The sequence below is a fragment of the Candidatus Acidiferrales bacterium genome, from assembly GCA_035934015.1.
In the GTDB taxonomy this organism is placed as follows: domain Bacteria; phylum Acidobacteriota; class Terriglobia; order Acidiferrales; family UBA7541; genus DAHUXN01.
On record DASYYH010000011.1, the window covers coordinates 1 to 230,686 of the forward strand.

211 protein-coding genes and 3 tRNA genes are annotated in these 230,686 nt (G+C 58.0%); 113 read left to right on the forward strand and 101 right to left on the reverse strand.

Features of this window, described 5'->3' with window-relative positions:
* The first annotated feature begins 202 nt into the window (after positions 1–202).
* The 6 genes from VGR81_05010 (at position 203) to VGR81_05035 (ending at position 6,036) form a co-directional block, all read left to right on the forward strand.
* A complete protein-coding gene (locus VGR81_05010; GenBank protein ID HEV2288295.1) occupies positions 203–775 on the forward strand; it encodes an NUDIX hydrolase in 573 nt (190 codons plus the stop codon).
* Between the two features lie 446 nt (positions 776–1,221).
* Entirely contained in the window at positions 1,222–1,431 is a 210-nt protein-coding gene (locus tag VGR81_05015) for a cold shock domain-containing protein (protein HEV2288296.1), read from the forward strand.
* Positions 1,432–1,495: 64 nt separating this feature from the next.
* Positions 1,496–3,283, forward strand: coding sequence for a DNA polymerase/3'-5' exonuclease PolX (gene polX, locus VGR81_05020; GenBank protein ID HEV2288297.1), 1,788 nt, complete (start codon positions 1,496–1,498; stop codon positions 3,281–3,283).
* A gap of 143 nt (positions 3,284–3,426) precedes the next feature.
* A complete protein-coding gene (locus VGR81_05025) occupies positions 3,427–4,083 on the forward strand; it encodes a DUF2306 domain-containing protein (protein HEV2288298.1) in 657 nt (218 codons plus the stop codon).
* 147 nt (positions 4,084–4,230) lie between these two features.
* Positions 4,231–5,139, forward strand: coding sequence for a DUF4097 family beta strand repeat-containing protein (locus VGR81_05030; protein HEV2288299.1), 909 nt, complete (start codon positions 4,231–4,233; stop codon positions 5,137–5,139).
* A gap of 75 nt (positions 5,140–5,214) precedes the next feature.
* Entirely contained in the window at positions 5,215–6,036 is an 822-nt protein-coding gene (locus VGR81_05035) for a hypothetical protein (protein ID HEV2288300.1), read from the forward strand.
* 24 nt (positions 6,037–6,060) lie between these two features.
* Here VGR81_05035 and VGR81_05040 read toward each other — a convergent pair whose 3' ends face one another.
* The gene (locus VGR81_05040) at positions 6,061–7,536 is read right to left on the reverse strand and encodes a PLP-dependent aminotransferase family protein (protein HEV2288301.1); all 1,476 of its coding nucleotides are present in this window, start codon (positions 7,534–7,536) and stop codon (positions 6,061–6,063) included.
* Positions 7,537–7,692: 156 nt separating this feature from the next.
* Here VGR81_05040 and VGR81_05045 point away from each other — a divergent pair, with 156 nt between their 5' ends.
* From VGR81_05045 to VGR81_05055, 3 genes are all read left to right on the forward strand, one after another.
* The gene (locus VGR81_05045; protein HEV2288302.1) at positions 7,693–7,989 is read left to right on the forward strand and encodes a hypothetical protein; all 297 of its coding nucleotides are present in this window, start codon (positions 7,693–7,695) and stop codon (positions 7,987–7,989) included.
* Positions 7,990–8,284: 295 nt separating this feature from the next.
* Positions 8,285–9,130: a hypothetical protein gene (locus tag VGR81_05050; protein ID HEV2288303.1), complete on the forward strand. Its 846-nt coding sequence runs from the start codon at positions 8,285–8,287 to the stop codon at positions 9,128–9,130.
* Positions 9,131–9,200: 70 nt separating this feature from the next.
* A complete protein-coding gene (locus VGR81_05055) occupies positions 9,201–9,968 on the forward strand; it encodes a hypothetical protein (protein ID HEV2288304.1) in 768 nt (255 codons plus the stop codon).
* Positions 9,969–10,004: 36 nt separating this feature from the next.
* Here the strand turns inward: VGR81_05055 and VGR81_05060 are convergent, their stop codons facing one another.
* Positions 10,005–10,970, reverse strand: coding sequence for an MBL fold metallo-hydrolase (locus VGR81_05060; GenBank protein HEV2288305.1), 966 nt, complete (start codon positions 10,968–10,970; stop codon positions 10,005–10,007).
* A gap of 799 nt (positions 10,971–11,769) precedes the next feature.
* On the opposite strand from VGR81_05060, the gene VGR81_05065 reads away from it, so the two are divergent.
* The 4 genes from VGR81_05065 to VGR81_05080 all read left to right on the forward strand — a co-directional run bounded on the left by VGR81_05065 (position 11,770) and on the right by VGR81_05080 (position 16,523).
* A complete protein-coding gene (locus VGR81_05065; protein HEV2288306.1) occupies positions 11,770–13,326 on the forward strand; it encodes a radical SAM protein in 1,557 nt (518 codons plus the stop codon).
* A gap of 277 nt (positions 13,327–13,603) precedes the next feature.
* The gene (locus VGR81_05070; GenBank protein ID HEV2288307.1) at positions 13,604–14,917 is read left to right on the forward strand and encodes an inositol-3-phosphate synthase; all 1,314 of its coding nucleotides are present in this window, start codon (positions 13,604–13,606) and stop codon (positions 14,915–14,917) included.
* Positions 14,918–14,969: 52 nt separating this feature from the next.
* Positions 14,970–15,428: a DUF1569 domain-containing protein gene (locus VGR81_05075; GenBank protein HEV2288308.1), complete on the forward strand. Its 459-nt coding sequence runs from the start codon at positions 14,970–14,972 to the stop codon at positions 15,426–15,428.
* Positions 15,429–15,626: 198 nt separating this feature from the next.
* Positions 15,627–16,523 carry a hypothetical protein gene (locus tag VGR81_05080; protein HEV2288309.1) on the forward strand — a complete coding sequence of 299 codons (897 nt, stop codon included), beginning with the start codon at positions 15,627–15,629 and terminating at the stop codon, positions 16,521–16,523.
* A 541-nt stretch (positions 16,524–17,064) separates the two neighbouring features.
* Here VGR81_05080 and VGR81_05085 read toward each other — a convergent pair.
* Both VGR81_05085 and VGR81_05090 read right to left on the reverse strand, forming a co-directional pair.
* Positions 17,065–17,586 carry a hypothetical protein gene (locus tag VGR81_05085; GenBank protein ID HEV2288310.1) on the reverse strand — a complete coding sequence of 174 codons (522 nt, stop codon included), beginning with the start codon at positions 17,584–17,586 and terminating at the stop codon, positions 17,065–17,067.
* A 279-nt stretch (positions 17,587–17,865) separates the two neighbouring features.
* Positions 17,866–18,504 (reverse strand): hypothetical protein, encoded by a 639-nt coding sequence (locus tag VGR81_05090; protein ID HEV2288311.1) that lies wholly within the window; start codon positions 18,502–18,504, stop codon positions 17,866–17,868.
* Positions 18,505–18,798: 294 nt separating this feature from the next.
* Here VGR81_05090 and glnA point away from each other — a divergent pair, with 294 nt between their 5' ends.
* The 5 genes from glnA to VGR81_05115 all read left to right on the forward strand — a co-directional run bounded on the left by glnA (position 18,799) and on the right by VGR81_05115 (position 24,965).
* On the forward strand, positions 18,799–20,208 hold the full coding sequence (gene glnA / locus VGR81_05095; protein ID HEV2288312.1) for a type I glutamate--ammonia ligase: 1,410 nt from the start codon (positions 18,799–18,801) through the stop codon (positions 20,206–20,208).
* A 105-nt stretch (positions 20,209–20,313) separates the two neighbouring features.
* On the forward strand, positions 20,314–20,811 hold the full coding sequence (locus VGR81_05100) for a VOC family protein (GenBank protein ID HEV2288313.1): 498 nt from the start codon (positions 20,314–20,316) through the stop codon (positions 20,809–20,811).
* A 197-nt stretch (positions 20,812–21,008) separates the two neighbouring features.
* On the forward strand, positions 21,009–21,563 hold the full coding sequence (locus tag VGR81_05105; protein HEV2288314.1) for a hypothetical protein: 555 nt from the start codon (positions 21,009–21,011) through the stop codon (positions 21,561–21,563).
* A 13-nt stretch (positions 21,564–21,576) separates the two neighbouring features.
* Positions 21,577–21,846 carry a hypothetical protein gene (locus VGR81_05110; protein ID HEV2288315.1) on the forward strand — a complete coding sequence of 90 codons (270 nt, stop codon included), beginning with the start codon at positions 21,577–21,579 and terminating at the stop codon, positions 21,844–21,846.
* 89 nt (positions 21,847–21,935) lie between these two features.
* Complete coding sequence (locus VGR81_05115; GenBank protein HEV2288316.1) at positions 21,936–24,965, forward strand: hypothetical protein; 3,030 nt, start codon at positions 21,936–21,938, stop codon at positions 24,963–24,965.
* A 13-nt stretch (positions 24,966–24,978) separates the two neighbouring features.
* Here VGR81_05115 and VGR81_05120 read toward each other — a convergent pair whose 3' ends face one another.
* Both VGR81_05120 and VGR81_05125 read right to left on the reverse strand, forming a co-directional pair.
* Positions 24,979–25,299, reverse strand: a complete 321-nt coding sequence (locus tag VGR81_05120; protein HEV2288317.1) for a type II toxin-antitoxin system RelE/ParE family toxin — start codon at positions 25,297–25,299, stop codon at positions 24,979–24,981.
* A complete protein-coding gene (locus tag VGR81_05125; protein ID HEV2288318.1) occupies positions 25,289–25,555 on the reverse strand; it encodes a hypothetical protein in 267 nt (88 codons plus the stop codon). The genes VGR81_05120 and VGR81_05125 overlap by 11 nt, the downstream gene beginning before the upstream one ends.
* 28 nt (positions 25,556–25,583) lie before the next feature.
* On the opposite strand from VGR81_05125, the gene VGR81_05130 reads away from it, so the two are divergent.
* Together VGR81_05130 and VGR81_05135 are read left to right on the forward strand one after the other, a co-directional pair.
* Positions 25,584–25,808, forward strand: a complete 225-nt coding sequence (locus VGR81_05130) for a hypothetical protein (protein ID HEV2288319.1) — start codon at positions 25,584–25,586, stop codon at positions 25,806–25,808.
* A gap of 45 nt (positions 25,809–25,853) precedes the next feature.
* A complete protein-coding gene (locus VGR81_05135) occupies positions 25,854–26,075 on the forward strand; it encodes a hypothetical protein (protein ID HEV2288320.1) in 222 nt (73 codons plus the stop codon).
* Positions 26,076–26,101: 26 nt separating this feature from the next.
* Here the strand turns inward: VGR81_05135 and VGR81_05140 are convergent, their stop codons facing one another.
* The gene (locus VGR81_05140) at positions 26,102–27,172 is read right to left on the reverse strand and encodes a TonB family protein (GenBank protein ID HEV2288321.1); all 1,071 of its coding nucleotides are present in this window, start codon (positions 27,170–27,172) and stop codon (positions 26,102–26,104) included.
* 297 nt (positions 27,173–27,469) lie between these two features.
* On the opposite strand from VGR81_05140, the gene VGR81_05145 reads away from it, so the two are divergent.
* Positions 27,470–28,960 carry an NADP-dependent isocitrate dehydrogenase gene (locus VGR81_05145; protein HEV2288322.1) on the forward strand — a complete coding sequence of 497 codons (1,491 nt, stop codon included), beginning with the start codon at positions 27,470–27,472 and terminating at the stop codon, positions 28,958–28,960.
* Positions 28,961–29,038: 78 nt separating this feature from the next.
* Here VGR81_05145 and VGR81_05150 read toward each other — a convergent pair whose 3' ends face one another.
* Complete coding sequence (locus VGR81_05150) at positions 29,039–29,554, reverse strand: hypothetical protein (protein ID HEV2288323.1); 516 nt, start codon at positions 29,552–29,554, stop codon at positions 29,039–29,041.
* Positions 29,555–29,809: 255 nt separating this feature from the next.
* Between VGR81_05150 and mdh the strand changes: the two genes are divergently transcribed.
* A complete protein-coding gene (mdh, locus tag VGR81_05155; GenBank protein HEV2288324.1) occupies positions 29,810–30,748 on the forward strand; it encodes a malate dehydrogenase in 939 nt (312 codons plus the stop codon).
* A gap of 209 nt (positions 30,749–30,957) precedes the next feature.
* Here mdh and VGR81_05160 read toward each other — a convergent pair whose 3' ends face one another.
* From VGR81_05160 to VGR81_05190, 7 genes are all read right to left on the reverse strand, one after another.
* Positions 30,958–31,380 carry a hypothetical protein gene (locus tag VGR81_05160; protein HEV2288325.1) on the reverse strand — a complete coding sequence of 141 codons (423 nt, stop codon included), beginning with the start codon at positions 31,378–31,380 and terminating at the stop codon, positions 30,958–30,960.
* 277 nt (positions 31,381–31,657) lie between these two features.
* Positions 31,658–32,401 (reverse strand): peptidylprolyl isomerase, encoded by a 744-nt coding sequence (locus VGR81_05165; GenBank protein HEV2288326.1) that lies wholly within the window; start codon positions 32,399–32,401, stop codon positions 31,658–31,660.
* 559 nt (positions 32,402–32,960) lie between these two features.
* The gene (locus VGR81_05170; GenBank protein ID HEV2288327.1) at positions 32,961–34,187 is read right to left on the reverse strand and encodes a dipeptidase; all 1,227 of its coding nucleotides are present in this window, start codon (positions 34,185–34,187) and stop codon (positions 32,961–32,963) included.
* Between the two features lie 190 nt (positions 34,188–34,377).
* Positions 34,378–35,181, reverse strand: a complete 804-nt coding sequence (gene sdhB, locus VGR81_05175) for a succinate dehydrogenase iron-sulfur subunit (GenBank protein ID HEV2288328.1) — start codon at positions 35,179–35,181, stop codon at positions 34,378–34,380.
* A gap of 104 nt (positions 35,182–35,285) precedes the next feature.
* Entirely contained in the window at positions 35,286–35,681 is a 396-nt protein-coding gene (locus tag VGR81_05180; protein HEV2288329.1) for a cupin domain-containing protein, read from the reverse strand.
* 14 nt (positions 35,682–35,695) lie between these two features.
* Entirely contained in the window at positions 35,696–37,468 is a 1,773-nt protein-coding gene (sdhA, locus tag VGR81_05185; GenBank protein ID HEV2288330.1) for a succinate dehydrogenase flavoprotein subunit, read from the reverse strand.
* A 10-nt stretch (positions 37,469–37,478) separates the two neighbouring features.
* On the reverse strand, positions 37,479–38,126 hold the full coding sequence (locus VGR81_05190; GenBank protein HEV2288331.1) for a hypothetical protein: 648 nt from the start codon (positions 38,124–38,126) through the stop codon (positions 37,479–37,481).
* A gap of 169 nt (positions 38,127–38,295) precedes the next feature.
* Between VGR81_05190 and VGR81_05195 the strand changes: the two genes are divergently transcribed.
* From VGR81_05195 to VGR81_05265, 15 genes are all read left to right on the forward strand, one after another.
* Positions 38,296–38,823 (forward strand): GAF domain-containing protein, encoded by a 528-nt coding sequence (locus VGR81_05195; protein ID HEV2288332.1) that lies wholly within the window; start codon positions 38,296–38,298, stop codon positions 38,821–38,823.
* A gap of 214 nt (positions 38,824–39,037) precedes the next feature.
* Positions 39,038–39,595 (forward strand): arginine decarboxylase, pyruvoyl-dependent, encoded by a 558-nt coding sequence (locus VGR81_05200; GenBank protein HEV2288333.1) that lies wholly within the window; start codon positions 39,038–39,040, stop codon positions 39,593–39,595.
* 142 nt (positions 39,596–39,737) lie between these two features.
* Positions 39,738–40,538 (forward strand): MBL fold metallo-hydrolase, encoded by an 801-nt coding sequence (locus VGR81_05205; GenBank protein HEV2288334.1) that lies wholly within the window; start codon positions 39,738–39,740, stop codon positions 40,536–40,538.
* 145 nt (positions 40,539–40,683) lie between these two features.
* Complete coding sequence (murB, locus tag VGR81_05210; GenBank protein ID HEV2288335.1) at positions 40,684–41,637, forward strand: UDP-N-acetylmuramate dehydrogenase; 954 nt, start codon at positions 40,684–40,686, stop codon at positions 41,635–41,637.
* A gap of 158 nt (positions 41,638–41,795) precedes the next feature.
* Positions 41,796–42,695 (forward strand): agmatinase, encoded by a 900-nt coding sequence (gene speB, locus VGR81_05215; GenBank protein HEV2288336.1) that lies wholly within the window; start codon positions 41,796–41,798, stop codon positions 42,693–42,695.
* Between the two features lie 68 nt (positions 42,696–42,763).
* Positions 42,764–43,033, forward strand: a complete 270-nt coding sequence (locus tag VGR81_05220) for a GlsB/YeaQ/YmgE family stress response membrane protein (protein ID HEV2288337.1) — start codon at positions 42,764–42,766, stop codon at positions 43,031–43,033.
* 108 nt (positions 43,034–43,141) lie between these two features.
* Positions 43,142–44,392: an ABC transporter permease gene (locus VGR81_05225; protein ID HEV2288338.1), complete on the forward strand. Its 1,251-nt coding sequence runs from the start codon at positions 43,142–43,144 to the stop codon at positions 44,390–44,392.
* Positions 44,393–44,498: 106 nt separating this feature from the next.
* Complete coding sequence (locus tag VGR81_05230; GenBank protein ID HEV2288339.1) at positions 44,499–46,166, forward strand: ribonuclease J; 1,668 nt, start codon at positions 44,499–44,501, stop codon at positions 46,164–46,166.
* 105 nt (positions 46,167–46,271) lie between these two features.
* Entirely contained in the window at positions 46,272–47,387 is a 1,116-nt protein-coding gene (gene gcvT, locus VGR81_05235; GenBank protein ID HEV2288340.1) for a glycine cleavage system aminomethyltransferase GcvT, read from the forward strand.
* A 35-nt stretch (positions 47,388–47,422) separates the two neighbouring features.
* A complete protein-coding gene (gene gcvH / locus VGR81_05240) occupies positions 47,423–47,821 on the forward strand; it encodes a glycine cleavage system protein GcvH (GenBank protein HEV2288341.1) in 399 nt (132 codons plus the stop codon).
* Complete coding sequence (gcvPA, locus tag VGR81_05245; protein HEV2288342.1) at positions 47,821–49,164, forward strand: aminomethyl-transferring glycine dehydrogenase subunit GcvPA; 1,344 nt, start codon at positions 47,821–47,823, stop codon at positions 49,162–49,164. Before gcvH ends, gcvPA begins: the two co-directional genes overlap by 1 nt.
* A 20-nt stretch (positions 49,165–49,184) precedes the next feature.
* Positions 49,185–50,765: an aminomethyl-transferring glycine dehydrogenase subunit GcvPB gene (gcvPB, locus tag VGR81_05250; protein HEV2288343.1), complete on the forward strand. Its 1,581-nt coding sequence runs from the start codon at positions 49,185–49,187 to the stop codon at positions 50,763–50,765.
* 123 nt (positions 50,766–50,888) lie between these two features.
* Positions 50,889–51,389 (forward strand): DinB family protein, encoded by a 501-nt coding sequence (locus tag VGR81_05255; protein ID HEV2288344.1) that lies wholly within the window; start codon positions 50,889–50,891, stop codon positions 51,387–51,389.
* A 132-nt stretch (positions 51,390–51,521) separates the two neighbouring features.
* Positions 51,522–51,986 carry a MarR family transcriptional regulator gene (locus tag VGR81_05260; protein HEV2288345.1) on the forward strand — a complete coding sequence of 155 codons (465 nt, stop codon included), beginning with the start codon at positions 51,522–51,524 and terminating at the stop codon, positions 51,984–51,986.
* A gap of 94 nt (positions 51,987–52,080) precedes the next feature.
* The gene (locus VGR81_05265) at positions 52,081–52,281 is read left to right on the forward strand and encodes a hypothetical protein (protein HEV2288346.1); all 201 of its coding nucleotides are present in this window, start codon (positions 52,081–52,083) and stop codon (positions 52,279–52,281) included.
* Positions 52,282–52,446: 165 nt separating this feature from the next.
* On the opposite strand, the gene VGR81_05270 is transcribed toward VGR81_05265, so the two are convergent.
* Together VGR81_05270 and VGR81_05275 are read right to left on the reverse strand one after the other, a co-directional pair.
* Positions 52,447–53,679 carry an AAA family ATPase gene (locus VGR81_05270; GenBank protein ID HEV2288347.1) on the reverse strand — a complete coding sequence of 411 codons (1,233 nt, stop codon included), beginning with the start codon at positions 53,677–53,679 and terminating at the stop codon, positions 52,447–52,449.
* A 14-nt stretch (positions 53,680–53,693) separates the two neighbouring features.
* Positions 53,694–54,128 carry a hypothetical protein gene (locus VGR81_05275; GenBank protein ID HEV2288348.1) on the reverse strand — a complete coding sequence of 145 codons (435 nt, stop codon included), beginning with the start codon at positions 54,126–54,128 and terminating at the stop codon, positions 53,694–53,696.
* Between the two features lie 304 nt (positions 54,129–54,432).
* On the opposite strand from VGR81_05275, the gene VGR81_05280 reads away from it, so the two are divergent.
* The 4 genes from VGR81_05280 (at position 54,433) to VGR81_05295 (ending at position 57,749) form a co-directional block, all read left to right on the forward strand.
* Complete coding sequence (locus VGR81_05280; GenBank protein HEV2288349.1) at positions 54,433–54,795, forward strand: MGMT family protein; 363 nt, start codon at positions 54,433–54,435, stop codon at positions 54,793–54,795.
* Positions 54,796–54,843: 48 nt separating this feature from the next.
* Positions 54,844–55,764: an ABC transporter ATP-binding protein gene (locus VGR81_05285; protein HEV2288350.1), complete on the forward strand. Its 921-nt coding sequence runs from the start codon at positions 54,844–54,846 to the stop codon at positions 55,762–55,764.
* A gap of 16 nt (positions 55,765–55,780) precedes the next feature.
* Complete coding sequence (locus VGR81_05290) at positions 55,781–56,710, forward strand: ABC transporter permease (protein ID HEV2288351.1); 930 nt, start codon at positions 55,781–55,783, stop codon at positions 56,708–56,710.
* Positions 56,711–56,801: 91 nt separating this feature from the next.
* A complete protein-coding gene (locus tag VGR81_05295) occupies positions 56,802–57,749 on the forward strand; it encodes a branched-chain amino acid transaminase (protein ID HEV2288352.1) in 948 nt (315 codons plus the stop codon).
* A gap of 38 nt (positions 57,750–57,787) precedes the next feature.
* On the opposite strand, the gene VGR81_05300 is transcribed toward VGR81_05295, so the two are convergent.
* Entirely contained in the window at positions 57,788–59,440 is a 1,653-nt protein-coding gene (locus tag VGR81_05300) for a hypothetical protein (protein HEV2288353.1), read from the reverse strand.
* A 266-nt stretch (positions 59,441–59,706) separates the two neighbouring features.
* Between VGR81_05300 and VGR81_05305 the strand changes: the two genes are divergently transcribed.
* The 11 genes from VGR81_05305 (at position 59,707) to VGR81_05355 (ending at position 73,519) form a co-directional block, all read left to right on the forward strand.
* Positions 59,707–60,582: an aquaporin gene (locus VGR81_05305; protein ID HEV2288354.1), complete on the forward strand. Its 876-nt coding sequence runs from the start codon at positions 59,707–59,709 to the stop codon at positions 60,580–60,582.
* Between the two features lie 119 nt (positions 60,583–60,701).
* Complete coding sequence (locus VGR81_05310) at positions 60,702–61,853, forward strand: type IV pilus twitching motility protein PilT (protein ID HEV2288355.1); 1,152 nt, start codon at positions 60,702–60,704, stop codon at positions 61,851–61,853.
* Between the two features lie 415 nt (positions 61,854–62,268).
* Entirely contained in the window at positions 62,269–62,787 is a 519-nt protein-coding gene (locus VGR81_05315; GenBank protein HEV2288356.1) for a VOC family protein, read from the forward strand.
* A 278-nt stretch (positions 62,788–63,065) separates the two neighbouring features.
* Complete coding sequence (locus VGR81_05320; protein ID HEV2288357.1) at positions 63,066–63,593, forward strand: regulatory protein RecX; 528 nt, start codon at positions 63,066–63,068, stop codon at positions 63,591–63,593.
* 595 nt (positions 63,594–64,188) lie between these two features.
* Entirely contained in the window at positions 64,189–67,092 is a 2,904-nt protein-coding gene (gene alaS, locus VGR81_05325) for an alanine--tRNA ligase (GenBank protein HEV2288358.1), read from the forward strand.
* Between the two features lie 96 nt (positions 67,093–67,188).
* Positions 67,189–67,896, forward strand: coding sequence for a lytic transglycosylase domain-containing protein (locus tag VGR81_05330; protein ID HEV2288359.1), 708 nt, complete (start codon positions 67,189–67,191; stop codon positions 67,894–67,896).
* 20 nt (positions 67,897–67,916) lie between these two features.
* Entirely contained in the window at positions 67,917–69,977 is a 2,061-nt protein-coding gene (locus tag VGR81_05335) for an N-acetylmuramoyl-L-alanine amidase (GenBank protein ID HEV2288360.1), read from the forward strand.
* Positions 69,978–70,007: 30 nt separating this feature from the next.
* On the forward strand, positions 70,008–71,111 hold the full coding sequence (locus VGR81_05340) for a DUF6599 family protein (GenBank protein ID HEV2288361.1): 1,104 nt from the start codon (positions 70,008–70,010) through the stop codon (positions 71,109–71,111).
* Positions 71,112–71,587: 476 nt separating this feature from the next.
* Positions 71,588–72,100 (forward strand): thiamine pyrophosphate-binding protein, encoded by a 513-nt coding sequence (locus VGR81_05345; protein ID HEV2288362.1) that lies wholly within the window; start codon positions 71,588–71,590, stop codon positions 72,098–72,100.
* Between the two features lie 3 nt (positions 72,101–72,103).
* The gene (locus VGR81_05350) at positions 72,104–72,682 is read left to right on the forward strand and encodes a thiamine pyrophosphate-dependent enzyme (protein HEV2288363.1); all 579 of its coding nucleotides are present in this window, start codon (positions 72,104–72,106) and stop codon (positions 72,680–72,682) included.
* 60 nt (positions 72,683–72,742) lie between these two features.
* A complete protein-coding gene (locus tag VGR81_05355) occupies positions 72,743–73,519 on the forward strand; it encodes a cyclase family protein (GenBank protein ID HEV2288364.1) in 777 nt (258 codons plus the stop codon).
* Positions 73,520–73,524: 5 nt separating this feature from the next.
* Here VGR81_05355 and VGR81_05360 read toward each other — a convergent pair whose 3' ends face one another.
* The 7 genes from VGR81_05360 to VGR81_05390 all read right to left on the reverse strand — a co-directional run bounded on the left by VGR81_05360 (position 73,525) and on the right by VGR81_05390 (position 83,089).
* Positions 73,525–74,904, reverse strand: a complete 1,380-nt coding sequence (locus tag VGR81_05360; GenBank protein ID HEV2288365.1) for a dipeptidase — start codon at positions 74,902–74,904, stop codon at positions 73,525–73,527.
* A 19-nt stretch (positions 74,905–74,923) separates the two neighbouring features.
* Positions 74,924–75,880, reverse strand: coding sequence for a succinylglutamate desuccinylase/aspartoacylase family protein (locus tag VGR81_05365; protein HEV2288366.1), 957 nt, complete (start codon positions 75,878–75,880; stop codon positions 74,924–74,926).
* A 9-nt stretch (positions 75,881–75,889) separates the two neighbouring features.
* On the reverse strand, positions 75,890–76,657 hold the full coding sequence (locus tag VGR81_05370) for an SDR family NAD(P)-dependent oxidoreductase (GenBank protein ID HEV2288367.1): 768 nt from the start codon (positions 76,655–76,657) through the stop codon (positions 75,890–75,892).
* A 50-nt stretch (positions 76,658–76,707) separates the two neighbouring features.
* Entirely contained in the window at positions 76,708–77,745 is a 1,038-nt protein-coding gene (locus VGR81_05375; GenBank protein HEV2288368.1) for a 2-dehydropantoate 2-reductase, read from the reverse strand.
* Positions 77,736–78,437, reverse strand: coding sequence for a creatininase family protein (locus VGR81_05380; protein HEV2288369.1), 702 nt, complete (start codon positions 78,435–78,437; stop codon positions 77,736–77,738). Before VGR81_05380 ends, VGR81_05375 begins: the two co-directional genes overlap by 10 nt.
* A 99-nt stretch (positions 78,438–78,536) precedes the next feature.
* Entirely contained in the window at positions 78,537–79,805 is a 1,269-nt protein-coding gene (locus VGR81_05385; protein HEV2288370.1) for an MFS transporter, read from the reverse strand.
* A 110-nt stretch (positions 79,806–79,915) separates the two neighbouring features.
* Positions 79,916–83,089 carry a hypothetical protein gene (locus VGR81_05390; GenBank protein HEV2288371.1) on the reverse strand — a complete coding sequence of 1,058 codons (3,174 nt, stop codon included), beginning with the start codon at positions 83,087–83,089 and terminating at the stop codon, positions 79,916–79,918.
* Between the two features lie 203 nt (positions 83,090–83,292).
* On the opposite strand from VGR81_05390, the gene VGR81_05395 reads away from it, so the two are divergent.
* Positions 83,293–86,604, forward strand: coding sequence for a hypothetical protein (locus VGR81_05395; protein ID HEV2288372.1), 3,312 nt, complete (start codon positions 83,293–83,295; stop codon positions 86,602–86,604).
* A 270-nt stretch (positions 86,605–86,874) separates the two neighbouring features.
* Here VGR81_05395 and VGR81_05400 read toward each other — a convergent pair whose 3' ends face one another.
* The 5 genes from VGR81_05400 to VGR81_05420 all read right to left on the reverse strand — a co-directional run bounded on the left by VGR81_05400 (position 86,875) and on the right by VGR81_05420 (position 90,585).
* A complete protein-coding gene (locus tag VGR81_05400) occupies positions 86,875–87,783 on the reverse strand; it encodes a TIR domain-containing protein (protein ID HEV2288373.1) in 909 nt (302 codons plus the stop codon).
* Positions 87,784–87,935: 152 nt separating this feature from the next.
* Positions 87,936–88,011: transfer RNA gene (locus VGR81_05405), tRNA-Thr, on the reverse strand.
* Positions 88,012–88,385: 374 nt separating this feature from the next.
* Positions 88,386–89,564 carry a M24 family metallopeptidase gene (locus VGR81_05410; GenBank protein HEV2288374.1) on the reverse strand — a complete coding sequence of 393 codons (1,179 nt, stop codon included), beginning with the start codon at positions 89,562–89,564 and terminating at the stop codon, positions 88,386–88,388.
* Positions 89,565–89,602: 38 nt separating this feature from the next.
* Positions 89,603–89,884 carry a DUF167 domain-containing protein gene (locus VGR81_05415; protein ID HEV2288375.1) on the reverse strand — a complete coding sequence of 94 codons (282 nt, stop codon included), beginning with the start codon at positions 89,882–89,884 and terminating at the stop codon, positions 89,603–89,605.
* A complete protein-coding gene (locus VGR81_05420; protein HEV2288376.1) occupies positions 89,881–90,585 on the reverse strand; it encodes a YggS family pyridoxal phosphate-dependent enzyme in 705 nt (234 codons plus the stop codon). Before VGR81_05420 ends, VGR81_05415 begins: the two co-directional genes overlap by 4 nt.
* A 93-nt stretch (positions 90,586–90,678) precedes the next feature.
* Here VGR81_05420 and tmk point away from each other — a divergent pair, with 93 nt between their 5' ends.
* The 4 genes from tmk (at position 90,679) to VGR81_05440 (ending at position 93,836) form a co-directional block, all read left to right on the forward strand.
* Entirely contained in the window at positions 90,679–91,383 is a 705-nt protein-coding gene (tmk, locus tag VGR81_05425) for a dTMP kinase (GenBank protein HEV2288377.1), read from the forward strand.
* On the forward strand, positions 91,383–92,483 hold the full coding sequence (locus VGR81_05430; GenBank protein HEV2288378.1) for a hypothetical protein: 1,101 nt from the start codon (positions 91,383–91,385) through the stop codon (positions 92,481–92,483). Before tmk ends, VGR81_05430 begins: the two co-directional genes overlap by 1 nt.
* A gap of 103 nt (positions 92,484–92,586) precedes the next feature.
* Positions 92,587–92,949 (forward strand): RNA chaperone Hfq, encoded by a 363-nt coding sequence (locus VGR81_05435; protein HEV2288379.1) that lies wholly within the window; start codon positions 92,587–92,589, stop codon positions 92,947–92,949.
* Between the two features lie 134 nt (positions 92,950–93,083).
* Positions 93,084–93,836, forward strand: a complete 753-nt coding sequence (locus tag VGR81_05440) for a hypothetical protein (GenBank protein ID HEV2288380.1) — start codon at positions 93,084–93,086, stop codon at positions 93,834–93,836.
* A gap of 53 nt (positions 93,837–93,889) precedes the next feature.
* Here VGR81_05440 and bshA read toward each other — a convergent pair whose 3' ends face one another.
* On the reverse strand, positions 93,890–95,029 hold the full coding sequence (gene bshA, locus VGR81_05445) for an N-acetyl-alpha-D-glucosaminyl L-malate synthase BshA (protein ID HEV2288381.1): 1,140 nt from the start codon (positions 95,027–95,029) through the stop codon (positions 93,890–93,892).
* 96 nt (positions 95,030–95,125) lie between these two features.
* Here bshA and VGR81_05450 point away from each other — a divergent pair, with 96 nt between their 5' ends.
* The 3 genes from VGR81_05450 to ribA all read left to right on the forward strand — a co-directional run bounded on the left by VGR81_05450 (position 95,126) and on the right by ribA (position 98,043).
* Positions 95,126–95,890, forward strand: a complete 765-nt coding sequence (locus VGR81_05450) for an SDR family oxidoreductase (GenBank protein HEV2288382.1) — start codon at positions 95,126–95,128, stop codon at positions 95,888–95,890.
* Between the two features lie 146 nt (positions 95,891–96,036).
* Positions 96,037–97,353 carry a histidine kinase gene (locus VGR81_05455; protein ID HEV2288383.1) on the forward strand — a complete coding sequence of 439 codons (1,317 nt, stop codon included), beginning with the start codon at positions 96,037–96,039 and terminating at the stop codon, positions 97,351–97,353.
* A gap of 75 nt (positions 97,354–97,428) precedes the next feature.
* Complete coding sequence (ribA, locus tag VGR81_05460; protein HEV2288384.1) at positions 97,429–98,043, forward strand: GTP cyclohydrolase II; 615 nt, start codon at positions 97,429–97,431, stop codon at positions 98,041–98,043.
* Positions 98,044–98,074: 31 nt separating this feature from the next.
* Here ribA and thiS read toward each other — a convergent pair whose 3' ends face one another.
* Positions 98,075–98,296, reverse strand: a complete 222-nt coding sequence (gene thiS, locus VGR81_05465; protein HEV2288385.1) for a sulfur carrier protein ThiS — start codon at positions 98,294–98,296, stop codon at positions 98,075–98,077.
* Positions 98,293–98,823 carry a hypothetical protein gene (locus VGR81_05470; protein HEV2288386.1) on the reverse strand — a complete coding sequence of 177 codons (531 nt, stop codon included), beginning with the start codon at positions 98,821–98,823 and terminating at the stop codon, positions 98,293–98,295. The genes thiS and VGR81_05470 overlap by 4 nt, the downstream gene beginning before the upstream one ends.
* Between VGR81_05470 and VGR81_05475 the strand changes: the two genes are divergently transcribed.
* The 11 genes from VGR81_05475 to VGR81_05525 are packed head-to-tail and all read left to right on the forward strand — an operon-like array spanning position 98,800 to position 112,295.
* Complete coding sequence (locus VGR81_05475) at positions 98,800–99,378, forward strand: NADH-quinone oxidoreductase subunit A (protein HEV2288387.1); 579 nt, start codon at positions 98,800–98,802, stop codon at positions 99,376–99,378. The genes VGR81_05470 and VGR81_05475 overlap by 24 nt on opposite strands.
* Positions 99,379–99,426: 48 nt before the next feature.
* Positions 99,427–99,903, forward strand: a complete 477-nt coding sequence (locus tag VGR81_05480; GenBank protein HEV2288388.1) for an NADH-quinone oxidoreductase subunit C — start codon at positions 99,427–99,429, stop codon at positions 99,901–99,903.
* A complete protein-coding gene (gene nuoD, locus VGR81_05485; protein ID HEV2288389.1) occupies positions 99,903–101,102 on the forward strand; it encodes an NADH dehydrogenase (quinone) subunit D in 1,200 nt (399 codons plus the stop codon). The genes VGR81_05480 and nuoD overlap by 1 nt, the downstream gene beginning before the upstream one ends.
* The gene (nuoF, locus tag VGR81_05490; protein HEV2288390.1) at positions 101,102–102,916 is read left to right on the forward strand and encodes an NADH-quinone oxidoreductase subunit NuoF; all 1,815 of its coding nucleotides are present in this window, start codon (positions 101,102–101,104) and stop codon (positions 102,914–102,916) included. Before nuoD ends, nuoF begins: the two co-directional genes overlap by 1 nt.
* A gap of 30 nt (positions 102,917–102,946) precedes the next feature.
* On the forward strand, positions 102,947–105,232 hold the full coding sequence (gene nuoG / locus VGR81_05495; protein HEV2288391.1) for an NADH-quinone oxidoreductase subunit NuoG: 2,286 nt from the start codon (positions 102,947–102,949) through the stop codon (positions 105,230–105,232).
* Entirely contained in the window at positions 105,166–106,431 is a 1,266-nt protein-coding gene (nuoH, locus tag VGR81_05500) for an NADH-quinone oxidoreductase subunit NuoH (GenBank protein HEV2288392.1), read from the forward strand. Before nuoG ends, nuoH begins: the two co-directional genes overlap by 67 nt.
* Complete coding sequence (locus tag VGR81_05505) at positions 106,428–106,943, forward strand: NADH-quinone oxidoreductase subunit J (protein HEV2288393.1); 516 nt, start codon at positions 106,428–106,430, stop codon at positions 106,941–106,943. The genes nuoH and VGR81_05505 overlap by 4 nt, the downstream gene beginning before the upstream one ends.
* Positions 106,944–106,945: 2 nt before the next feature.
* On the forward strand, positions 106,946–107,248 hold the full coding sequence (gene nuoK, locus VGR81_05510; protein HEV2288394.1) for an NADH-quinone oxidoreductase subunit NuoK: 303 nt from the start codon (positions 106,946–106,948) through the stop codon (positions 107,246–107,248).
* A 25-nt stretch (positions 107,249–107,273) separates the two neighbouring features.
* Positions 107,274–109,232 carry an NADH-quinone oxidoreductase subunit L gene (gene nuoL, locus VGR81_05515; protein ID HEV2288395.1) on the forward strand — a complete coding sequence of 653 codons (1,959 nt, stop codon included), beginning with the start codon at positions 107,274–107,276 and terminating at the stop codon, positions 109,230–109,232.
* Positions 109,233–109,236: 4 nt separating this feature from the next.
* A complete protein-coding gene (locus VGR81_05520) occupies positions 109,237–110,853 on the forward strand; it encodes an NADH-quinone oxidoreductase subunit M (protein HEV2288396.1) in 1,617 nt (538 codons plus the stop codon).
* The gene (locus VGR81_05525; protein HEV2288397.1) at positions 110,853–112,295 is read left to right on the forward strand and encodes an NADH-quinone oxidoreductase subunit N; all 1,443 of its coding nucleotides are present in this window, start codon (positions 110,853–110,855) and stop codon (positions 112,293–112,295) included. The genes VGR81_05520 and VGR81_05525 overlap by 1 nt, the downstream gene beginning before the upstream one ends.
* 147 nt (positions 112,296–112,442) lie before the next feature.
* Here the strand turns inward: VGR81_05525 and VGR81_05530 are convergent, their stop codons facing one another.
* From VGR81_05530 to glgA, 11 genes are all read right to left on the reverse strand, one after another.
* A complete protein-coding gene (locus VGR81_05530; GenBank protein HEV2288398.1) occupies positions 112,443–112,766 on the reverse strand; it encodes an ATP synthase F0 subunit C in 324 nt (107 codons plus the stop codon).
* Positions 112,767–112,855: 89 nt separating this feature from the next.
* Positions 112,856–113,671 carry a F0F1 ATP synthase subunit A gene (atpB, locus tag VGR81_05535; GenBank protein HEV2288399.1) on the reverse strand — a complete coding sequence of 272 codons (816 nt, stop codon included), beginning with the start codon at positions 113,669–113,671 and terminating at the stop codon, positions 112,856–112,858.
* Between the two features lie 48 nt (positions 113,672–113,719).
* On the reverse strand, positions 113,720–114,139 hold the full coding sequence (locus VGR81_05540; GenBank protein ID HEV2288400.1) for an ATP synthase subunit I: 420 nt from the start codon (positions 114,137–114,139) through the stop codon (positions 113,720–113,722).
* Entirely contained in the window at positions 114,129–114,371 is a 243-nt protein-coding gene (locus tag VGR81_05545; GenBank protein ID HEV2288401.1) for an AtpZ/AtpI family protein, read from the reverse strand. Before VGR81_05545 ends, VGR81_05540 begins: the two co-directional genes overlap by 11 nt.
* A 22-nt stretch (positions 114,372–114,393) precedes the next feature.
* A complete protein-coding gene (locus VGR81_05550; GenBank protein ID HEV2288402.1) occupies positions 114,394–114,870 on the reverse strand; it encodes a MogA/MoaB family molybdenum cofactor biosynthesis protein in 477 nt (158 codons plus the stop codon).
* Between the two features lie 76 nt (positions 114,871–114,946).
* Positions 114,947–115,681, reverse strand: a complete 735-nt coding sequence (locus tag VGR81_05555) for a response regulator (GenBank protein ID HEV2288403.1) — start codon at positions 115,679–115,681, stop codon at positions 114,947–114,949.
* A complete protein-coding gene (moaC, locus tag VGR81_05560) occupies positions 115,678–116,172 on the reverse strand; it encodes a cyclic pyranopterin monophosphate synthase MoaC (protein ID HEV2288404.1) in 495 nt (164 codons plus the stop codon). The genes VGR81_05555 and moaC overlap by 4 nt, the downstream gene beginning before the upstream one ends.
* Positions 116,173–116,190: 18 nt before the next feature.
* Positions 116,191–117,411, reverse strand: a complete 1,221-nt coding sequence (gene glp, locus VGR81_05565) for a gephyrin-like molybdotransferase Glp (GenBank protein HEV2288405.1) — start codon at positions 117,409–117,411, stop codon at positions 116,191–116,193.
* A gap of 6 nt (positions 117,412–117,417) precedes the next feature.
* Positions 117,418–118,719 (reverse strand): adenylosuccinate synthase, encoded by a 1,302-nt coding sequence (locus VGR81_05570; protein ID HEV2288406.1) that lies wholly within the window; start codon positions 118,717–118,719, stop codon positions 117,418–117,420.
* 195 nt (positions 118,720–118,914) lie between these two features.
* Entirely contained in the window at positions 118,915–119,253 is a 339-nt protein-coding gene (gene trxA / locus VGR81_05575; protein ID HEV2288407.1) for a thioredoxin, read from the reverse strand.
* Positions 119,254–119,299: 46 nt separating this feature from the next.
* Positions 119,300–120,769 carry a glycogen synthase GlgA gene (gene glgA, locus VGR81_05580; protein ID HEV2288408.1) on the reverse strand — a complete coding sequence of 490 codons (1,470 nt, stop codon included), beginning with the start codon at positions 120,767–120,769 and terminating at the stop codon, positions 119,300–119,302.
* 384 nt (positions 120,770–121,153) lie between these two features.
* On the opposite strand from glgA, the gene rsmA reads away from it, so the two are divergent.
* Positions 121,154–121,945 (forward strand): 16S rRNA (adenine(1518)-N(6)/adenine(1519)-N(6))-dimethyltransferase RsmA, encoded by a 792-nt coding sequence (gene rsmA / locus VGR81_05585; GenBank protein ID HEV2288409.1) that lies wholly within the window; start codon positions 121,154–121,156, stop codon positions 121,943–121,945.
* Here the strand turns inward: rsmA and VGR81_05590 are convergent.
* Complete coding sequence (locus tag VGR81_05590) at positions 121,942–122,679, reverse strand: glycerophosphodiester phosphodiesterase family protein (protein HEV2288410.1); 738 nt, start codon at positions 122,677–122,679, stop codon at positions 121,942–121,944. The genes rsmA and VGR81_05590 overlap by 4 nt on opposite strands.
* Before the next feature lie 241 nt (positions 122,680–122,920).
* Between VGR81_05590 and VGR81_05595 the strand changes: the two genes are divergently transcribed.
* Entirely contained in the window at positions 122,921–123,277 is a 357-nt protein-coding gene (locus tag VGR81_05595) for a hypothetical protein (protein HEV2288411.1), read from the forward strand.
* An 80-nt stretch (positions 123,278–123,357) separates the two neighbouring features.
* Here the strand turns inward: VGR81_05595 and VGR81_05600 are convergent, their stop codons facing one another.
* From VGR81_05600 to VGR81_05610, 3 genes are all read right to left on the reverse strand, one after another.
* Positions 123,358–124,776, reverse strand: coding sequence for a TldD/PmbA family protein (locus VGR81_05600; protein HEV2288412.1), 1,419 nt, complete (start codon positions 124,774–124,776; stop codon positions 123,358–123,360).
* The gene (locus tag VGR81_05605) at positions 124,773–126,233 is read right to left on the reverse strand and encodes a TldD/PmbA family protein (GenBank protein ID HEV2288413.1); all 1,461 of its coding nucleotides are present in this window, start codon (positions 126,231–126,233) and stop codon (positions 124,773–124,775) included. Before VGR81_05605 ends, VGR81_05600 begins: the two co-directional genes overlap by 4 nt.
* A gap of 806 nt (positions 126,234–127,039) precedes the next feature.
* A complete protein-coding gene (locus VGR81_05610; GenBank protein ID HEV2288414.1) occupies positions 127,040–130,141 on the reverse strand; it encodes a protein kinase in 3,102 nt (1,033 codons plus the stop codon).
* A gap of 151 nt (positions 130,142–130,292) precedes the next feature.
* On the opposite strand from VGR81_05610, the gene VGR81_05615 reads away from it, so the two are divergent.
* Positions 130,293–130,808: a DinB family protein gene (locus VGR81_05615; GenBank protein HEV2288415.1), complete on the forward strand. Its 516-nt coding sequence runs from the start codon at positions 130,293–130,295 to the stop codon at positions 130,806–130,808.
* Positions 130,809–130,927: 119 nt separating this feature from the next.
* Here the strand turns inward: VGR81_05615 and VGR81_05620 are convergent, their stop codons facing one another.
* From VGR81_05620 to VGR81_05665, 10 genes are all read right to left on the reverse strand, one after another.
* Positions 130,928–131,158, reverse strand: a complete 231-nt coding sequence (locus VGR81_05620; GenBank protein HEV2288416.1) for a hypothetical protein — start codon at positions 131,156–131,158, stop codon at positions 130,928–130,930.
* A 209-nt stretch (positions 131,159–131,367) separates the two neighbouring features.
* Complete coding sequence (locus VGR81_05625) at positions 131,368–131,688, reverse strand: DUF5818 domain-containing protein (protein ID HEV2288417.1); 321 nt, start codon at positions 131,686–131,688, stop codon at positions 131,368–131,370.
* 73 nt (positions 131,689–131,761) lie between these two features.
* A complete protein-coding gene (locus VGR81_05630) occupies positions 131,762–132,211 on the reverse strand; it encodes a carbon monoxide dehydrogenase subunit G (GenBank protein HEV2288418.1) in 450 nt (149 codons plus the stop codon).
* Positions 132,208–133,122, reverse strand: coding sequence for a xanthine dehydrogenase family protein subunit M (locus tag VGR81_05635; GenBank protein HEV2288419.1), 915 nt, complete (start codon positions 133,120–133,122; stop codon positions 132,208–132,210). The genes VGR81_05630 and VGR81_05635 overlap by 4 nt, the downstream gene beginning before the upstream one ends.
* Positions 133,119–135,479: a xanthine dehydrogenase family protein molybdopterin-binding subunit gene (locus VGR81_05640; GenBank protein ID HEV2288420.1), complete on the reverse strand. Its 2,361-nt coding sequence runs from the start codon at positions 135,477–135,479 to the stop codon at positions 133,119–133,121. Before VGR81_05640 ends, VGR81_05635 begins: the two co-directional genes overlap by 4 nt.
* A 32-nt stretch (positions 135,480–135,511) precedes the next feature.
* A complete protein-coding gene (locus VGR81_05645; protein ID HEV2288421.1) occupies positions 135,512–136,018 on the reverse strand; it encodes a (2Fe-2S)-binding protein in 507 nt (168 codons plus the stop codon).
* A gap of 223 nt (positions 136,019–136,241) precedes the next feature.
* The gene (locus VGR81_05650) at positions 136,242–137,534 is read right to left on the reverse strand and encodes a hemolysin family protein (protein ID HEV2288422.1); all 1,293 of its coding nucleotides are present in this window, start codon (positions 137,532–137,534) and stop codon (positions 136,242–136,244) included.
* A 2-nt stretch (positions 137,535–137,536) separates the two neighbouring features.
* Positions 137,537–137,986: an rRNA maturation RNase YbeY gene (gene ybeY, locus VGR81_05655; GenBank protein HEV2288423.1), complete on the reverse strand. Its 450-nt coding sequence runs from the start codon at positions 137,984–137,986 to the stop codon at positions 137,537–137,539.
* 10 nt (positions 137,987–137,996) lie between these two features.
* On the reverse strand, positions 137,997–138,989 hold the full coding sequence (locus tag VGR81_05660; protein ID HEV2288424.1) for a PhoH family protein: 993 nt from the start codon (positions 138,987–138,989) through the stop codon (positions 137,997–137,999).
* A gap of 175 nt (positions 138,990–139,164) precedes the next feature.
* Complete coding sequence (locus VGR81_05665) at positions 139,165–141,702, reverse strand: ABC transporter permease (GenBank protein ID HEV2288425.1); 2,538 nt, start codon at positions 141,700–141,702, stop codon at positions 139,165–139,167.
* A gap of 166 nt (positions 141,703–141,868) precedes the next feature.
* On the opposite strand from VGR81_05665, the gene rpsT reads away from it, so the two are divergent.
* The gene (gene rpsT / locus VGR81_05670; protein ID HEV2288426.1) at positions 141,869–142,174 is read left to right on the forward strand and encodes a 30S ribosomal protein S20; all 306 of its coding nucleotides are present in this window, start codon (positions 141,869–141,871) and stop codon (positions 142,172–142,174) included.
* Here rpsT and holA read toward each other — a convergent pair.
* The 8 genes from holA to tsaB form a co-directional block, all read right to left on the reverse strand.
* The gene (gene holA, locus VGR81_05675) at positions 142,171–143,199 is read right to left on the reverse strand and encodes a DNA polymerase III subunit delta (protein HEV2288427.1); all 1,029 of its coding nucleotides are present in this window, start codon (positions 143,197–143,199) and stop codon (positions 142,171–142,173) included. The two genes, rpsT and holA, sit on opposite strands and share 4 nt — an antisense overlap.
* A complete protein-coding gene (locus tag VGR81_05680) occupies positions 143,199–143,717 on the reverse strand; it encodes an LptE family protein (protein ID HEV2288428.1) in 519 nt (172 codons plus the stop codon). Before VGR81_05680 ends, holA begins: the two co-directional genes overlap by 1 nt.
* Positions 143,718–143,733: 16 nt before the next feature.
* A complete protein-coding gene (locus tag VGR81_05685) occupies positions 143,734–144,765 on the reverse strand; it encodes an Asd/ArgC dimerization domain-containing protein (protein ID HEV2288429.1) in 1,032 nt (343 codons plus the stop codon).
* A 1-nt stretch (position 144,766) separates the two neighbouring features.
* Positions 144,767–145,594 carry a CDP-diacylglycerol--serine O-phosphatidyltransferase gene (pssA, locus tag VGR81_05690; GenBank protein HEV2288430.1) on the reverse strand — a complete coding sequence of 276 codons (828 nt, stop codon included), beginning with the start codon at positions 145,592–145,594 and terminating at the stop codon, positions 144,767–144,769.
* Positions 145,576–146,193, reverse strand: a complete 618-nt coding sequence (locus VGR81_05695; GenBank protein HEV2288431.1) for a phosphatidylserine decarboxylase family protein — start codon at positions 146,191–146,193, stop codon at positions 145,576–145,578. The genes pssA and VGR81_05695 overlap by 19 nt, the downstream gene beginning before the upstream one ends.
* A gap of 70 nt (positions 146,194–146,263) precedes the next feature.
* On the reverse strand, positions 146,264–146,500 hold the full coding sequence (locus tag VGR81_05700; GenBank protein HEV2288432.1) for a YdcH family protein: 237 nt from the start codon (positions 146,498–146,500) through the stop codon (positions 146,264–146,266).
* Between the two features lie 86 nt (positions 146,501–146,586).
* Complete coding sequence (gene rimI / locus VGR81_05705; protein ID HEV2288433.1) at positions 146,587–147,069, reverse strand: ribosomal protein S18-alanine N-acetyltransferase; 483 nt, start codon at positions 147,067–147,069, stop codon at positions 146,587–146,589.
* Positions 147,069–147,806, reverse strand: a complete 738-nt coding sequence (tsaB, locus tag VGR81_05710; GenBank protein HEV2288434.1) for a tRNA (adenosine(37)-N6)-threonylcarbamoyltransferase complex dimerization subunit type 1 TsaB — start codon at positions 147,804–147,806, stop codon at positions 147,069–147,071. Before tsaB ends, rimI begins: the two co-directional genes overlap by 1 nt.
* Positions 147,807–147,962: 156 nt before the next feature.
* Between tsaB and VGR81_05715 the strand changes: the two genes are divergently transcribed.
* Positions 147,963–148,487, forward strand: a complete 525-nt coding sequence (locus VGR81_05715) for a CarD family transcriptional regulator (GenBank protein HEV2288435.1) — start codon at positions 147,963–147,965, stop codon at positions 148,485–148,487.
* 104 nt (positions 148,488–148,591) lie between these two features.
* Here the strand turns inward: VGR81_05715 and VGR81_05720 are convergent, their stop codons facing one another.
* Together VGR81_05720 and VGR81_05725 are read right to left on the reverse strand one after the other, a co-directional pair.
* Entirely contained in the window at positions 148,592–150,187 is a 1,596-nt protein-coding gene (locus VGR81_05720; GenBank protein ID HEV2288436.1) for a hydantoinase B/oxoprolinase family protein, read from the reverse strand.
* The gene (locus tag VGR81_05725; protein ID HEV2288437.1) at positions 150,184–152,196 is read right to left on the reverse strand and encodes a hydantoinase/oxoprolinase family protein; all 2,013 of its coding nucleotides are present in this window, start codon (positions 152,194–152,196) and stop codon (positions 150,184–150,186) included. Before VGR81_05725 ends, VGR81_05720 begins: the two co-directional genes overlap by 4 nt.
* Positions 152,197–152,445: 249 nt before the next feature.
* Here VGR81_05725 and VGR81_05730 point away from each other — a divergent pair, with 249 nt between their 5' ends.
* Positions 152,446–153,228 (forward strand): hypothetical protein, encoded by a 783-nt coding sequence (locus VGR81_05730; protein ID HEV2288438.1) that lies wholly within the window; start codon positions 152,446–152,448, stop codon positions 153,226–153,228.
* Positions 153,228–154,349 (forward strand): WD40 repeat domain-containing protein, encoded by a 1,122-nt coding sequence (locus VGR81_05735; protein HEV2288439.1) that lies wholly within the window; start codon positions 153,228–153,230, stop codon positions 154,347–154,349. Before VGR81_05730 ends, VGR81_05735 begins: the two co-directional genes overlap by 1 nt.
* A gap of 39 nt (positions 154,350–154,388) precedes the next feature.
* Here VGR81_05735 and tsaD read toward each other — a convergent pair whose 3' ends face one another.
* On the reverse strand, positions 154,389–155,540 hold the full coding sequence (tsaD, locus tag VGR81_05740; protein HEV2288440.1) for a tRNA (adenosine(37)-N6)-threonylcarbamoyltransferase complex transferase subunit TsaD: 1,152 nt from the start codon (positions 155,538–155,540) through the stop codon (positions 154,389–154,391).
* 135 nt (positions 155,541–155,675) lie between these two features.
* Here tsaD and galU point away from each other — a divergent pair, with 135 nt between their 5' ends.
* The gene (galU, locus tag VGR81_05745; GenBank protein ID HEV2288441.1) at positions 155,676–156,569 is read left to right on the forward strand and encodes a UTP--glucose-1-phosphate uridylyltransferase GalU; all 894 of its coding nucleotides are present in this window, start codon (positions 155,676–155,678) and stop codon (positions 156,567–156,569) included.
* A gap of 17 nt (positions 156,570–156,586) precedes the next feature.
* On the opposite strand, the gene VGR81_05750 is transcribed toward galU, so the two are convergent.
* Complete coding sequence (locus tag VGR81_05750; GenBank protein HEV2288442.1) at positions 156,587–156,916, reverse strand: zinc ribbon domain-containing protein; 330 nt, start codon at positions 156,914–156,916, stop codon at positions 156,587–156,589.
* A 141-nt stretch (positions 156,917–157,057) separates the two neighbouring features.
* Here VGR81_05750 and rsmI point away from each other — a divergent pair, with 141 nt between their 5' ends.
* Complete coding sequence (rsmI, locus tag VGR81_05755; protein ID HEV2288443.1) at positions 157,058–157,933, forward strand: 16S rRNA (cytidine(1402)-2'-O)-methyltransferase; 876 nt, start codon at positions 157,058–157,060, stop codon at positions 157,931–157,933.
* A 51-nt stretch (positions 157,934–157,984) separates the two neighbouring features.
* Here rsmI and dusB read toward each other — a convergent pair whose 3' ends face one another.
* From dusB to rfaE2, 6 genes are read right to left on the reverse strand one after another with little or no spacing between them, the layout of a single operon-like run.
* On the reverse strand, positions 157,985–158,971 hold the full coding sequence (gene dusB, locus VGR81_05760) for a tRNA dihydrouridine synthase DusB (GenBank protein HEV2288444.1): 987 nt from the start codon (positions 158,969–158,971) through the stop codon (positions 157,985–157,987).
* Between the two features lie 5 nt (positions 158,972–158,976).
* Positions 158,977–159,414 carry a BlaI/MecI/CopY family transcriptional regulator gene (locus VGR81_05765; protein ID HEV2288445.1) on the reverse strand — a complete coding sequence of 146 codons (438 nt, stop codon included), beginning with the start codon at positions 159,412–159,414 and terminating at the stop codon, positions 158,977–158,979.
* Positions 159,411–160,481 (reverse strand): OB-fold nucleic acid binding domain-containing protein, encoded by a 1,071-nt coding sequence (locus VGR81_05770; GenBank protein HEV2288446.1) that lies wholly within the window; start codon positions 160,479–160,481, stop codon positions 159,411–159,413. The genes VGR81_05765 and VGR81_05770 overlap by 4 nt, the downstream gene beginning before the upstream one ends.
* Positions 160,478–161,590 carry a peptidylprolyl isomerase gene (locus VGR81_05775; protein ID HEV2288447.1) on the reverse strand — a complete coding sequence of 371 codons (1,113 nt, stop codon included), beginning with the start codon at positions 161,588–161,590 and terminating at the stop codon, positions 160,478–160,480. The genes VGR81_05770 and VGR81_05775 overlap by 4 nt, the downstream gene beginning before the upstream one ends.
* Positions 161,591–161,608: 18 nt before the next feature.
* Positions 161,609–165,106 carry a transcription-repair coupling factor gene (gene mfd, locus VGR81_05780; GenBank protein ID HEV2288448.1) on the reverse strand — a complete coding sequence of 1,166 codons (3,498 nt, stop codon included), beginning with the start codon at positions 165,104–165,106 and terminating at the stop codon, positions 161,609–161,611.
* Positions 165,103–165,579: a D-glycero-beta-D-manno-heptose 1-phosphate adenylyltransferase gene (gene rfaE2, locus VGR81_05785; GenBank protein ID HEV2288449.1), complete on the reverse strand. Its 477-nt coding sequence runs from the start codon at positions 165,577–165,579 to the stop codon at positions 165,103–165,105. The genes mfd and rfaE2 overlap by 4 nt, the downstream gene beginning before the upstream one ends.
* Positions 165,580–165,745: 166 nt before the next feature.
* Between rfaE2 and VGR81_05790 the strand changes: the two genes are divergently transcribed.
* Positions 165,746–166,924, forward strand: coding sequence for an FAD-dependent oxidoreductase (locus VGR81_05790; protein HEV2288450.1), 1,179 nt, complete (start codon positions 165,746–165,748; stop codon positions 166,922–166,924).
* Positions 166,921–167,406 carry a hotdog domain-containing protein gene (locus VGR81_05795; protein HEV2288451.1) on the forward strand — a complete coding sequence of 162 codons (486 nt, stop codon included), beginning with the start codon at positions 166,921–166,923 and terminating at the stop codon, positions 167,404–167,406. Before VGR81_05790 ends, VGR81_05795 begins: the two co-directional genes overlap by 4 nt.
* A 62-nt stretch (positions 167,407–167,468) precedes the next feature.
* Here the strand turns inward: VGR81_05795 and VGR81_05800 are convergent, their stop codons facing one another.
* From VGR81_05800 to VGR81_05830, 7 genes are all read right to left on the reverse strand, one after another.
* Positions 167,469–167,900, reverse strand: a complete 432-nt coding sequence (locus VGR81_05800) for a helix-turn-helix transcriptional regulator (protein HEV2288452.1) — start codon at positions 167,898–167,900, stop codon at positions 167,469–167,471.
* A 383-nt stretch (positions 167,901–168,283) separates the two neighbouring features.
* Positions 168,284–169,165: a GGDEF domain-containing protein gene (locus VGR81_05805; GenBank protein ID HEV2288453.1), complete on the reverse strand. Its 882-nt coding sequence runs from the start codon at positions 169,163–169,165 to the stop codon at positions 168,284–168,286.
* Positions 169,166–169,277: 112 nt separating this feature from the next.
* Positions 169,278–169,640: a PilZ domain-containing protein gene (locus VGR81_05810; GenBank protein HEV2288454.1), complete on the reverse strand. Its 363-nt coding sequence runs from the start codon at positions 169,638–169,640 to the stop codon at positions 169,278–169,280.
* A 159-nt stretch (positions 169,641–169,799) separates the two neighbouring features.
* Positions 169,800–169,887, reverse strand: a tRNA-Leu gene (locus VGR81_05815).
* Positions 169,888–170,014: 127 nt separating this feature from the next.
* On the reverse strand, positions 170,015–171,088 hold the full coding sequence (locus VGR81_05820) for an MlaD family protein (protein HEV2288455.1): 1,074 nt from the start codon (positions 171,086–171,088) through the stop codon (positions 170,015–170,017).
* Positions 171,089–171,158: 70 nt separating this feature from the next.
* The gene (locus VGR81_05825) at positions 171,159–171,998 is read right to left on the reverse strand and encodes an ATP-binding cassette domain-containing protein (protein ID HEV2288456.1); all 840 of its coding nucleotides are present in this window, start codon (positions 171,996–171,998) and stop codon (positions 171,159–171,161) included.
* Positions 171,999–172,072: 74 nt separating this feature from the next.
* Positions 172,073–172,945 carry an ABC transporter permease gene (locus VGR81_05830; GenBank protein HEV2288457.1) on the reverse strand — a complete coding sequence of 291 codons (873 nt, stop codon included), beginning with the start codon at positions 172,943–172,945 and terminating at the stop codon, positions 172,073–172,075.
* 109 nt (positions 172,946–173,054) lie between these two features.
* Between VGR81_05830 and aroC the strand changes: the two genes are divergently transcribed.
* The 14 genes from aroC to VGR81_05900 all read left to right on the forward strand — a co-directional run bounded on the left by aroC (position 173,055) and on the right by VGR81_05900 (position 191,231).
* Positions 173,055–174,227, forward strand: a complete 1,173-nt coding sequence (gene aroC, locus VGR81_05835; protein HEV2288458.1) for a chorismate synthase — start codon at positions 173,055–173,057, stop codon at positions 174,225–174,227.
* Between the two features lie 32 nt (positions 174,228–174,259).
* Positions 174,260–174,769 carry a peptide deformylase gene (gene def / locus VGR81_05840; protein HEV2288459.1) on the forward strand — a complete coding sequence of 170 codons (510 nt, stop codon included), beginning with the start codon at positions 174,260–174,262 and terminating at the stop codon, positions 174,767–174,769.
* A gap of 6 nt (positions 174,770–174,775) precedes the next feature.
* On the forward strand, positions 174,776–175,723 hold the full coding sequence (fmt, locus tag VGR81_05845) for a methionyl-tRNA formyltransferase (protein ID HEV2288460.1): 948 nt from the start codon (positions 174,776–174,778) through the stop codon (positions 175,721–175,723).
* A gap of 18 nt (positions 175,724–175,741) precedes the next feature.
* Positions 175,742–177,100: a 16S rRNA (cytosine(967)-C(5))-methyltransferase RsmB gene (rsmB, locus tag VGR81_05850; GenBank protein HEV2288461.1), complete on the forward strand. Its 1,359-nt coding sequence runs from the start codon at positions 175,742–175,744 to the stop codon at positions 177,098–177,100.
* An 83-nt stretch (positions 177,101–177,183) separates the two neighbouring features.
* A complete protein-coding gene (locus VGR81_05855) occupies positions 177,184–177,909 on the forward strand; it encodes a PASTA domain-containing protein (protein HEV2288462.1) in 726 nt (241 codons plus the stop codon).
* A gap of 37 nt (positions 177,910–177,946) precedes the next feature.
* Positions 177,947–178,633, forward strand: a complete 687-nt coding sequence (gene rpe, locus VGR81_05860; GenBank protein ID HEV2288463.1) for a ribulose-phosphate 3-epimerase — start codon at positions 177,947–177,949, stop codon at positions 178,631–178,633.
* A complete protein-coding gene (bamD, locus tag VGR81_05865) occupies positions 178,633–180,021 on the forward strand; it encodes an outer membrane protein assembly factor BamD (protein HEV2288464.1) in 1,389 nt (462 codons plus the stop codon). Before rpe ends, bamD begins: the two co-directional genes overlap by 1 nt.
* A gap of 139 nt (positions 180,022–180,160) precedes the next feature.
* Positions 180,161–181,708 (forward strand): response regulator, encoded by a 1,548-nt coding sequence (locus VGR81_05870; protein ID HEV2288465.1) that lies wholly within the window; start codon positions 180,161–180,163, stop codon positions 181,706–181,708.
* A 129-nt stretch (positions 181,709–181,837) separates the two neighbouring features.
* Positions 181,838–184,606, forward strand: a complete 2,769-nt coding sequence (locus VGR81_05875; protein HEV2288466.1) for a valine--tRNA ligase — start codon at positions 181,838–181,840, stop codon at positions 184,604–184,606.
* A 49-nt stretch (positions 184,607–184,655) separates the two neighbouring features.
* Positions 184,656–185,669, forward strand: coding sequence for a biotin--[acetyl-CoA-carboxylase] ligase (locus tag VGR81_05880; protein ID HEV2288467.1), 1,014 nt, complete (start codon positions 184,656–184,658; stop codon positions 185,667–185,669).
* Positions 185,666–186,520, forward strand: coding sequence for a type III pantothenate kinase (locus VGR81_05885; GenBank protein HEV2288468.1), 855 nt, complete (start codon positions 185,666–185,668; stop codon positions 186,518–186,520). Before VGR81_05880 ends, VGR81_05885 begins: the two co-directional genes overlap by 4 nt.
* Before the next feature lie 13 nt (positions 186,521–186,533).
* The gene (locus tag VGR81_05890; protein HEV2288469.1) at positions 186,534–187,262 is read left to right on the forward strand and encodes a hypothetical protein; all 729 of its coding nucleotides are present in this window, start codon (positions 186,534–186,536) and stop codon (positions 187,260–187,262) included.
* Between the two features lie 22 nt (positions 187,263–187,284).
* Complete coding sequence (rlmD, locus tag VGR81_05895) at positions 187,285–188,589, forward strand: 23S rRNA (uracil(1939)-C(5))-methyltransferase RlmD (GenBank protein HEV2288470.1); 1,305 nt, start codon at positions 187,285–187,287, stop codon at positions 188,587–188,589.
* Complete coding sequence (locus VGR81_05900) at positions 188,586–191,231, forward strand: DNA internalization-related competence protein ComEC/Rec2 (protein HEV2288471.1); 2,646 nt, start codon at positions 188,586–188,588, stop codon at positions 191,229–191,231. The genes rlmD and VGR81_05900 overlap by 4 nt, the downstream gene beginning before the upstream one ends.
* A 50-nt stretch (positions 191,232–191,281) precedes the next feature.
* Here the strand turns inward: VGR81_05900 and VGR81_05905 are convergent, their stop codons facing one another.
* The 9 genes from VGR81_05905 to VGR81_05945 form a co-directional block, all read right to left on the reverse strand.
* Complete coding sequence (locus VGR81_05905) at positions 191,282–191,578, reverse strand: hypothetical protein (protein HEV2288472.1); 297 nt, start codon at positions 191,576–191,578, stop codon at positions 191,282–191,284.
* Between the two features lie 123 nt (positions 191,579–191,701).
* On the reverse strand, positions 191,702–192,256 hold the full coding sequence (locus VGR81_05910; GenBank protein HEV2288473.1) for a methyltransferase: 555 nt from the start codon (positions 192,254–192,256) through the stop codon (positions 191,702–191,704).
* A complete protein-coding gene (locus VGR81_05915; protein ID HEV2288474.1) occupies positions 192,253–193,254 on the reverse strand; it encodes a glycosyltransferase family 9 protein in 1,002 nt (333 codons plus the stop codon). The genes VGR81_05910 and VGR81_05915 overlap by 4 nt, the downstream gene beginning before the upstream one ends.
* Positions 193,247–193,735, reverse strand: coding sequence for an adenylyltransferase/cytidyltransferase family protein (locus VGR81_05920; protein HEV2288475.1), 489 nt, complete (start codon positions 193,733–193,735; stop codon positions 193,247–193,249). Before VGR81_05920 ends, VGR81_05915 begins: the two co-directional genes overlap by 8 nt.
* Positions 193,732–194,775 carry a PfkB family carbohydrate kinase gene (locus VGR81_05925; protein HEV2288476.1) on the reverse strand — a complete coding sequence of 348 codons (1,044 nt, stop codon included), beginning with the start codon at positions 194,773–194,775 and terminating at the stop codon, positions 193,732–193,734. Before VGR81_05925 ends, VGR81_05920 begins: the two co-directional genes overlap by 4 nt.
* Positions 194,772–195,341: an HAD family hydrolase gene (locus VGR81_05930; GenBank protein ID HEV2288477.1), complete on the reverse strand. Its 570-nt coding sequence runs from the start codon at positions 195,339–195,341 to the stop codon at positions 194,772–194,774. Before VGR81_05930 ends, VGR81_05925 begins: the two co-directional genes overlap by 4 nt.
* On the reverse strand, positions 195,334–196,368 hold the full coding sequence (gene waaF / locus VGR81_05935; protein ID HEV2288478.1) for a lipopolysaccharide heptosyltransferase II: 1,035 nt from the start codon (positions 196,366–196,368) through the stop codon (positions 195,334–195,336). The genes VGR81_05930 and waaF overlap by 8 nt, the downstream gene beginning before the upstream one ends.
* A complete protein-coding gene (gene lpxK / locus VGR81_05940; protein ID HEV2288479.1) occupies positions 196,365–197,402 on the reverse strand; it encodes a tetraacyldisaccharide 4'-kinase in 1,038 nt (345 codons plus the stop codon). The genes waaF and lpxK overlap by 4 nt, the downstream gene beginning before the upstream one ends.
* Entirely contained in the window at positions 197,399–198,718 is a 1,320-nt protein-coding gene (locus tag VGR81_05945; protein HEV2288480.1) for a 3-deoxy-D-manno-octulosonic acid transferase, read from the reverse strand. Before VGR81_05945 ends, lpxK begins: the two co-directional genes overlap by 4 nt.
* Positions 198,719–198,835: 117 nt before the next feature.
* Here VGR81_05945 and VGR81_05950 point away from each other — a divergent pair, with 117 nt between their 5' ends.
* The 9 genes from VGR81_05950 (at position 198,836) to larE (ending at position 210,138) form a co-directional block, all read left to right on the forward strand.
* Positions 198,836–199,456 (forward strand): hypothetical protein, encoded by a 621-nt coding sequence (locus tag VGR81_05950; protein ID HEV2288481.1) that lies wholly within the window; start codon positions 198,836–198,838, stop codon positions 199,454–199,456.
* Positions 199,457–199,560: 104 nt separating this feature from the next.
* On the forward strand, positions 199,561–201,765 hold the full coding sequence (locus tag VGR81_05955) for a UvrD-helicase domain-containing protein (GenBank protein HEV2288482.1): 2,205 nt from the start codon (positions 199,561–199,563) through the stop codon (positions 201,763–201,765).
* A 99-nt stretch (positions 201,766–201,864) separates the two neighbouring features.
* A complete protein-coding gene (locus VGR81_05960; protein ID HEV2288483.1) occupies positions 201,865–203,592 on the forward strand; it encodes an amino acid permease in 1,728 nt (575 codons plus the stop codon).
* Positions 203,589–204,506: a hypothetical protein gene (locus VGR81_05965; protein HEV2288484.1), complete on the forward strand. Its 918-nt coding sequence runs from the start codon at positions 203,589–203,591 to the stop codon at positions 204,504–204,506. The genes VGR81_05960 and VGR81_05965 overlap by 4 nt, the downstream gene beginning before the upstream one ends.
* A gap of 12 nt (positions 204,507–204,518) precedes the next feature.
* The gene (gene add / locus VGR81_05970; protein ID HEV2288485.1) at positions 204,519–205,574 is read left to right on the forward strand and encodes an adenosine deaminase; all 1,056 of its coding nucleotides are present in this window, start codon (positions 204,519–204,521) and stop codon (positions 205,572–205,574) included.
* A gap of 8 nt (positions 205,575–205,582) precedes the next feature.
* On the forward strand, positions 205,583–205,825 hold the full coding sequence (gene purS, locus VGR81_05975; GenBank protein ID HEV2288486.1) for a phosphoribosylformylglycinamidine synthase subunit PurS: 243 nt from the start codon (positions 205,583–205,585) through the stop codon (positions 205,823–205,825).
* Positions 205,826–205,942: 117 nt separating this feature from the next.
* The gene (gene glmS, locus VGR81_05980; protein HEV2288487.1) at positions 205,943–207,832 is read left to right on the forward strand and encodes a glutamine--fructose-6-phosphate transaminase (isomerizing); all 1,890 of its coding nucleotides are present in this window, start codon (positions 205,943–205,945) and stop codon (positions 207,830–207,832) included.
* 40 nt (positions 207,833–207,872) lie between these two features.
* Positions 207,873–209,222 carry a POTRA domain-containing protein gene (locus VGR81_05985; protein HEV2288488.1) on the forward strand — a complete coding sequence of 450 codons (1,350 nt, stop codon included), beginning with the start codon at positions 207,873–207,875 and terminating at the stop codon, positions 209,220–209,222.
* A 25-nt stretch (positions 209,223–209,247) separates the two neighbouring features.
* The gene (larE, locus tag VGR81_05990) at positions 209,248–210,138 is read left to right on the forward strand and encodes an ATP-dependent sacrificial sulfur transferase LarE (protein HEV2288489.1); all 891 of its coding nucleotides are present in this window, start codon (positions 209,248–209,250) and stop codon (positions 210,136–210,138) included.
* Between the two features lie 53 nt (positions 210,139–210,191).
* Here the strand turns inward: larE and VGR81_05995 are convergent, their stop codons facing one another.
* Entirely contained in the window at positions 210,192–211,115 is a 924-nt protein-coding gene (locus VGR81_05995) for a histone deacetylase (protein HEV2288490.1), read from the reverse strand.
* Between the two features lie 138 nt (positions 211,116–211,253).
* On the opposite strand from VGR81_05995, the gene VGR81_06000 reads away from it, so the two are divergent.
* Positions 211,254–211,649, forward strand: coding sequence for a hypothetical protein (locus VGR81_06000; protein HEV2288491.1), 396 nt, complete (start codon positions 211,254–211,256; stop codon positions 211,647–211,649).
* Between the two features lie 44 nt (positions 211,650–211,693).
* Positions 211,694–213,982 carry a TonB-dependent receptor gene (locus VGR81_06005; protein HEV2288492.1) on the forward strand — a complete coding sequence of 763 codons (2,289 nt, stop codon included), beginning with the start codon at positions 211,694–211,696 and terminating at the stop codon, positions 213,980–213,982.
* 34 nt (positions 213,983–214,016) lie between these two features.
* Here VGR81_06005 and VGR81_06010 read toward each other — a convergent pair whose 3' ends face one another.
* From VGR81_06010 to larC, 4 genes are read right to left on the reverse strand one after another with little or no spacing between them, the layout of a single operon-like run.
* On the reverse strand, positions 214,017–215,015 hold the full coding sequence (locus tag VGR81_06010; protein HEV2288493.1) for a polyprenyl synthetase family protein: 999 nt from the start codon (positions 215,013–215,015) through the stop codon (positions 214,017–214,019).
* A gap of 28 nt (positions 215,016–215,043) precedes the next feature.
* A complete protein-coding gene (locus tag VGR81_06015) occupies positions 215,044–215,853 on the reverse strand; it encodes a TatD family hydrolase (protein HEV2288494.1) in 810 nt (269 codons plus the stop codon).
* A 12-nt stretch (positions 215,854–215,865) separates the two neighbouring features.
* The gene (metG, locus tag VGR81_06020; protein HEV2288495.1) at positions 215,866–217,866 is read right to left on the reverse strand and encodes a methionine--tRNA ligase; all 2,001 of its coding nucleotides are present in this window, start codon (positions 217,864–217,866) and stop codon (positions 215,866–215,868) included.
* Positions 217,866–219,062, reverse strand: a complete 1,197-nt coding sequence (larC, locus tag VGR81_06025) for a nickel pincer cofactor biosynthesis protein LarC (GenBank protein ID HEV2288496.1) — start codon at positions 219,060–219,062, stop codon at positions 217,866–217,868. The genes metG and larC overlap by 1 nt, the downstream gene beginning before the upstream one ends.
* Before the next feature lie 797 nt (positions 219,063–219,859).
* Here larC and VGR81_06030 point away from each other — a divergent pair.
* Positions 219,860–221,875, forward strand: a complete 2,016-nt coding sequence (locus tag VGR81_06030; protein ID HEV2288497.1) for an arginine--tRNA ligase — start codon at positions 219,860–219,862, stop codon at positions 221,873–221,875.
* Between the two features lie 27 nt (positions 221,876–221,902).
* Here VGR81_06030 and VGR81_06035 read toward each other — a convergent pair whose 3' ends face one another.
* Together VGR81_06035 and smpB are read right to left on the reverse strand one after the other, a co-directional pair.
* A complete protein-coding gene (locus tag VGR81_06035) occupies positions 221,903–223,399 on the reverse strand; it encodes a leucyl aminopeptidase (protein ID HEV2288498.1) in 1,497 nt (498 codons plus the stop codon).
* A 9-nt stretch (positions 223,400–223,408) separates the two neighbouring features.
* Positions 223,409–223,912, reverse strand: coding sequence for an SsrA-binding protein SmpB (smpB, locus tag VGR81_06040; protein ID HEV2288499.1), 504 nt, complete (start codon positions 223,910–223,912; stop codon positions 223,409–223,411).
* A 171-nt stretch (positions 223,913–224,083) separates the two neighbouring features.
* On the opposite strand from smpB, the gene VGR81_06045 reads away from it, so the two are divergent.
* From VGR81_06045 to VGR81_06060, 4 genes are all read left to right on the forward strand, one after another.
* Complete coding sequence (locus VGR81_06045) at positions 224,084–226,360, forward strand: cohesin domain-containing protein (GenBank protein ID HEV2288500.1); 2,277 nt, start codon at positions 224,084–224,086, stop codon at positions 226,358–226,360.
* A gap of 61 nt (positions 226,361–226,421) precedes the next feature.
* Positions 226,422–226,859 carry a type II secretion system protein gene (locus VGR81_06050; GenBank protein HEV2288501.1) on the forward strand — a complete coding sequence of 146 codons (438 nt, stop codon included), beginning with the start codon at positions 226,422–226,424 and terminating at the stop codon, positions 226,857–226,859.
* Positions 226,860–226,870: 11 nt separating this feature from the next.
* Positions 226,871–227,299 (forward strand): prepilin-type N-terminal cleavage/methylation domain-containing protein, encoded by a 429-nt coding sequence (locus tag VGR81_06055; protein ID HEV2288502.1) that lies wholly within the window; start codon positions 226,871–226,873, stop codon positions 227,297–227,299.
* A 93-nt stretch (positions 227,300–227,392) separates the two neighbouring features.
* Positions 227,393–227,469, forward strand: a tRNA-Met gene (locus VGR81_06060).
* A 301-nt stretch (positions 227,470–227,770) separates the two neighbouring features.
* Here VGR81_06060 and VGR81_06065 read toward each other — a convergent pair.
* Positions 227,771–228,502, reverse strand: a complete 732-nt coding sequence (locus tag VGR81_06065) for a dihydrofolate reductase family protein (protein ID HEV2288503.1) — start codon at positions 228,500–228,502, stop codon at positions 227,771–227,773.
* A gap of 302 nt (positions 228,503–228,804) precedes the next feature.
* Positions 228,805–229,503: a hypothetical protein gene (locus VGR81_06070; GenBank protein HEV2288504.1), complete on the reverse strand. Its 699-nt coding sequence runs from the start codon at positions 229,501–229,503 to the stop codon at positions 228,805–228,807.
* A 312-nt stretch (positions 229,504–229,815) separates the two neighbouring features.
* Between VGR81_06070 and VGR81_06075 the strand changes: the two genes are divergently transcribed.
* Positions 229,816–230,631, forward strand: coding sequence for a helix-turn-helix transcriptional regulator (locus tag VGR81_06075; GenBank protein ID HEV2288505.1), 816 nt, complete (start codon positions 229,816–229,818; stop codon positions 230,629–230,631).
* Positions 230,632–230,686 lie beyond the last annotated feature (55 nt).

Here is a 230,686-nt window from a genome sequence, read left to right on the forward strand (position 1 = left end):
TTGGCCACTGCCAGCGCGATGCGAGAAAAAGGCAGGAGTCCGACTTCGGCCATCGCACCTCCTGCTTCGATAGCAAACAACAATGGACCAGCGCCGAATATCTCGAATTTTCATCGCCGTAGCGAGGATGTCAACAGAGCCTTTTCTTGTCTAGTCTCTAACCTCCAGCCTCCAGCTTCCAGAATCCTGCTATCATCTGGCCGTGCCTTCTCGCGCAAAAATTCTCTCTAGCCGCACTGTTTTCCGCGGCCCGGTCTTCGACGTCCGCCACGACCGCGTTCTCGAACCTGGTGGCATTCACGCCGAACGCGACCTCGTCGTCCACAACGGCTCCGTCGTCGTTCTTCCCGTCCTCGACAACGGCCGGATCATTCTCGTGCGCCAGTATCGTCACTCCGTCGGCGATTTTCTCTGGGAACTCGTCGCCGGCCGCATCGAGCCGCGCGAATCTCCTCTGCCCGGCGCCAAGCGCGAGCTTCTCGAGGAGACCGGCTACACCGCGCGCCGCTGGCAGAAAATTCTCGACGTCTATCCCACTCCCGGATTCGTCAGCGAAGGCATGGTTGTTTTCGTCGCGCGCGGCCTTCGTGCTGGCGATGCCCAGCCGGAAGACGACGAACGCATCACCGTCCGCGCTTTTTCGCCTCGCGAACTCGATCGCTGGATTCGCTCGGGCAAACTCCGCGACGCCAAATCCATCGCCGGCATCCTTTATTACTTTCGCTTCTGCATCGCCCATGCGAAGCCCCGCGCAAAGAAAATCCGTTCTCGCTGACAGGCTCGCTCGCCTGTCATTCCGCGGCTGACTTCACGTGGCAGTGACTTGATCTGTGTACAGAAGTTGGCGTTTCGCCTTTCGCAGAGGCGCCGCCTGTTTGCGGATTGGCCTTTCGTAGGGGCGACCCTTGGGTCGCGCGCAGCGCGGTTGCCGTTTGTAGCGCAGATTTCACCGCCCCTCAGCCTCGCCGGATGCCGTGTTCAACGCACCTTGCCTTCCGTTGTCATTCTGAGCGCAGCGAAGAATCTCGCCTCGCGTGCTCCGTGTTTCTGCTTTTTCTGGCCACTAGAAGCCATCTCGTAAAAGGTTTTCAGGGGGTCGGAGCTTTAGCTCCGACATAAAGCGCCTGAGAAATAGGGGCTTTAGCCCCTGAAGTAAAGCGTTTGATCGCCTCTCGGTATTTATGAGATGACCTCTCGCCACTCGCCACTGCTTTTTGTAAACTGTTTCCCATGCAAGGCGTCGTGAAGTGGTTCAACAACGCGAAGGGCTTCGGCTTCATCGGCCGCGACGACGGCGGCCCTGACGTTTTCGTGCATCACAGCAGCATCACCGGCGAAAAATTCAAAACCCTCCGCGAAGGCGACCGCGTCGAATTCGACATCGTCCCCGGCCCCAAAGGCGACCAAGCCTCCAACGTCCTCAAACTCTGACTGAAATTGCCTAGGATGGGTCCCTGACTCCCCTTTTCGCCTCTCCCCATCTATAATCTCCCTCATGGAAAATCGCGATATTGCCCGTATCCTCCACGAGACCGCCCTGCTCCTTGAAATCGACGGTGCCATCATCGGCCGCTATCGCAGCTACGAAAAAGCTGCCGAACTTCTTTCGAGCATCCCCGAGCACGTCGAAGAACTCGCCAAGGATCGCGCCAAGCTCACCTCGCTTCCCGGCATCGGTGAAGGCATGGCCGATCACATCGACGAAATCCTCGCCACTGGCGACTACAGCCTCCGCAAAAAACTCCTGAAAAAATATCCCGCTACGATCCTCGATATTCTTTCGCTTCAGGGCATCGGCCCGAAAAAAGTCGCGCTGCTCTGGAAAAAATTCAAGGCCGGTTCCGTGGAAGACGTCGCCAAACTCGCCCGCGAAGGCAAACTCCGCGACATTCCTGGCTTCGGCGAAAAAACCGAAGAGAACATTCTCAAGGCCATCGAATTCTTTCAGCGCTCCAGCGGCCGCGTCCGTCTCGACGTCGCCACCAACACCGCCGCCGAAGTCGCCGAGTACATCCGCAAACTCGGCGGCAAAATCGAATCTGTCACGCCCGCCGGCTCGCTTCGCCGCGGCAAAGAAACCATCGGCGATCTCGATTTCCTCGTCATTCCCGCCGGCCGTCCCTCGCAGAAGGCCATCGACGCCATCTTCGATCACATTTTGAAATTTCCTCCCATTCAGCAGGTTCTCGCGCACGGCGAAAATAAAATCAGCTTCTTGCTCACCAACGGCATGCAAGTCGACGTCCGCGCTATCGCTGAGGAAAGCCACGGTGCCGCGCTCCTCTATTTCACCGGCTCGAAGGAGCATAACGTCGCTCTCCGCGGCCGCGCCAACGCCATGGGCTACACGCTCAACGAATACGCGCTCAGCACGCTCAAAGCCGAGCGCCACGTCGCCAGCAAAACAGAAGCGGAAATCTACGCCAAGCTCAAGCTGCCTTACATCGAGCCCGAGCTGCGCGAAAACACCGGCGAAATCGAAGTCGCAGAAAAAGGCACGCTTCCCAAACTCGTCACTCTCGACGATATTCGCGGCGACCTGCAAATGCACACCACCGCTTCCGACGGCCACAATTCCATCGAGGAAATGGCCGAAGCCGCCCGCGACCTCGGCTACGAATACATCGCTCTCACCGACCATTCCAAAGCCGTCACCGTCGCCAACGGCCTCGACGAAAAGCGCACGCTCGCGCAAATCAAAAAAATCCGCGAAGCCGAAAAACGCGTCGGCGGCATTCGCCTTTTTGCCAGCAGCGAAGTGGACATTCTCAAGGACGGCTCGCTCGATCTCCACGACGAAGTCCTCGCCGAGCTCGACATCGTTCTCGTTTCCATTCACTCCTATATGAATCTCGAACGCGCCGAAATGACCGACCGCATCCTCGCCGCCGTCGAAAATCCCTATACGCAGATCCTCGCGCACCCCACTGGCCGCCTCATCCTTAAGCGCGAACCGTATGACTACGACATCGAAAAAGTCCTCGACGCCTGCCGGAAGCGCGGTGTCGTCGTCGAATGCAACGCCGCTCCTGAGCGTCTCGATTTTCGCGACGCCAATCTGCGCCTCGCCAAGCAGCGCGGCGTCAAGGTTGTCATCTCCACCGACGCGCACTCCACCGCGCATTTCGATCTCATGAAATATGGCGTCCAGACTGCTCGTCGTGGCTGGCTCGAGGCTCACGACGTCGTGAACACCTTCCCGCTCAAAAAATTCCTCGCCGCCTTGCGCCCCAAACCGCACGACGCCCGCGCTCAGGCCGCCGCAAAAAGCAAATCTGCCTGAAATTCGGAGCGAAATAGCTCGCTGACATCCTCACTCTTTTCCTGCAAACGATTTTGTTGATTTCGCAACAAGCCTCTGCTACATATACCCGCACGAATTCTTCCCAAGGCAGCTTACTTGACGTAAAAGAAGGCAGAGGTGCCATGGCCACACCAGCCGCGACCACGGGCCCACGGAGTCGTTTAATTCAAGCCAAGCACGTGATGTTTATCGTGTTCGTCGCGATGATCGTCATTGTTTGGATCACGCGAGATCGTTTCTTGCTCCAGGCGAATTCGTTCTTGCGCCAGCGATACTCGCCGATTGCGCCACTGATGTTTCTGCACGGCGTTCCCGGCGCCATCGCTCTTTTCCTGGGTATCTTTCAGTTTTCCAGCCGACTGCGAACGCGCTTCCTCACGCTGCATCGCGCCATGGGGCGGATTTACGTTGCCTGCGTTGCGCTTGCTGCTCCAGTTGCCATCGTCGTTTCCACCAGGCTGCCGATTCCCACGCTGCTGATGGCCTCAGTGATTCAGGCCAGCGGCTGGATTCTCACCACCGGCACGGCGCTCTACTGTGTGCGCACCGGAAGAATCAGTCAGCATCGCGAATGGATGATTCGCAGCTATCCGTTCGCCGCCGTATTTGTCGTCGTCCGCGTAATTATTGCCATTCCGGCCGTCGCGGCTGCGGGAATGCTCGGCCTGGCCGAGGTGGTTTGGAGCACGATCGCCGTCGCATGCTTCCTGCCGTCTTTTGTGATTGCATGGCAGCATCTCGCAGCCAGCCGCCGGCCGCAAAAAGCACGCGCTGCCTAACTGGTTTTTGAAAGACGACATGAGCCTTCTGGGCTCGCGGCTTTTGATCGCGACCTGGACGCCCGGCTTCACGCTCCCGCACTTCCCGTAGCAAACCGCTGAACTTTTTCGCTACCATCTGCGTACTAGTGTGTGACGGGAGGGACTATGCGGAAATTTCGCTTGTCTATTTGCGGCATTGCCACAGCGCTGAGCTTTGTCGCGCTGGCCATGGCCTCATCGGTCCACGCCACAGAAGGGCTCCCAGGTCCGCGGCAAGCGCAGCCCGGGGGAACAAACTGGTCGAAGACCTACAAATTCTCGGGCCGTCCAAATCTCCGCGTCACGACAAATGACGGCCACGTCGACCTGTACGCTTCCACCGACGGCCAAATCGACGCTCACGTCACCACGCGCGGCTGGACCATCGGCGACCGCGGCGTCAAAATCACCGAAAGCCAGTCCGGCAACGACATCAACATCGACGTCCACGTCCCCACCATGCATTTCTTTTTTGGCTGGAACGACCGCTCCGTGCGCATCGAACTTCGCGTTCCTCATGAAGCCGATTTCGACGTCGAAACCGGCGACGGCAGCGTCACCTCGCAGCCATTTCACGGCCAGCTCCGCATCTCCACCGGCGACGGCAACATTGACGCCAATGGCCTCAAGGGTGAGCTCCGCCTTCATTCCGGCGATGGCCGCATCACCGCCAGCGATCTCGATGGCTCGCTTCGCGCCGATTCTGGAGATGGCCACATCGAAGTTCACGGCCGTTTCGATGTGCTTAATCTCGAATCCGGCGACGGCGCCGTCGTTGTCGAAGCCGCTTCCGGCTCGAAAATTTCATCCGATTGGTCGCTACGCTCCGGCGACGGCAGTATCACCCTGCGTCTCCCCGATGGATTGAACGCCGATCTCGACGCGCACACCGGCGACGGCCACATCAGTCTCGACTTTCCCGTCACCGTTCAGGGTTCGATTTCCGGCTCGACGATTCGCGGCAAAATCGGCGCTGGCGGCCCGCCGCTGATGATTCGCACTGGCGACGGCTCGATTCATATCGAGAAAATTTAATTTTGGTCTGGGCAGAAACCGAGTCGCGGGACTCATCATTTTTGGTTTTTCTGATTTGCTGGCCAGGAGGTTCTCATGCGTAAAGCGGCTCTTCTCTTCGGAATATTTTATTTCGCTGCGCTCGTCTCAGCCGTTCGTCCCGCTGCCGCCGATTCGCAATCCGATCACGAATGGTCCAAGACCTGGACCGTCTCCGCTTCCACGGAATTCCATCTCATCGCCGACCGCGGCAGCGTCCACGTTACGCAGGGCCCTGCCAATTCCGTTCGCGCTGTCGTCACCACGGAAGGCTGGCGCATCGACTCTTCCGAAGTATCTATTTCCGATTCTCAGGATTCTCAACGCCTCGACCTGCGCGTCCGCACGCCGAATGAAGACCATTCTCTCTTCCATTGGCACACCGACAGAGTTCAAATCAATCTGCAAGTTCCCACCGGCTCGCATCTCGACCTCGAAACCGGTTTCGGCGATTTCTTCGCCGACCCGCTCGAGGCCGAGCTTCGCGTCAGCACCGGTTTCGGTGGTATTCACCTTGCTGGTTATCAGGGCAGCCTTCACGCGGATACGGGCTTCGGCGACATGACCGTCGAAGGTCATTTCAATGCCCTCGTACTGAAGACTGGTTTCGGCCATATCCACGCTCGGGCCGACTCCGGCTCGCGCATCTCCGACGACTGGCGGCTTTCCTCTGGCTTCGGTGACGTCAGCCTCGGTCTGCCCGACGGCCTCAATGCCTATCTCGATGCTCACACCGGCATGGGCCGCGTCTCTTCCGACTTCCCCATCGCCATCACCCGATCCGTCGAGCATTCTTCCCTGCGCGGTCGCATCGGCTCCGGTGGCCCCGACATCACCATTGAGACCGGCTTCGGCTCCGTTCGCCTCGACCACACGTAGATTCCAGACAAGCAGTCGCCATCGTCAGCCCACAATTGCTTCCCGCAATTTTCGCACCGCTCCAGGTATCTGCTCCGTAGATGTGCTGCCGAAACCCACAATAAATCCTTGCCGCTTGGCCTTGCCAAAATAAAGCCGTGAGAGCGGCACCAGCGCAATTCCCCGCGTCGCAGCGCGCTCCGCGACTTCTCGATCCGAAATTCCCTTCACCATCATGCAGAAGTGCATCCCCGCCTCCGCTCCTCCGATTTCCACGCGCGATCCCAGCTCCCCCTGTAAGCACTGGATCAAAAGGCCTCGCCGCTCCGCATAGACCGCGCGCATCCGCCGGATGTGCCGCGAAAAATGCCCCTCGCGAAGGAAATCAGCCAGCACCGCTTGAGGAAACGTCGCCGGCCCAATGTCCATCGCAAACCGCACCGCAAGAAATCTCTCCACAAGGTCTTCCGGCGCCACCACGTATCCCAGCCGCAACGACGGAAAGAGAACCTTGCTGAATGTCCCGATGTACACCACGCGCGAATTGCGATCCAATCCCTGCAGCGACGTCACCGGCATGCTTTCATAGCGGTACTCGCTGTCGTAATCATCCTCGATGATCCACGACCCATTGCTCTCCGCCCAATCCAGCAATTGCAGCCGCCGCGACGCGCTCATCGTCACGCCCAGCGGGTATTGATGCGAGGGTGTCACCAGCGCCGCGCGCGCTTTGCGGCATCGTTTCACGCCCATGCCGACGTTCAAGCCTTCACCATCCACGGAAACCGGCACAATCTTGCAGCCGCTGAACTCGAACACTCTGCGCGCATACATATATCCCGGCTCTTCCATCCATACGCGGTTCCCCGCATCGAGCAGCACTCGCGCCGTTATCGCCAGCCCTTGCTGCGAACCGGTGACCATCAGGATCTGTCCGGGTTCGCAGCGCACGCCCCGCGCGGTCCTCAAGTGCGCGGCAATCGCCTCGCGCAGTTCTCGTAATCCCATCGGATCGCCGTAATCGAGCCTTCCCGCGTCGGCCCGTCGCGCGTGCCGCGTCACCAGTCTGTTCCATGTCCGCAATGGAAAATACTCAGCAGCGATCTGGCTGGCGAGAAACGGTCCCACGCTTCGCCGCGTGAAGATAGGATCCATCGCGGGGAGTTTCGCGCATCGTCTCGACGCTGCTCTGCGCGCGGGCGCTATCATGGCCGGTGTCTCTGGCCTCCCGTGCCCCGCGCCGCTTCTTTCCGGCAAAGATCTCGAAACCACTGTGCCCGAGCCCACTCGACTCTCGAAATATCCTTCCGCCAGCAGTTGCGCGTAGGCATTCAGCACCGGAATCCGAGAGACTCCCAGCTCTGCGGCCTGCACGCGGCTCGACGGCACCCGTTGCCCCGCCCGCAAATTCCCTTCCAGGATGGCCTTGCGATACGCGTCATACACTTGCCTGTACAGCGACTTGGGCGCCTTTCGCGTGACCGCAAGGATCGGCGAAATGATCGAAGGGACTCTCTTCATTTTCGCGAAATCATAATGGCTATATCAAAATAGCGTCAAGTGGATATTGCATATCACCGGTTTCTCCGGCAACCTCCTCGCCGTACGCTCCGGCTCGATCGGCTCGCTGCCATTTTCTCCGATCTGCCTTCCCCGGCCGGAGCGAGGAGGAGTCTCATGCGCAACATTCTTCGAGGCAAGCTCAAGGCGGCCATCGTGGCCCTCGCCCTGCTCGCCTCTCTCGCTGTCATTCCCGTGAGCATCGGGGCGCAGGATCAGTCGATGAACGACATGAAGCCGAAAGGCAAAGTCGTTTACGTCTGCGCCTGCCTGAAGAACAAATCTTGCTCCTGTATGACCGAGGCCAAGACCGAAGGTCCGTGCTCCTGCGGAACCGAAGGCGGGCCACCCATGAAGGCAGTGCCGAAGGATAGCGATTGGGCCAAGGCGAATCGCGACGCGCTTGCCCACTGAGCTTTAGTTATTCGGCGTGACTTTCTCGCGGAGTTCGCAAATGGCGGCCATCGTCGCGGCCATTTGGTCGTCGCAGGTTTTCTCTGTCAATGCCTTCCACTTTCCGGTTGTAGGCCAGTTTGAATTTTCTTGATCGTGACACAAAAAAAGGGGCCTCCCAGGTCGGCGGCTAGCCGAGCCTGGGGGATGGGAGTCAAAATTCAAACTCGCCCACTACCCACTTTCCTGGTCATTAGCCTTGACACAACAAAGTAATCCAATCACTTTGGCTCTGCCCGGGGAGAAGGAATAAACAATGCCCGATTCTGTCTCTTCAGCGTCCTCGCCCCTCGATTTCGTTCTCGTCTTCGGCCACCCCATCTACGCGCTGGCCATCGCCGCTCTGGGCATTGAAACGGTCGTCTGCGCGCACACTTCCGTTTTCCTCTATCCCCTGCCTGCCCATCCTCGTTTCCCCGCAATCTCTGTTCTGCCCTGGCTCCCGCCAATTCCCTGGCTCGCCTACTCCTTCGGAATCGTCATGGCTCTGCTCGGTTTCGGCCTGCTCCCACGCCGCACGCTGCGCCCTTCCGCGCTCGCGCTCGGCTCTCTCCTTTTTCTCGCCGCGCTAATTCTCGACGTTCCTCGCAACGCCGCTCTCCCCGGCAGCATCGGCTTGCGCACTCTTGTTTTCGAGCCTCTTTCCCTGGCCTGCATCGCCTGGCTTCTTCCCGGCGCTGACCAAATTCCCGCCGGCCTTGAGCGCCTCGCTCGTTATCTGCTTGCCATTTCGTTCATCATTTTTGGCGTGGATCACTTCCTCGCGCTTCGCCCCATCGCCGCGCTCATTCCCGGCTGGATTCCCTGGCACGTCTTCTGGATCGCCTTCTTCGGCGCAGGATTCATCGCCACCGGCATCAGCCTTGCCTCCAACATTCTCGTGCGCTGGAGCACCGCCTGCATCGGCCTCATGTACATGATTTGGGTGCTCACGCTGCATCTTCCTTCTGTCCTTGGCACCTACGTCATGGCCGGACGCAATAATCATGTTTCCTTGATGTCCAGTTTTCTCATTGCCGTTTCTCTCTGGGGAGGGCCCTGGGCTTTGGCGCGCAGCGTCAGGCAGACTGCTCTCACGAGCTCGCCCTCCGCGCCTTCTTGAGCGAGACATAATTTTTCAGCAAGCTATGGGACACTCTTTTGCACGATGATCTTTGGACTAGGATGACACCATGAAAATCTATCTCGGGCGTCACGTATTCGGATTGGCCGCCATCATCTTCGGCATTTTCACCTTCGCTTGGCGCGGCTTTTTCGTGCTGCAACAGACCCAGTCGATCGCAAACATTTCCCACCACGGATTCCTCATGTACCTTGCCGCGGCCATCGAAATTCTCGCCGGCTTGGCGATTCAATGGGACAAAACGGCGCGCGCCGGAGCGATCGCCCTCGGCATCCTCTTCTCTCTCATCGCTCTGTCTTGGATACCCGACATCGTCGCTAAACCGGGCGTCTATTACACCTGGGGCGCATTTTTCTACCCATTTTCCAAGGCTGCGGGAGCGCTCATCGTCTACGCCACGTTTGGTCGCAGCGCCTCGCAGCAGCTAACAAAGTTGGCTCAGTTCGCGTGCATCTCCTTTGCCCTTTGCCTGATTTCCTTCGCATTGGAGCAAGTGGAATTCTTCGCTCACACGGCAGAGCTTGTTCCAAAATGGATTCCGCTCGGGCAAAATTTCTGGGCCTGGGCCACCACGGCTGCTTTTATCCTCGCCGCCATCGCTTTGCTTTCCGCGCGCTTCGCTCTTCTCGCTGCCCAGCTGACTACCGCAATGCTCATCGGATTCGGCGTACTGATTTGGCTGCCCGTGTGTTTTGGAAATGTACATAACATTTTCAATTGGTCCGAGAATTTGGAGAATCTTGCGATAGCCGGAGCGGCGTGGATTGTCGCCGATTATCTCAGCCAAAAGCGCTCCGCCTCGATGCCCGCTAGGTAAAGTCTCCGGCGAGGAAAACTCATCGCGCTCCGGCCGTCACGGATTTACTCCCGTGCCGTCACTGCGGCTTGCTGCGTGCCACGTCACTTCCTTGCCCACATCAATCACCGTCAAATCCTGGGCGACGGCGAGTGGCCCCGCATATTCTGTCCGCACCGCCTGCGCAATCCCCGCCGCATCTTTGTAGTGATAGACCACCGCCAGCTTCGGCTTCACTTCCGCGAATGCGCGCCCCGCATCTTCCGCGCTGGCAATCGTACGCTGTGCCGGCGGCGTTGGGTTCGTCGCTCCCACGCTCCACGCCGCATGGATCACGCAATCCGCGCCGTGCGCAAAATGGATCAGATTCTCCGAAAATTTCGTGTCGCCCGAAATCACCACCGCATGTCCGCCGTAGTCCACGCGGTACCCGAACGCCGGCTTCACGTTCCCATGATCCACCAGAAATGCTGTCACTCGCACTCCGCCTTTGTCATAAACAATTCCCTGCTCGATATCCTTCGCATCGATTGCCACGCCGCTCGCCGGCAAATTCTCCGGCGCTGCCTCGCGCACCGCGATGTCTCCTGCAAACGCTTCCGCCAAATGTTCCGCCATGCTCTGCGTTCCGCTCGGCCCAAAGAGTTCGAGCGACTTCTGCCGCCCCAGAAACCATCCTGTCAGCCACAAATCCGGCAGCCCTACGACATGGTCCGAGTGCAGGTGCGTCAAAAACACAGCGTCAATCTCGTTCGCTTTCACTCCCGCTTGCGACAATCGAATCACTGCGCCGCGCCCGCAATCGAAGAGCAGTCGTTTCCCTCCCTCCTCGGCCAGAATCGCCGCTCCGAATCGCTTTGCGTTCGGATACGGCGTCCCTGTTCCCAGCATCGTCACGCGTATCGCATCCACGCTCTTCGCTGCTCCCGCTGCGCTCACATTCTCTCCCGCGCTAACCATCACGCCTGCCAGCGCCATCACGCCCGCAACTGCAAAAATGATTCGCTCGAATCGCTTCAGCACCTGTTTCCCCGGCTCAAGGTCACCAATTCTTCGCGATTTCTCGCGCTCAATCGCATCTTACCACGGCCCAATTTCACCGCTCCGCGCCGCCACAAAATCGCTCTTTTCGCCGGCAGCCATTGCTCTCACCCTTGCGCAAACTTTTTCTCCTTTGTGGCTACGCGTGCCCGTGCTGTCGCCATCCGCACACACTTTTTTCGCTGACAAATTTCGTCTTCCTCCATCAAATCAGCGACTTAGAATTCCTTTGCTCAAGGTACCCCATTTGCTCTTATTGCCTCTGTCTCTTTAGGGAGAGGCTGCAATGGGCAATATTTTCATCCTGACCGTCTCAGCCATTCTGGTTTTCCTCTGCATCGCGTCCGGCATCGAGCACATCGGTCCCGGTCGCCCGCGCAAAAACTAGCGGCGTACTCATCATTCTTTGAGCCCTCTCTGTATGCTCGGTATTCTGCCAATCTGAACCCTCTAACTGTCTGATCTTCATCCCTCGGTCCGTTCACACCGATTCGTGCCGGAAATCTCGCGCATCGGCTCGAAGCGATATGCATACGAGGTTGACCAAGCGGCACTTCAACAGGAATATTAATTTCCTCTTTCTCCAAATTCTGGAATATGATTGCTTCGTAACTTGAATGCAGGCCACCGCGCGAACCAATTTCTAAATTCCCGCCCGCGCTGCGTGGCATTTCGTTAAGTCGAGCAATCGCGCAATTCACTGAATTCGCTTGGTTCTCGCGGATGGGCCATGCCGGACCGTGAGTTTGATTTGGCGCACACACGTGCTGCAAAGAATTCCATGAAGATTTTATTGTACAACCCAGACAACGGTGTTACCCGCAACTTCATGCCGCACCTTTGGATGTTTCTCCTCCAGTCGCTCACTCCTCCTGGCCACGAAGTCGTGCTGATTGACGGCAACGCGCAACCCATGGACGAAGAAAGCATCGCCCGCTATGTGCGCGAAAATAATATCGGTCTCGTGGGCATCGGTGCGATGACTCGTATGATCGCCAAGGCTTATCGCATGGCCGACGCCGTCCGTGCCGCAGGCGTAAAAGTCGTAATGGGCGGCCCGCACGTCACCGAAATGGCCCATGAGGCGCTTGGCCGCGACGGCGGCTCGCGTCACGCCGACGCCGTTGCTCTTGGCGAGGCTGATGAGACATGGCCCAAGATCGTCGAAGATGCGGCACGCGGCTCTCTCAAAGATATCTACGCCCCCGTCGACGACTTTGGCCAGGAACGCAAACCTGCGCTGCAACCTTACCCGGTGATTCCCTGGGACAAAATCAAGCTGGAACAATTCAATTTGCTTCCGCGCGTGTTGCAGCCTCTGCTCAAGCGCGTCGGCGCCGGCTGGGGAACGTTTCGCATTATTCCCGTCGAATCCGGCCGCGGTTGCCCCTACGGCTGCGAGTTTTGCACCGTCACGGGATTTTTCGGCGACTCCATTCGCTTTCGCACCAATGAAAGTGTCGTCAACGAGCTATTGCTTCTCAAGGCGCGTGCTCGCGAAGAAGGCGGCCAGATCGCCGTCTTTTTCATCGACGACAATTTTGCCATCAACCTGAAGCGCACGAAGTCCCTCCTGCGCGACATCATCGCCGCCAACGCCCAGGTGCACTGGGTCGCGCAGATCAGCGCCAATCTCCTGCGCGACGAAGAACTCGTGGGCCTCATCGCCGCCGCCGGCGGCAAGTGGATTTTCATCGGAATGGAATCCATCGACCCCGCCAACCTTGCTGACGTCAAAAAGGGCTTCAACAAACCCGCCGAATATGCTGTCGTCCTCGACCGCCTCGCCCGCCACAACATTTTTGCCATCACTTCCTTCATCTTCGGCATGGACAATGACACTCCCGGCGTGGCCGACCGCACCTTAAAGGAAATCCGCACTTGGCCCCCCGGCCTCCCCATTTTTGGGTTGCTGACTCCTCTGCCTGCCACGCCCCTTTACAAGAGGCTCGAAGCCGCGGGACGCCTCACGCGTGTCAAGCACTGGCAGGAGTTCATTCCTTTCGCCATGGCCCATACACCGCTGAAGATAACCATCGATGAAGCTCACGAAGAAGTTCGCAAGGGATGGTCTAGTTCCTACAGCCCCGAGGCCATTGAAAAAGCCGTGGATTCGATCAACCACAAGCCGCTCGGTTATCGCATCAATATTCTTGTCGCACGCCTTTGTTTCCGCGGAATTTATTTCCCGCAAATGGGCCGTTTCGCATGGCTGAAATCCATTCTTGAAAATCGCCGCACGATTTTCAAGCTGCTGAAGCAGGGCTTTGGAGGAGGTCTTCACGCGGCCGCGCCGTCCGGTGCGGCTCAGCCGGCTGCCGAACAACAGCAAACCTGACTCCGGTTCGCAAATCCTTTCTCGTTTGTTCCTCCAAGTGCGAAACTGTCGCCATTCACCGTCGTTCCGCGGTGCGGCAAAATCCCTTTTCTCCTGTCGAATCAATGGATCGAATTTTGCCCGGGTGGGCGGCCCGTTTGCCGCCGTGTCCGTCGCTTGGCGCCGAAACGAATTGCAAATCCATCTCGCTTCGCGCATCATATTTAGTTTCTTGACAGGCGCTTTTCTTTCATAAGCGTTTTGCGCGCCTGCACTTTATTTCACTGAGGAGATAGGAATGCGGAAACCTGGAAAGATCGCGCCCGCCAAGGGCAAGCTCGGCGTTTTGACGCCCGGCGTCGGCGCGGTAAGCACCACGTTCATGGCTGGCGTCGAGCTTGTGCGCAAACGCGCGGCGCTGCCCATCGGCTCGCTCACGCAGATGGGAACGATTCGCCTCGGCAAACGGACCGAAAATCGCGCGCCGAAAATCCGCGACTTTGTTTCTCTTGCCGACCTGAACGATCTCGTCTTCGGCGGCTGGGACATTTTCCCCGACACGGCCCACGAAGCCGCGAAAAAAGCCGGCGTCCTTGACGATTCGCATCTTTCCAAAGTTCAGCCTTTCCTTCACGGCATCAAGCCTATGAAGGCGGCCTTCGATCAGAACTACGTCAAGAAGCTCCACGGCACGCACGTCAAGCACGCCAAGAATAAATTCGATCTCGCCGAACAGCTTCGCGACGACATCCGCGAATTCAAGAAAAAATCTAAAGTCGACCGCACGGTCATGGTCTGGTGCGCTTCGACGGAGATTTTTCTCAAGCCCGAAAAAATCCACGACACGCTCGCTTCCTTCGAGCGCGCCATGAAGGAAAATCACGAATCCATCGCGCCCTCGATGCTCTATGCCTACGCCGCGATTCAGGAGGGCGTGCCCTTCGCCAATGGCGCGCCGAATTTGACTGCCGAACTTCCTGCACTCGTCGAACTCGCCAAAGAAAAAAACGTTCCCATCTGCGGCAAGGATTTCAAAACCGGCCAGACGCTGATGAAGACGATTCTCTCGCCCGGTTTCAAGGCGCGCATGATTGGCGTGAAGGGCTGGTTCTCCACCAACATTCTCGGCAATCGCGACGGCGAAGTGCTTGACGATCCCGGCTCGTTCAAAACCAAAGAAGAATCTAAGCTCGGCGCGCTCGAATATATTTTTCAACCCAAGCTTTATCCCGAACTCTACGGCGATCTCTACCACAAAGTGCGCATCAACTATTACCCGCCGCGCGGCGACAACAAAGAGGGCTGGGACAACATCGACATTTTCGGCTGGCTCGGCTATCCCATGCAGATCAAAGTGGATTTTCTGTGCCGCGATTCGATTCTCGCCGCGCCCATCGTGCTCGATCTCGTGCTCTTTCTCGACCTCGCGCAGCGCGCCGGAATGCGCGGCATTCAGGAGTGGCTCAGCTTCTATTTCAAATCGCCCATGTGCGCGCCGGAGCTGTATCCCGAGCATGATCTCTTCATCCAGCTGATGAAACTGAAAAACACGCTGCGCTGGATGATGGGCGAAGAACTCATCACCCACCTCGGCGCCGAATATTACGATTAGGTGCCCGACGCTCTGGTTTTGCGCGGGCGTCACGAGCTTCAAGGAGAAGGTAATGGTTTCGAAAAACCTGTTCGAACCATTAAGCGTTGAAGAAATCAGAAAGCGAATCCTCCAGTTGAAGCCCGATAGCCAGCGGCAGTGGGGCAAGATGCACCCGGCGCAGATGCTCGCGCATTGTTCGCTGGGTGTGGAGATGGCCATGGGAGACCTGCGCCCGCCACGCATGCTGATTGGGCGCATTCTGGGATCGCTTGCCAAGGCAAAGGCTCTAAAAGACGGCGAGCCTTTGCGGAAAAATTCATCTACGATGAAGAGCCTATTGATTAAGGACAACCCCGATTTCGCAGCGCAGCGCGAGCGCCTCTCCGCATTGGTCGAACGCTTCGCCGCTGCCGGCCCGGCAGGATGCACCACGCACCCGCACAGTTTTTTTGGCCGGTTGACGCCGCAGGAGTGGGCCGTCTTGATGTACAAACATCTCGATCACCATTTGCGGCAATTTGGCGTCTGATGCCTCGTTGGGAAGTTTTTTGCCGCGCTGTATTGGCTTCCGCGCGGGTTTCGCGTTTACTCTAGCGTCACAAAACGCGCTCGCTTTCGTCACAAAACGCCCATTTTCTGGTAATTTCGCAGCATCATGGTTGTCGGGGCCCTGCTGAACGCGGGCCATTTTTGTGAGTAAAATTCGAAACTAAACGGAGACCCAGCCTTGCGAAAATTTTCTGTATATGCCACTGCACTGCTTTTCGGGTGCATCATCTTTCTTCCGGCGAGCTGCTTCGCGCAATCGTCGATTGCCGCCAGCGCAACGATTACATCGCTCAACGCGAATGAATCTTCGTCGCTTGTTCCGGCATCGCCACTCGTTGCCGATGATTACAGCTTCTATTCCCTTGCGGCTCCGTCGCTGGCTCTGACGCCTTCGGCGCCAGCTCCGCCGCCCGGTGTGCCGATTCTTTCGCGCATCGGCATCGGCGTAAAAGTTTCGACGCTCGGCGCGGGCATCGAAGCCGCCTACAAAATTATTCCGCATCTCAATATTCGCGGCGGCTTCAACGATTTCAGCTACAGCCGCACGTTCAACACCAATGGCTTCGCCGCCGACGCCAGCCTGCAGTTGCGTTCCGTGGAAGGCCATGTGGATTACTTCCTCATCGGCCCGCTGCACATCAGCGGTGGCGCGCTTTTCTACAACGACAACAAGGCCACGGGTAACCTCACAGTGCCCGGCGGCAGTAGTTTCAAGCTCAACAGCACGACCTATTACAGCGATCCTACGAATCCGATTACCGGCAATGCAACGCTCGGCTTGAATAAGGCCGCGCCGACAGCAACGCTGGGCCTCGGCAACCTCGTCGGGAAGCATCGCGTCAGCGTCAATTTCGAAGTGGGCGCGGCGTTCCAGGGCTCGCCATCGATCGGCATGAACCTCGCGGGAACGGCTTGCACTTCGTATCCGTGCGTCGCCGGCGTAAATACGATTAATGCCGCGACGGACCCGGGATTGCAGTCCAACCTGGCGGCGCAGCGGAAGAAGTACAGCAACGACCTGACCGCGTTCAAGTTTTACCCGATCATTTCGCTCGGCTTCAGCTTCCGGCTCTAGTTTTTTTGAGCTTTCCCCTGCCCCATCCTTTGCGCATGACGCAGAGGATGGGGTTTTTCTTTTAGCTCCGTTCAATGCCAAAGCCAAGACGCTAACCCCGCGATAAATTAAATATCATGACGGAAGAGGAGTTCCAGCGTCCGCGAACAGGTGAGATCATGAGCGTTGATACCGCTCGACCAGAAAAAGCTCCCAGTTCCATCCGTCGGCCTGCACAAACTGCGCGACTCCACAAATGGCCAAGCCCACGAACGCAGAGAAGGGCTCGGAAGCGCAAACCACTCACTCCGTTCGAATAATTAGGCTGTCATTTTGTTGCCGAATTCTCTTGACGGATAGTTAATCTTATGGTAAGCTGTGGGTGTATAGGTTGATATCTGTCGGCTGGGCCGTTTGCTCCGGATTCCCCGGACGCATAAGCTCTCCCGCAAACTGATTGATGAGTTGTGTCAATCGTCTCGGTAAGGTGCCGAGGCGATTTTTTTTTCGAAATTGCCCAAGGAGGGCTGCCATGCCAAAGTCTTCACGCTTTACCCGGCGCTCAATTCGCCGCCAGCCACGCCTCGGGAGAAGCAACGCGAACACCAAAGTTCTCGAAGAGGCCATCGCCCTGCGCGATAAAGTCTTCAAGCTGCTTCCCGCCGAATCCGCCGCTACCCGTCCCGCACACTCGATCCAGAACGCCGCTCCTCCCATGCGTCGCAAACCTTCTCGCTCCGATCTCCACAACAACTCCAATTTCCGGCGTCATTCCCGCAAATGCGCCATCTGTCACCATCCGCAGCGCGAAGACATTGAAGAGGAATTCCTCCAATGGCATCCGCCGGCGAACATCCAGCAGGATTACGACCTGCCCAGTCGCCCGGCGATTTACCGTCACGCCCAGGCCACTGGCCTCCGCAGACGTCGCCGCCGTAATCTCCGCGGTCTTGCCGAACGCATTTTGGAAAACGCCGACGTCATCAGCCCCTCCGGCGAAACGATCCTTCGCGCCATGCGCATTTATGCGCACATCACCGAAGATGGCGAATGGATCGAACCCGCCAAGCGCACCGTTGTCCATCACATTCATTCCTTCGCGCCTCGTACCGATTCAGTGGAAAACACTTCGCGCGACCTTCCTCTTGCACCGTCAGAGCCGTCGCTCTCTCAGCTCGCCGAGCCGGGGCCTCCAGCGGCTTCTCCGGACCCTTCTTCTGCTGAAATTCTAATCGGGACACTAGCGCCAACTGACGAGCCCGCAAATGATTGAAAACACTCACCGCAGGCCGTTTCTAATCGGGACACATTTCGGCCCGCGAGATGCGCTCGCGAAAATACGAGCACGAGAAAGACGATATGGCTAGTTGCTGTCGTCCTTCTTCGATTTCGCGTCCTCGAAGGTCATTTGCTTATGGTCGCGGAGGAACGCGGTAATGTCGTTCTCCGAGCCGGAGAGAATGCTCGAGACGATATCACCGTCGGCAACGTCGATTCGGACGTTGTGCTGTTTTGCGAGGTCCAGCTGCTTGTCGATATCCTTATCGGTGAAATCGAGCTCCTTGAAATCGTGCTGCTGAATGCGGAAAAAGCTGATGGTCCAGATGTTTTCGGAGTCGCACTTCTGCTGAATGGCGTAAATATCGTCGCGGAGATGCATGAAACGCAGAGTGCCTGAGCCGGTTCCGTTGTCATTTGTATCGCAATCGTTCCATGGTGTTTTTGAATCGCTGTGCGCGGTGAAAGTGTAATCGTTGCTGCCGGCGACGCGCGTGAGATGCATTTTGGTTCCGTCGGGCAGTGTGACGTCACTGTCGGCATAGGGCATGACGTCCGCCGCGCCGCGGGAGATCATTTCTTGCCGCGCTTTGTAGTTTTCGCATCCGGCCAGCAGCGCGGCTGCGCCAAAAACGATCAGCAGCGACAGCAACGTGTTGCGCACAGCGGATTTGCCACCGCATAGAATTTGCCGGGGACCGGCCTGGGCCTGGGTTGCACTCATCTTTATTCCTCCACGAGATTTGGAAAGCAAATGCGTGAATGGAGATTAGGGAGGAATTCGATGTACTGCAATAAACAGAGTCTTTGGCGGTGCTGAAACCGCCAACGCGGCGCAGAAATGCGAAAGAAGAAAAACCTCCGCGAGAAGGAGATGGAAGCGCGGAAAGATGGCCGGGCCAAAATGGAGGGCGAGGCGCGAGCGGAGGTGTGCGGCGCCCGCTTGACGCGGAAGAGGCACTGAGCTATCGTCGCCGATTAAAATTCAAGCGCCGCAGCTTATCTGCGGGGGAGGAATATGGATCCGAAATCAGTGATGGATTACGCCGCGAAGCACAATGCCAAAATTCTGGATTTGCGCTTCATCGACATTCCCGGCGTGTGGCACCACATCAGTTTCCCCATCCACGAACTGAGCGCGCATTCGTTCGAGGATGGATTTGGCATGGACGGCAGCTCGATTCGCGGATGGGCATCGATTCACGAATCGGACATGCTGTTGATACCGGACGCAAGCTCGGTGTTCATGGACCCGTTTCGCGACACGCCGACGCTCGTGATGCTCGCCGATGTGGTGGACCCGATGACGAAGCAGCCGTATCCGCGCGATTCACGGCACATCGCGCGCAAGGCGGAAGCGTATCTGGGATTCACGGGAATTGCGGACCAGGCGTTCTTCGGCGCCGAGGCGGAGTTTTTTATTTTTGACAACGTACGATTCGAGCAGCGCGAACAGCACGGATTTTATTTCATCGACTCCGAGGAAGGCCGCTGGAATTCGGGCCGCGCGGAACACAACCTCGGATATCGCCCGCGTTACAAGGAAGGCTACTTCCCCGTTCCTCCGACCGATCACTACATGGATTTGCGCACGGATATGATCCTGCAACTGGAAACGTGCGGAATCAACGTCGAATGCCATCACCACGAAGTCGCCACGGGCGGACAGACGGAAATCGATTTCAAATTTGACACGATGCTGAAAGCCGCGGACAACATGATGATTTTCAAATACGTCGTCCGCAACACCGCGCATCAATACGGAAAAACCGTGACGTTCATGCCGAAGCCGCTTTTTCAGGACAACGGCAACGGCATGCACACACACCAGTCGCTGTGGCAGAAGGGCAAGCCGCTTTTCGCCGGAGATGGCTACGCCGGACTGAGCCAGACCGCACTGTGGTACATCGGCGGGCTGCTGAAGCACGCGCCGGCGCTCGCCGCGCTGATCGCGCCGACGACGAATTCGTACAAGCGGCTCGTGCCGGGCTTCGAAGCGCCGGTGAATCTGGCGTACTCGCGGCGGAATCGCTCGGCGGCGGTGCGCATTCCGATGTACTCGGCAAGCCCGAAGGCGAAGCGCATCGAGTTCCGGCCGCCGGACCCGTCGTGCAATCCGTATCTGGCGTATTCGGCGATGCTGATGGCCGGGCTCGATGGCGTCGAGAATAAAATCGATCCGGGGCAGCCGCTCGACAAGGATATTTACGATTTGTCGCCGGAAGAATTGAAGAATGTGCCGTCCATGCCGGGATCGCTCGAAGAATCGCTGCGCGCGCTGGAAAAAGATCACAAATTCCTGCTCAAGGGCGACGTCTTCAGCGAAGACCTGATTCATTTGTGGATCGAATACAAAATGAAAAACGAAGTGAATGCCGTGCGGATGAGGCCGCATCCGTACGAATTTCAGCTGTATTACGACATCTAACAGCAGTGACTCGTGGTTAGTGGCGAGTGGTTAGCGAAAAACAGAAGGCAGCGAACGATTTCGGGGAGTCGGAGTTTCGACTCCCCGTTCTTTTTGGAGGAGGAAATGAAAATGACAGCGATCAGTTTCGGCCTCGTATCGGCGGCGATGACGGCGAGTTTTGCAGTGGGCATGATGGTGCAGGCAAAGCGAAACGCAAAAGCAGAAGCAAACAAGGACGTGCGCGTGACGGGCATCGGCGGCGTTTTCTTCAAGGCGAATGACGCTGAGAAACTGGCAGCGTGGTATCACGAGCACCTGGGAATTGATTTTCAAAGCTATGGCGGGAGCGCATTCCATCAGTTCGAGTGGCTCGAAAAAGATAATCCCTCGAAAACCGGCGGCACTGTCTTGGCAGTATTCCCGCAGACGGCGACAAATTTCGGCGCGAGCAAATCGCCGCTGATGATCAATTATCGCGTGGCGAACCTGGATCGGCTGCTCGCTGAATTGAAAGCCGAAGGCGTGCAAGTGGACGATAAAACTGAAGACGCTCCGTATGGCAAGTTCGGTTGGGCGACGGATCCGGAGGGCAATCGGATCGAATTCTGGGAACCCAAGTAAAAGAAAGTGACGAGTGGCTAGAAAAGGCAAAAGCAACGCGCGCGATTCGCGTGCGGACCCATCCCGACGAGATCCAGCTGGACTACGACGCTTAGCCGTAGCGGCATATTTTTCGATACGTTACGGCGGACGAAATAGTTTGGGCATGAATTTGGGCTGACACTAAAATAGGCTTTATCCGGAAAAGGAGCGAGCCTATGCCCAGCATTCCCAAAATCATCATTGGCTTGCTGTTCGGCGCGTTGGTCGCGATGCCCTCTTACGCACAAACAAAGTTAACTGCGCGCGATTACTATAAAGAGCTCTACGCCGCCGGGGGTTTAGACCGCTTGGCCGACGGCTACGCGTGCTTCGAGGACGATCCAAAGGCTGAGGCATTCTTCATTTTTGGGGAGGGCAAATACATTCGGGAATCCATGACTGCGGACGGCACGTTTAGCAAGTTGCCGAAGTCAACTCAACTGCTCATGAAAAAAGGATTCCTCATGGTTCAAGGTTACGATAAGGGGGTTCCGTGGCAGAGTGACGAACTCCTGAGGAAGGACGAGGGTTCATGGGTCAGCGACGAGCGAATGTTGGATAAGCACACGCTGGTTAGGATTAAATTCACGATAAATTGGCAGACTCTGCGGTACAAATGGGCGGCTGAGGCGCTGAATCTGGATTCAACCTATCGTTCGGAGGTCGCAAGTTTCGGGAAATGCGAGAGAGTTCCGCTCGGCGTTCGCCAGCGCGAAGGCGATAAGCCTTGACAGGAAGTGATGAATGAGCTGCGACTTGATTTACGTTGACAAGAACAATGACTCAAATTTCACGAACGATTGGAAGTATTACCGCGTCACGCCCATCGCGGCGTCGAATATCGAGGTATGCGAGGTCGAGTTCCCGTCACTCCGCGACAAGGGTGTTGCGACCCAAACCCCCGGCATCGTGGGGCTCGCCTCTGCGCACGAAATAAACGTGAAACTCCTGCACAAGAGTTATGGCGTCGTTCACGAAGAGGCTGTGCTGATTGGTGTGCGTTGGAGGGACTGACTCTAACCGCCGATCTGAATTTGGCAGGATGAGACCCGGCCTTCTCCGCTTTGCAACGCGCACGGTAATTCGTTACGCTGCTGAGCGAGATGGATGCGGCGTTTGCAGAAATAAAATTCAATGAGCCGCTGGCGGCGGAGGCGAATCTGGCGATTCTGCAGCCGCAACTGCCGGCGGCGGTGTGGGCGGCGCTGCCGACGCTGCTCGAACAAGTTCCCAGCCCCGACGACGCACTGAATTTTCTGGAACGATTCTGGCGCGCGGCTCCGCAGACGGTCATTCGACACATCGAGGTTCACCGCGCGGCGCTGCATTATCTGCTGACGCTTTTCAGCTACAGCCGATTTCTCTCCGAATCGCTCGTGCAGCAGCCGGAACTGATTTTGTGGCTGGACCGGCGCGGCGCGCGCGAAGGCATCGAGCGGATGAAATCGCACGACGATTTGCTCGAAGACTGCTACCGGTCTTCGACGATGGCATTCGACCTGCCGCCGGCGGTTTTTCTGGCACGATTCAAGCGGCGCGAGTACCTGCGCATCACGCTGCGCGACGTGCTGAATCTGGCGTCGCTGGCGGAAACTTCGCTGGAGCTTTCGGATCTCGCTGACGTGCTGATCGAGCGCGCGCTGCGGATTGCGGCGCAGCATCTGGAGAATTTGTATGGCGTGCCGCAATGGAGCGACGCGAGCGCGGCGTCGCAGGACAATTTGCAGCCCGCGCGGATGACGGTGATTTCCCTCGGAAAACTCGGCGGACAGGAACTGAATTACAGCTCGGACATCGATTTGATGTTTTTCTACGACCACGACGGCGCGACGGCGGGCGGCACGGTGGGGAAAATCGCGAACCTCGAATACTTTGTGCGGCTGGCGCAGGCGATTCTGAAATTGCTGACGGAGGCGACGCCGGAGGGCGCGGTTTTTCGCGTGGACATGCGATTGCGGCCGGAAGGACAACTCGGCGATCTGGCGATCAGTCTGCCGGCGGCGCTCGATTATTACCGGACGCGCGCGCGCGAATGGGAATTGCAGATGCTGATCAAAGCGCGCGTGTCGGCGGGAGAAGTTGCGACCGGCGAGAAATTCTTGCGCGAAGTGCGGCCGCTGATTTTCCGGCAGGAGTTCCATCTGGCGGCGGTGGAAGCGGTGCTGAACGCGCGCGAAGAAATTTCGCGGTCGCTGCGGCGCGGCGGCGCGACGGACGAAGGTTACGCGGCGGCGTGGAACGTCAAGCTGACGCCGGGAGGAATTCGCGACATCGAATTTCTGGCGCAATGTTTGCAGCGCGTACACGGCGGGCGCGATCCGTGGCTGACGTCGCGCGGATCGGGATCGACACTCGTGGCGCTGCAGCATTTGCACGACAAAGGATATTTGTCGCAGCGGGATTTTTTTCTGCTGGGCTCAGCGTATCAATTTCTGCGCAAAGTCGAGCACCGGCTGCAACTGCGCGACGGATTGCAGGAGCACACGCTGCCGCAAAAGGCCGGAGCGCTCGAACGCATCGCGCGACGGTGCGGAATCGAGGCGGCGGATGGACGAAGCGCGGGAGAAATCCTGCTGGAGCAGACGCGGCGATATTTCGAAGAAGTGCGCGCGATTTACATGCAGTCGCTGCCGATGACGGAGCGAGATGCGGAGAGCGCGGCGGCGCGAGCGGGCGAACGGATACCGGAAATGCGTTCGCTGGGCGCGGATGCGCTGCTCGTGCGGCTGCGGACGGAATTTCCGGCGCTGGCGGAGCGATTGATGCGGCATCGCGCGCAAAGCGACTCCTTTGCGCGACGCGGCGTGGAGAAATTTCTGGAGTCGGCGCTGCTCGATGTGGCCCTGGCGCACGAACTGGAGCAGAACGCGGAATGGCTCGACCGCGCGGCGGAGCTTTTCGCGCGGAGCGATTTCGCGGCAGAGACGTTGATCCGCGATCCGCACGCTATCGAGCGGATTTTTCGCACGGACGATGCGGGAGCGCGCGAACTGCCTTTCCTGCCGACGATGGAGTCGCTGCGGCGGCGCGAACACGATGAAACGCTGCGTGCGGCGGCGAAATCAATTCTCGGCGAGACGAAACCCTTCGAGACATTCGCGAATCTGACGCGCATCGCGGAAGAATCGTTGCGCAGCGCGCTGGAGTTGGCGGCGCAGGAGGAAGTGCAAGGGGTCGCGTGGGAATCGGAGCCGTTTGCGGTGATCGCGCTGGGACGGCTGGGCGCGGGCGAATTCGACATCGGGTCGGACGCGGATGTGGTGTTTCTCGCAGGGCCGGACGTGAGCGAGGAAGAAATGGTCGCGTGGCGGCGGCTCGCGGAGCGGTTCATTCACGTCGCGGGAAGTTATACGAGCGAAGGGCTGCTGCTGCCGGTGGACACGCGGCTGCGTCCTCGAGGCGGCGAAGGCGAGATCGTGCAGGGAGCGAAATATTTTCTGGAATATTTTTCGCGCGACGCGGAAGGATGGGAAGCGGCGACGTATCTGAAAGCGCGTGCGGTGGCGGGAAATGTGGCGCTGGGCGAGAAGATTTTGGGCGAGATGCGAGATGCGCTGCGCAAACGATTTGCGGCGGCGCATGGCGGCGATCCGGCGGAATTGCGGCGACAATTGGCGCACATGCGCGAGCGGCTGGAGCGGGAGCGTCCGGAGGGCGCGACGGGATTTAAAACATCCGCGGGAGGATTTTTCGACATTGAGTACGTTGTGGCGTTTCTCGCGCTGACGGGAGGGATTGCGACGGCGAATCCGGGAAATGTGTTGCGGCAGATTGAGGCATTGAATGCAGGTCTGCGGCCCTTCGCAAACGGCGCTCAGGATCTTCGGCCCTCCGCAGAAAACGCGCCGGGCCTCCGACGGCAGGATGTGGAAGTGCTGCGGGAGGCGGCGACGTTTTACCGTTCGCTGGATCATGCGATGCGGCTGGCGCTGGGGAGAGCGTCGAATGCGTTGCCGGAACCGGCGCAGATGCCGAGAGTGATGGCCATGATGAAGGAGTGGGGAGTGCCCTTCGACTTCGCCCGCCACGGCGGGCAAGCTCAGGGTAAACCGGTGCATGGGAGTTTGTTTGATGCGGTGGCGGGGATGCGGCGGGCGGTGCGCAAAGTTTATGATAGGACTGTGCTCGCGTAAGTGGCTCAGCCCGCTATTTTCTGGCGCGCAAAGTGGCTGCCATAACGCGTGGACTGCGACGACCGTGAATTACAGCGATGACGACGAGCGGCTTTTCATCCGGCGCGTAGGCGATCAAATATTCGCGAACAGTTTGAAAGCGCAGTGGTTTCGAAGTGAGGCCAGGACGCAAGTGGCCCTGACGAGGGAATTTTACAAGCCCGCGAATGGCTTCGAGGATTTCGTTGCGAAAATTTCCAGCCGCGCCAGGATTGTCATCGGCGATGAATTGCCAAACTTCGGTGATGTCTTGCGCGGCCCCTGGGTGAAGGTAAAAACCGCGATCATCGCTCATTTCGGCGAGATGAACGGCGCTCGGCGAGATTTCTTTCGCGGTCGCGCAGGTCTTCGAAGAAGCGTTCGCCGTCGACGGGCTTGGCGCGGCCGCTCTTTAAATCCTCGTAGCGACTATCGAGCATACTTCGCACGTCAGCTACTTCGCTGAGATAAGCAGCCATGGCGTCTTCGACGAGCTCATCGGCGGGACGGCCGCTTTTGGAGGCCAGTTCCTTGAGGAGCGATTGCGTCTCGGGCTTGAGATGAACTTCCATGGTTACAGTGTAAGGAGTCTCGGCACGTGTGTCAAAGCGATTGGCTGAATTGAGTTCGCTGGATCATGCGATGCGGCTGGCGCTGGGAAGAGCGTCGAACGCGCTGCCGGAGCCGGCGCAGATGCCGAGAGTGATGGCGATGATGAAACAATGGGGCGTGAGCGCTGTGGGCAGCTTGCAGGAGAGACTCGCATCAACGCGAAATGCAGTTCGGCAAATCTATCAGGCGATGGTGGTCGAGGGTTCGAAGTAACTTGGTTTTGACGAACATTTATGGAACAACGAAGACCTTGCACGGATGAGGAAGCGCAAAAGGAAGAAGCGCGACGAGGCGTTCTTTTTGGCACGGCTGCGCTTCATTCTTCAGGACAAGAAGCCGTGCCCTGACGAAACGTCGCCTGCGCCGTCGCCGTTCGCACAAAACGCTCAGGGTGAACCCGTGCATGGAAATTTGTATGGTGCGGTGATGGCCACGCGGCGGTCGATGAGAGGGATTTACGAGACGACGGTGGCTGGGTAAGGAAAGCAGGTTCCCGTCCCGGCGGATTACTGCACGTCGAATCTAACCATCAGAAGGCTTTCATCGGGAACAGGTGTACCACGGCAGGTTTCGGGAGTATATTTCCACTTCGCCATGGCCGCTAGGGCGGCCTCGGCAAGTGACTTATCCGGAGCGCCCAAGGCCGCGAGATTGCTCAACCGTCCGTCTATTCCAAGGACGCCATAAACAGTGACTGTGCCTTGCCTACGAGCCCTTTCCGCTCCTGCTGGGTATGCAGGAAAAACCGCGGACTTAAGCATGGGTACATTATCAGGATCGTCGCAGGCAGGCCAAACCGTGGAGTTTTGCGGCGGCTGAAAATCTCCGTCGTCGGTCAGGACGAGGGGCAGTATGGAATTTACCGTGAGCGTGACTGCGGGCGCATCTTCGGCGTTGGAACGAATAGAACCTGGAAAGTGCTTTCCAGCGAAGGAAATAAAGTTGGAATATTCGCTCGCACCTCGAAATTCGTTTACAAGCACCCCGCTTACGGAATCGAAGCAGTAGTCGGAACCGTACTTCTCTCCTTCCTGTGTCAAGGTCACGCAGTCAAGTTTGGCTCCATGTTCTTTCTTTTGGTGCAACTTGATTTCTTTTAGCGCAGCAATGGCCGCTGGCCTTGCCCAAACGTGAAGCGATTTAAGGAAGCCCAGCCCGCCATATAGCTGTAAAACAGGCTCGATTTCATACTGCGTCGTACGCGACTGCCAGTACTGATTTTCCCCTCCGACGCGAATGTGCGTGTAATTGGCAAAAGCGATTTCCTCGCGCCACTTTTCCGGCGAGGCCCACTTCAGAAGATACGTGCCGCTTATGGCTGGTTTGTGGTTCTCTTGTTCAACCGTAATCGTGCCGCGCATCTCGAATGGCGGCGAGCCCGGCGCGCGGAGATCGCTGACGGCAAGCGCCTTCGCGAAGAGGGCCACGGCCTGCGCGCGCGCGTCCGCATCTTTACTGGAGTCGCCGAGGACCCAAGAAGCAAGCGGCAGAATGAGAAGCGACAGCAAGAGGAGGGAGGATAAAATCCTAAGCTGGGATAGCGGAAGACTTACTTTGTTGATGGATTCATTTCCCATGGATGCGGAATCGTACTCTCGCGCTGATTACGATGCAACGAGTATACTGGGACAGCACACAGGCTGAGAGCCTGCCTGCGGCAGGCCTGTGCCACACTGCAGATTCCTCGTCGGATGCTAGTCGCATCCTCGCTCGGAATGACAACGTAAAGGCGTCTCGCCGGTGAATTTGAGACAAATGTGATTCACAATGCAAGCACTATGCGGAATTGTCACACGATGAGCCTTCTCCGGTTGGTTAGGCGCGCGGTGTCGTGGTATCGTCAAATGTTTTGAGGACATTTTGGAGAAAACAGAATGAAGCAATCATATAGCGGGATGGAAGTGCCGAAGGATGGAAGCGGGATTGAGTATTCGAGTGGGGTGAACGGTGCCCTTCGCGAAGAACGCTCAGGATCTTCGAGTGTTTCTGCGAAACACTCTACGACCGGACAGTTCCAAGTGCCGACCAATCCCATAATTCCGTTCATCGAGGGCGATGGGACGGGGCGGGACATCTGGCGAGCATCACGAAGAGTTTTTGACGCGGCGGTGGAGCACGCGTTCGGCGGGAAACGCAAAGTGGCGTGGCTGGAAGTGTTCGCGGGAGAAAAAGCGTTTCGCAAATTCAACGAGTGGCTGCCGCAGGATACGGTCGAGGCGATCCGCGATTTTCGCGTGGCGATCAAAGGGCCGCTGACGACGCCGGTGGGCGGAGGGATTCGTTCGCTGAACGTGACGCTGCGGCAAATGCTGGAGCTCTACGCGTGCGTGCGGCCAGTGCGTTATTTTCCGGGCGTGCCATCGCCGGTGCGGAATCCGGAGAAGATGAATGTGGTGATCTTCCGCGAGAACACTGAGGACGTGTACGCGGGAATCGAGTGGCGGTCGGGGACGCCGGAAGCGGCGAAGCTGCTGAAATTCCTGAACGAAGATATGCTGCAAGGGAAAAAGCATGTCCGCGAAGATTCGGGCATAGGCATCAAGCCGATTTCGCCGACAGGGACGAAGCGTCTGGTGCGGCGCGCGATTCAGCATGCGATTGAGCACAACCGGCGCGTGGTGACGCTGGTGCACAAGGGCAACATCATGAAATTCACGGAGGGCGCGTTTCGCGACTGGGGATACGAGCTGGCGAAGGCGGAGTTTCGCGACAAGATTGTGACCGAGCGCGAAAGCTGGATTCTGGACAATCTGGACAAAAATCCGGGAATCAGCGCGGAGCAAAACGCGGCGATGATTGAGCCGGGGCTGGAAAATGCGCCGGAGCAATTTCGCAAGGAAGTGGCCGCGGAGGTGAAGTCAACGCTCGATGCGATTTACGCTTCGCACGGGCACGGCGCGTGGAAGAACAAAATTCTGGTGAACGACCGGATCGCGGATTCGGTGTTTCAGCAGATTTTGACGCGCGCGGGCGAGTATCAGGTGTTCGCGACGCCGAATTTGAATGGCGATTATTTGTCGGACGCGTGCGCGGCGCAGGTCGGCGGGCTGGGAATGGCGCCGGGCGCGAATATCGGCGATGGATATGGCGTCTTCGAGGCGACGCACGGAACGGCGCCGAAATATGCGGACCAGGATGTGATTAATCCAGCGTCGGTGATGCTGAGCGGGGCGATGATGTTTGAGTTCATGGGATGGAATGAAGTAGCGTCGCTGATCGAGAACGGAATCGAGCGGACGATTCAGCAGAAGCGCGTGACGTATGATTTGGAGCGGATGATGCCGGGCGCGACGAAGGTGAAGACGTCGGAGTTCGCGTCGGCGATTATTGAGAATATGGGGCAAAAGGCAGTGGCGAGTGACTAGTGGCGAGAAAACGCAGGGCGCGAATCGGGAACACCTTGGTCCTTCGCCAAAGGGTCGAGGGTACGAGATGGACATCCCCTAGGGATGCCAATCGTAGAGACCCGGGTCGAATACCTCGGGCGACAAATGGCGCCTGAGTGCATCGAGGAAGATTCCCTGTTTTTGGTTAACGACACCGTGTTGGATCCTTATCCCGTCCCGACTTGTGACGGTGATACGGGTGCCCATAAACGTCCAGATCGTTTGAAAGAAGTTGACGTTGAGATTTTCTTCCTGCCAATCACAAGCGATTCGCGAGGTCTGAGCCCAAAGGATTGAGCGACGAAGAATGCCGAAGAGACTGCATGAAGAAATGCCTGAGGAATCCACCAACACAGAGCGAGGCCAGAAGACCCAAAACAATAACAAGAGGATGTAGACCCAAAGAGGCCAACTGTTTGGGCGCGCCACGATGCCGTGAACTCGTCCCCAAATTGCTGCAACACACGCAGCGATACCAAACCAGCGGAGTAACCGCCAGCCGAGCTTGGGTGGAAAGGCTTGTACAGCTGGTCTGCGCACCAGTAGATAGTCCGTCAGTTCGCAGACAGCCACATAAAGTGCAAACACTCCTGCAATAGATAACGCTCGCATACGTTATTAGAATGAGTGTGGTTCTAGAAATCTCCGTCATTGTATACCGACGGCCACATGAAGTCTCGATAACTGGCTGCTCTAGAGGCCAAGTTTGCGTCAGTCTTTGCCGTTGATTTGCGCGATGCACTTTTGGCTTCCAACTGAACGCCTTAACATTTACACTTTTGTGTTTCGCGCAGGGCTGCTTAATCGCAATTATTTCCAGGAGAGAAGATGAGAAAGAAAGTGACGGTGGTGGGCGGAGGGAACGTCGGGGCGACGACGGCGCAGCGGCTGGTGGATTCGGGGCTGGCGGACGTGGTGCTGACGGATATTCTGGACGGCGTGCCGACGGGAAAGGCGCTGGACATGCTGGAGTCGGCGCCGATTTCGGGCGCGAGCGTCGCCGCGAAAGGAATTTCGACGGGCACGGGCGATTATAAAGAGACGGAGAACAGCGACATCGTGGTGATTACAGCAGGATTTCCGCGCAAGGCGGGAATGAGCCGCGACGATTTGTTGAAGGCGAATTACGAGGTGATCAAAGGCGTCGTCCAGCCGATCGTCAAACTTTCGCCGAACGCGATTTTGATTGTGGTGACGAATCCGCTGGACGTGATGACGCAGGCGGCGTTCAAAATCAGCGGCTTTCCGAAGCACCGCGTGATGGGCATGGCGGGCGTGCTGGATTCGGCGCGCATGGCGGCGTTCATTTCGATGGAGCTGAACGTGTCGGTGGAGAATATTTCGTGCTTCGTGCTCGGCGGGCACGGCGACGATATGGTGCCGCTGCCGCGCTATTCGACCGTGGCAGGAATTCCGCTGCCAGATTTGCTGCCGAAGGAACGCGTCGAGGCGATTGTGCAGCGGACGCGCAAGGGCGGCGGAGAGATTGTGAATTATTTGAAGACCGGCTCGGCGTACTACGCGCCTTCGGCGGCGGCGTTTGCGATGTGCGAGGCGATCCTGAAGGACAAGAAAAAAATCATGCCGTGCGCGGCGTATCTCGAGGGCGAATACGGCGTGAAGGGATTATTCGTCGGCGTGCCGTGCAAACTGGGCGCGCGCGGGATCGAGCAGATTGTCGAAATCAAGCTGACGACAGAAGAAAAAGCGGCGCTGGAGAAGTCGTCGGCATCCGTGCGGGAGCTGGTGGGGATACTCGGACTGTAACGGAGCGGGTCGCGCTGGTCGTTTGAAAAGAAAAAGCAGATTCCCGCCGCAGCGGGCAAGCCTCACACCGCTCGCCACAAGCTGGCGAACGGGTTCGGAATCACAAACTCTTTTTGTGCGGCGCTGGAGAAGTCGGCGGCATCGGTGAGGGAGCTGGCAGGGACTTTGGCGTTGTAGCGTGAAGTAGAGAAGCGATTGTCGAAACGCGATTATTGTTTGTCGTAAAAAGTGGTTCTGGTCATCGCCGAGCCGTCCGCGCCGGTGTGGTAGGGAGTGACGGTAAGCGTCTTTCCATCTCGGGAAACGACGAGGCGCCCGCGGTCGGCCAATTTGCCCGCGACGATTTCCGTGCCGGAAAGAATGTGGGAGCTGATGAGCCGGTAGGAACGCATGTCGGTGAGCCCGGGCGAGCTGTTGGTGACGGCGTAGGATTTGCCGTCGAATTTGCCGGTCCACGAACTCTGGAACGGATGGCCGCTCCCGTCAGTTCCAGCCAAAATGCAGGTTATGTTGCCGCCGGACATCGTGTAGGTGATCGTGGAAACTCTCAATGCACCGGCGGGGAGTTTGGATTTCGCTTCGTTCAACTTCCAAGTGCCGATGAAGGCGTCGCCTGGCGCCGCATAGGCCATTCAGATAGCCGCAAACAAGATGGCGACGGTTAGAGGGAGGATGTTTCTGAACGTTCTTCCGCTCATCGTGATTCTCCCATCGCAGGATTGCGTTCCGGGCGCAGCCTTGCGCGGATTGTACACCAGAGAAAGACGCGACGCACAATGGAACTGAACGCGCCGGCCTGAAGGTCGGCGCTACGGGCACAGCAGCGTCGAGCCGCCGATCCAACGGCGAAAAACAGGTTCCTCGCCGCCGTTCGCAAAAGGCGCGACCGGGCTCGGAATGACAATCCTTCTAGGAATGCGGCGCGGGGTGTGGCGGCGTATGCGGTGCGGGGTGCGTCGCAGGATGAGCCGCGGGCACGAAGATGTGCGCGGTGATGATCGTGTCGAGCTTCGGAAAATCCTTCTCGACGTAGGGCTTCCCTTCCCGCGTGAGGCGATCCTGATCGGGACCATGGTCACCATAGCCGCCAAAGAATTTGTCTACGACGTCCATGCCTTCGGTGACTTTGCCGAATGGCGCGAAGCCCATGCCATCGAGGCGGCCATTATTGACGAGATTGATGAAGACCTGCGTGGTGCGCGTATTCGGGCCGGCAGTGGCGAAGGTGATGTAGCCGCGATTGTTCGTCTGGCTTACGGGATCATCTTTGATATTGGCATTGGCCCAGGCCTTGGAAATATTGGGAGAAGCGGAGAGACCGAATTGCACGACGAAGCCGGGCACGACGCGGAAAAGACTGGCGCCGTCATAAAAATGATGCTCGCACAAATTATAAAAGCGGTCGGCGCCGATGGGCGCCCATGCGCGCCTGACTTCCACGGTGAAGTAACCCTTCGTCGTGTGGAAACGGACATGATAGACATGAGGCGCAGTGGCATGGAGAGTTGCCGGATGCAAAAGCGAAGCTGTGGACATGGGTCTCCTTTGTGTGGTCGTGTGCGTCGCGCGGGTCTGAGCCGAAGCAACAAGCGCCGCAGAGGCGCAGAGCGCGATTGCGAATGCCGATGCGTTGAGCAGTTTCACGAGTTTCATTCTTCGCCGTTCCTCCCAGAAATGTGCAACGCGAATTATATCCTGAGGCTGGAGCGGAATCAGAAATAATCGGCGCCAGGTTTCAAATCATAACGTAAAGCGGGAGAGCGCCGTCCTGCGGACGGCAACGGCCCGATAAAACCAATCGGGCCCTACAAAAACTCGCCAATCCAGGCGGACGAGCCCGGAACGACAAATCCAGGCGCTATTTCTAGGCTTCGCTGGCGGCTAAGAAAATCGCTTGTCGCGCTTCACCGAAATACGTTCGAGTGGCTCGTTCCGATGCACAACTTTATCGACAGCTCGTATACAATCTTCCAACGAATTCCGTTCTGCTTCCGTAAGTTCGCCGCGCGCGAAAGCACGGACATTTTGGAGAGCGATGAGGAGCTCACCCCAACCGTCTGTGAGCGGAGACGCGAGCGGATAGCCTGGAAGAACGGCACGCAGCGCGCGAAAGCACCGGCGGTCACACCAGGCCTCGACCAGACTTTGCAGCGCGCGAAATAATTCTGCACTATTCTCCACTCACGCATCCTCCGGCGCGAGCCGAATGCGCTTAATTCCCTTCCCCTTGCATTTCGCGGCTGACGCGTTCGCATTCGGCCATGACGCGCAGCGTATTCTCGCCGAGGATTTTCTTGATGTCGGCGTCGGAGTAGCCGCGGTCGAGAAGCGCCTGGGTGATCTCCGGCAGATGCGTGACGTCTTCCATGCCGATAGGCATATCAGAGCCGTCGTAATCCGAGCCGAGGCCGACGTGGTCGACGCCGCCGATTTTCACGGCGTGGTCGATGTGATCAACGATTTTCGTCCAATCCACGCGCGGCAGCGTGCCGTCGAGCATCATTTTGTGGATAAGCTCGTTCTCGGCCATGATCGAACACGCTTCGCCGGCGTTGGCGCACTTCGCGGCGACTTCGTCGTTCATTTTCTTCATGACGTCCGGATGGGCTTTCACGAAGTCCGCATATTCCTGGCTGAGAAAACCGACGTGATAATTGATCTGAATGACGCCGCCGTGCGCGGCGAGCGTGCGAATCATGTCGTCGGTCATGTCGCGCGGGACATTGCAAAGCGCGCGACATGAGGAGTGCGAGGCGATGATGGGAGCCTTGCTCGTGGCGATGGCATCGTAAAACGTCTTATCGGCAGTATGCGAGATGTCAATCATGATGCCGTCACGATTCATGCGCAGGACGACCTGCTTGCCGAAATCGGTGAGGCCGTTGTGCGCGGGTTTGTCGGTGGAGGAATCGGCCCAATCGGTATTGACCATGTGCGTGAGCGTCATGTAGCGGACGCCGAGCGCCGCGAATGTGTCGAGGACGGCGAGGTCGTCGTTGATCATGTGGCCGCCTTCGACGCCCATGAGCGCGGCGATTTTGTGTTCGGCGAAGGCGCGGCGGACATCGGCGGCGGTGCGCGCAAGGACGATGTCGTTCGGATGCATCATCACCGCGCGGCGAACAGCGTCGATTTGATCGAGCGCTTTTTCGACGGCGACAGGCCCAGTGATGGTGCCGGGCATGTAAATGGAGAAGAAGATGCCATCGAGGCCGCCGGCCTTCATGCGCGGGATGTCGATATTGCCGTCCTCGTGGAGTGCGGCGAGATCGAAGCTCGGATCGAGGAGGCGCTGCGTCGTGTCGTCATGTGTATCCATGACGATGGAACTGAAATGCAGATCGCGCGCGCGCTGGGAGATCTTCACGGTTTGTGCGGATGCGATCACTGGCAACCCCAAGAGCAAGATGCTGCATATACTGCAAGCGAGTTTGTTCATCGATGAGGCTTCCTTCGGCGAAAGAGAGTAACGCAAGACAGTGACAAGTGACAAGGGATGAGTGATAAAGCGGGCTAGCAAAAAGATTGTGGAGTCGCTATTCAAAAGAGAACTGCAGATTCCTCGTCGGATGCTACACGCATCCTCGCTCGGAATGACAAATCTTGGTGTTTTGACGCGTAGCGATGAACTATTTCTGGATGCCGAGCTTTTTCCACTCATCGTCGCGGACAGTGGGGCCTTCGGAGAAGTTGAGCCAGTCCCATACGGCGTGCTTCAAGACCTGGCGATTGATTTCGTTGTTGGATTCAGTGAGCGGAATGCTCTTGGGACAGACCTTGACGCAATTCTGCGCATTGTCGCAATCCTGAATGCCGCCCGGGCCCATCATGGCTTCGAGGCGCGCGCGTGCGTGCATTTTGCCGGTGGGATGCATGTTGAACAGGCGAACCTGATTGATGATGGCGGCGCCGACGAATTGCGTGTGCTCGTTGACCTTCGGGCAAATCTCGAGGCAATTGCCGCAGGTGATGCAGCGCGCCATGGGATAGCCGATCTGCTGATCTTCCGGCGACATGCGCGGGCCGGCGCCGATGGCGTATGTGCCGTCGATGGGGACCCAGCAATGCATGCGCTTGAGATTTTCGAACATGATGGAGCGATCCACCTGCAGATCGCGGATCAGCGGGAATTTCGTGAGCGGCTCGAGGCGAATGGGCTTTTCGAGATTGTCAACCAGCGCGGAGCAGGCCTGCCGCGGATAACCATTGATGAGCATGGCGCAGGCGCCGCAGACTTCTTCGAGGCAATTCGCGTCGTAGGTGACGGGAGTCGTGCCGTCGCCGGAGCGCGTGACGGGCCGTTCGGCGATGTCGCGCAGGCAGGTGATGACGTTGAGATGCGGGCGATAGCGAATCTCGAATTCCTGCCAGCGGACGGCTTCGTCGGGACCGGCCTGGCGTTTGATGCGAACGATGAATGTGTTTTCCGGCATAGGGCCTCAGTTCAGATTACTGAGTCGCACAATAAAAGAAAACTGCAGATTCCCTGCCTGCGGCAGGCAGGCTCGCTGCTGCGGGCGCAACAGAACGCGCGCGGCTAACAGCGATATTGATCATCGGTGACATGCTCCATCCAGTCGACCACCTTGCCGTCGCGCTTTTCCTGAATGGCAATGTGCGTCATCGCCGTGGTTGGCGTGGCGCCATGCCAATGCTTTTCCGCGGGCGCGATCCAGACGACATCGCCGGGCCGGATTTCCTCGACCGGCCCGCCCTCGCGCTGCGTCCATCCGCAGCCGGCCGTGACGATGAGAGTCTGGCCGAGCGGGTGCGTATGCCATGCTGTGCGCGCGCCGGGCTCGAAGGTTACGCTCGCTCCTTGAACAAGCGCGGGATCCGGCGCCTGAAAGAGCGGATCGATGCGGACATTGCCGGTAAACCACTCTGACGGCCCTTTGGCAGAAGGCTGCGAGCCAACTCTTCGAATCTCCATGGCCGTCACCCTCCTCAATACTTGCGCGCGCGCGGTGGCAGAAGCGAAATATCCACGGGCTCGTAATCGAGCTTGATTTTGCCGCCGTTCCAACTGGCCTTCGTTGTCTTCAGCCAATTCTTGTCGTCGCGCTCGGGAAATTCGGGCTTGTAGTGCGCGCCGCGCGTCTCATTGCGAGCCAGAGCGCCCAGGGCGATGACCTTCGAGAGAATCAGCATGTTGCCAAGCTCGCGCGTGAACTGCAAAGTTTGATTCGACCATTGCGTGCGATCGGCGAGATTGACGCGGCGGAAGCGATCGTACAGTTCATCGAGTTTCGTCAGCGCCTTCTGGAGATTGGCGTTGTAGCGCACGACGGTGACGTACTCGGTCATCAGATCGCCAAGCTCTTTCCAGATGGTCATGGGATTTTCGGTGCCCTGACTGTGGAGAAGGCTGTCGTTGGCCTCGCGCTGGCGGCTGGCTTCGGCGTAGAAAACACTTTCGGGTGTGGCGTCGCAGCCTTTTTCGAGATTGCGCGCATATTTCACGGCGGCGGGGCCGGCGACCATGCCGCCGTAAATGCACGAGACGAGCGAATTCGCGCCGAGACGATTCGCGCCGTGATACTGATATTCGCATTCGCCGGCGGCGTAAATTCCGGCGATGTTCGTGGCCTGATGTTCGTTGTCAACCCACAGGCCGCCCATGGTGTAGTGCATCGCGGGGAAAACCTTCATGGGCTCTTCGCGCGGATCGGGGCCGACGAATTTTTGGTAGATTTCGAGGACACCTTCGAGCTTGCGGTCGAGCATCTCGCGCGGGAGGTGCGTGAGATCGAGATAGACTGCGTTCATGCCCGGCAAACTGAGTTTTTCTTCAAAGACGATTTTGTAAATCGCGCGCGTGGCGACGTCGCGTGGGACGAGGTTGCCGTACTTCGGATACCACTCCTCGAGGAAATAGAGGCGCTCTTTTTCCGGAATCGAGCGCGCAGGGCGATTGTCGCCTGCTTTGCGCGGCACCCAGACGCGGCCGCCTTCGCCGCGCAGCGATTCGCTCATCAGCCGGCATTTGTCTTCGCCGGGGATCGCCGTGGGATGAACTTGAATGAATTCGCCATTGGCGTAATAAACGCCCTGCTGGAAAAGCGCGGATTGCGCCATGCCGGTGCAGACGACGGAATTCGTGGTCTGGCGGAAAATCGCGCCAATGCCACCGGTGCAGAAAATCACGGCGTCCGCGGGGAACGTGCGAACTTCCATGGTCTTCAAATCCATGGCGCAGATGCCGCGGCTGACGTTGTTTTCGTCGATGACCGCGGAGAGGAACGACCAGCCTTCGAATTTGCGGACTTTGCCTTCGGATTCGAAGCGGCGGACCTGCTCATCGAGCGCATAGAGCAGTTGCTGGCCGGTGGTTGCGCCGGCAAAGGCCGTGCGGTGATAGAGCGTGCCGCCGAAACGGCGAAAATCGAGCAGCCCCTCGGGCGTGCGGTTGAACATGACGCCCATGCGGTCGAGCAAATCAATGATGGCCGGCGCGGCTTCGCACATGCCTTTGACGATGGGCTGATTAGCGAGGAAGTCGCCGCCGTAAATCGTGTCGTCGAAGTGAATCCAGGTGGAGTCACCTTCGCCTTTCAGATTCTTCGCGGCGTTGATGCCGCCTTGCGCGCAAACGGAATGCGAGCGCTTCACGGGAACGATGGAAAACAATTCGACGGGCACGCCGGACTCGGCCACGCGAATCGTGGCCATCAGCCCTGCGAGGCCGCCACCGACGACGATAATTTTCGGTTCTCTCATGGATGCTCGACTACAAATAGCCGTTGAACGGATGCCAGCCGAAGACAAAGCCGGCGATGATGAATAATCCCGCGACGGAAAATGCGACGCCGACGAACGCGCCAAACCATCCGGCGGCGCGCTGCGCGCGAGGCGTTACGGCAATTCCCCACTTGCAGCAGAAATTCCAGATGCCATTGCCAAGATGGAATGACGCGGCCAGAATGCCGATGACATAGAACGCCACGTAATAAGGATTCGTGAAATCATGCGCCACGCCTGCGTAAGTCGTGCGCCCATGCGTGGCGAAGCGCTCGAGCCAGACGTGCCAAATGATATAGGCGAAAGCGATGATGCCTGTCCAGCGCTGCAGCGTGTAGAGCCAGTTAGCCATCCAGGGATGGCCCCATACGTTGGTCTTCCCGCGCCACCAGATGTAAAGGCCATAGCAGCCGTGAAAGGCGATAGGCAGCCAGAGAACGAGAAACTCGACGGCGACGCGCCAGGGAATCGTTTCGAGCTTGGATGCAACGTAATTGTATTTGTCGGGACTGACGAGCGCGTAACTGTTTTCGAAGAAATGCTCGAGAAGGAATGCGCCAATGGGAATGATGCCGCTGAGAGAATGCAGTTTGTCCCAGAAGTAACTGGAGTCAGGTTTCGAGGCCGTGCTCGACATCCACTCTCCGAAGAAAATTTCCGCAGGAACGTGAACTGACTCGAACCACGAGCCGATCTCAGGCGCGAACCAATCCCCGCAACCAAGCCAGTATAGACAGCGGGAAAAATGTTTGCAAGACGGGAACAAGGGAAATTATTCGGCGCGGAGATAGGCTAGACTTTTTGCCATGCCTGTCTCGGCGGTTTCCGAACTCGAAGGGCTCGTGCAAGGAATGGTGAAGCGCGGAGAAAAGCTGGACACCGGACACCTGAAAAAAGTGGCCGAGACGGTAAGCCGCATTTTCAGCGTGAAAACCGACGAGGTAGCCATTCTCTCGCTTACGCCGGATCGCAGGTTTCTTTTTTTTCATGTTCCCGAGGAGCTGAAAAGCGTCGGGCAGATTCCGCTTACGAGCGCGACGGCACTGGCGGCGCGCACGCTGCGCGAGAAGCGGCCCGAGGTTATCAACCGCTTCAATATTGTTCCGCATGCCTCTGTCTTCGAATCCGTGCCGCTCAAGGAAGAGCGCGGTGAACCGATACAGAAAATCATGAGCGTGCCGATTCTGAAGGGGCACGATGCAATCGGAGTGCTGCAAATTTCTCGCAAAGCGAGGAATCCGGCGGATGTGACGGAATTTTCGCCTCTAGATCTGAAGCAATTGGTTTCCGTCGCTGCGTTCGTTGCGCCCGCGCTCGCTCTCTGCACAGAGTAGTTCCCCGCCGCGCTAACCAATCCTGAAACAGGCGCTTTCGCTGGAGCAGCGGAGAACGCGCTGGCGGCGAAGTTGCTAGGATGCGTCGTATCGGTGAACAGGGAAACGCGCTGCGATGCGAATAAGGATTGACACTCCTATCGCTTCTTGTTACTTTTTGCGCTCGCTCTTCTTGCGAATCTCCTGATGGAGGCACCGCAACCCGGCAAGGTTCATGGCGTTCGTCGCTAAGAAAATTTTCCTCACCAAAGGAGTCGGAAAACACCGGGAGCGGCTATCGAGCTTCGAGCTCGCCCTGCGCAATGCGGGCATTGCCGCATGCAATATCGTCCGCGTCTCTTCGATTTTCCCCCCGCATTGCAAATTGATTTCGCGCAGCGAAGGATTGAAACACCTGAAGCCGGGTCAGGTCGCATTCGTGGTCATCAGCGAAAATCAGACCCGCGAACCGCACCGTTTGATCGCCGCGTCGGTGGGCCTGGCGCTGCCGGGCGATAAATCGATGTACGGATATCTTTCCGAGCACCATTCCTTCGGCGAGCCGGAAGAAATCGCCGGCGAATATGCGGAAGAGCTTGCCGCGGAAATGCTGGCGACGACGCTCAACGTGGAATTCGATCCGGACCTTTCCTGGGACGAGAAAAAAGAGGTCTACCGCATCTCCAATAAGATCGTGCGGACGATGAACATCTCGCAATCTGCCGTCGGCGACAAGCGCGGGCTGTGGACCACCGTGCTCGCGGCGGCGATTCTGCTCGGCGACGACGATTAGATTTTCTTCTTCGGCTCCGAAAATCATCACAATTATCTTTTTGCTGTGCTGCGCCCTGGTCGCCGCGAATTGCGCCGATGCGCAAACTGCCGGCCGCGCAAGCGGCGGACGCGGCGTCTTCATCGTCTTCCTGGGTACGGGAATGCCACGCCCGGACCCGCAGCGGCAGGGGCCGTCGCTGGCGATCGTAGCGAACGGCAAAGCGTATATCGTCGATGCCGGGACGGGCGTCGTGCGGCAAGCGGCAGCAGCTTTTCAACGCGGAATTTTGCCACTTCGGCCGAACAAATTGGATATCGCGTTTCTGACCCATCTGCATTCGGACCACACGCTCGGTCTGCCGGATTTGATTTTGACGCCGTGGGTGATGCAGCGCACTGTTCCGCTGCAGCTTTATGGACCGGAAGGAACAAGGGCGATGGCGGACAACATCGAAAAAGCCTGGGCGGAAGACATTCAGGTTCGCATCGAGGGCCTGGAGCAGCTTACGGCAGCGGGACATCAGGTTGTCGCACACGAAATTCAGGCCGGCATGGTTTATCAGGACGCGAACGTGAAGGTCACGGCGTTTGCAGTAAAGCACGGAAGCTGGAAGGAAGCGCTCGGGTATCGCTTCGATGCCGATGGAAAATCCATCGTGATTTCGGGTGATACGCGGCCGACCGATAGCGTCGTCGAAGCGTGCAGCGGATGCGACGTGCTGGTGCATGAGGTATATTCGGGGACGGCGGCGGACGCTGGTGGTACGGCGTACTTTTCTTCATTTCATACTTCCGCGGAAGAGCTGGGCGAAATTGCCGGGAGAGCGCACCCAAAGCTGCTCGTCGTGTGGCATTACGTTCCGTTACGCAATACGGATCAGACGAAGATGCTGGAGGAAATCCACCGCGCCTTTCACGGAACGGTAGTCGTGGCGAACGACCTGGACGTGATTTCGCCTTGACGCTGCGCGGCGCGCCTCAAAGTGCACAGATCACGCTCAGTAAGAACAAGCCTTCCACGCGCAACGTTTTCATTCAGGCAACCGATTTGCTGTGCGGGCTTCCCTGCGGCCGGTTTGCGGCTATGCTGGATATCGCTGAACCGTGATGGAGAAGGACACACAAATCGCGACCGTGAAAATTCTCGAAAGCGTGCCGCTCGACCGATACAGCAATTACCACATCGGCGGCCCGGCGCGCTATTTCTGCGACGCGACGAATAAGGAAGAAATCCGCGCCGGGGTTCTTTTCGCGCGCGAGCAGAAGCTGCCACTCTTCATTCTCGGCGGCGGAACGAATCTATTGATCAGCGACAAAGGTTTTGCGGGCGTAATTTTGAAGCCGAGCATGATGCAACTGGAAGCTGCGGGGGAAACCGTCACTGCGGGCGCCGGCGTGATGGTCGCAGACCTGCTGAAATTCACCATAGAGCATTCGCTGAGCGGTCTGGAATGGGCCGGCGGACTGCCGGGAACTGTCGGGGGCGCGGTGCGCGGCAATGCCGGTGCGTTCCGCGGCGAAATGAAAGATCGAATTCTTTTGGTCGATAGCTTCGATATCCAAACTCTCGAAACGATTTCGCGCGACAACGCGGCGTGCAAATTCGGATACCGTTCGAGCCTTTTCAAGGAGAAAAATGGGCGCGAAATTATTTTGTCAGCCAAAATCCGGCTGGGAAAAGGCGACGCGACGAAAATCGCTGCGGGGATTCAGGAGAAAATCGATTACCGCCGCGAACGGCATCCGATGGAGTATCCGAATATCGGCAGCACGTTCAAAAATGTGGATCTGAATCTCGTGCCGAAAATCTGGCGCGAGGGCGTGGCTAAGGTTGTGAAAGTCGATCCATTCCCCGTTGTGCCAACAGCCTATTTGATTTCCGAAGCCGGCCTGCGCGGCACGCAGCACGGCAGCGCGATGGTTTCTCAGAAACACCCGAATTTCATTGTGAATCTGGGAGACGCCACGGCGGCGGACGTCGAGTATTTGATCGGTGTGGTCAAGGAAGGCGTTTACGAAAAATACGGAATCCGCCTGGAGGAAGAAATTCAGCGCATCTGAAACTTCTCCTTTCCCCGAAATTTCCGGTTCCCTTCCCTTTCGCTTTGCAATCGCGTTTCGCTCAGGTAATGTATTTCGGGCGAAGCCTCTCCGCCGCGGCAGCCTCGGCCGAATGAAAACGAAGAGGCGAACAAGAATCCAAGATCGAGGAATGCGACGTGCCATTGAAGAGTTACACGCCTGTGCCGCCGGAGAATTTCGGCGGGCTTCCGGAAGAAAACGCGCGATACGAGACTTCGCGCGCTGTGATCTTTCCCGTTCCGCTTGAGCGCACGACTACGTACGAGCACGGAACGCGCAACGGCCCGGCGGCGATTATCGCCGCGAGCCGCAACATGGAAACGTGGGACGAAGAACTGGGCTTCGAGACGTACACAAAAATCGGTATCGCTACGCTCCCAGCCATTGATACGGCGGAGGGAACGCTCGAAAAAGTCCTCGCGGACTTGCATACGGCAGAACTCGGCTTGCTCGCGGACGGAAAATTTCCTGTCGCGCTGGGCGGAGAGCATTCGCTGACTCCGCCGCTCGTCGCAGCAGCAGCGAAGAAGTTTCCGAATCTGAGCGTACTGCAAATCGACGCGCACGCCGATTTGCGCGAAGCGTATCAGGGCAATCCCGCGAGCCACGCTTCGGCAATGCGCCGCGTCGTGGAGATTTGCCCGGCGGTGCAGGTGGCGATTCGCTCGCTTTCGATCGAAGAAGCCGAAGCCATTCCTCAATTGCGGACGAAAATTTATTGGGCGCGTGACATAGCCCGTGCACCGCTCGAAAGCTGGATCCCCAGAGTGGTCGCGGACCTCTCCGAGCACGTTTATCTCACCGTGGACCTCGACGGCTTCGATCCTGCCTACATGCCCGCGACGGGCACGCCGGAGCCGGGCGGGCTCGATTGGTATCAAGTGACGTCGCTGATTCGCGAAGTGGCCAAGGCGCGAAAAATTGTCGCCGCAGATGTGGTCGAACTGTTGCCGCAGCATGGCGATCACGCTTCGGATTTTCTGGCGGCGAAACTGGTTTACAAGATTCTCGGTTACGTGCTTTGCAAGCGAACCTAGCGCGCGAAAAATCATTCGAACGGGTTCGCAGATAGCTGCGCGAGGGAAGATTTGCTACGGAGGCGCGAATGACCATCTTCTATTTCAGCCACGGGCTTATCGGCTGGATTCTCATCGGGCTTGTCGCGGGCTGGCTGACAGGCAAAGTCACGCATGGCCGCGGCTTCGGCTGCCTCGCCAACGTCTTGCTGGGGCTCGTCGGCGCAGTTGTCGGCGGATGGGTCTTTGTGCGTCTGGGGATCCAGGCTGGCGGCGTGATCGGAAGCCTGGCTGCGGCATTCGTCGGCGCGGTGATTCTCGTTTCCATCGCGCGCTTGTTTGCGGGCGGGGATAATTAAGGCGCGGGCGCGGCTAAGCAAAGTTCGTGCCGATATGGCTCGCCATAGAGAAAACCGTGAAACGCTCGCACTATATCCAAACGTCTTATTGATTGGAGCGGATCTGAATTGGCCCTGAAATCAAGCACAAACTACACGACAGCGTTTGGCGACCTGACGCGCATGACGTGGCGCGTCCTTTCGCGCAATAAAATGCGAACGGCGCTGACGATGCTTGGCATCACCATCGGCATTGCGGCGGTGATTTGCACCGTGGCCATCGGCGAAGGCGGCTCGGAGCAAATTCAGCAGCAGATCGCAGCGCTCGGCGACAATCTCGTGTGGGTGGAAGCGGGCGGCCGGAACGTCAACGGTGTGCGCACCGGCAACGACAATACAAAATCGCTGACGAATGACGACGCGGCGGCGCTGCCCAAGGAAATCCCGCTGCTCAAGGCTTGCTCGCCCAATACAGACGGCCACGTCCAGGTGATTTACGGAAACAAGAACTGGAACACGCACTTTCGCGGCACGGGCGAGAACTTTCTGCAAATCAAAAACTGGCCGCTGGCCGAAGGCAGCAACTTCGATGCGCGCGACGTGCAATCGAGCGCGCAGGTTACCATCCTTGGAAAGACAGTGGTTGACCAGCTTTTCCGACCCGACGAAGATCCGATCGGAAAAACAATCCAAATCGGCGGGCTGCCTTTCAAGGTGATCGGCGTTTTGTCGTCGAAAGGACTAACGCCCTTTGGCTGGGATCAAGACGACACGCTCGGCATGCCTTACACAACGGCACAGAAAAAAATCACCGGCAATTACTGGCTCGACGATATTTTCTGCTCGGCGGTGAGCTCCGACGCCATCGGCCCCGCCGACGATTTGGCCGAGCGCGTGCTGCGCCAGCGCCATCATCTGCGCCCGGGCGAAGAAGATGACTTTAACATCCGCACGCCCACGCAATTTCTGGAAGCGCAGGAAGAAGCCAGCCAGACGTTCACGCTGATGCTCGGCTGCATCGCATCGGTTTCGCTGCTCGTCGGCGGAATTGGCATCATGAACATCATGCTGGTATCCGTGACCGAGCGGACCCGCGAGATCGGCGTGCGCATGGCCGTCGGCGCCACCGAGCGTGATATTCAACTGCAATTTCTCATCGAGGCGGTATTCGTCAGCGCCTTGGGCGGTGTCGCAGGAGTTTTTGTCGGAGTCATTGCATCGCACGTGCTGGCCAGCACATTGCAATGGGCGATGGCCATTCCACTGTTCGCGATTGTGATTGCCGCGGCGTTTGCGCTGTTTGTCGGCCTCTTTTTCGGCTACTATCCCGCGCAGAAAGCCGCGCGGCTCGACCCCATCGAAGCCCTGCGCTTCGAATAACCAGCCGTATCCCGTGGAAATTTCTGTTTTCGCTGTAGTGTCTCGAAGTCGTTCCGCATCCCTGTGGTAGTATGGTTTTCACGCTTAAGGAGCGCAAACAACCCACTTGAGTAAATCTTCGCTTTGGATGATCCCGCTCGGCGGGCTCGGCGAGTTCGGCATGAACATGATGGCGCTTCGCTACGGCGAAGATTTGATTGCCATTGACGCAGGTCTGATGTTCCCGGAAACCGAACTGCTCGGCGTGGACGTCGTCATTCCCGATATTACTTATCTGAAGCAGAGTCGCGCCGGTCTGCGCGCGCTGATCCTGACGCACGCACATGAAGATCATATCGGCGCCGTGCCCTATCTGCTGCCAGATTTGAAATGCCCGATTTACGGCACGCGCTTCACTCTGGCTTTGGTTCGCAAGAAGCTCGAAGAGCACGGCCTGCTCGATTCGGCAGACTTGCGCGAAATCGCGCCGGGGATGGCCGTTTCCCTCGGCCCATTTCATGTTGAATTCGTGCACGTAACGCACAGCACCATCGAGTGCGTCGCGCTGGCCATCCGTACGCCGCTCGGCATCGTGATTCATACTGGCGACTTCAAAATTGATCCTACGCCGGTGGATGGCATTCCATTCGATCTCCATCGCTTCGCGCGCTACGGGCAGGAAGGCGTGCTCGCGCTTTTCGCGGATTCGACGAACGCGGAGCGGCCCGGCTATACACCGTCCGAGCGCGCCGTGCGTCCGCGCCTCGAAGAATTATTCCGCGCGGCGCCGCAGCGCGTGATCATTTCCTGCTTCTCGAGCTCGGTTCATCGCATCCAGCAAGTGATCGACGTGGCCACGGAGCAGGGCCGCAAGGTCGGCTTCATCGGCCGCAGCATGGTGGACAATGTCGAGATCGCGCATTCGCTCGGCAAACTCCATATCCCCGACGGATCGGTCGTGCGCCCGCAGGACATCAAATCGTTCGATTCCAAAAAACTCGTCGTGCTGGCGTCCGGCAGCCAGGCCGAACCGATGTCCGCGCTTTCGCGCATCGCCGTGGACAATCACCGCCTGCTGAATATCGAAGAGAACGATACGGTCATTCTCTCCGCGCGCATCATTCCAGGAAATGAAAAAGCGATTTCGCGCATGATTGACCATCTTTTCCGCCGCCGCGTGCTCGTCTATTACGAAAGCGGACGCGCCGCGCCGCTTCACGTCTCCGGCCACGGCAGTCAGGAAGAAATGAAGCTTCTGCTGAATCTTGTGCGTCCGAAATATTTCGTTCCGATTCACGGCGAGTATCGTCAGCTTTTCCAGCACGCAGCGCTCGCGCATCAGGTCGGCAGCGTCTCCGGCGAAATTCTGCTTGTCGAATCGGGGCACCCGATTGAATTCACCGCCGACGGCGCGTTCCGCCGCGAACCGATTCCCGTCGGCCGCGTTTGCGTGGATTCCGGCTCGCTCGAAGAACTTGAAGAAGTGGTGATTCGCGACCGGCGCCATTTGGCGGAAGATGGCGTGGTCGTGCCTATCATCGCCATCGACAAGCACACCGGATTGATGGAAGCCACGCCGGAAATCGTCACGCGCGGCTTTCTGCCGTCGGAGGACGGCCAGGAGCTGATCGCGCAGGCGCGCGACGTCATCGTCAAGACCGTTGAGCAATCGAATTCCGAGGAAAAAACGGACTGGAGCGTCATCAAGGAGAAAATCCGCACGGACTTGAAGCGCTTCCTGAACAAAAAAACCTCGAAGCGGCCGCTGATCTTGCCTGTCATCCTAGAAGTCTAAGATTTGCGGCTTATTTTTCGCCGTCGCCGATCTCCGCGGCTTTCTTGACACGTCTCCGAGCGCGTGCTAGCTTCGATTCTTTACAATTCCATTGGGATTTTTTTCGTGAGCACTCCTGCAACCGCGGAACTGCGCAAGACAGCCCTGAACTCGCTACACCGGCGGATGGGCGCCAAGATGGTGAACTTCGGCGGCTGGGACATGCCCGTCGAATACACGGGCATCCTGGCTGAGCACGAAGCCGTGCGGACACGCGTTGGCCTTTTCGACGTCAGCCACATGGGCGAAATCGAAGTGCGCGGCCCGCATGCGCTGCAATTGGTGCAGCACGTGACCAGCAACGACGCCGCGCGCCTCTCCAACGGCCAGGCGCACTATTCCGGCCTGATGACGCCCAAAGGCACGTTCGTCGACGACCTGCTTGTGCACAAAATTTCAGACACGAATTACTTTCTGTGCGTCAACGCCGGCAATCAGGACCGCGACTATGCGCATATTGTGGACCACAATAAATTCGGCGCGGAAGTGGAAAACGCCGGGCCGCGCTACTCGCAAATCGCCATCCAGGGGCCGCGCGCGCTCGAGCTGTTGCAAAAGCTGACGAAAACTCCGCTGGCACCAATCAAATATTATTGGTTCACGTTCGGTGAAGTGAATGGCTTCGAGTGCCTGATTGCGCGAACAGGCTACACAGGCGAAGACGGTTTTGAGATTTATTTCCCGCCGCAGCATTCCGAAAAACTATGGAACGCGCTGATGGAAGCGGGTAAGCCGCTGGGCGTGCAAGCCTGCGGCCTCGGCGCGCGAAATACGCTGCGGCTCGAAGCAGGCATGGCGCTTTATGGGCACGAAATCGACGAAACGACGACGCCCTGGGAAGCAAACCTGGCATGGATCTGCAAAGTGGAAAAAGCCGATTTTCTGGGGCGCGACGCGCTCGTGAAGCAAAAGGAAAAAGGAATCGAGCGCACGCTCGTCGGATTCCAGATGGATTCGCGGCTGATCGCCCGCGATGGATACGCCGTGGTGCACAAGGAACGCGAGGTCGGCAGCGTCACGAGCGGCGGGCCGGCGCCGCACTTGAAGAAAAATATCGGCTTTGCGTACGTGCCGCCAAGCCTCAAAGCGCCGGGAACTTTGCTCGACATTTCCATACGCGGGCAACGAGCGCCAGCGCGTATTGTTCCCGTGCCCTTTTACAAGCGCGCGAAAATAGTCTGACGATCGCTGAGCAACGATGGACCAAGGAGCAGCCGATGTACCCAGCGGAGTTTCGTTACACGAAAGACCACGAATGGATTCAAATCACCGGGGCAACCGGAACGATCGGCATCACGGACTATGCGCAGCATGCGCTCGGCGACGTGGTTTTCGTCGAGCTGCCGAAAGTCGGCGGGCGCGTGAAGGCTGGCGACGTGCTCGGCACGGTTGAGTCGGTCAAGGCCGTAAGCGAAGTCTTTAGCCCTGTCGGCGGCGAAGTGGCGGAGATCAATACCGAACTTTCGACCGCCCCGGAGAAAATCAATCACGACCCGCATCGTTCCGCGTGGCTGGTGAAAATCAAGATGGATGACGCGAAAGGCGCCGACGGCCTCATGGACGCGAAAGCATATGAAGCGTACGTCGCTGAGAAGGAGAAGGAACAGACTGCCTGATGCGCTACCTTCCCAAGAGCCAATCCGAGCGCCGCGAAATGCTGGATGCCATCGGCGCGAAATCGATCGAAACACTTTTTGAAACGATCCCCGCAAAGTACCGGCTCCGTGAACCGCTGAAGCTTCCCGGCCCGCTTTCGGAGATGGAAATCATCGATTACTTCAAGGCGCGCGCGGCGGAAAATTCGCGCGGGTACACTTCCTTTCTCGGCGCGGGCGTCTATCAGCATGTGCGCTCCGTTGTCACCGATGCCCTGGTGCAGCGCGGCGAGTTTTTGACGTCCTACACGCCGTATCAAGCGGAAATTTCGCAAGGCACATTGCAGGGAATCTTCGAATTTCAGACGCTGATGTCGCAACTGACCGGCCAGGAAGTCGCCAACGCCTCCATGTACGACGGCTCGACAGCGCTCACGGAATCCGTGCTGATGGCCGAACGCATCACGCGCCGCCATCGCGTGCTCGTGGCCAAGACCGTGCATCCGGAATACCGCGAGGTGCTCAAGACTTACGCAAAGCACCTCGGATTGCATGTCGAAGAATTCGGATTTACGGCATCCGGTCAGGTGGATCTCAGCGCGCTCCGCACCGAAGCTTTGAATGAAGCCGCGGCCGTCGTCGTGCAATCGCCGAATTTCTTCGGTGTGCTGGAAAAGCTCGGTCCCATCGCCGAAGCTGCACACGCAGCCGGCGCATTGCTCATTGATTGTGTTTCCGAGCCGCTTTCGCTCGGCATCGTGCGACCGCCGCAGGAAGCGGACATCGTCGCGCTCGAAGCGCAGAGTTTTGGCGTGCCGCCGAGTTACGGCGGACCGTTCGTGGGCGTCATCGCCACACGTGAAAAATTCGTCCGCCAGATGCCCGGCCGTCTGGCCGGTGAGGCTCTCGACGCCGAAGGCCGCCGCGGCTTCTGCCTGACGCTCGCGACGCGCGAGCAGCACATCCGCCGCGAAAAAGCCACGTCGAACATTTGCACCAACGAAGCGCTCTATGCGCTGGTTGTGACGATTCATCTCTGTCTGCTTGGTAAGGAAGGTCTTCGCGAACTCGCCGCGCAAAATCTATCCAAGACGCGCTTCGCACAGGAAGAGTTGCGCAAAATTCCTGGCGTCGCACTTCCCTTTTCCGGCGCGACGTTCAACGAATTCACGGTGGAGTTCCCGCGGCCCGCAGACGAAATGAATCAGAAACTCCTCGCCGAAAAGATCATTGGGCCGCTGGCGCTCGGCAAATATTATCCGGAGCATTCCAAGCGCGCACTCGTCTGTGTGACAGAAGTGACGCCGCGCGCCGAGATCGAACGGCTGGCAGCATCGCTTCGCAAAATTCTGGCGGCAAACTAAACGATTCGGGAGTAAGCGATTTGAACGAAAAGCACACACATAGGGAACCGGACGGCGCGGAGAGAATTAAGAAAGCCGGTCGTCACGTCAGCCAGAGTGAAGGGCTGATCTTCGAAAAATCCGTTTCCGGCAAGCGCGGCATCGAGTTGCCGCCGCTCGATGTTCCCGCGGTTGATCCGGCAAAGACTCTTGGTGCGGAATTTGTCCGCGACCGAGTCGAAGGCTTTCCCGAAGTCAGCGAAATCGAAGTGATTCGCCACTTCACGCGTCTTTCCACCTGGAATTACGCCATTGATCTCGGCATGTATCCGCTCGGCTCCTGCACCATGAAATACAATCCGCGCGTCAATGAATTCGTGGCCCGCCTTGAAGGACTCGCGACCGAACATCCTCTGCAGCCCGACGCTGTCTCGCAGGGCTGCCTGCGCATCATTCACGATTTGCAGAAGTGTCTGCTCGAAGTCACGGGCATGGACGCGGCGTCGCTCGAACCGGTCGCCGGCGCACAGGGTGAGCTTACCGGTTTGCTCCTCATTCGCGCGTATCTTGAAAGTAAAGGCGGTGCGCGAAAGAAAATTCTGATTCCCGATTCCGCGCACGGCACAAATCCAGCGTCTGTGGTCATCGCGGGCTACGAAGTCCAAAACATCAAATCCAACGAGCGCGGCCAGATCGACATTGCACACTTTCGTGAGTTTGTCACCGACGAAGTCGCCGCGCTGATGATTACGAATCCTTCGACGCTCGGCGTCTACGAAGAAAATATCGCGGAAATCGCGGAAATCCTCCACTCGCGCGGTGCGCTGCTCTATATGGACGGAGCGAATATGAACGCGCTCGCCGGCATCACGCGCCCCGGCGACTTCGGCGTGGACGTCATGCACTTGAATCTGCACAAAACTTTTTCGACGCCGCATGGCGGAGGCGGCCCGGGCGCGGGCCCAGTGATGATCAAGAAAATCCTCGAACCGTTCTTGCCCGTTCCCGTAGTCGCCGAAGCAAACGGCCGCTACGCGCTCGATTTCCACCGCCCGCAGTCGATCGGCAGGGTGCGCGCCTATTGCGGAAATTTCGGTGTGCTTCTGCGTGCGCTGGCATACACGCTTGCGTATGGGCCGGGCATTCGCGAGGCGACGGAAGACGCCGTGCTGAACGCCAATTACATCCGCAGGCATCTCGAGGATTTCTTTGATCTGCCGTACAACTTGCCTTCGATGCACGAAGTCGTGTTCAGCGACGCGCGCCAGAAAAAGCACGGCGTCAACACAATGGATATCGCCAAGCGCCTCATCGATTATGGCTTCCATCCGTACACGACGGCGTTTCCGTTAATCGTCCCCGGCGCTCTCATGATCGAGCCAACAGAATCCGAGTCGCGCGAAGAATGCGATCTTTTTATTGACGCCATGCGCTCGATTGCCGCCGAAGCGCAAGCGAATCCCGAACTTGTGAAAACCGCGCCGCATTCCACGCGCGTCGGCAGGCTGGACGAAGTCGCCGCGGCGCGCAAGCCCGTCCTGCGCTGGCAGCCGAAGCAGAATCTGGACGCGCAGAAGCATCTCGGCCCGCACGAGAAAACTCTCGTCGTGCCTACGGCATAACTCCGCGGCCCTCACTGCTTAATCCCAGGGCACACCGCTTCGCAATAACAATTTCCTCCATTCGCGAAAAACATATACTGGCATCTCCCTTGGGGTCGGCGGCGTTTCTCAGGAGCGGCATCCATGACTTCTCAAGAGGCTTCGGCCATCGCCGGGCATCTGCTCGCCACGGTCGAACATGAATCGCAGATCACACGCAAAGTCATCGCCGCCTTGCCGGACGAGCAGTGCGGTTTCCGCATTCATCCGAAATCGCGCACCGCTCTGGAACTCGCCTGGCACATCGTTCTCGTTGAAATGTGGTTCCTCGACTCGATTTTTCAAGCCCAATTCTACTTGCCCGTCGAAAATGGCTTGCCCAAAGAAATCAATTGCGGCGCAGATGTCATTGCCTGGTATGACGCGCAGTTTCCGGAGAATTTCGCCAAGGCGCAGAAGCTCAGCGGCGAGTACCTGGCGCGGCCGATTTCCTTTCTCAAGAAATCCGAGTATCCCGCGGTGATTTATCTTCAGATCGTTCTCTCGCATACCATCCATCATCGCGCACAGCTCGCCGCGTATTTGCGCGCGATGGGCGCCAAAGTGCCCGCCATCTATGGCGAGAGCCTTGACGAGGCCGGCTAGCTCGCTCTGAAAGAGTTCGGTTTTTCGCGAAACCTGAATCCTGTCTGATTCGTCTAATGTCATGCTATTTAGGATTGTAGGAGCAATATCTGAATTGACAGATATTGCAAAATCAAGTATATTGTCCTGATTGTGGCACGCAAACAATCCAGCAAGACGTTCGACGAGATATTCGTTGGCCGCAGGATGATCGGCCCGATTACGGCGGTGCTTCTGCAAGCGCACGACAAGGCACTGGCGCCACTCGGATTGTCTGCCCGCGAAGCCATGGTGCTTGCCAATTGTTCACGCGGAGAGGCAAACACGCCCGGCGCGTTAGCGTGGTTTAGCGGATTGGATGTCTCCACGATGACGCGCATGCTCGACCGGCTGGAGGCGAAGAGGCTCATCAAGCGTGCGCGCAGCCGCGACGACCGGAGGAAAGTTCTGGTCACAATAACTTCCCGCGGACGCGATAGCTTCCGCAAAGGCGTACCCATTGCGGCGGCGGTTGCACAAACCGCTTGGCGTGGCGTCACAAAAAAAGAGATTCGCATGATTCGTAATGTGTTTCAGAAAATTATGAGGAACTTGGGTCATGAAGGAAAACCAGACTGAGCATTACGCTCTATCCATGAGTGCAAGGAGGCGGTCGCTTTTTATGTTATCCATGAGGGTCCGGCGAATGCCATGCCGCGAGTGCAGAAATGAATTGACCACAGTGCTCGAAAACATGCGGCTCTATGGCCATGAACTGATTAATCATGCCACAGTCATTTTCAGCCATTCGGAATTGGCATTGGAAGTTACGGTGGAGAATTCTTCGGTTCGCAGTCACGTGACAGCGATTCACGATTCTGCAAAAGAAGTTGCCTCTTTAAGCCGCAAGCTCGTTGAGCTTGGGGCGAAGTAGCGCTTCCCGCATAACGCAACCGCCGTCTTATAGATAGATTGCACTTTCGGCCGCTCCGCTGAATGGGGACGCTTGCCCTTCCGGCCACGGCAAAGCGCGCCGCGAAACGCAGGAAGTGCACGTGTCTTTACGCAGGTCCGGCATGCCGCCGATTCGCCGCAGAACCTAGACTCTCTCTCGCCGTGTCCCCTTGAAATCTTCGGATTGCCGCGCCTGATGCGCTGCCGGACGCAGCGCCGAAGCTGCCGCTGGCAAAGCCTCGACCGTCGCTGGCATGCTGACGGGGATTTCGCGTCCGTGTCCATCTTCATCGGCTGCCGCCGCGGCAGCCAATCCTGGCTGCACTGGCTCCACAGTAACAAGTGCGCCTTCCGCTTCTTTCCAGAAAACCAGCGAATTCGTTGCCGAGTCCCAATCGATCGAGAGCACGTCGCCCAGGCGAATCTGATCCGTGGCCAGCAAACTCGCCAGCGGATAGACAATGTGCCGCTCGATTGCGCGCTTCAAGTGCCGCGCGCCGTACTTCAAATCCGTGCCTTCTTTCAGCAAAAATTCCCGCGCCGGTTGCGTCACGCGGAAAAGAAATTTCCCTTTGGCTGTTTCAAGCACGCGCTGCTGCACCATGCTCAGTTCGATATCCAAAATTTGCTCGAGCTGCGGCTCGCGCAGCGGGTGAAACACAACCACTTTGTCGAGCCGGTTCATGAATTCCGGCGAGAACTTGCGTTTGGCCGCTTCGGACGCCGTGCGTTCGATTTTTTGCTCGAGGCGCGTCGGTGAATCGCTTTGCGTCGCGGGCGCAAAACCGAGCCGTCCGGTCATCAGTTCTGTGATTTCCGAGCCGCCAAGGTTCGACGTCAGGAAAATCAAAGCCTGCGAAAGATCCACGCGGCGGTTGTCTCCAAGTGTAAGCGTCGCTTTGTCGAGGATGCCCAGAAGCAATTGCCACAGCGCATCTGACGCCTTTTCGATTTCGTCGAAGAGCAAAAACGACAATTTGATCTTTTCGGTGTGAAATTGCGCGAGCGCTTCCTGTGTGATTAATGGATGCGTTTCGCGATGCCCTAGATAGCCCGGAGGCGAACCGATCAATTTCGCGATCTCGTGCGAATGTTGAAATTCCGCGCAATCGACTTTGATCACCGCGCGCGGATCCCCAAAGACGACTTCCGCCGTGGCTTCGACGACGCGCGTTTTGCCCGCACCTGTCGGCCCGAGGAAAAGCAAATTCCCCACCGGCCGCCCCGGCGAGTTCAGGCCCGCGCGAAACACCTGATACAGGTCCACCACCGCCTGCACCGCTTCGTCCTGTCCGACAATCTTCCGCCGGAGCGCGGTTTCAAATTCGCGAGATTCGCGGCTGCGTTGCGTTGGGTCCAAATGTTGTGACCGGTTCATCGTCGTTCCCCCCGTTACCGGTATCTGCGATTCCCTTCCACGGCATGTGACTTCACGCGTTCGAATTGTTCGAGCTTTATATCCACCGTTGACCGCAGCAATCTGAGCTGCGTAACCAGTTCTTGCCCCGAATGATCGCGGTCCGGCAAGAGCAGAAGCGGCGGCGAAAGATCGGCCAAATCCAGATTGATCAGCCGCAGCGAATTCAGCAATTGCTTGACGTAGGGAGACCGCGGATCGAACAGCTCCACGCGGCTGTTCACTATCTCGCGAAGCCGCGACCAGTCCAGCTCCAGCATCGGATGGTTTCGCGAAACTTCGCGCACCACTTCATCCGTGATCCGTGGCCGTTCGCCAAGGCGTGCCAGATACAACTGCTCCACCTTGCCGTGCCGGCGCACGTTGTGTACCAGGTAGTACGTGTTCCCCTTGCGCCGAATAAACGCCACAGTTCGCCCCCTTGCTCTTGACCGTGCAGCGTAGTGTAAGTATCTTCCACTACGCCGTCAATGGTATGATGCTGAGTTCTCGCGCAGGTTGCTTCCTAAAGGTAATTATCTGGTCGGAGACATTTCGGTACCGCTGAGGAAAAACTTTGCGGAGGCACACTTCGCTAAAGTCCCGTTTCTCATTGATTTGATGCCGGATTCCCGTGAAGTGTTTTATTCCCGCGCCGCCTAAGTCGCCCCGCGCATCCGGCATTCATACGCAATTCCATAGCTCCTCGGCGACCAAACGAAGGGACGAATAAAGATGCGCAAGGCAAAAAAGAAACAAAAGGGCGGCTGGGAACACGTTTACGCCGCAATCAAACAAATTCCGCGCGGCCGCGTGATGACCTACGGCCAGCTTGCGCGCATCCTGCGCCTGCCCGGCGGCGCCAGAACTCTCGGCTACGCCATGGCTGGATGCCCTTCCGGACGAGGGATTCCGTGGCATCGTGTTGTCGGAGCAGGCGGCCGCATTCTGCCGCGCGAACCCTACGGCAGCAAACAGCGGCGTCTTCTCGAAACCGAGGGCACGAAATTCTCCGGCATGGCCGTGGACATGGCCGCGCATCACTGGAAGCCAAAGAAATTTCTAGCCAAATCCGCTCCGAGAGCGCGCACAAAATGAGTCGCTTCACGCGCGCGCCATTCGATATGATAGAAGACGAATCTTGCGATGAGCGAACCTCTCATAAAAGTAGAAGGCCTGTATAAGAACTATGGCGCTGTGGAAGCCCTGCGTGGCATCAGCTTCGAGGTTCAGGAAGGCGAGCTTTTCGGGCTGCTCGGGCCAAACGGTGCGGGCAAGACCACGACGATCGAAATTCTCGAAGGCTTGCGCACGCCCGATCGCGGCGTGGCGCGCGTTTGCAGCCTTGATCCGCAAACGAACGCAGCCGAATTGAAGCATCTCGTTGGCGCCGCGCTGCAGTCCACTTCCCTGCCCGATAAAATGCGCGTCGAAGAAACACTCGAAATGTTCGCGCGTTTCTACCGCAATCCGCGCGACCCGAAAGAGCTTCTCAAGCGATTTCAACTGGAAGAAAAACGCAACGCCTTTTACAACCAGCTCTCCGGCGGCCAGAAACAGCGGCTCGCGCTGGCGCTCGCTCTCGTCAACAATCCGCGCATGATTCTTCTCGACGAGCCGACCGCCGGCCTTGATCCGCAGGTCCGCCGCGAAATCTACAACGAACTCGAGGAATTGAAGCGCGAGAAGAAATCTATTTTGCTGACCACGCATTACATCGAAGAAGCCGAGCGTCTCTGCGATCGCGTCGCCATCGTGGATCAAGGCAAGGTCATGGCCATGGGGACGCCGCGTGAATTGAAGCATGGTTCCGCGGGAACGACGCGCATCGAAGTCCGCCTGAGCCGCGACCTTTCCGATGGTGCGCTCGGCAAACTCGATGGCGTCGCCGACTGCCGCAAATTTGAAGACGCTTGGGTCCTGCATTCGACGAAGCCAACGCAGACGATCGTCTCCCTCGTGAAGCATCTCGAAGCGGATGGCGTCGAATTGCAAGGTTTGGAAATGTTCTCGCCGTCTCTCGAAGATGTTTTTATCGAACTCACTGGCCGGAGACTGCGCGAATGAAGGAAGGCATGCTCGCATGGTAAATCATACCTGGACGCTTTCGATGATGCGCATCAAGCTGGCTCTGCGCAGCCGCACATTTTTGTTCTTCAGCCTGGCCATGCCCATTGGCTTCCTTTTCGGCTATGTGATTTTCTTCGGCGGCTCGAATCGCAACGAGATCCCCTATTTGCTCGGCGCCATCCTGGCTCTTACGGTCATGGGCAGCTTCTGGGGTCTGAGCATGCAACTCGTCATGTTTCGCGAACAGGGAATCTTGCGCCGCTTTCGTCTTGCGCCAATCGGCGCAGGCGCGATGCTCGGCTCCAGCATTATTTCGAATTATTTCCTCGTTCTGCCCACGGTCATCGTCGAATTTTTGGTCTGCCGCTACGTTTTTCACATGCCCACATGGGGCAATCTCTGGGAAGTGTTTTTTCTCATTTCGATAGGGGCGGCGGCGTTTTCCGCGCTCGGGTTGATCATCGCCAGCGTCACCAACGACGTGCAGGAAACCACCGTCATCAACAATATTCTCTGGTCCTCGTTTTTGTTTCTTTCCGGCGTAACGATTCCCCTCACGTTCATGCCTCGCTGGGTGCAGAAGGTCACGCTGTTTTCGCCCGCCACGTATCTGGCCACGGGCCTGGAAAACGCTATGCTCCGCTCGGCTACCGTTCACGAGGTCATGGGCGATGTTTTTTCCTTGCTCGTCAGCCTGATTGTGGCGTTCGAGATCTCGCGCCGCATCTTCCGCTGGGAGCCGGAAGAAAAAATTCCCAATAAAGCCAAGCTCTGGGCCGCCGCCGCGCTTATACCTTTTCTGCTTCTGGGAAGCTGGGAAGTGGTTTATGGTCACCGGCTCGAGGAAATGCGCCACGATTTCCAGTTAATGAGCCGTCCGGCGCCAGCTCCGCCGCGCAAAAATCCGACCGGCCAAATTGGACTCCGGAAATCCTCAGAATAATTTTTCGCCGCGTCTGCGCCCGAAATCTCGTGTGTTATAATCTGTTTCGTCGGCAGGCAGGACATCTCACGGGACTTCAGCGGAGACGACCATGGCCCTTAAGAAGACCGAAAAGATCTGGCACAACGGAAAAATGATCAAGTGGGACGACGCGCAGATTCACATTGTTGCCCACGTCGTCAGCTATGGCAGCTCCGTTTTCGAAGGCATCCGCTGCTATAAGACGCCGCAGGGCCCCGCCGTTTTCCGCTTGCGCGAACACATGGCGCGGCTCCGCAATTCCGCGCACATTTACCGTATGGATTTCGATTTTTCGGTTGATGACATTTGCCAGGGCGCGCTCGAACTCGTTCGCGAAAATCACATGGACTCCTGCTACATCCGCCCCATCGTCATGCGCGGCTATGGCGACGCCGGCGTGAATCCGTTCAATTGCCCGCTCGAAGTTTACATGGCCTGCTGGGATTGGGGCCGTTATCTGGGCGACGATGCCATCAAGAACGGCGTAGACGTCTGCGTCAGTTCGTGGAACAAGTCCGCTCCGAATACCCTGCCGCAAATGTCCAAGGCCGCCGCGAACTACATGAATTCGCAGCTCATTCGCATGGAAGCGATGATCAATGGCTACGTCGAAGGAATCGCTCTTGATGTGAACGGCTACGTCAGCGAAGGCTCGGGCGAAAATCTTTTCGTCGTCCACGACGGCAAGGTTCTCACGCCGCCGCTCGCCAATTGCGTTCTTCCCGGCATCACGCGCGACACGATTTTCGCCCTCTGCCGAGATTTCGGTATTCCCTGCACCGAGCAGATGCTCCCTCGCGAAATGCTCTACATCGCCGACGAAGTTTTTTTCGCGGGAACTGCCGTAGAAATCACGCCGATTCGCTCCGTCGATAAAATCAAAGTCGGCAATGGCTCCCGCGGCGCAATCACCAAGAAATTGCAGGACGAATTCTATGCATTGACCGGCGGAACGAAAGAAGACCGCCACGGCTGGCTCACTGCCGTAAACGCACCCGCCACCGCGGGCGTGCGCTAACTTCAAAAAACTCCTTTTCGAAGTTGGTTGATCGGAACTTAAAGCGCAGGTGCACGTATCACGCTCCCCTGCCTATGCCTCTCCGCTTCTTTCGGATAATCTCCAAGCCAGACATATTCCTGTTTTGTCTTTAGCAACGAGAACTTTCGCCAATAAACCTGCGAAATGCCCCTTGCAAAACTCCTTCGCTTCACGGAGTCGCGAATGTCCTTATGCGACGCCTGCAGTTTCGCGACATATGCTTCCAGCGTGTCGTTCTTCAGGGGAGAAACCCCCAAGTCCTCGCATACCTGCGTGCGCATCTGCAGGAAAGCGTTCAGCAACTCGTACGGCCTTGCTTCTGGCATGCTCACTCCGATTCCGCGTGGTCGCCGGACCAGAGAACTTGCCGCCACCGGCTTTCGGTCGCCAAAGTTCAAATCCCACCCGTTCTCCAGTGAGCTTGTAATCGTGCACTTCAATGGTCGCGGACTTTTGCCCATGGGAAAAAACTGGAAAGCGGTTCCGAAGCAATGCTGTTTCGAATTTACAAATAATCGGCAAAAGCTCGGAATTGACTTGGCTGCGTCGGAAACCAGAGAGAAATCACCTAGTCGCGTGAAACCCATACCTTCGAATTCCTGCGTGTAGTAATTCAGCTTCTCCGTGTCCAATTTTGGAAATTGTCCGGGGACTGCCGGAGGAAATGAATAAGACGTTCCCATGTTCTTCAGCACGCGCCCCTTCATCGTGAAAAGGCTGAAAAACAGATGCGCCCAACTCCCGAATCTCCACAGGATTAAAAATAGGAAAACAGCAAACCAGAGAATCCACGTCCCGAAGGTCATAGTCGTCAGTCGGCCGCTTTTCCACGCCTCCTGGTCGAATTCTGCCTTCGATATCGACTGCCATCCCTTCTGGCTCCAGATCACTTGCGTCTGCGGCGCACCTTCTGTGCGCGATACCTCCAAACTCTTTGCGCCATAAGCCAGAGGGTCAAAATGCGCGCCGTTGGGGCGCGCCGGAAATTCATTGAGCGTCAGCGAAAACACCGAGCTGCCCAGTTGTATCGGCAGGATCAGCTTGACGGCATTAGGCTCGAATGCCGTGAGTTGTTTCCAGTGCCAGCCCGCGGCCTTGAACTCACTTCGCGCGGAGGCCGTCACGAAAGCCGAATCGGCATCATCGTCGGCAGTGTCGTCGGGCTGTACCGTTTCTGCGCCCGCCGACACATTCCGCAGACCATTTTCGGGCAGCACTGTTACAAATTTGGCTCCATCCCACCAAAAACCCGTGTAAGTCCGCGCGTAAAGCTCCCTATTCGGGGGCGGCGCCAATTGCAAATCGCCGTCACGCAAAGACCATTTCCCGAAAGGTGCCGCATCGGGAGGCAGGGGCGTTTCGATCAGTTTTCCGGAAGGCAGCAGCCAATATGCCTTCATTTGATAATTCGAAAACCGGTCGCCCATTCCAAACAGCAGCGCGAAATAACCATAACCCTTCGTCGCAACTTCATCCTGCACAACATTGGTGGCCTTTCCCGCCCGGTTGGTATCGAGGAAAATGAAAGCTTCGTGGTTGTTCCAGAAAATGGTCGGTCGAAACATCGTCTCCCCGACCGCATAGTGCTTTGGCAGGAAGCGAATCGCGACTGCCGCGCCGATAACGAGGCCGAAGAAAACGAGCGTGAAGAGCAGTCGGTTGCGTGACATTTCAGGGCACCCCTGAACGCCACGTTAACAACCGCCATCGCGTCCGCCAACAGTACTTTGTTCTTCCCGTTAGTAACTCGGAAGGCATCTGTCGCGGCCTGTATACCGCTTGCCCGCCGTGGCTGTCGTAGGGGCGGCCTTCAGGCCCGCCCCATTTGTTGAAGACCCGCTCGCGCTATGCGCGAGGTCGGGGTCTAAAGACCCGACCCTACGAAAACGCTATGCACTGCAGCGGCGTTGGGTCTAACAGTCCGATGAAAAATGCGATGAGCTTTGTGGTCGCGGCCTGCCTGCCGCTTGCTCGCCGTGGCGGGCAGGCAGGCCGCGACATACTGCTAAACCACTGGCGCTTAACTTTTGTCCCTCCATCTGGAATCGCTTCGAAAATCGGCGACACCCCTGCTAGAATCGCGGTCGCGCTCCGCTCGCGGCGATCTCCGGGAGGTGGCATGATTCGCAACTGGCAAAAGCTGCTTGCTGAATTCATCGGCACGTACTTATTTGTTTTCATTTCCGCGGGCGTGGTCTGCGTTGATCAGGAACTTCGCTCCACCGGCGGCGCAGGTATCGGCTTGCCGGCCCTGGCGCTTGCCCGCGGGCTTGTCTTCGCCGTTTTGGTGTTCGCGCTCGTGCAAATTTCCGGTGCGCATTTCAATCCTGCTATCACCATCGGCGCCTGGGTGACGCGCAAAATGGGCTCGCTGCTTTCGCTCTTCTACTTCATCGCGCAATGCCTCGGCGCACTGGCCGCTGTCTATACGCTCGCGCGTTTTATCCCCGACTCGATTTGGCGCCCCGTCGCAATGGGCGCTCCCGACCTCGCGTCCGGTTTTTCGCGCACGCAAGGAATTCTTTTCGAGATGCTCCTTACTTTTTTCCTGGTTTTCGTTTTCTTCGGAGCTGTTGCCGAAACCAAGGATTTTCTCGCGCGCATTGGCGGCTTCGCTGCTGGCTTGGCTGTTTTCCTCGGAACGCTCGTCGGCTCGCCGTACACCGGCGCGTCCATGAATCCTGCCGTGGCGCTCGGCCAAGCCATCATCTCCCATCACTGGGCCAATCACGGCGTTTACTGGGCCGGCCCTCTGCTCGGCGGCGTGATCGGCGGCTGGCTCTATCACATGCTCTTTGCCCGCGACTCCTAGCAGCGTGCGGCCAAACCGCGGGTTTGCATTCAGGACAATCCCCTTTCGCTCCTCGATTGCCCTCCCTTCCTTCGCGTGCTAGCTTGAATTGATTCTGCCAATACTGAGGGTGACCGCGCATGGCCGTTGCCGTTGATGATCTGCTGCGCAAGGCAGTTGAAAACAAAGCCTCCGACTTGCACCTGAAAGTCGGCAACCATCCCTATCTTCGCGTTGACGGCATTCTCCAGCCCATCGCCGATGTCCCGCGCATCACGCCGGAAGAAATGCTTTCCATGGCCTTCAGCATGATGACCAACCGGCAAAAGCAAAAATTCAAGGAAACCGCCGAGCTCGACATGGCGTACGGCGTCGCTGGCCTCGGCCGCTTCCGCGTCAACGTCTTTCAGCAGCGCGGCAACGTCGGCATGGTGTTGCGCGTCATCCCCACGAAAATCCGCACCATCGAAGAGTTGAATCTTCCGCCGGTCATCGACAAAATTTGCGAAGAGCAGCGCGGCCTCGTTCTCGTCACCGGAACCACCGGGTCTGGTAAATCCACGACGCTCGCGGCCATGATCGACCGCATCAACTCCATCCGCCCCGAGCACATCATCACCATCGAAGACCCCATCGAATATCTGCATCGTGACAAAAAAGGTTTCATCAATCAGCGCGAAGTCGAAGTCGACACTTCCACGTTTTCGACCGCTCTCCGCGCCGCGTTGCGCCAGGACCCTGACGTCATCCTCGTCGGCGAAATGCGCGACCTCGAAACCATTTCCACAGCGTTGCTCGCCGCCGAGACGGGCCACTTGGTTTTCTCGACGTTGCACACTCTCGACGCCACCGAAACGATTCAGCGCATCATCGCCGTCTTTCCGCCGCCGGAGCAGAAGCAAATTCGCTTGCAACTCGCTTCGACGCTTCGCGCCGTCGTCAGTCAGCGCCTCGTTCGCAAGAGCGACGGTGTCGGCCGCGTGCCCGCCGTCGAAGTTCTCATCTCCACCGGCTACATTCGCGATTGCATCATCAACGCCGATAAGACGCGCATGATTCGCGACGCGCTCGCCGCCGGCACCAGCCAGTACGGCATGCAGACCTTCGATCAATCCATCTTCGATCTCTATTCGAAGAATTTGATCACCCTTGACGAAGCGCTCATCCGCGCCTCGAATCCCGACGAATTCAAGCTGCGCATCCAGGGCATTCGTTCTTCCGCCGACGCCGCGCGCGAAGAAATGGAGCGCACCATGACCGAATTCGAGCGCACCGGCTCCCACCGCCGCTAAGCTTTTTTGTTGTAACTGCTGTCATCCCGAGCCCGGCTGCGTGGCCGCGGCAAGCGGCAAAGCCGCGAACGGTGGTGAGGGACCTGCTTTGGATTTTTCCTTGAACGCTCAACTCCAGTTACACCACTGCTATGCCCGCCTCTAATTTTGGAACCCTGCGCTGAAAATAATTGCCACGTGAAAATTCCTGATATAAGTTCCGTACCGGACTTTTTTCCATCGCGCTTTCGTTTGGTTTGCGCGGCAGCGTCGAACCCAGCTGCTGAGGTTTCTATCAAGCATTCTCCGAAGAGTGCCAAGACTACGACTAGCGGGGCCGGCGCCGCCCCAACCGCCGCCAGTAGCCTGAATGATGGAAGATTCGCGTGCCGGGAATGGCCGCGTGCGAGCAATCGAACAAACAAGGAGAAAAGCAATGATCGACCGTAGGACGTTTCTGCAGTCAGTAGCCGCCGCGTTCACAGTTGGAGCCGCACGGATCCCTGCCGACGCAGACACTCGCGATAGTCAGAACAAAGCGGAACTACCTGGGGCCAGCCTGAATCATGTGATGATTCGCGTGCCGGATTTCGAGCAGGCAAAAAGCTTCTACGCGGAGAAGTTCGGCTTCCGCGAGGTTCTTTCTTTCAACGCCGTCGGACGGAAACCCGCGTTCGCGTATCTGCAGATTTCGCGGAACACGTTTTTGGAATTGCAGCCCGCATCCGGCGAACATCCACCGGGTCTCGGTCACATCGGGCTCGAACTGGGCAACCTCGAAGATGCGGTGAAAATACTTAGGCAGAGCGGCCTAACGGCACAAGATATCCGTGTCAGCCACCAGACCGGCGCGCACATTAGCTCTGTACAGGCCACGCCGGGAGTAACTTTCGAGCTGCTGGAGTTCCCGCCGGACTCGCTGGTACGCAAAGCGATGAATTCGTGGAACACTTAGCGGCATTGCCCACCGGCTGTAGGTTTTCGCCTTCTCGTCACTTGTCACTCGCTTGCCCTGAGTTTGCTCGCCTCGGCGAGCCTGTCCGTCGGCCGGGCGCGAGGTATTTGCCTTTCTGCAAACGCCCGCTGCCCAAAAAAGTTGCGTGGATTTATTAAAGGACTGCCTTCCTTTCGCGCGTCTTATCCGCCCGTCCGCCGTGGCGGGCGCGATGGATTCACCTTTTGCTTTTCACTCGTCACTTGTCACTCATCACTTATCACTAGTATTCTTCCCTCATGCGCTCCGCTCCTCGCAAATTCTCCACCGAGGCCGGCCTTTACGCCGCCGCCACTCGCGCATTGATGCGCCGCGCTCATTCCGTGCACGAAATGAAGGAATATCTCGCTCTGCGCGCCGAGGAAAAAGACCACGCCGACGCCGTCCTGCAAAAACTCCGCGAATTGAATTATCTCGACGACGCCCGCTATGCCCGCGACTTCGCCCGCGCGCACGCCCAGAATCGTCATCAGGGCAAATTTCGCATCGCCCGAGAACTCCGCGCGCGCGGCGTGCCCGATCGCCACATCGAAGCCGCGCTCGCTTCCGTTTTCGCCGAAACCGACGAAGCCGCGCTCGTAAAATCCCGTATCGAGCGCCAGTTGCGGCGCCTCCGCGCCGGGCCGCTCGACGAAAAAAAGTCCGCCTCGCTCTACCGCAGCCTTCTTCGCGCCGGCTTTTCCTCCGACGTCATCCGCACTCAGCTTCGCCTCGCCTCCCGCGAACCCCTCCCCGATTTCGAAGATCCTTCGGCCTCAGAGACCTAAGCCATACACTTTCTCTCGCAGCATTCTCTGTTCCCGGGCAACTTTCCTGAGAGCGCTGCCCCGCTCTTGAATATGCATTCGCAGGGGCTTGCTCGCCGCCTGCTCGCCGTGGCGAGTGCCGGGCGAAGTCGAAGGGTCACTCGCGGACCGCTTTGAATTTGCATTCGTAGGGGCGGGGCTTGCCCCGCCCGGGCGACTCTCCGAGTCGCCTTGTTTCCGTGCGTCGCGTTTCGTTTTTTCTCGCCACTTGCTCGCCGCGCCGCAGCCTGCTCGCCTGGGCGAGCCTGTCCACCGCAGGCAGGAATCTGCTTTCCCCGTCCGTTTTCTCTTGACTTTCTGTTTATAAAATGGTACACAGGATAATGACTCGGGCGTTTTGCCCGGCCAGGCCACCTTCGGGTGGCCGTTCGTGTTTCTAGGAGGCGAAACAAAAGCGATTCTAATCGCCAGACCTATGAAAAATTAGAAATGAGGCTAACTCACTGAAAACAAAAGGTCGGACTCATTTCTAATCGCCAGAGAAATGCGTTTTTCTAAATTGAGTTGCGTCTCAAGCCCGTGGAAAAGCTATGATGACACCCGTTAAGGAGCGCGCGTGGAAGAACTGAAGTGGTCGGGAAATAAAATTCGCGAGACGTTCCTGCGATTCTTCGAGGAGCGCGGGCACAAACGCGTCCGCAGCTCTTCCCTCGTCCCTGCCAACGATCCCACGCTGCTCTTCACCAATGCCGGCATGAATCAGTTCAAGGACGTTTTCCTCGGCCTTGAAAAACGCGATTACAACCGCGCCACCACGTGCCAGAAATGCGTTCGCGCTGGCGGCAAGCACAACGATCTCGAAAACGTCGGCTTCACCAATCGCCATCACACATTTTTCGAAATGCTCGGCAATTTTTCCTTCGGCGATTATTTCAAAAAAGACGCCATCGCCTACGCCTGGGAATTGGTCACCTCGCCCGAATGGTTCGCCATTCCGGTCGACAAGCTTTTTTTCACGGTCTTCGGCGGCCACGAAAATTTGCAGCCCGATCACGACGCAGCGAAACTCTGGCTCGAAACCGGCGCGCCGAAAGATCGCGTCTACGAAATTCCCGGACTGAAGGAAAATTTCTGGGCCATGGGCGACACCGGGCCGTGCGGGCCCTGCAGCGAAATTTTCTACGACATGGGACCTGCCGCTTCCGATCAAGGCCACACAGATTGCAAATTTCCCTGCGAGTGCGGCCGCTACGTCGAGATTTGGAATTTGGTTTTCATGCAATTTAATAGAGACGCGTCTGGCACACTCAATCCCCTGCCCAAACCGTCCGTCGACACCGGCATGGGCCTCGAACGCATGGCCGCGGTAATGCAAGGGGCAATCTCGAATTACGAAACGGATTTGTTTACGCTGCTGATTGATAGGGCGAAGAAACTTGTGCTATTTCCTGTTGCCCCCGAGGGCAAGATTCGTTCGGTGGAGGATGACCTTCTTCTTGGAGAAATAAAGAAGAGGCTTGATTTTGCCCGCCGCGGTCGAGAGCGCTCCACAGATCCGTTCCTAAATAATGCAAGCCTCCGTGTTATCGCTGACCACTCGCGGGCCGCTACCTTTCTGATTGCCGATGGCGTGGTCCCGTCAAATGAGGGGCGTGGCTACGTCCTGCGCAAGATTCTCCGTCGCGGGATACGCCACGGGCGTTTGCAAGGCCAAGAGAATCCGTTTTTGTATCAGATGGTGTACACCGTCCGCGATTTGATGAAAGACGCATATCCGGAACTCATTGAGTCAGCCGATAGGGTAGCGGAAGTCATTAAGGCAGAGGAGGAGCAGTTTGACCGCGTGCTCAAGATCGGACTGTCTGCTTGGGAAAAACGCGTCCAGGAATTGGCCCTTGAATCTTTGGCCGAAAATCGAATCTCCGGATTCAGTAGCTCTTCGCAAGACAAGATACTTGAGTTCAATAGGAAGGGCCAAGCAAGTGTAATGTTTCCTGGCAAAGATGCTTTCCGCCTCTACGAAACCTACGGGCTGCCACTCGACTTTATGGTTGACGCTGCGCGCGACGTCGGCATTCAGCTGGACCTCGAAGGATTCGAGCGGGCTCGGTCTGAGGAACAGGCTCGCGCTCGCGCCAGTTGGAAAGGCGCGCACAAGGAAGCGGCGAGCCCGGTTTACAGAAAGCTCGCCGACACATTCAAGACCGAGCCGGATTTTTATTTTGGCACGACGACCAAAGACTGCCACATCGAAGCCATCGTCACCAAGGCAGGCCAGGTCAACGAACTGAAAGCCGGCGAAGAGGCCGAAATCGTCCTCGATCGCTCGACGATCTACGCGGAATCCGGCGGACAGGTCGCCGACACCGGCGCATTCTTCGACGACGCGCTTTCGCAGCAAGTCGCCGAAGTGCGCGGCGCGTATTATCCCGTCGCGGGCCTCATCGCGCATCGCATCGTCGCCAAAGAAGATCTCGCCGTGGGCGACCGCGTCGCCACCGTCGCCGACGCCGCGCGCCGCGCGCGCGTGATGCGCAATCACACCGGCACGCATCTGGTGAACGCCGCGCTGCGCAATATTCTTGGCACGCACGTCAAGCAGTCCGGCTCGCTCAACGCGCCCGATCATCTGCGCTTCGACTTCAGCCATTTCGCGCAACTCGCACCCGAGGAGTTGCAGGAAATCGAAAATCAGGTGAACGAAGAAATCCTGCGCGACTTGCCGCTGCAAACGGACATCATGAACATCGACGACGCGCTCGCCTCCGGCGCTCTCGCCTTCTTTGGCGACAAGTATCCGGAGCAAAATGTCCGCGTTGTCACCATCGCCGACTCCGCCTACCCGCGCGGCTTCTATAGCAAGGAACTTTGCGGCGGGACGCACGTCGCGCGCACCGGCGAAATCGGCGTCTTCAAAATCACGCTCGAACAGTCCGTCGCCGCTGGCGTGCGCCGCATTGAAGCGCTCACCGGCGACGCTGCCCTCGCTCAATACCGCTCCGCTCTCGGGACCTTGCGCACACTCGCCGGAATGCTGAATACCGGCGAAGACCGCGTCCTCGAAGCCGTCGAGAAGCTCGAGCAGGAACGCAAGCAGCTCGAAAAGCAGCTCGAAGGCCTCCGGCGGAAATCGGCCGTCTCCCAGGTCGATTCGCTTCTGGAGGCCGCACGGATGGTCAAAAACGTCCGCGTAGTCGCCGCCAAGGTCGAAAACGCCGACCGGGAGGCCCTCCGGCAGCTTGCCGATGGTTTAAGGCAGAAAATGGGCTCCGGAGTGGTCGTTTTGGCCGCTGGCGAGCCTGCCCGCGATGGCGGGGAGAGTAAGGTATCTCTTATTACTGCCGTTACGAAAGACTTGACGAACCGGCTCCACGCCGGGAAGATGGTCCAGGAGATCGCCAAGCTCTTGGGGGGCTCCGGCGGGGGTCGTCCAGACCTGGCCGAAGCTGGGGGCAGGGATGTTGCTGGTATCGAAACAGCCCTTGCGCAAGTCTATCCGCTCGTCGAGCGGCTGGTATAATTCCATACAAGCGCTAGAAACGCGGCCTGCTCTGGCAGGCATGCCGGGAGCCCCTCTTACCCGGCTCGCGGATGTGTCGTTTGTGAGGAAGTGGGAATGTTCTGCCTTTCCCCAGGAAGTGTCGGGACGCGAGGAGTTCTCCAAACCATCCGTCAGAGGATGGCGATGGGGATTCTTGCCGCGGCCGTTGTGCTTTCACTGGCATCTCCGGCGGAGGCTCAAATTGCATCTTATGTGGATAGCCACGGGAGATTGATCTACATCAACGCCAATACGCCAAATCGCGTGAAACATCCGGCAGCCAGCGACAATGCGATGCCGGTGACGCCGCCTCCGAAGCTCGAAAAAGCGGTGGATGCCGCAGCGGAGCGGAACCATCTGGATCCGGCGCTGGTTCAAGCGGTGATACAGACCGAATCGGGCTGGAATCCGTACGCGGTCTCTCCGAAGGGCGCGTTTGGCTTGATGCAGCTCATCCCGTCGACGGCAGAACGTTACGGTGTAGGCAACGTGTTTGATCCCGTCCAGAACATCAATGGCGGGACGCACTATTTGCGGGATTTGCTTGACCGTTTTCACGGCGATTTGAAAAAATCGCTCGCGGCTTACAATGCAGGCGAGCAAGCCGTGGAACGATTCGGCGGCGTCCCCGCATATAGCGAAACCCGCGCCTACGTCCGCAAAGTGACCAAGACCTACTTCCAGTCCGGCTCCGGACATTCGCCGACAGGCGAATTCCAGCACCATTTGAGTATCCGTGAAGCGACGGATCGCAGCGGCCGGACCGTTTTCACAAACGAATGACGCGCGTGCAGCGAAATCCTTTGACCAAATCGCGCAGGTGGATTTTTTCGGTGGCGCTCGTGTGCGCCGCATCGCTGGCGCTGCTCTCCCCTGCCGCGCGCGGGCAATCGCTGAATCAGCAGGCCGAAGAACAATTTCAAGAAGCGCAGCAATTGCAGCAATCGCTGGACGCCGAGCCGCAAAATAATCGCACGCTCGCAGATTATAAAAAAACTGTCGCCGCGTACCGCAAAGTTTATCTGCTCTCTTCTTCCGCTGGAGCCGTCACGCCCGCGCTGATGTCCGTGGCGCAGCTTTATCACGAAATGGGCGATCAGTTTGACCATGTTTATTACCAATCGGCTGTGGTCACTTACAAATTCCTGGTCGCGCAATACCCGGGCAGCAAATTCCGCGCGGAAGCGCTGCTGCAAATTGGCAAAGAAGAAAAAGACGATCTTCATCAGCCGCAGGAAGCCACAGACGCGTTCTCGCAATATTTGAAACAGTTCCCGCATTCGCCGCAGGCCGCGAACGTGCGCGAACAACTGAGAGAAATTGCCGAGGAACCTGCAGACGCACCGATCGCCGACGCCAGCGTCAAAAACGCGAACCATTTGCCGCAGCAACCGGCAACCGATAGCGACCCGTCGCTGCAAAGCGAGAAGGTTTCTCAGGGTGATGCAGTGCAAACCGATGCGGATAATTCCACGGCAACTCCCGGCGGCAATTCCAGCGTGACGCAAATTCGAAGCTGGAATGCAGACGACTACACGCGCGTGGTCGTCGATTTGAACGGGCCCGTGAAGTACGATTCGGCGCGAATCAAGAATCCCGACCGGATTTATTTTGATTTGTACAAAGCGCACCTTGGCCACGATCTCAGCGACAAAGAACTGGCGGTGCAGAGTGGTTTTTTGAAATCGGTTCGCGTGGCGCAGAACAAGGCTGGCGTAGTACGCCTTGTGCTGGACGTGGACAGCATACAGGGCTATTCGGCGTTCCTACTGCCGAATCCGTATCGTTTGGTGATTGACGTTCATGGCAAGCCCACGGATGTGGCCGCTGTGAATACTGCGCCGGCGTCGGCAATTGGCGCGGGAAGGCTCGCGGGAGATCGCGAGGCGGCAGCAGCAGCGCCACTCACGCCGCCGGAAAAAATTCAGGCTTTACCGGGCGCGGCCGCCTCAACAGGAGCACCTGCACAGCCTTCGGCGTCTGCCTCTGCTGCATCGCAACCTGATAACACGACAGGCGCGAGCGAACACAATCTTGCTGCGGTTCCGCTCCTGGCAGCGAAACCCACGCATAGTGGCCAGCGTTCGCTGACACGCGCACTGGGCTTGAAAATCAACCGCATCGTGATTGATCCGGGCCATGGCGGGCACGACACGGGAACGATCGGGCCGGACGGCTTGATGGAAAAGAATGTTTGCCTCGACGTCGCGCTGCGGCTGGGAAAATTGATTCAGAAAAAACTCCCCGGTGCGCAGGTCGTATATACGCGAAAGACGGACGTTTTCATTCCGCTCGAAGAGCGGACGGCGATTGCCAATCAGGCGCGCGCCGATTTGTTCATTTCCATTCACGCGAATTCCAGCCACGACGAAGCCGCGCGCGGCGTGGAAACTTACTATCTGAGTTTTACGACCTCCCCGGAGGCGCTGGAGACAGCGTCGCGCGAAAATGCGCTGTCTGATGCGTCGGTCCATCAACTGCAGGATTTGATTCAGCAGATCGCACGCAATGACAAGATCGAGGAGTCTCACGAACTGGCCACGGATATTCAAGGCTCGCTCACGACGCAGCTCCGGCAAATCAGCATGGCGGAACGAAATCGCGGCGTGAAGAAAGCTCCTTTTGTGGTGCTGATCGGCGCGGATATGCCGTCGGTGCTCGCGGAAATTTCTTTCCTCAGCAATCGCACGGACGAGCACATGCTGGAGCGGTCCACGCAGCGTGAACGCATTGCGATGGGCATCTTTCGAGGAATTGAAGGCTATCTTTCCAGCCTGAACAGCCTGAATTACGACCGGCAAAGGCAGCGGCTCGTGAGCGACACGCAGCCTGCTCCGTCCTCCAGCGTGCGAGACCAGAAGTAACTTTCTGACGTATAGCGTATAATGTGCCTAATGATTACGCGCCAATTTGTCCTCGCTTTTGTTCTGCTCACGGCATCGCTTGGAGCGCCCGCTGCTTTTGCACAAAAGTTTTTGCCGACATCGGTTTCGAATTGGACGTCGGCAAGTCCGCCAATGGAAGCGACGGCGGCGAACCTGAATCCGATTGCTGGACCGGCAACGGCGGCGCTGCTGGAATACGGCATTCAGTCGGCGGAGAGGCAGACCTACACGCAAGGCAAAGCGTCATTCACGGCAACGGTGTATGCGTTTGAGGACGCGGAAGAGGCATATGGCGCGTATTCATTTCTGCGGACGCCCGATATGGCGCCGGCGGATCTCACGAACCACGCTTCGATGTCGGATAGCCACGCGCTGGCTCTGACCGGGAATCTGGTGGTGGAATTCACGGGCAAAAATTTGCGGCCTCTTCACGGTGAAATGGAGATGCTGGTCGTGGCAGCCAGCGGACACGCGACGTGGGGAGTTTATCCTCCGCTGCCGGACCGGCTGCCAAAAGAGGCCATGATTCCGCGAACCGATCGCTTCATTCTTGGGCCCGCGGCGCTCGATCAATTTCTGCCTCTTTCGAGCGGCGACTGGCTCGGATTTTCCGTGGGAACAGAAGTGGCATTGGCGCGATACAAGATCAGAGGGCGTGAGGCGACGCTTGTCGTAGCCGACTTTCCGACGCCTCAACTCGCCGAAAGGCAATTGGCGAAGCTCAGCAGCGAATTCAATGTGAACGGATCGAAGCCGGGCAAGTCGCCAATCTACGAGACGAGCGACGGAACGTTTGTGTCATTCGTGGTCAGCGCGCCATCGGAGGAATCCGCGGACCGACTGCTGTCGCAAGTGCATCCGGGAATGATTATCACGTGGAACGTACCCGTTCCGAATCCCAATGAGCCATCGATGCCGGCGATTGTCGTCGGGACGATTATTGGCACGGGCGAGATTTGCGGGATTTCGCTGCTGGGAGGACTTGTCTTCGCCGGAGTCCGGCTGCTGACGAAGCGCACTTGGCCCGGAAAGGTATTCGACCGCACGCAGGCGCGCGAAGTGATTCAACTGTCTCTAACAGGCAAACCTATCAATACAAAAGACTTGTATTGACGCAGAAGCTTCTTTGGCCTGTGGCAATCTTCTCTATCTCATTGAAAAGAAAATAGTTATAAAAACTTCGTTTTTGTTCGTTCCCGCTTGACTCAATTTCACAGGTTTCATAAACTCCACTCTGTAGAAGGGTTTCGGGCCATCCGCGCATTGGCCCCGGAGCTTTTCTCCCCACGAAGGCCCGCCGCAAGGCGGGCCTTCTGCTTTTCTGAAAAGTCTTCGCTCTGCTGCTATGAAAAATCATTTCACTTGGGAATTTTTGACCCATCAGCAACACAGAGTTTGTTCGAGTCAGCGAGCACGCCAACTTTGCGGGCTTCCGCAAGCGTCAGGTAGCTAAAAAACTGCGTCGCGAAAAAAGCGCACTGCGCCCCTGAACGAACCGCCTCGTCAATCACTTCAAATTCGCGCAGGTTGTGAGTATGATGCCGCGGCAGTGTTTAGAACCATTGTGATATGGAGCATGCGCTAGCGGGATGCCGGTATCCGTTGCAAATTCGAAAGTGGTTTATAGCGCGCTGAAGGATTGCGGCGTACGGATTGTGTCGGCGCTGCCAGAGACATGGCTTGTGCACTTGATTCGCATGGCCGATGACGATCCGGAAATGACGCTGATTCGCCTGGCGAAGGAAGAAGAAGGCGTGGGCATTTCCGCCGGCGCACATTTTGCGGGCGTGAAGTCGGCGATGCTGATGCAGAATCACGGATTTCTGGCGGCGATCAATGGGATCGTTTCGTTCGCGCATCTCTACAAAATTCCGTTGCTGATGCTGATCAGCTACCGCGGCACGCACGGGGAACGCGATCCGTGGCAAACGCAGGGCGGAAATGTCACGGAGCCGGTCTTGCGTGCACTGGGAATCCCCTATTCGTTCCTCGATTCTCCAGAGTCGGCGGCGCGGCGCATCCGGCAAGCGCAGACTCTGGCGGAAAGCAGTTTGCAGCCGGCGGCGCTGCTGCTGATGCGCGATTTGATGTGGGAGGAATAGGCGATGCTGCGGCTGGATTGCTTGCGCGCAATTTACCCGGAACTAGAGAAATGCCTGGTCGTTTCGATCATGGGAGCGGTGGCGGCGGAACTGCAGTCGCTGGGGCACCGCGAGAATTTTTTCTATCTGCAACATGCGATGGGACTGGCGTCGTCCACGGGTCTGGGGCTAGCGCTGGCTGCGCCAAGTCAAAAAGTCATCGTCCTCGACGGCGATGGATCGCTGCTGATGAACCTGGGAACGCTGAGTACCCTCGCGCGCTACGCGCCGAAGAACTTGCTGCACATTATTTTCGACAACGAAAGCCTGCTTTCCGTGGGCGGATTTCCGACGGCCACTTCGACGGGCGCAGACCTCGAAGGCATTGCGCGCGCCTCAGGAATTCACCGCGCGCAAACGGCGCGAAGCTGCGACGAGTTTGCCGCGGCGGTACGCCAGGCGCTGGCTGCCAATGAGCTTGCGACGATTATCGCGAAAGTTGAAGCGACAGGCCCGGCGAAATACGTCACAGATCTGGCGCTGCTCGAAAATCGATTTCAGTTTGCGCGGTATGCGCGCTCCGCGGCCCGGAGGTCAACGTGAGTTGAGCGCTGGCATCCGAATACGATTCCATAAATCTCGCAAACAGTTCTGGGGAACCCTATGTCTGACATCCTGCTGGAATTCCTGAAAGCCTTGCACGAAGGGAAATTGCACGTGGTGGATTTGACCGCGCCGCTCAGCCCGGAAGCTCCCGTGCTGCGGCTGCCTGCGCCATGGACAAATACGCCGAAGTTCAAGATCTGGGAACTCTCGCGCTACGATGAGCGCGGGCCGGCGTGGTATTGGAATGCCTTCGAAACCGGCGAGCATACGGGGACGCATTTCGACGCGCCGGTTCACTGGATCAGCGGAAAGGATTTGCCGAACAACACGGTGGATCGCATCCCCGTGAAACAATTTGTCGGGCCAGCTTGCGTGATTGACGTAACGCGAGAAGTGCAGAGCAATTCGGATCATCTGCTGACAGTTGACGGCGTCGAAAAATGGGAAGCCGGGCATGGGCGGATTCCCGCAGGAGCTTGGGTGCTGCTGCGAACGGGCTGGTCGAAGCACACGGACGCGGAGCAGTACATTTACGAAAAAGAAGACGGGCCGCATACGCCCGGATGGGCCGCGGAATGCTCGCAATTCCTCGCGCGCGAGCGGGACATTTTGGGCGTTGGTGTGGAAACCGTGGGAACGGACGCGGGGCAAGCGGCGAAGTTTCAGCCTCCCTTTCCGAACCACTATTTCATGCACGGCAGCGGAAAATTCGGGCTGGCCGGGCTATGCAATCTGGATCAACTTCCGGCGACGGGAGCGATGGTGATCGCGGCGCCGCTTAAGATCACGGGCGGCTCGGGCAGCCCTGTGCGCGCGATTGCGATCACTCCGTAACGGCTTTATTTTTTCAGCGAGATTCGCGACAGCCGCTGCCACAGCAGAGGCCACGCCTGAAGTCCAACGCGGAAACGCTCGGGGCGATAGAACTCATTCGGCGCGTGAATATTTTCATCCGCAACACTGAACGAAAAGAAAATCGTGTCGGCGCCGAGCACTTCCCGAAATGTATTGACGATCGGAACCGTGCCGCCCATGCCCACGAATTCGGGCGAGAGACCGAAAACATCGCGGAGCGTTTCGGCCGCGGCGCGCACCGCTGGGTTTTCGGGCGAAATGCGATAAGCGCCAGCGCCTTCGTGACCTTCTTCAATTGTAAGAGTCACGCCCGTGGGACAACGGCGCTCAAGATGCCGGCGCAGCTTGGCAATCACGTCTGCCGGGCGTTGATTCGGGACTAAGCGGCAGGTGAGTTTGATGTGAGCTTCGCTCGGGAGGACGGTCTTGCTTCCCGGGCCCTGATAGCCGCCGTGGAAACCGTTGACTTCGATTGTCGGGCGATACCATTGGCGCGCAAGCGTGCCGTAACCCGCCTCGCCAAACGCTGAAGGGGCGCCAATCTCCGCGAGATACTTTTTCTCGTCGAATGCCAGGCGGGCAAGCCCCTGCGACAATGCCGGCTCGATCTCTGCCACGTCATCGTAAAAACCTTCGACGGCAACGCGACCGTTATCGTGCAGAGAGGCGACAAGTTCCGCAGCCGCGTGCAAAGGATTGGCGATTCCGCCGCCGTGGCGGCCAGAGTGCAAGTCGTGCGCTGGTCCCCGCACAGTGAAAGAAAGCGAAGCCAGGCCGCGCGAACTCACGTTGATGCTGGGAACTTCCGGACGCCACATGCCGCCATCCGCCGAGAGCACAATGTCGCAGGCGAGTGCGCCGCGGCGCGCACGGACTAAATCCGGCAGATCAACGCTGCCGATTTCTTCTTCGCTCTCGAAAAGAAAACGCAGATTCACAGGAGGTTCCACGCCTGACGAGAAGAATGCTTCCGCCGCAAGAATGGGCAGAAGCATGGAGGCTTTGTCGTCGCTGACGCCGCGGCCATAGAGGCGGCCATTGCGTTCCGTGAGCACAAACGGCGGCGAATCCCACAGGTTAAGCGGATCGGCGGGCTGCACGTCCATGTGGCCATAGATAAGAACAGTCGGAGCGTCCGGAGCGCCATTCCAATGCCCGAAAACCGCGGGATGCCGCGGCGTCTCCCAGATTTCAACTTCGATCGGACCGGATTTGCGAAGCCGCTTCGCAACCCACTCTGCCGCGCGGCGCACGTCGGCAAGATGCGCGGGATCCGTGCTCACCGACGGAATCGCAACAAAGTCGGCGAGTTCGCGCAGATATTGGCTTTCATTTTCGGCCAGCGTCTTCAGGACGGCATCCATATTTCGATTTATGCCCGGTTCATGCGCCGACGGCCAGGAGAGGATCGGTCTGATTGATGGCCAGAGACGTGACGATGAAAAGAACGACGCCATCGGCTGGACTGATCGCCGTCTGCAGGACGCGGCCTTCGTAATCTTTGACGCAGCCGAGAGTTTGACCCGCTTTCACTTTTTCATTCACGGCAACAGCCGGATACCAGAAGGCTGTGTGGTCGCTGCGCAACCAGAGAAATTTGTCGAGGAGCGTGAAGGGCGCAGGCTCGGGTTCGCCTCCGGGAATCATGCCTAGATGACGCATCAGGCGGTTGAGCCCACGCGTGTGATCGGCAACGTGCTCCGGCGTCCAAATTCCCTGCCCTCCGGATTCCGCCAAGATGGAGGGGATGCCGGCACGCGAAGCGGCGCAAAACGTCGAGCCGGGCGTCTCGCTGCAAACGAGAAAATGAATGCCGAAAACTTTGGCAATTTCGAGCGACACCTGATCGACACGCTCGTTGCCGGAGCGAAAGAAAATCGTGAAGGGCACGAGCGCTTCGATAAGGTCGCCGCCGTGCAAATCTGCGTAATATGTGGCCTGCGAAATTACATTGCGAAAAACCCAGTCAGCGATTTGTTCGGAAGCAGTGCCGTGCGCGTTGCCGGGAAAAACGCGATTGAGATTGCGGCCGTCGAGCGGGCAGATATAGATGGAGCGCGCGGTGAACGCGGGCATGCTCATCACCGGCACAACGATTACGCGGCCGTGTAAATCGTGCGGCAAAAGAGAACGACCCAATTCGAGCGCGGCAGCGATGCTGGCGTATTCGGCGGCGTGAACTCCGGCGGTGACAACAAGAGACGGCCCGTCGTGGGCTCCGTTGATGAGCCACATGGGGAGGCGATAGGGCTGGCCCTCCACGGGAAATTCGTTCACGCCGTAAACTTTTTCTCCGCGCGCGGCAGAGAGCGCGCCAACTCTCAGCACTGGATCGGGCATAAATGCTCCTTATTTTCCTCCGTCAATCGCCAGCGTCTGGCCCGTGATCCATCCAGCGTGCTCGCTGGCGAAGAAAAGAACGCCATTGACGATGTCCTGCGGCGAGCCGAGGCGCTTCAAGGCAATGTTTTCGATTAGGCGGCGCTGCTCCTCTTCGCCATAGGATCGCCATTGTTTTTCCGTCGTCGGGTTGGAGCGAACAAAGCCGGGAGCGATATTGTTCACAGTGATGCCCCAGGGTCCAAGCTCATGCGCAAGCTGGCGCGTCAGGCCGATTTGTCCTGCTTTGGCAGAAGCATACGCTTGAATGCCGGTGAGGCTGATGCCAAGCCCAGCGCCGCTGGAAATATTGACGATGCGACCGTAGCGAGCCTCTTTCATCGCCAGTGCAACGGCCTGACTGCAGTAAAAAGCGCCGTCGAGATTCACGGCGAAGATGGCGCGCCAGTCCGCTTCGGAAATTTCTTCGAGCGGACGGCCAACTTGTCCCAAGACACCGCCTGCGTCATTCACGAGAATATCAATGCGGCGGGCAGTTTCGAGAGTCTCCGCGACCATCGCTTGCACCGCGGCGCGATCGCTCACGTCGAGCGCGCGAATTTCCAGCGGAGTTCCCTGCTCTTTCGCCAGCTTGGCGGTTTCGTCGAGCTCGGCTTTCATAATGTCGCAGGCGACGACCTGAGCGCCGAGGCTCGCCAGATTCAAGGCGATGGCGCGGCCGAAGCCGTGCGCGGCTCCGGTGACGATTGCGGCTCGATGATCAAAACGAAATTGCATGGCGCGTACTAGCGTTGCAAATGGCAGCCATCCCGCGCAGGAAGAATATGCTAACCGGCCAGCAGAACCAAGTTTTCCAGCTCCTGCGGGCGCTTACCACTCTCGATTTCACGCATAAGCGAAACGAGGCGTTCGATATGCGGAATGGCGATGCTGGACTTCCGCGCCAGCTTCAGAATCGGGGCGAACTGTGCGTCGCACTCGGTTTTGCGATGGTGAATGGCGATGTCACGCCAGATGCCGCTGTGCGTCTTTGCCGAGCGGCGATTGAACGCGACCATGGCGTCGAACGACGAATCAATCGCCGCCGCGGAGCCGTTCGGCGCAAATGCAGCCGGATCGTAGCCATTGAAGCCCATTGGCGTGACGCGTTCAGCGGCAGCCACGGCCATCACTTCGCGCGCCAGAGCTGTGAGCACGGGGCGAGCGCTGCGCGAAGCGAGGACTTCGACGATGCTCGCAGGAGTAAGCGCGCTGGCGAAAAGTAGCGCGCCGTAGCCCATCTTGCCCCAAAGGTAGCCCCAGATATTGTCTGTGGTGATCGCCGCAGGCTCGAAAAATTGAAGTGCGCGATGGACGCGAGCGAGCCGCTCTGTGATTTTGCCATCCAGTTCGCCGACGACCACAGCGCCGCGGCCGCCAAAATGCACGACGCCGGGATCGAGAACGTCAGCGCCGAAATTGATGAAAGCGCCCATGGTGCGTTCGCGGCCAACCGCTTCGGCGATGGCCAGTTCGTTGAAGCCATTCTGTAGCGATACAACAACGCCATTGGGGGCGAGGTGCGCCAGGAGCTGGTGCGCGGCTGACTCCGTGTGCAGTGCTTTCACGCAAAGAAAAGTTGTGTCCCAAGCGCCGGAAAGTTCAGCGGGCGTATATGCGGGAAGCATCTGCGTGAAGTTTTCGATCGGGCCAGTGATGGAGAGCCCGCGCCCGCGAATGGCGCGGACGTGGGCCTCATTCGTATCGACTGCCGTGATGTCAAGACCGGCGCGGCGGAGATACGCGCCGACGGTGCCGCCAATCGCTCCAGCGCCCCAGATCAGAATGCGATCGCCCGCGCCGGGTTCGCCGGCGGCTACGGCCACGGACCTTCCAGGGCCTCACGCGTCTCTTCGACGCCAGCACGCCACATCTCCAACATTTGTTCGTCGGGCTTCTGGTAGACGCCACCGAAATTGCCGTCGCCCAAATACGCGCGCACTCCTGCGGCATCCATCATGCGCATGCGCGCGATGTCGATCAACGGCTTCTGATCGCCTGGCAATTTCACGCCGGCGAGCCGCGTCCACGGAAAATTTTCCATCCACGAAGCGTGCGAGCCGACGGAATCTATGGAGTTCACGACAGCCCACGTTCTCGGCGCGTTCCACCAGTTGTGCCACTTCACCGTGACGCCGCGATGCTCGTTCATCCATTCCTGCAAAATCGAGCCACCGGGAATGTTGCCGCCATGTCCGTTCACGAACATGATGCGCGTGAAGCCGGAGCCGGCGAGGCTCTCGAGAATATCAGCGACGATTCGTTGATAGGTGTCGAGCCGCAGGCTGACGCTTCCCGGATAATTGCGAAAGTAAGGCGTGATGCCGTAGTTGAGAACGGGAAAGACGGGAACGCCAAGCGGCTCCGCGGCTTCGCAAGCGACGCGTTCGGCCAAAATGGCGTCGACGGCGAGGCTCAGATATCCGTGCTGCTCGATGCTGCCCGCGGGCACGACGGCGCGCCCATCCTGCTTTATTTTTTGTTCGACTTGCATCCAATTCATTTCAGAAATTTTCATGTGCGCCGCCACGAAACTCTAAGCTACGCGGAATGCTCGCGTCAAGGTTCGCGCCTGCCGCGAATGGTTCACGCATTTGTTGGCGCGACGCAACGAAAACTACAGACGCGTCGTTATCGTTTCCAATCCGTGCGTCGCTGGGCCGGTCTCCACGCGCCACAAAGCGAAGGCGATGAACACGGCCAAGACGGCTATCGCAGTGAACATCCACAAACCGGCGTGATATCCGGCTGCGTTCACTGCGCTCGCCAGCCAATGATCGTTGGCCCAGCCAATGAGCAGATTGATGACGACGAGGCCGAGCTGCTGCACGGAATCCAGCATGCCATTGGCCAAGCCGAGGCGAGATTTATCGACAACGTAGACCAGTGCGGGCCACATCACCGCAGGCACCAGAGCAAACGCCACGCCCATCATGGCCAGCGGGATCGCGGGCGCGATTCTCGTATAGCCGAGCATGGGAAACACAGGAACAATGAGCAGCGAGCCGAACATCATCAGCAAAGAGCGATGGGCGTAGCGGTCGACGAGCAGGCCGAAAATCGGCATCCCGATCAGCGAAAAAAACGGCTCCATGCCGATCAACAACGATGCGGTCTGCGGCGAAAGGTGCCGCGCTTCGATCAGGAATTTCTGACCGAACGTCTCGAAGGGGAAAATGCAGCCGTAAAACGTGATGCAGAGCGCGGCAATCAGCCAGAAGGACTTGTCAAAGCGGAAGACTTCGCCGAATGAAATTTCCGTGCCGCGTGCGGCATGTCCGAGCGTGAATTTCCGCTCGCCGCGCGCGTCGAGAATCCAATACACGGCGGCACCGAGCAGACAAAGTCCTCCGAAGGCAACTCCAAGCAGCAGCGGCCAGCGCCAATACCTATACGCATCCGGCGCCCAGGCGGGAGAAACCTGCGCAGTCAGCGATCCCAGCCGCGCCGCCGAGCCGCGAAGACCGAACGCAAGGCTCAGGCCATCGTGCCAAAACCAGCGCGCCACGCCGACGTTGGCCGTAAGCGCGAGCGCTTCGCCGCCCGAACCAACCAGCAGCCGGCCCACAATCATGACGCCCAGCCGCGGGCTGAGCGCCGTGATGATCAGGCCGATGAAGATGAGCGCGCCGAAAATCGAAAGCGATTTTCGCGTTCCCAGACGATCAATGATGACGCCGCAAACCAGCATGGCGAGGATGTTGGGTAAGCTGTAAACGGCCTGCAGCGAGCCGATGTCTTTATTCGAAAAATGCAGTTGGCGGCTGAGCAGAGGCGCGAGCGGCCCAATGTAATCGAACGCGTAATAGCCGCCGTAGCAGGCAATACCGATGACGACGAGGATGATCCAGCGCGACGCAAGCGACGGCGCCGGCTTTTCGTTCACGCCTGTTTCCTTATGCGAAGTGGCAGCAAATCGAAAGTTCCGCACATATGCCGCGCTCCAGATGACCTCGACAGCGGCCGAGCAGCTCGCTTACTTCATTTGCCGCAAACCTATTTGCCTCCACCGCTCGCTTGAGCTGCCGACGGCGGAACAAGTTTGTCGAAAGCAGCGATGTCCGTCGCCTGCAGCTGTTTCCATTTCGTGAGCTGCACGTCCAACTGCTCATTGAGCACTTTGAAAACTTCGTAGGACTGCGGCGTTGGCCCGGTATCGGCGCTATCGACAGCGTGCTGCAAAGCAATCATCTTCACGCGGATTTTCACCGGATAATTGTGGATGTCCTCCGGCGCCTGATCTTCCGGCTCGTAAATCGCGTTTTCGATCTCCGCTGCTTTTTCATCGAGGCTGTGCGCAGCGGCGATGGCGTCGGCTCCGGCGGTCCCCTGCTGGATGACGGCCGCGAGGCGCTGCCGCAGCACGTGAATCCGATTCGCGGCAACGATCAGATCGTTCAACCGATTGCGAATTCGTAGAACGAGTTCATATTGGCGCGCGAGCTCCGCCGGACTTGTTTTCACTTCGGGGTCCATCTTCAAGACGAGCGGCTCCGTGAGTGAATTTCCGTTAGCGGTCAAGCGCACGGTGTAGTTGCCCGGCAAAACGAGCGGCGCCTCCGCTGCCCCACCGAGAGCCGGATGCGGGCCGGTTGTCAAAGAAGCAGGAGGTTCTGAGCGAAGATCCCACACGTAGCGGTTCATCCCCTTTTTGATCGGCAATGGGCGCGCGGGCTGGCCCCCACCGAAACCTCCTCCTTCTTCCACTGACGAAGCGGATTTGTGGCTGGTGAAATGGCGGACAACATTCCCATGTGCATCGAGAATATCCATGGTCACTTCGCCGCTCGGCGCGCTTTGGAAATAGTAATCAATCACGGCTCCATTGGGAGGGTTCTGAGCCACAAGCCCGCCGACCAAGCCAAATCCGCCGCCCCGACGAACGCGGTAAGCCACTTGTGGCTTGAAAAGATAAACCGAGGACTGCGCAACCTGCGGATCGAGCTGGCGCAAAGGCATAATGTCGTCGAGACTCCAAATGGCGCGGCCGTGTGTGGCGACAACGAGATCATTGCCGTGAATGATGAGGTCGCGGGCGGAGGTCACCGGCAGATTCAACTGCAGCGATTGCCAATTAGCGCCGTCATCGAAGGAAACGTAGACTCCCAGCTCTGTCCCGGCGAACAAGAGCCCGCGCCGCACGGGATCTTCGCGCACCGCCCGGACAAATAAGCCATCTGGAATGCCGTTGGTGATGGAAGTCCACGTCTTGCCATAGTCGGTCGTTTTCCAGATGTAGGGCGTGGAATCGCCGTTCTTGTAGCGGTTGACGGCAACGTATGCCGCCCCTGCAACGTGTGGCGAAGCCTCGATCAGGCTCACCTTGCTCCACGCCGGCAGATCCTTGGGCGTAATGTTGTTCCAGTGCGCGCCGCCGTCGCGCGTGATCCAAACGTAGCCATCATCCGTGCCCGCCCAGATCAGTCCTTTCTGCAACGGTGATTCAACGACAGAAAAAATCACGTCGTAGTATTCGATGGTCGCGTTGTCGCCGGTGATCGGCCCGCCGGAGCGCACCTGTTTGGATTTGTCGTTGCGCGTCAAATCCGGGCTGATGATTTTCCAGGTTTGGCCGTCGTCGGTGGATTGGAAGAGCACGTTTCCGGCGTGATAGATGGTGTGCGGATCGAATGGCGAAATGGCGATGGGCTCGGTCCAATTGAAGCGGTACTTGGCGGCGTCGGCTCCCCAACCATCCACAGAGGTCGGCCATTCGGAAATGTCCTGATCCTGCTCGAGACGCTTATCGAAGCGCTTGATATACGAGGTTTCCTTGTCCGTGGCGAAGACGATATCTGGATCCACGGGGCTTGGAAAAATGTAAGCGCTTTCGCCGCCGCCGACGGGATAAAAATCATCGGCGGTGATGCCGCCGTGGCGCGTGCGCGTGGCAATGGAGATGGTCGTATTGTCCTGCTGCGCCGCGTAAACGCGGTAGTCGAACCGGTTGTCCGCTGAGATGTGGTAGAACTGCGCGGTGGGCTGATTGTAGATCGTGCTCCAGGTTTTCCCCGCGTTCGTCGAAACCGTCGCGCCGCCGTCGTTGCCGATGATCATCCAGGAAGGATTCGTGGGATTGATCCATAGAGCGTGATTGTCTCCGTGCGGAACGGACGCCATGCGCTCGAACGTTTTTCCGGCATCGGTCGAGCGAAAAACCTGCATGTCCTGAATGTAAACGGTGTCGGCATTCTTGGGGTCGACCCAAAGATGCGTGAAATACCACGGCCGCTGTATCAGGTCGTGCCGGCCATTGATGAATTTCCAGCTCTGGCCGCCATCTTCGGAGCGATATAGGCCTTTCTGTTCTCCCGTGGCTTCAACAAGCGCGTACACACGGTTCGGATTCCCTGCGGAAACAGCGACGCCGATTTTGCCGAGCAATCCCTGCGGCCAGCCGGGTCCTCCGAGTTTTTGCCACGTATCGCCGCCGTCAGTTGATTTGTAGAGGCCATCATCGGGCGAGCCGCCGCTCGTGAGACTCCACGGGGTTCGCTGCATGGTCCACATGGCGGCATAAATGATTTGCGGATTTGTGGGATCGAAAATGAGATCGGCAGCGCCAGTCGTATCGTTTTTGTAGAGGACTTTCGTCCATGTTTGTCCGCCGTCGGTGGAGCGAAAAACGCCGCGCTCTGTGTTCGCGCCGTAAACGTGGCCCAGCGCCGCGGCAAAAACGCGATTCGGATCGTGCGGATCGACGAGAATTTTCCCGATGTGCCGAGAGTCGGTGAGTCCAATATGCTGCCACGTCTTGCCAGCGTCGGTGGATTTGTAGATGCCGTCGCCATAGGCCATGTCGCCGCGAGGACACGCTTCACCAGTGCCAACGTAAACGATGTTCGGCTGGGAGTAGGCGACAGCGACGGAGCCGATGGAGAAAACCGAGCCTTTATTCCACAGCGGTTCCCAGGTCTGGCCAGCGTCCGTCGTTTTCCAAACGCCGCCGCCGACGGAACCCATGTAGTAAGTCAGTGGGTCGCCGGGGATGCCCGTGACGGATTCGACCCGGCCTCCGCGAAACGGGCCAATCAATCGCCACTGCATTCCGCTGTAAAGACTCTTGTCGTACGTTTGCGACTGCGCCAGCTCAGCATGATTGCCGAAAACAAATACGATTGCCGCACTGAAAAATACGAACAACGCTGCCGGCTTCCATAGTTTTCTCATGTGTCCCCGTCCCTTGCCATATCCGGCGTTGCAACCTCGACGGCTTATGAAACGTCAAGCGGGGGACATTCTAGCCGAAGTGAAGAACAACGCCAGAATATTCCGCGCGTCTCCCGCAGCCTGTGTCGCTGCACATTTGTCTTGCGCATAGAACGCGACGGCTGTAGTTTAGCGGCGATTTTCACTGAGGGTAGGAGGCCAAAATGCGAAACGATAGCCGGTTGTCGAAGAATTTGTTCGTCGTAATACTTGCTCTCGCGATTTTTGCGATTTTCGCCGCGGTATGGACCGCACCCGAGATGGCGCAAGGACGCCGCGGAGGTCAGGACGCAATGGGCGGTGGAGAGAATGGTCTTGGAGCGCTGCATTTCCGCGCACTCGGGCCGGAGGGCAATCGCGTCGCGTCGATTGTCGGAGAGCCTGGAAATCCCAGCGTCGTTTACATCGGCGCGGCCGATGGCGGCATCTGGAAAACATCTGATGGCGGCACGAATTGGGCGCCGGTCTTCGATCACGAAGACGTTTCCGCAGTCGGCGCGCTGGCGATGGCCCCGTCGAATCACGATGAGATTTGGGCCGGCACAGGCGAGCCCTGGATGATCCGCCCTTACTATTCGCTCGGCGATGGAGTCTACAAATCAACGGACGCGGGCCGCAGTTGGCAACACGTGGGCCTCGACGAAACCGGCCGCATCGCGCGCATCATCGTGGACCCGCACGATGCCAACACCGCGCTCGTTTGCGCGGTCGGCCAGGCGGTTCGTCCGCAGCATGAGCGTGGAATCTTTCGCACGACCGACGGCGGAAAAACGTGGCAGCAGGTTCTCTACGTCAACGACGACACAGGATGCTCGGAGATGGCCATGGATCCGAGCGATTCGAACACGATTTATGCTGGCATGTGGCAAGTGTCGGTTCATCGCTGGGATTTGGATAGCGGCGGGACGGGCAGCGGCGTCTACGTGAGCCGCGACGGCGGAAACAATTGGACGAAAATCAGCGGCCACGGCCTGCCAGCCGCGGATCATCCGATCGGAAAAGTCGCCGTAGCCGTCGCGAGAAGCAATCCGAATCGCGTCTACGCGCTGCTGCAGGATACGACGCCGGGACTTTATCGCTCCGACGACCGCGGGCATTCGTGGACTCTCGTCAATCAGACGCACGTTACGGATGAGCGCTCTCCGTATTACACGCGATTTGCAGTTTCACCCAGCGATGAAAACCTTCTCTATTTTGTTTCCGTGGCGTTCAGCATGTCGCGCGATGGTGGCAATACGGTATTCATTCCCGGCGGCTTCGGCGGCGGTGCGGCGGCGCGTGCAGAAACGAGCGGGCCTCCTCCAGCGACGGGTGTCGAATCCGCGGGCGGCGACAATCACGACATCTGGATCGACCCAACGAATGCGAACCGCATCCTCGTTGCCAATGACGCTGGCGTGAGCATCAGCAACAATCACGGCGCAACATACCAGCGATTCCTCCTGCCGATTTCGCAGGTCTATCACGTCGAGGCCGACAACGAAATTCCCTACAACGTCATGGGCAATATTCAGGACAAATCCTCCTACCGCGGCCCGAGCCGCACGCTTTCCGGCGGATTTTTTGGCAACGGAATTACGCTTGGCAATTGGACCGGCGCAGGCGGTTGCGAAGATGGTTTCGCTGTGCCGGATCCCGTGGACGCGAACATCGTATGGTCAGGCTGCGACAATGGCCGTATCGACCGCTTCGACGCGCGAACCGGCATGGCCCGTGACGTCACCGCCTGGCCCATCACAAGCTACGGTTGGCCGCCGGCGAAGATGAAATATCGCTGGGATTGGGTCACGCCCATCGCCATTTCGCCTCACGACCACAATCGCGTCTACATCGGCGCGCAGGTCGTTTTCATGACGACGGACGGTGGGCAATCGTGGAAAGTCATCAGCCCCGATCTCACGGCGAACAACAAAGATCACGAGCAAGACTCTGGCGGAATTTCGTCAGACGATCTCGTGACCTACGACGGCGCCACAATTTATTCCATCGCCGAATCGCCCGCGAAGGCTGGCGTCATCTGGACCGGCAGCGACGACGGCCAGGTCAACGTCACGCAAGACGGCGGTGCGCACTGGACCAACGTCACGAAAAACATTCCCGATCTCCCTGCGTGGGGCACCGTCTGGAGCGTCGAGCCTTCGCATTTCGCCGCGGGCACAGCCTACGTCGCCATCAATTTGCAGCATGTCGGAATTTACGACGCGCGCGTCTACGAAACGAACGATTACGGCGCAACGTGGAAACTCATCACCGCGAGCGTCCCGAAGAGCGTCAATAGCAGCGCGCACATCATCGTCGAAGATCCTGTCCGCAGAGGTATGCTGTTCCTCGGCACGGACAACGCGCTCTATGTCACCTGGGACGACGGCGATCACTGGACGCACTTGCGCAATAATCTTCCTCCCGCGCCCGTGTATTGGATGCAAATCCAGAAGACGTTCAACGATCTTGTCATCGGCACGCACGGCCGCGGCGTCTACATCCTCGACGACATCACTCCGCTGCGCGAATGGGATTCCGCGCAGTCGAAGGATTTTCAGTTGTTCAAGGCGCGGCCCGCGTATCGTTTCCGCCACACCGACGATGCGCGCGAATCCGACGTTGGCTCGCACGTCGTCGGCGAAAATCCTCCGTATGGCGCGGACATCAATTTCTATCTCAAATCTCCCGCCAAGGACGTGCAACTGACGTTCACCGGCGCCAACAACGAAACCATCCGCACGCTCAAGGTTGACGGCCACCCCGGCCTGAACCGCGTCTGGTGGGATTTGCGCTATGAACCGGGCTTGCCCGTGAAGATGCAAACCACTCCGTTCGATGCGCCGTGGGCCGAGCCGCATCACAATTACGCCGCTTACGGAACGCGCATTCCGCCCGCGGGCCCTGTAGTTGTCCCGGGAACTTACACGGTTCATGTTAAGGCAGGCAGCAACGAAGGCTCAGCGCAGCTCGCCGTCCTTCCCGATCCGCATTCGCCCGGCACCGAGCAGTCCATCCGCGCGCAAGTGCAGTTCTCGCGCCAGGTGCTCGACGAAGAAAATCAGGCCGCGGACATGATCAATCATCTCGAGTGGACGCGCCGCCAGGTCGAAGACCTCGAAACCGTCCTCAACGCCGACGCGCAAAAGCACGCCGCCGCGATTCAGGCCGCGAAGGATTTCGAAGTCAAAGTCGTCGCGCTCGAAGGCAAGCTGATCGACGTCCACAATACCGGTCGCAGCGAAGACGCCTTCCGCAATCCCGTGCAGCTCTATGAACGCATCAGTTGGATGATTGGCCAGATGGTCGGCACGCCCGGCGGCGGTGGCGGAGGCGGCGATCTCGCGCCCACGGCGCAGCAAATTGCCGTCAACGATGAATTCAAACAGCAGCTCACCGAAATTCAAGGCGAGTTCAAGCAGTTCGTCGGCCACGACACGCCAGCCTTCAATTCGATGCTCAAGCAAAATCACGTGACCGCATCGATTGAACCCTAGCGCCGCTGGCTGAAAAACTCATTCGCGTGTCATTCTGAGGAGCCGAAGGCGACGAAGAATCTGCAGTTTTCTTTGAATTTCGGCACAAGCCGAGTTTTCGTTCTGGCCCAAGACGGCAACTCGGAGTGTTTTCACCGAGCTCCTAGGGGCAGTCGCGCGCGGAGGGGACGGTACACGATTCCTATGGAGACTGGAGCCGAGGGGCGGACCTGAACCGTCGACTGCCTAACAATAGGCACTAGACATTATGACGCGAGGGCGAATCTAATGTCACAAGCCGGGTTTTTCTTTGGACCTGTGGCTGAAGCGTTTCCGCCTAGGTCTGGGGGCGTGCGTTCGCGGCGACCTAGGAGGGACGGATGCCCCTACGGCATCGCTGGCGGACTGCGGGTTCCGCTCATCGGTACGGAGCGAGTCCTGTGCGGCTACAAGGAGTGGACTGGCCCAGTTGGCATACTTGGCTCGCTGCATGACCCCTCCCGCTGGCGTGAATGCGAGAGCTCCCGGTCCCACATTAGAGAATACGCTGTACTGGAGCACCTGTTCCTCGGCGAGTCTTTTTTGTCGGGTCATTTCGGCTTCGCTGGCAATGTCTTGGACTATCGGGATGAGTCCGCGGACGAGTTCTAGAGTATCGGCGGCGATCTCGTCGGAAGAACGCTTCAATGGAGCCGCTCCCTCTGACGCTGGCAGGGAGTCCATCTCTTTTTCTAAGTCCGTCCACCACATCCTGTCGAATATGGAATCCAGTCTTTTTTGCTCGATAGGTGACCCTAGGTTCTCGTTGATAGAATGAATCAGTTTTCGCGTGCCCTCCTTCTCTGCCCTTGTCGCCTGGAACATTCCGAGAGGGTCCTTGACGTCCTGTGGTTCCAAACCGCCTATGAGGTAGGTCCATACACGCGCCTGAGTATCACTGGCTTTAGACAGCGCGCCAGCTTCGAAGAGAATCCATTCCGCCGTAAGGTTCTCGGAAGTCAGGCAGACAATTCCAGCTTTCATGGTGTTTAGAGCCTTAATTATCTCGTCGCGCCATCGGGTTCCCGGGTCGATGTTTGCCGTTGAGATCCATGGCTTGGCGGCAGGGATTATCGTCGGAAGCAAGTCTTTCAGCGCCTCTGCAACCCTTCTGCTTCGTGGCCCGGACTGGCTAATGAAAACATTGCTTGTTTCTTCCATCGCGTAACTCCAAATGTAAGGGTCGAAGCAGGATAACACTTTTCACGCGGGAGGGAGTACTCAGCTGCTAAGTTAACGGGATGATTCTCCGCTTGGCATGCACGTAGTTTGCGGCTTACAAGCGGCAAATCCCCGCATCGCCAAAGGTTGGATGGAGCCGCGGGGCGGACTTGAACCGTCGACCTGCCGATTACGAATCGGCTGCTCTACCAACTGAGCTACCGCGGCCTGTATTTCAATTTAGCATCGCCCGCAAAACCGGTCAAACGCTTCGGGAACAGAATTGCGCCCTCTTCCAAGACTCAGCTGCCATCACGATCCGATTGAAAATCCGCTGACGATGTGGTACAAAGTCACATGCAGGCTCGCGGTCGAGCCTGCTGAAAAACAGCTGAACGGGAGGCAAGCCGCGGAGACGCGGCTTTTTGGTTTTTATGAGGCTGAAAAATTCTAATCGCCACACGCCGGAATTAGAATTGCCCGTAACTCACACAAAACAAAGGACCGGCCAATTTCTAATCGCCACATTTCGCGTCTTATTTGCGCATAGACTGATTGCGCAAAAGAGCCTTTGGCGAGCGCAACGGAAGCCTCCAGCCGCCCTAGGCAAGGATCGGAATAATCTCTTCCTGGATCGGTCCGGTGACGCTCGCCTCGCCGTCCCCGACGTACATATTGACTTCGCTGCGCACGCCAAATTCCGGCAAATAAATCCCCGGCTCGACGGAAAAGCACGTATGCGGAGCGACGCGCCGGTCATCTTTCGTTTCCAGGCCGTCCATGTTCGCGCCGTTGCCGTGAACGTCCTGGCCGATGCTGTGGCCGGTGCGATGCGTGAAGTATTTCCCGTACCCCGCCTTGCGAATCACTTCGCGGCAGGCGCGATCCACCTCCCATCCGTGAATGCTGCGGCCTGCGGCCACGGATCGTTTCACAAATTCAATCGCCGCATCGCGCGCGCCGCGCACAATCTGAAATATCTTGGCGTACTTCGCAGGCACAGATGCGCCGAGATAGCCCATCCACGTGATGTCGTAATAGACGCTGCCCGGCTGATCGACTTTGCCCCAGACGTCGAGCAACAGCAAATCGCCTTCGCGAATCGGCGCGCTGCCCGTAGCTGGCGGGCCATAATGCGGATTTCCCGCGTTGGCATTTACCGCAACGATCGGCGGTCCATCCGCAAAAACGCCATTCGCGCGAAACTGCGCGGCCATCCATTGCTGCAGTTCGTATTCCGTGAGCGATTTCTTTTCGCGCACGAAAGAGCCCGCGCGCCGAAACGCATCCTGCGTGACGGCATCGACAATTTTTGCAGCCGCTTTGTGCGAGGCAAACTGCTCCGGCGTCCACGCCGCTTCGAATTTCTGCACCAAGTCTGCGGAGCTGACGATTTTCACGCCGAGCTTCCGCACCAGCTCGATTGTTCCCGCGTCCACCAAACCAATGTAGGGGATGTTGTTCATCGGCGAATATTCCATGGCAATGCTCTTCGCGCCGTGAAGCATTTTCCCGAGGTTTTTCTGCAGTTCCTCCCAGCCGGAGTATTCGATTTTGCGGCCGGGCAAGCCATCCAGTTGCCCCGCCTCGATGCGGTGAACAAGTTTTCCGGGATTGCCGCGCGCGGGAATGAAATAAAACCAGCGGCGCGAGGCCATAACCTTGGGATCGAGGCCAAGAATCCGGCCGGCGATGGGATCGCGGTGGTGATGATCGTAGAAAAGCCAGCCGTCGCATTTCTGATTGCGAAGTTCTGTTTGAATGGCCTTCATGTCAGACATTTGTGCACTCTCTTCTGGCGGAGCCTCCAATGAGGCGCTCACGCCAAAGATTGAATTTGCGCCGCGTTCACGCCGCGAATTTCCACCTGCTTCGTGCGGCTCTTTTCGCCGCGCAGGATTCTAACAGCCGAGGCGGAGACGTTCAAACGCTCCGCGAGAAAGCGGCGGAGAGCCTCATTTGCGCGGCCATCGGCAGGTGGAGCGGTGAGGTGAATTTTCAATGCGCCTTGAATGTCACCGTCGATGCTGTTGCGCCTGGCTCGCGGAACGACGCGAACCGCAAAAACCACGGCGCCGCCGCGCGATGCCACCTCGATCATTCCGCTTTTCGCTCGCCGAAAATCGCCGTGCCGATGCGCACTTGCGTCGCGCCCTCTTCGATGGCGATTTCAAAATCGTGGCTCATGCCCATCGAGAGTTCCGGGAACGAGCGGCCCAGATGCTTTTCGAGGTCGTCGCGCAAACGGCGAAGACGCCGAAAATACGGGCGAACGTCGCGAGGATCCTCGCAAAACGGCGGAATCGTCATCAAGCCACGAAGCTGAAGATGCGGCATCTGGACGACAGCTTCAGCAAGGGCGGGCAGATCGGTCTGCGAGACGCCGGATTTCGTTTCTGCGGGATCGAGCTGAACTTCGATGAGCACGGCAAGCCATTCGTTCGTTTCGCCTGCGGCCTCGTCGAGCTTCAGCGCCAGCGCGGCGTCGCTGACTGAATCGATCCAGTCGAAGAGCCGCGAGGCCCGCCGCGCCTTATTGCTCTGGAGATGGCCAATCAGGTGCCAGCTCGGCTTCAAATCCACGAGCGCCGGCTGCTTCCCCTCCCACTCCTGCACGCGATTTTCGCCGAACGCCCTCACCCCCGCCTCATACGCCTCGCGAATCGCTTCCGCGGGCTGCGATTTCGACGCCCCAACGAGCACCACCTCCTCCATACGGCGATCAGCGCGCGCCGCGGCGCGTGCTATGTGTTCGCGGATGCGCTCGATATTGGAAGCGATGGAGGATCTCGTCCTGGGCATGGGGCATTCTAGCATGAGGAAAACGCGCCTATTTTGGCGACCGCTGGCAAATCTGGCTGAGTTGTCGAATGTGTTAGACTGGGCCGCACTCCGATGGCAGGCCGCGGCAAATTCATCGCGCTCGAAGGAATTGACGGCTCCGGCAAGCGCACGCAGATCGATCTGCTCTCGCGCGCTCTGCAGCAGCGCGGCATCGAGCACGTGAAAATGAGTTTTCCACGCTACGAAGGATTTTTTGGCCGAATGGTGGCGCGCTACTTAAATGGAGAATTCGGCACACTGGCGCAAGTCGATCCTCATTTTTCGGCGCTCCTCTACGCCGGCGACAGACTCGAACACAAGCAGTTGCTCGAAGAGCATCTGGGCCAGGGGAAAATGATTCTCACTGACCGTTATATTGGGTCGAATTTGGCGCACCAAGGCGCGCGCGTGACGAATCGGAAAATGGCGCAGTTCCTGCACTGGCTCGAAAAGCTCGAATACGAAGTTTACGGCCTGCCGCGCGAAGACCTGGTGATCTATCTGCGAGTTCCGAGTGTTGAGGCGCGGCGGCTCGTTGGGCAAAAGGGCGCGCGGCAGTATACGCGGCGGCGCCATGATTTGCATGAAGCGAGCCTTCGCCATTTGAAGAACGCGGCGAAGGTTTACGACCGGCTTGCGAAGCGGCGCAACTGGACCGTTGTGGAGTGCACGGAGCGCGGACACGAGTTGCTCTCGCCGGAGATGATTCACCGCCGCATCCTCGATATTCTGGACGCGCGGATTCTCGCGAGCTTGCGCGATTCCGAGGAGTTCTAATGGGTTTCCGCGAATTCCTGGGCAACGAACGAATCGTCACGGCGCTACAAGCGATGCTGAGGCGCGAGCGCGTTCCGAGCGCGCTCCTTTTCGCCGGCTCGCGCGGAGCCGGCAAATTCACGCTGGCGCGAATGTTCGCGCAGGCCGCAAATTGCGAAAGGCTGCGCGACGATTTTTGCGGCGAGTGCACGACCTGCAAACAAATTGCCGGCCTGGCCGATCCGGCGGCCCTAATCGAGCGCGGGCTGATGGAGCGCGGCGAATCGCCGGACACGGCAACGGTCGAGCGCATGCCGCTGATTCTCGAGACCCATCCGGACGTATGGGCGATCGTTCCCGATCCGGTGCGGCGGAAAAATCCCGTGGCGCGGCCCATGATTCGCGTGGGGCAGCTTCGCGCCGTGCAGCGTGCAGCCTACTTTCATCCTCAGCGGAGGCGGCGCATTTTCATCCTCGATGGCGCGGACACGATGCGCTGGACGGATGCGGACGTTTTTCTGAAAATCCTCGAAGAGCCCCCGGAAACCGCCACGCTTATCCTCCTCGCACCGCGCGTGGATTCCCTGCTCCCGACGATTCGCTCCCGCTGCCTGACGTTCTGGTTCGCTCCGGTTGCCACAGAGAAAATCGAGGAGTTCCTCAAAGAGCGGACGGATTGGAAGGCGGCGGAAAGAAAACTTGCCGCGCAGCTCGCTGACGGCAGTCCGGGCGCCGTATTCGGAATCGATCTCGCAGAATCGGCGCGCATTCGGCGGGAAGTCTTGCGGCTGATCGAGGATGCAGCGGCCGGAAGATCCTATCGTGCGATCTTTGCGGCAACAGCGAGACTGGCGAAAAACGAGTCCGAATCGTTTGAAAACCTGCTGGCCATGTTCTATAGTTTATTAGCAGATCTTCTTGAGCTTTCGCACAGCCCGAAGAGCTTTGTCCCTCGCAATCCGGATTTGCGGCGCGAGTTGCAGAATTTGACGCACGTTGCAGATGGGCCTTGGATTGCGCGGGCCACAGAAAGCCTCGACCGGCTGGAAAGCCGGCTGCGGCGCAATGTGGGAAGACAACTAGGCCTTGACTCCGTAGCTGTGATGCTGGGAACCCGGTAAAGCAGCGGCACAAAAGGCATTTTGACTTTTTCAAAATTGATCGAAACCTAATCATCATTCGCGTAGTCTTATATTCATTATGGAAAACGAAGGAGTACTCATCGTGAACCGCAAGCTATTTCGTCCCTCCTTGACCGAGGTAAAGGATCAGTATCCCGCCCGGGGCGGGCATGACGGGGCAGGCCCTGGGCAGCGAAAAAAACCGGCTCCTCCGGAGCAAACTCACGCAGAAAGTTTCTACTACGTGAAGCAAATGCAGTCGCACACGCCAGTGACAGTCACGCTTACCGACGGTGAACAGCTTCACGGTATCGTGGAATGGTATGACCGCGAGTGCATCAAGCTGACACGCTTTGGGAGCCCTAATCTGCTCATTTATAAGCACTCAATCAAGTACATCTTCAAGGAAGGCGAAGAAGCGGCCCACGGAGGAAATGGAAACGGGAACGGACACGACGGGAATTAACTTCCCGCAGCCAGATTTCTTATACTGACTTTTGTCCGCCAGTTTCGGGCTAGGCCTGACGAATGACAGCAGGCCTAGCCAGTTTGGCATTTGCTCTTCGACGGCAGCCCTGCTAAATTCGCTTGGCTAAGCCGATGGCCGAGAAATCGGAATCCGCGCGCACAACGATTATTCTCGCCGTCGTGTGCGTCGCCATCGGGACAGTCGCGCTTTCCTACGGCCTGCAAACGCTCACTTCCTTCGAAGTCCGGCGCTGGGCCTCGGCAAATCCGTACTTGAATCTCACGCCACAGCCTATGCCCTCGACCGCTGTCTCGCCAGCTCAAGAGAAGAATCTTTCCGCTTACGGCGTGAGCTTTGCCGCAGCATGGAAAGGCATTGCGACGCAGCGGCAGAACGCAGGGAATACGGAATTCGATTTCAAGCAAGGTCCCTTTCTCATTTTTTTCGACCCGGACGCGCAGAAGAACATCATCGAAACCATAGAGGACGGCGATCCGCAGCTATTGGACCGTTACAAGGCTGTCTTCGGCGACCCGCTTTTCTCTTCGGATTACGAACTCTATAGCGCGGTTTATGCGGCATCGCCCGCCGAAGTGACGCCATTCATGTCGCGTGCAAACGTGATTCGAACCAGCACGCTTCTGCAATGGAAGCTGGGATTTGGCGCGTATGGAGCGAGCACAATTTTCACCATGCAAACCCAGGCACTGCGCGGATTGCAGTTCGGCGATCCATCGCGCGATCGCGTGGTCGTCGAGCAACTCTTCGACAACCACAAACGGCAATACAAGCTGCTGTTCACTTCAAAAGCAGGGCCGGGAACGATTCTTCAGGCCGATATCAATTGCGTCGTCAACTCACTGCATGCAGGGACAACACACTAGTTGCGCCTGCCTTCAGGAAATGAGACGCATATAGCTGATTGCGACGCGCCAGCCTAGGCGCTTGCGGCGGATGAGCTTTCCAGAACTTTGCGGTAGTACTCTTCGTAAAGCGGAATGACATCATTCGAGCAGAATTTCTTGCGCGCATCAATGCGTGCTTGCTGGCCCATTTCGCGTCCGCGATCGGCACGCGAGAGAATCTGGATGGCATATTTGGCTGCCGCAGCCACGTCTCGCGGAGCGACCAGATAACCATCCACACCATGGGTGACGACTTCAGGCACGCCACCCACGTTCGTTGCGATGACGGGAACTTCGCAGGCCATAGCCTCCAGCGCGGCAAGACCGAACGATTCCAGGTCCGACGGCAGCAGGAACAAGTCCGCAAGACCGAGAAGATCCTGAACGCCCCCCTGCTTCCCCAAAAAGAAAACTTCCGATCCGAGTTTCTTCTGCCGCACCAGATGCTCGACAGCGCCATGGTCCGGGCCGTCGCCGATCAGGACGAGTTTTGCGGGCATCTTTTCGCGCACCAGAGCGAAGATTTCAACGGCATCCGTGACGCGCTTCACCGGGCGAAAATTCGACAAATGCATCAAAATCGGCTCGCCATCCGGAGCCCATTCGGCGCGCGGACGCTGATCTTTCGGACGGCAATACAAATCGCAGTTGACGAAATTGCGAATCGCTTCAATCGGGCGGCGAATGTCGAATTCGCGGATGGTTTCCTGGCGCAGATAATTCGAAATCGCCGTCACGCCGTCGCTTTGCTCGATGGAAAAACGCGTCACGGGAAGATAGCTGCGATCGCTGCCCACGAGCGTGATGTCCGTCCCATGCAGCGTGGTGATAAAAGGCAGGCGCCGCGGCGCCATCATCGAGCGCGCCAGAAGGGCGCTTACGGAATGGGGGATGGCGTAGTGAACGTGCAGCAAATCCAATGAGGCTGATTCTGCGACCTCGAACATCTTGACCGCCAGCGACAGCGTATACGGCGGATGATCGAACAAAGGATACGAGGTCACTTCGACTTCGTGAAAAGTAATGCGCTCGTTCGTCAAATTGAGCCGCGTCGGCATTGCGTAACTGATGAAATGAATCTCGTGTCCACGCGCGGCGAGCTCCATGCCGAGTTCCGTGGCGACCACGCCCGAGCCGCCGTACGTCGGATAACATGTGATGCCAATTTTCATGAAGGATTCCTGCGCCCTTGCGCGCGTTCAACCGGCGGTGCTAGATTCGCATACTTCCGTCTAGTTCTCCATTAGACGCAAGAGGGCATGCCTGCGATGCAACGACTTGCGGGAAAGGCAGCATTCATCACCGGTGGCGGGACGGGCATCGGCCGCGCGTGCGCGTTGCTGTTTGCCGCGGAGGGAGCGAAGGTGGCGATTGCCGCCCGCCGGCGCGAACGTCTGGATGCTACGGAGAAAGAGATTATGGCTTCCGGCGGAGAAGCTCTGGCGATCGAGTGCGACATCACGAACCGAGCATCGGTGGAACGATCGCTGGTAGAGGCTGAAAAGCGATTCGGCAAATTGAGCATCATCGTCAACAATGCGGGCGCGGTCCACGTCGGCTCCGCGGAAGAAACATCGGATGAAGACTGGCAGCGCGTGATTTCCACAAATCTGACGGGCACATTTCTCGTTTCGCGCGCGGCAGTGGCGGCGTTGCGGCGAGCCGGCGGTGGATCGATTGTCAATATCGGCTCGTATTTGGGACTCGTTGGCCTGCCCCAGCGCGCGGCCTATGCGGCATCCAAAGGCGGCGTCACGATGCTCACAAAAGCAATGGCGCTCGATCACGCGAACGAGAATATTCGTGTAAACTGCATTTGTCCGGCGTTGGTCGAAACGGAATTGGCGCGCGGCGCATGGGAGCGGATGCCCGACCCTGCTGCATATCGTAAGTTTCGCGAATCGCAAATTCCCATCGGCCGGATTGGACGCCCGGAGGACGTAGCGCAACTCGCCCTTTTTCTTGTGTCGGACGAATCCTCGTGGATGACGGGAGTTGCGCTGCCTTTGGACGGCGGCGCGACCGCTGCTTGACCGCAGCCTGAAGAATGCTGCACGGCATTTTTTCATTTCACTTACCTGCGCCCGACGACGCTAGGAGAAGGAAGCAGCGATAAGCCCAGCCATCGCTGCGCGCTTTACTTCCCTTTCCAGATTGGCTAAGTTCAGCACAGACGATCATGGATTTACTCGCTTCAGGAAAAGACCTGCTTTTCACGCTGGTGCTGAAGGTCGGCTTCTCGGCATCGCTGGGAGCGTTACTGGTGCGGTTCGCGCGGTTTCGCCGCGTGCTATTCACGGAGACGCGCGATTCGGACCAGAAGGTTCTGCTCCTGCTTTTCTTGACGCCGCCACTCGCGCTGGGCGTTGTTCTCCGCATGGTTGGCTATCGATTTTTCGATTTGACGCTGTCCGGTTCGTTCTTGATGGGATTGGTTGGCGGCCGAATCGTCGGATTGCTGGGTGGCTCTCTGCTCAGCTTGCCTGCGTTCGGGAATCACGAATGGATTGCCACGCCATTGGCGGCTCTGGTTGGATTGATTGCCGGATCGATCCGCCACTTCATGCCCAACAAAGAAGACGTCTGGCATTTCGGCCCGTTCCTTTTCCTCAACATTCCCAAATCGCTCTGGCGGCTGGCGCGCCGCGGACAAATCAACTGGGCCATGTTGCCGCTTGGCGTGTGCATTCTCCTGGAGTTCGGCCGCTATGCGCTAGCGCGCGCAGTTCCGGCGAGGTGGATGTACACGCTGCCCTATCCGAAATGGCCGTGGCTGTTCCTGATTGTTTTGGCCACGGTGATGAGCGTGGCGATGCCGGTGAAAATCTGGAACAACACACGCATCGAAATGAATCTCGAGCAAAATCAGCAATTGCTGCTGAAGGCCCGCATGGACGCGCTTTCGCGGCAAATCAATCCGCATTTTCTTTTCAACACGCTGAATACCGTTTCATCCCTGGTGCGCTATGACCCGGATATGGCGCGCATCGTCGTGTTGAAGCTTTCGAATATTCTGCGGCGGTTATTGCGCAAGCATGAGACGTTCGTGCCGTTGCGCGACGAACTCGATTTCATAGACGACTATTTGGATATCGAGGTGGCGCGCTTTGGCCGCGACAAATTGCAATTCTTCAAGGAAATCGAAGAGAGCACGCTGGATGCGTTCGTTCCCAGCATGCTGCTTCAGCCGATCATCGAGAATGCCATCCGGCACGGCTTGGCGCCGAAACTCGAAGGCGGCGAAATTTGGCTGCGTGCGCGCATGAACGAAGGCCATCTGGCCATCGAAATCGATGACAACGGAATGGGCATTCCTTCCGAACGCCTGGCGCAGATCTACAGCGAAGGCATTGGCATCAGCAACGTGCGCGAACGGCTGCGTTTGCTTTACGGCGATCAATTCCGCATGGACATTCAGAGCCAGGAAGGCACGGGCACGCAAATCCGCATTGAGATTCCGGAACTGGTTTCTTCCATCACGGAAGCAGTAACGTAACTTGGGCACGGCGAACACCGCTGCATTCTGCTCTGCTATACTCACTAATTCGGAGATGAGCAACGGACTTTCCTGATGCCGAGCAAGAAAAAATCGGGCAAAGCGCGCATCGTGGCGCGCGCCGAATTGCCAACGCAGTACGGCAAGTTCACGATCGTCGGGATCGAAGGTGCGAAGCCCGAGGAAAGCGCCGTTGCCTTGCAGCATGGCCAAGTGAGGCGAGGAGATGCGCCGCTAGTGCGCATCCATTCGCAATGCCTGACCGGCGATGTGTTTCATTCCGAGCGCTGCGATTGCCGCGCACAACTCGAGATGGCTTTGCGACAAACCAGCCGCGCGCGGTGCGGCATCGTGATTTACCTGCCGCAGGAAGGCCGCGGAATCGGGCTGATGAACAAACTGAAGGCCTATGAACTGCAGGATCGCGGCATGGATACAGTGGAAGCGAATCGCAAGCTCGGATTCGAAGCGGACCACCGCGACTATCAGTTCTGCGCTGAAGCGCTTAAATTGCTCGGCGTTCGTGCCGTGCGGTTGATGTCGAACAATCCTGATAAGGCTCAGCAGCTCGAAAGCGCAGGCGTGCGCGTGATCGAACGTGTTCCCTGCCAGCCTCCGACGACACACCGCTCGCGGCGTTATCTACTGACAAAGAAAACGAAGCTCGGACATTTATTGGAAGGAATTTAGCAGAGGCAGCGAAGTTCCCGCTCCGGAGAATTCATCCGCCGCCAACAAAGTGGACGATTTCGTAGTTGTCTCCAGCGCAGACTGCAGTTCCCTGCCATTGTGCGCGCGCCAAAATATCGCGATTCCGCTCAATAGCCACGCGCTCGCCAATCCCCAGATGACCAAGAAGCGCGGCGACCGTAAGCCCCGAAGGAACCTCGCGCGCCTCACCATTAATCGTCACATTGATTGCAGCGTTCGTTGTGCTGCTCACGATTTTGACTCCGAAGAAGAGGGTTTGCTGCGCGAGCGCAGCGCGTATCGAACTTCGCCGCTGCCGCTGCCTGCCTCCGCGCGAATCATCAGTTCGACGCGCGGTCCGGCGAGTGGCGGAATCGCGAATTGCAAGCGCGCAATCCCGTCATTGCCAGTGTTTGCCACGGCGCCGGCGTCCTGCTCTGAGCCCGAAAGCTTTGCCTCGACTTTAGCGTTTGAGATCGGCTGGCTGTCGCCGCGCCGCAAAACTTCCACTTCCAACGACGCCTGGCCGCGGGCCAGCCACGCATTTCCATTCCGCAAGCGAACCAGAATCGCATCGGTGAAGGGGCGCGCCGTGTCGCTGGAAGTTGCGGGAGCCGCGATCTGGCCGCTCTCGATGGCTTCGATGATCGCGCGGTGCTGGTCCTCGACGCGGTTGCGGATGGCCTCCTCGGAAGTGCGCGAACCGTCGGACAAATCGCAATAATCGGAAAGCTGGCGGTGAAGGACGCGCCCGCGGTGATAGACAACCGTCTCGATCATGCAGGCCGGCTGGCCGTGATCCTCCGTCTGCACGTGGAAAACGCCTGCCGCAACCTTCACATCCGAATTGAATCCCAAAGTCATGTTATCGCCCGCCGTTTTATATACCACCGGAAACTGCAAAAAAAATTTGCATCGGCATTTGACCAGAACGTGCCCACTCGTTATTATATCAGCGCACGGAAAATGAACGGAAGCTACCTCGACGCCTACGCTCCTTTGCTGCTCATGTTCCTGCTGGCCGCAGGACTGGCAGGCGTGCTTATTATTGCTTCTTCTGTTGTTGGACGCCACCTCAAGTCTCGCGCGAAGGACCAGCCCTACGAATGCGGAATTCGCCCGACCGGCGATGCACGCGAGCCTTTCCCCGTGCATTTCTATATGGTGGCTATGATTTTCATCCTGTTCGATATCGAAGCGATCTTCCTGTACCCCTGGGCGATCGTTTTCAAACAATTAAACCTTTTCGGATTTGTTGAGATGCTCTTGTATATTGTCATTTTGGTGGTCGGCTATATATATCTCTGGAAAAAGGGCGCGCTGGAATGGAAATAGCCTGCGGATAGTTCGGCGGGCCGGTTCGCCGGAATCGGAATTATAAGCGTGGGAGCCGAGCAACAAGACATCCCGCTGGCAGTACGCAAACTGAAGGAACGGGACCCCAATGGGGTCGCCGAGGTAATCTCTTTTCGTGGTGAAACGACAGTCGTTTTGCCGCGAAACCGTCTGCTCAACCTCGCCGAACTGCTCAAGTCCGACCCCGAACTGGATTTTGCTTTTCTTTCAGATATGACCGCGGTAGACCGTTTCCCCATTGAGCCGCGCTTTGAAGTCAATTATCACTTGACCAGCCTGACTCATCGCCAGCGCCTGCGCCTTCAAGTGCGCGTGACCACGAAAGACGCATCTGTGCCGAGCGTCACCGGAATCTGGCCTACGGCAAACTGGCATGAGCGCGAAGTCTGGGATTTGATGGGTGTGCGCTTCGAAGGCCATCCGAATTTGACGCGCATTCTCATGCCCGACGATTGGGAAGGCCATCCGCATCGCAAGGATTATCCCGTGGAGGGTTATCGCTGATGTCGACCACTGTGCAAACCGCCAGCGGCGAAGCGAAAACGATGGTCCTCAATATGGGCCCGCAGCATCCTTCGACCCACGGCGTCCTGCGCGTGATTCTCGAGCTCGATGGCGAAATCGTGATCAAGGCCGAGCCAGTGATCGGCTATCTGCACACGGGAATCGAGAAAAACTGCGAAAAGCTCACCTATTCGCAGTGCATTCCGCTCACCGACCGTATCGACTATCTCGCGAACCTTTCGAACAATCTCGGGTATTGCCTCGCGGTCGAAAAGCTGGCGGACATCGAGGTTCCGAAGCGCGCGCAGTATATACGCGTTCTGCTAACAGAAATAACGCGCATCGCCTCACATCTGGTCTGGCTCGGGACGCATGCGATTGATTTGGGCGCGATGAGCGTCTTCCTTTATTGCTTCCGTGAGCGCGAAGAAATCCTCAAGATCCTTGAGGCGATTTCCGGCCAGCGTATGATGACGAGCTACTTTCGCATCGGTGGCTTGGCGCTCGAACCGCCGCCGGGATATCTCGATTGGATTTCCAAATTTCTCGACACTTTTCCAGGCCACTTGGCAGAATACGAAGACCTGCTGACCGAAAATCCGATTTGGAAGCTGCGCACGCAGGGCGTGGGCGTGCTCAAGCTCGATGACGCCATCGCCATGGCCGTCTCCGGACCTTCGTTGCGCGGCAGCGGCAGCGATTACGATATCCGCAAATACTTCCCGTATTCAAGCTACGAGGATTTCGACTTTAAGGTGCAAACGCAGACGGCCGGCGATGTTTACGCGCGCTATCTGGTGCGCCTCGGCGAGATGCGCGAAAGCGTGAAAATTTGCCGCCAGGCGATCCAGAAAATTCCGCCGCAGGGTCCTTTCCGCGCGGAGGTACGCGGTCTTGTGCCGCCTTCGCGCGAGGAAATGAAAACTTCGATTGAGGGCCTGATTTACCACTTCAAGATTTGGACGGAAGGCATTACTCCCGCGCCTGGCCAGGTTTATCAAGCCATCGAATCGCCGCGCGGCGAGCTTGGATTTTTCGTTTGCAGCGATGGCTCGAACCGGCCATATCGCGTGAAGGTGCGCGCACCTTCGTTCGTCAATCTGCAGGCGCTGCCCCATCTCGTGGTCGGCAAGCTGATCGCCGACGTGGTCGCGAGCATCGGCACAATCGATATCGTTCTCGGAGAAGTCGACCGCTAATGCAGTTGTCCGCTCAACTCGACGCGAAGTTTCAGCAGCTCGTCAGCCGCTATCCGGTGAAGCGTTCGGCCGTGATTCCGATGATGATGTATGCGCAGGACGAATACGGCCATCTGAGCGATGAAATCCTCGGCGAAATTGCGCAGCGCCTGGGTATGAACATGACTGAAGTGACGGAAACGCTCGCGTACTATTCGATGCTGCGGCGCAAGCCCGCGGGGAAATTCCATGTGCAGGTCTGCACGAATATCTCCTGCCAATTGCGCGGCGGGTTTGAAATCATGGCGCACGTCGAAAAGCGGCTGGGCATCGGCAATCGCCAGACGACTCCCAACGGCATTTTTTCTCTCGAAGAAGTCGAGTGCATCGGAGCCTGCTCCGGCGCGCCGGCCATGCAGGTGAATTATGATTTTTATGAAGACCTGACGCCGTCGAAGGTTGACGCCATTCTCGACCAGTTCGCCGCCGGACGGAAGCCGGCGCCGGTTCCCGTGATTTCCGGCGCGCTGCACGAACCGCATCCGGCGGAAATTCGCGTCATCAGCCAGCGTTTCGGCATCCGCGATTCCCGCACACGGAAAGTCTACGAACAGAACGAAGGCTATGCGGCGCTGAAGAAGGCGCTGAAAGAAATGACCTCCGAGCAGATCATCGACGAAGTAAAGAAGTCGAATCTGCGCGGACGCGGCGGGGCTGGCTTCCCTACGGGCATGAAATGGGCGTTCGTTCCCAAGAATTCGCCGAAGCCGAAGTACGTCGTCGCCAATGCCGATGAAAGCGAGCCGGGTACGAGCAAGGACCGTCCGCTGATGGAAATGGATCCGCATGCCTTGATCGAGGGCATGGTCATTGCCGGCAAAGCAATCGGCTCGCATCAAGGCTATATTTACGTCCGCGGGGAATATCGCTACATTTTGGACATCGTCGATGAGGCCGTCGAAGAGGCCTACAAAGCGGGCTACCTCGGCAAGAATATTCTGGGCACGGGATTTGATTTCGAAGTTTGCACGCACACCGGCGCGGGCGCCTACGAATGCGGTGAGGAAACCGCTTTGCTCGATTCGCTCGAGGGCAAGCGCGGCTACCCGCGCATCAAGCCGCCTTTCCCTGCCACGGCGGGCTTATATCAGTGCCCTACGGTCGTCAACAACGTGGAAACGCTTAGCACGGTGCCGCTGATCATCCGCAAAGGCGGCGACTGGTATTCCGCGCTGGGCGTTCCGAAGAATGGCGGCACCAGACTCTATTCGATTTCCGGGCACGTCAATAATCCTGGCATCTACGAGTTGCCGCTGGGATTCAATTTGAACCGCATCATCAACGAAGTCGCGGGTGGAATCGCCAATGGGCGAAAACTGAAAGCTGTGATTCCCGGCGGAAGTTCCTGTCCGCTGCTGTCCGCAGATGAATGCGATGTGGCCATGGACTATGATTCTGTCGCGAAAATCGGCTCGATGCTTGGCTCGGGCGGCCTTGTCGTGATTGATGATCAGACCTGCATGGTGGATGTCGCGCGCCGCATTATGCATTTCTACGCGCACGAATCCTGCGGCTGGTGCATCCCGTGTCGTGAAGGCACGGCCTGGCTGCGCAAAATGCTCGACCGCTTTCATGAGGGAGCCGGGCGGACGGAAGACATTCCACTGATCGACGAAGTCTCCGAGAACATGCTCGGCAAGACGCATTGTGCGTTAGGCGACGCAGCTGCTCTGCCGACAATGAGCATCGTGCGCAAGTGGCGCAACGAATTTGAGGATCACCTGAAGGGCAAATGTCCGTATAGGCCGGCGGATGTGCTGGCAATGTCCCACTAAGGACACGGAAAACAGGGTTTTGAAAAAGCTATGGCGGAAACGCAAACACAAACGATCTCATTCACGCTGAACGGCCAGAAGCTCACGGTGCCTAAGGGGACGCTGGTCATCGAGGCGGCCAAGCAAGCCGGCATTGAAATCCCGTCGTTCTGCTATTACCCGGGCCTTGCGCTTCAGGCCGCTTGCCGCATGTGTCTCGTGGAAGTCGAAAAACAACGCAAGATGGCGCCGGCCTGCACGCTCGTCGCTGAAGATGGCATGGTCGTCCATGCCGATACGCCCGCGGTGCACAAAGCGCGCAAAGACATGCTCGAATTCGTCCTCACGAATCATCCGCTCGATTGCCCGGTCTGCGACAAAGGCGGCGAGTGCGAATTGCAGGACATGACCTTCACCTACGGGATCGATTACAGTCGCTTCGTCGAGGAAAAGCTGCACTACCCCGAGGAGAAATGGTCGCCAATCGTTTATTACGACGCGCCACGCTGCATTCTTTGCTTCCGCTGCGTGCGCGTCTGCGACGAAGGCATGGACGTGAAAGCGCTCGGCGTGGGAGCACGCGGCGTGAAATCGGTCATTATTCCCAACGATTCCGGCCAGCTTGCCTGCGAAGAATGCGGCGCATGCATTGATATTTGCCCCGTCGGCGCGCTCACCAGCGGAACTTATCGCTATCAGACGCGGCCGTGGGAAATGAAATACTTCGGCACGACGTGCGCACATTGCTCGAATGGCTGCAAGACGACTCTTTCGATCCGCAATAACGAGATCCTGCGCGCGAACAATCGCGACCATTCGGGCGTCAATGGCGAATTTCTCTGCGCCAAGGGTCGCTTCGGACACGATTTCACGTTCCATGCCGAGCGCATCCGCCAGCCTCTGGTTCGCAAGAACGGCACGCTTGAACCAGCGAGTTGGGAAGACGCCATCGAGGAAATCGCCCGGCGGTTGAAGCAAGTGCATGATGCACACGGCGGCCCGTCCATCGGCGTCATCGGCTCAAACCATACGACCAACGAGGAGAATTACCTGCTCAATCGCTTCGCACGCGCGGCGCTGGGCACGAATCACGTCGATCACCACCGCACGGCGGATTACGTCGGCCTCGCCACGGCGCTCGGCGCGAAAGCCAAAGATTCGATGGCCACCATGGCGCAGATCGAAACTGCCGGTGCGATTGTGCTGATTGGCAATGACGCCACTCAGCAAAATCCTTTGGTCGCCTGGCAGATTCGCACCGCCGTTCGCCATCACGGCACGCGCGTTTACATCATCCACGGTGGGCCACTCAAGCTTCAGCGGCAGGCGACGAGTTTTGTCCAGGTTGCTCCAAATGCGGAAGGCAAGGCCGTCCGCTGGCTCGCTACCGGAAGCGGCGATCTCGATGCGGACACCGCGAAGAAGCTCGGCGAATTGAAAGACGCGCTCGGCAAAGAGAAAGACGTTGTCATCCTCTTCGGCACCGGAATTCGCGGCTCGGCGGTCCGCGATCTGGTGAAATTCGGCTCGAACCTCCCCGGCCAGACGCGCTATATGGCACTCGGCGATTACGCGAATTCCCGCGGCGCTGCGGACATGGGTCTTTTCCCTGACCGCTTGCCGGGCTACGCTCCACTTTCAGACTCCGCCGAACGCGCGCGCTTTGGCAAACTCTGGGGCAAGGAAATTCCTGCGAGTGCAGGAATGAATGCGCGGCAAATGATGCAGGCTGCGCTCGATGGCAAACTCAAGGCTCTTTACATCGTCGGCGCGAATCCGGTAAAAACTTTTGCCGTGAAAGCGCCCGATAAACTTTCCGGCGTTGATCTGCTTGTCGTGCAGGATATGTTCATGACCGAGACGGCGCAGCGCGCCGACGTCATTCTGCCTGCGGCGTCAACCTATGAAAAGGACGGCACGCTGACGAATACGGCCGGTGAAATCCAGATGGTGCGCCGCGCGGTCGATGCCCAGGGCCCGCGCAGCGATTTTGATTTGCTGCGGATTTTGATTCACCAGCTTGCGCAGCTTGGCTTGGGCGCGGGAATCAAGCATCGCACACCCGAAGCGGTGCTTGAGGAAATTCGGCAAAACGTCCGCGGCTATGATGTTTCCGTCGCGGGCTTGCTGACCGGCGGTTCGGAGCAAGTGACCTGCGCTCCCGCTGCGGCAGACAGCTCCTACGATGTGGCCGCGGATTTGGTTTTTTCATCGCGGGATGATTTGTTTACGAGTGGGACCCTGGGACGCTACTGTTCGAAGCTCAATTCATGCGAGGAATCCAAGGAAAAGCCGTGGAGTTCGTCACCCAGCATCCAGTCCTGGTGGTATCGTTAATTAAAATTGCCATCGCGCTTTTTGTCGTGATGACGGCGCTCGCCTATCTCACGTGGTTCGAGCGCAAGGTCGTCGCTCGCATTCAGTCGCGCTGGGGCCCCTACTGGGTTGGCCCACACGGATTGCTCCAGCCACTCGCCGATGGCGTCAAGTTCCTGTTCAAGGAAGACATTGTCCCGCCGATGGTGGACAAGGTCGCCTATGTCCTCGCGCCGTTTCTCGCGCTGGCCATCGCGCTGACCACGCTCGCCCTGATTCCCATCGGTCCGGCGACCATCAACGTTCTCGGCCAGCCGACGCAACTCGTCATTTCGCACAGCAATATCGCGCTGATTCTGCTTTTCGCCATCAGCTCCATCGGCATTTACGCCGTGGTGCTCGCCGGATGGTCATCGAACAGCAAATATCCGCTCATGGGCGGACTGCGCAGCTCCGCACAGATGATCAGCTATGAGGTTTCGCTGACGCTTTCCGTCGTCGGCGTGCTGCTTCTTGCCGGCTCGTTTGATTTTTATGACATCGTCGGCCATCAAGCCGGGCATTGGGTCCATTTCATTCCGCGCTGGGAGATCATTCCGCAATTCTTCGGGTTCATCTGTTATCTGACCGCCGCGATCGCAGAAACCAATCGCGTTCCGTTCGATTTGCCCGAGGCGGAGACGGAGCTCGTTGCTGGCTTTCACACCGAATACTCGAGCTTCAAGTTCGCCATGTTTTTCATGGCCGAATACGGAAACATGATCACGGTTTCGTGCCTGGCGACGCTGCTTTTCTTGGGCGGCTGGCTTTCTCCGTTTTCATCGAATCTTGAACCCGGGAGTTTCTGGCGCTGGCAGCTTTATCTTCCCGCTGCAGGTTTGTTCATCGGCGGCATTGCCATGATTGTCGGCGGCCTGCGCAGCGTGCAGTGGAACGCCAAGGCGGTCTTCCCCGTCCTCGGTATCGTCTGCATCGGTGCAGGCTATCTGTGCACGCTGACGGGCGCGGCGCATCCTGTCGCCGAAGTGATTCAGGGGCCATTCTGGTTCCTGACGAAGGTTTTCTTGCTTCTCTTTTTTTACGTCTGGGCGCGCGGCACGCTTCCCCGCTTCCGTTATGACCAGCTCATGTCTTTCGGCTGGAAATTTCTGCTGCCACTGTCGCTGGTGAATCTTGTGGTGACGAGCCTTGTCGTCGTGCTGCTGAGGAGCCACGGATGAGCGTGCCGCTGCTGGTGTTCATTGCTTGCGGGGCGTTCGCCATTCTCGGCGCGCTGGGGCTGATTTTTGCGCGCGAGCCGGTTCATAGCGCCTTATCGCTCATCCTGGTGATGATCGCGCTTGCTGTTCTCTATCTTTTGCTCGGCGCGGCGTTCATTGCCGCCGTACAAATTCTCGTCTATGGCGGCGCGATCATGGTCCTGTTCGTTTTTGTGATCATGCTGCTCAATGCGGGAGAAGAAGTCCGCACAAATTTGAGCCATTTGGCGCGCTGGGCCGGAATACCGCTCGCGATTTTCTTTCTCCTCGAGGTCGCCTATTCCCTGTTCCGCGAATACGGCTCTCGCGCGGCCATGGCTGGCGGAGGCAATGCCGCTGCGCCGGTTCCCGTCAGCACGACGGAGCTTTCGCTGAAGCTGTTCACCGATTTCGTGCTGCCGTTTGAATTGACGTCGATTCTGATTCTCATCGCTGTGCTTGGCGCGATTGTGCTCGCCAAGAAGGAGTCTTAGCGATGGTGCCGATTTCGTACTACATCATTTTGAGCGCTGTCCTTTTCGGCCTGGGCGTCATCGGCTTTGTTTTCAAGCGCAATATCATCACGATTTTCATGTCCATCGAGCTGATGCTCAACGCCGTAAATCTGGCCTTCGTGGCTTTCAGCCGCGAATTCAATCAACTCGATGGCCTCGTGTTTGTTTTTTTCGTGATTGTGGTGGCCGCGGCGGAGGCGGCCGTCGGTCTCGCGATTGTCATGGTCATTGCGCGCAATCGCAAGTCGCTGAACGTGGAAGACGTGAATTTATTGAAATTCTAGGTTTCGCTAAGGCGCGTTAGGAAGAATGTTCATACTCGATCATCTCTGGATCATCATGGCCCTGCCGCTGGCCGGCTCCATGCTGACGCTCCTCGCCGGTCGCCATTGGCCGAAGAAGCTCGTGAATTTGTCGAGCGTCGGCTTCCCTGTGCTGGCCTTCCTCTCGTATTGCGAACTGGCGCGTGAATTCGCGGCGCTCGCTCCGTCGCAGATTCCGTGGATCAAGGACTATTTCACGTGGATGACCGCTGGGCCTTTCCGCGTGGATTTCGCTCTGCAAGTTGACCAGCTCACCATCGTCATGCTCGGCGTCGTCACGTTTGTGGGCATGCTGATTCACATCTACTCCATCGGCTACATGGCGCACGAAGAGGGCTACTACCGATTCTTTGCCGAGATGAACCTCTTCATGTTCTTCATGCTGACGCTGGTGATGGGTGCGAACCTCGTGCTCATGTTTGTCGGCTGGGAGGGCGTTGGCCTTTGCAGCTACTTGCTGATCAGTTTCTTCTTTACGAAGAAATCCGCTGCGGATGCCGGTAAAAAAGCGTTCATCACCACGCGCATCGGCGACTTCGGTTTCACCATCGGCATTTTGATGGCGTTTTGGCTTTTCCGCGCCGTGGACTACCACACGATGTTTGCGACGGCGGCGAATATGCAGCCCGAAGGTCTGCATCAATGGGGCGCATTGACGGCCATTTGCTTGCTGCTTCTCGCCGGCGCCGTCGGCAAATCCGCGCAGCTTCCGCTCTATGTCTGGCTGCCGGATGCGATGGAAGGCCCCACGCCTGTCAGCGCCTTAATTCACGCCGCGACGATGGTGACCGCTGGCGTCTACATGGTGGCGCGCATGAATCCGCTTTTCAGCCGCGCACCGGCCGCGATGCTGGCTGTGGCCATCATTGGAGCAGCCACGGCATTTTACGCAGCGACGATTGGCCTGGCACAAAACGACATCAAAAAAGTCCTCGCCTATTCCACGATCTCGCAGCTCGGCTACATGTTCCTGGCCTGTGGCGTGGGCGCCTACGCGGCGGCCATTTTCCACTTGATGACCCACGCGTTTTTCAAGGCCCTGCTCTTCCTAGCTGCGGGCAGCGTGATTCACGCGATGGGCGGCGAACAGGACATGTGGCGCATGGGCGGCCTGCGCAAGAAAATCCCGTGGACTTACGCCACCATGCTGGCCGCGACGCTGGCCATCGCCGGCGCACCGCTTTTTGCGGGCTTTTTCAGCAAAGACGAAATTCTCTTCGACGCCTATTCCGGCCCGAACGCGAACATCATTCTCTACGCGCTCGGGCTTGCCGGCGCGCTGATCACCGCGTGCTATATGTTCCGGCTGATTTTCCTGACCTTCCACGGCAAGCCGCGCTTCGATGAGCATCACGTTCACGTACACGAATCGCCGAAGGTCATGCTCGTGCCGCTCGTGATTCTTGGCGTTCTTTCGATTGTGGGCGGCTGGTTCGCGCTTCCGGTCTATTGGGGCGGCAAGGATTATTTCAAGGGCTTCCTGGATCCAGTATTCAATTCGTCGCAGCAATTGATGTTGCAGGCACACCCGGGATGGACAGAACCGGCGCAGTCGCTTGAATTCCAGATGGCCGCCATTGCCGTAGCCGTGGCGCTGATCGGATTTTTCATCGCGTTCTATCTCTACATCATGAAGCCCGGCGCGCCGAAGAAACTGGCGCAATCCATGCGCCCGCTTTATCAGCTTCTCTCGCATAAATATTACGTTGATGAAATTTATGGCGCGCTCATCATCGGCCCGATCGTCTGGCTGTCGCGCAACGTGCTCTGGAAAATTATCGATGTTGGCCTGATTGACGGCACAGTGAACGGCGCGGCGTTCCTCTCGCGCGAGACCGGCAGCGGCCTGCGCCACTTCCAGAGCGGCAATGCGCGCAGCTATGCAACCTGGGTGGTCGTTGGTGCTGTGGCAGTCACTGTGTTCTTTGTTTGGATGGTGAGATAGCGTGATGAACCAGAGTTACTTGCTGACTGTATTGACGTTCTTCCCCTTGCTCGGGACGTTCGCGCTGCTTTTGCTCAAAGGCGACGACCACGTTTGGATCCGGCGCCTGGCTTTGGTCACGTCCGTCGTCGAGTTCATCCTTTCGCTGCTCCTCCTGCGCGGCTTCGACCTGACGACGAGCGCGTATCAATTTGCGGAATTTTACGACTGGATTCCCAGCATTCACGTTCACTATCACATGGGAATCGATGGCATTAGCCTGTTCCTCGTCCTTCTCACCACGTTCCTCACGCCGCTCGCTGTGCTCTGCTCCTGGACGAGCATCCACGAGCACGTGAAGGAATTCTTCGCCATGGTTCTGGTTCTGGAGATGGGCATGGTCGGCGTCTTCTGCTCGCTCGATCTTTTCCTCTTCTTCCTCTTTTGGGAAGTCATGCTCATTCCAATGTATTTCCTCATTGGCATCTGGGGTCACGGGCGGAAAATTTACGCCGCGCTGAAATTCATTCTGTACACGATGTTTGGCTCGATTTTGATGCTCGTCGCCATCTTGTGGCTCTATCATCTCAGCAGCGCCGCGGGAAATTCGACTTTCGATCTACCGATCATTCAGCAAATGCTGTCTTCCGGCACGATAACCCTGTCCCGCGCAGCAGAGATGCTGCTTTTCCTCGCGTTTCTGTTGGCCTTTGCGATCAAAGTGCCGCTGTTCCCGTTGCACACATGGCTGCCTGATGCTCATACGGAAGCGCCCACAGCCGGATCCGTAATTCTGGCGGGCGTTCTCCTGAAAATGGGCACGTACGGCATGCTGCGCTTCTGTCTGCCGCTTTTCCCCGAGGCGTCGCATCGCGCGGCTCCGGTTGTGGCCACGCTGGCAATCATCGGCATCATCTACGCGGCGCTCGTCGCCATGGTGCAGAAAGACCTGAAACGCCTCGTCGCTTACACTTCCGTCAGCCACTTGGGCTTTGTCGTCCTCGGCATTTTCGTCTTCAATCCGACAGCCATGGAAGGCGCGATCTACCAGATGCTGAACCACGGCGTTTCGACCGGCGTCCTCTTCCTCGTCTGCGGCATGCTCTACGACCGCCGTCACACCTACGAAATGAGCGAGTACGGCGGGCTGGCCAAGCCCATGCCGATTCTTTGCGCGTTCTTTCTTTTCGCGTGCCTTTCTTCGTTGGCGCTTCCCATGCTCAACGGTTTCGTCGGCGAATTTATGATTTTGATCGGCGTTTTTGACGCGCGCCATTTCGCGTGGGCGTCCTGGGCGGCCACCGGCGCGATCCTCTCGGCAGTGTATTTGCTATGGGCCTATCAGCGCGTGGCGCTGGAAAAAGTCACTGTGCAGAAAAACGAAAATCTGCCCGATGCTTCCGGCCGCGAACGATTGATTCTGATCGTCGCCTCGCTCGTGATTTTGTTCATGGGCATTTTCTCGCCGCTCTTCACGCATCGCATGGACGCCACCACGAATGACCTGCTCGAGCAAGTCAATGCCCGCAAAGGCTATGACGTCCAGAAGCGCCCGGCTTCTCCTGGCATTCAGCCGGCCTTGCCCAGCGCTCATCAACTGGCCATGCGCACCGTCACCTTAGAAAGGCGGACTCAGCCGTAATGTTTCCTCCGGTCCAAGATCTTTACCGGCTCGCGCCCGAAATTGTCCTTTGCGTTTTCGGCATGCTCATCATGCTCATCGATCCGTTTGTCGCCGAAGGGCGCAAGCGCTCGATGGGCTGGCTCGGCCTGGCCGGCACGGTGGCTGCGCTCATTTCACTGCGCTGGGCGTGGCAGAACGCGGGTCCGGCGTATTCCGGCTTGCTGCGCTTCGATATGTTCAGCCTGTTCGTACATTGCATCGTCATCGGCGTGGCGGCGCTGGGAATTCTCGGCTCGTTCGATTATCTGGATCGCGAAAACATTCAGCGCGGCGAATTCTACGCTTTGATTTTATTTGCCACCGCAGGCATGGGCATTCTCGCGGGTGCCAATGAACTGGTCACCGCATTCGTCGGCCTGGAAATGAGTTCGATTTCCACGTACATTCTCGCTGGCTTTCGCCGCAACGCGCTGAAATCCAACGAAGCCTCGCTGAAATATTTTCTACTCGGCTCGTTCGCCACGGCTTTTTTCTTGTACGGCATCGCGCTCACGTATGGCGCCACGCGCAGCACGCGTTTCGATGTCGTCAGCCAAGCCATCGCCGGCCACGGCGCGGGCGCTCTTCTGATTCTCGGCCTCGGTTTGATCTTCATCGGCTTGGCGTTCAAAGTGGTCGCCGCGCCTTTTCAGGTTTATGGCCCGGATGTTTATGAAGGCGCGCCCACGCCGGTCACTGCGATTCTGGCTTGCGGCCCGAAGGCCGCCGCATTCGCCGTGATGCTGCGCATCTTCTATAGCGCCTTCAGCGGCACGTCGCATATCTGGTTCTGGGCCATTTGGGTTTCTGCGGTGCTTTCAATGTGCATCGGAAATTTCGCGGCCATCGTGCAATCCAATGTGAAGCGCATGCTGGCTTATTCGTCCATCGCGCACGCGGGCTATATTCTGGTGGCGTTTGTCGCAGCCACGGAACTCGGCTCGGCTGCGGTGCTCTTCTATCTGGCGGGCTACGCTGCGATGACGCTGGGCGCATTCCTTATCGTTGCGCATATCGGCGGCGCGGGCGAGCGAAGGCTGGATGTCACGGACTACGCCGGCCTCGGCACAAAGCAGCCTTGGGTCGCTGCGTGCTTCTCGCTGTTCTTGCTTTCGCTGCTTGGATTGCCGGCGACTGCCGGCTTCCTCGGCAAGTTCTACGCTTTCTCTGCAGCTCTCGATAGCCGCGTCGTTTGGTTGGTAATCATCGCCGGCCTCAATAGCGTGGTGGGCGGGTATTACTATCTCAAGGTCATCGTCGCCATGTACTTTTGGGAGCCTAACAAGGAATTTTCTCCCGTCCCTGTGCGGATGCCCATGTTCATCGCTCTGCTGCTGGCGTCTCTCGGCACGCTTTATCTCGGCATCCTGCCCAATCGCGTCATGGAGTGGGCTCTCGCCTCCGCGCGCTCACTGCACTAAGCGACGCAGCTAGCTTCTTCAGCCAGTTCTTTTTTGCCACCGATTCATTCGCGAACGAAATTCGTCCGCAAACAAAAAGTCCGGAAGCCTGCGCTGGCAAGCTTCCGGGCCTTGGAATTTCTGCTATGGGACTGCCCTTTATCCGAACTACTTGATAAGAACGATGACCAGCGCGTAGAGCGTCAGCGACTCGATGAGCGCCACGCCGATCAGGAACGCGATGCGGATGGGACCGCTCGCTCCCGGATTCCGCGCCGTACCCTCGCACGCCGCCGCCGTGGCTTTTCCCTGGCCCATGCCGCAACCCGCCGCCGCGATGCCCAGTCCAATTGCCGCCGCCACGTCCACCCAGTCGATTCCCTTGCTCACTGCTTCGCCTGCTGTTTGCGCAAACGTCGCCGGTGCGGCAACCAGCGCGGCCACAAATGCCGTCGTCAGCGCCAGCAAAAACCATACCGCTTTCTTCGTCATTCTTTTCTCCTCATCTATGAATTGGCCGTCAGGAGGTGGTTCCCGGACACCGAGCAGCCGGGCTCACGCTGGCAGCGCATCATGCCGGATTAGTGTTCTTCCGATACCGCCAGGCCCAGATAGACAATCGCAAGGACCGTAAAAATAAATGCCTGCAAAACAGCTTCAAAAACGTGAAAGATAATCAGCGCGAATGGAATGCCCACAGGCACAATTCCGGAAATGTAGCCCGCCGGATTCCAATGTCCTAAAAAGAGGAACAGAGCCACGGTCAATCCAAGGAAAGCGACATAAATCAGTTCGCCGACCATCATGTTGGCCCAAAGTCGAACCGTCAGCGATAGCATACGCGCGAAATGGCTGAACGTTTCAATGATAACCATGAGCGGAGATAGCGGCTTCACAGGCCCCATTAGCGTCTTGCCGTAACCGATGGCTCCATGATGGCGGAATCCGAAATAATTGTAATAAAGGAATACAACCACCGACAGTCCCAGGGGGACAGTCACCTCCGCGGTCGGCGACATAAAACCGGGAATCACCGCAGCCAAATTGCAAATCAGAATGAACATGCCGATGGCCCCGAGCAGCGGAAGATGTCGCTCAGCGCCGTGTCCGACGATGTCATCCACCAAATCCTTCACGCCCACGCCCATCGGGTTTGTAACGAAAAATTCCATGCACTGTTGCGTGTCGCCGGGGGCTTCCACCGAAAGCCGCGCCCTGAGCCAGAGGAAAAAAACGATGGCAAACAAAAATACAATCAGCTCCATCGCAAAAAAATTCGGAATCGGATATTCCGTGCTGGCGGGATGGATATGCAACAACGCGAAGAGCGCCAGCGCCGGCTTGGCCAGCGCCCAGTTTACGAGCTTCGTTACACCTAAGACCTGCTCCTCGCCCATGAATCTCCTAAGGCCGCTACCACAGGGAATTTACTTCGCCAGCCGCAATCAGAGCGCGTTCCAGCGATGATCGCCGTGCGCCAGTTCATACAGCAGCTCAATCACAATCGCCGGCACCACTGCGACGGCGCCGCACAGAAACGCAATGACCGGCAACCGCAACCAAGCAAGAATAACATACGCAGTAACCAGCAGCAATACGAGCCGCCCGAAGAATTTCGCGTGAACGCTCCGCGGGACGCGCACGTGCTCCGCTCCAGCCTGCGCGATTCCCAGTTGCATCAGCGCCGCCGCACCCTGTCGGAGCCAACGATAATTCACCCAGCACAGTGCTGTGCCGGTCGCCACCGACGCGCCCGCGCGCACTCCCCAGCCCGCTACCCCGCCGAGCGTCATCAGTCCTCCGAGGATGAGGATCAAGCGCCCGATACGCTGCTCAATCGCCAGGGATTTCGCCTCATCCTCCATTTTTCTTTTCCGCGGCGCTCGCCAGTTTCAGCACCTCGCGCAATCCGACGCCGAATCCCAAAAACCCCATAACGATCATGAAAATGAATTTCGTGTGCAGCCAGTAATCCAGCAAATAGCCGATCCCGCCTCCGGCAAAAACAGGCACGACAAGCGCGAAAGGAATCTGCATCGCGATAGCGAATTGCTTTGCGGCATTGCCAACCCCTTTGCCGCGCGAATCGGGATCCATCACTTAGTTCTCGCCACCGGATCTAGTCATGCCGCGCGCCATGCAGCACGGATATCGCATGTGGAATCAAATCGGCGATAGCGTCAAGCGATTCCGCTGCACCGCGCGGACTACCCGGCAAATTCACAATCAGCGTCGCGCCGCGAATCCCCGCAATCGAACGCGAAAGCAGCGCACGAGCCGTTTTCTCGTGGCCCGCTTGCCGCATCCGTTCGGCCAGCCCCGGCACTTGCCGGCTGACGACGCTCACCGTGGCCTCTGGCGTCACGTCTCGCGGGCCAAGTCCTGTCCCGCCCGTCGTCAGGATCAAATCCGTTTTTCCGGAATCGGCCAGGGCTATAAGCTGGCCGCGAATCTGCGCCTCTTCGTCCGCCACGAGAGCCGTCGAAACCACTTCCCATCCCGCCTCGCGGCAGCGCTCCGCCACCGCCTTGCCGGAACCGTCTTCGCGATGTCCCGCAACCACCGAATCGCTGATTGTGATAATGGAAACGCGCATTTGGATGTTGCGCCGGATTACCCGTGATGACCCGCGCGATCCGGGCCGCAAAGAATTGTGTGCCCGCCGTAATTCGCTATCCTTGCGGAAGCTCCTGCTGGCTCTCGTCCATCAGGCGCAACGCCTCCATCAGCAAGCCGGTCGTCGATCGCTCGATGGTCGTTCGCGATGGCGAAACGCTGAAATCAATTTCGAATTCTCCGGCCGGCCACCGCACTGCTTCATAAACCGCCGGCTCGCCCTCGAGGGCGCCCATCTTGGCGTCCTGGCACTGGCCGGACGCAAAATAAATCTCGCAAGTATTCCCGCCGCTGCGGACGTTAAGCTTGCAGGTCTTCTGCCCCATTTCGATGGACTGCATCAGGTCGAGCATGCTCATTTCTTCCAGACGGCCTTGGATCACGCCCGGCCGCGCAGAAGATTTCTGCAGTTTTTCCAGCTGCAGCCGGTCAATGACCTTTTTCGCCCTTCGCACCAATTCGCCTATGAAAAAAGGCTTGATGATGAAGTCTTCCACGCCGTCCACCAGCGGCCGCAGCTTCTCCTCGATGTCGCTGCGATTGGCCAGGAAAATGAAGGAAATCGGCTTCGACGCGAAGCGCGCACGCAGCTTCTCGTAAAGCTGCCGCCCGTCGGACCCCGGCATGCGGTAATCGCAAATCACCATGTCAGGAGCTTCGTCAACGATCTTCATCAGCGCGTCGGCGCCGTCCGCTGCGGCCTGCACGTCGCAATGCCCTTCCAGCCCTTTGGCCATCAGCTCGAGCACGAGCGGATTGTCGTCAACGACGAGAACTCGAACGCCTTTCATGATCGTCCGCGTGCGGAGCCGGGCCTCACGTAGTGGCCGCTCCGGCCTCCCGCCTTCTCCATGAGATAAATTTCCGAAATTTCCATCGCGCGGTCCAAGGCCTTGCACATGTCGTAAATCGTCAGCGCCGCCACGGTCGTTGCCGTCAGCGCCTCCATCTCCACGCCCGTGGGACCCGTCGCCGTCACGCGCGACACGATCTCGATTCCATTCTGACACAGCTTGGCGGCAACATCTATGTGCGTTAGCAAGAGCGGGTGACAAAGAGGAATCAGCTCCGAAGTGCGCTTCGCCGCAGCGATTCCCGCGATTCGCGCGATTTCCAGCGGATTCCCTTTCGGGGTATTCATTTTGCGCACTTTCGCCAGCGCGCCCGCCGCAATGCGCACAAACCCTCGCGCTACGGCCGTGCGCTCCGTGGCGTTTTTTGCGGTCACGTCCACCATGCGAACTCGGCCGCGCGAATCGAAATGCGACAGCGAGCGCTTCATCGTTCTCTTTCCATATCTCTACAATAGCCCGCGGCGCGGCAGCACGTCCACCAGATCGCCTGTGGCCAGCCGGCGCTTCTCTTGATGTACGACCAGAAAGCAATTCCCGCGTCCAAGCGTCGCGATGTCGCCTGAGCCTTGCCACGGCAATTGGGAGACGGCAGCCTCGCCATTGCGCCACTCGATCTTTGCAGGCAGGAAATGCGTCAGCGGCGCTTTTTCGTCCACGGCCTTTTCCAGTCTTGCCTTCATGAATGGCAGCGGGCGCGCGTCTGCTCCGCACAGGATATCGATCGCCGCCGTGGCGAACAATTCGAATGTCACCATCGTCGAAACGGGATTGCCCGGCAGCGCAAAAAACGGTTTCTTGCGGCAAACTCCAAAGGCCGCCGGCCTTCCAGGCCGTATGGCCACGCCATCAAACGCAAATTCCGCGCCCAGCTCGCGCAGCACTTCTTCAACCAGATCGTACTTCCCCATCGAAATTCCGCCGCTCAGAATCAGTGCGTCTTCCTCGAGCCCGCGCTCGCACATTGCGCGCAATTCTCCCGCGCGGTCCGGCGCATTCCCGAGCAACACCGGCTCTCCACCGGCCAGCCGCGTCTGCGCAGCAAGCGACGCGCCATTGCTATTGCGAATCTCCAGCGGCCCTGGCCGCGCGCTCACCGGCACAATTTCGTTTCCTGTCGAAAGAATTGCAATTCGTGGAACGCGATAAACGGCCAATTCACTTCGCCCCACCTGCGCCGCGAGCGACGTTTCCGCGTATCCCATTCGCGTCTGTGCACGCAGCAGAACGTCGCCGGCCCGCGATTCCGATGCCGCTGCCACGAAGTTCATTCCCGCGCTGGCAGCCATCTCCATGACGACTTCATCCGCAGCCGCTCCTTGCCGCGTGTGTTCCACCATCACGACAGCGTCCGCGCCGCGAGGCACCGCCGCGCCGGTCATAATCTGAACACATTCGCCCGCGCAGACCGCGCGCGCAAAGTTTCCGCCGGCCTGAACTTCGCCGATTACGCGCAGCTTCGTGCCGGGGTTCGTGCAGTCCGCAGCACACACCGCAAATCCGTCGCGTGTCGCGCGGTCAAACGGCGGATAATTGCGGTCCGCGACGACCTCTTCGGCCAGCACTCGGCCCAGCGCATTTTCCAGTTGGATGGTTTCCGTTGTCGGGACGCGGCGGAGGCCGCTGACAACGTCAATGACCTTCTTGCGTGCGTCCGCGAACGACAGCATAGCTCTTCACAACCAGCCGGCGAGCTTCGTTCCGCGAGGAACAATCGTGGCATCGCGCTCCGGCCCTGTCGAAATCATTCCGATCTCGACTCTCAGCGCATCCGCGATGAATTTCAGATAGTCGCGCGCCGCCTCGGGAAGCTCTTCCGCTTGCCGAATGTGATCCGTGCGTTTCTGCCACCCGCGAACGGTTTTGTATTCCGGCGTCACTTCCGCCAGAATTTCCACTTCCGCGGGCATTTCCGTGAGTTTCGATCCCTTATAACGATATCCGACGCAAACCCGAATTTCTTTTTGCGTGTCAAACACATCGAGCTTCGTCACCACAAGCGAATCCACGCCGTTGAGCTGAACCGCGTACTGCAGCATCACGAGATCGAGCCATCCGCATCGCCGTGGCCGTCCCGTCACCGCGCCATATTCATTTCCGCGGTCGCGCACTGCCTGCGCATCGAGATCCGGCATCTCCGTCGGAAATGGCCCGCCGCCGACGCGCGTCGTGTACGCCTTCGTCACGCCGATCACCGCAGTCATGAGCTTCGGCGCAAATCCCAGCCCTGTGCATGCCCCGCCCGATGTCGCGCTCGACGACGTGACGTACGGATACGTTCCGTGGTCAATGTCCAGCATCGTCCCCTGCGCACCCTCGAACAGAATCGACTCGCCGTTTTTCAGCGCGCGATTCACCAGCTCGGAAGTATCCACCACGTAACCGCGAATTCGTTCCGCCAGGTCCCGGTATTTCTCGAGAATGCCTTTCGTATCCAGAGCCGAATCGTACGCCGCTCTGCTGTACGCGTCTTTTTCTTCGATATCCCGTTCGAGCTTGCGCTCGAATCGCTCCGCATCCATCAAATCGCAGACGCGCAAGCCCCGCCGCGCCATCTTGTCCTCATACGCCGGCCCGATGCCCCGCGACGTCGTCCCAATCCGATGCGGCCCTCGCGCCGCTTCTGAGGATTTTTCGAGTTCGCGATGAAAGGGAAAAATCAGATGCGCGCGATTGCTAAGGAAGAGCCGCCCATTTACTTCCACTCCGCCATTTTTCAGGCTGTCGAGCTCCGCTTCCAGCGCCGCCGGATCGACCACCACTCCCGCGCCGATGATCGCCTTTTTCCCCGGCCGCAGAATTCCGCACGGAATCAGTTGCAGAACAAATCGCTGGCCATTGATGATGACCGTGTGGCCTGCGTTGTGTCCGCCGCCATAGCGCGCGCTGTAATCGAACGAATTGGCCAGATAATCGACAACCTTGCCTTTGCCTTCGTCGCCCCACTGCGCGCCAACGATCGCGATCGCCTTCGCCACGCTCTCCCGCCTTCTCCTCTGTCCTCAGTCCACTGCCCAGCCGCACTCTGCCCGCGTCAATCTTCCTCGGAAAATATTTCGGAAGGATTACAGGCAGCGTAGACTCATCATCCTACGCTGGACTTGCAGGGATGGCAAGGAATTCATCGCGCCATTCCTTTTCCGGGATGTGCGTGGAGAAAATTCCAGGTTAATCTATTGCGCTACGTGCCGTTCGATCACCTTGTCGATCTGCCCCTTGGGTACCGCGCCGACAACTTGATCCACAACCTGCCCGCCCTTGAAAATCAAGAGTGCTGGGATTCCGCGAATATTGAACTTTCCCGGCGTATTCATATTCTCGTCGACGTTCATCTTGACGACTTTCAGCTTCCCGGCGCGCTCCGTGGCAATCGCGTCAACGGTCGGCGAAAGCGCACGGCACGGGCCGCACCATTCCGCCCAGAAATCCACCATCACGGGCTGCGTCTTGCTTGCATCCAGGACCTCCGACTGGAAACTCGCATCGCTCACCGCTGCAATATTTTGTGACATTATCTCCCTCGTTTTTTATTCCGCGCGAACCCGCAATCGTTCCGCGCTAAAGATTAGATGACGCTGCCGCTATTTGGACTCTAGCCTGCCGCGCGGCATCATACAGCTTAACGTACTCGGCTGCCGAAGTTTTCCACGAAAAATCCTTCGCCATTCCGTTCATTTGAATCGTGCGCCACTGTTTCACATCGCGATACGCGGCGACAGCCTCCCGCACACATCCGAGAAGCGCCGCGCCTTCATACGCCTCGAACTTGAAGCCCGTTCCTTTGCCGGTGCGGGGGTCATAGGATTCCACCGTGTCATCCAGGCCCCCTGTCGCGCGAACCACGGGCACCGTGCCGTAGCGCAAGCTGTAAATCTGATTCAACCCGCAAGGCTCGTAGCGCGACGGCATTAGAAACAGGTCCGCGCCGGCCTCGATCTTGTGCGCTATGGTGTTATCGTATGCAATCTTCACTCCCACGCGCGCCGGATATTTCCTGGCCAGCTCCTGGAACAGCTTCTCGTATTTCGCATCGCCGTTGCCCAGAGCCACAATGGCCAGGTTTTCCTTCATCAGCTCCGCGGCTGCCTGCGCGATGAGGTCAAATCCTTTTTGGTCCACGAATCGCGACACAATCCCGAAGACTGGCCGCTCCGCGTTTTCCGCGGGCAAATGAAACGCCGCCAGCAAATCCTTCTTGCACAGCCGCTTTCCGTCCATCACCTTCGCCGAATATGTGGCGGCGATATTCGTATCCGTCTCCGGGCTCCACGCCGCATAATCCACGCCGTTCAAAATTCCCATCACGCGATTGCCGCGCGAACGGATCACGCCTTCGAGTCCGCAGCCGAATTCCGCCGTCTGCATCTCCTGCGCGTATTTCCGGCTCACCGTCGTGATGTAATCGGAATAGACGAGCGCACCCTTCAGAAAATTCACTTTGCCGTAGTATTCCAGAGCATCCATGCGGAAAAGATCTTCCGGCAATCCGGCCAGCGCCAGCGTCGTGCGCGGGAATAATCCCTGATACCCCAGATTGTGTACGGTAAAAATCACCGGCAAGTGATTCACCGCCGCGTCATGCGCGTAAATCGTGCGCAGGCAAACAGGAACCAGCGCAGCCTGCCAGTCGTGGCAATGCATCACGTCCGGCATCCATATCTGCTTGGCGAATTCGATCGCCGCGCGGCTCAATTCCGCAAAACGCTGCGGATTGTCGGGATAATCGCCGCTCTGGTCGCCGTAAAGTTTTTCGCGGTCGAAATATCCGGGATCATTGACAAAATAATAGCGCACGCCTTCAAACGTGCCCGCCTCGGCAATCGCCGGGAAACGCATCCGCTGGCCCAACGGAATGCTCAAGCTCGGCAATACAGTTCGCGACGCCTGGTTTCCGCGATAGCGCGGCAGCAGCACGGCGATTTGGTGTCCCATCGCCACCAGCGAACGCGGCAGCGCCTCGACGACATCCGCCAGCCCGCCCGTCTTCGAAAACGGCAACCCCTCCGGCGATACAAACAGTATCTTCATCGCGCCCCACTCAAATTATACACGCTTAACACCATACGAGTCGCTCAGCCACGATCTGGCGCGCGATCACTCTTTGTCACTTCTAAAGACTGAGGGATAGCTTTCGCTCAGGAAACTCACAATCGAATCTTTTTCAATTAGATGTCCAATGATGAACGAATCGAGCGCGCTTATCCCAAGGCTGACGAGCGGTGTAGTGGCGACAGATAGTCCATTTGACACCACAAAACGTAGAACTTTACCCGACGTGCTATTGAGTGCCTGCCGAACTCGGGAATTCAGGCCGGTTAGACGCTTCTTACCATGCGTAATTAGCATAGCCGAATTCATGTTAACGAGGACCAAAATCTGAAATCACCCGAAAGCTGCTAAAATTCGCTCCTCATGTCTCGTCAAAAGCTCGGCCAACATTTCCTTCACAATTCCGCGTGGCGCGCTCGTATCGCCGAGATGCTGCCTGCCGCGCGCGATGTTTCCTGGCTCGAAATCGGCCCCGGCCACGGCGAGATGACGGAAATCCTTGCGCAGCGCGCCAATCGCCTGATCGCCATCGAGACAGACGCGGCCCTCGCACAACAACTCCGCGAACGCGCTTCGCAATGGGTCAATGTGGAGATTGTCGAAGCCGATGTGCTCACTGTCGACTTACACGCACTCACGCAGCAACGCTTCCGCGTTTATGGCAACTTGCCCTACTACATCACCTCGCCGATTCTCCGCCATTTGTTCGCCTGCGCGGATCAAATCGAGTCGATTCACGTTGTCGTGCAATGGGAAGTTGCGCAGCGCATCGTCGCCCGTCCGCATACTCGCGACTATGGTTATCTCTCCGCGCTCTGCCAGTATTATGCTCGTCCGGAAATTGCTTTGCGCATTCCTCCCGGCGCGTTTTCTCCTCCTCCAAAGGTGTTTTCGGCATTGCTCGCCATGCCTCTGCCCGGCCATCGCGCCTCATTGCACATTGCCGACGACGCTGCTTTCTTGAACTTCTTGCAGCAGTGCTACGCGCAAAAACGCAAAACTCTCCGCAATAATCTCAAGGCAACTGATTCGGACGAAGCATTGGGGAAGGTTTTCGGCGCGGCGGGATTGAGTGCACACTCCCGCGCGGAAGAATTGACTCTCGCTCAGTTTGCAGATTTATTCGCGCGGCTGCGCGAACCAAAAGCGCGCTAATCCTCTTTGAAGCAATCCGCGATCGCCAGGCCCAGTCTGTCGGGATAATTCGTCATGATTCCATTCACGTCCGCGGAAATCAGTTCGCACATCCGCTTTGGATCGTCGACCGTCCATGTGGCAATTTGCAGATCCGCCGCATGCGCCGCGGCCACAAGTTCCGGCGTCACAAGGTCCGCGCGCGGCAAAATTTGACGCACTCCGATCCGTTGTGCTTTTTCGATGGCATCCGTCATCGGCGGCTCATAGAGAAATCCCGTCAGCAGCGTTGTGTCGAGCCTGCGGACGTTGTCGAGAAACGTTGCGTCGAAAGAAATAATTACAGCTCGCGCCGTTTCGTTCGCGGCGCGCAATGCGCTCACTAGAGCGTGATGCACTCCCCATGCGTCTTCGATCTTCACTTCCAGATACGCAACAACGTCCACATCCCGCGCAAACATTAATACTTCTTCAATTGACGGAATGCGTTCTCCCGCGAATTGCTTTCCGTACCACGAGCCGGCATCCAGCTCGCGCAGTTCTGCGAGAGTCAGCTCGCGGACAAGCCCTTTGCCGTCCGTTGTGCGATCCACTGTCGGATCGTGCATGGCCACAAATCGTGCGTCGTGCGAAAGCCGCAAATCGGTTTCGATGAAAGCGGCGCCGAGTTCCACGGCGCGGCGAAACGAAGCGATGGTATTTTCCGGCGCGTGGCCCGGCGCACCGCGATGACCAATCACCCAGGGGCGTCTCATCAGGGGTATCGTAGCAGAATCTTCAATTCGACCTGCAGTCAATGCTGGATGGTGTGTGCAAGAGGCATCAGTTGTCGCAAATTTGTGTACGAGAATGTGCAAATCTTCGGACAAAGCCACCGCAACCGGCTGTGCAGAGAAATGGTAAAATGCTGATATATAAGCACATAGCAGGCCACATAGTACCGTGCCTCCTGGCCGCAGAATTGCCCTTTGCCACTGTGGTCACTCAGGCGAGGCTATGGCCCTATTTATCGTTTTGATTGTGGGTTTGGTGGTGGGGCAGACATGGTGGGATTGGCGCGAGACGCAGCGCAAGTCCGCGCTACCGCAGTGGATCGGCGGCCTGGCGCTGGCAGGGATGGTCGCTGCGGTGGTCACTGGCCTGGGCTCCATGGGTTCCGTCCTCTATCAGCATGCCCTCAGCGAACTGCAAGGGCCGTCGTCATCGGCATTCTTCTGGCCTGAGGCGGGATTCCTCGTCTGTGGGCTCGCTGTTGTGGTCATTGCCACTCGCAAGAAGAGTGTGCGGACCCTCCTGTTCGTTGCTGCGATATTGGCCCTGGCGCTGTGGCTGGGCATGACGCTGTACTCGTAATTCCATCCTTTCGCGCGAGATTCTCCAGCGATTCCCTCTCTGCGTTCCATTTTCGCTTGGCAATTGCGTGAAAAAGCCGCTTAGAATTTCGTGACTTCGGTGAAATGGAAATCGCGGACTTTCATCGCGGGCACGACCATGTCGAATGACTCTTCCCCGGACGCGCGCACGGAAGGGCCGAGCATTTCAACGTTCGAAAGCATTTCGATAATGCTCTGATTGAAGCGGAAATTCCGCACCGCGCCAGTGACGCGGCCATTCTCGACCAGAAATGTGCCATCGCGCGTCATGCCCGTCAAAACTTTCTGATAGGGATCCACTTCGCGGATGTACCACAAGCGCGTGATGAGAAGTCCTCGCTCGGTCGAACGAACCATTTCCTCCGCTGGCGTGTTGCCGCCGGCGAAAACAAGGTTAAACGGAGCCTCGCCATCTTCCGTCGGCAATGAAAACCCGTGGCCGGTGGGCTGAGCCTTCATTTTTTTCGCCGTCGCCCGCGAATAGACGAGATTTTTCGGAATACCCTTTTCGACCAGCGTGACTTTCTTTCGCGGAACGCCTTCGCCGTCAAAGGGAGGGCCGAGTTGCAGCGGGTGATAGACGTCGTCCCAAATGGAAATGTTTTCGCCGAATAGTTTTTTGCCCATGCGGCCCGTGAAACAGGAACGCTGGTCGGCGACGCACGTGCCGGCAAAGTCGTAGAACAGGAATCCCACGAGATCGAGAACGGCCGGAGGTTCCAGGATCGCCGTATATCGTCCCGGCGGAATCTCCCGCGGCGAACGCGACGCGGCGCATTTTTCGCTGGCACGCTGCGCCAGCGCTTCCGAATCGATATCGCCGACGCGGGCGGATGTGGCCTTGGCCCAGCCGGAAGAATCTTTTTCCAGCATGGTCACGGAAAATTCCGCGCGCGTGTCTTCGTAAAATTCGAAAAGCCCGCGCGAGTTTGCCAGAGCGATTTCCGAGAGGCCGGTGGAAAAAATCCCCGCCGTTGTTTGCTTGTTCTTGTCCGACATCTGGCAGACGCGCGCCACGGCGCGAGCGCGGTCCGCGGGCGTCGCATTGGCGGTGGCTTCGATGAAGCGATTCACTTTTTGAATTTTCTGCGAGCCGAGGATGGGCAGCAAATCGGGATTGCGCGGCTGAACGCGGGCGAGATCCAAAGCGGCGCGAGCGACGCGGCGCAAAGACTCATCGTCGGTTTTGTTTGTGGAGGCGCGAGCCGTGCGGCCGTCCACCACGGCGCGAACGGAAATGGTGAGGCCCTGTTCCGCGACATTTTGATGAATGGTGTTATTGGCGAAGCGCGTGAGCGCGCTGGTCACGGCGGTGACGTCGACTTCGGTTTCATCGGCCTCGCTGAACTTGATGATTTTTTCCGTGATGCGGTGAAGCGCCGAGGCGCCGAGGCGATGGCCGGCGGCGCTGATGTGGCCGGCGCGGCGGCTCTTCGCCGAAGCACGATGCGCAGTTCGCGATTTCTTTTTCTTGCTCATGACTTTGATGATGCGACTCCCACTTTCACATTACGGAAACGCGCCGGCGCGGCGCCGTGACCTGTACCCATAGTCTGCATGGGCTGGCCTTTGCCGCAATTCGGCGTGCCCCAGAGCGTCCAGTAATCCCGCGAGCAAATCGCATCGCAACTGTTCCAGAATTCCGTGGTGATGCCGCTGTAGCTCGGCGTTTTAATCATGCGGCCGCGCTTGCCATTTTTGATTTCCCAGCCGATTTCGGTGGAGAACTGAAAATGATAGCGGCGATCATCAATGGACCAGGAGCGATTCGTTTCCATGTAAATCCCATCGTCGGTGTCGGCGATGAGGTCTTCGAATTTGCGGTCGCCGGGAAGAATGCTGATGTTGGTCATGCGGATAATCGGCAAGCGGTTCCAACTTTCCGTGCGCATAGTGCCATTGGAGCGCGGCTGGCCGATGGCCGCGGCGGTTTCACGATTTGTCAGATAGCCGGTGAAAAGGCCGCTGGAAATAATCGGAGTGCACTGCGCGGGAACGCCTTCGTCGTCGTAAGCGAAAGTGCCGAGGCCAGGGCCGTGCGCGAGACGCGCATCGGCGACGACGTTGACGATGTCCGAACCATAGCGCAGAGAATTCAGTTTTTCTAAAGTGAGGAAGCTCATGCCGGCGAAATTCGCTTCCATGCCGAGGACGCGATCGAGTTCGATGGGATGGCCGATGGATTCGTGAATCTGCAAACCGAGCTGCGAGCTATCGAGAATGATGGTGCGCTTCCCTTCCGGGCACGGAGCGGCGCTGTGCAACGCGACGCATTCTTCAGCGATGCGCGGCGCGTGGCGGACAAGATCGAGTTCTTCAATTAATTCGTAGCCGCGGAGCATGTGCTGGCCGCCAAAACTATTCGGATACGAACGCTTTTGAATTTCTTCTCCGGCAAAACTGGTGGCGACGATTCCTGCGCCCGATTGCATTTTCACCTGATGAATTGCGGAACCAATGCTGGAGACAAAAAGTTGGTCGATTCTACGAAATGACATGGAGCCTTCGGCGAGCGTCACACCCTTCACTTTGCGCATTTCCGCGTCGGCCGCGAGGAGCACGCCGATTTGCGTTTCGATGGGAATGCGAAATGGATCTTTGATGAAGGGGTTCTGCCACGTGTCGACGCAGGGCTGCTCGGGAGCCATGACCACGTCGTGGCGCTTGGCGAGAGCCGATGCTTTGGCGATGGCCACGGCTTGGGCAACGCAGGCTTCGACTCCCTCGCGCGTCAGGCGATCCGTGGAGGCAAATCCCCAGGAACCCTGTGCGATGACGCGAAGGCCGAGGCCGAGCGATTCGCTTTCGCTGGCGCGGCCTACCTGGCCATTCTTGGTGGAAACGTCGCGGTGGCGAATATCCATGACGCGCACGTCGGCATAGGTGGCGCCGCGGGCGAGCGCCTTTTCGATGGCGAGGTTGGCCCAGCTTTTCATTTATTCCTAAGCCTCGGCGTTGAGCAATTTTCGCATCTGACCGAAATCCCAAAAACCATAACCGTGTTTTGCAGCCAAAATTAAAAATGCGTTATCTCAGTCGATTAGAAATGCACCGCATTGTTTATTATCAACGAGTTAGAGCGATTTCTAATTTCGCGTATGTCGATTAAAAAAATCATAGATTGATGCCGCGGACATTGCGAAGGCGCAGAGCCAGAGGCTTTTCTAGGCAAGCCGACCCCTGACTGGGAAAGAAGATGGCCGCCGAACATTTTCGTTGTGCGTCATAGTGACAAAAGGCATTTTAACACGGGAGTCAATGGGTTCTGGAGGCTGGAGATTGGAGGCTGGAAGTTAGAGGAGAAGCAAAGTGGCGGGGAGCGGGCACTCCTAGGAATGACAATGAAAGTGCGCCGGGTAAAACTGCAGCGCGACTCGGGGAGTCGCGACGGGCGCAGCAAGCAGCGCCCCTACGAAGGCAAAAACGATGCGTTCGACAGCCCGATAAATGCAATCGGGCCCTACAAAGGCAAATGCATCGGGACCACCCCACCCTTTGCGGCTTCTTCATGTTGGGCTGCATGCCGCAGCCCGGGCGCAAAGGATGGGCCACCCGGCGAGCGAATCGAAAGGATTGGTTGCGCGCTACGCGCGACGGCCCGATAAATGCAATCGGGCCCTACAAAGGCAAATGCATCGGGATTACCCCACCCTTTGCGCCTTCTTCATGTTGGACTGCATGCCGCAGCCCGGGCGCGAAGGATGGGCCACCCGCGGTTTGCAGCGTAAAAGCCAAGAAGAGATTAATTGGCGGGAGGGAGTTTGGCGTATTCGGCTTGGGCTTGCTTGTAAAGAGGAATGGCGGAGTCGGCGTGCTGCCAGAGAGCGAGGAAATCCTGATAGGCCTTGCGGGCGTTGGCACGGGCGGTGTCGGCGTCGGGGCCTTGCGAAGATTGGGCTTCAAGGGCATAGGCGCGGGCGATTTGCAAATGGGCGAGGGCACCGATGGGAGCGTTTACGACAGCGCCGCGATGGTCGAGAATTTTTTGGTATTCGGCAACGGCCTGCCCGGCCTGATTTAATGCTAGATAGGCTTCACCTCGGACATAAACCGGGTAGAGCGCAAAGGTCACACCTGAACCGAGAGGCTGGCCCAGCTCATAAGGCGCGGAAGGCTGGAGAGCTTCGAGGGCTTTTGCAGGGTCGCGGCGGGAAAGAGCGAGTTGCGCTTCCAAGGAGGGCAAATAGTTGAATTTGACGATGGTGTCATCTGGGAAGCCCTTCAAATATTCGTCGATAACGGCTTGGGTTTTTGCGGTATTTCCAGCGAGGGCATAGGCCAAGCCTGCCAAGAACTGGACGTCATGGCCAGTGGAGAGTTTCAGCGCCGCATCGGCGTCCTTTTCCGCCTGGGGTAAGTTGCCGAAGAGCGCTTCGCGCAAAGCGGCTTCGGCCTCGTAGTCAGCGGCGGTTTCCTTTTCGCCCGCTTGCTCGGCGGATGATTGTGCTCGCGCCGAAAACTGCTCGGCACTGCGGAGCTGGCCATAATAAGCGGAAGTATCCGACGCCATTCCGAGCATCACGTCCTCGACTCCCGGTTTGCCCGTGGCCCAAGCGACTTGCTGGGCCATGCCGGCGGCGTCGCTGCGGAAAAAGGCAAGCTGATACAGGAAAAGGCGAAGGTAGCTGGAGTTGAGCTTCTTTTCCTGGGCCTGCTGGGCGACGGCCTGCGCCTCGTCAAAACGATTTAGAACAATGAAGGTGCCCACGAGATTCGAGTAGCTCAGGCCGCTGGGATCCAACTGAAGAGCCCTCTGCGATTCCACGAGGGCATTCGTGTAATCGCCGAGGAAAGTGTCTACGGAGCCCAGGTCTGTGGGCGGAGCTTCGTCACGAGGATAATCCTGGGCCCAGTTTTCAAGAGCCTGCCGAGCCTTATCGGCGTCGCCAGCGACATACATGAAATAGTGAGAATCGATATAGAACTTTTCTCGCTCGCTGACGCGATCGCGCAACTGATAGGCTTTCTGCGCGTACTGGGCAGAGAGGGCCGACTCGCCCATATTGCCGACGGCGGTGCCGAGCGCGGCATAGGCCACGGCAAAGTTGGGGTCGAGAGCGACGGCCTGCTGAAGCGGCTGGACTGCGCCGACCATATCACTGGCGGCAATCATTTGCATTCCGCGGCTATAGGCTTGAAGAGCTTCGAGGGAAGAGGTGGAGGCCTGCTGGATGGGTGTGTCGAATTTTTGAATGGTTGTGAGGGATTCGCCGAGCCTGGCGCGAATGTCAGAGGCAGCCTTGCCGAGGGCGTCGAGGACGTGATTTTTGTCACCGGCCTCAGCCTCGGCGCTGGCGATGGAGTTGCCATTGGCGCAGTCCACAGCTTTCAGAATTAAATCGTATTCCGCACCGATTTGCGCGATGGAGCCATCAAGGACCGCAGAGCTGGACGTGCGCTGGCAGACTTCGCGGGCGATTTCTGGAGTGAGGCGGGCGTCGGCGGACTGCTCCATCAATTTGAGGGTCTGCTGGATGTGGTCGCCAGCGAGGATGTTGAGGAATGGCGACTGTTCGAGCTGGACTTCGAGCGCCTGGCGCAGAGTGCCGTCGAATACGGGGTCGCCTGTGGTGTTGACGAAATCGGCGAGGACGACGGTGTCCTTGGAGGTGAGCGCGGGCGCGCGATGGAGAAAGGCGTAAACGCCGTACGATGCGGCGGCGATGACGACGAGTGAGATGATGACGATGTCGGGACCGCTGAATTTATGGCGGCGGGCAACGGCGACGACTGAGGAGCCGGAGTGATGGTCCGCGGGTGGCGCGACGGCGGCGGGCGATGAATGGCCGGATTCGCCTGCTGTCGCAGGCGCGGGCGGGGCAAGCCCCGCCCCTACGGGAGGTACATAGCCGGGCGCATTTACCGCACCGCGGCTCGAATCACTACCGCGCGCAACTCCAACCGGGACGGTGGAGTCATCGGCAGCGATGACGCGGTGGCTGGAATCAGTGTCGCGCTTGAGGCGACGAAGATCGGCGCGCAAATCGGAGGCGTGCTGATAACGGAGCGAGGCGTCCTTTTCGAGAGCTTTCTGAATGATCTCTTCCAGCTTTGGCGGCAAATCGGGATTGAGGCGAATGGGAGGAACGGGAGTGCGGTTGAGAATGGCTTCGGTGATGAGTCCGGAACTTTCCCCGCGAAACGGGAGGAGGCCGGTGGCCATTTCGTAGAGGACGATGCCGAAAGAAAAAATGTCGGTGCGCGAATCAAGAGGTTTGGCGCGGACCTGCTCGGGCGACATATAAGCGACCGTGCCAACCGCTGTTCCCGGACTCGTAAGATGAGCTTCGGGCATTTCGCCTCTCGTTGTCGTATCGCCATCGGCGCCTTCGGACTGAAATTTGGCGAGGCCGAAGTCGAGAACTTTGGCGTGGCCGCGCCTGGTGACAAAAATATTGGCGGGCTTAATGTCGCGATGGACGATGCTTTGCGCGTGCGCGGCATCGAGCGCGTCGCTCACGTCGATGGCGATATCGAGGAGGTGATCGAGTTCCAGAGCACGACCGGTAATGAGGTGCTTGAGCGTGGCTCCCTCGAGATACTCCATGACGATGAAGGGATGGCCGTCGCCTTGTTCGCCCGGCTGAGGAGGGACGCGACCGATTTCGTGAATGGTGCAAATGTTGGGATGGTTCAGAGCAGAGGCGGCGCGAGCTTCGCGGCGGAAACGTTCGAGCGTTTGCGGATCCTGCGAGACATTTTCAGGCAGAAATTTAATGGCGACGAAGCGGCCGAGTTCGAGGTCTTCGGCTTTGTAGACGACGCCCATTCCGCCGCCCCCAAGCCTTTCGAGGATGCGATAATGCGAGACGGTTTGGCCGGTGAACGAAGGAGATTGGGGCATTGGTGGCCCATTGTAGGAGCGGGCGGCGAGGGAAGTCAACGCGAGAAGTTGCATCGGAAAAACGCGGTGCGCATCCGATATGAAGTCTGGGCCAGAAGCTGGAAAAGTTTACCCGCATACTTGAGAGACGAATGCTTTCCAGGAGGAAACGATGGCGATACGCGACATGATTTTACCCGAATTTGACCACGAGGTAGCAACGACGCGAAAGGTGCTGGAACGCGTCCCAGAAGGAAAAAACGACTTCAAGCCGCATCCGAAGTCCATGCCGCTCGACCGGCTGGCGGGTCATGTGGCGGAGATCCCCGGCTGGGCCAAAGAGACCGTACTGCAAAATTCCGTGGAGGTGAATCCATCGGGAAATCCGCCGCCGCAAAACATGTCCCTGAAAATGACTTCGCGGAAACAACTGCTGGAAGAATTCGACAAGCGAGCCGCTGCCGGACGCGCGGCGATTGCGGGAGCCAGCGACGAAGAACTGATGAAGCCGTGGTCGCTGATTGCGAATGGAAAGGCGGTTTTCACGCTGCCGAAGAGTGTCGTGCTGCGCGGATTTGTGATGAATCACATGATTCATCATCGCGCACAACTGAGCGTCTACCTGCGATTGAACGATGTGCCGGTACCGTCGATTTATGGGCCGTCGGCGGATGAGCAGGTGTTTTGAAGGCAGTGATGAGTGACAAGTGATGCGTGACGAGAAAAGGCCAAATGCTTCTCGTCACTCGCGGGCGGCCGCTCCCGCAGGATATGGTTAGCGAAAAGGCTCTGCGCGAATTTACTTTGCTACGAAATGCGGGAGCGGCGCTGTTCGCGGCGGCGTTCACTGGCCCAAGCGATGAAGCGGCGCATGCGCGCGCGTTCGCGCCACATGAGACGAAAGAAACGACGCGCGTCAAGTTCGCCGGCTTCCGCGCCAAAGAACGTTTCCATGCGCCATTGGATATAGGGACTTTTCCAAGGCCGCAGACGATAGCCTTTCGAGATCGTCCAGTAGTAACGCACAGCGTTCAGCATGGTCGAGATGCTGGAGATTTCGAGGAGACGCAGGCTCGGACGCGCCGTTTGAGCGTTTGCACAAACGGAATTCTAGCAGAAGAAGTGACATACTGCCCGGAAAGGCCGCCCTACCAGCAGCAGTCCACCGCGACGAGAGGAAAAAAGCAGATCCTCCGCTCGCCGCTTCCAGCGGCTTCGCTCAGGATGAAAACGCGCTGTGCGCGTTTTCACTTTGCGGCGGCGATCGAGGCGACGTCGATCATGTCGCCATTAAGCGTGCCGGTGACTGTGACGTTCTCGCCCGCGAAGGCGCGCGGCTTGGCCTGATCGCTCAGCTTATAAATTTTCCCCTTGGCATCCACGAGGATGAATGCGCTGCCGCCCGCGACGCACTTGAGGGTGCAATCTTTCGCCGTGCCTTCCATCATGTGCGATGCGCCGCACATGCTGTCGCTGATGGCGCCGGTGAAGGTTTGCGGCTTTGGAGCTGCAAAAGCGAGACCGGCGAGAATCACTGCACTGCCTGCGAGTATTCCAGCTTTCTTCATGACACGCTCCTTCATGAATTGAGTTTGACCGCTATTCCTTTTACGCTAATCCGAACGGAATCGGATGGCCGGGCTAGGGTCCGGCGCTCTTCTTCAATTCGGCGGCGGCGGCTTCAAAAAATTGCTGGACGATTTTTTTCGCCGCGACTTCGATCATGCGCTGGCCAACGGAGGCGATGACGCCGCCGACCTGCGCTTCGCCATCATACTTCACTACGGTATGCCCGGCCTTTTCCTGCAGCGCAATGGCGCCCGCGCCTTTCAGGAAGCCGGGAGCGCCGCGGCCCTCGACAAGCATCTGAAACGATTCCGGCGGCTTTTTCTGCGCGAGTTCGACGCTGCCCTGAAAATTTCCGGAGAATGCGGCGATGCCGAATTTCATGGCGACTTTGTACCGATCAGGGCCATCGGCTTCGAGCTTTTGCGCGCCGGGAAGCAATTTGGCGAGGCGCTGCGGGTCCGTGAGAAGCCGCCAGACCGCTTCGCGCGGCGCGGGCAGCGTCACGCTTCCCTGCAACTTCATTTCCGCTTGCCTTTGGCGGGCGCGGGAGACGCGGCGGCGGGAGACTGGGCGCGCTCGATGGCAAGGACGATAGCGCGGCGTGCAAAAACGCCGGCCATTTCGCGACGATACGCGGCGGAAGCGAAAATGTCGGAAAGAGGCTCGACACCCTGGGCGGCCCTGGCGCAGGCATCGGCGATGAGTTTCTCGCTGGCCGCTTTGCCGCGCAGCGCTTTTTCGACAGCCGAGGCGCGATAGGCCTTCGAGCCGACGCCGGTCATGCCGAGCGCGATGTCTTCGATTTTGCCGCCTTTGCCGACGACTACGCGCGCGGCGGCTCCGACGATTGCAAAGCCGGAAGCGGGCTGATGGAATTTGCGATAGGCCGCGCCTTCGCCGGCGCGCTTCACAGGTACGCGAACTTCGGTGAGGATTTCGCCCGGGCGAAGCTGCGTGGAAAGCAAATCAATGAAAAATTCCGCGGCAGGGATGGCGCGCTTGCCGCCGTCGCTGGATTGCGCAACGATTTCGGCGTCGAGAGCGAGAATGGCGGCGGGATAATCGGCGGCAGGATCGGCGTGAGCCAAGCTGCCGCCGAGCGTGCCGCGATTGCGGACTTGCATGTCGCCAATTTCGGAAGCCGTCTCCGGCAACAAAGGGCATTTCTCCCGGAGCAATTCGGAGACAACGACCTGCGCATGCGTGACAAGCGCGCCGATGGCGATTTTGCCGCTCTCTTCGCGAATGTAATCCATGCCGCGCAAGCGGCCAATGTCGATGACATAGCGCGGTGAAGCGAGACGAAGCTTCATCAGCGGAAGAAGACTATGGCCTCCGGCGAGGATTTTGGCTTCGTCGCCGTGCCGGCTGAGGAGGCGCAGAGCTTCGTCGAGAGTCTTTGGCGCTTGATATTCAAATGCGGCGGGAATCATCGCACCCTCCGAGACTGCGCTTTCGCGCTGCCAGCGCTTTTTTGCAGAAGCTGCCAGATTTTTTCGCGCTTGATGGGCAAATCCACGTGGGTGATGCCGAACGGCGCGAGCGCGTCCACGACGGCATTGACGAGCGCGGGCGTTGCGCCGATGGTGCCCGCTTCTCCGACGCCTTTTACGCCCATCGGATTCACGGGAGTCGGCGTGACGGTGCGATCGGTGACCAAACGCGGGAGATCGGCGGCGCGCGGAATGGCGTAATCGGTAAGTTCGCCGGAGATGAGCTGGCCATCCTTGTCGTATACGGCTTCTTCGAAGAGCACCTGTCCGACGGATTGCACGATGCCGCCGTGAATCTGGCCATCCACGAGAAGCGGATTGATGACGTTGCCGCAATCGTCGACGGCGATGTATTTCGTGAGCTTCACTTCGCCTGTGTCGCGATCGATCTCGACGACGCAAACATGCGTGCCGAACGGAAACGTGAAATTCGAAGGCTCGAAGAACGTGGTGGCTTCGAGACCGGGTTCAACACCGGGCGGAAGCGTCTTGGCGACGTAGGCGGCGCCGACGGCTTCGCCGAAGGCGATGGATTTTTGCGGATCGGATTTGGATTGAATTTTGTGGCCAGCGAAAACCAATTTCGCCGGATCGACTTCGAGGATGTGGCCGGCGATTTTGGCCAGCTTGTCGCGCAGTTTTTCGAGCGATTTATATGCAGCCGTGCCGCCGACGGCGGTCGCGCGGCTGCCAAAGGTGCCGATGCCGTAGGGAACCTGGCTCGTATCGCCGTGAACGACGAGAACGTCTTCCGGAGCAACGCCGAGCATGTCCGCGCCAATCTGCGCGAAACTGGTTTCCTGGCCCTGGCCGTGCGGCGAAGAGCCGGTGAGGATTTTCACTTTGCCTGTAGGCTCGATGCGAACCGTGCCGCTTTCCCAGCCGCCGGCGGGCATGGCGCTCGACGGACCCATGGCGCAAATTTCCACGTAGCTGGAGACGCCAATGCCCATGATCTTGCCGGCCTTGCGCGCGGCCCCCTGTTCTTTGCGCAATTTTGCGTAAGCGGATTTTTTCGAAGCGGCTTCGAGGCAGCCCTGATAATTCGCCGTGTCATAAATCAGGCCGGTCGGCGTGGCGTAAGGAAAATCTTTCGGTTTAGGGAAATTCTTGCGGCGAATCTCGAGCGGGTCTTTCTTCAACTCGGCTGCGACGATGTCCATGGCGCGTTCGATGAAATAGGTCGCCTCGGGACGGCCCGCGCCGCGATAGGCATCGGTGGCCATTTTGTTGGTGAGCGCGCCGACAATTTCGATGCGCACGGCAGGAATTTTGTAGGAGCCGCAGAGCATCAGCGCGGTCAGGGTGGGGATCAGCGGCGTGAGCAACTGATAGTAGGCGCCCAGGTCGCCGATGATTTTGTAACGCGCTCCGAGAATCGTGCCATCGCGCTTGACGGCAAGCTCGACGTAGTTGATGAAATCGCGGCCGTGAATCGTGGCCTGGAAATTCTCGCGGCGCGATTCGATCCATTTAACGGGCTTGCCGACTTTCATGGCCGCGTAAGCGCAAAGAGCCTCTTCGGCGTAGACGTTGAGCTTGCTGCCGAAACCACCGCCGACTTCTGGCGTGATCAAATGGATGGAAGTCTCCGAAAAGCCGAGCATCACGCCGACTTGCGTGCGGACGAGATGAGGGATTTGCGTGGAAGTCCAAATTGTGAGCTTCGGCTCGCCGGGATCGAAATTGGCGACCACGCCGCGCGGCTCCATGGCCATGGGAATCAGGCGCTGATTGACCATGCGCTGTTTGATGACTTTGTCGGCTTTCTTGAATGCGCCAGCGACGTCGCCGCCTTCGAGCTCCCAACGATAGGCGACGTTATCGTCGAAGTTGTCGTAGAGCTTGGGGGAGCCTTTGGCGATGGCTTTTTCGGGATCGACGACGGCGGGCAGAGGATCGTAATCCACTTCGACGAGATCGGCGGCGTCACGCGCGGCATATTTTTCAGAAGCGACGACAACGGCAACCGGCTCGCCGACGAAGCGAACTTTATCGGTGGCGAGGACGGTGCGCATGGCGGGTTTCATGTCCGGAATTTGCGCGGCACACGGAACCGGGCCAATCACACCGCGAACATCTTCGCCGGTGAAAACGGCCACGACGCCGGGGGCGGCTTTCGCTTTCGAGGCGTTCACGGAACGAATTCGCGCGTGGGCATAAGGACTACGCACGACGACCATGTGGCACATGCCCGCCAGTTGAATGTCGTCCACATAATGCGCGAGGCCCTGAATGAGACGCGGGTCCTCTTTGCGCTTCATCGGCCTACCGACGTATTTGTTTGCGGTTGCCATATCTCCTCCGCGAGGCGCGGCGCCAGAAATTTCTAGTGGCCGTTGGCGGCCATTTTTTTGGCTGCGTATTGAATCGCGTCCACAATGTGCTGATAGCCCGTGCAGCGGCACAGATTGCCGGAAATTGCGGTGCGAATTTCGGTTTCACTGGGATCGGGATTTTCGTTCAAAAGCGCGGTTGCGGTCAGAATCATGCCGGGCGTGCAATAGCCGCATTGCAGGCCGTGCTTCTCCCAAAAACCTTCCTGCACGGGATGAAGCGAAGCGCCATTCCCGGAGCCATGAGAATTGCACGTCGCAGCGAGGCCTTCGATGGTGGTGATTTCGGCACCGCTGGCCTGCGCGGCGAGCATGGTGCAGGATTTGACCGCTTTGCCATCGAGGAGAACCGTGCATGCACCGCAGAGGCTGGTTTCGCAGCCGATGTGAGTGCCGGTGAGGCCAAGGGTATCGCGGAGGTAATGCACCAGAAGCAAGCGCGGCTCGACCGAGCTTTCGTGCTCTTTGCCATTCACGCGAAGCCGAATCTGAAGTGCCATAGCGCCTCCCCGCGAAAAATTCTGTCCGAGTAAGCTGTTTTAGAGATGGGAGAGGAACGTTACTCCCGAGGAGTGAAAATATCAAGCGCGGGACATTTGCCGATGACTATCGCGACGGCAAAATGAGCTTGCTGCTACAGTTTCGGGGAACAGCAGATTCCTCGCTCTGCCTGTCGGCGACAGGCAGGCTCGGAATGACAACAATCCTCTTCCAACGAAATGATTAAGCCGTATATCCGGCTGCGGCGCGCCCCTCGGCCTGGCGGCGGGCGCGGAGGCGGAGGACCTTTCGCTGATTGGCTTCGAGAACTTCGAACTGCAACCCATCGAAGGCGATTTTTTCTCCTGCCACGGGCACATGGCCAGCGATGTGGTTGAGCAGGCCGGAAAGTGTGGCGGCGCTCGATTCCGGCTCGTCTTCGTGGACTTCGACGCCGAATAAATCCTTCAGCTTTTCAACCGAGACGCTGCCGCGCAGAACCATGCTGCCGTCTTTTTCGCGGACGACATCGGGAGCCAGATGGCGATCCTCTTCGCCGATTTCGCCGACGATTTCCTCGACGAGGTCCTCGGCGGTGACAATGCCGGCCACGGAGCCGTATTCGTCAATCACAATGGCCATTTGCTGATTCTTGCGCTGCATCTCCTTGAGAAGACTCGAACCCATTTTCGCTTCGGGCACGAACAGCGCCGGGCGGACGATCTCGCGGACCGTCCGGCGGGCGGCTTCACTTTCGCGAATCTGCAAAATATCGCGCGCGATGACGATGCCGATGATTTCGTCCAGAGCGTTTTCATAAACCGGCAAGCGCGAGAATTTCGTTTCCACGGCGAGGCGGCGCAATTGCTCAATCGTGGCGCTGGCGGCGATGGCGACGACATCGGGGCGAGGAGTCATGACCTCGCGGACGCGCTTATCGCTGAACTCGACGACCTGCTCGATGAGCCGCGCTTCGTCATGCTCGAGAATTCCCTCTTCGGTCGCGGCTTCGACGATGGCTTCGATGGCCTGCTGATCATCCGGAGGAGCACCCTCTTCGGCTTCGTCGGAAATATGGAGCAGCGAGATCGTGAATTCCAGAAAAGCCTGAACCGGCCAGATGATCCACGCCAGTCCGCGGACGAGCGGAAGAATCGGAATCAGCCAGCGGCCGCTGGTGCGCGCCAGGAACAGAGCGGGAAGAAACTGCATCCCGACAATGACTTCGAGGCCCAGGAAAAAAATCATCTCCGCAACGATTTGCCAAGTTTGGCCGGCGAACAGAATCACCGCGCGCGCCGTGAGTACCGAGACGATGACGAGTCCAAGGCGCGTGAGCAGGCTGAATGTGCCGCCGGCGCGAGCGCGCGAGAGATGCATGCGCGGCTCGATTTCGGCGACGAAAATATCGAGATTGGCGTGCGCAGGACCGGCGACCACGCGGCCAAGCTGGCGGTAAATGCGATCGAGATAGGCAAGGATGGCCAAGCCCGCAGCGAGAACCAAGATGCCGGCCGTATAGATGAGCACGCCCATGTTCAGCCAATCCCCAGCCGCGCGCGCAGCTTCATTTCAAGGCGCTCCATTTGGCCGTTGTCGGTTTCATGGTCATAGCCGAGCAAATGCAAAACACCGTGGAGAATCAGCACGCGCAATTCTTCGCTGAGAGTGCGACCCAGTGCGAGTGCGTTTTTTTTCGCGACAGCCGGCGCGATGGCGATATCGCCCAGATATGTGCCGTGCGCTGCGCCATTCGGCGAAGGCGAAGGATTTTTTCCGCGGCTTGCGCCGTTTGCCGGAAACGACAAAACATCGGTCGGCTTTGATTTGTCGCGGTAGGCGCGATTCCAACGAGCCATTTGCGCATCATCCACCAGACAAACCGTGACAGAACCAGCGGGCGCGTGAAGCAACGTCATAACGCGCCCGAGGAAAGTCTCCAGGGGAACGGAGGCGACGCGCACACGTTTCTGGCGATTGATTACCATGGCGCAGAGACTATTCAGCCGAGCCGGACTGGCCCGCCTCACGAGCGTGATGATTCGCAGCCGAACGCGGCGACGCGGCGCCACCGGCATATTCGTCATAGGCCTTAATGATGCGCTGCACCAGGCTATGGCGAACGACGTCGCGCTCATCGAAATGAACCATCGCGATGCCTTCGATCTTTCCGACAACTTCGATGGCTTCGATCAGGCCGGAACGGCGGCCGTTGGGCAAGTCGATTTGCGTAATGTCGCCGGTAATCACGGCCTTGGAATTGAAGCCGAGGCGCGTCAGAAACATTTTCATTTGCTCGCTCGTGGTGTTCTGGGCCTCGTCGAGGATGACGAAAGAATCGTTGAGCGTGCGGCCGCGCATGAAGGCCAGCGGAGCAACTTCGATGATGTCCTTTTCGAGAAAGCGGCCGAGCTTGTCGGCCTCAAGCATGTCGTGAAGTGCGTCATAGAGCGGACGCATGTAAGGGTCGACCTTTTCCTGGAGCGTGCCGGGCAAAAAGCCGAGGCGTTCGCCGGCTTCGACGGCGGGACGGACGAGAATGATGCGATTGACCTGCTTCGTGAGCAGCGCGGAAACCGCCATGGCGACGGCCAAATAAGTTTTGCCTGTTCCGCCGGGACCGATGGCGAAAACCATGTCGAATTTTTCGAGCGCCTCCATATAACGGCGCTGGTTGGAGGTCTTCGCGGTAATCGGTTTCTTGCCGAACGTGCGCGGGTGGGCGTGTTCCACGGCGCCTCGCATTGAGAAATCGGGCTCTTCGTTGGCCATGTGCAACATCGCCTTCACCTGACCGCTCTCGATCTTCTTCCCTTCACGGATGAGCTGATTGTAATCGTTCAAAAATTTCGCTGCGCGATGCACTTCGGCGGAATTACCCTCGATTTCAATATTGTCGTCATGGAGCTGTGTGGTTACGTGCAGAGTGGATTCGAGGAGCTTGAGATTTTCGTCGTAGGCGCCGAAGAGTTCGGCGATGCCACCCGACATCCGGACGCTTTGTCTCATCAAGGTAGGTGCGAAAACCCTCACGCTGGCAAACCCAAAGCCAACGCATATACGTTAGCGCATGGGGGAGAAGAGGTCAATATGCATGACGATAAGCAATTCAATATCAATAAGATAACCGCTACGGCCCCGCTCAATTCCCACGCAGGCAGAGTCGCTATTGCTGGCGCAATGCGGTATTGGGGTCGACGCTCGCGGCGCGCCAAGCGGGCATCCAAGATGCAATGCCGGCAATCAGGAAAAATAGAACCACCATGGCAACGAAAGTAACCGGGTCGGTGGGCTTCACGCCGATCAGCATCGAGGTCATCAGACGCGTGAGTGCCGCGGCGGCAAACAAGCCCGCCGCAATGCCGACAGCCGTCAACTGAAGGCCTTGCCCGACGACCAATTTGAAAATTCTCGACGGCTGCGCGCCGAGGGCCATGCGCACGCCGATTTCCGCCGTGCGCTGGCGCACGACGGTCGAGAGCACACCATAAAGGCCCACGCCCGCGAGCAGAGCTGCGATTATCGCGAAGACTCCGATGAGCAGCAGAGAAAAACGCGTGCTCGCTTGCGCCTTTTCCACTACCGCGGTCATGGGCAGCATCTGGTTGACGAGCAACTGCGAGTTGATGGCCTTGATCGCCGCGCGCACCTGGCCCGCGAATCTCTCGACATTGCCATTCGAGCGAATCGCCCATTCGCCGACGGCCCCTGAACCGACGAATGAATCCGTAAAGTAGACCTGCTCGCGACCGGGAACACTGAGCGACTCATCGCGCGTGTGTCCGACAACACCAATGACCTCGACGGGTTCCGCTTCCGGCGTGCGAACGCGAATCAGAATCTGCTTGCCGACAGCCGAGCCATCGGGGAAAGCCTTCTTCGCCAGTTCTTCATCGATGACTACAACTTTGCGGCCGGGAATGACTGCGCCCGGCGCCGGATTGCGCAGCGCCCCGTTGGGAAGCGGTGTATTGTCGGCATCCGTGAACGTACGGCCCGCGAGAAGCGGAATGTGCATCGCTTCGAAGTAGCCCGGAAGAACAAACTGAAAATCCGTGGCCTGAAATTTGCTGGCATCAGCGCCTGCATCGAGATTGCCCCACCGGATGGGAGAAAATAATCCGTCCAAAGGAAATGGAGAGGAAGCAGTCACGCTCTCGACGCCAGGAATCGCCTGCAGGCGTTGCTGGATTTCTCTGACTGCGGCGGCGCGGGAATCGGGCGTGTTCCCCCCGAGGTTCCCCAGCAGCGTGAACGTGAGCATGCCATGGGCGTCGTAGCCGGGATTGATATTCTGGAGATCGCGGAAGCTGCGAATCATCAAACCGGAGCCAACGAGCAGCACAAATGAAAGCGCGACTTCGGCGACGACGACGAGCTTGCGCAGAAGACCTCCGCTCGTGAGGCCTTCGTTGCGGCTGCTGCCGCCCAGCAGCGTGATTATATTCGGCCGCGAAGCGCGCCATGCCGAGATCATGCCGAAAATGGCTGCGGCCACCAGCGCGGCGAGGACGGTAAAGCCGAGCACAGGCGCATCGATGCGAATCGTATCCACACGAGGCAGATTCGCCGGAGCGAGCGCAAGCAATTCCTGAATCCCCGCCCAGGCAAGGACAAGTCCTCCCAAAGCGCCCAGCGCCGCGAGCAAAAAAGCCTCGGTCAGCATCTGGCGCGAGAGATGCCAGCGCGTTGCGCCCATAGCCGAACGTACGGCGAGTTCGCGCTCCCTCAATGAAGCGCGCACGAGCAGCAAATTAGCGACATTGGCGCACGCGATGAGCAGCAGGAAAATCACCGCGCCCATGAGCGCCAGAATCGTTGGACGAACTTCGGAGACAAGATGCGCGCGCATGGGTTCCACGCGGATGGCATACCCTGCTGTACGCTCAATCAGGAAATTTTTGCGCGCTTCGGCAGCCACATTGTCCGCGGCGATTTGCGCTGCGGCGAGAGACACGCCATCTTTCAGCCGACCGACCGCGTGAATCGAGACCGAATTGCGATTGGCGTTACCGTAGTTCAAGCGATTGGCGACCCAGATTTGAGGGTCGGTTTCCGTCTCGGCCTCCGGCGGAAAATACAAACGGAAATGAGGAGCGAGGACTCCGACAATCACGGGCGCGAACTGGCCGGGCGTATGAATGATGGTTCCGATGATTGCGGGATTACCGCCGTAGCGCTGCTGAAAATATTCATAGCTGAGGATGACCATCGCGGGCAGACGAGGCGGAGGAGTACCCGCCGGCGCCGCGCCCGGAGCGGGCGGCGGAGGCTGCGGGAGGCCATCCTGCGGCGTGAAATCGCGGCCCTGGACAATCCTCGCGCCCATCAGATCAAAGAAATTTGTAGTGACTATCGCGGTGCGAACCTGCTGTGGCGTGCCGTCCTCTTGCGGCAGAGTGAGGTTAAAGGTAAAAACTCCGCCCATATCCTGAAAGACATTTTTCGTGCCATCGCGCAGATCAATGTAGTCCTCGTTGGAAAACGGGAAGTCGCGGACGTGGCGAACGGTCATGTCGCTGCATGCGACGACAAGCTGATCGGGATTCTTATACGGCAGCGGCTTCAAGATCACGGCATTCATCACGCTGAAGATTGCTGTGCTCGCGCCGACGCCCAGGGCAATCGTCAGGGCGGCGGTGAGCGTGAAGATGGGACTCTTGCGAAGGATACGGCCCGCGTATTTCAGGTCTTGCAAGACCATGCTCGCCCCCCAGGCAGCACTGCGTCAACGGATTAGATTCGCCCCCGGCCTGGTCCGTTTCGACTTGATTGGAAATGATTCCTGTGCGGTTGGATTCCCGAAATTGACAAAGGTGAGCACGTCCGTTACTCTTGATAATTCGATTTTATCTTTGGAGGAACGCTGAATGCCGCAGGGCACGCCAGTCAAGCAAAAGAAGAGGTCCAAGTCAGTATTCAAAAATATGCGGCAGACGGAGCATCGCACGATCGTGAATCGCGCGAACCGCACGCGCGTGCGCACGGCGATTCGCCAGTTTCGCGCGTCGCTGGCGTCTGGAGACGCAGCGAAGACGGAAAAGCTCGTCCCGCAGACGTTTTCGGAGCTGGATCGCGCGGTGAAGAATCACTCCCTGCCGCGCAATACGGCGAACCGGCACAAATCGCGGCTGACCCTCGCGTTGAACCGTTTGCGCCAGCAGAAGAAATCCTAGGCGGCAGCTCCGGCGCGCGTGGTGGTCAGCCGGGCGATCAGGAATTCGAGCATGGCGCGCGGATTCGGCCCGCCAGATTTCAAGGCGCTGTCCGCTTCGGCAAGAGCGACGATTCCTGCCAGTAATTGTTCCCTGGGAATTTTGCGGCATTGCGCTAGCGCGATAGCTGCAGTGTCCGGATGCATGCCCAACTCTCGCGCGGCTTGAAATTGATTCGTTCCGGCCGGGATTTCGCGCGCTTCGATCAGCTTGCGGTACATCCACGCCAGAGCGCCGACGATTCCGGCGGGCTGCTCGCCTTCGCGCAATAATGCATCGAGGAATTCCATGGCCGCGCGGCGATCGCGCGCGGCAAAGACTTCCGCCAGTTTCCACACGGTAAATTTTCTCGCAGAAACGACCAGCGCATCCACGTCGGCGATTTCGATCTTGCGTCCCAGCGCATAGAGCGAAAGCTTTTCGAGCTCGACACGAATTTTCGCCGGTTCTCCGTTGACCGCGACGGCGAGTTCCGCAGCGGCGCGTGGATCAATTTGCGCGGCCAGTTCACGCGCCATATCCATCGTCAGCGTGGCGAGGTCCTGATCCGCAACGGACAAATCGACGACAAGCGCATGTTCGGAGAGAATTTTGTAGAATTTGCGCCTGCGGTCGAGCTGGCCTTCGAAAATGACAATTGAAAATGGCGCGGGATTTTTCAAGTAGGCTTCCATCTCGCCGATAATCATCTCGACGGTTTTGTCGTCGCCCTGTTCGAGGTCTTCCGCATTTTCGAGAATCACAATCTGATGCGGGGAAAGCATCGGGACGGTCTGCGCGCGGTCGAGCATTTCGCGCCAGCCGCCGCCTCTTGCAGGAATTTTCGCCACGGCCCAATCGCGCGCCGCCTGCGGAACGAATGCCTCGATGAAAGCGGTGCGGCAGCGGTCGCGGAGATACGGATCCGCGCCCATCAGTGCGACAGCCGGAATCGCTTTGCCCTTCGCGATTCGCTGCAGCAGATTTTCGAGCGTCGCTTGCGGCATCAGAAACCCTCGAGCAATGCGGAAACCAAATCCGAAGCGAATTTGCGCGACATGCGCTCAAACGCCGGGTCCTCTTCCTGAAAAAGCGCATTCACGTCGTTGGAGACCTGATATTCGTCGCGGAATATGAAATTATTGTTGCGATAGATGCTTTTTTTCGCCGATTCATCCACGAGATTCACTTTCAGCTTCAATGTCACCAAAAATGTCGTGACGTGGCCGGAAGATGCGTCAAAAAGCAGAGGCACAACTTCGATATCCGTGATGTCGCCGCGGAGCACGGCATTCGCGCCAGCAGGGCTGGGAACCACGCGATATTTCGTGCGCACCAGCAGCTCGTGAATCACAGCATTGGTGACGCGCTGCTCGATGCGGTAGGCAGGCGTCTGATTCGTGAATATGGGAACGGCCAGTGTCTGCCACTCGGCCGGCAACTGGCCGCCGCGGCCAATGACATGATATCCGCATCCGCTGGCCACAAAAAAAATACACGGAACGACAGCAGCGAGCAATCTCACGCGCCAACTTCCGAATTCAAATCTTCGGCGCAAGAAGTTCCTCGGCGATACGCACGGCATTCACGACTGCGAGACGCAGGTTGTCCGCAACGCCCCAAAGCCAGATTCCCGCCGGCACGTTTGCATCGCGCTCGACACGCGCCAGTTGAATCCTCTCTTCGCCGGCGACGCTAACGTTTGTTGGGCTCGGGTCATTTTTTGCGGCGAGATGAATTCCCACTCCCACGAGCGCTTTCTCGATTTTCGCCGCGTCCAACGGAGCGGCAAACTCCGCATAGGCTGAAAACGCGTAGCCATAAAAAACAGGCGCTTGAATCAGTTGCACGGCGGGAATCAAAGCACGCCCGCTCAGATATGCGGCGATGCGTTTGGCAATCTCGGAGCGCATTTCTACGAGGCTCGGGCGGCTGGCTTCGCCATATCCGGCGAGCAAGTTGAAGGCAATCTGAGTATCGAATACGCTCTGCGAAAATGGATGCAGCATCAGCAAGTCGGCGGTTTGCTTTTCAAGCTCGTCCACGCCGCGCTGGTCGCGTTCCGAGACCGGCGGAAAAAAAACGATCGCCAGCCGCGAGGGCTTGGAATCCTGAAGAGCGGCGGCGAGCGCACAGGCGATGAGCACAGCCGGCGGCGGTGAAGAATAGATTTTTTGAGGCGCGGGCCTGCCTCCTTTCGGCTCCGGCGGAGGCAGGAGCGTCTCCATTTCCGGAATCCACGCAGCGGCGCCGGCGACGCTTTCGAGCGCACCGGTCAAATCGATTATGGAAGCACCCGAATCGTGAGCCAGCTTCCAATTGGCGCGCGCTTCCTCGCCGGTTCCAGCGAAAAAAACGATATCGGCGCCGGCGAAGCTGTCCGGCTCCATGGGCTTGACGAATGTAACTTCGCCGGCAGCCTCGGCAAGCGTCCCCGGAGGCAGCGAAGTATCGAGCAAAGAAATATCAGCGCCGGGAAAATCGCGCTCCTCGACAACCAGCTTCAGTTCTTTGCCGCGCAGCGAAGACGCTCCGACGATGGCGATTCGAAGAGGGCGATTTTCGGCGGGCATGTCAGGCGGCTTGAGCAGATGAAGAACGAAGGCGCAGCTTGCGAAGGATCTCGATGACAATTCCATGAAGGACATAAACCGTGGCTATGGTCAGGAGGGTCACTTCGGAATAACGGAAGATGGCGGCGACGATCAAGGCCATGCCGACAACGGCCAGCGACGTCCGGCGGCGGCCCCAATTGACGCCCTTGAAATTGTAGTAGCGCACCTTGCTGGCCATCAAAAATGCCAGCATCAACACGAGAAGAGCCCAGACCAGCGACTTGCGCCAGTCTTCGATGGGATTCCACATGGCATGGACAACAGCAGCGATCGCGCCGGCCGCAGCGGGAGTGGGCAGGCCCACGAAGTATTTCGAACCGCCGGCCATGCCAATATTGAAGCGCGCCAATCGCCAGCCGCAGAAGACCAAAAACGCGAAACAGGCCAGCCATCCCAATTGCACGATGTGCGGCGCGATGACGGAATTGCCGGTCACAACTCCCTTTACGCCCCAGCCAAATGCCAAAAACGCCGGCGCGACGCCGAAGCTGACGACATCGGCAATGGAATCGAACTGTTTTCCGAACTCTGAATTCGTGCCCGTGGCGCGCGCGATGCGACCGTCGAGGGCATCGAAGACAATTGCGGCGCCGATGGCGCGCGCAGCGTTGTCCATGTCGTTCGCGCCGCCGCCGAGAGTCTCGAGAACAGCGTAAAAACCGCAAAGCAGGTTCAGTACGGTGAAAAAACTGGGCAAGACATATACGCCGCGGCGCAATTTGTGGTTGCGCGCAGTTCGCGGTTCTGTCATCTCAAAGTCCATCGAGTTCATTTCGATGAGCGCCATCGCGCCAGCTGCGTCGCGCCGCCTGCCACATGCTGACCGCACTGAACCAGAATTTCGCCATCTGCCGGAAGCCAGATATCCACGCGCGAACCGAAGCGAATCATGCCCACGCGCTCGCCAATCTTTACCTCATCGCCGGCCTTTTTCCAAACGACAATCCGGCGCGCTACCCATCCGGCGATTTGCTTAAAGTGCATCTCTCCGCCCGGCGTTTCGATAGCGATCAGATTCTGTTCGTTCTCGGCGGACGCCTTCCCTTTCCAAGCAGCCATAAAACGGCCATGAGTATATTCCATGCGGGCGATTTTTCCGCCAACCGGCGCGCGATTCACGTGCACGTCAAAAACCGAAAGAAAAATGCTGACGCGCTTGCCCGATTTTCCGCTATGCGGCTCATCGACAATTTCCATGACGCGACCGTCGGCGGGCGAAACCACCGCATCGGAATCGGCGGAGATTTGCCTCTCGGGGTCACGGAAAAAGTACAACACAAAAAGGCCGAGCGCGACCAATATTCCTGCCCACCACCAGTGGAGCGCCAGGAGCGCAATACCCAAAATCAGCGGCGGGAACGCAAACTTGTATCCTTCCCTGACCATGCTCGGCCGTCCGCACCTCGCCCGGACGCACTGGCATTGTACGCTAGAACTGGCCCGGCGCGGCGAAACTCTACCGCGCGGGGATTTCTTTGCGGCGTCGCGCGATCAGTTGTTGCATCTGGTCTTTGAGCCGGAGCTTATGTTTTTTCAACTGGGCTTCGAGAAGGATATCTTCGGAACTTAGGTAAGTCTGGCGGGTCAGTTGCGTGAGTTGCTGTTCGTACTGCGAATGAGCCTGGGCTAACTTGCGAAACTCTTCGTCGGTTGACATCAGGTCCCCCGGAACATCCTGAGCCAAATCGGCCATCGGTTCCCTCCTGATTTGAGTTTGCGTTCACATGCGCAGAAGCTACCACTTTTCCGAACCGCCGCCAAGTGTTTGCTGCGAGAAAGTCATGAGCGGCTAACCCACGCGGCGAGCAGGATGGCATCGTCCGGCGGATTAAAATAGTAATTTGGCCGCATGCCTATGGCATGAAAGCCATGCGCTTTGTAAAATTCCGCGGCGCTGTGGTTTTTTTGGCGCACTTCGAGATATGCGCGAGACGCACCGTTCTGTCCAGCCCAGGTGATCGCGGCATTCAATAGGCTCTCGCCGAAGCCGCGGCGGCGCATGTTAGGGGCGACAGCAAGATTCAGAATTTCGACCTCGCCGGCGATTAACCGCACGACAAGAAATCCAGCAACCTGATCCTCCACCAGAGCCACCCAACCGCGAAAACCGGCGCGTTCGAGCGATTCGTAGTCTTTTTTTGGCCACTGCGCGGCTTCGATGCTCTGAGTCTGAATTGTCAATACGGAATCCGCATCGGAGGATTGCATCTCGCGAATGGTAATCGCCAAAGCAGCAGGAACTTTGCTTGCCGGGATATTCATCAGCCTTTCCATGCCAGTTCCGCGTCAGAACGCTGGATGTAATTCGCGTCCAAGCGCAGAGCGTCGGTAAACTCACCGCGCGAGGCATACTGGAAAGCTAGTTCACCGAGAATCGGAGCCAAGACCGGGGAAGCCTTCAGTACGCCATGGCCAACTGCAGCGGAGAAAAACTTCGAGCGCACAAGAGCGCTTTGAATGACCTCCGGTTCCGGCGAGATGAACTGAACGCGGCGATTTTTGGCGTGGTCGGCAATGTAAGCGAGGAACTCTTCCGCTGAGCACGCTTGCCCTCGATCCACTGCTTTTAGCTCACTCCCACGGCAATTGTAGAGCGCGCCGCAAACTTGTCCGCGAGTCGCCCTTACGACCGGTGCGACAAGCAATTCATCGTCATTCTGGCCATTTTCTTTCCAATGACCGCATCGCGAAGCCTGCGCGGCCACGGCTTCAAGGCCGTTCAGAGGAACAACCGGCTTGGCATAGACTTCCGCCCATGCCTTTACCGCGGTCAACCCGACGCGCAGTCCCGTGAACGATCCAGGACCGGCAGCAACGGCAAAGACATCGAATTGCTCCATTTTGAGCTGAAGTTCCGCGAGGAGAAAATCCACATGGCGGAAAAGACGCGTGGAGTGGCCTTCGCTGACATTGCTGGAAACAAGCCCTAACAGCGCCCCGTCGCGAAGGACAGCAAGACTGCCGGTTGCGGTAGCCGTATCAACCGCGAGCAAAAGCATAAATGATAAGTATACTCCGACTTGTCCCAAATCGCGCCTGCAAAAACAGGCCCAAATTGCAAGGAAAAATTGAGGTTTTTTATGCAGAAAATCTTGACCTTCCCTTGACGCAAGCCTACTATTTTTAATGCAGGTACTGGGGAGGGTACATTCGGTATGGACTTCAAATTGGGCGAAAAAGTTGTCTATCCGAACCACGGTGTGGGGGTTATCGAACAAATCAGTTACGGTTACCTGGACGGCCGCTCGGAACGCTACTACATGCTCAAGATCGTATCGAGTGGATTGAAAGTAATGGTCCCGCAAGCCAATATTGCCAACGTCGGCCTGCGCCCTGTTATCCGGTCGAATGAGGCCGGTGACGTGATGAGTTACCTCGAAAAGGGCCGCTCCGCTTCGCATCACGACTGGAAGCATCGCTTCAAGGAGAATTCCGAGCGCATGCGGACAGGGTCGCTGATGGAAGTCGCGGCGGTTCTGAAGGGCCTGGTTTCCCTGAGCCGCACCAAGCCGCTCTCTTTCCGCGAAAAGAAAATGCTGGAACGCGCCAAGCACTTGCTGGTCACAGAACTGGCCACGGTGCGCAATACCAGCGAGCAAGCGATGGAGACGAACCTGGTTCGCGCTCTCGCGAAAGCTCGTTTGCAGATGCCTGAGGCGCTGGAAAAGCCCGAAAACTAGCGGATTTTTATCCGGCTGCGGAAAGTCAATTTGCAGAAAACTGGCGACTTTTGCTGGCGCTCGCCTTTCTATTGGGTCGCCTGCGTTCGTGCGCAGACTTAGGTTTACTTCTTGCGCTTTCTAACGCCTGATTTTGCCCAACCACCACCACCGGGAGACTCGATTCGCACGATCGCGCCCGCAGGAGCATAGAAACTGCCTTTCGCCGCGACCTTCGTCCGCCGCCCGCCGATAACGACTTCATTCTTGCCCGTCGCGCCGTTAGCACCGCCGGCCAATCCATAAGGCCCGAATCGCCGCCTCTCCGAAAGCATTCCGACTTGCATCGGCACGAGCAGCTCGATTTCGCGCACAATGCCATCGCCGCCGCGATATTTCCCTGCGCCGCCGGAACCGCGCCGAATGCCATAGCGGCGCACACGCACTGGATAGGCATGCTCGAAGACCTCGATCGGCGTGTTCAGCGAATTCGTCATGTGCGTATGAATGCCGCTTTCGCCGTCGCGATCGGGACGCGCGCCCATGCCGCCGGCAATCGTCTCGTAATATGCAAAAGGCTCGCCGTTGTGGCCCGGCCGCGTGTCGCGCCCGCCAAACGTCAGATTGTTCATCGTCCCCTGACTGGCCGCGGGGATGCGATGCGGCAGAGCCTTCGCCATTGCGCGAAGGAGCGTGTCGACGATTCGCTGCGAGGCCTCTACGTTCCCTCCCGCTACGGCGCAGGGAGGCCGCGCGTTAACGATTGTGCCTTCGGGCGCGGTGATTTTGATAGGACGCAGCAAACCTGAAGTCGCAGGCACCTGGTCATCTACGAGGCAGCGAAAGACATAAAACACGGCAGAATCGGCGATGGCCTTCACGGCGTTCACACTGCCGGCGCATTCCGGCGACGAACCGGTAAAATCAACTTCCGCGCGATCGCCGCGAATTCGAATCGCCACGCGAATGGCGATCGGAGCATCCGTCACGCCATCGTTATCGAGGAAATCCTCGCCGCGATAGGTCCCGCCGGGAATTTGCCGCAGCGTGGCGCGCATCATTTTGGCCGAATAGTCGAGCAGATGGCGGCCGTATCTGTTGGTTTCGCGGCGGCCGTATTTTCGCACGATCTCGATCAGCCGCCGCTCACCCACGCGGCATGCCGCGACCTGTGCCGTCAGATCGCCTTCGCGCTCCTGCCTGGTGCGCACGTTTGCGAGAATCAATTCCAGAACGTCGCGGACGATGCGGTCGCTTTCGAAGATCTTCACCGGCGGAATGCGAATACCCTCCTGAAAAATCTCGCGCGAAAGGCTCATCGAACCCGCCTGCGCGCCGCCGACATCGGCATGGTGCGCGCGGTTAGCAACGTAGAACATCGGCTTGCGTTCGCGCGGCAAATAGACAGGCATCACCATGGTCAAGTCCGGCAAATGCGTGCCGCCGGCGTAGGGATCGTTGAGCAGAGCCACATCACCGGGTCGCAATTCCATGGCGCGAATCGCGGCATCCACAGACGCTGGCATCGAGCCCAAATGCACGGGCATGTGATCGCCCATGGCCAGGACTTCGCCTGCGCTGTCGAACACGGCACAGGAATAATCGCGCCGCTCCTTGATGTTTGGCGAAAAGGCAGAGCGGCGCAGCACGCCGCCCATTTCCTCGGCGACGGAATGGAAAAGATTTTTGAAAATTTCCAGGCGCACCGGATCGAAGCTCATGTGCCGCGCTCCATGACCAGGTTTCCGTACGTGTCCGCGCGAACATTCCACCCCGGGAGGACGACCGTCGTCGCGCTGTACTCGGCCACAATCGCCGGGCCGCGCAAGCGATTTCCGGCGCGAAGGCGCGCGCGATCGTAAATTCGCGTTTTCGCGGGCTTGCCGCCGAAGAACACTTCGCTCTCGCCCATGAGCGCGCCGGTCGCGTCCGTACTGTCATTGGGAATTTTTTCGAGGGATGGCTTCGGCGTCAACCCAATGGCTCGCGCGCGGACATTTACAATTTCCACGGGCCGCGCGGCATCGGCATAGCCGTAGCGCTTGTCATGCGCGCGGTGAAATGCGGCAATGAAATCTCCGTCCGCCGGGACGCTCAATTCATACGCCTGGCCGACGTAACGCATGTCCAGAAGCCGCTCGATTTTGATCTTTTGCGCCGGGAAACCTTCGCCGCGCATTTCCTTCACTGCCTGGTTTTCGATCGCCGCGAATTCTTTCCGGAGTGCCCCGCGCGCATCTTGCAGCGATTGGAGCGCAAGCAAAATCGTGCGCGAAAAATCCGTGCTCACGTCAGCGCGAAGAATGCCCAGGGCCGAAAGGCCGCCGGGAAATTTCGGCATCAGAACGCGCGGAATTTCGAGCGTTGCCGCGAGTCCGCAAGCATGCAGGCCGCCCGCTCCGCCAAATGCGACGAGCGTGTAATCGCGCGGATCATAGCCGCGCTCAATGGAGATGACGCGAATGGCTTTCTCCATATTCGTTTCGACAACATCGAGGATTCCCTGCGCAAATTGCTCCGTCGTTCTCATTGTGCCGCGCGCGCGGCCCATCCAGTCGCTGGCGCGCTGCCTATCCAGACGGAATTCACCGCCGAGAAAACCTTCCGGCACGATGCGGCCGAGAATCAGATGCGCGTCCGTGACCGTTGGCCGCGTTCCTCGGCCGTAGCAGATGGGGCCTGGGTCAGCTCCCGCGCTTTCCGGCCCGACGCGCAACGCGCCGCCGCGGTCGAACCGCGCGAGAGACCCACCACCCGCTCCGACGGTATGAATGTCGAGCATGGGAACCGCGACGGGAAGGCCGGCGACTTCCGACTCGTTCGTCATACGCAGCGGACCGTCAATCAACGCGACGTCCGTGGAAGTCCCGCCCATGTCAAAAGTGATGATGCGCGGGAAACCGGCGAGCTCGGCGACGTATTGCGCTCCCAGCGCTCCACCCGCCGGGCCGGAGAGAATTGTGCGCACCGGTTCGCGCGCCGCCGCCGCCGCCGAAATGATCCCGCCGCTCGACTGCATCACGCGCACGCGCGCGCTCGCGCTTCTGCGCTCGCGCTGGCTCATGCGCTGCGCCAGACGATCGATTTCATTCAAGTACGCGCTCATCACCGGCAATAGCGCCGCGTTCTCAACTGTCGTGGCCGTGCGTTCGTATTCGCGAAACTCGGGGAAAATTTCATGCGACGCGGACACTTGAAATCCCACGGCGCGCAATTGCTTTGCGATTTGCTTCTCGTGCGAGGAATTGGCAAAAGAAAAAAGAAGACATACGGCTACGGCTTCGACATTGGATTTCGTGACTGCACGGACCACGCGTTTCAGTTCGGCTCGCGTTGGGCGGAAAAGTGGGCGGCCTTCGGCGCTGATTCGCTCTTTCAAGCCGAAGCGCCTTTCTCGCGGCACGAGCGGTTTGGGACGGACCACGAAAAAATCGTAGAGTCGTGGCCGCGCCTGACGGCCGATTTCCAGCACATCTTCAAATCCTGCCGTCGTGACAAGGGCTACGCGCCCCGCTTTGCCTTGCAATAGCGCGTTCGTCCCCACCGTGGTGCCACAGGTCAATTCAAACGCGCCGTCATCTGCCAAGTCGGATTCGACAGCGATCTTTTCCAGCGCATCCGCGATCGCCCGCGCCGGATTTTCCGGCGTCGAAAGCACTTTCAAGATTCGCAGCTCACCCTCGCGCACGAAGACGCAGTCTGTGAATGTTCCGCCGGTATCGATGGCCACACGCATGAACGCGCGATTGTATAGAATTCGGCGGCATCACGCAAAAGCATCGCGCGGTTGCGCGAATGCACGGCGGCGCAATTTTCGCGTAGTACTAAAGTTCTATCGGCGACTGTTTTGTTTTGGAAACGGCTGTTTCGCTCTCTGTGGCGGCCTTGAAAATCTTAGGCATACTAGCGAATGTAAATCTTTGCCAGCCTTATGCGCCTTTGGGCACTTACACATGCTCTGGGGCACAGGCCGGCGCCCATGACGACGACTAAACAAACGCGGAGCACAAAGCCCGAAGAGCGCGAGCTTGCGCGCAAGCGCCGCGAGCAGGAACGGCTAGAAGCGGAGCTTGCGGAATGTGAGCTGCGGCTCGCAACGCTTCGCGGCGAACTGGGCGCGCTGGAAAGGCGCTATTTGAAACTCGTCGGCTTGCCCTATGCCGAGCTCGATGAGCTTCGCGCGCAAATCGCCGAGCGCATGGCTGCCGAGGACCCGCAAAATGAACGCTTGCAGCGCGCCGCTCAAGAGACCCGCGCTCGTGCGAATGAGACTCGCGGTGCAGCTTCCGTGAAGGAATCCGAGGAGACAAAGCAGTTCACGGCGTCACCGGAACTGAAACGCAAATATCGGGAAGTTGCAAAGGCGATCCATCCGGATCTGACCACGGACACGGCTGATCGCGCGCGCCGCCAGGAGCTTATGGCCGAGGCCAACGCAGCCTATCAAAAAGGCGACGAAGCGCGCCTCGCCAAGGTCCTCGACGTGTACGAGTCCAGCCCAGAAACGGTGAAAGGCGACGGCGCGGGCGCGGAATTGGTTCGCGTGATTCGCAAACTCAGCCTGATGAAAAACCGCCTGGGCGAAATCGAAATCGAGCTGCAAAACCTGTTCAGCTCCGACCTTTATCTGCTGAAAGTTCAGGTCGAAGAGGCGCAGGAGCAAGGGCGCGACCTTCTTTCCGAGATGGCTGAAAAAGTCCGCAAGCGCATCGCGGATTCGAAGGAACGCATGGAAATTCTGGCGCCGGGGCGCGTGCACTGATGTCCTCGCGCCTCAAACGCGAAACGCGCGAGATCACGCGCAGCCAGCCCGGCGCGATTACGATTCTCTCGTCGCCGCTTGTCGTGCGCGGCTTGCGCGAGTTTCCGCAGACTTCGCGCTGGAGCATCAAGCAGGCTTTCACCGGGCCGCACTCGCATCTCTGCATCTCGAAGCACGGATACGTGGCGGGATATTCCGCCGCGACGCGCGAATTGAGCCAGCGCGTGGAAATCGCCGATCTCGAACTCAGCGCCGCAGCGACGGTAATCAGCGTTCCCGACGAACCTTTCATCGCGCGGCCTGATTTTCCGGGTTCTTTTGCCTGGGACCCTGCGGGGAGATTCCTCGTGGGTGCGTCCGGAACATGGCAGCCCGAACTGCACTTTTTCGATGCGCGCGTTGGCCGTTCCGCCGGCCGTTTCGGTCCTTTTCGCGTATTTCCCGCGCATCTCTGCTGGGCCGAGAGCGGCAAATATTTCGCCGCGGCATCGGACGGTTCGGAAAATGGCGCGCTGATGCTGTGGATGGCGGGAGATTCGCCGGAAGAGTTCGAAGAACTATGCCAGCTCGATAGCGGAAGCTTCCCGGATCTTTCTTCGCCGCAGGAAGAACCCGGCGATCAAGGGCAATTCTGGGGATTCGGCGCGACGGCCTTCCGTCCTGACGAAAAAGCCCTGGCGACGGTCCTGGAATTCGAAGGCGACTGGTCGGACGATACCATCGCAATCGTCCGCGTGCCGACGCTCGAAACCATCGCTCGATTCGACACCACCGGCCACACGACGGATCTTTCGTGGTCCAGCGATGGCCGCCTGGTTCTTTTCTGCGCTTCCGGCCAGGCCTACTCTCTGGATGTGGCGAATGAAAACGTCGCTTCCCTGCCCTTCGCCGCGGAGCTTTGCGTTTGCCACCCCACGCTTCCGCTTTGCGCGTTCTACAATTCGTGGCTCAAGAATTCCGCGCGCGGCCGCATCTTCGTGGCGGATTTGCAGAGAAACGCAATTCTGGAAGAATGCTGGGCCGACGGAATCGCCAGCCTGTGCTGGAGTCACGACGGCCAGATGCTCTACGCTGCAGCGCAAGATGGCACGGCGTATCTCTTCGAACGCCCCCTCGCGTAGCTTCTAACGCGGAGTTCTTTCCGAAACAACCCGGCAGGTTTACTGAGCGGCTGGCTTGGCGTGCGCCGAAAATCCGAGCGGAAAATTCGGCTGGGCATTGAGCGTGGCATCCGCGCGTTCGCCGGCTGCAAACTTCGGATACGCGGCCGCGGCGATCATCGCTGCGTTGTCGGTCGAAAGCGCGCGGCTTGGAAAGAACACTTCCATGCTGCGTTTCTGCGATTCTTCTTCAAACCGCACGCGCAACTGGCGATTCGCCGCGACGCCGCCGGAGACGAGCACAGATTCGACCGCGAACTGTTCCGCCGCCGCCAGTGTCCGCCCAACTAAATCCTCCACGACGGCGTGCTGAAAGCTTGCAATCAAATCGAGCGTCGCCTGGCCTGACAACGCGCGCAGCGCATCCGCGCTTCGTTCACCGCGCGCCAAGGATTGCTGTCGCGCGTCGATCTCCGGCTGGAACTCGGGCCGCTTCCGCAAATAATAAAGCACCGCGGTCTTGATGCCGCTATAGCTGAAATCGTAAGGATTGCCGCGCATCTTGGCCGCGCCAAACCGCACAGCGGACGCATTCCCATGCGCCGCGAGCTTGTCGATAATCGGCCCGCCGGGATAGCCGAGCGCCAGCATCTTCGCCACTTTGTCATAGGCTTCTCCGGCCGCGTCATCGCGCGTCCCGCCGATGCGCTCATACACAAACTGTCGCGCGCCATTTTCCGCCGCGCTCAGCCGTGTCTCCACGCGATAGAGCAGCGTATGCCCTCCGGAGACAATCAGGCACATGGCCGGCAATTTCGGCGCGCGTCCAGCAGCGTGAGCCTCGAGCAGCACGGCGTGAACGTGGCCTTCCAGATGGTTTACGGCAATCAGCGGTTTGCCGAGCGAAAGCGCGAGCACTTTGCCGTACGTCAACCCCACAAGCAGCGCGCCGACCAGCCCCGGCCCTTGCGTCACACCGATAGCGTCCACGTCGCCGAGCGTGAGCCCCGCCTGCGACACGGCCTCGCGCACCACGGGCACGATCTGCCGCAAATGTTCGCGCGACGCCAGCTCCGGCACGACGCCGCCATATTTCCTGTGAATGTCCACTTGCGAGGCGACCACGCTCGACAAAATCTTTACACCGTCAGCAACAACCGCTGCGGCCGTCTCGTCGCATGAAGATTCGATCCCCAGGATTCGCGTTTTCACTTCCTGCTGCTCAGTCATACCTTGCACCATGTTAGCATAAGCACATGCGCGCGTTTTGCGCCCGCGCATTCGATTGACTTCTCTTCTTGCCGCACGTAATTTGGCGTGCGGCGCTTCAGCAAGAACGAGGGAGAAATGACCGACAAGATCAAACGCGTTCGCAAAGCCGTCTTCCCCGCCGCCGGCCTCGGCACTCGCTTTCTTCCCGCGACGAAAGCGCAGCCCAAGGAAATGCTGCCGGTCGTCGATAAGCCGCTCATTCAATATTCCGTGGAAGAGTGCGCGGCTTCCGGAATCGAAAATATCATCGTCGTTACCGGCCGCGGCAAGAACGCCATCGAAGATCATTTCGATTATTCGCCAGAGCTCGAGCGCTTCCTGCGCGAAAAAGGCGATACGCGCCGCGCCGATCTCGTCCGCGACGTCGGCGCCAACATTCATTTCAGCTACATTCGCCAGCGCGAGCCGCTGGGCCTGGGACATGCGGTTCTGGTTGCGCGCGAGCTCGTCGGCGACGAGCCTTTCGCCGTTTTGCTCGGCGACGTCATTTGCGATGGGCGCCCGGCTGCCACGCGTGAGCTCTGCGACGTATACGAAGCCACAGGCGTCGGTGCGATTGCCGTCGAGGCTGTGCCGCGCGAACTCATTCATCTCTATGGCATCGTTGACGCGCGCCCTGCGACGGAGCGCAAGTGGGGCGATCGTTTACGCCAGGTGTTCGATCTCGTCGAAAAGCCGGAGGCGGACAAAGCTCCCTCGAATCTCAGCGTCATTGGCCGCTACGTTCTGCCGCCGGAAGTCTTCGACATCCTGGAACGCACCGAGCCAGGCCGCGGCGGCGAAATTCAGCTTACGGATGCGCTTCGCGCGCTCGCGCGCGAACAGGGACTGTGGGCGCTGGTCACAGAAGGAAAAACCTACGATGCGGGAGACAAGCTAGGCTTCCTGAAGGCGACTGTCGAATTTGCGATGAAGAACCCCGAATTCGGCGACGATTTTCGCGCGTATTTGAAATCGCTAAAACTGTAGTTCGCGCTCCTCTGCCGTCATTTCTTCTTTTTTGCCGGCTCTTTTGATGCCGTGGCAGGCGCAGTCTTTGTTTCGGCGGACTTCGTCTCGCTTGACTTCGTTTCGCCAGTCTTCGATTCCACAGGCTCTTTCGCGCCTTTGCCTTCCTTCGAACTGCCGTCTGAATTCTTCCCCGCGTAGTCCGTCACATACCAGCCCGAGCCTTTGAATTGAATCGCAGGCGCCGTGATTGTTCGGCGGGCCGTTGCGCCGCACTCCGGGCATTTCTTCGTTTCCGAGGCTGAGACGCTCTCGATTTTCTCGAACCTATGCCCGCATTTCACGCACTTGTATTCGTAAAGCGGCACGTCCCCTGCCCTCTTTTCGCCGATCTTCTCGCCAATCTTCTCTCAAAATCTTATCACGGCCAAAGCACCGCAGCGCTGCGGTTTCGATGCAGTATCTGTACTGTGCTAGACTCGCAGTCGCGCTTCCTTGCGCGCTTTGCGATGAGAACCTCCGGCGCAGAAACTCCTCGCGGCTGTCTCTACCTGGTCGCCACGCCCATCGGCAACCTCGAAGACATCAGCCTCCGCGCCCTGCGCATTCTGAAAGAAGTGGACCTTATCGCCTGCGAAGATACGCGGCAGACGCTGAAGCTCCTCGCGCATTTCGAAATTCGCAAGCCGCTCGAAAGCTACCACGAGCACAATGAAATGACCCGCTCGGCGGAACTTGTGTTGCGCATCGAGGAAGGCGCGCGCGTGGCGCTCGTCAGCGATGCCGGTACGCCGGTGATTTCCGATCCGGGCCACCATCTCGTCGCGCTTTGCCTGCGGCATCATCTTCCCGTGGTTCCGATTCCCGGACCATCGGCCATTGTTGCTGCACTCGCCGCTTCCGGCATGCCCTCGGAAGAATTCACTTTCATCGGTTTCTTACCCGCGCGTCCCGCCGAGCGCCGCCGCCGCTTGCAGGATCTCTCTTCCGAACCGCGCACGCTCGTCCTCTACGAAGCGCCGCACCGGTTGCTCCCTGCTCTCGACGACGCATTGGAAATTCTCGGCAATCGCCGCGCTGCTATCGCCCGCGAACTGACCAAAGTCCACGAGGAATTTCTGCACGGCCGCATTGAAGAACTGATTGCGGCCTTCAAGAAAAAGTCGCCGCGCGGCGAAATTACACTCCTCATCGCGCCTGCGGAAGCCGCCGCCGACCACGCGATTCACACGAAGAACACCGCCGCTTCGCTCGCCGATCGCGTCGCGGAAATTGCCGGAGCGCAGTCCATTGACCGCAAAGCTGCCCTGAAAATTGCCGCAAAAGAGCGCGGCCTGACGAAACGCGAAGCCTATAAGCGTCTCCTCTCCGAAGAAAACTCCTGATTTATCTGAGCGAAGGATTTCTTCGGTTGGCTTCAGATCAAACTAGAAGTTCTAATTTGCTGCGCCGGCGACGCCGGCAAAAAATGTCTCCACGCGCTCGAGCACTTCTTCAGGCGTCCGCGATGAATGCACTTGATGCCGCAACTCTGCGCCGTTGCGCACGCCGTGCGTAAACCAGCACGAAAACTGCTTCATTTTGCCGATGGCGTCGGGCATTCCGGCGTCGATCAAGCTGCGAAAATAACCGGAAAGCAGCCGATAACGGTCGGCTTCGCCCGGCTCATCGTACTGGCCGGTCGCGAAATATTGCTGCATCTGGCGAAAAATCCACGGATTCGTCGCGGCTGTCCGTCCGATCATCACCGCGTCGCATCCCGTCTCCGCAATCATGCGCTCGGCGTCCTGCGGCGCGCGAATATCACCATTGCCGATCACCGGAATTTTCACCGCCTGCTTCACACGCGTGATGACGCTCCAGTCCGCCTGGCCCGAATACGCCTGCACTTTCGTCCGCGGATGCACGGCCACGCCTTCGACACCAACTGCCTCCGCCATGCGCGCGACTTCGACGGCAACAATGTTTTTCTCGTCCCAGCCCGAGCGCATCTTGATGGTCAGCGGAATTTCCACCGCCGCGCGCACGGCCTTCAGCACCGATTCGAGCAGTTTCAAATCGCGCAACAACCCCGAGCCGCCGCACTTCACCACCTTTTTCGCCGGACAGCCCAGATTGATGTCCACTTCGTCGAAGCCCAGGTCCTGCACCAGCGATGCAGCGGACGCCATCACCTCCGGATTCGCACCGAAAAGCTGCGCCGCGATGGGACGTTCGTCCTCGTCGTAGTAAAGATACCGCAGTGTCTTCGCCGCGCTGCGCGTCACGCCTTCAGCGCTCGTAAATTCCGTCATGATCAGTCCGCACCCGCCGAGGCCGCGAATCACGCGGCGAAACACCGTGTCCGTCACGCCAGCCATCGGCGCAAGCAGCGTCGCGGGCCGCAGCGAAAGGTCGCGGATTTTCAATTCAGCGGGAAACATGGCGATTAATTCGAGCGTTCGCCGGCTTCAGCGGCAACGCTGGCCGCGCTCGCGGGTTCGTCAGCGGCAGATCGCGCACGAGGCGCGCTCGAGATTTGCGCCAGCAGCGCATCCGTCGAGCCGCCGAAAAAACTGTCGACGACCTGCTTCACGGCGTGCGCGCGCGCCTCATCCTTGCTGAGATTCGCGCTGTACATCCACGCGCGCCCGACGCGGCGGCGCTCGACGATTCCCTTGTGCGCGAGCCGGTCCATGATGGTCATAATCGTTGTGTAAGCGCGCGGCCGGCGCGGCGCGAGCACATCGCGAATTTCGCGCACTGTGCCTTGGTTCAGCAGCCACAGCGCGGACATGCAATCCAGTTCCAGCGGGGCGAGTTCCAGCAGCGATCGCCGCCTGGCCGCGCGTCCGTCCCCGCCCGTGCTCGCAACTTCCTTGTTCATGATCTTTTCTTCTCCGCGCTCGCAACGCGCTCGAAAAGCGTCGCGCCTCCCGAAGGCCTCGCCCCTTGTGCAGTGGATTTTGCCTTCGGCTCGGCGCTTGCCTCGCCTGGCGCCAGAAACGCCGGTGCATTCAGCAAATTGCGCCGCAGCGCCGCATTTCGCTCGCTCCAGACTTCATCGCTTGCCGTCTGATTCAAAGTTTCGCGCATCGCTGCCATTTTGGAATCGAGATCGTCAAGATGATGCAGCAGTACCGCCTCGCGCATCGCGGGCAATTTCGGCGAACCAAATTCGTATTCGCCATGATGGCTGACGATCAAGTGCTCGATGAGCGTCGCGAGCGGCTTCGGAAAGTCCGGAATCGCATCGATTTTTCGCCGCACCATCCCCAGTCCAATGACGATGTGCCCCAAGAGCTGCCCTTCCGTCGTGTAGTTGATCGCGCGCGCGTAGCTCAGCTCTTCCGTCTTGCCGATATCGTGCAGGACAATTCCCGTCACGAGCAAGTCGCCATCTACTTCCGGGTAATGCCGCACCACGAGCTTCGCCAACCCGCACAAGCTCACGATATGCTCAAGCAATCCGCCGAGGTACGCATGATGCATCATCATCGCCGCTGGCGCGCGCTTCAGTTTCGCCGCGCAATCGGGATCCTCTACGAATGCTTCCAGCAATTTCCGCAGCCATGGATTGCGCACCGCAGCGATCTCCTCGCGCAACTGCGCATAGAGCTTTTCCACATCCCGTTTCGTATGCGGAAGGAAATCGTCCAATGTGTAGTCCGTTTCCGCCGCGGGCTGAATCTGCTCGATAGTGAGTTCTTTTTCGCCGCGATACAGTTTCACGCGTCCGCGAACGCGCACGATGTCGTCGGGCGCAAACGTCTGCGCCAAATCCGCGAAGTTGTCCCACATTTTTGCTTCGATGGTTCCCGTGCGATCGGCGAGCGCCAGCCGCAGCCAGGATTTTCCGGTAGCCGCGGAGGTGCGAATTTCCTTCTCACGGACCAGAAAAAATGACGCGACCGGCTGTCCGTCCTGAAGGTCCGCGACAAATGCGGATTTCATGGATTTTGGTCCTGATCCGCGTCGTCAGTTGTTTTCTTGACCTTTTTCTTCTTGGTTTTTGCTTGTTCCGCCGTATAGGCCGCCTCGCTAATCACGCTGCCGCCCTCCACGGCCCCTGCGTCAACATAGCCGGCTTTCACCACCACGTAGCTGTCCTTGCGCAACTGGTCCAGATACTTTCGCAACGCCGGCTGAATTCTCTGCTGATAGAGCGCGTTTTCAACATCCGGCTCAACCTTCGCCAATGGCTGCAAACCGGCGTCATAATGCTCGTTCACGCGATAAATCTGCATGCCATTTGAGGCCGGAAGCACGTCTGTAACATCGCCCTTATGCAGGCTAAAGACCAGCTTCGCGAGCGCTGGCGAAAGCTCATCTTTTGGAAATTCGCCGATTTCCCCGCCCTGCGCCGCCGTCGAACCTTCCGAAAAGCGCTTCGCAAGCGCGCCAAAATCTTCCCCTTCTTTCAGTCGCTTCAACAAGTTCTCTGCCTTTTGCTTGATTTCGAGCGTCTCGGTGGGATTCTTGTTTTCCGTGCTCAGGAAAATCACCGACAGATCCACTTCTTCTGGCCGTACGAATTCGTTCTTGTGTGCGTCGTAGTACTTCAGAACTTCGTCGTGCCCGATTTTGATGTTTGAGCCGACCTGTTCTGAAATCACGCGCTGCCGCAGCAACTCATTCTTCATGCTGTCCTTGTAGTCTTCCCACGAATAGCCCTGCCCTTCGACAGCCTTCTGCAGCGCATCCATGCTATCGAGGCCATTCTGCTGGCGGATATCGTCGAGCCGCTTGATGACGTCGGTGTCGACGCTGATGTTCAGGTCCTTCGCGCGCTGCACGAGCAGCGACTGATCAATCAAGTCGCGCAGGAGGTCCTTCTTTTCAGTCGCCAGCATGGCGCTGATCTTGTCCGGCGCGCATCCCTGGCAGCCTTGCTGCACTTCGCCCGGCAGGGCGTCCAAGGCCTTCTGATAATCGGAAAACGTAATGATGTCGTTGTTGACGCGCGCGATAATCTCGTCGACGATTGTGCCAGTGGCATAAACAGCGGTCGGCAGAAGAATCGCAAAAACTGCTGTCCAGAAAATCACTGCGGATCGTTTCATAATCATCGGATTTTACCCCTACGTTTGTAGTTCAAGCAATACGTTTCTTACCGCATCGGTTATTTTTCCCGGTTTATGCTTCCATTGCACCCAGAGCGTTCCGGCCGGATCAAGCCTCATATTCTTGCGCGTTCGAATGATTTTCACCAAGGTTTCCGGCTTTACCGGCGTATCTTCATGCCAGCGAATCGCAACGCTTTCGCCGCGTTTGTCGATGGACGCCACCAGCAATTTTTCCGCCAGCGCCTTCAGCAGCGCGTACTCCAGAAGATTTTCGACGGCGTGCGGCGGAGCGCCGAACCGGTCGCGCAGTTCCTCCAGCACTTCGCCGCGCATCTCTTCCGTCGAGACGCCGGCGATGCGCTTATACACGCGCAAGCGCGAGCTTTCATTTTCGATGTATTCCGCCGGGATTCGGATGTCCAGTCCAAGGTTTAGCGTCGCGCGCCGCTCCGGCTGAACGGCTTCGCCTTTGCGTTCCGAGACCGCGCGCTCGAGCATCTGGCAATACATGTCAAAGCCGACAGCCTCGATGTGCCCGTGCTGCTCGCTTCCCAGCATGTTTCCCGCACCTCGCAGTTCGAGATCGAGAGCGGCAATGCGAAATCCGGCACCGAGGTCGCTGAATTCCTTGAGCGCCGCCAACCTTTGCCGCGCCAGACCGGAAAGCGAAGTCTCCGGCGGCACAAGCAGATACGCATAGGCGCGCTGGTTTGAACGTCCCACACGGCCGCGAAGTTGGTATAACTCGGAAAGTCCCAGGCGATCGGCACGATTGATGAGGATCGTATTCGCGCTCGGAATATCCAGTCCATTTTCGATAATCGTGGTCGCCACCAGCACATCGGCTTCATGACGCATGAATTTCATCATCACTTTGCTTAATTCCTGCTCGCTCATCTGCCCGTGACCCACCACGATGCGCGCCTTCGGCACCAGTTCCTGGACCATCGTCGCGACCGAAGCGATGGATTCCACGCGATTGTGCACGAAAAACACCTGCCCGCCGCGCGCCATTTCTTCGGTGATCGCGCGGCGAACCAGATTTTTGTCAAACGGTGCAACCACTGTCTGAATTGCCAGCCGGTCTTTCGGCGGCGTTTCAATCACGGACATGTCGCGCAGCCCAACCAGCGACATGTGCAGCGTTCGCGGGATCGGCGTGGCCGACATCGTCAGCACATCCACATTTTTGCGCATCTCTTTGATGCGCTCCTTGTGCGCGACGCCGAAGCGCTGCTCTTCGTCCACCACGAGCAAACCGAGATCATGGAATTTCACATCCTTCGAAAGCAGCCGGTGCGTTCCGATGACAATATCAATTTTCCCGGCTTCCAGATCGGCAAGAATTTTCTTCTGCTCGCGCGGGTTTTGAAAACGGCTCAGCATCGCGATATGCACAGGAAATGCAGCGAATCGCCGGCGGAAAGTTTCGTAGTGTTGATATGCCAGCACGGTCGTCGGCGCCAGCACCGCCGCCTGCTTCGAATCTCCCACGGCCTTGAACGCCGCGCGCATGGCAACTTCCGTCTTGCCGTAGCCGACGTCGCCGCACAGCAGCCGGTCCATCGGCTGCGAACCTTCCAGATCGCGCTTCACATCCTCGATGGCGCGCATCTGATCAGTCGTTTCCTGAAATTCAAACGCGTCCTCGAATTCCGCCTGCCACGGCGTATCTGCCGGATACGCGTGTCCCTTCACGGCCTTGCGCTCGGCATAGAGCTTCAGCAGACGCTGCGCCATGTCGTTGACGGATTTTTTCACGCGCGACTTGCGCGCTTCCCACGCCTGCGCTCCCAGCCGGTCGAGCCGCGGCGTCGCGCCTCCGAGGGATTGATACTTCTGCACCAGATCCAGCCGCGTCAGCGGGACGTAGAGCTTCGCGTCTTCAGCGTATTCAAGCTGAAGAAATTCGCCCATCACGCCGTCCACATTCACTTGCCGCAAGCCCTGAAAACGCCCAATCCCATGATCCACATGGACCACAAAATCGCCCGGCTTCAGTTCCGAAAAATCGCTGAAAAAACTTGCCGTCTTCGCGCGGCCACGTTTCCGAGCGGCGGGCGCGGCGACCGCCTCAAACAGATCCGAATTGCCAAAAATCGCGAGCTTCGTTGAGGAAAAGTCCACGCCCTCTTCAAGCGGCGCTTTGATCAGCACCGCGGCAGGAACGCTTCCGCCGCTCGCTTCATCCACCAACCGCGACGCCGTTGCTCCTTGTCCCAGTTCACCGAGCCGGTACGGCAACTCGTATTCGTGGCTGAGGTCAGCGAGTCGCTCCAGTTCTCCTGTGCTCGCCGCACTCAGGAGAACCTGCTCGCCTGCCGCCAGGCGGCCTTTCAGCTCGGCCATGAACGCGGCAACATTGCCGCGGTAACCCGTGGTCGGCCGCGTGGGCAGGCTAAACCGCGATTCACTTTCACCTTCGATGGCCAACTGTTCGAGTTTCAGCGCGGAAACAGATGTTCGGGCGCGGCGCCACTCTTCTTCGCTGAGAATGTAGCTTTCCGGCGGCGACGCGTTCGGTTCCTCCGCGGCCGCTTCCGCAAAATGCGCGCGATATTTTTCGAGCGCCGCATCGAGCGCTGAAGGCTCATCTTCGATTAGCACCGCATTTTCGCTGAGCCACAGCAAATGCGACTCGCGCTCGCCAGTTCGCGATGATTGAAATTCCCAGCCGGGGAAAAATCCCGCAGATGGCTCCGAGCCTTCCGCGATGGAGCCTTCATGCCCCGCGACAATGAGTTCGCGCAATCGTTCCAGTTGTTCCGAGCTGCGCGGATAATCCGTCAGCGGCAAAAGCGTGATGCGCTCGAGCGAATTCGTCGAACGCTGCGTTTCCGGATCGAACTCGCGGATCGATTCCAGCGTGTCGCCGAGCAGTTCAAGCCGCACGGGCCGCTGCGCCTCGGGCGGAAAAATGTCCATGATCCCGCCGCGCACGGCAAACTGCCCGGCCATTTCGACGGTTTCTGCAGCTTCATAGCCGACGCTCGCCAGATGCGCGAGAAATTCCTCGCGCGGCACGTCTTCGTCGCGCTCCAGCGTCAGCGCCAGGCTGCGATAAAATTCCGGGCCGCGAAGACGCAGCACCGCCGCGTTCACCGGCGCAATCACCACATCCGCCTCGCCGCTCGTCAGCCGCCAGAGCGCCGTCGCGCGCGCTGCGGAAATTTCTGGATGAGGCGATTGGTGGTCATACGGCAGCACTTCGTGCTCGGGCAGCGCCATAACTTGCGCATCGGATTTCCCAAGCGCGCGCAAAAAATAATCCACAAGCGGCTGGATGCTTTCGGCTTTCTGGTTTGACTCGACGAGAAAAATGGCAGGCTTTGCCAGCGCCTGCACAGCCAGCGCGACGATGAGCGCTTTGGCCGAATCCGTCAGTCCCGCCAGCGAAACTTCGCGCTTGCCCGCTTGAGCGGTTGCGCCTCGCCGCAATCGGTCGAAGCACTCCTCGACCGAGCGCTCGTGGCCAATGCGCGAAAGCAGCTCGCCCGTCAGCGGAAGGATCATGACGGAATTTTCTGAATGCGTTCGATGATCGTCGAGGTGGAGTATCCCGGCTCGAGTGGAATGGAAACTACGCGCCCGCCCGCGGCTTCCACTTCTTCGCGGCCTACGACTTCATTCGGGCCCCAGTCGCTTCCCTTCACCAGCACATCCGGCAAGACGCGCGTGATGATTTCGCGCGGCGTCGGCTCGTCGAACAATACGACGTAATCCACTGCCTCCAGTGCTGCAGCGACTTCTGCACGCTCCGCTTCGCCGACGACGGGGCGATTCACGCCTTTGTTTTCGCGGACGCTGCGGTCCGTATTCAGCGCCAGGATGAGAATGTCGCCCAGTTCGCGGGCAGATTCGAGAAGCCGGATGTGGCCGGGATGGAGCAGGTCGTAGCAGCCGTTTGTGAACACAATTCGGCGCTGAGCGGCCTTTTCCTCGGCCACTCTGCTGATCAACTCTTCCTGGGTAACTACTTTCCCCAACGATTCCCCAGCGCGGTTTAACGCGCATCCACTACAGCTGAGATTTTATCACGTCCACGCGAGACATTTGTTACGTCTCCGCACGAACTTCTTGGAACCATGAATTTCGATGTTATAATTCCGATGTTCGATTTGACTCGCCCTTCACATTGCTTAAAGCGGCAGAATGAAACAGATAGCGGTTGTTGGCGGAGGGCCCGCCGGGGCGCTCTGCGGCGAAAAACTGGCCAGCGCCGGATTCCGCGTCACGCTCTTCGATGAGCATCTGGCCTGGGAAAAGCCCTGCGGCGGCGGCCTGACGCACAAGGCCATCGAAAAATATCCCTTTCTCCTCAGCGGCCCGCAGAAGAAGAAGGAAATTTTCACCGCCGAATTGATTTCCTCGCAAGGCCATCGCGCGCGCTTCGAGATGTCGCGCCCACTCGTGATCTATTCCCGCGCGGTTCTCAATGGATTGCTTCTCGACCGCGCCGCTGCCGCAGGCTGCGAAACCGTTCATGCACGCGTCACCGCGCTCGATACGAACGGAACCGGCGTCACGCTGACTGCCGCCGGCCGCGAACACGCCGCCGATTTCGCCGTCCTCGCCACCGGCGCACGCAATCAGTTGCTGCCGGGCACGACTCCGCTCCGCGCCGAAGATCTCGAAGTCACGCTCGGCTATTTTGTTCCCGCCGAAGAAGAAGTCGTAAAAATCAAATTCCTCGATCGCATGAACGGCTACATCTGGTCATTCCCGCGCGCCGATCATCTTTCCGTCGGCATCTGCGCCAAGATGGCCCAATACACGACGCAAAGCCTTCGCGGCCTGCTCGACGATTTCGTCCGTGATGAGAAAATCGCCGCGGCCGGCGCGCGCTTTTATAGCCACGTGCTGCCTTCGCCGCGCCTCGCCACTCTGCGCCATCGAAAAATTGCCGGCCGCAACTGGGCGCTCGCCGGCGACGCCGCCGCTTGCGTCGACCCCATTACCGGCGAAGGATTGTTCTACGCCCTGCGCTCCGGCGATCTCCTCGCCGAATCGCTGATTCAAGGCCAGCCGGAAAGCTATCCTGCCGGCCTGCGCGCCGAATTCGTTGCCGATCTCGAAATCGCCACGAGCCTCGTGCGCCGCGTTTTTCGGGGGAGTTTTCTCGGCGGCGCCGTTACCACGCGCATGGTGCAATTCGCGCAGCGCAGCGCGACGTTCCGCGACCTCCTTCGCGATCTCTTCAGCGGCGCGCAGGATTACCGCAGCCTCCGCAAACGTCTCTGGGTGCAGTTCGGCGCGACGATCACCGAAGTCGCGCGCGATTTTCTCCGCGTGCCGCGCTCTGGCGACGTCAGCGAAAAAGCTACGTCATGAAGCGCAAACCCGCGAAGCGCCACGCGCTCAGGCGAAAATCCAGCGCCAAAAAATCAGCGGCGAAAAACCCTGCTCACTCTTCGCGAAGGCCGAATACTTCACACCCACTCCCTCATTCGCTTTCGCTCGGTCTCTCCGCCATTGTCGAACGCGAAGTCCCCTTCGAGTGGACCATCGCCGCATACGACGCACGCCTGCCAACGATCTTCTCGACTCCCGCAATGATCGGCTTGATGGAAATCGCCGCGGCGCTAGCCATCCGCCCGCATTTGCCCGAAGGATTCATCAGCGTCGGAACGCGCATCGAGGTGGATCACCTGAAGGCTGTGCCGCAGGGAACACTGATTCAAGCCCGCGCGCGACTCTCTGGAAACGAAGAGCGATTCCTGATGTTTGAAGTGGAGGCGCTTGCAGGTGAACTGCTCGTGGGTCGCGGAAAAGTCTATCGCGCGATTATAGACCTGGCGCGTTTCCAGAAATAAATTCCTGCCCTATCGCTTATTGCGCCAGTTTAAGTTTTTCGAACGCAGCTCATCAGCCGCAATCAATACGACGCGCGGTGCGACGCGGCGCGCGATTTTGGCGCCTGCGCCGCCGCTCGTGGAATCACCGTCGCCATCTTGCGAATCATCGCCAGGACGAGTTTCTTGTCATCCTCGGTCAGTGTCGTGCTGTAGCGCTTGATCTCCGCCAGAAAACGAATCTCCTCTTCGGAAAGCTCGCCCAGTGCCCGTTTCGTTTCGCGGTCTTGCGCCGTATCCGCGCCCGGAAAGAAATCCGCCAGGTTGATGTCCATCGCCTCGGCAATCTTCGCCAGCGTTTCGAGCGACGGCACCGTGTGCCCGTTCTCCACGCGCGAAAGATAGCAGCGCAGCAGGCCCGTGCGCCGTTCGATGTCCCCCTGCGAAAGCCCGCGATCGTTGCGATACGACCGGATCACCTCGCCAATGTTCACTTTCGGTTTTTCTTTCGGCATTTGCTCTCCTTGAAAGGGTATCTTACTGGGCAACACCCCGACACGCAAGAGTAAACGCTTGCCAATTTGTGCAATCAGGTACAAAAGAGTAATGCCTTTCATCTCGGCGGGATCATCGGGGCTACTGCCTTTGTAGGGCCCGATAGATTTCATCGGGCCGCGCTACGCACACCGCGCTTCAAACAAATCCCGCCAAAGGCCGTCCACAATTCGGTTCACATCAACTCAATTTTAATCGCTTATTCTTATTCTCATGGTTTTTTGAAAAATTTTGCGATTTCGGACACTGCCCAAATATAGGGCATAGGCCTTGCCTCCAAGCGTGCTCATCCGCAGGCGTCTCATGCGCATCGGCAAACTTTCAGAGGACGGCTGTCAGCAGGTCAGCTGGCAGGAGAAGGCAGAGGGAATGGCATTCGGCGCGGGCCGCCTTCCTTGGCCGCGCGCTTATCGGCATAAAGAGCTTCGTCGGCGCGCTTCAGGAGCTGCTGGGCGGTCTCGCCCTGCTGATAATCGGCCCAGCCGCAGGCGAAAGTGACCGGAACAATCTCGCCCGGGCATTCGATTTCCAGGCCGCTCACGCGATTCAAGACAATTCGCACTTCTTCCGCCCGGCATTCCGGCAGGATCAGCATGAACTCGTCGCCGCCAAGCCGGACCGCGAGGTCGGACCCGCGAATGGCCCGCTTCAGCCGGTCGGCGAACGTGCGCAGCATCTTGTCGCCCATATCGTGGCCAAACTTGTCGTTGCATTGCTTCAAGCCATCGAGGTCCAGCAGAAGAACTGTCAGCGGACGGGTATGCCGCCGCGACCGCGCAATCTCCTCGAAGAGCCGCTGCTCGCCGGAGCGCCGGTTGTGCAGATTCGTCAGCGGGTCGAGAACCGCCAGCTTATAGACCTCTTGCGTCAGCAATTCGACCTTGGCGACCGAGTCCACCTGGTCGGCAAGCTGGGACCGAATCTTGTTGATCAAATGCTGCTGATAAATCGTGTAAACCACGAACAGCAGGACCAGCCCAATCAGTCCGCGCACCGCCTGAGAAAGGAAGAAAGAATACGTGCCTTCTCCCCAGTGCATGATTTCGGGAAACGCGAAGGAAGCCACTCCAACGGTCAGCAGCAGAATGACGAGCATGGCCGAAGAAGCCATCCACCATTGCCTGTGCTCCAGTTTCCTCAAACCGCGGCGAATTTCATGCGCGCGAGCAACCAGAGGATCTTCCGGCGGCATTTGGTCGGGCTTGATTGGAGACGAATCTTCCATTGATTTAGAATCTAAGCACAGAAAGGCTTTCAGGACGTATAGTACTTTAGCGAGTGTGTTCTCAGATATAAACGGCGGGGCAAGACACTGAAAACTGTCTGACGAGGGATTATTATTCGCGGCTTTCTGTGGCCGCTCGCGGCGCGGACGGCGGGAAGGAGATTTGCCAAAAAGTCTCCGCCGGGCTGGTGAACTCAATCCCGACGGCCCACTTCCCTCCAGCCGCTGCTTCGATGTTTACGACGCGGCATTCCTGCTGCTCCTGGCTGTGCCGGTTGCGTACGCGCAGCGTCTGACCGTGGCGAACACTGGCTTCGAGGATCAGAAGGCCGCCATGGGCGTTAACGTCCATGACTTGCGTCGCTTCACGAAAGGCTTCCGCTTCGCCCTCGAGCGCCGTAACTTCCACAGGGACGGCCAGCTTAAGGCGTTTACTGCGGCGAAGCACCCTGCCCGTGGGGCGAACTTGTGACATTACGCTCATGACGAAATCGCAGAATATTCTCAATCGGCGATTGGCAGCAATGGTACGGAGGCGCGGTTTGACTGGTACGCTCGTCCTAATTTGCAGCCTGTAAGGAGTCGTCAGCAGCGTCGCGGCGGGAATGCAAAAAGTGAGAAGTTGAAGCAAAGATGGTGCCGGAGGAGGGGGTCGAACCCTCATGATGCTAAGCACCATTGGATTTTGAGTCCAACGCGTCTGCCAGTTCCGCCACTCCGGCGCAGGGATAATTATACAAGGAGATGCGAAAAATTCTCCATGCCAGCTTGCATGCGTACACGGGCACTACGGCGAGTTCAAAAAGTCGAGCTCGATCCGCAGCGCGCTTTCGCTCGATCACAATTCGATCAGAAGATGCCCAATTTCACGTGCAGGAATTTTTTCGGATCGCGCCGAAAATCTCCGATGAGCAGACGCATATCTCCAGTGAGCCCGGTCATATTGTCATAAAGCTGCGGATCGGTGAAGAACTTGCCGAACGTTCCCTGGCCATTATTCAGCTTTCCTGTGACATCGCGGATGTTCGCCGAAGCGTCACGAAGATTTGTGAAAAGCGAGTCGTCTGTGAATAGCTTCCCCGCAGTCCCTTGGCCGTTGCGTATGCCGGAAACAAGCGCGTTCGCGTTCGTGAGGAGCTGGTGCGTTTGGTCGTAAAAGTTCGGATCGTAAATGAACTTGCCGAGGCTTCCTTTTTGCGAGTTTACGGCCGCCGTCATTGACTGGACGTTGTCCATTGTGGCGTCGACCTTTTTGTAGAGATCGTCGGACGCGAGCATTTTGCCCACGGAACCCTTGCCCGCCTGAACATCCGCCACCATCGACTCGGCCTTCGTCGCCATGGTATCAAGATGGTTATAGAGCGACGGATCGTAGATGAATTTTCCAACCGTGCCCTGCCCCCTGCGTACAGCGCTGATAATCTCGCCGACCTGCTGAGTCAACACGCTCAGGTTCGCCTCCAACTCCACGCCGCGCTCGACGACCTGGGTAACATCTTTGCCAGGATAACCGGGGACATTCCCATTGCTTGGGATGACCGAGCCGGTCAGACCACGCGTGATAGTGACATAGCGGTCGCCAAGAAGACCTTGAGTGACGAGGCTAGCTTGCGAATCGCTGCGAATCATGTCCTGGAAACGCTTGTCGATACTCATATCGATCTCGATGTTGTGCATTTTGTCGGTCGGATGGGGATTGATCTTGATATCCAAGACGTTACCGACACGAACACCCGCCAGACTGACGTCCGCGCCTGACTGAAGATCCAGTGCTTCCGGCAGAAAGGTTTTAATCCGGTACTTCGCGCCCCAGAAATTGACGCCAGTGACATAAAAAATCGCGATCGCCAGAACGAACAAGCCCACGAGAACAAACAGACCGACGCGAAGTTCCGTCCAGGTCAACTGTTTTTGCTTCGCCATGTCTTTCCTCCTGAAATTCTAAATTCTGTTTGCTACAAACCGGACTCCCGGCAATCCTTCGCCAGCAAAATCACGCAAGAAATTTTTGGAGATACGGATCGGACGATTTGAGCAAGTCTGTCGTCGCACCCTGAAAATAAATCTCCCCGCCGCGAAGCACAACGAAATTCGTGGGAGCGAAATGCAAGCCATCCTCATCCTCCCAGACCGGCATAACGCGGTTCTCTTTTGGCTCGAAAACAAAATTGGCCAAGCCGAAAGCATCCTGAAGGCGGTGCGTGGCCAAAAGCGACGTGACGCCATTCCGATCTCGAAGGCGAAGAATGAGCGTGATGATTGTCTGGCTAGTGACCGGGTCAAGGCCGGCTGTCGGCGAATCGTAATAAACGATGGGCGGCTGGTCGACAATGGCGCGAGCGATGGAGACGCGCCGGCGCATGCCGCCGGAGAGTTCCGAAGGAAACTTGTCATACGCTTCTTCCATTTCCACAAATCGCAAGGCCTCGCGTACGCGTTGCTCTGTTTCTTCGATCGAAACGGCCTCTTCGCGAAGGCGGAACGAGACATTGTCCGCAACGCCCAGAGAATCGAAAAGCGCGCCCTCTTGAAACACAAACCCGATGCGACGCCGGAAATCGAGGAGACCGACTTCGTTCATTTCGGCCAAGTCACGGCCCATGACGAGGACGCGCCCTGAATCCGGGCGCAAGAGGGCGGCGCCTAACTTGAGGAGAACCGACTTGCCGGAACCGCTTTCGCCCAGAACAACTTTCGTTTCCCCGGGCGCGACTTCGAACGAAATGCCGCGAAGAACATCGCCTTCCTCGAAACCGATGCTGACATTCTCGAACCGGATGAGCGGCTTGCCCGGCACGGTCTCCGAATCTTGCAGCGTCTTGCCAGCGCTCATAAACGGAATCTCAGGCAAATCATTGATGCTTTCGGTTCACAAAGTCTTCCGATTCGGCCCACGCGAACCCTCCCTTACCGAACAAACCAGTACATCAGGAGCTTCTGGAGGAAGAAATCGAAGATGATAATGGTGATCGAACCAGCCACAACGGCCGACGTCGTCGAGCGCCCAACGCCTTGCGTGCCCCCTTGCGTGCGAAGACCATAGAAGCAACCGATCGTGGAAATCAGCAGGGCGAAAGCCACGGGCTTCGTTATACCCATGACCAAGTCTCCAAAAGCGAGCGCCTGAATCGCTTGATTCCAAAATTGAGGAGCACTAAGACCCAGCATAAAGTGCGAAACGATGTAACCGCCGATGAGGCCGACGAGATCAGCGACGGCAGTAAGCAAAGGCAATGCGATCAACGTGGCAAGCACGCGCGGAACCACCAATTTCCTCACAGGATCCACGCCGAGCGCTCGCATGGCGTCCACCTGCTCTGTGACAACCATCGATCCGAGTTCCGACGCGATGGCCGAGCCGTTCCGGCCCGTGACGAGGAGTCCGGCGATCACCGGCCCAAGCTCACGCACTAACGCAAGAGAAACCGCATAGCCCGTGATGGCTGTTTCTCCGAAACGCTGGAACTGTTGTGCGGTGTTCAACACCATGACGCCGCCGATAAAAAGGCCCGTCAGCAAAATGATCGGCAGGGAACCCACGCCGATGAGGTCCGTCTGCTCGAGGACATCCTCAAAATAAAACGGCGGCGAAAGCATCTTGACGACTGTATCGGCCAAGAGAAAGGAGTAATTTTGCAGCGAAAGGACGATGCGCTTGAACGCTATATCGAGCGTGGAGATGAGCGAAGGCTGAGAAGGCTCGGGCATCTTTGGAGTGAGCGTCGCCATCGTGCACAGAGGGTGCAGCGACAGCGTAACGTTCACCGCAGGGGACGTCAAGGCGTCTCGAAAGGTATTTTCGACGCCGAACGCTTGAGGTTGCTTTACGTTAAATAAAGTGTCCGGTAGAATCGTGCGTCACTTCGGTTGCGCGCGAGCACATTAGAGAATGCTGCGATTTTTCACGGCGGGCGAATCCCATGGACAGGCGCTGATTGCGTGGATTTCCGGCTTGCCTGCGGGAGTTGCGGTGGATGTGGAGTTCGTCAACCGCGAACTGCACCGTCGGCAGCTCGGCTATGGCCGCGGCGGAAGGCAGAAAATCGAGAAGGACCACGCGGATTTTTTGGCGGGCGTGCGCCATGGACATACGATTGGAGCCCCGATCGCGATCCGCATCGAGAACCGCGATTGGAAGAATTGGGAGAAAGCTCTGCCGGTGGAGGATGTTGACGGCGCGGAGGAAGCGCAGCGGGCTCTGACTTCACCACGGCCGGGACACGCAGATTTGGCCGGCGCGCTGAAATTCAATTTGCATGATGCGCGCTATGTTCTCGAACGCGCGTCGGCGAGAGAGACAGCGGCCAGGACGGCGGCAGGAAGCATGAGCAAGCTTCTGCTTCGCGAATTCGGAATCGAAGTGCTCAGCCATACGATTGCCGTGGGACACATCCGGCTGGAGCGCGCCGTGACGTGGCGAGAAATTGAGGCTGTTTGTGCAAATCTGGATTCTCCTTTGCGCTGCGTGGACGCAGAAAGAGAAACGCAGATGAAGGCTGAAGTCGATCAGGCTTTGCGTGCAGGCGATTCCGTCGGAGGAATCTTCGAGGTCGTCGCGCACGGCGCGCCTCCGGGACTTGGAAGCCACGCTCAGTGGGATGAAAAACTGGATGGGAGGCTGGCGCGAGCAGTGATGTCCGTTCAAGCAGTCAAAGGCGTTGAGATCGGCGCCGGAGTCGCGAATGCCACTTCCTATGGCTCGGAAGTTCAAGACGAAATTGGATATGATAGTAACCGGAAGCGTTTTCAAAGGAGTTCGAATCGCGCTGGTGGCGTCGAAGGCGGAATTACAAACGGCGAAGATGTCGTGGTGCGCGGTTATCTGAAGCCGATTTCCACGCTGCGCCGCGCACTTGCTTCGGCCGATTTGCAAACGAAAGAAAGTCTGAAAGCGGCGTACGAGCGATCCGACATTTGCGTGGTTCCAGCGGCGGGCGTGATCGCCGAGGCGATGGTATCGCACGTTCTGGCGGAAGCATTCTTGGAAAAGTTCGGGGGCGATTCGCTCGAAGAAACGCGCCGGAATTTTCAGGGCTATCTAAAGCAACTCGACGACTTCTAAGGCAGCCTGGAAACACGACAGGACATGACACGATGATTTATCGGATTACAAAATATCCAGCAGAGATTCTGGAACGGCCGACGAAGCCGGTGGAAAAATTCGATGCGGATCTGGCCAAGCTCACCGAGGACATGTTCGAATCGATGTATGCAGCGCAAGGAGTCGGCCTGGCGGCGCCGCAAATCGGCCTGGGCTTGCGCTTGACCGTAATTGATGTGACGGTTGGCAAAAATCCGGAGGCGAAACTTGTGCTCGCCAACCCGCGGATTCTCCATTCCGAGGGCGAACAGCGCGAAGAGGAGGGCTGCCTTTCGATTCCCGGGTTTCGCGGAAGCGTGCTGCGACCCGCTTACGTGACCGTGCGGGCGCAGGATGTGGCCGGAAAAGAATTTGAGATGAAAGGCGAAGGCATGCTGGCGCGCGCCTTCTGCCACGAAATTGACCACCTCGATGGCATCCTCTATTTGAATCACCTCAGCATGCTGAAGCGCGACCTCATCAAGAGAAAAATCCGCAAACTGATCAAGGCTGGGGATTGGTAGAAACACGTGCCGTTGAGAATCGTCTTCTGCGGCACTCCGGCATTTGGACTTCCTGCGCTCAAGCAATTGATCGCCGAGAAAGATTTTTCTATTGAGGCGGTGATCACGCAGCCGGACCGTCCGAGCGGGCGCGGTCAAAAGCCGGCGACTCCCCCCATCAAGAATGTGGCTGTTGAAGCCGGCATCAGAATTTATCAACCGGAGAAAATTCGGCAGGACGCGGCGCGAGAGTTTCTGAGAGACATTGCGCCGGATGCCGTGGTTATCATTGCGTATGGACAAATTATCCCGAGCGAACTTTTGCAGATTCCACGCCTGGGTTGGATCAACCTGCATGGTTCGCTTCTGCCGCGTGATCGCGGGGCTGCGCCGATACAACGCGCCATTCTGCAAGGAGAGACGCGCACGGGCCTGACGACAATGCAAATCGACGCAGGATTAGATACAGGCCCGATTCTCGAACAACGAGAGATCCAAATCGGCGCGGACGAAACGACTCCACAGTTGATGGCGCGAATGGCCGAAGAAGGTGCGCCGCTGATGATTGAGACGCTTCTCAACCTGGATCGCGGTGCCATCGCTCCAAGACCGCAAGACAATTCTCTCGCGACCTTCGCGCCGCCTTTGAGAAAAGGGGAAGGGCTGGTCGGCTGGCTGCAGCCAGCGCAGGTGATTTACAACCAGATTCGTGCGCTCCAGCCGTGGCCGGGCACATACACACGATTTCGCAATCGCATGTGCCACATCTGGGGCAAGCCAGCGGAGAGCCCTTCTGTAACTGGAGCTGCCGAACCGGGCACGATTGTCGCAAACCGCGGCGAAATTTTCGTCGCGTGCGGCAGCGAAACGTGGCTCAACGTTTCGCACGTGCAGCCAGAAGGGCGGAAGCGGATGACTGCGCAGGAATTTGCGAACGGCGCGCGATTCGCTGCAAAAGAACGGTTCCTATCCTGAGGTTTGCTCAAAAAACCAATGGCGATCAGCCCTGCAAGAAAAATCGCATACAGCATCTTGCTGCGCGTCGAAACGCAGCGCGCGTACGCCTCGGATTTGCTCCACTCACGAGTAGATGCGGACGTTACTGCTCGCGACGCGGCGCTGACTACGGAGCTTGTTCTCGGCGTGCTGCGCCGGCAAAACCTGCTCGATTTTTTCATTGAACGCTACACGGGCAAGAAGTTTGCCAGGCTTGATGCTGAAATACTGATTGCGTTACGCCTGGGAATTTATCAGCTGCGGTTTCTCTCTCGCGTTCCTGCGCGGGCCGCGGTCAACGAATCCGCAGAGATAGTCAAGCGTACGAGCAAGAAATCGGCTGTGGCCCTGGTCAATGCCGTACTGCGCCGTGCAGCAGAGGAGAAAGACCGCCCCGCGGAAGAACTGATTCCCGCCGGACTACCACCGGTCGAATCGCTTTCGATTTTATTCTCGCACCCGGCGTGGCTCGTCGAGCGATGGCTGCGGCAATTCGGCGAAACAAAAACCAGAGCGTTGCTGGCAATAAATAATCAGCCGCCGAAACAGGCGTGCGCGATAACGGACTCGATCGAAAGAGAAGAATTGCTGCACTCACTCAAAGAAACGGGAATCGAATTTGCGCCCGGGAAATTGCTGCGCGATGCAATCATCCTGAATCGCGGGAATCTGCTAGGGACGCGCGCTTTTCAGGAAGGGAAAGTCGCAATTCAAGATGAAGCCTCTCAGCTAATTCCGTCACTCTTGCACGTATCGCCGGGGAATTCCGTACTGGATCTTTGCGCTGCTCCCGGAGGAAAAACAATCGCCCTAGGGCGTGCTGCGGGACGAACTGCCATGATTGTCGCTTCGGACCTGCACGAAAAGAGACTGGGCCAGATGGCTGAGCGTCTGAAGAAGGCCAGTCCGGTGAATGTGAAGCTGGTAGCGCTAGACGGTACCACTTCGCTGCCATTTGGGCGCAAATTCGATCGCATACTTGTAGACGCCCCGTGCTCAGGAACCGGAACTCTCGCGCGAAATCCAGAGATTCGCTGGCGATTGACTCCCGAGGGCATGGCCGAACTTCGCCGGCAACAGGTTGCTCTTCTCTCCTCAGCCCTCGAATGCCTTTCACCCGACGGAGAACTCGTGTACTCGACCTGTTCCCTCGAAGCCGAAGAGAATGATGAAGTCGTCCGCGAAATTTTGAGAGCGCACCCGGATTTCACGATGAGCCCGATCGAAATTCCCGACAACGCGCTGGCGTCTGGCGTTGCTGTAGACGACCTGGTTGGCGCCGACGGTGCATTTCGTACGTTCCCGCCCCATGCTCACACTGACGGTTTTTTTGCCGTGCGACTGCGCCGACGGTAACGAGCACGCAGCGGATTGAGCAGTGAACGTTGAACGGAATTTTCTGGAATGCTAGTCTCGCTAGCGCCTGGGAGAACTGCTTCATGGGATTTCGTGAACGGATCGAATGGGCCGGACGGATGGCGTTGCTGGTTTTTGTGCTGGCGTCCATTGCGTTCTTGAGCGCCATCCTGACGATGCGCTTCGCGATTCAAGGCCGCGAGACCATCACGCCAAGCCTCACAGGCGTCACATTGCAGCGAGCGCAGGCGCGGCTCGCGGCGTATGGCCTTCATGTGAGAGTCGAAGACCGCATCTATAGCAATTTGCCGGAAGATTCGATCGTGCGGCAAAGCCCTCCCGCGGGAGCAGAGTTGAAAGAAGGCGAATGGGTGCACGTCGTTTTGAGTCTTGGACCGCAGAAAGTTGCCATCCCTTTGCTCGAAAACCGCAGTCTGCGTGCCGCGCAGATCGAACTTTTGAGTGAAGGCCTTCAAATAGGCGAGATTTCCAGCGCGTATTTGCCGGAATTCCCCGCAGACGTTGTCCTGGAGCAGGATCCTCCGGCCGGTGCGGCCAACGCCACAAGCCCGCATGTGGATATGCTTGTTTCTCTCGGCCCTGAAACAGTGGCTTACGTCATGCCGGCGCTCGAAGGAAAAACTCTCGCCGAAGCGCAGCAGGAATTGGCGGCAGCAGGCCTGAAGGTTGACAAGATTACCCAAATGCCTCTAACGGGCAAACCGGCAGGTACGGTCACGTCCCAACTGCCGTTGCGCGGCGCGCGAGTTGATGCGGACACACCGGTCGAGCTCGAAGTTGCGCAATAACAACGCCAGTGCCTGTGCTACAATCCGATTGAGCGAGATGAATCGTCGCCCTCTCGAAATCGCGCCCTCAATTTTGGCCGCTAACTTTGCCATCCTCGGCGCTGAGGTTCGCGCGGTCGAAGAGGCGGGCGCGTCGGTGATCCACGTTGACGTAATGGACGGCCATTTTGTGCCGAACATCTCGATTGGCGTGCCGATCGTGCAGTCGCTGAGCAAGGCAACCCGGCTGCCGCTGGATGTGCATCTGATGATTGAACGGCCGGGGGAGTTTGTGGCTGCGTTCGCGAAGGCTGGCGCGCACCGAATCATTGTTCATCAGGAAGCGACAGCTCATCTGGACCGCGTGATCGCGTCGATTCATGAGCAAAATCGCGAGGCGGGTGTGGCGATTAACCCGGCGACACCGGTAAAAACGCTAAGCGAGATATGGGATCGAATCGAGACCGTGCTGGTCATGACTGTCAATCCGGGATTCGGCGGACAGAAATTCATTCCGCAAACGGTGGAGAAGATTCGCGAGTTGCAGGATGCACGGTCGCGCTATAATTGCGGGTTTCGAATTGCCGTAGACGGGGGAGTAGTGCTGGAAAATACGGCAGAACTGGTAAGCGCAGGCGCAGATACGCTGGTGGCTGGCACCTCCATTTTTCACACGCCGAATCCGGGCGCCGCAGTCCGCGAAATGCGGCAAGCGGCCAATGAGGCGATTTCGCAAAGGGTCTGATGAGAATCTTTTCGAAACAATCCATCCTGTGGCTTGGCTCTACGGTATTGATATGCTTTCTCGCAGCGGGATGCGCTGTCCGCAACAATGCCGCGGCGAAAAACCAGAACTCCTCAGCCGCTCCGGACAAGATCCTCTATGACCGCGCGCTGAATGACTACAAGCACCAGCGCTTCATCGAGTCGCGTCTCAACCTGGAAACGTTGATCAATAGCTACCCGGACAGCGAATATCTCGCCGACGCGAAGCTCGCGGTTGCAGATTCCTATTATAAAGAGGGCGGAGTCGACAACCTGACGCAGGCAGTGGCAGCTTACAAGGAGTACATCGTCTTCTTTCCCTTCCTCGATCAGGCTGCCTATGCTCAGCTTCAGGTGGGCATGTCGCACTATCGCATGATGGAGAAAGCGGACCGCGACTCCACACAAGCGCAACTGGCCGAGCAGGAGCTCCAGACTTTTCTGCTGAAATATCCCAAGAGCCCGCTCGTTCCCGAAGCTGAGCAGCGGCTTCGAGAGGTTCAGGAAATCCTAGGTCAGGGCGATTACGATGTAGCTCATTTCTACTATTTCAAAGGGGATTACCGCGCGGCCGTAGCACGGCTTGATGAGGTGACCACGAGGTACCCACTCTTTAGCCAGAGTGATAGAGCCATTTGGACGCTCGGCGATATTTATCGCCACGCTGCTCGTAACTCGAAAAATGAAACGGAGCGGGCACGGTGGCGCAACCAATCCGATATTGAATATGCGCGCCTGATCAGGGAATATCCGCTTTCACCGCTTGTTGGGGACGCCAAGAGGTATCTCACGCAGGATGGCGCCAAAATTCCCGCGCCGGATCCAGAGGCTCTGGCCAGAGCGAAGTATGAGGAGAAATTTGCGAGCCAGCATCCGGGGATCGTCCACCGCGCGATGGGAATACTGCATAGTTCGCCAGACGTCTCGACGGCTGCCCACACTGGCATGCCGGATTTGAACCCGCCGGGACAAATCGCCACACCGCAAAGCATCCTACAAGGAACAGCCACGACATCGAGCATTGTGGCGCAAGGCGCAAATGGCGGCGGATCGGCCAGCGAAAACGTCAATACGCAGTCCACTTCTTCGTCATCGGGAGCGGCCGTCGCCGACCCCACCATGACCTCGGACCCGGCAACGACAGCCAGTCCGTCTGTTTCCGAACCTATCCCAACAAGCAATGCCGCGCCACCGGCGATGAATACGAGCACTGCTACGGACGAGGCAGCAGCCAAAATCGGCCCTCCAACGCCTCAAGCTAAGGATGCCAAAACGAAGCAAAAGAAAGTCAACGCGCCAAAAGCGAATTCCAAGACCGAATCCACCAGCAAGAAGAAAAAGGGCATCCGCAAGATTATGCCCTGGTAGTACTACGTTTTAGCCCTGCTTATACCTGCGGCACGCACCTTTATCGAAGCGATTGACTCGAATCAGAGCGAATGTTCCAATGAATTTAGTAAGGGCGCATACTGCGCGGATGGGTGGAAGTTTCTCTGAGGGATAGCTCGTGGCAACAATTCTGGTCGCGGACGACAACAGTAACATCCAGAAGATGGTCTCTCTTGTCTTCGAGGAGAAGGGTGTTCGCGTCGTCGCCGTCGGCAATGGAGAGGCCGCTTGCCGCAAGGTCCCTGAAGTCCACCCCGATCTTGTGCTTGCCGACGTGTTCATGCCGGTGCGCAATGGTTATGAAGTTTGCGAATTCGTAAAACACGATCCGCAATTCGCCGGGATACCAGTGGTTCTGCTTGTGGGAGCGTTTGACCCGCTGGATGAAAAAGAAGCCCAGCGCGTTGGCGCAAATGGAGTATTGAAAAAGCCTTTTGTGCCGCCCGAACCGCTGATTGCGATGGTCAGCTCGTTCCTGGGCAATCTGGAGCCGCCCGCGGTCGAAGCGCCGCCAACGCCGACGAGAATGGAATCGCCTGTGATGGAGAGCCCCGAAATCGCTCCGGCCCCGCCGCCGGTTCGCGTCTCGCGAGTTCCCGTCGAGGAAGAGTCTGAACCCGAGCCTGAAGAGTTTACCGTGGCCATGAATCCACGGGATTTTGAGGAAGCCGGAGGAGCTGAGCAAGGCTTTGGCTCACCTGTGGCTACTCCGCCTGCAAAACACGAAGATGAGCTCGCGGCAGAGGACGAAGAGCCGGAAAACGAATGGCAGCGCCGTCGCGCTGCCGTGGAATACGAAATTCCCGAAGCCGATTCGGATGACTTGGTGAAGCGCCTTTCTGCCGAAGCTCGTGACGACGATTCGGATTCGGCTGACGCCGTCGCGGCACCGAAGACGCATGTACATGTGCCATTCGGTGGCGCGGTTATTCCCGAGGGCGAACCCGAACCGAAGGCCAGACCTAGCCAATCCTCAGCACCCGAGTGGACGGATCAGACGCCGCCCGCGGCAGCCGCGCCTGTTGAAACGGCCAGCGTGCCGCCGCTCGCCAAATCGCCAGTCATAGAAGAAAGCGCTGCAGCAGAGATTGTCGAAGAAAATTCCCCGGAGCCTGCGGCAGTCGAGGCCGAGGCGAAGACAGCTACTCATCGGGACACGTGGGAAAACTCCGTGTCGCAACACGAAGAAACAAAGGCGCAATCTCCGATGGACGCGGCGGAAGAAGAGGACATACAGGAAATGTCACCAGCTTCTCCTGCCGAGGGGATACCCTTCCGAGCGCCTTCGGGGCCTATACAGTCCTCCGAGTTTGTGCCGCCGGACGCGAATGAACCAGTCTACGAGCGGGAAATTTCTGATCCTATCGTGAGCAAGGAAGCGGAGAATTTTGCAGAGTCTTCTCCAGCGGAAGAAGATTCAGCCGCTGCAAAACAAGATAGTGCTCCAACTGAAATCCACAGATATGTTGGAATTATTGAAGAAAGCAGCGAGCTAAGCGCTGCATCGGACGGCACATCGAAAGCCCCGGCGAATCCCGCGAACATTGACGACGTAGTTGCGAAAGTCCTCGAAAAACTCGAGCCGCAAATTCATGAGCTCCTGTCCAAAGGCGTGCTTCGGCCTCTGGTCGAAGACGTGCTGAACCGCGAATCCGAAAAGAAATAGCACAACAACATTGCCATTCTCCGCTTTTCCTGCGATTTGACGGACTGCGCCGTTGCCCCGTATAGTTGTTTACTTCCCGTCTTTCGGCGCGCTTTATTGTGCGTTGAGCAAGGCTGGATATAGAAAAGAATGCCGAGCGATATCCCGAAAGCATACGAACCGCAGGAAATCGAGCGGCGCTGGGCGCAGGCCTGGTTTGACGAGAAGCTTTACCGCGCTGAAGCGCAGACGCCGGGTACAGTTTTTTCCATCGTGCTCCCTCCCCCCAACGTGACCGGGTCAATTCACATCGGCCACATGCTCGAACACACACAGATTGATATTCTCGTCCGCTGGCGCCGCATGCGCGGATTCAAGACTCTTTGGCTGCCTGGAATTGACCATGCGGGCATAGCCACGCAAGTCGTCGTGGAGCGACAGCTCGCAAAAGAAGGGCTGAAACGCGAGCAGATGGGCCGCGACGAATTCGAGCGGCGTGTGTGGCAATGGAAAGCCGAAAGCGGCGGCAACATTAAGAAACAAATGATCCGCCTCGGCGTTTCGTGCGATTGGACGCGCGAACGCTTCACGCTCGATCCTCCGCTTTATCGCGCCGTGATGGAAGCGTTCCTCCGGCTGTATCACGAGGGCCTCATTTACCGCGGACGATACATGGTGAACTGGTGCCCGCGCTGCCAAACGGCGTTGAGCGACCTGGAAACTGTCCACGAAACGCGCGAAGGCAAGCTCTGGTATATCCGTTACGCCGTTGCGGGATCGGATGAGTCCATTACAGTTGCAACGACGCGTCCGGAAACCATGCTCGGCGATACGGCAGTCGCTGTGCATCCCGAAGACGAGCGCTACAAGAGGCTCATCGGCAAGAAAGTCATTCTGCCGCTGATGAACCGGGAAATTCCCGTCATCGCCGATGAATTCGTCGACCGGGAATTCGGCACGGGCGCGGTAAAGGTCACTCCCGCGCACGATCCAAATGATTTTGCGCTGGGCCAGCGCCACAAGCTTGCGGAAATCGACGTCATGACGCCTGATGGACATATGAGCGCGGCTGCGGGGCCGTACGCTGGAATGGATCGTTTTGCGGCACGCGAAAGGATCGTGGAGGACCTTAGGGCAAAAGGCTTGCTCGAACGCGTGACGAATCACCAACTTTCCGTGGGCATTTGCGACCGCTGCAAGACGATCATCGAGCCGCGCCTTTCGATGCAATGGTTTTGCAAGATGAAGCCGCTCGCTGAGCCGGCGGTTCAATCCGTGCAGCAAGGCGTGCTATCCATCGTTCCGGACAATCAGAAGAAAATTTTCCTGGACTGGCTGACGAACATTCGCGATTGGTGCATTTCGCGACAGCTTTGGTGGGGCCATCGCATTCCGATCTGGCATTGCGGCAATTGCGGGGCGATGACGCCGGCCCCGGATTCCCGCGTGGAGGTTGTCGACGGACATGCGCAGATCGCCAGCGTTCCTCAAAAATGTAGCAAATGCGGCAGCGCGAAACTGACGCAAGACCCGGATGTGCTCGACACGTGGTTCAGTTCCGGCCTATGGCCAATGTCGACGCTCGGCTGGCCCGACGATACCGAAGACTTGCGCACCTTCTATCCGACGAGCCTGCTCATCAGCGGCTACGACATCTTGTTCTTCTGGGACGCGCGTATGGTCATGCTTGGCTTGCATCTGATGCCACGGCCCAAAATCGAAGAGCGAATTCCCTTCTCCACGCTTCACGTCCATGGTCTCGTACGCGATCCACACGGCATGAAAATGTCGAAGACGCGCGGTAATGTCGTCGATCCACTCGAAATCATCGAGAAACACGGCACCGACGCGCTGCGCTTTGCTCTCGCCGTGATGGCCGCTCCGGGAACGGACATCGCGCTCAGCGAAGAGCGCATCCTCGGCTACCGCGCCTTCGCAAACAAGCTTTGGAACGCCGCGCGGTTTTTGTTCTTCAACCTCGAGAAAATTGAAGCGATGGGCGTAAGGCTGGAGGAATTGGCGGCGCCAGAGATTCGTGCGAAGGCGCCCTATCCGACGCACAACGCGCTTGCTCATCAATGGATCTTCTCGCGACTGGCGGCGACGACAGCACAAGTAAACGATGCTCTTGAAAACTTTCGCTTCCATGAAGCAGCTCACGTGATTTACCACTTTTTTTGGGGCGATTTCTGCGATTGGTATATCGAATGGCTGAAGCCGCAACTTGCCGCTGAAGATCGCGAGGAAGCGATCGCTACGTGGAGGAACCTGTTTGCCACATTCGAATACGCTTTGCGCTTGCTCCACCCATTCATGCCGTTTATAACCGAAGAACTGTGGCACCGACTCCCGCAAGCAGCGCAGGCGCGGTCTATCTCCCTCGAAACCTTTCCCGAAGCTTCTGTTGCGTGGCCGAATGCCACAGCCGAGGAACAAATGGCGGAGTTGCAGGAAATCATTGTTGCTGCACGCAACATTCGCGCCGAAATGAAAGTCGAACCGCGCCAAAAGGTTCCCGCTGAATACGGCGCTGAGAATCCTTTGCGGCGGCAATTGCTGGAAGCAAGCCTTGAACCGATTACACGCCTGGCAGGTCTTTCCGCATTGCACATTTCAAAGAGCCGTTTGACCGGCGGGGGAACAGCGATGCGTTCGGGTGCAGAGTGGGACCTGCGCCTGGCCGCGAATGCGTCTGTCGATCAACAGCGCGAAATCGAAAGGCTGCGCAAAGAAATCGACGTGCTCGCGAAAGCGATTCAATCCAACGATGATCTGCTCAAGAACGAAGGTTTCTTGAGCCGCGCGCCGCAGCATGTGTTGGAAAACACGCGGGCAAAGATGGCTGAACGCCAACTGGAGCATCAAAAGCTCGTGAACCGCCTTGCCGAACTCGAAAAATCGGACAGGGCGGCCAGTTGAGCGGCTGCTTGTCGTTGCCTCTTTCCTCAAGTAAGCTGGCACACTCCAAATGGTCAGGAAGAGAAAAAGTCCGCTGCCGGGACCAACGGACCGGCGAATCGACGCTCTGCTCGCGCTTTTGACGGAAAATGGGACGATTGTCATCAGCGGTGCAAAAATCGCGAAGGAAATCGGCGTCAAGCGCCAGACTGTATGGCAGTGGATTCAAACGCTGCGCGCCGCCGGAGTTCAAGTAAAAGGCCATCCGCGCACCGGATATCATATCGAGCAGACTCCGGACGTTCTGGCCCCGCAATTGCTTTCTCGCCGCCTGCACGGTACGCCATTCGCCAAGCGAATTTTCCATTTTTTCAAGACCGACTCGACGAACTCCGTGGCGATACGCCTCTCGGAAGCAGGCGAGGCGCACGGCACCGTGGTCGTCGCCGAACAGCAAACCGCCGGACGCGGGCGCAGCGGCCGCTCCTGGATTTCAGAAAAGTCCTCAGGAATTTACGCCACGATTCTCCTGCGCCCTTCGATTTCGCCGATGCTGGCTCCTGCGCTGACGATTGTGGCAGGGCTAGCGGCACGCGACGCCATCGCCGAGGAAAGTGGTCTCCAGCCCGATATCCGCTGGCCAAACGATATTCTGCTGAATGGCAAGAAAGTCTGCGGCATATTGACCGAAATGCAGGCAGAGCCGGATCGCATGCACTTCGCCGTCGTGGGCATCGGAATCAACGTCAATCAAGCAAAAATGCACGCGGAGCTGGCGGCGATCGGGACTTCCCTGCGAATCGAAACCGGGCGTTTCCATTCACGCCTGGAATTGCTCGCACGGTTGCTGCGGCACCTCGACCGCTACTACAATCAATTCATCGCCGAAGGCGCTGCGCCGATTCTCCGCCGGTTCGCGGAGGTATCGAGCTATTTCGAAGGTAAGCGCGTGCGTATCACGACGGCGGCGGAAACATTCGAAGGAACGACCGCAGGGCTGGAGTCGATGGGGATCTTGCGCGTGATACGCGATGACGGCAAAACCGAGGCGATTCTCTCGGGAACAGTTGCAGAGGCGGAATGATGCTGCTGGCGCTGGACGTTGGCAACACAAACACAGTGCTTGGAGTATTCAATGGGAAGGAACTCGTCGCGCACTGGCGCTTGACGACGGCGCGTGACCAAACCGTTGACGAGTACGGAATCCTCGCGCGCGATCTTTTCACGCTCGCTGGTCTGCCCTCAACGGCAATTAAAGGCGTGATGATTGCTTCCGTCGTGCCGTCGCTGAGTCCCATTCTCGCGAAGATGGCGGAGCGATACTTCAACCTGAAAGCCCTCTTCGTCGAGCCGGGCATCAAAACAGGCATGCCGGTTCACTACGATAATCCTCAGGAAGTGGGCGCGGACCGTATTGCCAACGGGGTGGCTGCTTTCGCAAAATATGGCGGTCCGTGCGTGGTCGTTGACTTCGGCACGGCGATTAATTTCGACGTCGTTTCCAAACGTGGCGAGTATCTCGGCGGCGTACTCGCCCCAGGGATGGGCATCTCTGCCGACGCGCTTTTCGCACGGGCCGCGAGGCTTTTTCGCGTGGAAATTCGCGATCCGGGAAAAATCATTGGCACGAATACGGCTGCTTCGATGCAAGCCGGGCTGTATTACGGCTTCACGGATCTCGTCGACGGGATCCTCGAACGCCTGAAAAAAGAACTCGGCTCGGATACACACGTGATCGCTACGGGCGGCCATGCTTCGCTGATCGCCCCCGCCTCGCGGCACATCGAGCAAGTTGACGAACATTTGACGCTCGAGGGCCTGCGAATCCTCTGGGAACGAAACACAAGTTTAGGAAGCGCTGACGTGCCGACAGCCAAGGAATCCGAACGCTCTGCGACGAGACCGGCAGCAAACGCTCGAAAGCCAGCGCGGTGATTGCGGCCGCTCAATGGCTCAATTCAACTACTTCAACTATTTCACCGAGATCGAAGAATATTTCTGGCGCAAGCGTGGCGCGCACCTGCTGGTGTCACCGGTCGATTGGGCGATACTCGAAACCTGGCAGAAAGCCGACATCCCGCTGGATGCCGTCCTGCGCGGCATAGACCGTGCATTTGAAAGTTATGGCCGCTCCCGCCGTGGGGCCGCCGGCAAACCGCTGAAGAGTCTCGCTTACTGCGTCGACGCTGTGCTCGAAGCCGCCGCGGAAGCGCAAGAGGCTGCCACGGGAACGGGGCCAGCCATAAGCCACTCGAAAAAAGAAACCGAGCCATTTTCCCGTGTGGAGCTTGCGAACTTCTTGGACGATAACGCGCGCAAACTTTTTGCTGCCGTGGATAAACACGGAGCGTCATCGCCGGTTTTACGCGAGCGGTTTGCCGAAGTCGCTGGTGCGCTCGAGCAGGCAAAGACCTTGCTGGATTCGCCGGCAAAACAGGACCTGGAAGACCTGGAACGGCGACTCACCGTGCTCGAGGAAAAACTGACCGCGACTTTACAATCGGGTGTCAGCACAGAAGACATGCTCAAAGTGCGGCGCGAGATGGACCACGCTCTTGCGTCTTACCGGCGGAAGATGTCCGCCGAACAGCTCGCACTCGTTGAGCGGCAGTATCTTCAAAAGCGCCTCTTCGAACTTTATGGCCTTTCGCGGCTGAGCCTGTATTATCTGAAATAATCTTTCGCGAGACACACCACTCATGCGGGCGAAAATCGAAAAACTGGTTTACGGCGGCGAGGGCCTCGCGCATGAAAACGGCGAGACACTTTTTGTCCCTTTCGTGCTCCCCGGCGAAGACGTCGAAGTCCAAATTGCCGAACGGAAAAAGAAATTCGCTCGTGGACAGGTGCGCCAGATCATCGCCGCCTCGGCCGATCGAATTCAGCCCCGCTGCCCGCATTTCGGCGTTTGCGGCGGATGCGATTACCAACACATTCCTTATGAAATGCAACTTCATATCAAGGAACAGATTTTTCGCGAAACCCTGCATCGCCTTGGGCGCATCGATTGGCAAGGGCCGGTCACCGTTCACGCGTCGCCGCCGTGGGAATATCGTAACCGTGTGCAATGGAAGATTCGGCCCGGTGCTTCCGAACGCAGCGGCGATAAAAGCGCCGGCACGGCACAAATCGGTTATTTTCGCGCGCGCTCCAGTGTGCTTTGCCCGGTGGAGCAGTGCTCCATTCTCTCCCCGGCTCTTTTTGCAGCGTTCTCGTCTTTGCGAAGTGCGCTGGAACACGGGAAGGTCTCGCCGCTGGTTCGCGAGGTAGAGACATTTGCTGATGCCAGCGACGAAACGCTCCTGTTAAACGTCACCTGTGCGTCCCTGCCCCGTTCCTCAGATTCAATCGCGCAGGACATTTCCGTGGCAGTTCCTTCCGCGACGAGCATCCTTCTTCGCGATGTCCCCGGCGAGCGGATGGCATTACACGGCCCCGGCTCGCTCAATTACCGCGCTGGTGGAAACAATTTTCAGGTCGGCCATCTTTCATTCTTTCAAGTGAATCGCTATCTTGTTGACGAGGTGGCTTCCGTGGTTTCTGCCTCCGCTGGGGCTGGGGAGCTGGCGTTCGATCTATATGCCGGCACCGGCCTTTTCGCCGTGGGCTTGGCCGAACATTTTTCGCGCGTGGAGGCTATCGAGTCCGATCCTGCGTCGGCGCGCGACCTGGAGCGAAATGCTGGCCTCAGCGCAGGGATCCGAACGCATAATGACACGGCCGAAGGTTTCCTATCTCGCTGGAAGCGCAAACGCGATGCCGCTTCTCCTGAGGCGATTGTTCTCGATCCCCCGCGCGCGGGGCTTGAGGAGGGCGCACTTCGCCAAATCATCGCCATCCGGCCGCGGCGCGTCCTCTATGTTTCCTGCGACCCTTCGACTTTAGCCCGTGATCTCGCAAAACTGTGCACACAGGCGTATACTCTCAATGAACTGCACTTATTAGATATGTTCCCGCAAACGTATCACATCGAATCGTTCGCCCTCCTGGAGTCCGCTCCGTGAAGTTGCCGGCGCTTGCCCTTGCGCTGGCGTTCGCTTGCGGCATCGCCGTCGAACCGTTCTTGCCGATCCATTTACATATCTGGTTGATAGCTGCGGCGCTTTCCATCCTTACCGGTCTGATTTTCCATTTTTGTTCGAGATGGACATTTACTCCCGTTCTTTTTGCGCTCGCCGCGTGGTTCGCTCTGGGAGGCTTCGCATTGCGGCTCGCGCGGCTCGATGTATCGCCAAATGACGTCGCGCATCTGATTGCCAGCCACAAAATTGATGCAAGTGAGCCGCTTCGATGGCAAGGGACTCTCCGCGAAGATCCGGAAAAACTGCCGTGGGGCCTGCGCTACACCATCGACCTCAGCAATGTAGCAATCGCCGGGCAGGCCATTTCGATTCAGGGCGGCCTTCGACTGACCTATTACTCCGGCGAGAACGATTCCGAGCCGCCACCAATGTTGCGCGCTGGCGATGCTCTTGAAGTGCTCTGCCGCGCGCGCATACCGCGTAATTACCAAGACCCAGGCGTCTTCGACGAACGCGCCTTCCTGGCACGCCAGGGTATTGAACTGCTCGCCACTCTCCGCAGCCCGGAACTCATACAAAAAATCGCCTCGCCTCGCATATCGATTTCGCAACGATTCGCGCGCGTTCATGGAGACCTGCTTACTCGTCTCGACGACCTTTACGCTGGGGACGGGAGCCGCATTGCTGTTCTCCGCGCAATGCTTTTGGGCGATCGCAATTTCGTAAACTCGGATATCGCCGACAATTTCCAGAGGACCGCAGCGTTCCATGTTCTCGTTCTTGCTGGACTGCACGTCGGCGTCCTCGCCGCTTTCATCTTTTGGCTATGCAAACTGCTGCGGCTGCCCCTTCCCGCCGCCACATTGCTGACGATTCTCCTTCTTGCAGGGTACGTTGGCGTTGTGCAGGACCGTCCACCGATTTTGCGTGCGGCGCTCATGGCGGCAATCTTCTTATGCGCGCGCCTGCAGTTTCGCCGTGTCGCGCTCGTGAATACCGTCGCGCTCGCCGCGCTAATTCTTCTGATCGCACGGCCGGACGAACTCTTTGACGCCAGCTTCCAGCTTTCCTTTGTCGCGGCGGGCGTGATCGCCGGCCTGGGTTTGCCGTGGGTCGATCGCACATCGAGTCACTATCGGCGAGCCCTCGAGCACCTTGGCGATGTCACACGCGATCGTTTGCACTCGCCGCGCGCGACACAATTTCGCCTCGATCTCCGTGCGATCGTAAATCATGCCTTTTCAAAGTTGCCTCGCTTACTGGCTTTGCACAGTGAGTCGCTCTTCACGATTCCTGTGCGATTCGGCTTGCGAATATGGGATCTTTTCGTGCTGTCCTTTTCCATACAGCTCGGGATGATGGCCCTTCTCGCTTTTTACTTTCATCGAGTGAGCATTTCGGGGCCGGTCAGCAATATTCTGGCTGTATTGCTGACCGCTGTGATTGTCCCGCTCGGCTTCTTCGGCCTCGGCGCGAGTTATATTTGGTATGGGCTGGGAGCCGTCATCGCGAAAGTAGAAGGTGTCCTCGTCGGTTGGCTTCTCGCGAGCATCGGCTGGTTCAGCCGGCTACCGCACGCATCCTGGCGGATTCCGGGACCTCCCCTTTGGGTGCTCGCTGCTTTCATGGCAGTTCTTGCATCTCTGGCCTGTCTCGCATGGACAGCAGCACAAGGAAATCGGTTCGCCCGAGAGACGACCGCGGCCAATCGTATGCGGCGAATTGCTGAGCAACTCATATTTGCTTTGCTGATCGGGCTGGGATTTGTCGTAGCCATTTATCCGTTCCGTCCGTCGCTCGCACCGGGCCGCCTTGAAGCAACGGTGCTCGATGTCGGCCAGGGAGATTCAATCTTCGTCGCGTTTCCCGATGGCCAAACCATGCTCATCGACGGTGGCGGTGCAGCCGGAACCGAACGCATCGGGGGCTATCAGTCTGGCATTGACGTTGGCGAACAAGTTGTCTCGCCGTATCTCTGGTCGCGCGGAGTCAAGAAGCTGGATGTCGTCTTGTTGAGCCATGCGCATCACGACCACATCGACGGTCTTTTCTCCGTTCTCAAGAACTTCCGCGTAGGGCAACTCTGGGTTGGACGCGACGAGAATGCAGCCGCCTACGACAACTTGCTTTCGCAGGCCACGGCGGAGGGCATTCCCATCGTGCACAAAAGGCAGGGCAGCAGCTTTGACTGGCAAGGAATCATGGGGCAGTTTTTCTGGCCGGAAGATCTGGCTGAAGCGCCCGCCGCCGCGAACAATGACTCCGTTGTGTTGCGGCTAGGAGACGGATCGATTCATTTCCTATTGTCCGGGGACATAGAGAAAGAAGCGGAAAATACGCTCGTCGACGAGCGCGAGCCTCTATCCGCAGATTTCCTCAAAGTGCCACATCACGGCAGCAAGACTTCCTCGACCGAGGAATTCCTCGATGCCGTTGCTCCTCGTGTCGCTGCCATTTCTGTCGGCAAAGAAAATCCCTACGGCCTTCCTTACCCGGCAACAGTACAAAGGTACGAGGAGAAAAAGATCAATCTATTCCGGACGGATCGAGACGGTGCCCTTACCGTGTCCACCGATGGCCGCAACCTGTACACGAGTGACTTTGCGCGCATGCAGAAGCGCTAAACACAGAAGGAATTCGCAGCTAAAGGACTTGCAGTTGAGGACGTGCTTCTCTACTTCTCGGAATTCTCGTTAGAACCATCGTCGTCATCTTCGACTTCGATGCCTTCGTTGCTTTTGAGGTAGTCGGCAATGATGTTTTGAGCGGCTTGCGCCTGAGATTCCAAGACCACGACGTCAGATCCGCTGAACCCTGGCAATGGTTCATCAACTGGAAATGGATTTGTGCTTGACGACCCCACGCAGGATATCCCCGCGCTCTCCAGCAACCCGCGAATCACCATCGCTTCAGTATCCGAGCCAGCCGAGTGAATGACTACCGTCTTCTCCCGGCTGTGTTCCCGATTCATGGGGCGCTCCTAATCCGAAGGGGCGGAAATCTGGCCAAACTCCGTTCATGGTAAACGAATAATCTCTTTCAAGCTAGCAATGATTCAAAAACGGATGAAACTCTGCGCATGATCGACATCGCTTCAGTGAATCCAATGCATCTTTGCCCAAAGCAGCACCAGTCCGAAGAAAAAACCCATGATTGCTTGGTATTCCCGGTTCCTAAGGTAGAGCTTCGAGGAGAACGACTCACGTCTCGCGGGCGAACGATGAGGCGCGAGTCTTGGCCAGAAAAGCGGAACTTGCGCGGCGTATTCCGTGAACACTTCACCATAATGTCCCTGCAATTCCGATTCTTCGCGCCGCATCACAGCTGGATAGAACAACGCTAAATATAAGGTGACGACAACTCCGGGCCAGACCGACCAACCAGCAATCACAAAACCAGCAGCGAGAATTACGCTGCCAAAATAGAGAGGATTGCGCGTAAATGTATAGGGGCCGCTTGTGGCCAGCGCTTCATGCTTGCGAAGATATCCCGCGGCCCAAGCTCGTATCGCGAGCCCAATTACGCCGGTCAAGCCGCCAATCACCAATGACCGCGCGGTTGGTTTCGCAAGAATCAAGTATGCGAGCGCAACCGGATAGCCAATGCGCACGCGCCAGCGAATCCAGAAATTCGTCGCCGAGGCCATCATCGATTCCTCAGACGGCGCTCGACTGCGTCCGCCACTTGCTCAACCGTGATCGACAGCATCGAGCTCGCAGGCGCCTTGTTCCGGCGGTACGTTGTCTCTTCTGCTGCGGCATTTCGCACGACAATGTCGTTCGCGTCGTAAGGACCGTTTCGCGCCGGGTCCGTCGGGCCGTAAAGACCAACCACAGGTGTTCCCAATGCAGAGGCAAGATGCAGCGGGCCGGTATCCGCTGCGACAAGAAACCTTGCGCCGCGAAGAAGCGCCATCAACTGGGGCAGGTCAAACAATTCGACAACCGGCCCGGGCGAGCCGGCTTCGTGCCGAACAATCTCCGCCAGTTGGCGCTCGGCAGGACTGAAACTGATCACTCCTCGCCAGCCATAACGCTCAGTCAGCGCACGATGCAGCGTGCCATAACGCTCCGCTGGCCAGCATTTCGAGCCCCAGCCGCCACCCGGCGAAAGAACAAAATAGTCCTTCACTGCGTGTGCAGCGAGCGTGCATTCGACATGCGCTTCCGCTTCCGGGGAAACACGAAGTGGGAATCGAATGCTTTGTGTTCTGGCGCCCGCGCATTCCGCGAGCTCTATATTTTGATCGACCACATGTTTTCGGCTTGGGGTCACTTTCTGCGTGTAAAAAAGCGCGGCACCCCGCTCGCGCGAATAGTCGGCGTCAAAACCGATGCGTCGCGGAGCACCGGAAAGATATCCGAGGATTGCGGAGCGGTACAACGACTGAAAATCCAGCGCCGTTGTGTAACCCGCGGCGCGCAATCGCTTGATCCCGGCGATCACATCTCGCCGGTTACTCCGATTCATTCCGACCACACGATTGACGTCCGGATTGCCTGCAAGGATTGACGAAAACTTGGAATCAACAAGCCAGTCGATTTCCGCTCGCGGAAACGAGTCGCGCAGCGCCGCGACGGCTGGAAGCGCGTGGACAATGTCTCCCAGCGCACTCATGCGCAAAATGAGGAAGCGCTCCTCAGGCATGGCCTGCGTCGCGAATGCGAGCAACAAGATCGCGCGTCGAATGCTGCTTGGGATCGCCGACAATCGCAATCCGGATGCCCAATCGCACAGATTCTTCTCGTTCGGGAACAGTTTCTGCGGTGTAATCAGTCCCCTTTGTGTGGACATCCGGGCGAAGCTCGCGCAGAAGCGAGCGCACATCCGGCTCGGGAAAAATGACCACGTAATCCACCGCGCGAAGCGCCGCGACGAGCTCTGCGCGTGCTTGCGCCGGAAGAATCGGCCTGCCAGGCCCTTTCAGCAGTCGCATGCTGGAATCCGAATTGATCGCAACAGCAAGAACGTCTCCCTCCCGCCGCGCTCCTTCGAGATATCGCACGTGCCCGGCATGCAGAACATCGAAACAGCCATTCGCAAGCACCGTGCGCTGGCCTTTTCTCCGATGCTCCTCGAATCGCTTCACTAATTCAGCACGAGAGAGAATTTTTGCACGAGTGTTCATTGGCGCGCTGTGGCCTCGCCGCGCACGGCTGCTTCCAGCTCGACCCGCGTCACGGTCGCCGTGCCTCTCTTCATCACGACGATGCCGCCAGCATAGTTGGCGAGATGCGCGGCTTCGGCGAATGATGCGCCCGCCGCGAGCGCCAGTGTGAAAACAGCGATCACCGTGTCTCCCGCCCCGGTCACGTCCACAGCATCTGCATTTCCATAAACGCCAATCTCATGGGGCGGCTTCGATCGCTCGAAAAGCACCATGCCGTCTTTGCCTCGCGTCACGAGCAGCGCTTGTAAACCAAGTGTTCGCAAAGCCTCTTGGCCCAGCAATTCCAGTTTCCGCCGGTCGTTGCCGATTTGCGTTTGATACACCGCCTCAATCTCCGGCTCGTTGGGTGTTGCCGCGGTAAACCGCGCGCCACGATAATCGAGCATCCGATACCGTGAATCTAGCGTTGCGATTTTCCATCGCATTCCCTTCAGCAATTCGGGCGTCACTGAGCCAGCCCCGTAATCGGAAACAATCGTGGCGTCCGATTTGGCAATGCGAGCGCGCGCTTTGCGCATGATTTCGAGTGCTACGCCGCCGGGCAATGTTCCGTTTGGCTCATGATCGACTCTCAATACCTGTTGCCGTGCCGTATGGGTCCAGCGCGCCAGAAAACGCGTTTTCGTCGTGGTCGCCCATCCGCGCGCGCGAATGATCCCGGAAACATCAGCACACTTTCGCCGAAAATAGGCGAGCAACGCCTCCCCGGAAGCATCGTCGCCAACAACACCCACCGGCAAAACTCGAGCACCGAGATCAATCAGATTGTTCACCGCATTCGCGCCGCCGCCCGGGACAATTTCCGTTTGCCGATGGCGCAAAATCAGGACGGGCGCCTCGCGAGACACGCGCGAGATTTCTCCCGTCACGTATTCATCAACAACAAAATCGCCGAGAACAACAATTCGCTGTCGCGGAAAAGCGGCGACGAGGTCGAGTAAACGCGACAGATCCGGCGCGCGCCCACCAGCCGCAGAAGGCTCTCGGCGCCCGCTCAACGCATATCTCCGAGGATGATATCAACAGCCTCAGCCAGATTTTCCACTACGTGATCTGGCTGCCGCAGCCAGCCGTCTTTTTTCCATTGGTATTCGCCGCGGCCATATCCGCTGAGAACCAATACCCCGCTGGAACCAACGGAGTGAGCCATCAGAATGTCATCGTAGCGATCGCTCACTAATGACGACGCACCTAGATCCAAACCGTGCTCATGCGCCGCCCGCGTCAGCATTCCCGGCAGGGGCTTGCGGCAGTCGCAATTGTCATCGCGGATGTGCGGGCAATAATAAATCCCCTCGACATGCGCGCCGCCGGCGGCAAGTTCCGCTTTCATTTTTTTATGCATCTCCTGGACCAGCGATTCCGGGAAAAATCCTCGCGCGACCCCGGACTGATTCGTGACGACGATGACGGGAATCCCCGCTTCATTCAGCCTGCGAATGGCGCGAGCCGCAAAGGGAAAAATCGTGAACCGGCTCAAGTGATTCGCGTAGCCCATCTCCTCGGCGATTGTTCCGTCGCGATCCAGGAAGACCGCAGGCCGCTTGCGTTCCGCGCTAGACATGATGCGCCTTCTCCAGCCACTTCACCGCTGCCGCATGGACGCCCGCTACTTCAACGCGGGTCATGCAACGATGATCTATGGGACATTCGCGAAGAAAACAGGGGCTACAGGAAACCGGATGGCGAACCAACGACCGCTTCAGCGTCACAGGGGATGTTCCTTCAGGATCTGTCGGCCCGAAAATTGCGACGACGGGCACGCCCACTGCTGCCGCGACATGTATCGCTCCAGAGTCATTTCCAAGAAAAAGCTGGCAACGAGAAAACAGCGCGGGAAGTTCTCCGATCGGCGTCTGGCCGGCAAGATTGACTGGGCGATGGCGCATTCGGGCGGCGATTTTTCCGCAAACCTCAGCTTCTGAAGTCGTACCGAAAAGTATCACATCCGCTGCGAACTCACCAATCAGAGCATCTGCGACTTCGGCGAAACGTTCCGGAAGCCAGCATTTTGCGGAACCGTATGCTGCGCCCGGGGCGATGGCGATTCGAATCGCTTTCGATTTCACGCCCGCTTGCAGGAGGCGCGATTCCGCAGCCTCGCTTGCGCCGGGAGCCAATTCCAAACGGATTTCTGCAATTTCCGGAAGTTTCTCGATCCACCCCGCGCGGCGAAGCAGCTCCAGATAGTAATACGACTCGTGCGCTGGAATTTCGTTCTTGCCCGGCACCGCGATCGCCTGCGTCAGAAGAAAGCTGCGACCATCGCGTGCATATCCGATGCGTTGTGCAATACCGGCTCGCCACGCCAGCCACGCTGCTGAAAATGCATTCTGAAAGAGAATCGCGCAATCGAAGCGCTCGCGGCGCAGAGTGCGAGCCATACCTTCAACTAAAAACGGATTCCGCGGAGAAACGTCCTGCACAATTACGCGATCAGCAAACGCCTGACCACTGTAGATATCGCCAACCCAACGCCGCGCGAGAATCGCGATTTCTGCTTGCGGCCACCTTGCGCGAATGGCCTCCAGAGCCGGAATGCACATTACTGCGTCGCCGACCCAATTCGTCGCCCGCACCAGAATCTTCATTGCAGCACACCGGGTTTCTTGCGATGAATCGCGTCCACAATCGTGCGCCACAACGCGTCTTCGTCGTTGAAACGCAGCGAGATTCTACAGAAGCAGATCGGAATGCGCTCGGTCTTTAGCGACGTTAAGTCGTAGATATCTTTTTCTGTGCAGATCAGCGCGTCAGCCCCCGCGGCCATGGCACGGGCCTCAAGGTCCGCCAGATCGTGTTTCGTATAGAGATGGTGGTCGCGAAAATTCGCATGGCCCACGATGGAAAATCCCCAGCTCTTAAGATCACTTAAGAACGCTCCTGGGTTCCCGATGCCGCAAAAAGCGAAGAACTTCTTCCCCTCGGGCCTAAACTTCTCGACTAAACTTCCCATCAACCCGCGCACTTCGAGGCTAACCAACTCTGTCTGGGCATAAAAGATCGGCGCATTACTGTGCCGACGAATCACTGCCTCAACCGCCGGAGCATGATCGCTGCGCGTAATGACAACGATGTCCGCGCGCCGCAGTGCAGAGGTCGGTTCACGCAGGCGTCCCGCCAGGATAACGTGCCCGCCGCCAAACGGATTCGTCGCGTCAATCATCACGATATCGACATCGCGCGCCAATTGCAGATGCTGAAATCCGTCGTCGAGAACAAAGCATTTCACGCCGCTGCTTTCGAGATCTCTTCCTTTTGCATAGCGATTGGCATTCGCTCCAATCTCAACCGCAGGGCCTAGCCTCTGATGAAGCAGCGCGGCTTCATCATTCCAACCTTCAGCAATTCCGGAGCTATCTGCAAGCGCAGTTCCGTGCGGCAAAGGCCTGTAGCCACGGCATAAGACTGCCGTCTTCACTCCCGCGGCGGAAAATCTTTTCGCCAGCCACACTACCATCGGCGTCTTCCCCGTGCCGCCGACAGTAAGGTTTCCCACGCTGACAACCGCGCCCTTGAGCCGCTTCTGCCGAAAGATTCCCGTCCGATAGCACGATGCCCAAAGACGCCCGCCTGCGCCGTATGCGACGGAAAAAGGCCACAGCAGCGCTTGACCCGGCGTCACGCGCCGCCCCGCTGTGTTTCGAGAACCGCCGCGATCCGGTCCAGGGATCGCGCTGTCGCTCCGCGGTTGGACTCCACAAGCGCACGCGCTTTTCGCCCCATTTCATCCCGGTGTTCCGGATTTCCAATCAGTTCGACCCATGCACGGCCCAGTCTTTCTCCGCTCGTCACTTGCATTCCTGCGCTGGAACTCGCAAAGCGCGCCGCCATCTCTCGAAAATTTTCCATCGATGGCCCAAACAAAGGAGGCTTGGCAAACCACGCGGGCTCGAGAATATTGTGTCCGCCAGAGTGCACAAGCGATCCTCCGACAAAAACGGCATCGCCCAGAGCGTATAACCCTGCCAGCTCGCCAATCGAATCGAGAACAAGCACATCCGCATTTTCGTCGAGCGAAGTGTTCGTATCGATCGAGCTGCGCCGAATCGCTTTCCAGCCGCGCTCCTCAACCGCACGCACGGCCGCGTCAAAACGTTCCGGCTTTCGCGGCGCGAGTAGTAGCAGCGCATGCCGCCATTGGCGCTGAACATAATCGAAAGCCGCCAGCACAGCCTCTTCCTCTCCGGCTACGACGCTGCCCGCGATCGCTATCGGCCAGCGCTCCTGCTCGCGGCACTGCTGCGCCAGCCAGCCGCCAAAGGCTCCAGGCGCCGGTGGCTCGTGGTCATATTTGAGATTGCCCGTGACCTCAACTCTCTCCGCCGGTGCGCCCATCGCACGCAAGCGGCGTGCGTCTTCGACGCTTTGCGTGAGAAACAAATCAGCGTGATGCAAAACGCGCCGGAAAAATCCGCCAACAAAAGGCTCGAATCTCTGAAACCGCCGGAAAGATTTCTCCGAGATTCGGCTGTTCACGAAAACAACGGGAATCTCCTCGCGGTCCGCCTCGCGCATCAAGTTCGGCCAAATCTCCGTTTCGAGAATCACGATCAGCGCAGGCTGAATTTTGTGCATCGCGCGCCGCACGGGGCCAGTCCAGTCGAAGGGAAAGTAGAAGACGCCGTCCGCAACTGTAATTCGTTCACGGGCAACACGCTGGCCCGTAGCCGTCGTCGTCGAAACGAAAATCGCCGTCTTCGGGAATCGCTTTTTCAAGCAATCCACAAGCGGTTTGGCTGCCAGCACTTCGCCGACCGACACGGCGTGAACCCAGATCGCTGTTCGCGGCGCAATTCCGTGCGCGAATCCCTCCGGCAGCCACCCCATACGCTGCCAAAAACTCGCCAGATACTTGTCCCGCCGCAGCCCTTGCACCAGGAAATACGGCGCGAGCAGCGCCATGCCAATCGCCGTCAGCACGCTATACAAAAAGTACATAGAGGGGAGCCAGGCCTCGTTCGAAAAAAGAGTGCTGCCTGCAAGACTCGTATTATAGTGGCAACCGCCGCACGAACCCACAACGTTTCCATCCGTGCGCGCATCTATTGGCGAGAAATGCGAAACCTACTCCTCGCTGTGACAGTTTCTTTGCTCACGCTGATCCCTCAATCGCAGCAGCTGGATATCTCTAAAATTGTCGCCAAGGATTCCCATCAGAATTTCGTCGTTGCTGCGGATCCCTGCACGGATGCAGCCCGCATCAAAGAGGTTTTCGATAAGATTGATCCTTCCAAAGCCGGGCTTTTGTCCGTCGACGTCTATTTTCAAAACAATACGGAATATCCCGTGCACGTCGATCTGACCACGATTCGCCTTGATGTCGATGCACCTCACGATCAGCGTTTTCACCTCCAGAGCCTGAGTCTCAAGGAAGCCGCCACAGACATTGCCCATCCGAATGGGCCTGCCGCGAAGGGCCCGAGCCGCCTACCCCCCATAATCTCTGGTGGCGACCGCAAGGAACGCGACGCAGAAAACGTCTTGCAACCTCTGATGATTCAGTCTGACGTCGTCCCCCCGGGCAAAACGATCCATGGCTTCGTTTTTTTCGATATGAGTCATCAATTCGATCTCGTGTCCTACTCCAGCCTTTACGTCCCCGACGTGCAATCCATCGCATCGAGCGACCCCATGATTTATTTCGAAGTTCCACTGGGGACTCATCACTCGGACTGATCGGACTGAACGGAAAAGTCCTCACAGAGGCTCGTTTGCCGAAATCGCTCGCCTCAGATAGAATCGATCTTCGATTTTTTTTCGCATAGGAATTGAAATCCAATATGGCGCTTCTCGATGAACTGAATTCTCAGCAACGCGAAGCTGTCCTGGCCACCGAAGGGCCTGTCCTCGTGCTGGCCGGAGCTGGAACAGGCAAGACGCGCGTCATCACCTACCGTGTCGCCCATCTGATCGAACAAGGCGTTCCCGGCAGGAACATCCTCGCCGTGACGTTCACGAACAAGGCCGCCGATCAGATGCGCCAGCGCATCGGAGACTTGGTCCGCTCCAGCGGCCACAGTAGTTCCGATGTTTGGATCTCCACTTTTCATTCATTCTGTGCCCGGCTCCTGCGGCGCGAAGCCCCGCGCGCGGGCCTGCCCCGGGATTTCGCCATTTATGACGACGATGACCAGACTCGCGCAGTCAAACTTGCCGTCCAAAATCTTCGTCTCGGCGAGAAAGAATTCGCCCCTCGCCCTGTACGCGACCGCATCAGCCACGCGAAAAATCACAACATCACGCCGGAAGAGACGGAGGTAGAGGCATTTGGTCCCTGGGGCAAGAACGTTGCTGCCATTTTCCGCGAATACGAAGAAATTCTTCGTAAGGCGAGTGCTCTCGATTTTGACGATCTTCTCCTGCGCGGCGTCCGCCTGTTGCGCGAACATCCCGATGCGCACCGCCATTGGGCCGAGCAACTGCGCTTCATTCAGGTCGATGAATTTCAGGACACCAACGCGTCTCAGGAGGAATTGGTTCGCCTGCTTGCCGGAAAAGAGCGCAATGTCTGTGTTGTCGGAGACGAGGATCAGTCCATCTACAGCTGGCGCGGTGCCGTGAGCGGCAATTTCCAGCGTTTCCTCGAGGATTTCCCCGGCGCGCGCACGATTCGTCTCGAGGAAAACTATCGCTCGACGCAGGTCATTCTCGATGCGGCCGGCGGCGTCGTCGGCCACAATCAAAAACGCCTAGGCAAGAATCTCAAGGCTATGCTCGGCGCTGGCGAACTGCTGAAGTTCTACGAAGCGCGTGACGCCTCGGACGAAGCGGAGTACGTTTGCGGGGAAATCACACGCATTCTGCGTGACGATCCCAGTACAACGCTTGCTGTCTTGTATCGCACGGCGGCACAGTCACGTTCGTTTGAAGAAACAATGCGGCGACTGGGCGTTCGCTATTGTGTTGTCGGCGGCTTCAGTTTTTACCAGCGTACAGAAATCAAAGATGCGCTGGCGTACATTCGCTTGGCGCTGCACGCGGATGACAACATCGCGCTGCTCCGTATCCTCAACGTGCCCCCGCGCGGGATCGGCAAAGTCACCGTAGAGACCTTGCAGGAAACGGCGCGGGAATTCAACGAATCGCTCTGGCAGGCGATTGCGCGCGTGGCCGGTTCGGGCAAGACTCGTGGCGGCAGCGCGGCTCTGGGAGCTTTTCGCGAGATGATTCTCAGACTCGCCAAAGATGTTCAGGAACGGCCGGCAGGAGAACTCATCGAAGTCGTCCTCGGCGCCAGCGGCTATCTGGATTGGGTCGAGCAACAGGACAAGCTCGATCATTCTTCGCGCGCCGAAAATCTTCGGGAACTTTCCAACGCCCTCGCAGACGCCATCGAAGCAGGACAAACACTCGAAGACGTTCTTGACCGCGCTGCGCTCGTTTCCGACGCAGATGAATTCGATGAACACGTTCCTGTGTCTTTGATCACGCTTCACAGCGCCAAGGGCCTTGAATTCGACCACGTCTTTCTTGCCGGGCTTGAGGAAGGACTTTTGCCGCACGGTCGTTCGCTCGGCAGTGACGAAAGCATCGAGGAAGAGCGGCGCCTCTGCTATGTCGGCATGACTCGTGCCAAGCGCACACTGACTCTTTCGCGCGCCATTTACCGGCGCACGTGGGGCGATTCCGGCCTCGCAGCCTCCGCCCCTTCGCGCTTTCTTGCTGAAATTCCCACCGAGTTGGTCGAAGCGGCAAACGGCTCTCTTGCTGAACCCGGCGAATCGCGCCGCTACGAGCCTGATCCGGAATTCTATGAATCCGAGTTTCGCCGCGTGAATCGCGCCGCATTGCGCAGCATCGGCGCGAAAAGATCGAAAAAAGCCTCGAATGCCCTGATCGGCACGCGCGTTCGCCATCCAACCTATGGCATCGGCACAATCCTCAATGTTGAGGAAAACGGTGACGATCGCCGCCTCGTTGTCAGCTTCACCGATTACGGCACGAAGAAACTCATCGAACGCTATGCACATCTCGAGGCCGTGTAGGTATCTCGGAGAAAACCTCACCGCCGCGGCGGTTGCGCGATGAACCCGCTCAAGGTACAGTGCTGCTTTTAGCTTTGGGACGGTGGCCCTAATGACTCGATGAATCAGCAGCTTTTCCGTACGAAGAGTATTGACCAGCTGATCTCCGACTCGGAGGAGCCCGGCAAGCGCCTCAAAAAAACGCTGGGCTGGCTCAGCCTGACTGCTCTTGGCATCGGCGCCATCATCGGCAGCGGAATTTTCATCGCTACAGGTACTGCCGCTGCGGGCGAGGTCGACCGGTTCCCTTCCCTGCTTCAAGCTCCTCTTCTGAGCGTCCTCCTGCACGGCAGTCATGCGATTGTCACCGGTCGCCCCGGCGCGGGTCCCGGCATCGCGGTTTCGTTCTTTGCTGTCGCGCTGATTTGCGCTCTTGCGGGACTCTGCTACGCCGAGCTTGCATCCATGATTCCGATTGCCGGCAGCGCATACACTTACACTTACGCTACCCTTGGCGAATTCATCGCCTGGGTCATCGGGTGGGATTTGATTCTCGAATACGCCGTTTCTAATATGGCCGTTGCTGTCGGCTTCTCCGCCTACGTCAACAATCTGCTGGACACCTTCCATATTCACATTCCAGACGCGCTCGGCACGCCAGCCTATGATCCGATGATCGGCTGGTCGCTTCACTTCAATCTGCTCGGCTTTATAATCGTTATGCTTCTCACCGTGCTCCTCGTACGCGGTATTCGTGAATCCGCCGGCGCCAACAACGTCATGGTCGGCATCAAGCTCGTGGCCATTATGATTTTCTGCGTCGTTGCCTCCAAATACATTCATCCCGCAAATTTCAAGCCGTTCTTCCCAAATGGTTTTCAAGGCGTCCTTACTGGCGGCGCCATCGTGTTCTTCAGTTACATCGGCTTTGACGCCGTTTCCACGGCTGCCGAAGAGTGCAGAAATCCGAAGCGCGATGTTCCCATCGGCATACTTACTTCTCTTTTTGTCTGCGCGGTTTTCTATGTGGCCCTGGCCGTCGTACTCACCGGTATTCAGCGCTGGGACACCCTGAACAACGCCGCTCCCGTGGCCAAAGCACTCGAGGCCATCGGCCTGAAGGTGACCGACCGCTGGGTCACCGCAGGCGCGTTGATGGGCATGATTTCTTCGATCCTGGTTTATCAGTTGGCACAAGGCCGCATCTGGTTTGCGATGTCACGCGACGGCCTATTACCGGCTGTATTCTCGCGTGTTCACAAGGTTTTCCGCACACCTGACTTTGCCACTTGGGTTGCCGGATTTTTTGTCGCGATTCCGGCAGGAATTTTCAGTATCGGTACGCTGGTTGATCTCTCCAACATCGGCACGCTGTTCGCTTTTATTCTCGTCTCCATCGCCGTGCTGATTTTGCGCAAACGTCAGCCCGACCGACCGCGCGGATTTCGCGTTCCGTTCTCTCCATGGATTCCCATTGCCTCTGTGGTGTTTTGCTTTGTTCTCATGGCCAGCCTCACCGTCGAAAATTGGGTGCGCTTCTTCGTCTGGCTGATTGTCGGGCTATTGTTTTATTTCGACTTTGGCGTGCGCCACAGCACTGCAGGACGCCAGGCCGATCCTTCTGGCCAGCGCGCGTTGATGGTCCTCTCGGACAAGGCTTTGATGGCGCTGAGCAGCGCCTTGTTCTTGCTTGCCATTTTCGGTGGCTTCCTGGTCGTCGAGGGCATCGTCCAAACAGGCATAATCGAGAGGAGTGGACTCGTCCTCCTCGCGATTGTCGCTCTTGTATTTCTGTTCCGAGGCTACAATCATTATCGTGAAGACACTCTCGTGTCGAAGGCCGCATGAAGCTCCGCAGAAACCATGAATCCAATATCTGCGGTACCCATCGCAGGCGCGCCAACCGGCGCCATCCTCCCAAATTAGGTGCCTATGCACGCCCCGGCGTAGCCACGCTGATCGTCGCTGGCATCCTCCTCGCGCCCTCGGCATTTGGCTGGGGTGACAACGCCGATCGCCTTATCGTCAACAGCGCCATCGCCACCTTGCCTGACGAAATTCGCCCGTTTTTCGAAGCCAATCGCCAATTTCTGGTCGCTCATGTCACAGATCCAAATGGTGCGGCCAAGCAAAATCCGGCGGAGCTCCATAACCAGTACATTCACCTGGATCACTACGGCCAGTATCCCTTCGCGAACCTGCCTCGCGAATACAAAGCCGCATCTCGCAAATTCAGCAAACGGTCCCTCGACGCCAACGGCCTGCTGCCCTGGCAGATTGGCCTCTATAGCGCCAAGCTGACCGATGATTTTCGCGCCGCCAACTGGTCTGCTGCGAAACTCGATGCCGCTCTCCTTGCCAGCTATGTTGCTGACGCTCACGACCCCTTCAACACCACAGTAAATAACGATGGACATCTCTCCGGCCAGCTCGGCGTGAACGATCGCTTCGAAAACAAACTCGTCAATCGTTATTCTCAATTTTTTTATATTCATCCCAATCCGGCGGCCTTCATTTCGGATCCTACCGACCATGCTTTTGAAATGTGCCTCACGGCCCATTCCTGGCTCGAAAATATTCTTCTCGCCGATCGCCGTTCCTATGAAGGCCTGAACGACTACACCGACGAATTCTACGACCGCTTCTATAGCGACGCGGGTGCGGTCCTCGTTCGCCAAATTTCCGATGCGGCCACCGACACCGGCTCGTATTGGCTGACCGCGTGGGAAAACGCGGGCCGCCCGTCGCTGCCCGCGCAGTGATCCCTTAGCGAAATGTCCGGCTCATCCTGGAGCGAAACCGCAGCCAAGCTCCACCGCCTCCCGAAAGCGGAACTCCATCTGCACCTGGAGGGCTGCCTTTCTCCGGAGCTTGTCGTAAAGCTCGCAGAAGGCCACGGCGAAAAACTCAACCGGCAAGAAGTCGCGGAACGCTACAGCATCAAATCTTTTCCCGCATTTCTCGAACTATTCAAATGGGCCACGACGTATCTTCGCACGCCTCGCGATTACGCAAGACTCGCGGAAGCTGTCGCGCTTGATCTCCGTGCGCAGAATTGTCTCTACGCAGAAATCACTTTGTCTGTCGGCGTGATGTTGCTTCGCAATCAGGATGCCGAAGCCAATTTCGCAACGATTCTCGATGCCCTAGCGAAGTCGCCAGACACTTCCCGCGTGCAAATTCGCTGGATCTTTGACGCCGTTCGCCAGTTCGGCCCCGAAAAAGCCATGCAAGTCGCGCGCCTCGCCGCGCAAATGAAATCCCAGGGCGTTGTCGCATTCGGCCTTGGCGGCGACGAAGAATCTTTGCCCGCCGCTGATTTTCGGGGCGTTTATGACTACGCCGCTGCCGCAGGCCTCCATTGCCTCGCTCATGCCGGAGAAATGGGCGGCCCGCAATCCGTCCGCGACGCCATCGAAATTTTCCGCGCCGAGCGCATCGGTCATGGCATTGCCACGATTCGCGATGAAGCTCTCATGGACCTGCTCATCGAACGTCAAATCCCGCTCGAGATCTGTTCTGAAAGCAATCTTCGCACTGGCGCGCTCGCCAAGCTGCTGGGTTCGCCGTCAGCTCGCCTCGAAGATCATCCACTGCGGCAATTTGTCGCTCGCGGCGTGCCTGTCACTCTCTCGACTGACGATCCAGCCATGTTTCACACAACACTCGGCGACACCTACACTCTCGCCGTCGAGAAAATGGGCCTTAACGTTGCCCAGCTCGTCTCCATCGCGGAAGCAGCCTTCCATCACGCGTTTTTGCCGCCGCGCGAAAAGCAAGTGCTCCTCGATCGTTTTCATACCGAAGCTCGAAGCCTCGATTTGCTATAATGTCCGCCATGAAAGCTCACGTCTGGGTGATGTTGAAGTCCACTGTGCTCGATCCGCAGGGCCAAACGATTCAGCACGCGCTCTCGTCTCTCGGCCATTCCGAAGTCAAGTCTGTCCGCCAGGGCAAATTCTTCGTTCTCGACCTCAACGGCCTCTCCGAAGACGCCGCCAAGAAAAAAGTCGAACAAATCGCCCGCGACGTCCTCACCAATCCTGTCATCGAAGAATTCCGCTGCGAAATCGTCGCGTAGCGCCTTAGCGTCGAGGCGTTCACTCATCCGCGGAGTCTATGCGTCGGCAAACGCATCTAATTCCCGGAGTATGCTACTCTGAACGTTCAAAGGTGACCTCGAATTTCGGGCCCCGTCGTGGCCCGTTTTCGGCAAGCAGGAGCGCAGGAACTCATGTGCGGAATTGTCGGCTACATCGGCCACAAGAAAGTTGTCCCTCTCATTCTTGACGGCCTCCGGCGCCTCGAATATCGCGGCTACGATTCCGCTGGCATCGCCGTCGTCCAAAAAAATGGCGCCCTCGACATCCGCCGTGCTTCCGGAAAACTTCGCAATCTCGAAGAGACCATCCACCTTTCGCCCCTCGATGGCACCTATGGCATCGGCCACACGCGCTGGGCCACGCACGGCCGTCCTACAGAAGAAAACGCGCACCCGCATCGCGATTGCAAAGGCGAAGTCGTCGTCGTCCACAACGGCATCATCGAAAACTACCTCGAGCTCAAGCAGCAGTTGATCGCCAAGGGCCACAAGTTCGTCACCGAGACGGACACCGAAGTCATCGCTCACCTTGTCGAGTCCAATCTGAACGGCTCGCTCGAAAGCGCCGTGCAGAAAACGGTGAAGCAATTGAACGGTGTCTACGCCCTCGGAGTTATTTCCACGCGCGATCCCAATAAAATCGTCGCCGCTCGCTGGGGACCTCCTGCGGTCATTGGTCTCGGCCACAACGAATACTTCGTCGCCAGCGACATCCCCGCGGTGCTTCATCACACGCGTGACGTGATTTTCCTCGCCGACGGAGATATTGCCGTTCTCACTCCTGAAGGCGTCCGCCTGACTGATTTCGATGGCGCGGCCATCGAACGCCCTGTGCAGCACATTTCCTGGGATCCCATCATGGCCGAAAAAGGCGGTTTCAAGCATTTCATGCAGAAGGAAATTTTCGAGCAGCCGCGCGCAGTCCGCGACACTCTCGTCGGCCGCGTCTCTCTCGATACTGGAAAAGTCTTTCTCGACGAAATGCAGATCACGGAGAAAGAATTCCGCGAGTTTCAGAACATCAAAATCGTCGCTTGCGGCACGAGTTGGCACGCCGGGCTGGCCGGAAAGTTCATGCTCGAAAAGCTCGCCCAGATTCCCGTCGAAGTGGACTATGGCAGCGAATTCCGTTATCGCGATCCCATCGTCGACCAGCGCAGCCTGGTCGTCGTCATCAGCCAGTCGGGGGAAACCGCCGACACGCTCGCCGCGCAGCGCGAAGCGCGTCAAAAGCACGCAAAAACGCTCGCCATCTGTAATGTCGTCGGTTCGATGATCACGCGCGAAGCGTGCGGCACGATTCTGACCCATGCCGGCCCGGAAATCGGCGTTGCCTCAACAAAAGCCTTTACCGGCCAGCTTACGGCTCTCGCTCTTCTCGCGCTCCATATCGGCGAACTTCGCTCTGGCATTTCCACCGAAGCCGCGAAAAATCTCGTGCAGGAAATGGCGCGCATCCCTCACAAGATGGAATGGATTCTGCAGCGCGACGAAGAGTACGAAGCACTGGGCCGGCAGTTTTTCCGTCACTCCGATTTTCTCTATCTTGGCCGCGGCATCCACTATCCCATTGCGCTCGAAGGCGCCCTGAAACTGAAGGAAATTTCCTACATCCATGCCGAAGGCTACCCTGCCGGTGAGATGAAGCACGGGCCTAATGCGCTCATTGACGAAAACCTACCGGTCGTCGTCATCGCCACGCGGGATGAAAACGACGCGGCCTCTATGACGCGCTACGAGAAAACCGTCTCCAACATCAAGGAAGTGAAAGCCCGTGATGGCATCGTTATCGCCATCGTCACCGAAGGCGATCGCCTTGCGCGCGAAGCCGCCGACCACATCGTCGAAATTCCGCCCGCTCCGGAAATTCTCACGCCCATTCTGGAAATCCTCCCGTTGCAGCTTCTCGCGTATCACATTGCCGTTCGTCGTGGCTGCGACGTCGACCAGCCGCGCAACCTCGCAAAATCCGTCACTGTGGAATAGAGAGTTCCGATTTTCCCGCCACTGTCTTAGAATTATTCTGATGATTACGCAGGATCAGTATCGTGCGAGCATAGGGCGAATCTTGCGCCGCACTATGCTTTTCGGCGTCACAACCCTCCTGGCAATCATCTGCCCGCTTGCTATCGCTCAGTCTGCGCCTTCATCCAACGCACAGACGAAACTTCTTTCCGTCGACGCCACCGGCTCCCACCTTTACTCTTCCGCTCAAGTCTTGGCTTTCAGCGGCATGCAGCTTGGTTCTCCGGTCAGCCACGATACGATTCAGGCGGGTGCCGATCGCCTCGCCGCGTCGGGTCTGTTCGCCAGCGTCCGCTATCGTTATGCGACAGACGAAGGAGGCCTCCACGTCACATTCGAACTTCAGGACGCCCCCACATTCCCTGTCCTCTTCGACAATTTTCCTTGGTTCAGCGACGACGATCTTTCCAAGGCCATCATCCACGCTGGCATTCCATTTCAAGGCGGCGTCCCAGCCGCTGGCACGGACTTGGATTTCATCGCAAAAGCTCTGGAACAGACTTTGGCCAATGACAAGATTCAGGGCACTGTCTCCCACCAGCTCACCGCCGTGCCTGGCACCGATCAAAAAACGGTTCGCTTCAGCGTCTCCGGCGCAGATGTAATCATTCATGCAGTCACCTTCAGCGATTCCTTGGTTATGAACGACCGGTCGATCGGCAATTACATTCCGGATCTTGTCGGCAAGCCTTTCTCCCGGCAGATCGTCGAACGCTTTGATTTCGAGCACCTTCGTCCGGTCTATTTCAAGAGCGGCTACCTTCACGTGCAGTTCGGTAACCCACAGGTTCATCCTCCCGATCACCAGGGCTTCATCAATAAGAGTGTCGACATCACCATACCGATCGAGCCGGGCGCGATTTACACCTGGGCGGGCGTCGAATGGACAGGCAACCGTGCGTATACGACGGAAGATCTGGACACGCTCGTCAAAGAAGAGGGCCTTTTGCCCGGCCAGCCGGCCGACGGTATGAAGATCTTCGAGCTATGGCAGAGCGTACAATCGGCATATGGTCATCGCGGCTATTTGGACGAGCAGATTCAGGAGCAGGAAGCATTCGATGATGCCAATCATCGCGCGGCGTACCACGTCGTCATTTCCGAAGGCCCGCAATATCGCATGGGCGATCTCGTTTTGACTGGCCTTTCTCCCGAATCCGAGCGTCGCCTGCGTGGCGCATGGCGCATCCCCAAGGGACAAGTTTTCGACGAGACTTACTACGAGAGTTTTCTTAACCAAGGCATCCAGACCCTCTTTAAGGGCACGCCGACGGCTCAGGACAAAATCGGCCGTTATCTCCAGAAGAATCCCGCCGCAGCGACTGTGGATGTCATGATCGATTTTCAGTAGTGGTTTCGCGCTATACTTCCCTGCCGTGCCAGAACAAACTGCGCAAACATCTCGACTGCCCGCCAGCGCTGCTAGTGCGAGTGCCGAGGCGGACCTTCATCTTGCGCGCGAGAAACAAGAACAACTGATCGCCAACCTCCGCCGGCTCGGTTCTCTTCTCGTCGCCTATTCGGGCGGCGCGGATTCCGCTTACCTCGCCTGGGCCGCTCGCCAGGCTCTGGGCGAGAATACCCTCGCCATGACCGCGCTGTCTCCCAGTTTCCCGGAGCACGACCGGCGCGAAGCGCGCGAATTCGCCCGCGCTCACGGAATTCGTCAGGAATTCATCGACACAGCCGAATTCGCAAATCCTCTGTACGTCGCCAACGACGCCACCCGCTGTTATCACTGCAAGGACGAGCTCTTCGACAAAATGGAAGCGCTGGCCAGCGCCCGAGGTTTCGCTGCCATCGCTTACGGAATCAACGCCGACGACACGCACGAATTTCGCCCCGGCCATCGCGCCGCTTTCGAGCACAAAATTCTCGCGCCGCTTCTCGACGCTGGCCTCCGCAAAGCGGAGATTCGCCTGCTCTCTCGCCAGGCCGGCTTGGCTACTTGGGATCGGCCCGCCGCGGCCTGCCTCTCTTCGCGCGTCGCCTATGGCACTGCCGTCACTCCCGAATTGCTCGCGCGCATCGAGCGCGGCGAGGATTTTCTCCGCGGTCTCGGTTTTCGCCAACTCCGCCTGCGCATTCATGGTGAACTCGCCCGCATCGAAATCGCTCAGGACGAGCTTTCGCGCGCGCTTGAGCCCGCTATGGCCGCACGAATTGCCAGTGGCCTTAAGCAATTCGGCTTCGCTTATGTCACGCTGGATCTCGAAGGCTACCGCACCGGCTCATTGAACGTTCTGCTCAAAAAGCAATCCGCTTGAGACACCAATCGTTCCTCAGCTTCTGCGATTGTTTTTTGGATTGGCGCGGCAGGTCACGCCACGGAATGCGTTTTTCGCAAAACGGAATCCTGCGCCGCAAGAATCGTATTCACGTGGATGCGCACCGTATCGCCCACAAGCCGCGCGTATCCGCCCGCCAACGTCACAGCCACCGGCACACGATGCCGCCGCGCGTAATGGAAGACTAGATCGTCTCGCCGCCGCAGCCCTTCCATCGTCAGCGCCAATCCTCCGAGCTGATCTTCGCGGTACGGATCCGCTCCCGCGATGTAAAAAATGAGCTGCGGATGAAATTCATCGAACGCGCGCGCAAGATTGTTTTCGAGAATTGCCAGGTAATCGTCGTCCCCCGTCCCGTCCGGCAAATTTACATCCAAATTCGAAGGCGGCTTCGGATGCGGATAGTTGTTCTCCTGATGAATCGAAAATGTGTAGACCGTCTCATCGTCGGCGAAAATCGCCGCCGTTCCATTCCCTTGATGCACGTCCGTATCAATGGTCATCGCCGTTTCGATTGCGCTCACAGCTTGCAAATGCCGGATTGCGATCGCCACATCGTGAATCACGCAGAATCCTTCCCCATGGTCCGCATACGCGTGGTGAAATCCGCCCCCGAGATTCGCCGCGCATCCATCCGCCAGCGCCCGTTTCCCTGCCTCGATGGACCCTCCCGCCGCCAGCCAGCACGCCTCGATGAGCTCCTTCGAGTACGGCACCTCCATTCGTATAATCTCGAGATAGCTCAGCCCGCCGGTTTTCAGTTTGTGCACATAATCCTTACAATGAACACGCAAGACGTCTTCATCCGATGCCGCCTTCGGCGCGACAAAGTCGTTTTCTTCAGCCAGTCCCTCCGTTAATAGCTCGTCGCGTACCAGCCGGTACTTCTGCGAGGGAAAAACGTGCGCGCCCAGGTTCAAATCGTAGCGATCGCTATAAATTAATTTGAATGGCATCACCATATCGCGAGCCTAGCCCGATCGCGCGGAATTCGCAATCCATTCCCTCGCAATCCTGCGTACTCCACTCGCAGAGCTGTGTTAGCATGCTTGCGCTGCATTCACATGGCCGGCCGCTGTAGTCACGGCTTGCAAATGTCTGATCGGAAGGTGCATCGCCCAAGGATGTTTCAGCGAATTCAATCCGGCCTTCTCATTGTTGCGCTGCTCGCCGTGCCATTTGCATTGTTGGTTCGCGGCTATTGCTGCGGGCCGCAGCAATGTGCCATGCTCTGCTGCTTGCATCGCGGCCAAGCTATGGGGTTGACGCGCGGCCACTCCTCTTCGGGCGCTTTGCATTGCGGAGTGCGGTGCAACTATCGAAATAGCCTCGACTACGGTCTCGCCGCGCCGCTTCCGCCGACTCAGTTGAGCGCTGCCATCAAGCTTCCTTCGCTCGAATCGGCGCGAAGCGCCGTCGCTCGCATATCGCCTGTTCTTCTGCCCGGTTTCTCTCGTATTCCTCTTGAGCCTCCGCGCTTGCTCTCCTGACATTTCACCGAATCCGGAAATCTTGCAGTTAGGAGGGTCGCGGAGTGCGTCCGTTTCGATTTCTATTGATGTTTCTTCTCGCGTTCGTTTGCAGCGCCATCGCTTTCGCCACAATTTTCGGCGTCGTCCAGGGAGTCGTCCATGATCCCGATCACCGCCCGATCCCCGGCGCCGACGTCGTCATGAAATCCGCGACTTCGGCTTTGTCTTTCACAGCAAAATCCGACCAAAACGGGGAATTCCGCTTCGAAGCCGTCCCCATCGGCGACTACATCGTCACCATAAGCCTCTCAGGCTTCACGACAATCCAGCAGAAAATCACCGTTCTGTCCGGCACTTCACCAGTTCTTCACTTCCCTCTCGAACTCGCCTCCTTGAGCCAGAAAATCACGGTTTCCGCGACGCCGGAGCCTGCCAGCGTTGACACAGTCACTCCCACGACGCTCGTCAGCCGAAAAAATATAGCCCAAACTCCCGGCGCTGACCGCACCAACAGCCTGCAAATGATCACCGACTACGTTCCCGGCGCCTACGTCACCCATGATCAGCTTCACATTCGCGGCGGCCATCAAGCGAGTTGGCTCATCGATGGCATTCCCATCCCCAATACGAACATTGCCAGCAATCTTGGCCCGCAAATCGATCCGCAGGACATCGATTATCTCGAGGTTCAGCGCGGCAGCTATGACGCCGAATATGGCGACCGTACCTACGGAATCTTCAACGTCGTCACGCGGACCGGCTGGGAGCGCAACAACGAGGGCGGCGTCGTCACGAGCTTCGGGAATTCCTTTCAGACCAACGATGAAGTCAATTTCGGAAGTCACACGGACAGGCTTGCCTATTTCGCCAGTCTCAGTGGCAATCGCAGCGATTATGGCCTTCAAACTCCCGTCAGTTCCATCTACCACGACGCCGAAAACGGCTACGGCGGCTTTGGCTCCATCATCTTCAATGTCGATGCGGCCAACCAGCTCCGATTCGTCACGTCATTGCGCCGCGATTACTACCAGATCCCCTACGATCCCAACGCCAGCGATTCAGAAAATCAGATATTCAATAGCAGCGGTCTTCGCGACGGCCAGCGCGAATCCGATGCCGTCGTCGATTTTTCCTGGGTGCACACGATCCACTCGCGCATGCTGCTGACACTCTCGCCCTTCTACCATTACAATCGCGCCAATTATCAAGGCTCGCCCAGTGACTTTCCGATCAGCACTACCGACGACCGCGGCTCCGACTATGCTGGCGGACAAACCACCTTCAGTTTCAGTTTTGCGAAAAATGACGCACAGGCGGGCTTCTACGGTTTCTGGCAACACGACAGTCAGTTCTTCGGTCTCATCTTCAATGATCCCAGCAATCCTAACCCGGCCATTAATCAGAGTGAGCCAGCCTCAGGCAGTCTCGAAGAGGAGTTCATCGAAGACAAGTTCAGCGCCACGTCCTGGCTGACTTTCGTGGGCGGCGTTCGCCAGTCGCACTTCTCAGGCAGTCCGGCCCAAGCCGGCGCTAGCCCGCCCATCGTCGAAAATGCGACAAGCCCGCGCATCGGGGTCGCCATTCGCGTTCCGCGCGTGCATTGGGTCCTCCACGGTTTCTACGGCCATTTTTATCAGGCTCCGCCGCTTGTCACCGCTTCCGGCCCGTTGCTGAATTTCGTCAATAGCAATAATTTAGGTTTCATTCCGCTTCACGGCGAACGCGACGAAGAGCATCAGTTCGGCGTCACGATTCCGCTCCGCTCATGGTCCCTTGACGCCGATAATTTCCAGACCCGCGCGCAGAACTTCTTTGACCACAACAACGTCGGCAACTCCGGCGTCTTTTTCCCTCTGACGATTCAGCAAGCTCTGATTCGTGGTTGGGAGCTGACTCTGCGTTCGCCGCTTCTCTGGAGTGCTGTTCAGATGCATCTCGCCTATTCGAACCAAATTGCGGAAGGGGAAGGCGCCATCACTGGCGGCCTCACCAATTTTACCCTGCCCTCTGGTTACTTTCCTTTGGATCATGACCAGCGGAACACGCTCAATATTGGTATGAACGCCAATCTTCCACATCAGATTTTTGCTGGAGCGAATGCTTATTACGGTTCAGGCTTCACAAACGGCCAGTACAATCCGCCCGCCGTCCCGAATCTCTATCTTCCCGGCCACACGTCCATTGACATTTCGCTTGGGAAGAATTTTGGCGAGCGTTTTTCGGCCTCTGTGGACGCTCTCAACATCGCCAACCGCCGCCTGTTGACCGACAATAGCATCACATTTGGCGGTTTCCATTACGATGACCCGCGCGAGATTTACGTCGAACTGCGCTATCGCTTCCATTATTAGCGCTGCAAGGAAATTTAGGAAATGAAGCGGGAAATCAGCTTTCGCGTTCGAGGATGAAGTCTGGCACGGAGAGCAGCGCACGGCGGTAATCGGAATCCTTGCACACATCCAGGCAAGCCTTCGCGCGGCTGGCGTATTCGACCGCCAGTTGTCGCGAATGCTCGAGCGCGCCGGAATTGCGCACCAGCGAAGTGATTTCCTCGGGCTTCACGCTCTGAAAATCTTTTTCGCGCAGCACGGTTGCGACTAATTCCCTGCCGCTGCGGTGCCCGCTGTGTCCCGCGCCATTGCCGGAGGTCCCATTTCGCAGCGCGAAAATCAGCGGCAGCGTGACCTTTCCTTCCTTCAAATCGCTCAGCACCGGCTTGCCCAGCTTTTCCGGCGACGCTGTAAAATCCAGCAAATCATCCACGAGTTGAAACGCCAATCCCGCCTTCCGCCCGTATTCCGCCAGCGCCTGCCGCGTCGAATCGTCGCATCCCGCCAGCACCGCTCCCAGCTCCGCGCATCCGCTGAAAAGGCACGCCGTCTTGCGATAAGAAAGATCCGTCGCCTCTCGTTCGCTCAGGTCGATGCGATCCAGACACGTGAGTTGCAACAGTTCGCCTTCCACCATGTTCTGCGTGAGCTGAATCAAAATATCGAGCACATCGAAATTCCGTTCTTCGAGCGCGATCTTGAACGACTGCATATAGAGCCAGTCGCCCGCCAGTACGCTCATGTGATTGCCCCAGCGCGCATTCGCCGAAGGCCGCCCGCGCCGCGTATTCGCGCCATCGATCACATCGTCGTGAATCAGCGTCGCGCTGTGAATCATCTCCACCACGGCGCCGAGCGGAATTGCGCTCGGCCCATCATACCCGCAGGCTCCGGCAGAAAGCAGCAGCAGCGCCGGACGCAGCCGCTTGCCTCCGCCTTCGCGCAAATAGCTTCCGATTTCCGCGATCGGCTGAATGGCTTCGCCCGTCTGCACGGCAATCTCCTGCTCGACCAGCGCCAGGTCGTCGCGCACCAGATCAAAAATCTCTCGCACTGTCAGAACGGCGATGACATTCCTCGATTCAAATCCGATTTGCCGAATGCGCGGCCGGTTGGGTCAGTCCGAAAAACCGCAGGAAATTATCTGACGTCGTCCGGGCCACTTCTTCCGGCGCTAAGTTTCTCACATTCGCCAACATCCGCGCTACCTCAACCACGTTCGCCGGCTCGTTCCGCTTGCCCCGCAATTCCTTCGGCGGCAGAAACGGCGAATCCGTTTCCGTCAAAATCTGCTCCAGCGGCAACTGCGCTGCCACTTCGCGCAGCGGCGCCATTTTCGGGTACGTGATGTTGCAGGCAAACGAAATCCGAAATCCCATCTCGATTCCCTGCCGCGCTCTCGCCAAAGTCCCCGTGAAGCAGTGAAAAATCCCTCCCAGCCCGCTCGGTCGCCAGTCCTCCTCCAAAATCTTCAGGCAGTCCGCCCACGCGTCCCGGCAATGGATCACAATCGGCAGCTTCGCCTCGCGAGCAAGCTGCAATTGCCGCCGGAAAACGGCTTGCTGCACATCTCTCGGTGAATGATCGTAATAATAATCGAGCCCGATCTCGCCCCACGCGATCACGCGCGGATGCATCGCCAGCCGCGCAAGTTCCGCGTACCATTCTTCCGTCGCCAGCTTCGCTTCGTGCGGATGGACTCCCACCGTGCCGTAAATCCAGTCGTATTTCTCCGCAAAAGGAATCGCTGCATCCAGCCGGTCCGACGCCGTCCCGCTCCCAATCGCCAGAATCGTCGTGACGCCGGCCGCGCGCGCACGTCCCAGCATCTCCTCGCGGTCGGCGTCGAACTGCGGAAACTCCAAATGCGCGTGCGAGTCGATAATCTCCAAGTATCCGCCCTCTTACTTCAACCGCGCGCCCGCCGGCACATCTTCGGTAAACGTACACAGAACCGGCTTGCCATCCGGCCCCGTCGACGCCGCCACGATCATCCCGTTCGATTCCACACCGCGCAACTTTCGCGGCGCCAGATTCGCCACCACCACAACTTTCTTTCCGATTAAACTTTCCGGCGTATACGCCACGGCAATTCCCGCCACCACCTGCCGCACCTCTTCGCCAATATCCACCAGCAGCTTTAGCAGCTTGTCCGCGCCGGGCACGCGCTCCGCCGATTTCACCACTCCCACGCGCATCTCGACTTTCGCAAAGTCCTCGATTCCGATCTTTGCCGCGCCTGCCGCAGCTCCGCTCAGAGCCGCGCCGCCTGCCGTTGCCCCAGCCGCCGCGCTCGCCGCCGCCGGATTTCGAATTTCTTCTTCCATCGCTTCGATCCTTTCAAACGCTTCCTTTTTGTCCACGCGCGGAAACACTGCTTCCGCTTTTCCAATCTGAAACGCTTGTCGTGCCTCTCCTGCCCCATTCGCTTTCTGTTCCGCCAGCGCTTTCAAAGACTGCTCGCTGATCGGTGTGCTGTTTCCCAGTTGCTCCCAGATTTTCTGTGTCGCGTGCGGCAGCACCGGATGTGCCAGCACCGTCACGATTCGCAGCGCATCGTACGCCTGATAAAGCACCATCTCCAGCCGTCCCCACTTCGCCCTTTCCTTCACCAGCACCCACGGCTGAAATTCCACCAGATACTTGTCGATCTCCCCAATCAGCCGCCAGATCGCTTCGAGCGCCCGCGAAAAATCGTAAGTCTCGTAATACCGCAGCGCTTCTTCGCAAACTTCCCGCTTCAATTTCTCCACTTCCGCATCGCGCCCATTTTCTTCTTTTGCCGGACGCCGCGGCACGCGTCCGCCAAAGTATTGCTCGATCATCGTCAGCGTCCGGCTGGCCAGATTCCCCAGCCCGTTCGCCAGATCCGCGTTGTAGCGCGTCAGCAGCGACTCGCGGCTAAAATTTCCGTCCTGCCCAAACACCATTTCGCGGAGCAGAAAATAACGCAGCGCGTCAATCCCCAGCACACGCGCGATCGGCTGCGGATACTGCATATTCCCGCGCGACTTGCTCATCTTTTCTTCCGCGAAAAGCCACCATCCGTGCGCAAAAATCTTCTTCGGCAGCGTTTCTCCCGCCGCCATCAGGAAGGCCGGCCAGTAAACCGCATGAAATCGCAGAATTTCCTTGCCGACCAGATGCACATCCGCCGGCCAGTATTTTTCGAATTCGATTTCGTCGTCCGCGTAACCCACTCCCGTCATGTAGCTCGTCAGCGCGTCATACCAAACATAGAAAATGTGCTTCTCATCCGCCGCAAACGGAATGCCCCATTTGAACGACGTCCGGCTGATCGAAAGGTCGCGCAGTCCTCCGCGGACAAATGCCAGCACTTCATTCCGCCGCGATTCCGGCTGCACGAAATCTGGCTGCTTTTCGTAAAGTTCCAGCAATCGCTCCTGAAACGCTGAAAGCTTGAAAAAATAATTCTCTTCCATCACGCGCTCCGTCGGCCGCTTGCACTCCGGGCAAAGATTTCCCGGCAGCGGCTCATCCACGTACATTTCGTCGAAAACGCAGTATTGCCCCTCGTATCCGCCTTTGTAGACGTATCCCTGATCCTGCGCCTTGCGAAACAGCATCTGCACCGCGCGCTCGTGCCGCGGCTCCGTCGTGCGCACGAATCGGTCAAACGGCAAATCCAGTTCCCGCCACAGCGCGCGATATTCCGCCGAAATCCGGTCGGCGAATTCCTGCGGCGTCACGCCTGCTTCCTTCGCAGCGCGTTCCACTTTCTGCCCATGTTCATCCGTACCTGTCAGGCACACCACGTCGTATCCGCACATGCGCTTGTATCGCGCAATTGTGTCCGCCACGACGCTCGTATACGTATGCCCGAGGTGCGGCCGCGCGTTCACGTAGTAAATCGGCGTGGTCAAATAGAATTTCGGTTTGGCCATCAGCTGTTTTTCATCTCGTTGATTTTTTGAAAATGGAAATTCACCGTCGAAAGCACTTGCTTGAGCGGCAAGCCTTTCTCCGCCGCGATGCGCTGGCAATCTTCGTACTCCGGCGCCGCATTCAGCACCGTCCCGTTCAGCCGTGCAATCTTCACCCGCACAGTCCCGAGCGGCGTCTCCACTGGAACGCTTTGCCGTTCGAGCGTCCGCCGGAAAACTTCATGCGTGCGCACGCCAATCGTCGTCGTCTCGCGAAAAATCAAATCCATCAGCCGGTCGCGGTTCGCTGGCTCGCACAGCAGCGTGATGAGCTGTCCCGGCCGGTTCTTCTTCATCTGCACCGGACTCGAAAACACATCCAGCGCGCCCGCCGCCAGCGCCTGCTCCGCGAAGTACCCGTAAATCTGCGGGCTCATGTCGTCCACATTCGCCTCAATCACCGCCACGGCCGCGTCTCCGTAGACTCCCGTCTTTTTCTCCGCTGATTCGCCAATCAGAATCCGCAGCACGTTCGCCTGCTCGGCCAAATCCGCCGAACCCGCTCCGTATCCGACCGCATTCAACTGCATTGCCGGAATTTTCCCATAGCTCGTCGCCAGCGTCGTTGCAATCGCCGCGCCTGTCGGCGTCACCAGTTCCTTTTGCACGCCGCTCGAAAATGTCGGCACGCCGCGCAGCAATTCCGCCGTCGCAGGAGCGGGCACGGGCAGTACGCCGTGCTCCGTTTGCACCCGCCCGCCGCCCACATCCATCGCTGAGCACGCAAATCCTTCGATCCCCAGCAAATCGAATCCAATCGCCGCTCCCACAATGTCGATAATCGAATCCACCGCACCGACTTCGTGAAAATGCACCTTTTCGACCGAAATATTGTGAACCTTCGCTTCCGCTTTACCCAGCCGCTGAAAAATATTCCCCGCTCGTTCCGCAGCGCGCGGCGCAAGGCCTGCCTCGTCAATCATCTTCAAAATATCCGACAAATGCCGGTGATGATGACTCGCTCCCGCTTCGACATGCACTTTCGTCGCCGCAATCGCCTTCCGTTTCACGCGCTCAGCCGAAATCGTCCAGCCCGTGAACCGCAGTTTTCGCAGCTCCGCTTCGAGCGCTCGCAACTCCACGCCCGCGTCAACCAGCGCTCCCAGCACCATGTCGCCGCTGATCCCCGAAAAACAATCGAAGTATGCGTATTTCATTTCGGCCGTCGAATCTCTCGCCGCAGCGCGCAATTGATCGCCGACATCTCACTTCCGCGCTGTCTCGCGAATCCTAAATACTATGCTGCGCTCCAAAACGTGTCAAACTGCCTCAGTTTCATGGGCTGGGTCAGCTCGAATTTTCTGGATCGTGACACAAGGAGTCAAAATTCGAACGGACCCATCGCTCATTTTTCGTCTCATGAATGCCATTGCGTTCACTTCGCGATCGGCAAACTCCACAACCACTAGCTCTTCCAACCCCCTCCCCTTTCGTGCTAGTTTGCCTTGCGGCGCGTATTGAGCGCCCAGGACGAGAACTAAAGTGAGCGCGTCAAAAAACTCGAGGAACGACAGCGTGGTGGATACAAAGCCCCGCAGGCTCGTAACTCCGTCCTCCCCCTCGTCATCCCGAACCCAGTCGCGCTTCGCGCGAATGGCGGTGAGGCTTGCCCGCTGGGGCGGGGACCTGCTTTTGCGTGCGCCTCATCCTACTTGCCCCGGCCAACGAGGGCACCAAGGCCGGCAAAAGGCCGGTCTTCGGGTGGCCCGTCCTTCGCTGTGGTTGCGAAAGGTGGGTAAGGTCGTCATTTCTAATCGCAACACGTCTGAAATTAGAATTGCCCGTAACTTACACAAAACAAAGGTTCTCCAAATTTCTAATCGACAATTTTTGCACTGTTTTCTCGCCTGTCGTTCTCGCTCCTTCCGGCCTTCCCCCATCGGCTCCCGACTTTTGACGCGCTCCCAGCGGCTCTCTATAATCGGCCGCTCTTCTCCCGTCAGAAAGAGACTCTGTGTATCAGCCAATTGAAATAAATTTCCGTAATGCGCTCGCCGCATTCATCCGCGAGAACTACGCCGTCGAAGTAAATGTCGTCACCGAGCGCCCGCCCCGCCTCGAAATGGGCGAAATCGCCTCCCCCGTCTGCTTCGAGCTGGCCAAGCGTCTCAAGCGCGCCCCCCGTCAGATCGCGCAAGAAATCGCTCAGGCGATGAATTCACTCGCCGCCGTGGGTGTAATCCGAGGCGTCGCACGATGCGCCGTCGCCGGTGGCGGCTATGTGAACGCGTTTCTCGACCGCGCTGCATTTTTCCGCGCCGCCTGCCGGCTCGCTGGCCATGAAAATATCGAAGCGGGCGCGGACGCTCCGAAAGCAATCGTCGAGCATACCGCCATCAATCCGAATAAGGCGGCGCACATCGGCCATCTCCGCAATGCCGCCATTGGCGACACGTTCGTGCGTCTGTTGCGCCATGCCGGCCACCGCGTCGAAGTACAAAACTACATTGACAACACTGGCGTGCAAGTCGCCGATGTCGTTCTCGGATTCATTCATCTCGAAAAAAAATCTCTCGACGAAGTACGCGCCATCGCCGCCCAGTCGCGCTTCGATTATTACTGCTGGGATTTATACGCGCGCGTGACGCAGTTCCTCGCGGAAGATAAAACGCGCCTCGCCCTGCGCGGCCAAGTGATGAAGGAAATCGAGGAAGGCCACGGCCCCGTCGCGGAAATGGCCGATTTTGTCTCCACGACGATTCTGCACGCCCATCTCGCCACCATGGATCGCCTGGGAATCGACTACGATTTGCTGTCGCGCGAGAGCGAAATCCTCGGCATGAAATTCTGGGACGCCGCGTTTCAGATGCTCAAGGAACGCGGCGCGATCCGTCTTGCCACAAGCGGCAAGCAGGCCGGATGCTGGATTATGCCGCTCGGCGACACGCCCGAGAGCGAAAGCGAAACGGCAGAAGAAGGCGTGGCCGAAGCGAAAATCATCGTGCGTTCAAATGGCACAGTCACTTACGTTGGCAAGGACATTGCTTATCATCTCTGGAAATTCGGCCTGCTCGATCGCGATTTTCACTACGCGCGCTTCCACAAGCATCCCGATGGCCACGTCGCCTGGGTCACGACAATGGGCGACGCGGAAAAAGGCGCGCCTGCCTTTGGAAAAGGTCACGAAGTCTACAACGTCATCGATTCCCGCCAGAAATATCCGCAGCAAGTCGTGCGCGAGGGTTTGCGCGCGCTCGGCTTCACGGATCAGGCCGATCATCTCGTGCATATTGCGTACGACGTTGTCGGCTTCACACCGCGCTGCGCCGCCGAACTCGGCTACACCATCACCGAAGAAGACGCCAAGCGCCCTTATATCGAGATGAGCGGACGTCGCGGACAGGGCGTGAAAGCCGATGATTTGCTCGACGAGATGAAAAAACACGCCCTCGCCGAAGTCGACGCGCGCCACCGCGATTTTTCCGAAGTCGAACGCGACACCACAGCCGGCGCTATCGCAATCGGCGCGCTGCGTTATTTCCTGCTGAAATATACACGCACGGCCATCATCGCTTTCGATTTCAAGGACGCGCTCAGCTTCGAAGGCGAGACTGGCCCGTATGTCCAATACGCTGTCGTTCGCGTGAATGGAATTTTGCGAAAAGGTATGGAGCAAAATCCGGGCTACGATGTGGAAGGGGCGGGTATCCGCCGGGATTTGGAAGCTGGAGAAATTGATCTGGCGCCGCTTTTGCAAGCGCCCAATGACGACATTTGGGAAATCGTCCTGCTTGCCGGCTCATTGGGTGCACGCATCGAAGCCGCTATCGCCGCGCAGGAGCCTGCATTTGTCGCGAAGTATGCCTTCGAACTCGCGCAGGCTTTCAACGTTTTCTACCACAAGCACCACATACTTTCGGAATCCGATCGCGTGAAAAGAGTCTTTCTCCTCCGCGTCGCACTGCTCGTCAAAGATCAGCTCGTCGCCGCGCTCGCCCTCCTCGGCGTCTCCGCCCCGGAGAAAATGTAGGTCTTCGGCCGTGCGCTCTCCGACGATTCACATCTTTTTCATTGCGAAATCGACCAGCGTGCGCACGGCGATGCCGGTGGGACCGGACGCGGACCAGGGTTTCGCGTCGTCGCACCAGGCGGTTCCGGCGATGTCGAGATGCACCCACGGCGTGTCCTCCGCGAACTCCTTGAGGAACCAAGCGGCGGTGATCGCTCCCCCGCCTTTGCCGCTGCCGGTATTGCGAATGTCCGCGATTTTGCTCTTGATCATCTCCTCGTATTCGTCGTCAATGGGCATCGGCCACATTTTTTCACCGGCGGCGCGTGCGCTTTCGAGGACACGGTCGAGAAATTCGCGCGGAGTGCCGAATGCACCGACGTGAACGTTGGCGAGAGCGACGACGATGGCTCCGGTGAGCGTGGCGGCGTCAATGAGATGCGTGGCGCCGAGTTTTTTCGCGTACGCGATCCCGTCCGCCAAAATCAGACGGCCTTCTGCGTCGGTGTTAATCACTTCGATCGATTTTCCGGACATCGCAATTTGCACATCGCCCGGTTTTTGCGCGCGGCCACCGGGCATGTTTTCGGTAGCGGGGACCACAGCCATCACTTCGACAGGCGGTTTGAGACGGGCCAGGCCGCGCAGCACGGCGAGCATGGTAGCTCCGCCGCTCATGTCCGTTTTCATTTCCTCCATATTGGCGGCGGGTTTGATGGAAATTCCCCCGGTGTCAAACGTCACCGCTTTGCCAACCAGCGCGAGAACCGGCGCGCCAGGTTTTTTCTGCGCGGGCCGGTAACGCACGACGATCATTCGCGGCGGCTCCACGCTTCCCTGCGCGACGCCGAGCAGCGCGCCCATTTTTAATTCCGCCATTCGCTTCTCGTCGAGAATTTCGATCTCCAGGCCAGCCTCTTTCGCCATCGCTTCGGCGCGGTCAGCGAGGATTCGTGGCGTCAGGCGATTCGATGGCTCGTTGATGAGGTCGCGCGCAAAATTCTCCGACTCTCCGATGATTTTCCCGCGCTCGACTGCCGCTGCTACTTCGCTCTGCGCTCCTGCTGCAAATCCAAGCAGAAAAACTTTTTCGATCACGCGATTGCTCTTTTTGTCCGTCTGGTATTTGTCGGAGTCGTATTCCGCGTGGAGCAATCCTTCGACAATGGCCTCCGCCGCGGCCGGCGTCCGGTCTTTTTCACCGGCGAGAAACGCGATGGTCTTTGCGCCGCGCGAACGAAGATAGCGCAAGGCCGCGCCAGCGATTTTTCGCAGTTCGGCGTGCGAAAATTTTTCGGGCTTCCCCGCGCCGACAATCAGCAACCTTTGTGCGCCCAATCCCTGCGGATAATGCAGCAAAGTCATTTCCAGCATCTTGCCGGTCATTTCTCCGGTCTGCGCCAGCGGCTTGATTTTTCCGCCAGTCGCGCGATCCAGTTCCGCAACGGCTCCCTCGACACGTGCTTCTTTCTCCCCGAAAACATAAGTGACGATTGCGTCCGCGGTAACGGACGAAAATGGCTGGCTTTCGATTTGAATCTGCATGTTCCCCTTTCAGTGCCGCTTGTAGCGGTGCATTGCTTCTCTGGCTTCGCGCTTGTCTTCCTTTTCGCGTTCGGCCTGGCGGCGATCCCACGATTTTTTGCCGCGTGCGAGCGCGAGTTCGCACTTGGCCATGCCGTCGCGAAAGTAAATTTTCAGCGGAATGAGCGTAAGCCCTTTTTGCTGAATCTGCCCGCTCAATTTGTCGATTTCGCGCCGATTGAGCAAGAGTTTGCGCGGGCGCAGCGGCCCATGATTCCACGGCCCGCCGGGGCGATATTCGGGGATGTGGCAATTCATCAGCCAGATTTCCCCGGCCTTCACATCGGCGTAGGCATCGCGCAGTGAAGCCTTGCCCTCGCGCAAAGTTTTCACTTCCGTTCCGACAAGCACAAGCCCCGCTTCATATTTGTCGAGGAGCTCGTAGTTGTAGGAAGCGGCGCGATTCTGCGCTGCAATTTTGGCCGCGGAAAAATCTTTTTTCTTGATCGAAGATTTCGTCGCCGGTGTCACCATTTGTATGATATCCGCGACGGCAAACGCGGGCAAGCCAATGGGGAAAGAGGACGAAATGGCGAGGCCGATCAGGCAGTCACGGAATTGTAACGATAACTTGCACTTTCGTTGTTGCATCCTAAGGTGAATGCTAGACTGAAAAGGAAATTCCACTCCGAGCGGAGGGGCGATTTGCGCCGCATCGTAATTGCTTCTTTTCTTGGGCTTGCCGTAACGTGGCTGGCGGGCTGCCCAAAGGGAAATCAAGACTACAAAGTTGGCAGACGAGCCGAAGTCACCGGCGATTATGATACCGCCGTCGTCGAATTCGATAAGGCACTCAAGACGGACCCTCTGAACGCCGAATTCAAGCTGAGCGATATTCGTGCGCGGTTCGAGGCGGGACAATTTCACGTCGAGCAAGGCGAAAAAGCATTGAACCAGGGCCAACTGGAACTGGCTCTTTCCGAATTTCAGAAGGCCGAGGCCATGGACCCTTCGAGCGCCGTCGCCATCCAGGACGCGCAGAAAACGCTTCAGCTCATCGCCAAAGCCCGGGCCGCGGAGCAACCCAAACCCATTAGCACGGCCGCGCCGGAAGACGAAGGGCTAATGTCAGCGCCGCCGGAATTGAAGCCTCTCTCGCGCGAACCTCTCAACGTCAGATGGTCGAACACAGATGCACGAATGATTTTCAGGACCATCGGGCAGCTTGCGGGAATCAGCGTGATTTTCGATCCGAGTTTTGTACCCAAAACCATCACTGTGGATTTGCCGAATGTGACGCTGGAGCAGGCACTGGATGCTGTGTCGCTCGAATGCGACGCGTTCTGGCAACCGGTGACGAGCAACATCATTTTAGTGGCCACGGACAATGTGCAAAATCGCAATAAGCTGCAGGACGAAGAGGTACAGACCTTTTATCTTCGCAACACGACAACGCCCCAGGAACTTACCGAAGTCATGACTGGCTTGCGCCAACTTCTCGACATTACTCGCATCCAACCGGTCAGCTCGGACAACGCGATCGTAATTCGGGCGACTCCAGCCAAACTCATGCTGGCGAGCAAAATCATCGCGGGGCTGGACACGCCGAAGGCGGAGGTCGTCCTGCAAGTGGATGTGTTGGAAGCGCGACTGGATCACGAGCGAACTTTGGGAATTCAGCCGGGACAGAGCGCGAGCCTGGCGTTCACGCCGCGAAGCTCGGTTCAGCCGAGTTCGAGCACAAGCAGCAGCTCGAGTTCGACAGGTACAACTTCGACGCCGCAGATTACGCTCAATAATTTAGCGCATTTGTCATCCGCCGATTACAGCCTGACCCTGCCGGGCGCGACTTTGAATGCATTGCTCACCGACGACACGACGCGGATCATCCAGGATCCAACCGTGCGCATCACCGATGGCGCGACGGCGAAGCTTACTATTGGCGACAGGATTCCGATCGCGACTGGAAGCTTCCAGGCGGGACTCGGAGTGAGCGGCAGCACGGGGATCAGCCCGCTGGTGAACACGCAATTCCAGTATCAAGATGTAGGCGTGATCATGTCCGTGACGCCGCGCGTGCATCCGAATGGCGACGTGAGCATGAAGCTCTCAATCGAGGTTTCCTCGGTCACCGGCGAGACAAATATTGGAGGGATTCAGCAGCCGATCATCAGCAAGAGATCGATCGAACATGACATCCGGCTAAGCGATGGCCAGACGAGCATTCTCGGCGGCCTGATTACACGATCGCAAACTAAGTCGCTGAACGGCTGGCCAGGCTTGGCGAACATTCCGTTCCTGCGCTATTTCTTCGCGAGCCAGGATATTCAAACGCAAGATGACGATGTTTTGATCGCGCTGACTCCGCATGTGGTGCGCATGCCGGGTATCACGGCAGATGATCTGCGCTCTATTGCTGCAGGCACAGATACGAATGTGCGTGTCTATACACAGGACGAGGACGGCTTGCCAATGGCCGTGGCATCCGAAGCGCAGAATCCGGGATCGAGCACAGCCCCACCTGCTTCCGGCGGCCAGACGGGCACCGCGAATGCCGCACCTGGCTCCGGGACGGCGCTGGAATTCCAACCTTCCACGATTTCGCTCAAGACCGGGGACACGATGACGATTGGCCTTGCGGTCAACAACGCTCACGATCTCTATTCCATCCCCATCATGCTCCAGTACAACCCGGCAGTCATCCAAATCGAGGACATACGCAACGGCGGGTTTCTCTCCGGAGGCACGCAGGAAATTGCCATCGTTCAGCAGGAGAATGCGCAGCAGGGACAAGCCGTGGTTTCGGCGACGCGCCGACCGAACACGCCGGGAATCAGCGGCACGGGAACGCTCCTCGGAATCGTGATTAAGGCGATTGCGCCGGGGACTTCGCAACTTCAAGTCTTGCAAGTCAACGCCCGCGATTCGCAGCAGAAGCCGATTCCGATGACCACCGGGATGGCGACAATTCAAGTGCAGTAGCGCGAACAACGCCATGCAGCAGATACGATCGAAAATTCGACTAGCTGGTTCCTCTGCTGGCATGACACTGCTCGAACTGCTGGTTGCGTGCAGCATTCTGATCATTCTGGCTGGTATGGCGATCCCGATGGCACGCGTGCAAATCAAGCGGCAAAGAGAGGCGGAATTGCGCCAAGACCTGCGCGAAATGCGCGATGCCATTGACCGCTACAAGGACGCCGCGGACCACAACCTGATTCAGGTGCAAGCGGACACGGAGGGTTACCCGCCAGACCTCCAAACGCTGGTGGATGGCGTGCAGTTGGCCGGCGCGCCGGACCGGCACGTGCGATTTTTGCGCAAAATTCCGGCCGATCCGATGACTGGCAACACGGATTGGGGGTTGCGCTCCGTGCAGGACGATCCGGATTCGGATAGCTGGGGCGAACAGGACGTCTTTGATGTATTTTCGAAATCGCAAGACACGGCGCTGGACGGCACGAAGTATTCGGACTGGTAGGAGAGATTTTTGTGATTCGCGAGCTATTCAGGCGGCACAATCAGGCCAAAAGCACGGCCGCGGGCTTTACGCTGATCGAGTTGATGATCGTCATCACGATTATCCTCATTCTTATGGGGATGGCCGCGACACGCTATGACCGGTCCATTACGCGAGCAAAAGAAGCGGCGTTGCATCACGATCTTTCCGTGCTGCGCAGCGCAATCGAACAATATACGCTCGACAAACAACAGGCTCCACAATCGCTCGATGACCTGGTGAGCGCGGGATATTTGCGGCAAATCCCAACCGACCCGATCACAGGGGCGAAGGATTGGGTTCCTGTGACGTCGGACATGTTGATGAGCCCGGATCAAACGGGGAACGGCGGAATTACAGACGTGCATTCGTCGTCGGACCAAGTGTCATCGTTCGAAAATACGCCTTACAGTTCATGGTGAGTTTCGTCTTTTTTTTAGCCAGCCCTTTTCCGCCGATTCTTGCTCTCCGCTGAATTGTTTGACCGCCCTCGATGATTTCCGATATGATGAGTTCGCGGGGTGGAGCAGCCTGGTAGCTCGTCGGGCTCATAACCCGGAGGTCGTTGGTTCAAATCCAACCCCCGCAACCACTTCTCTTCCCCCAAGTTGATCCGCTTCGAATGAGCCCGCACCGGGCTGACTTTTCTTTGGCGCCGCTACGCGGCTGGGGCGGGAGGTCGTCAAGCGGTTCAAATCCAACCCCCGCAACCACTTTTCTTCCCCCAAGCTGATCCGCTTTGAATAAATGCGCCGGCTTTCGTCGTTACCTCTGTACTGCAACTTTCTCCAGTACGAAGTGCGATTTGTCCAAAGCAGCGCGGTCAGCGAACGCGACTCAACTGATGTGCATGATTGCCGCCAAGCTAGCGAGACCACAAAACCGATCTTTTTTCACTGTTTCAGGTAATGAAGCGCGACGCATCCCGATTTGAAAATCTTCGATTCAACAAGTTTTAGCTGCAATCTCTCCCGCAGGCTAACACCCTCAAACAGCCGTCTCCCTTCTCCTGCGAGGATTGGCCCAACGACAAAATGATATTCGTCAACCAGACCAAGCTCGATAAGTTGTGAAGGAATATCTACGCCGCCGACCAAAATATTCTTGCCTCGTGCCTGTTTCAATTTCAATGTTTCATCGCGAAGGTTCCCGCGAACAATTCGCGTATTTCTGTCTTCAGCACTGGCTAATGATCGTGAAAAAACGATTTTGTTGATGGAGTCAAATGTCCGAGCAAATTCTGCGTCTGACTTTGTCGCAGACGGGTCTTTTGCTACATCCGGCCAATAGGGAACCATCAATTGATACGTTTTACGCCCAAAGGCGAGCAGATCAACATCTCGAATGAGGTGCGCAGAATATTCGAACGCTTCTTCATCGACAAATTGTTTGGTGTGGTCGACGCAGCCATCCAGAGTCGTGTGGATTGCGTAGATTAGCTTTCTCATTGATTGTTCTGATCTCCTCTTCTCTATCTGCCAGTGCTGATGAGAAAGCAGAGCCGCCAGCGAACCCGACTCAGCTGGCATGCATGATCGCTGCCAAGCTAACAAGGCCACGAAACCGATCCCTTTTCTGTCGGGCCGTCCTTCAGCGTGCAGTCTTCTGTCGCCGTCGTTGCTCACTTGCCTTCATCATTTCGCTCGTGTCCGCCGCTGGCCGAATCTCGAAAGTGTTGCCGTACTTCAGGGCCGGATGCTGCGCCATGACTTGTATTGCATCATTCATGTCCCCTCGCCTCAAAAACGAGAATGCCGCCGAGTTGTTCCTTGGTTTCGGCGTAGGGACCGTCCATGGTTGCGACTTTGCCGTTCTTCCAATTTGCCTTTGTCGCAGCATCCCAAACGGACGTATTTCATGGTTCTACTCCCTTTTGGCTTTCTACTGTTCCGTTCCTACTTCGACCGAACCCACATTCGTCGAACATTTAGTGATATTCCGTTCCGTCTGACCACCGTTGCACGGCAACCACGAACTCAGTCAGGTGCTCCCGGGCATCGCTAGAAGCTACGATGGGAGAACCCGGCAGATTCGCTCCCCAGGTTGCGGGGTCGGTCTGCGAAAAGTAAAACATGAGGTGGGGAGGCCAGTGTTTGATGCTGTCGCCGCCGTATCCTTGCTTCGACATCATGTAGCACATCGCTCCGGGTTCCATCGCCGGCAGTTCTTTCTTATCGACGGCGGCGACGATGTCCTCGTCCACCTGAGCTTTCGTGCGTCCCGCCAGGACCAAGTCGGTGGTTTTGATCACGCGCAGAAGGTAGGAGCGCGCAGCTGCCGCATTAAAACATATCGGGGTCCGCACTTTCGGATTCCAAAAGTCAGGTTCGGGTGCGTCAGTCCACGAACGTTCCACGATGCACACGAAACCGCTTTTGCCTTTGACCACTGTTTCGAAACCATGACGTCCAAGAACCAGGACCTCTGCATTGCCTGAAATAGACTGCGGTGCTGCGCTACGTGCCAGAGCGATCTCGGCAGTTCGGTTCATAAGGTACTGCCCGATCGGGGCCATTTTCAGATACGCTGTCGTGGCAGCCTGTGCCATCGCCTGGTGTGCCGTACCGAGCACAACAAGCAGTGCGAAGCTTTTGATTGCGATTGCACCAACCTTCTTTTTCCGCATTGTTTTCCTCCTGAGAATAGGCCTTTATCTGCCAGGCCGTCTTTCAGCGTGCAGTCTTCTTCCGCCGTCGCTGCTCACTTGCCTTCATGATTTCGCAAGATTTCGCGCCATTTGCTTTTGCTTCTCCAAAAACTTCGGGATCATCTTCGTCCGCCTTTCAAGTGTGCATTACACCCCTTGGTATTTCCCCTTGTTGTCTTTCGTTGTTCTACCGCGTACTCTAGCGAAGTTCCGGTTGTTCCGCTAACGGAAAAGTGGCGATATATGTCGGAAAAGGGTCAACCTCGTAAATCCATGTTCTCAGTCCCGAATATGGAAGAACTGCGCCGTCTCTACGACAGCGATACGCCGGTGCTGGCCTTTACCTTCCAGCGGCGGACGGTCGAGGGCTGGACGCCGAAGCACAGTCACCACCGCGGCCAACTCGTCGCATTGACCCAGGGGTTGCTCATCGTGGAAACAGGCAACGAGCGATGGATGTTTCCCTCCCAGCGTTGCTCATGGACTCCGCCAAATTGTAAGCACGCGGCGCGTTCTGTCGGAGGCGCAGCCGGCTCGATGGTGGATCTGTCTCCGCAGCTTTGCCGCGGACTGCCCGAGACGCCCTGTACGTTCAACTCATCGGAGCTATTGTTCGCCATAGTTCATCGCATGGTTGGTTGGGACCTCCGCCAACCGCTCAACACCGCGCAGAAGCACTTAATCACAGCGCTTCGCGATGAGATTCGACAGCCTGACCAGCAGCCCTTGCGTTTGACGATACCAAGAGAAGAAAAACTGGCCAGAGTTGCAGATGCTCTGCTGGATGATGTTGGGGATGACCGCACGCTGGACGCTTGGGCGCATTTTGCCGGAATGGCCCGCCGTACTTTCATGCGTGCATTTTCAGCTCAGGCCGGCATGTCATTTGGCCGTTGGCGACAGCAGGCGCGCTTGTTTGCTGCTCTTGAGATGCTGGCCCAAAAGAAATCTGTCACGGAGGTCGCCATCGCAGTTGGTTACAACAGTGTAAGCGCCTTCATTGAAATGTTTCGGAAGATGCTGGGAGCCACACCGCAGGCATACTTTCGAGGCAGGCATTCGTGGCCACACGGTAGAGTCATGGGCGCAACGGCGCGCCTTCCCTGACGCTGCCGCGATACCGCCAGACACGAAGCGATGTCTCCTGCATCGCCTCTTCGGT

Bases quoted from the DNA above. Each gene is read 5' to 3' on its own strand.
- VGR81_05525 (HEV2288397.1), top strand. From the start codon at position 110,853: ATGTTTCCTCCGGTCCAAGATCTTTACCGGCTCGCGCCCGAAATTGTC.
- VGR81_05520 (HEV2288396.1), top strand. From the start codon at position 109,237: ATGAACCAGAGTTACTTGCTGACTGTATTGACGTTCTTCCCCTTGCTC.
- VGR81_05955 (HEV2288482.1), top strand. From the start codon at position 199,561: ATGGCGCTTCTCGATGAACTGAATTCTCAGCAACGCGAAGCTGTCCTG.
- VGR81_05540 (HEV2288400.1), bottom strand. From the start codon at position 114,139: ATGGAGGATGAGGCGAAATCCCTGGCGATTGAGCAGCGTATCGGGCGC.
- VGR81_06075 (HEV2288505.1), top strand. From the start codon at position 229,816: ATGGAAGAACTGCGCCGTCTCTACGACAGCGATACGCCGGTGCTGGCC.
- VGR81_05075 (HEV2288308.1), top strand. From the start codon at position 14,970: ATGGTTTCGAAAAACCTGTTCGAACCATTAAGCGTTGAAGAAATCAGA.
- VGR81_05790 (HEV2288450.1), top strand. From the start codon at position 165,746: ATGAAACAGATAGCGGTTGTTGGCGGAGGGCCCGCCGGGGCGCTCTGC.
- VGR81_05635 (HEV2288419.1), bottom strand. From the start codon at position 133,122: ATGATTCCCGCCGCATTTGAATATCAAGCGCCAAAGACTCTCGACGAA.
- VGR81_05400 (HEV2288373.1), bottom strand. From the start codon at position 87,783: ATGGAAGAAACAAGCAATGTTTTCATTAGCCAGTCCGGGCCACGAAGC.
- VGR81_05180 (HEV2288329.1), bottom strand. From the start codon at position 35,681: ATGGAGATTCGAAGAGTTGGCTCGCAGCCTTCTGCCAAAGGGCCGTCA.
- VGR81_05530 (HEV2288398.1), bottom strand. From the start codon at position 112,766: ATGACGAAGAAAGCGGTATGGTTTTTGCTGGCGCTGACGACGGCATTT.
- VGR81_05065 (HEV2288306.1), top strand. From the start codon at position 11,770: ATGAAGATTTTATTGTACAACCCAGACAACGGTGTTACCCGCAACTTC.
- gcvPA (HEV2288342.1), top strand. From the start codon at position 47,821: ATGCGCTACCTTCCCAAGAGCCAATCCGAGCGCCGCGAAATGCTGGAT.
- VGR81_05415 (HEV2288375.1), bottom strand. From the start codon at position 89,884: ATGATCGAGGTGGCATCGCGCGGCGGCGCCGTGGTTTTTGCGGTTCGC.
- smpB (HEV2288499.1), bottom strand. From the start codon at position 223,912: ATGGTGACACCGGCGACGAAATCTTCGATCAAGAAAAAAGATTTTTCC.
- VGR81_05505 (HEV2288393.1), top strand. From the start codon at position 106,428: ATGAGCGTGCCGCTGCTGGTGTTCATTGCTTGCGGGGCGTTCGCCATT.
- VGR81_05035 (HEV2288300.1), top strand. From the start codon at position 5,215: ATGCGTAAAGCGGCTCTTCTCTTCGGAATATTTTATTTCGCTGCGCTC.
- VGR81_05025 (HEV2288298.1), top strand. From the start codon at position 3,427: ATGGCCACACCAGCCGCGACCACGGGCCCACGGAGTCGTTTAATTCAA.
- VGR81_05305 (HEV2288354.1), top strand. From the start codon at position 59,707: ATGAGCTTTGTGGTCGCGGCCTGCCTGCCGCTTGCTCGCCGTGGCGGG.
- VGR81_05100 (HEV2288313.1), top strand. From the start codon at position 20,314: ATGAAAATGACAGCGATCAGTTTCGGCCTCGTATCGGCGGCGATGACG.
- VGR81_05950 (HEV2288481.1), top strand. From the start codon at position 198,836: ATGCGAAACCTACTCCTCGCTGTGACAGTTTCTTTGCTCACGCTGATC.
- VGR81_05625 (HEV2288417.1), bottom strand. From the start codon at position 131,688: ATGAAGAAAGCTGGAATACTCGCAGGCAGTGCAGTGATTCTCGCCGGT.
- nuoK (HEV2288394.1), top strand. From the start codon at position 106,946: ATGGTGCCGATTTCGTACTACATCATTTTGAGCGCTGTCCTTTTCGGC.
- VGR81_05370 (HEV2288367.1), bottom strand. From the start codon at position 76,657: ATGCAATTTCGTTTTGATCATCGAGCCGCAATCGTCACCGGAGCCGCG.
- trxA (HEV2288407.1), bottom strand. From the start codon at position 119,253: ATGTCACAAAATATTGCAGCGGTGAGCGATGCGAGTTTCCAGTCGGAG.
- rlmD (HEV2288470.1), top strand. From the start codon at position 187,285: ATGCGGGCGAAAATCGAAAAACTGGTTTACGGCGGCGAGGGCCTCGCG.
- larC (HEV2288496.1), bottom strand. From the start codon at position 219,062: ATGAAATACGCATACTTCGATTGTTTTTCGGGGATCAGCGGCGACATG.
- VGR81_05685 (HEV2288429.1), bottom strand. From the start codon at position 144,765: ATGCCCGCCGAAAATCGCCCTCTTCGAATCGCCATCGTCGGAGCGTCT.
- VGR81_05735 (HEV2288439.1), top strand. From the start codon at position 153,228: ATGTCCTCGCGCCTCAAACGCGAAACGCGCGAGATCACGCGCAGCCAG.
- VGR81_05885 (HEV2288468.1), top strand. From the start codon at position 185,666: ATGATGCTGCTGGCGCTGGACGTTGGCAACACAAACACAGTGCTTGGA.
- VGR81_05105 (HEV2288314.1), top strand. From the start codon at position 21,009: ATGCCCAGCATTCCCAAAATCATCATTGGCTTGCTGTTCGGCGCGTTG.
- VGR81_05350 (HEV2288363.1), top strand. From the start codon at position 72,104: ATGCTGCGGCTGGATTGCTTGCGCGCAATTTACCCGGAACTAGAGAAA.
- nuoL (HEV2288395.1), top strand. From the start codon at position 107,274: ATGTTCATACTCGATCATCTCTGGATCATCATGGCCCTGCCGCTGGCC.
- tmk (HEV2288377.1), top strand. From the start codon at position 90,679: ATGGCAGGCCGCGGCAAATTCATCGCGCTCGAAGGAATTGACGGCTCC.
- VGR81_05195 (HEV2288332.1), top strand. From the start codon at position 38,296: ATGCCTGTCTCGGCGGTTTCCGAACTCGAAGGGCTCGTGCAAGGAATG.
- rpe (HEV2288463.1), top strand. From the start codon at position 177,947: ATGAATCGTCGCCCTCTCGAAATCGCGCCCTCAATTTTGGCCGCTAAC.
- sdhB (HEV2288328.1), bottom strand. From the start codon at position 35,181: ATGCCGGAAAACACATTCATCGTTCGCATCAAACGCCAGGCCGGTCCC.
- VGR81_05455 (HEV2288383.1), top strand. From the start codon at position 96,037: ATGGATTTACTCGCTTCAGGAAAAGACCTGCTTTTCACGCTGGTGCTG.
- VGR81_05280 (HEV2288349.1), top strand. From the start codon at position 54,433: ATGCGCAAGGCAAAAAAGAAACAAAAGGGCGGCTGGGAACACGTTTAC.
- ybeY (HEV2288423.1), bottom strand. From the start codon at position 137,986: ATGGTAATCAATCGCCAGAAACGTGTGCGCGTCGCCTCCGTTCCCCTG.
- VGR81_05800 (HEV2288452.1), bottom strand. From the start codon at position 167,900: ATGCCGAAAGAAAAACCGAAAGTGAACATTGGCGAGGTGATCCGGTCG.
- VGR81_05650 (HEV2288422.1), bottom strand. From the start codon at position 137,534: ATGGGCGTGCTCATCTATACGGCCGGCATCTTGGTTCTCGCTGCGGGC.
- VGR81_05145 (HEV2288322.1), top strand. From the start codon at position 27,470: ATGAAGCAATCATATAGCGGGATGGAAGTGCCGAAGGATGGAAGCGGG.
- VGR81_05595 (HEV2288411.1), top strand. From the start codon at position 122,921: ATGGCCCTATTTATCGTTTTGATTGTGGGTTTGGTGGTGGGGCAGACA.
- VGR81_05910 (HEV2288473.1), bottom strand. From the start codon at position 192,256: ATGATGGCCTCGGCGACGAATTTCTGGATTCGCTGGCGCGTGCGCATT.
- VGR81_05770 (HEV2288446.1), bottom strand. From the start codon at position 160,481: ATGAAATCCGCATTTGTCGCGGACCTTCAGGACGGACAGCCGGTCGCG.
- VGR81_05115 (HEV2288316.1), top strand. From the start codon at position 21,936: ATGGATGCGGCGTTTGCAGAAATAAAATTCAATGAGCCGCTGGCGGCG.
- rsmB (HEV2288461.1), top strand. From the start codon at position 175,742: ATGGCGATCAGCCCTGCAAGAAAAATCGCATACAGCATCTTGCTGCGC.
- metG (HEV2288495.1), bottom strand. From the start codon at position 217,866: ATGGCCAAACCGAAATTCTATTTGACCACGCCGATTTACTACGTGAAC.
- nuoF (HEV2288390.1), top strand. From the start codon at position 101,102: ATGCAGTTGTCCGCTCAACTCGACGCGAAGTTTCAGCAGCTCGTCAGC.
- VGR81_05765 (HEV2288445.1), bottom strand. From the start codon at position 159,414: ATGAACAAGGAAGTTGCGAGCACGGGCGGGGACGGACGCGCGGCCAGG.
- def (HEV2288459.1), top strand. From the start codon at position 174,260: ATGATTTATCGGATTACAAAATATCCAGCAGAGATTCTGGAACGGCCG.
- VGR81_05440 (HEV2288380.1), top strand. From the start codon at position 93,084: ATGGCCGAGAAATCGGAATCCGCGCGCACAACGATTATTCTCGCCGTC.
- VGR81_05270 (HEV2288347.1), bottom strand. From the start codon at position 53,679: ATGAACCGGTCACAACATTTGGACCCAACGCAACGCAGCCGCGAATCT.
- VGR81_05795 (HEV2288451.1), top strand. From the start codon at position 166,921: ATGAAGCGCAAACCCGCGAAGCGCCACGCGCTCAGGCGAAAATCCAGC.
- purS (HEV2288486.1), top strand. From the start codon at position 205,583: ATGAAAGCTCACGTCTGGGTGATGTTGAAGTCCACTGTGCTCGATCCG.
- dusB (HEV2288444.1), bottom strand. From the start codon at position 158,971: ATGTTTCCCGCTGAATTGAAAATCCGCGACCTTTCGCTGCGGCCCGCG.
- VGR81_05600 (HEV2288412.1), bottom strand. From the start codon at position 124,776: ATGAGCAAGAAAAAGAAATCGCGAACTGCGCATCGTGCTTCGGCGAAG.
- VGR81_05170 (HEV2288327.1), bottom strand. From the start codon at position 34,187: ATGAACAAACTCGCTTGCAGTATATGCAGCATCTTGCTCTTGGGGTTG.
- VGR81_05920 (HEV2288475.1), bottom strand. From the start codon at position 193,735: ATGAACACTCGTGCAAAAATTCTCTCTCGTGCTGAATTAGTGAAGCGA.
- VGR81_05120 (HEV2288317.1), bottom strand. From the start codon at position 25,299: ATGAGCGATGATCGCGGTTTTTACCTTCACCCAGGGGCCGCGCAAGAC.
- VGR81_05905 (HEV2288472.1), bottom strand. From the start codon at position 191,578: ATGAATCGGGAACACAGCCGGGAGAAGACGGTAGTCATTCACTCGGCT.
- VGR81_05340 (HEV2288361.1), top strand. From the start codon at position 70,008: ATGATTACGCGCCAATTTGTCCTCGCTTTTGTTCTGCTCACGGCATCG.
- VGR81_05295 (HEV2288352.1), top strand. From the start codon at position 56,802: ATGGCCCTTAAGAAGACCGAAAAGATCTGGCACAACGGAAAAATGATC.
- rsmA (HEV2288409.1), top strand. From the start codon at position 121,154: ATGTCTCGTCAAAAGCTCGGCCAACATTTCCTTCACAATTCCGCGTGG.
- VGR81_05880 (HEV2288467.1), top strand. From the start codon at position 184,656: ATGGTCAGGAAGAGAAAAAGTCCGCTGCCGGGACCAACGGACCGGCGA.
- nuoH (HEV2288392.1), top strand. From the start codon at position 105,166: ATGCGAGGAATCCAAGGAAAAGCCGTGGAGTTCGTCACCCAGCATCCA.
- atpB (HEV2288399.1), bottom strand. From the start codon at position 113,671: ATGGGCGAGGAGCAGGTCTTAGGTGTAACGAAGCTCGTAAACTGGGCG.
- VGR81_05085 (HEV2288310.1), bottom strand. From the start codon at position 17,586: ATGGACAACGGTGCGCTTGGCGGGTTCGATCCATTCGCCATCTTCGGT.
- VGR81_06000 (HEV2288491.1), top strand. From the start codon at position 211,254: ATGTCTGATCGGAAGGTGCATCGCCCAAGGATGTTTCAGCGAATTCAA.
- VGR81_05645 (HEV2288421.1), bottom strand. From the start codon at position 136,018: ATGGCACTTCAGATTCGGCTTCGCGTGAATGGCAAAGAGCACGAAAGC.
- VGR81_06050 (HEV2288501.1), top strand. From the start codon at position 226,422: ATGACACTGCTCGAACTGCTGGTTGCGTGCAGCATTCTGATCATTCTG.
- ribA (HEV2288384.1), top strand. From the start codon at position 97,429: ATGCCGAGCAAGAAAAAATCGGGCAAAGCGCGCATCGTGGCGCGCGCC.
- VGR81_05365 (HEV2288366.1), bottom strand. From the start codon at position 75,880: ATGCCCGATCCAGTGCTGAGAGTTGGCGCGCTCTCTGCCGCGCGCGGA.
- rpsT (HEV2288426.1), top strand. From the start codon at position 141,869: ATGCCGCAGGGCACGCCAGTCAAGCAAAAGAAGAGGTCCAAGTCAGTA.
- VGR81_05090 (HEV2288311.1), bottom strand. From the start codon at position 18,504: ATGAGTGCAACCCAGGCCCAGGCCGGTCCCCGGCAAATTCTATGCGGT.
- add (HEV2288485.1), top strand. From the start codon at position 204,519: ATGTCCGGCTCATCCTGGAGCGAAACCGCAGCCAAGCTCCACCGCCTC.
- VGR81_05315 (HEV2288356.1), top strand. From the start codon at position 62,269: ATGATCGACCGTAGGACGTTTCTGCAGTCAGTAGCCGCCGCGTTCACA.
- VGR81_05110 (HEV2288315.1), top strand. From the start codon at position 21,577: ATGAGCTGCGACTTGATTTACGTTGACAAGAACAATGACTCAAATTTC.
- VGR81_05715 (HEV2288435.1), top strand. From the start codon at position 147,963: ATGGACTTCAAATTGGGCGAAAAAGTTGTCTATCCGAACCACGGTGTG.
- VGR81_05825 (HEV2288456.1), bottom strand. From the start codon at position 171,998: ATGAGCGCTGGCAAGACGCTGCAAGATTCGGAGACCGTGCCGGGCAAG.
- glp (HEV2288405.1), bottom strand. From the start codon at position 117,411: ATGCTGTCGTTCGCGGACGCACGCAAGAAGGTCATTGACGTTGTCAGC.
- VGR81_05330 (HEV2288359.1), top strand. From the start codon at position 67,189: ATGTTCTGCCTTTCCCCAGGAAGTGTCGGGACGCGAGGAGTTCTCCAA.
- VGR81_05030 (HEV2288299.1), top strand. From the start codon at position 4,231: ATGCGGAAATTTCGCTTGTCTATTTGCGGCATTGCCACAGCGCTGAGC.
- murB (HEV2288335.1), top strand. From the start codon at position 40,684: ATGGAGAAGGACACACAAATCGCGACCGTGAAAATTCTCGAAAGCGTG.
- VGR81_05855 (HEV2288462.1), top strand. From the start codon at position 177,184: ATGGGATTTCGTGAACGGATCGAATGGGCCGGACGGATGGCGTTGCTG.
- VGR81_05045 (HEV2288302.1), top strand. From the start codon at position 7,693: ATGCGCAACATTCTTCGAGGCAAGCTCAAGGCGGCCATCGTGGCCCTC.
- VGR81_05300 (HEV2288353.1), bottom strand. From the start codon at position 59,440: ATGTCACGCAACCGACTGCTCTTCACGCTCGTTTTCTTCGGCCTCGTT.
- waaF (HEV2288478.1), bottom strand. From the start codon at position 196,368: ATGAAGATTCTGGTGCGGGCGACGAATTGGGTCGGCGACGCAGTAATG.
- VGR81_05985 (HEV2288488.1), top strand. From the start codon at position 207,873: ATGATTACGCAGGATCAGTATCGTGCGAGCATAGGGCGAATCTTGCGC.
- VGR81_05410 (HEV2288374.1), bottom strand. From the start codon at position 89,564: ATGTCTGACATGAAGGCCATTCAAACAGAACTTCGCAATCAGAAATGC.
- VGR81_05420 (HEV2288376.1), bottom strand. From the start codon at position 90,585: ATGCCCAGGACGAGATCCTCCATCGCTTCCAATATCGAGCGCATCCGC.
- VGR81_05640 (HEV2288420.1), bottom strand. From the start codon at position 135,479: ATGGCAACCGCAAACAAATACGTCGGTAGGCCGATGAAGCGCAAAGAG.
- rimI (HEV2288433.1), bottom strand. From the start codon at position 147,069: ATGAATATCCCGGCAAGCAAAGTTCCTGCTGCTTTGGCGATTACCATT.
- VGR81_05050 (HEV2288303.1), top strand. From the start codon at position 8,285: ATGCCCGATTCTGTCTCTTCAGCGTCCTCGCCCCTCGATTTCGTTCTC.
- VGR81_05380 (HEV2288369.1), bottom strand. From the start codon at position 78,437: ATGAAAATTTCTGAAATGAATTGGATGCAAGTCGAACAAAAAATAAAG.
- VGR81_05960 (HEV2288483.1), top strand. From the start codon at position 201,865: ATGAATCAGCAGCTTTTCCGTACGAAGAGTATTGACCAGCTGATCTCC.
- VGR81_05875 (HEV2288466.1), top strand. From the start codon at position 181,838: ATGCCGAGCGATATCCCGAAAGCATACGAACCGCAGGAAATCGAGCGG.
- VGR81_05205 (HEV2288334.1), top strand. From the start codon at position 39,738: ATGCCACGCCCGGACCCGCAGCGGCAGGGGCCGTCGCTGGCGATCGTA.
- VGR81_05995 (HEV2288490.1), bottom strand. From the start codon at position 211,115: ATGCCATTCAAATTAATTTATAGCGATCGCTACGATTTGAACCTGGGC.
- VGR81_05810 (HEV2288454.1), bottom strand. From the start codon at position 169,640: ATGTCACAAGTTCGCCCCACGGGCAGGGTGCTTCGCCGCAGTAAACGC.
- VGR81_05135 (HEV2288320.1), top strand. From the start codon at position 25,854: ATGAGGAAGCGCAAAAGGAAGAAGCGCGACGAGGCGTTCTTTTTGGCA.
- VGR81_05660 (HEV2288424.1), bottom strand. From the start codon at position 138,989: ATGTCGGGTGGCATCGCCGAACTCTTCGGCGCCTACGACGAAAATCTC.
- VGR81_05590 (HEV2288410.1), bottom strand. From the start codon at position 122,679: ATGAGACGCCCCTGGGTGATTGGTCATCGCGGTGCGCCGGGCCACGCG.
- VGR81_05820 (HEV2288455.1), bottom strand. From the start codon at position 171,088: ATGGCGAAGCAAAAACAGTTGACCTGGACGGAACTTCGCGTCGGTCTG.
- VGR81_05700 (HEV2288432.1), bottom strand. From the start codon at position 146,500: ATGGCCGATTTGGCTCAGGATGTTCCGGGGGACCTGATGTCAACCGAC.
- VGR81_05285 (HEV2288350.1), top strand. From the start codon at position 54,844: ATGAGCGAACCTCTCATAAAAGTAGAAGGCCTGTATAAGAACTATGGC.
- VGR81_05545 (HEV2288401.1), bottom strand. From the start codon at position 114,371: ATGGATCCCGATTCGCGCGGCAAAGGGGTTGGCAATGCCGCAAAGCAA.
- mdh (HEV2288324.1), top strand. From the start codon at position 29,810: ATGAGAAAGAAAGTGACGGTGGTGGGCGGAGGGAACGTCGGGGCGACG.
- VGR81_05615 (HEV2288415.1), top strand. From the start codon at position 130,293: ATGGCGATACGCGACATGATTTTACCCGAATTTGACCACGAGGTAGCA.
- VGR81_05720 (HEV2288436.1), bottom strand. From the start codon at position 150,187: ATGAGCTTCGATCCGGTGCGCCTGGAAATTTTCAAAAATCTTTTCCAT.
- VGR81_05605 (HEV2288413.1), bottom strand. From the start codon at position 126,233: ATGAAAAGCTGGGCCAACCTCGCCATCGAAAAGGCGCTCGCCCGCGGC.
- pssA (HEV2288430.1), bottom strand. From the start codon at position 145,594: ATGGCGCTCATCGAAATGAACTCGATGGACTTTGAGATGACAGAACCG.
- bshA (HEV2288381.1), bottom strand. From the start codon at position 95,029: ATGAAAATTGGCATCACATGTTATCCGACGTACGGCGGCTCGGGCGTG.
- VGR81_06035 (HEV2288498.1), bottom strand. From the start codon at position 223,399: ATGCAGATTCAAATCGAAAGCCAGCCATTTTCGTCCGTTACCGCGGAC.
- VGR81_06070 (HEV2288504.1), bottom strand. From the start codon at position 229,503: ATGCGGAAAAAGAAGGTTGGTGCAATCGCAATCAAAAGCTTCGCACTG.
- VGR81_05290 (HEV2288351.1), top strand. From the start codon at position 55,781: ATGGTAAATCATACCTGGACGCTTTCGATGATGCGCATCAAGCTGGCT.
- VGR81_05320 (HEV2288357.1), top strand. From the start codon at position 63,066: ATGCGCTCCGCTCCTCGCAAATTCTCCACCGAGGCCGGCCTTTACGCC.
- VGR81_05355 (HEV2288364.1), top strand. From the start codon at position 72,743: ATGTCTGACATCCTGCTGGAATTCCTGAAAGCCTTGCACGAAGGGAAA.
- VGR81_05805 (HEV2288453.1), bottom strand. From the start codon at position 169,165: ATGGAAGATTCGTCTCCAATCAAGCCCGACCAAATGCCGCCGGAAGAT.
- nuoD (HEV2288389.1), top strand. From the start codon at position 99,903: ATGTCGACCACTGTGCAAACCGCCAGCGGCGAAGCGAAAACGATGGTC.
- galU (HEV2288441.1), top strand. From the start codon at position 155,676: ATGACCGACAAGATCAAACGCGTTCGCAAAGCCGTCTTCCCCGCCGCC.
- VGR81_05775 (HEV2288447.1), bottom strand. From the start codon at position 161,590: ATGAAACGATCCGCAGTGATTTTCTGGACAGCAGTTTTTGCGATTCTT.
- VGR81_05220 (HEV2288337.1), top strand. From the start codon at position 42,764: ATGACCATCTTCTATTTCAGCCACGGGCTTATCGGCTGGATTCTCATC.
- mfd (HEV2288448.1), bottom strand. From the start codon at position 165,106: ATGATCCTTCCGCTGACGGGCGAGCTGCTTTCGCGCATTGGCCACGAG.
- tsaB (HEV2288434.1), bottom strand. From the start codon at position 147,806: ATGCTTTTGCTCGCGGTTGATACGGCTACCGCAACCGGCAGTCTTGCT.
- VGR81_05550 (HEV2288402.1), bottom strand. From the start codon at position 114,870: ATGCGCGTTTCCATTATCACAATCAGCGATTCGGTGGTTGCGGGACAT.
- VGR81_05200 (HEV2288333.1), top strand. From the start codon at position 39,038: ATGGCGTTCGTCGCTAAGAAAATTTTCCTCACCAAAGGAGTCGGAAAA.
- VGR81_05165 (HEV2288326.1), bottom strand. From the start codon at position 32,401: ATGAAACTCGTGAAACTGCTCAACGCATCGGCATTCGCAATCGCGCTC.
- VGR81_05190 (HEV2288331.1), bottom strand. From the start codon at position 38,126: ATGTCGAGCACGGCCTCGAAACCTGACTCCAGTTACTTCTGGGACAAA.
- nuoG (HEV2288391.1), top strand. From the start codon at position 102,947: ATGGCGGAAACGCAAACACAAACGATCTCATTCACGCTGAACGGCCAG.
- VGR81_05630 (HEV2288418.1), bottom strand. From the start codon at position 132,211: ATGAAGTTGCAGGGAAGCGTGACGCTGCCCGCGCCGCGCGAAGCGGTC.
- VGR81_05555 (HEV2288403.1), bottom strand. From the start codon at position 115,681: ATGAAAGGCGTTCGAGTTCTCGTCGTTGACGACAATCCGCTCGTGCTC.
- VGR81_05140 (HEV2288321.1), bottom strand. From the start codon at position 27,172: ATGGGAAATGAATCCATCAACAAAGTAAGTCTTCCGCTATCCCAGCTT.
- VGR81_05470 (HEV2288386.1), bottom strand. From the start codon at position 98,823: ATGATCGAGACGGTTGTCTATCACCGCGGGCGCGTCCTTCACCGCCAG.
- VGR81_05390 (HEV2288371.1), bottom strand. From the start codon at position 83,089: ATGAGAAAACTATGGAAGCCGGCAGCGTTGTTCGTATTTTTCAGTGCG.
- VGR81_05430 (HEV2288378.1), top strand. From the start codon at position 91,383: ATGGGTTTCCGCGAATTCCTGGGCAACGAACGAATCGTCACGGCGCTA.
- VGR81_05695 (HEV2288431.1), bottom strand. From the start codon at position 146,193: ATGGTCAGGGAAGGATACAAGTTTGCGTTCCCGCCGCTGATTTTGGGT.
- VGR81_05890 (HEV2288469.1), top strand. From the start codon at position 186,534: ATGGCTCAATTCAACTACTTCAACTATTTCACCGAGATCGAAGAATAT.
- VGR81_05125 (HEV2288318.1), bottom strand. From the start codon at position 25,555: ATGGAAGTTCATCTCAAGCCCGAGACGCAATCGCTCCTCAAGGAACTG.
- VGR81_05945 (HEV2288480.1), bottom strand. From the start codon at position 198,718: ATGTACTTTTTGTATAGCGTGCTGACGGCGATTGGCATGGCGCTGCTC.
- VGR81_05620 (HEV2288416.1), bottom strand. From the start codon at position 131,158: ATGCTGAACGCTGTGCGTTACTACTGGACGATCTCGAAAGGCTATCGT.
- polX (HEV2288297.1), top strand. From the start codon at position 1,496: ATGGAAAATCGCGATATTGCCCGTATCCTCCACGAGACCGCCCTGCTC.
- VGR81_05310 (HEV2288355.1), top strand. From the start codon at position 60,702: ATGGCCGTTGCCGTTGATGATCTGCTGCGCAAGGCAGTTGAAAACAAA.
- VGR81_05965 (HEV2288484.1), top strand. From the start codon at position 203,589: ATGAAGCTCCGCAGAAACCATGAATCCAATATCTGCGGTACCCATCGC.
- VGR81_05930 (HEV2288477.1), bottom strand. From the start codon at position 195,341: ATGTCTAGCGCGGAACGCAAGCGGCCTGCGGTCTTCCTGGATCGCGAC.
- VGR81_05040 (HEV2288301.1), bottom strand. From the start codon at position 7,536: ATGAAGAGAGTCCCTTCGATCATTTCGCCGATCCTTGCGGTCACGCGA.
- gcvH (HEV2288341.1), top strand. From the start codon at position 47,423: ATGTACCCAGCGGAGTTTCGTTACACGAAAGACCACGAATGGATTCAA.
- moaC (HEV2288404.1), bottom strand. From the start codon at position 116,172: ATGAAGCGCTCGCTGTCGCATTTCGATTCGCGCGGCCGAGTTCGCATG.
- VGR81_05360 (HEV2288365.1), bottom strand. From the start codon at position 74,904: ATGGATGCCGTCCTGAAGACGCTGGCCGAAAATGAAAGCCAATATCTG.
- VGR81_05160 (HEV2288325.1), bottom strand. From the start codon at position 31,380: ATGGCCTATGCGGCGCCAGGCGACGCCTTCATCGGCACTTGGAAGTTG.
- VGR81_05610 (HEV2288414.1), bottom strand. From the start codon at position 130,141: ATGCCCCAATCTCCTTCGTTCACCGGCCAAACCGTCTCGCATTATCGC.
- aroC (HEV2288458.1), top strand. From the start codon at position 173,055: ATGCTGCGATTTTTCACGGCGGGCGAATCCCATGGACAGGCGCTGATT.
- VGR81_05665 (HEV2288425.1), bottom strand. From the start codon at position 141,702: ATGGTCTTGCAAGACCTGAAATACGCGGGCCGTATCCTTCGCAAGAGT.
- VGR81_05345 (HEV2288362.1), top strand. From the start codon at position 71,588: ATGCCGGTATCCGTTGCAAATTCGAAAGTGGTTTATAGCGCGCTGAAG.
- glnA (HEV2288312.1), top strand. From the start codon at position 18,799: ATGGATCCGAAATCAGTGATGGATTACGCCGCGAAGCACAATGCCAAA.
- VGR81_05395 (HEV2288372.1), top strand. From the start codon at position 83,293: ATGCGAAACGATAGCCGGTTGTCGAAGAATTTGTTCGTCGTAATACTT.
- holA (HEV2288427.1), bottom strand. From the start codon at position 143,199: ATGCCGCAAGCGACGCTCGAAAATCTGCTGCAGCGAATCGCGAAGGGC.
- rsmI (HEV2288443.1), top strand. From the start codon at position 157,058: ATGAGAACCTCCGGCGCAGAAACTCCTCGCGGCTGTCTCTACCTGGTC.
- VGR81_05915 (HEV2288474.1), bottom strand. From the start codon at position 193,254: ATGCCTGAGGAGCGCTTCCTCATTTTGCGCATGAGTGCGCTGGGAGAC.
- glgA (HEV2288408.1), bottom strand. From the start codon at position 120,769: ATGAAGATACTGTTTGTATCGCCGGAGGGGTTGCCGTTTTCGAAGACG.
- VGR81_05730 (HEV2288438.1), top strand. From the start codon at position 152,446: ATGACGACGACTAAACAAACGCGGAGCACAAAGCCCGAAGAGCGCGAG.
- VGR81_05450 (HEV2288382.1), top strand. From the start codon at position 95,126: ATGCAACGACTTGCGGGAAAGGCAGCATTCATCACCGGTGGCGGGACG.
- bamD (HEV2288464.1), top strand. From the start codon at position 178,633: ATGAGAATCTTTTCGAAACAATCCATCCTGTGGCTTGGCTCTACGGTA.
- VGR81_05055 (HEV2288304.1), top strand. From the start codon at position 9,201: ATGAAAATCTATCTCGGGCGTCACGTATTCGGATTGGCCGCCATCATC.
- VGR81_05255 (HEV2288344.1), top strand. From the start codon at position 50,889: ATGACTTCTCAAGAGGCTTCGGCCATCGCCGGGCATCTGCTCGCCACG.
- VGR81_05070 (HEV2288307.1), top strand. From the start codon at position 13,604: ATGCGGAAACCTGGAAAGATCGCGCCCGCCAAGGGCAAGCTCGGCGTT.
- sdhA (HEV2288330.1), bottom strand. From the start codon at position 37,468: ATGAGAGAACCGAAAATTATCGTCGTCGGTGGCGGCCTCGCAGGGCTG.